We start from the raw sequence: 227,367 nt of genomic DNA, 5'->3' as shown, positions 1-227,367 counted from the left end.
GTAACGGCCGCATCGATACGGGACGCTGACAGCGGCGGAAGTTCAATGCGCGTAAGTACCGTGTCCATGGGGTGAAGGAAACACTCGACGGCCTGAGACTTGACCTGTTGTCCCAGCTGGCCAAGGGTGCTGATGCCGGTATGACTGACGTGCCCCTTGCGGTCCAGTTGCGCGAACTCAAGCTCGGTGTCCGACGTCAAGGACTCCAGCGGCGGCAAGGCAAGACGCAGGCGCGTCATACGCCCAGCCTCGACCAGATCACCCTGGGCATTGCGTCTTCCGGACGATGCAGCAGCGCAGCCAGGTGCACACGGCGCTGATTGCGGCGGGCTTGACCCTGGAGCAGGAACCACTCACTGGTGATCCCGACATTGAGTTCATCCACGTTCAGGTTGGGCAATCGCGCACGGTTAACGAAGTCGCCGCGATTGATAAACCACTGGCCGCGATCGCGCTCGGCGACCAACGCCTTGGCCTGCGCCCAGGACAAACCCGGCACCACCGCGGCCAGCACCTCCGCGCTGGCCGTATTGCTGTTGACCCAGGTGTTGACCGGAAGAATGCTGACGTAGTGCTCCAGCCGTGCCAAGACCCGCTCATTGAGGCCTTCGATACCGCGTAATTGATCAAGACTGCGCAGCATCGGCTGGGTGGCGGGTAATGGCGGGGGCGGCTGCCCCACTGTTGAGGCAACCGGCCTATGTGGGTAGGCCGCAATCACGCGTTGGCTGATGCGCTGCGCCAGGCGGGCCTCGACACCGATCATCTCGCACAACCGCTCAAAGCTGCGCATCTGCCCGAGATCAACAGACTCTTGGGCGATTAAATTGCGCAGGTTGAACTTGCCTTGCAGGTCCTCAAGGCGGCCTTCGAATTCGCCGTCCTGAGCGGCGTTGATCGGCCGGGCCCATGGCTGGTCAAGCCGCGTCAGCACATCCTGCTCGCGGGCGTCCCGAAGCAATCGCCGGCTGACTTCCAGGCCGCCCAGCAGTGATGCACTGCCCTGCACTCGCGCCTGCTCGGCCTCAAGTGAACGGGTAAAAACGCTCTGGCGGGCGAGCATGCCGGCGGCGAACACAGCGACCACCGCCGCGATCAGCATCGCGCTGATAATCGCCATGCCGCGCTGTTTCGCCCCTGTGGGCGAGTGTGATTTCATGGCCGCGCTTAGAGCTGCCAGGATCCGATATCGGCATTCACACCGTCGCCATCAGGCTGTCCGTCGGCACCGAGGGAGAAGATGTCGACTTCGCCGTTCGCGCCGGGATTCAAGTAATGGTAAGGACGGCCCCAGGGGTCGTTGGGCAGGCGCTCCAGATAAGAACGCCAGTTGGTATTTTTTGCATCTGCCGGGCGCTCGACCAATACCTTGAGGCCCTGGTTCATGTTGGGATAGGTGCCGTGGTCGAGGCGATAAAGCTTGAGCGCCTGCATCAGGCCGGCAACGTCCTGCTTGGCCGCAATCGCCCTGGCCTGGTCCGGACGGTCCAGCACTTTAGGCACGACAATCGCCGCCAGAATGCCGAGGATGACCACCACCACCATGATCTCGATCAGCGTGAACCCTTGCTGAGCGTGGCGGGCGCGAGGCCCATATTTGATGCGCGCGAAATCCATATCCACCATCCTTGGCTTGATCCTAATTCGGCGCGCAGTGTAACAAAACTAACTATCTGGATAGCAAAAATAATTGGCCGCTGCCCGCGGCTCTCTGAGTGCTACTCTACGGCGTGTTTTTACGCCAAGAGTGACCCATGGAGCTGTCGCGCAAGGAGCAAGGTTTTACATTGATCGAGGTGCTCGTGGCCTTGGCGATCATTGCCGTGGCGATGGCGGCGGCGGTCCGCGTTGCAGGCTTGATGACCCAGAGCAATGGGTTGCTGCGCGACCGCTCGATGGCGCTGCTGTCGGCCCAGGGCAGGCTCGCCGAACTGCGCCTGGAGGGACGCCTGCCCAGGGGGCACAAAGCGTTTGACTGTGATCAGGGCCGCTTGCAGTTGCGTTGCGAGCAGAGCATCGCACCGAGCGCCGATGGACGCCTGATGCGCGTCACCCTGCAGGTGTCGGAGCGCAAGCGCGAGGCGCCACCGTTGGCGCGGGTGGAAACGCTGCTCAACCCGCCGAAGGCAACGCCCCAATGAGCGTTCAGGGTCGGGTCAAGCGCGGTAGCACCACCGAGTCCGGCAGCGTGCTGACCTTAATGCGGGTGTGCTGCGTGCCCCGCTCAATCACCACCGCATCGCCCTCGATCGCCGCCAGGCGCACACCCTGGGCCAACGACTCACCCACCCGAAAACTGCGCGGCGGCCCCTCGTTCAGGCTCAGGATCGCCACCGCCCCGCGCGCGCCCGCCATCAGGCCGGAGACCTTGATGTCCACCGTCGCCGGCTGGTTGGAAAACCACTGCAACGCCGGGGTATCCGGGCGAGCGGCCAAAGCCGGCGGCTCGACCTGCGGCACCTGGGACTCGGCCGACGTCAGCAACACTGAAGACCAGACCAACACACCCGCGAATGCCGTGGCCAATGCCACTGCCTGCACCACTTGCGGCGCGGTCAAACGAAAAATAGCGACCACGACAAAACCTCCTTGTTGTCCTGCCGGGCAGTCTACAGGAGAGACCCACGACGAAGGAGCGTTGTGTCATGACCAAGGCCAATCAGCAAGGCTTCACCCTGATCGAGTTGATGGTGGTCCTGGTGATCATCGGCATCGCCTCAGCGGCGATCAGCCTGAGCATCAAACCCGACCCGTTGCAATTGCTGCGCAAGGACGCCAACCGCGTGGTCCAGATGCTGCAGATCGCCCAGGCCGAAGCCCGGGCCGACGGCCGCCCCATCACGTGGCGGGCCGACAATAAAGGGTTTCGCTTCAGTCGGCGCAACGCGCCCGGCGAGGGTTGGGATCACTTCATGAGCGACCCGCAACTGCGTCCCCGTGCCTGGGAAACACCCTCGATGAGCGTACGTGTAACCCCCAGGCAACCGGTGGTACTGAATGCCGAATGGTTTGCCTCGCCCTTGCAACTGCAGCTCTCGGATGGCCAGCACCGCCTCACCCTTCACCGCACGGCGACAGGACAAATACGCGTGGCGAACCAACCATGAAAACAGACCAGCACGGTTTTACCCTCATTGAAGTCATGGTGGCGATCATGCTGATGGCCATTGTCAGCCTGATTGCCTGGCGCGGCCTCGACAGCGTGAGCCGTGCCGACAGCCATCTGCAGGCCAGCACCGAGCAAACCGAAGCGTTGTTGCGCACACTCAACCAGCTGGACCGCGACCTGGCCCTGCGCGCCAGCGTTGAACTGAGAACGCCAGCCTTGAACGATGACGAACAGCCCGACGGGCTCGCCGCAATCAGCGTTCGCAGCTCCGACCAGCATGATTTTCAACTGAACGTGATTCGTAACGCAGCCCTTCCCGAAAACGGTCTGCAACGGGTGCGCTGGTGGCTGGAGGGTGACACGCTGTACCGCGCCACATCCGCAGCCAGTGATCGATATCCGTTGCCTGCGCCCAAAAAAGCAGTGGCCGTCTTATCCGGTGTCAGCGACCTGCAAGTGCGCATCTGGGAACCGGGCCAAGGCTGGCGTCAGCTGGCCGGCAACCGTAAAGCCGATCCCATCGGCCTGGAAATCAGCCTGACCCGCCAGACGCCGCAGGGGGAAGAACGCTATCGGCAAGTGGTGGGGCCGCTGCAATAACCTCATCTTTTCAAAGCCGCTTCGCCTTCGCCAGCTCAGCGATCAGAAAATCCCTGAACGCCGAAACCGCCGCCGGTAGATTGCGCCCAGCCATGCTTTGCAGTTCGATGCGCCGCGCCTGCATGCCTTCATCAAGGATCGGCAAGCATTGCAACTGTTTGTCCGCCACCTGTTGGTGCAAGGTCATTTCGCTGGCCAGGCTGATGCCTCCCTCTTCACGGACGAAACTGTAGAGCGCGGCAACGTAATTGGTGGTCAATACCGGGTCGAACAACAACCCCTGGACGCCGCAACAGATGTCGAAGAGTTGCCGTATCGTAGTGTCGGCCTTGGGTAACGCAATGGGCCAGGGTTGCAACTCGGCGAGGTTGACAGACTCCCGCCCGGCCAAGGGATGGGCATTGGAGACCACGGCAAAAATCGCCCCGCTCAGGACATGTTCGACCTTGATTTCCTTTTGCGGCGTCAGGCTGAACGTCATCGCCAGGTCGGCTTCACCGGAGCGAACCTTCTCGGTCGCTTCAGCGGGCGCACAGACCTCCAACGTAAAATGAATGCCCTGATACTCACGCCTGAACGCGCTGATGCTCCTGGGCATGTATTCCAGGGCAAATCCTTCCGAACAGGCAACATGCACATGGCCCCGTTGCAAGCCGTGCAGCTCGGTAATTTCCAGCACCACCTGCTCGGCCTCAAGCTGCGACTTGCGCGCATACGCCGCCAGTCGCGCCCCCGCCTCGCTGAGCACCATGCCGCGGGCGCGACGCTCAAACAGGCTGGCATCCAGGGCCAACTCAAGCTTGGAAATTTGCCGGCTCACCGCTGATGCCGCCACATTCAGCCGCATTGAGGCCTCGCTGATCGATCCGCATCGGGCGACTTCAAGAAAATAGCGCAGTGCCGTGGACTGCACGCCATACAGCTGCATCGGAGCCCCCAAGGATTGCCTTTTCGGCAAAGGAAGTATCGAAATATTGTGCTTGCGGCATTGATAGCCCTTCCCTACATTCGTGTCCAGACCAAAAAAAACAGCGCCCGACCTTTTCCTCCTCCTTCTACGCATTTGCGATTCGCTGCCCTTTGATTCAACCACTCTCGCCAACGGAGACGACGGCATGGGCATCAAAGGTTTCGCCTGCAGTATCGCGCTGATGGGCCTTATCAGCAGCTTTCCGGCGCATGCCGGCAAAGCCAACGACACCCTGGTTTACGCTTCCGACAGCGAGCCTGAAAACATCAGCCCCTATCACAACGATTTACGCGAAGGCGTGATTCTCGGCCGGCTGATCTGGGACAACCTGATCTACCGCGATCCCAAAAGCGGCGAATACAAACCCATGCTGGCTACCAGCTGGAAGCAGGTCGACGACACCACCCTCGACTTTGAGCTGCGCAAGGGCGTCAAATTTCACAACGGCGACGCCTTCACCGCCGACGATGTGGTGTTCACCCTCAACTACGTGGTGTCGCCCGAAGCGAAAGTCGTTACCGTGCAAAACGTAGACTGGATCAAGGGCGCCGAAAAAACCGGCGACTACAGCGTCCGCCTGTATTTGAAGAAGCCTTTCCCGCCGGCACTGGAATACCTGTCCAACGCCGTTCCGATGTTTCCCAAGCAGTACTTCGAGAAGGTCGGCCTGGCCGAATTCAGTCGCAAGCCCATTGGCACCGGGCCGTATAAAGCCGTGTCGGTGGTGGCCGGCGAAGGCGTGACCATGGAGATCAACAAGGACTACTTCCCGGACAGCCCACAAGGCAAGCCCCATATCAGCCACCTCAAGTTCCGCGTGATCCCGGATGCAGAAACCCGTCTGGCCGAGTTGATGACCGACGGTGTCGACTGGACCTGGCGTGTGACCTCGGATCAGGCGGTCGACCTCAAGGGTATGCCGAACCTGACCGTGACCAGTGGCGAAACCATGCGCATCGGTTTCCTGATTCTTGATGCACGTGGCACCTCCACTGAAAACTCACCGATGAAGAACCTCAAGGTGCGCCAGGCCATCAACCATGCGATCAACCGCAATGCGCTGGCCACGCAATTGGTGGGGGGCGAAGCCAAGCCCTTGCAGGTTGCCTGTTATCCCGGCCAGTTCGGTTGCGATACCACTGCGGCCACGGTCTACGACTATGACCCCGCCAAGGCCAAGGCGCTGCTCGCCGAAGCCGGTTACCCAAATGGCTTCGAGACAGAAATCTTCGCTTATCGCGACCGTGATTACGTCGAAGCCATCATCGGCAACCTGCGCGCAGTGGGCATCAACGCCAAGCTGCGCTACTTGAAGTACGCCGCCCTGCGCGATCAGCAACGTGGCGGCAAGGTGCCCATGTCGTTTCAGGCCTGGGGCTCGTTCTCGATCCTCGACACCTCGGCGTCGGCCGGTACCTGGTTCAAGGGCAATCCGGACGACAATATCAAGGACCCACAAGTCCAGGGCTGGTTGCAGACCGCCGACAATGCCCTCGACCCGCAAGTGCGCAAGGATAACTACCGCAAAGCCTTGCAGCGCATCAGCGAGCAAGCCTACTGGGCGCCGCTGTTCAACTACTCGATGAACTACGCCTACACCTCGGAACTCGCGTTCACACCGTACCCGGATGAGCTGCCGCGTTTCGTCGAGTCCACGTGGAAGTAATACGTAACCGGGCGCACGGACTCTCGTGCGCCACGGACACGTCCTCACACTTGTCATCCATTGGATATGAGGAAACTTGCCATGCTTGGATTCCTTCTGCGCCGCCTGGGCATCGCCATTTGCGTTGCCATTACCGTGTCGGTGATCAGCTTTTCGCTTTTGCACCTGTCCGGCGACCTCGCCACTGCCATTGGCGGACCGGAAGCCACCAGCGAACAGATCGAACAGATTCGCGTGCAGTACGGCTTGAACAAACCGCTGCCGACCCAGTACTTCAACTGGCTGGGCGATTTGCTGCGGCTGGACCTGGGCAACTCGTTTTTCTTTCAGGAATCGGTCTACAACCTCGTCGCCAGCCGCTTGCCGATTACCCTGGGGCTGGGTGCCATGGCGCTGGGGATCGCCTTGCTGGTGGCCATTCCACTGGGCGTGCTGGCCGCAGTCAAACGCGACACCTGGGTTGACCGGCTGGCCTTGAGCATCGCGGTGCTGGGCCAGGCGATGCCAAGTTTCTGGTTTGCGCTGATGCTGATCGTGGTGTTCGCGGTGACGCTCAAGTGGCTGCCGGTGTCCGGCAACGCGACCCTGTTGCACTTCGTCATGCCGGCCATTGCCCTGGGCTACTACGCGACGCCGGCAATCATGCGCCTGACCCGCGCCGGCATGCTTGATGTGCTCAGTTCCGATTACATCCGCACCGCCCGCGCCAAGGGCCTGCGCCCTGCCCGCGTGCTGTTCAAGCATGCACTGCGCAACGCGCTGATTCCGGTCGTCGCGCTGGCGGCGGTGGAGTTCGGTTTCATGCTCGGCGGCTCGGTGGTGATCGAAACCGTGTTCTCCCTGCAAGGCATCGGGCAACTGGCCTGGGACGCCATCGCCCGTGACGACTTTCCGGTGGTACAGGCCGTGGTCCTGTTGATTGCGGTGATCTACATCATCCTCACGTTGCTGGCCGATGTGCTCAACGCACTGCTCGACCCGCGTATTCGCGTGCGCTAGGAGGCCTACATGAGCACCCCCACTACCCTCGCGATCAATGACTACCTGCCACCACCGAGCAGCCTGAGCCGAGTGCTTGGCAAGAGCTTGCGTCATCGGGGTTTCGCCATCGGCGCGGTGTTGTTGCTGATTATCTTCGCAGGTGCACTGTTCGCGCCGTGGCTGGCACCTTACGACCCTTATGCGCAAGACGTGATGCTGCGCATGAAACCACCGGTATGGATGGCCAACGGCACCTGGGAATACGTGCTCGGCACCGACAAGCTGGGCCGTGACTACCTGTCGAGGCTGCTCTACGGCGCACGTATTTCGCTGTTCATCGGCATTGCAGCGGCGCTGATTTCCGGCTTTATCGGCACGCTCATGGGGCTGTTGGCGGGCTACTACGGCGGCAAGGTCGATGGGTTTATCAGCTACCTGATCACCACCCGGCTGGCGATGCCGGTGGTGATGGTCGCGCTGGCCTCGGCCTCGTTGATGGGCGGCTCACTGAAAGTGGTGATCGTGCTGCTCGGCTGCCTGTTATGGGATCGCTTCGCGGTGGTGGTCAGGGCCGCGGTGCAACAGATTCGCGATGCTGAATATGTGGCGTCGGCCCAGGCGCTCGGCTGCTCGACCCTGCGCATTCTGGTGAGTGAAATCCTGCCCAATCTGGTCGGCGCACTGATCGTCGTCGCGACGCTGGAAATGGCCCACGCGATCCTGCTGGAGTCGGCCCTCTCGTTCCTCGGGGTTGGCGTGCAGCCACCGACGCCGTCCTGGGGCCTGATGATCGCGGAAGGCAAACCCTACATGTTCTTTTCCCCGTGGGTTATCGCCATTCCCGGCGTCGCCCTGATGATTCTGGTGCTGGGCATCAACCTCGTCGGCGATGGCCTGCGCGATCTGATCCTGCCCGACGGCCGTAACTGATAGACCGCCGTAACTGATAGAGGGAACCGAACATGGCACTACTCCATGTAGAAAACCTGCGCGTGGACATCCCCATGGGCAACAGCCCGACGCCGGATGACATGCTGCATGCCGTACGCGGCCTGAGTTTTGAAGTCGCGCGCGGTGAAATGCTGTGCATCGTCGGGGAATCCGGCTGCGGCAAATCCCTGACCTCGCTGGCGTTGATGGACCTGTTGCCACGCAAGGCCAAACGCACCGCGTCCCGGCTGACGCTGGACGGCATCGACATGCTCGGCCAGAGCGAGCGGCGCATGTGCGACCTGCGCGGCAACCGCCTGGCGATGATCTTCCAGGAGCCGATGACCTCACTGAACCCGGCCTACAGCATTGGCGATCAACTCAGCGAGGTACTGACCCAGCATCGCAAGGTCTCACGCAAGGAGGCCCTGGCGCGCGCCGCGCAGATGCTGGAGAAGGTCGGGATCAGCAATGCCACCGAGCGCTTGCGCCAGTATCCGCATCAACTTTCCGGCGGGCTGCGCCAGCGAGTGATCATCGCCATGGCGTTGATGTGCGAACCGGACCTGATCATCGCTGATGAGCCCACCACGGCGCTGGACGTGACCATTCAAGCGCAGATCCTGCGCTTGATCCGCGACATTCAGAAAGAACTCGGCCTGGCGGTGATCTTCATCACCCACGACCTTGGGCTGGTGGCACGGATCGCCGACCGGGTCGCCGTGATGTATGCCGGAGAAATCGTCGAAACCGCCCCTGCCCTGCAACTGTTCGAGAATCCGCAGCATCCGTACACCCGGGGTCTGCTGGCGAGTATTCCAATCCCTGGCCGGACCAAACCGGGTGAGGCGCTGGGTTCGATTCCAGGCCTGGTGCCGAGCCTGGTCGGCGAACAGCAAGGGTGTGCGTTCCGCAATCGTTGCAGTCAGGCGATCCCGGCCTGCGCGCAAAACATCCCCGAAGTCGAACAGGACGGGCACATGGCGCGCTGCCTGTTCGCCGCCCCGGCCCCGGCACCGATTCGCCTTCAGGAGCGTGCAAGGTCATGAAAAAAGACATCGCTTTGGAGCTGTGTGACATCCGCCGTGAGTTTCGGATCAACCAGGGCTTTTTCAAACCCGCCGCCACCCTGAAGGCCGTGGATGGTGTTTCCCTGCGCCTGATGCGTGGCGAGACCCTCGGTCTGGTGGGCGAGTCCGGTTGCGGCAAAAGTACCCTGGCCAAGATGCTGCTCGGTCTGTTGCCGCCCACCAGCGGCGACGTGTTGGTCAATGGCAAACACCTGGCGGCGACTGATCGCAAGGCAATGTCCCGGCATATCCAGCCGATTTTCCAGGACCCGTATTCCTCGCTGAATCCACGCAAGACCCTGCGCGAAATCGTTACCCTGCCGCTGATCGTGCATGCCATCGGCAGCACCGCCGAGCGCCGCAGGAAGACCGAAGCGATGCTTGATGTGGTCGGCCTGCCCAAACGGGTGATCGACAGCTACCCGAGCCAGCTGTCCGGCGGGCAACGCCAGCGGGTGGCGATTGCCCGGGCGCTGATCATGCGCCCTGACGTGTTGATCTGCGACGAGCCCACCTCAGCGCTGGATGTGTCGGTGCAGGCGCAGATTCTCAATCTGCTGCAGGACCTCAAGCGTGAATTCGGCCTGACCTATCTGCTGATCAGCCATAACCTGGCGGTCATCGAACACCTCGCCGACCGGGTCGCCGTGATGTACCTGGGGCGCATCGTCGAAGAACGCACGCGCGAATCGTTGTTCGCGGAGCCCGGTCACCCATATACCCGCGCCTTGCTGGATTCGGTGCTCACGCCCGATCCGCGCCTGGGCATTCCCGAGATCGGCCTGCACGGCACCTTCCCCAACCCCATGTCACCGCCGTCCGGCTGCGCTTTCCATCCGCGCTGCCCGAGCTGCCTCGCCCCCTGCAAAACGGCCTACCCGGCCAATGGTCCGCTTATCGGCGGCAACGTGCGTTGCCACCTTCACGACACTTCTGCCCAAACACTGGAGCTTGTCCACTCATGAGTCGTTCACTGGCTATCAGCAACACCACAGCACAATTCGACAATGGCGAGTTTTTCAATCTGCTCCAACGCAGCGTCGCCTTGCACACCGAAAGCCAGGCAGCGGACAGCCAGCCCGAGCTGTATCGCTACCTCAATGAGTTCATCACCCCACATGTCGAGGCGATGGGTTTCAGCGTCAAGATCTATGACAACCCGGTGGCCGAGCGCGGCCCCTTCATGATCGCCACGCGCATTGAACACCCGGACCTGCCGACCGTGCTCAGCTACGGCCACGGTGATGTGGTGCGCGGCTATGAGGCGCAATGGCGCGAAGGCCTGTCGCCGTGGCACGTCATTGCCGAAGGCGATCGCTGGTACGGCCGCGGCACGGCGGATAACAAAGGCCAGCACCTGATCAACCTGACCGCGCTGGAACAAACGCTCAAGGCGCGCGATGGCCAACTGGGTTTCAACGTCAAGCTGCTGCTGGAAATGGGCGAAGAAGAAGGCTCGCCGGGCTTGAACGCATTCTGTGCCGCGCACAGCAAAGAGCTTGCGGCGGATATTTTCATCGCCTCGGACGGCCCGCGCCTGGCGGCATCACGCCCGACGATTTTTCTCGGCTCACGCGGGGTATTCAACTTCGAGCTGGTGGTCAATTTACGTGAGGGCGCCCATCACTCCGGCAACTGGGGCGGGTTGTTGGCCAATCCCGGCATCATCCTGGCCAATGCCATCGCGAGCATGGTCGATGAACACGGTCGGGTGAAAGTGGCGGGCCTGATGCCCGAGACACTGCCGGAGCCGGTTCGACAGGCACTGGCCGATATTGCCGTGGGTGGCGGACCGGGCGATCCGGACATCGACGCCAACTGGGGTAACCCGGCGCTTTCGCTGAGCGAAAAGGTGTTCGGCTGGAACACCCTCGACGTCATCGCCTTCAAGACCGGCAACCCAGACGCCCCGGTGCATGCGATTCCCGGCAAGGCTAACGCCCACTGCCATATCCGCTTCGTGGTCGACAGCGACTACACGACCTTTATCCCGGCGGTACGTACCCACCTGGATGCGCATGGCTTCAGCAATGTCGAGGTCAAGCAAAGCCGCATCGATGTGATGCATGCCACTCGGCTGGACCCGCAGAGCCCTTGGGTCGATTGGGCGCTCGGCTCCCTGGCACAGACCACCGGCAAAAAACCTGCGCTGCTGCCAAACCTCGGTGGTTCGCTGCCCAACGATGTGTTCGCGGACGTGCTGGGCCTGCCGACATTGTGGGTGCCGCACTCGTACCCGGCCTGTTCACAACATGCGCCGAACGAACACTTGCTGGCGCCGGTGGTCAAGGAAAGCCTGCAAATCATGGCCGGGCTGTTCTGGGACCTGGGCAACGATGCGGCACGCCTGACCCGGGAACATCAGTTACGGGAGCAGGCGCAATGAGCGCCACGCCACAACAGGCCCTGGACTGGCTAGCCGACCAGCGCCCAGCCATGGAAGCGCTGCTGCGGCGCATCGTCGACACCGATTCCAACAGCTATGACAAGGCGGGTGTCGACGCCGTGGGCGCGCTGCTCGCGGCTGAACTGGAGGCCGACGGCATCCTGCTCAAGCGCATCCCGGTCGAGGGTTTTGGTGACGTGCTGCTCGCCGAAGTGCCAGGCGATTCTGGAAAACCGGTGCTGTTGCTGGGCCATCGCGACACGGTCTTCCCCAAGGGCACCACCACGACTCGCGGCTACAGCCGCGACGCCAACCTCGCCTATGGCCCCGGCGTCGCCGACATGAAAGGCGGCCTGGTGCTCAATTGCTTCGCGCTCAAAGCACTCAAGCGCGCCGGCCGGTTGCCCTATCCGGTGCAGGTCCTGTACACCGGCGACGAAGAAATCGGCTCCGGCAGCGCCAGGCCCCATATCGAAAACACCGCCCGTGCCGCCCGCGCCGTGCTCAATACCGAACCCGGCCGGGCCAGCGGCAACGTGGTCAGCGCACGCAAAGGCGGGGCCACGCTGATCATCGAAGTCAGCGGCCGCGCGGCGCATGCCGGGGTCAACCATGCCGACGGGGCCAGCGCCATCGAGGCCCTGGCACGCAAGATCGTCAAGCTGCATGCCTTGACCGATTACCCGGCCGGCATCACCACTAACGTTGGACTGATATCCGGTGGTACGTCGAGCAACACCGTCGCGCCCAGCGCCTGTGCGCGGCTGGACGTGCGCTTCATCGAACTCAAGCACTGGGATCGGATCTTCAGCGCAATCCAGGCCATCGTCGCCGAAGAAGAACTGATCGGCACCCGCGCCGTCCTCAAGGAAGCGACGACCTTTCTACCGATGGAAGCACGCCACAGCGAACGACTGCTGCACCTCTACCAACAAAAAGCACTGGCATTGGGTTTCAGCGTCGAAGGCGAATTCACCGGCGGTTGCGCCGACTCCGGCTTTACCGCCAGCCTGGGCGTTCCAACCCTGTGCGGGCTCGGCCCGGTGGGTGGCAAGGTTCACACTGATCGCGAATACCTGGAACTGGACACCCTGGTGCCTCGCGCCCTGGCCCTGGTGGCGACCATTCTGGCGGTCGGCGACAGCGTTTGAGGCCATGGTTTTCTGCGTGTGGTCCCCGACAGGTTCACAGGCAGCTCCCGGCGCTGTCGGGTATCGTTTCAAGGTGACGGGAATAGCTCACTCGGGCGAAGTTTTTGACCTGTTCTACTGCTGCAATCACCGAACATTCGGCCGACACGTCTGGCGCTATGGAGTAGAGGCATCGCTTACCCATGGAAAGGCTATGCAATACACGTTCATCCAGTTCACCGAGCACGACAAAAGAACAGTCACTCCTGGCCACTTGCACATCAACGTGCTTGCCAGGGACGGTGTCCACCGCATCGACATGGAGCAGCGCAACATTGTCAAAACAGCTGAACCCTTGATGAATCAAGTCAATATGAGCGCTATCAAGTCCGCACACGATGACCACGATGCGCGTGCAACTTGAAGGCTCGCGCATCCACTTCATTGCGTGGGTGCGACAGTCGACAGTTCGGCTCATAAGCGATGCCTTTATGGTTCCAACAGTCGAATGGACCAGGTCCTTGGTTAAATGACGCCGCGTGCCTGCAACACGCTTTTCGCCAGGCTTCGGGTCGCCGCTAACACCGCCTCCACCTGTTGATCCATCTGTGCAGTGGAGGAGGCTACTTCTCCAAGCTCGACCACGCGCAGCGGATGACCAAAGACGGACCCCAGCCACGTCATGCCGCAATCCGTGCCAGTTTCGACATCCAGTAAAAAGCTGCCGTGGGAGACGCCGCGCAACAGTTGGCTGGCATGGCACGCGTAGGCCCCGTCGGACGGCTCCGGGCTGGACCCGACCTGCAACCAGTCGAGCCTCAACGCCTCGGACTGTTTGATGGCTAGATAAGCCACCTGGTCCCACTCATCTATCGCCACATGCAGCTTGTCGATCATGTACGGGGGCAACGCGGCGCTGGTAACGATCACTACTCCGGCATCCGCCGAAGGCTCCTTGATCCAGACTGCAGATTGCGTTATCGCATGCATGGCGGTACTTCCGGCGGTTGGATAGGAGCAACGTGCTCCGGGTGGCGATTCGACGATGGGGTCGTGACATTCAATATTGATGCCGACTCACCCATCGCTTCGTGAGCTCCCTGGTTTTTTGGCGTTAATCAGCCGTTGCGAAACAGGAAGCTGTAGGCATTCAGCGCAGGCGCCCCACCCAAGTGCGCATACAGCACTTTGGAGCCTTCGGGGAACTCACCACGGCGGACCATTTCAATCATCCCGTGCATGGATTTGCCTTCGTACACCGGATCGGTCAGCACACCTTCCAGGCTCCCGCACAAACGAATGGCTTCCAGCGTGCCTTCGTTGGGCAAACCGTATTCCGGGTAGGCAAAACGTGTATCGAGCACCACGTCGTCTTCGGTGATCTCACGGCCCAGTTCCACCAACTCTGCGGTGTGCCGGGCGATACGCAGGATCTGCGCCTTGGTTTGCTCCGGCTTGGCCGAGGCATCAATGCCGATAACGTTCTTCGAACGGCCGTCCGCGGCGAAACCGACGACCATGCCGGCCTGGGTACTGCCGGTCACAGAGCAGACCACGATGTAGTCGAACGTGAACCCCAGTTGTTTTTCCTGCTCTCGCACTTCCTCGGCAAAGCCGACGAACCCAAGGCCGCCGTAGGGGTGTTCGGAACAACCCGCCGGTATCGGGAACGGCTTGCCACCCCGCGCCACCACATCGTCCATGGCCTTCTCCCAACTGGGCCGAATGCCGATATCGAACCCGGCGGCGTCCAGTCGTACCTCGGCGCCCATGATGCGAGACATTTCGATATTGCCAACGCGGTCATATACCGCATCGGAGTAGTTCACCCAGTTTTCCTGCACCAGCACGCACTTCATGCCCAGGTGAGCGGCAACGGCGGCCACCTGGCGGGTCTGGTTCGACTGGATGCCGCCGATGGAAACCAAGGTATCGCAGCCTTGCTCGAGCGCTTCGGGAATCAAATATTCGAGCTTGCGCGTTTTGTTCCCGCCGAAGGCCAGGCCACTGTTGCAGTCTTCACGTTTGGCATACAGCTCGACCTTGCCACCCAGGTGTTCACTGAGGCGCTTCAAGGGCGTGATGGGAGAAGGACCGAAGGTCAACGGATAACGTTTAAAACGATTCAGGTTCATGACGCTGCTCCTTGATTACTGGACATCAAAGCGCCAGACCGAAAGGCAAAGGTTGCCTTCCAGGTTCTTTCAGGCGGGCTTCGATGAGTTCAATATTAAGAAGATTTCCAAAAAGATGTGTTGCAAACTTCTACCATTTAAAGAACTATAATTTCTCGCTATAAAAATCGAACATACTTTAATTGCGAATAAACAGTCATGAACGCAATAAACACTCGCAAGAAGCCAAGTGTATCAGCCCCCGTGCCGCAGCCGCTGGATCGAACCGACCGCGCCATTCTCAAGGCCCTGCAGCGAGATGCCTCCATCTCCAATGTGGCGCTGGCAGAGAAGGTGAAATTGAGTGCACCGGCGTGCCTCAGGCGCGTCGAGCGGCTCAAGCAAGTCGGCCTGATCAAAGGCATAGTCGCGCTGCTCGACAATGTCGCGCTGGATGCGGGGATGGTGGTGTTGATCGGCGTGGTGCTGGACCGCTCCACACCGGAATCCTTCGCCGCATTCGAGGCAGCCGCACAAAAAGTGTCCGGCTGCATGGAGTGCCATGTGGTGACGGGGGAGTTCGACTACTTCATGTTGATACGAACCAAGGACAGCAACAGTTTCAACCGGCTCCACGCGGAACAGTTGCTTTACCTGCCTGGGGTTCGCCAGATTCGATCGTTCATGGGCTTGCGTCAGGTCTTGTCGACCACCCACATTCCCCTTTGAAGCGTCGCTAGTCGAGCAGTCCGCCCTGCTCCCGTACGTGCTTGATGTCTCTCGAGGGCGGGGCTCCGAAACGCCGGGCATATTCACGGCTGAATTGAGCGACACTTTCATAGCCGACGCGCAACGCGGCGGTGTTCACGTCAACACGATCGGTCAACATCAGGCTGCGTGCGGCTTGCAGCCGTAACGCCTTTTGATACTGAACAGGGCTGGTGCCTGTGAGCTTGCGAAAACTGTGATGCAGCGTAGAGCTGGCCATTCCTGATCGTTCGGCGAGATCGGCCACGTGCAGCGGTTTGTCGTAGTGATGTTTCAGCCATTCAATGGCTCTCACGATGCCCTTGTCTCGATAACCGTCGCGGGTGACGCTGCGCAGCCAGTGCCCTGCACTACTTAGCAATAGCCGAACGCATATTTCCCGCTTGATCAGATCCGACATCAAGCCTGCTTCAAGCGGCCGTTCGATCAGCGTAGCGAGTCGAGCGAATGCGTCGAGCATCTCACTCGACGCCGCACCGGATACGAAGCCCCGCGCTTGAGTAGCCATTTCCTGCGCAGGCGGTTCCAAGGTCTGGATCACCTCGTTGAGCATGGAAAGGTTGAGCTTCAACACGACGGATAAATAGGGGGTTTCCTCGCTGGCAGCGGTAACACGGGCCAGTGTGGGGATGTCGACCGACGTGACGAAGAACGCCCCCTGCCCGAACTCACAGGCCTCCTCACCGAACGTGATCTCCTTCGCGCCCTGCAGAATGATGGCCACGCAAGGCTCATAAATGCAGTAAGTGGGCGTACCCAGGTCAGCCATTCGATAAAAGGCCAGACCTGGAATCGATGTTTTGCAGACCTCGTTCAAACCAATCTGCCGGGTGACTTTTTCGATCAGCCGCCTGAGCGCCTGGAGACGCTCGTTGGGCTGTATGGGATCGCGCAACGCCAGAGAATGCAGATGGCCGGAACCGAACTGCGAGAAGGAACCGCTCGTCATTACATGCGCCCCTGTTTACGGAATGTTCGAGTCTGCTGAGAGTGCGTGACCAACACAAGCGCATCGGCAGGATTGTGCAAAAAATATGGCGTATTAGGGTCACCCGGCCAACCCTCGTTGTTCTAACTTCCAGTACGAATACCGGCTTCGATGATCCCGTGAAACCTCGGTCGCGAAAGGAACGTTGGATGGACAGACGAGATTTTCTTACTTACTCGGCAGTGGGTACTGTTGCAGCCGCTTTGCTGCCAGCCTCGAGTGTCGCCAGTTCGGCAGCCCCAGCGCCCTCTTTACTGACAGAGCGCGGGAGCGTGATGCGTACTGAAGGCCGGCCAGTGCGCACAGGCCTGCCCCTCAATTCACCCTCGCCTACCCTGCGATACATGACGCCTCAACGCTTTGGCATGGGCGGGACACAGATTGGCAATATCTTTGCGCCGCTCAGCGACGAGCAGGCGGGCCTGGTTCTACAGGCCGCCTGGGACGCGGGTGTAAGGCTTTACGACACGTCGCCGTTCTACGGGTTTGGTTTGAGTGAATATCGGGTAGGCCGCTTTCTGCACGGCAAACATCCGAACGACTATGTGGTCTCCACCAAGGTAGGACGCGTTTTGACTGCCGCGGGTGGCCCCCGCGCGGACCATGCCATCTGGAAGTCACCCGCGCCCTTCAACTACCGGTATGACTACACCGCGGCAGGCGCACGGCGTTCCGTGGAAGACAGCCTGCAGCGGCTGGGGCTGCCGCGTATCGATATCGTGTTTATCCATGACATCTCGCCCGATAACAGCGAACTGGAAGGCGGTTGGGAAGCGGCGTATCGCATTGCGCGCACAGGGGCGATGGTTGAGCTTGAAAAGATGCGTGATGAGGGGCTCATCAAGGCATGGGGCTTCGGCGTCAATACGCCGAATGCTGTGGTCCAGGCAATGGCCGGTGATGACCCGACTCCCGACATCGTGTTGCTTGCCTGCCAGTATTCGCTCCTTGAGCACAGCGATGCGTTACGCAACACCTTTCCGGCGTTGAGCAGGAAGGGCACCAGCGTTGTGGTTGGAACACCACTGAACGATGGATTTCTGGGAGGACGCAGCCGATACAACTTCAGTCTGGATCTGCCTGCCGGAGCGGTGGAAAAGCGCGCGCGAATCATGGCGGTTGCCAAACGACATGGCATCGACATTCATACTGCCGCCCTGCAGTTCGCGGCAGCACATCCGCAAGTGTCAGCGATCATTCCGGGTGCCCGCACGCCGGGGCAGATCGTTTCCAATGTGCAGGCGATGAAGGTCGGTATCCCGGCAGCCTTTTGGGAGGAGCTCAAGAGCCGGAACCTGATCGATGCCCAAGCACCGGTCCCTTCCTGAGCAGGGTCTACGCCCGTGCAACCTACTGATGTGACGCTAGCGTCGCTGGCCTCATTTAACCCGAAACGTATCTTCCTGGTTGCAGCAACGCTGCAGATAGCAGCCGCTTGATCCGCCTGTTCCAGTAAACAAACTGCGCACGCGTCCAACTAAAAACACTCGTCCAAGGCCGTAATAAATGAAGATACGCACGTCTTTCATGATTTTAGGCGGCCTGCTTGCGCTGTCCGGCAGTGGCTACTTACTCGCCGACACACTCGCGCTGAGCGTTACATTGCCGGCTCCACTCCCACAGCTAAAGGTGCTGACACTCCTTATAGGTATACACCTGCTCGGCATGTGCTTCGGTCTCGGTGGGGCGACGATGCTGGACCTCTGGATCCTGCGTTGGATGCGCCGGGGCAGCCTCCCGGTTGAAATCGGACGCACCTTTCACTTCATCAGCGACGCGGTCACTATTGGACTCTGCCTCCTGTGGCTTTCAGGCCTTGGTTTCCTTGCCCTTTACGCGATGGAGTCGCCGGAAAAGTTTGAAAACCCCAAACTCTGGGCGAAAGTCATTGTGGTGATCGTCCTGACCATCAACGGAATAATCATCCACGCGCTTGTGCTGCCAGAAGCCCTACGCGACCTGAGTCGCCCCCTGCTCTTTGGCGTATCCCGCAAAAGAGCGGCCTTGTTTCTCGCCTCCGGTGCAGTTTCGGGGGTGTCTTGGTACACGGCTTTTGCCTTCGGCATTTTTCGTGAGTTAAACAACAGTGTCACCTTCACCCTGCTGGTCATCATGTGGCTTACGCTGATAGTCGCCGCCTCTCTCGCCGCAATGCTGCTCTGGTTAAACTCTGCCGCGGGAACCAGAAAACCTCCGTCGCTCAGTCATCCGACGTGAAGATAAAGACCCGCTTGGGCATTGCGCGTAACTGAGCGCTCGTCATGTGGGAGCTTGGGGGTCACTACCCGCCCGGCTCCAAAACTCTTCAGCAGATTGACTGAGGATTGCTTTCGGGCGGGTCAGATGAATTTCCAGAGGTATGTCCCAGCTTTCGTCGAGCGCTCTGACTAAGCGCCCATCAAGAACTTCCTGCTCGGTAAGGCTCTTGGGCAGCCACGCCACACCTTTGCTTTCCAGGGCCATGGACATGAGTACCGCTGCAAGGTGGCTGCTGAAAAGCGGCTTGAGGTGAAGGTAATCTTCCTTGCCACGCAACCTGTGGGCGACGATACGTCCCAGTCCAGACTCATGGGTGTATGCGAGGTATGGCAATGCCGCGGGTGAGGTGCCGAAGTGAGTGGAAGCACTCGCAAGCGGAACGAGGACGTCCTCCCCCACCTTCTTGCTGGTGAACTGATCAGGCGCCAGTAAAGGCGGAACGTCGGGATGGCGGTGGCAGAGCAGGAACTGAACCTGACCATGTATCAGCATCTGCTCACAGACGGCCATGCTGTCCGAGTGCAGTTTCACTGCCTCAATGGGGGCACCGTTTTCTGAGCTTCGAAGCCACTTGGGAAAAAACGTAAACGACAGCGAATGAGTTGCCGCGAATTGCAACGACTTGGCGGCGATTCCTGCTACCTCTTGAGCCTCGTTGCGCATCCTGTACAAGTGTCGGGCCGCTTCCTGAGCACTGGGCAAAATTTGCCTTCCGGCCTCGGTAAGGGTTGCGCCTTGTGGTGTGCGCACAAACAACTCGACGCCCATCCAATTCTCCAGTGAGCGTACTCTTCGACTGAAGGCTGGCTGAGTAACATGGCGTGCCTCAGCGGCACGGACAAAGCTGCCGTACTCCGCAAGCGCTGAAAGATCTTCAAGCCAAACGAGTTCCAAGGGGCCATGCCTCCTGTGCATAGGGTCCGGCATTAATAGCATTGGGCGGGTGACATCGCAAAGCATAACGTGGGGCCACAAACAACAAGAGGAGCCCGTCATGCGTATCGTAGACATCCGTGAAAAAACAGTTTCCATTGCCTCCCCAATTGCCAATGCCTATATCGATTTTTCCAAGATGACCTGCTCGGTCGTCGCGGTCATCACCGATGTGATTCGCGATGGCAAACCCGTCATCGGCTACGGTTTCAACTCCAATGGCCGCTATGGCCAAGGCGCTCTGATGCGGGATCGTTTCCTGGCGCGTATCACGGAAGCTGATCCTGACACGCTCGTCGACCATGAAAACAACAACCTGGATCCGTTCGCCATCTGGAAAACCCTGATGACCAACGAAAAGCCAGGCGGCCACGGCGAGCGCTCGGTCGCGGTTGGCACCATCGACATGGCTGTATGGGATGCCGTCGCCAAGATTGAGGGCAAACCTCTGTATCGCCTGCTGGCTGACCGCTACCGTAACGGCGTGGCAGATGACAAGGTCTGGGTCTACGCAGCCGGTGGGTATTACTACCCAGGTAAAGACCAGACCAAGCTCAAAGCGGAAATGCAGAGCTATCTGGATCGTGGCTACGACGTCGTCAAAATGAAGATTGGGGCGGTACCGCTGGATGAGGATATTCGTCGCATCGAAGCGGTGCTTGAAGTGGTGGGTGACGGTCGTCGACTGGCGGTCGATGCCAACGGTCGTTTCGATCTACAGACCGGTATTGCTTACGCGGAAGCCATCAAGCAGTACAACCTCTTCTGGTACGAGGAGATCGGCGACCCGCTGGACTACGCACTTCAGGCTGAGCTCGCCAATCACTATGAGCTGCCCATGGCCACCGGGGAAAACCTGTTCTCCCACCAGGATGCCCGTAACCTTCTGCGTCACGGTGGAATGCGCCCTGATCGCGACTTCCTCCAGTTCGACTGCGCCCTCTCCTACGGGCTGGTGGAGTACATGCGCACCCTGAAAGTGATGGAAGACATGGGTTGGTCTTCCCGCCGCGTGGTTCCCCATGGTGGCCACCAGATGTCCCTGAACATCGCAGCCGGCCTGCACCTGGGCGGCAACGAATCCTACCCCGACGTGTTCCAGCCTTTCGGCGGCTTCGCCGACGGAATCAAGGTGGAAAATAGTTATGTCGGCCTGCCGGATATTCCAGGTGTTGGTTTCGAAGCCAAGTCCGCCTTGTACGCAGTCATGCGCGAGTTAGGCGAAGGCTGATCAACCTCGGTCTGCGGTTTCTTTTAAAGGGGCCGCAGACTCAGGCGTCATCCATTGACGCCAAACCACATGCCCATCACAAAAATAAAATGAGGTGCTTCCGTGGAAATGTCCAAGTCCCGCTGGTACAGCCAGCTGTATGTGCAGGTGCTGATCGGTATCGTCATCGGCGCTGCAATCGGTCACTTTGAACCGCAATTCGGAGCCAAGCTTCAACCTTTTGCGGATGGCTTTATCAAACTCATCAAAATGCTGTTGGCGCCGATTATTTTCGGTACTGTGGTGGTGGGTATCGCCAAGATGGGCAGCATCAAGGAGGTTGGGCGGATCGGCGTGAAGGCGCTGCTCTACTTTGAAATCCTTTCAACCATTGCGCTGGTCATCGGCCTTATTGTGGTCAATGTCGTAAAGCCAGGCGCCGGGATGAATATCAACGCTACCACGCTTGATGCCAGCGCTATCGCCAAGTACAGCCAAGCCGCCAGTGAGCAGGGCGGGACTATCGATTTCTTTCTCAACATCATCCCGAGCACCTTCATTGGCGCATTCTCGAATGGCGTCATGCTTCAGGTCATCTTGATTTCGGTATTGATGGGCATCGCCCTCGTTCAAATGGGTGAAACCAGCAAACCGCTGATCAATACCATCGACTTGTTTCTGCAAGGGCTGTTCAAGATCGTAGCAATGGTTATGCGCCTGGCGCCGATTGGCGCCGGCGCCGGGATGGCGTTCACGATAGGCAAGTACGGCATTGGTACCTTGCTGTCACTCGGCCAGTTGCTGGTCGCGCTCTACATCACCACCTTGATTTTCATCGTGGTCGTACTAGGGACGGTTGCTAGATGGTCAGGCATGCCGCTTATGCAATTTCTGCGTTATTTCAAAGATGAAATTCTCATCACGCTTGGCACCTGCTCAACCGAGGCCGTGCTTCCGCGAATGATGGTGAAACTTGAAAAGCTGGGCTGCAAGAAGTCAGTGGTGGGCATGGTGCTACCCACTGGATATGCCTTCAATGCGGATGGCACCTGCATTTACCTCACCATGGCGGCGATTTTTATCGCACAGGCAACCAATACGCCCCTGACGTTTATGGATCAGATGATTCTGCTGGGTGTCTTCCTGCTGACCTCAAAAGGCTCCGCTGGCGTGGCGGGTGCCGGGTTCATAACCCTTGCGGCAACGCTCACGACCATCCACTCCATTCCACTGGTAGGCCTTGTCCTGCTGTTGGGCATCGACCGCTTCCTCAACGAAGCGCGTGCCGTGACCAACCTGATCGGCAACGGTATCGGCACCATCGCCATTGCCAAATGGGACAACTCCTTTGACGTCGAAGCCTGCGAGCATGAAATTGCTGCAATGAAACACCAAAAAGCAGTGCGCAAAGCACTGTTGCCGCAAAAGTAATCAGCACAGTTTACCGGTCATTTGCGCATCAACCATGGCCATGACCGGTCGTGATTTCCAGGTCTCGTTCAACGCGGGACGATCCCAACGAAAACCGCGAATGAAGTGGATGGAGCCGAAAAAATGATCGAGCGATCTCATCATGAATTGCGCAAGACGTTTGGTGACTTACTTCACGGAACCGCCTGTAAATTTGCCGCGTCCGTATTCGATCCTATCTCGGTTCGCATGGCATCCGACCTTGGCTTTGAGGTTGCCATCCAAGGTGGTTCCGTCGCCTCGCTTCAAGTGCTCGGGGCACCTGACATTGCACTGCTCACGCTTGATGAGTACGTCGAACAGGTTTCTAGAGTCGGGCGGGCCAGTCAAATCCCAATCATCGGCGACGCTGATCATGGGTTCGGTAACGCACTTAATGTCATGCGAACAGTGACCGAACTTCAGAAAGCCGGGGTTGCCGCCCTGACGCTGGAAGACACCCACCTACCGGCCAAGTACGACGAGCAGTCGAACGTGCTTATCGAAAGGCAAGAAGCCGCAGCCAAGATCTACGCTGCACGATTTGCCCGTTCGGATGATGCGCTCAGCATCATTGCCAGAACGAATGTGGCCGCTACCACGCTGGAAGACTCCATCGCTCGCACTGCGGCCTATCAGAAGGCCGGAGCAGATGCGATTTGCCTGGTTGGCGTTAAGGATTTCCAGCACCTGGAAGCACTCACGGCACACCTCAGCGTGCCAATCATGCTGATCAACTACGGCAATCCGGCCCTGAGCGATGTCGAGAAACTGAGTGCCGCCAATGTGCGGGTCGTGGTCAATGGGCATGCCCCTTATTTGTCCGCAATCAAAGCGACCTACGAGGCGCTGCGCGAACAAAGCGGCACACACGCAAGCGAGCTTTCCCTTCCTGAGCTGCTTTCAAAATACACGCTCTCGGATAACTATCGTGAGTGGGCCAAGACCTACTTGAAGTCAGGGTACGATTCAAATTGCCCCTGAAACAGGCGGGCGGAGTGACCACCAGGTTGCTGGCAATAGGGCTGCCCTAAAGGCTACACGTTTTTCTTCAGGCTCTCGGGGCTGCCAGCGCACAGACCATCCATCACCAGGTTCATCAATCTGGCGAGACGCGAGCGCCATTCACTCTGGGCATCCATTTGCCATATGCCAGCAATGGCTAGAAAGAAATCGTCGTTGGTAATCCCGCTACGAATAGTTCCGGCCTTTTCATTCGCCCTCAAAAGCAACTCGGCGGCGGCCTGGACTGGAGCGTATCCCGATTTCCCTGGGAACTCATAAACAGACGCAGCTTGTTGAATCGCAGCAGCGAGTCCTGCCTTTGTCATTGCGTATTCAGCGAGGCTGTCCATCCATTCCCGCAGGGCCTCCTTGGGCGGTTTTGTCGCGAGAAGCTGTTCCGCCAACGATGCCACCTGTTGCATCTCGAATTGATAGACCTCGAATACCAGTTTCTCTCGGGTGGCGAAGTGGCGATAGAACGTGCCCTGCCCCACCCCGGCCTTCTTCGCGATCGTGCTCAACGCAACCGCAGGATCGCTGGTCAGCTCGAGCACAGCGACTTCCAGTATCCGTTCGCGGTTTTTCTTGGCGTCAGAACGCATCACCAATTCGTCAGTCATGGACAAAGTTTTCCTTCATTGCATTGCTAATCGGACAATTGTCCGGTAATTTTGATCAAGCGGACACCTGTCCGTTTAAGCGTCGTTTCTGGAGTTTACTATGAACAGCACTGGCAACACGATTCTGGTTACTGGCGGCACCTCAGGCATCGGCCTCGGTCTGGCGCTCAGGCTTCACAAGGCGGGCAACACCGTCATCATTGCAGGACGTCGCAAGGCTCTGCTCGACAAGATCGTGTCGGAGCATCCGGGGATTGAATCCGTCGTGCTGGACGTCTGCGATCCACAATCCATCCAGCGCAGCTGCACAGCGCTTGTGACCAGCCATCCGAATCTGAACGTCCTTATAAACAACGCCGGGATCATGCACTGGGAGGATCTGACTGATCCGCAAAGCCTGAGCACGGCCGAAGATATCGTGACCACGAACTTACTTGGCACGATTCGTATGGTTTACGCGTTCACTCCCCAACTGATCAAGCAACCCAGTGCAACGATTGTGAATGTCAGTTCGGCGCTGGCATTCGTACCGCTGCCAGCCACACCGACCTACAGCGCAACCAAAGCTGCAGTTCACTCGTTCACTCAAAGTCTTCGAGTACAGCTGGAGAACTCGCCGGTTGAGGTTATAGAGCTTGCACCACCGGGGGTACGTACCACGTTGCTTGGGCAGGAAAACGACGAACACGCCATGCCCCTGGAGGCGTTTTTGGATGAAATCTTCGAACTGCTCGAGATCTCTCCGACCCCACGGGAACTTGTCGTCGAGCGCGCCAAGCCCTTACGGTTTGCTGAAGCAAGCGGATCACATGATGATGTGCTGAAAATGCTGGCGGGATACAAACCACCGGCAGAATGATGTCAACCGTGTGAGTAGCCTCTGCTGCCATCGCGGTCACCCGATGGCATCTCGCAGCGCCCAGGATTGATCGGCACGGCTTGATAGCTTGATTATTGTTCGTAGGTGAGGATCCAATTGAAATGAAAATCGGAATTATCGGCGCAGGCAACATTGGCGCAACGCTTGCCCGTAAGCTCGCGGCGTGCGGCCATGAAGTCAAACTGGCAAATTCAAAGAGCCCTCATACCCTTGAGAACCTTGCCAACAAAATCGGTGTACACGCGGTGACCAAAGAAGACGCGGTGTGCGACGTGGACGCCGTAATCCTCTCTATCCCCTTTGCAAAGTACCCGGATCTGCGGCAAACATTGAGCAATCTTCCCGAGAAGGTCGTCATCATCGACACCTCCAATTACTATCCAGGACGAGACGGAGCGATCAAAGAAGTGGACGACGGCAAGCCCGAAAGCGTTTGGGTAAGCGAGCAGATTGGCCGCCCGGTGGTTAAGGCATGGAATGCCGTCCTCGCAGCAACGCTTGCCGACCACGGCCAACCGGTCGGGTCTTCCTCACGCATAGCCTTACCTGTAGCTGGCGGTGACATCAATGCTGAAGCGATCGCGCAAGATCTTGTAGAGGACACCGGCTTCACCGCGCTTGCCGCGGGTAGCCTTGAAGACTCGTGGCGTCAGCAACCCGGTACACCTGCCTATTGCACCGAACTGAAGTTGCCAGCGCTGAAGGCAGCCTTGTGCGCGGCAGATAAGTTGAGGGCGCCTCAAAACCGGGATGCCCTGATGGCCACGTTCATGACGCCCGGTGGCCATTTCACACACGAGGACATTGTTGCCATGAATCGGGAACTGACCGCCTGACTATCGGATTGGAGGGACTCTTGCCTAAGGTCCCGCCTGAGTGATCAATAGGTCGCAAGCCCGTTATGAAATCTGGCGAGAGCGTTGTTCCTCCAGAATCTTTGGCAGATTGCCTTCGATCCAGTCAACCAGGCCTTCGACATGGCGGGCTACTTCAGTTCCCATAGGGGTGAGGCTGTACTCAACGTGAGGTGGCACGACCGGATAGGATTTGCGCAGGACGAAACCATCGAGTTCCAAAAACTGGAGGGTCTGCGCAAGCATCTTTTCGCTGACGCCTCCAATCTTGCGACGCAGATCGCTGAAGCGATGCGTACCCGCGAGCAAGGCCACCAATACTAATACTCCCCAGCGGCTGCTGACGTGCTGGAGCACGACCCTCGAGGGACAATCCGGGTCGAATAATTCACCGCTGCGCAGTCGGTTGGCCACTGTTGCGGGACGGGTTGCTCCAGAGGGCTCGGAATCCGGCATGCTTACTTACCTTTAGGTACGTACTTACGAAAAGTTAGTTAAGGCCCTACTCTGCCTGTTCTATCACTTTTTGTAAAAGGAACCCCTCATGATCGCCGTCACCGGAGCCACCGGCCAACTTGGCCGCCTCGTTGTCCAGCAACTCAAGCAAAAAGTACCCGCGTCCAACCTGGTCGCGCTGGTGCGCAGCCCTGACAAGGCGAGTGATCTAGGCGTGGAGGCACGTGTTGCCGACTATGACAATCCGCAAACCCTGGTCGCGGCGCTCAGCGGAGTCGACACGCTTCTACTCATTTCCTCAAGCGAAATAGGTAAGCGACTCTCACAGCATCTAAATGTCATCAACGCAGCAAGGCAGGCCGGTGTGGGTCGCGTCGTTTATACCAGTGTACTGCACGCGGATACCTCTTCATTGAGCCTCGCCGAGGAGCATCGACAAACGGAAGCCGAGCTCACAGCATCGGGGTTGGCATTCACGATATTGCGTCATGGTTGGTATACCGAGAACTACACCGGCTTTATCGCTGGCGCGTTATCGGCCGGTGAATTTATCGGCAGTGCAGGTGATGGAAAGATTGCCGCGGCGACACGGGAAGATTTTGCCCAGGCCGCTGCCGTCGTGCTGACCCGCGACGATCAAGAGGGGAAGGTCTACGAGTTGGCGGGTGACAGCGCCTGGACGTTATCGGAACTCGCAGCCGAGGTTTCTCGGCAAACGGGTAGGAACATTCCCTACAAGAACTTGCCTGAAACTGACTACGCCTCTGCGTTAATCAATTTCGGCCTCCCGGAGCCACTCGCACAGGCCCTGGCTGGCTACGATGTCAACGCATCCCAAGGCGCACTTTTCGATGATAGCCATCAGCTTTCGACGCTGATCGGCAGGGCCACGACTTCACTTTCAGCAGCAGTGGCAATCGCGCTCAAAGGGCAATGATCGCAGGACACCGTGACGCCGCCGAGCAGCCACGCCAACAAAGAGCGCAAGGGCTGTAAACCCCTGCGCACCGTTGAGCAATGGCGAATTCGGGTCAGTGACGATCGGGTGGCCAGCAAGGCTTAAGCTTATTGCTGGTGCATGATTGCTCCATACCGGCGCCCGTCAAAAATCGACGGTCGCCGATAGTTGCAAGGTACGCGGATACCCCGGGGAAAACGCACCATAAGAGGCCACGCCGGACCAGTACTCACGGTCGAACACGTTCTGTACCGTGGCGCGGAATGTCGTCGGCCGCCCTTCTATCTTGGTGGCGTAACGCGCACCGGCGTCAATGCGGGTCCAGGCGTCGAGTTCCTGGGTGTTGGCCTGGTTGACGTATTGGCTGTCGGTGTAGATCGCACCACCCGTGAGGGTGAAACCTTCCAGCCAGGGGGTGTCGTATTCCGCCCACAGGTTGGCCTGGATATCGGGCACGCCGACCGGCTTGTTGCCCTGGTTAGCGGCAGTCGCCGACTTGGTCAGCTCGCCATCGAGGAAGGTCACGCCCCCCATCAAACGGGTACCGGTGGCCACTTCGCCGAACACGCTGAGTTCCAGGCCACGGTTGCGCTGTTCGGCCTGCACCGAATACACGCCATTGGCGCCCAGTTCGCCGGCAGGTTTTTCGATCTGGAACAGCGCCAGTGTGGTCATGAAGGTGCCGTGTTCATACTTCACCCCCAGTTCGTGCTGCTTGGACTCATACGGCGCAAAGGTTTCCCCGGCGTTGCTCGCCGTGCCCGGTGCCGCATCGCCTTTGCTCAGCCCTTCGACGTAGTTGTAGTAGAGGGAGACGTCCTCCCAAGGCTTGACCACCACACCCAGCAACGGCGTGGTGGCGTTGGCGCTGTAACGCGAGCTGACGGTGCCGGCGGCATTGTAGTTACGCGACTCGATAAACTGCCGGCGTACGCCCAGGGTCAGTTGGAAACGGTCATCCAGCATCCCCAAGGTGTCGGTCAACGCCACGCCGGACAACTCCGACTCGGAGATTCGCAGCACCTTGGGCGTGTTGATGTATTGCTTGGGCGTGTCCACCGGGTGGTAGATATTGGAGAGGATTGTGGTGCCGTTGTTGATGCCCCGCGACAGCTCATCCTGGTAACGGGTCGCCATCAGCGTGGTGGTATGGGTTACCGGCCCGGTGGCGAAGAGCCCGCGCATCCCCACATCGGCGGTAGAACGGTCGACGTTGAACTTGTAATAGCCCGGGACGTTGCTGGTGTCACCCGCGTCATTGAGGATGCGCGGCACTTGGTCGGACATGCGTTTCACATCCGACTTGCCGCCCCCTGCATGGGCGAACACCGTGAGGTTGTCGCTCAGATCATATTCACCGCCGAGCAATGCGGACTGTTCCTTGGTATCCGACCAACCCCACTTTTGCGGCAGACTGGTGCGGCCATTGGGGGCGGATGGCACGTCAACGCCCGGCGCGATGGTGAACGGGCGTGAGGCACCGTCGAAGCTTTCTTTCTGGCTGATGTAGTCCAGGTTCAGGCGCAGCCGCTCGCCACGATAATCCAGGGCAATCGCACCGATCCCTACGTCGCGATGCTGGTCGTTCACCGCCGTGTCGCCGCCCTGCAGGCTGCCGTTAAAGCGCACGCCGAACTGGTTTTCCTCACCAAAACGCCGACTGATATCCAGGTGCCCGCCCGCCTGGGAATCTGACGCGTAGCTACCGGTGAACCGGGTCAGGTCTTCCTCCAGCGGCCGTTTGGGAACGATGTTGATGACCCCACCCACGCCACTGTTGGGCGAGATGCCATACATCAAGGCACCCGGTCCCTTGAGCACTTCGACACGCTCGGCATACTCGGTAAAGACCCGGTAATTGGGGGCTACGCCATACACACCGTCGTAGGCCAGCTCACCCAGGTTGCCTTCGCCGATGGCGAAACCGCGAATGAAAAACGAATCGACGATACCGCCGGTCTGGCCGGTCGAGCGCACCGAGGGGTCGCGTTCCAGGGCATCGGCAACGGTAACGGTTTGCAGGTCGGCGAGGGTTTTGGCGGTGTAGCTGGTGACGCTGAACGGCGTGTCCATCACGTCTTTGTTGCCCATCATGCCCAGCCGCGCGCCGCGCGCCACCTGTCCACCGGGGAGAACCTCGGGCAGCGCCGTCGGGCCGTTGTAGCGGCCGTCGATCGTGGTGGTGTCGAGGGTCAGGCTGGGCGTGCTGTCATCCGTGGCGGCAGGCGTTGGTGTCTCAGCCCAGGCATTGGCGCCCGCTGCGACCATGACGAAATTCAACAGGGCGGTTCGAATAGCGAGGGTTAACGCGCGTTCACCGCAGGGCCGACTGGCAACAGGCATGACGAGAGGATCCTTTCAACGAGAGAAAATGGGAATCACTCCTAATGCCAGTCGACGTGCGAAAAAGTATCACCCACCCACCTGATTTTTTTGCACGGCTCACTCGTACAGGCGATCCAGCGGGATCGCGATGACCGGTAGCGCCGGATCAAACACATGCCGTGTGGTCTTGTACGGAAAGATCTCGCCGCGGGCGATGGTGTTGAAAATCCGCGCGACCTCGAACGCGTGCCCCGTGTGCCAGTGCCGTACGCACACCCGTGGGTCCGCGTAGTCGAGCTGGATGCACGGCACCCGACACAGACCCAACTGCAACGCTGCATTCAGGCGATGGTTACCGTCCATCACGATGCCTTGCGAGCGCTCGACAATGATCGGTTCCAGCCAATGCCCTGCGCGGATAATCGAGTCGCATAGCCACTGCACATTCGCCGGGTCCACCTGTTCCGATTGCAGCACTTCGCACACCAGTCGCAGCGCAATCTGATAGGTCTGCGCAATGGCCCCTTCCTGTCCTGGCAGCATGTTCAGCAAGCTCCGGTCTTGGCGACCGCTGCGTGTCGGCGGGCCATGTCCAACAGGCGTTGCGCCTGTTCGATCAGCGGCAGGTCGACCATTTCGCCGTCAACTTGCACCGCATGGCTGCCCCCGGCCACGGCACTCATCACCCGACCCGCCCAGGCCAATTGCTGCGCATCGGGTAGAAATGCGCGCTGCACCGTCGCCAACTGCGCGGGATGGATGCACAGCTTGGCCCCGAACCCGAGGGAGCGAGCGTAGAGCGAGTCCTGGGCGACCACCGCCAGGTCGTTGATCGCCGGTGTGACTCCGTCGATCGGCGCCGGCAAACCTGCAGTGCGAGAGGCCAGCACGATGCGGTTGCGTGCGTACACAAACGCCTCAGGCACCTGGCCGCAATTGATATCCAGGGAAAAATCCAGCGAGCCAAAGGCCAGGCGTGACAGGCCGGGAACCGCAGCAATCGCCTCCACCTGCTGCAAGCCTCTGGCCGTCTCGATGATCGCGACAATGTGCAATTGGGGTTGCCACGCCAGCAACTGCTCGACCACCCGCGCCAACGCTTGCGGCGCCTCGGCCTTGGGCAGGAATACCCCGGTGCAACGCTCGGGGTAACGCATGTCGCCCAACCACGTCAGGTCCTGGCGGAACAACGCGCTGCCGACGCTGTTGAGCCGGATAAACCGCTGGCACGCCACACTTGGCGCACTCTCCTGCCACGTCCAGATGGCAGCTCGAGCAGCGGCTTTGCTATCGGGATGAACCGCATCCTCAAGGTCCAGGATGATTGCATCCGCTCCGGCCTCAGCCGCTTTGGCAAAGCGCTCCGGACGGTTCCCCGGAACGAACAGGTAGCTGATGGGAAGCAGGGCAGTCGTGATCGGACGATCAGTGTTCATAGCAGTTCTCCTTGGCGTGCATCAGTCGTGGTTTTTGCAAAATTTTCAGGGGCCTCGGGGCGGCTGAATTGCGCCTCTGTCAGCGCCCTCGCCGATCAACGTTTAACCCCTTATTGATCAATGAATTAACAACGCTTTCAAACTTGGTACGAACGCCCGCAAGAGCGTGCAAATACACGTTCGCGCAACGCTGTTCGGCCGGGATCAATTAGAAATATTTGAAAACCTTACTTGATAATCGTTCTCGGTAGCAATATTGTTCACGCCGCCAAGAGAAACTTTTCATGACCCTAGGCAAGTCTTAACGCTCACCGAAAGTATGGCCTCGCGACATCATTTAACCATCACTCAGCGGTGAGTCAGATCAAGAAAAACGGCAGTTAGTGGCCGATAGCTACACCCGTATAAACCTTATGGAATGGGGTTCTTATGCAATTGTTTTATGAACCGGTTATTACCATCAAAGCCACAGTTTCGCCTGCAGGATTCGTGTGGCATCCACCGCCAAACGCATAAGCGTTAAAAACACGACGAACGACAAGACCACATTCATCGATCTCTTCCAGAGATTTAAATATGAATGACGACGCTATAAGCGCCAGGGGATAGTTATGTCTATTGCAATAACGCGCCTCAATGAAGCGCGCACTGAAGTTCATCTTTCGAAAATGCTTAATCCATTATTGGACGCATGTATCGCACAGCTGTTACATAGCCAACCCGACAAACTGCTTGAACTCGTTGCGCAACACGGCTCCCCCCTGAATCTTGTATGGCCACACGCCTTTGCACTGAACACCGGCGCATTGCAATCCGTGCTGGAACAGCATGAAGTCCGACATGCGATCTTCTATGGCGCCAAAGCCAACAAGTCACAATGTTTACTCGGCGCAGCCAAGGCGTCCGGTATCGGCGTCGACGTTTCCAGCATTTACGAGATGCAAGCAGCACTGCGCGCCGGTGTGCCGGCCGCTCAGTTGTGTGCCACCGGCCCGGCCAAAACCGAAGATTTTCATCGGGCGCTGGTCCATGCCGGTGCACTGATCTGCGTGGATTCGCTGGAAGAGTTCGACCATTTGAAAACACTGGTCGAAGCCAGCAGCGAGACCATAAAGGCCAGGGTTTTACTGCGTTACAGGCCTAAAGCCTGTGGGACCAGCCGCTTCGGAATGGGGGCCGCGGACCTGCTGGTGTGCTTGCACTTACTGACCGGACTCAGGGCATTTTTTGACTTCGAGGGTTTCCATTTCCACCTCGGTGGCTATGGGTTCGAATCTCGAGCACAGGCCTTTCGTGAAGTGACCGATTTCGTCGATGTGGCTCGGACGATGGGGTTGGCTCCGACCATGATCGATATCGGCGGAGGTTTGCCCATCCGCTATGTCGAGCCACACGCCTACGAGCGCTTTCTACAAAACGACAATACGCCCAATCACTATTACAACCAGTCAGTACCCAAGTCTTATTACCCTTACGGCAGCAACTTGACGGCGAGCCAATGGTTAACGTTGTTTCTGGAAAGTGCCTTCTCGCCGCGACAAAACATTGCCCAGTACTTGAAAGCCAACAGCATAACCCTGGCATTGGAGCCGGGCCGAAGTCTGGTGGACCAAGCGGCAATTTCGGTATTTCGCATTACACGCAGCAAAAAACTGGCCAATAACAAAACGGTGTTATTTGTCGAAGGCAGCAGCTTCAGTGCCTGCGAAACATGGTTCGCGTCGGAATATCTGGTCGACCCGATTTTAATCAGCTCAGCGCCAACATCCGCCACACCAATGCAAGCCTATATTGCCGGGCATAGTTGCCTGGATGATGACGTCATCACCCACCGCCTGATCAACTTCACGACTTCCCCCAAGGCCGGCGACTTATTAATTTATGCCAACACCGCCGGCTATCAAATGGACTTACTGGAGAATGAGTTCCATCGTCACCCCCTGCCCCGGCGAATGGTGGCGACCTGTTGCACGTACGGTAACTACGCGTTTTCACCTGACGACTAAAGGAAGTACTTCATATGATACTGACTAAAGTTTCCGAGCTGATCGGCAATACGCCTATGTTGGGTATTTATATTCCGGGCACTGATGCCCGGCTGTTATTAAAGATAGAGAAAAACAATCCCGGCGGCAGTATCAAGGACCGCATGGCGCGCAACATGGTACTCGCCGCGCTCAAGTCCGGACGCTTGAAACCAGGTGGCGTGGTGGTTGAGTCGTCGTCGGGCAATACCGGCATCGGCCTGGCCATGGCCGCCGTCGAATTCGGCCTGCAATTTATCGCCGTGGTCGACCATCACGCGGCGCAGGACAAGATCGCGGTGATGAAGGCACTGGGCGCCGATATTCGGTTTGTCGCGGGAACTTATCGTGAAGATGAAGTCGCGGTGGTAGAGCGCCAGCGCCTGGCGGCCGAACTCGCCGAGCAGATCCCGGGGGCCGTGTTCATGAACCAGTCCGACAACGCGGCCAACGCCGGCGGCTACAGCGACTTTGTGCGGGAAACCATCGTTCAGGCCGAAGGTGTGATCGGCGCGTATGTCGGTTGCGTCGGTACCGGCGGGTCGATGACCGGGATTGCCCGAGGCCTTAAACAGCACAACCCCGACATTGTGACCGTGGCGGTGGAGCCCGCAGGTTCCATCGTTTTCGGGCATCCCGGCTATCCGTACTATCAGTCCGGTACCGGCACGCCTGCCGGGGACACAGTGGGGCTGGTGCTCGATTACAGCTGCATCGACCTGGGCGTGCAGGTCACCGACTCACAAGCCTTCGAGACCTCGCGCTATATCGCCCGCCACCTCGCCCTGCTGGTAGGCGGCTCGACCGGTGGCGCAATTTTCAAGGCCCTGGAGCTGATTCACAAAGGTGTACTGAGCGGCAATGTAGTAGTGCCGATTGCCGATGGCGGCGAAAAATACCTGCACACGGTCTTCGACGATAAGTGGCTGGAGGAACGCGACTTGCTCGACCCCGGCGTCGCGTCGCAGTTGGATGCCTGGCTGGGCAAGAACCACTGGCAGGAGTCCAGCTCCGCCCCGCTGCAACTGAGCGTCGCATGACCCTCTTTCGACCAAGGAGCGCCTCTGAATGAAACCGCTGAAAGTCGCCATTTGCGGCGGTGGCCGAACAGGTCATCTCAACGCCATTCTGTTCAAGCAACTGCCTGACGTCCAGGTTTCGCTGCTGACCAGCAACCTGGAAGTCGTCGACCACCACACGCGGCAGGTGCCGCTCCAGGCCCTGCTGCCGGACGGCTCCACATTGAACGCCCGGCTGGATCGGGTGACCGCCGAGGCCAGGCCCGCCGTCGAAGACGCCGACATCGTCATCATCACGGTGCCAGCCCATGCCCGTGCCAAAACCCTGCAGGCCATCGCGCCGCACTTGAGCACGAGCAAACCGGTGTACATCGGTGCGATTCCGGGCTTCTGCGGGTTCGACTGGCTGGCCGAGGCCACACTGGCAAACCACCCGAACCTGGTGATCTGGGGCATGAAGGACGTACCTCATACCGCCTTCGATCTCACCCCCGGTAGGTCGATAAAAATGGGCGGCGGCAAAAGCCAGTTATATGTCGCGACCCATGCCCGCGAATCCCAGGTGTCGCGCCAGCACTTGCACGACATCCTCACACGCCTCTACGGCCCTTGCGTCACGCTGCTCGATCACTACCTGGAGATCACCCTGACGCCCGGTAACCCGATCATGCACAGCTCGGTGATCTACGGGTTGATCGGCCCCTACGGGCAATGGCACCGCAAGATCTTTCCCCAGCGCCTGTGCTGGTGGACGGAGTGCCCCGAACTGGGCGCCTACTTCCTGGAACGCATGGATCAGGAAAGCCAGGAACTGTGCGCGGTCATCAGTGCGCGCATGGGCGTCGACCTGTCGTCCGTCAAATCCTTGAAACAGGAAATCGTCGAGGCGTACGGCGATCAGATTCGCGACCAGAGCAGCATGTTGTCCATTCTGCGCACCAACCAGGCCTACAACGACATCCTCGCGCCCATGGTGCCAGCCGGTGATAACCGCGCCGGGTATGTGATCGAGCGTGAGAGCCGTGCGTTCAACGAAGACGTCGCCTATGGCCTGGTGCTGCTGGTGGAAATGGCCAGGCGTTTTGAACTGAAAGTGCCCTATATCGAAGAAGTCCTGCACTGGAGCGTTGCCTACATGCAAGGCCTGCGCGACTCGGCGCTGGATTACTTCCCGAGCCAATGGCCTCGCACGGCATAACCCTTTTAATGAATGACTCAACGAGCAGAGAGCTGATATGGATGACCTCAACACCTTGATCGCCTACTCCCGCAAGAACGCCCTGCGCCGGCTGATTCGTTGCTTGTTTGCGGAAAATATCCTGGATCGTTCGGCGCTGGCGTTTACCCACGACGGCCAGCAGGCCACCTACCCGCTCAAGCAGAACGGCGCGCAGCTGTTTTTCTCCGAGATTGCGCTGGGCCCGGCCGACACGCTGGTCAATGACGGCGACGTGGTGCTACTGACGGCCGAAGGCGTGCGCCAGGTGATCACCCGCCATCAGGACCTGCTGGATGTACTGCGCGACAGTTTCGACTTCGAGCCCAGCGACGAAGGTGTGGCCGGTCTCAAGTCGGATATGGAAAACAGCCTGCTGAACGACGCCCACGCACGTCAGTTCCGCCAACACTGGAACGCGCGCCTGGCGCAGGCCGCTCAACGCCAGGGCCTCAGCAGCCTCACCGATTACCTGCGTCGGCATGCAAGCACCAAGGACGCCGCGATCTTGCTGGATCAGTGGGGCTCGCTGGAAGGCCACCCCTACTACCCGACCTGGAAAGCCCGCCCCGGGCTGAATGACGCTGAGGTCGAGCAACTGTCTCCGGAGTTCAACGCCCAGGTGCCCCTGCGGATAGCCGCCTTGCGTGCCGACATGGCCAAAAGCGAAAGCATGCCTCACGTGACCAACTACCACGCCTGGTTCGCCAGCAATTTCCCGGCACACTGGGAGCAATGGAAAGCGGCGCTCAACGCCAAAGGCCTGGATGAAACGCAATGGCTGCCCCTGCCGATTCATGCCTGGCACTTGCAGGCCTATGTGCTCAAGACGTTTGCTGCGGAAATCGAAGAAGGCCTGCTGATCACTGAGGGGCCGGATATTCAGACGCTGCCGACCATGTCATACCGCACGATGATGCCGGTCCTGGACCACGCTGCACCGCTGATCAAATTGCCCATCGCGTTGTGGATGACCAGCGAGTTGCGCAGCCTGCAAGCCAAGTCGATCCATATGGGGCCGCGCATCAGCACAGTGATCACGCAAATCCTGGAAGCCGAAAACGGTTTCGACCAGCAACTGGAAATCTTCCCGGAAGAAATCGGCGTGCGCTACCGCCACGCAATCACCCAGGACGACGTACCGGGAAAACACCTGTCCGTGGTGTTTCGTGCCAGCCGGCAAGCGTTCGAACGCAGCGATGAGCGTCTGCCGATCACGGTGGCTTCGTTGTTCACCCGTTTACCGGGCAGCGGTCGGCCGCTGTTTACCGACCTGATCGAACGCGACGGGGTGCGTGCCGACGCCGCCAGCGTAGAACAGTGGTTTCGCCACTATGCCAAGGTCGTCACCCACCCCGTGGTGGCAATCTATCTGCTGTACGGTATCGGGCTCGAAGCGCACCAGCAGAACACCATGGTGCTGTTCTCACCCGATGGCGTGCCGCGCAGCCTGCTGATCCGCGATTTTGGCGATGGCAGAACCTACGCCCCCCTGCTGGAAGAACGCGGTTATACGTTACAGCCGCATGTGCAGCCTGGCATTCTGCCTACGGTATTTAGCGGCGATATCGAGCCGGTGCGCATGTTTGTACTGGACGCCGCGTTCCTCACCCACTTGCATGAAATGGCCCTGTGGCTGACCAAGGAGTACGGCATGGACAACACACGTTTGTGGGCAATATTGCGCGAGGAAACCGAAAACGCCTTTGCCGCCGTGCGCGAGCGGGTCTCGCCGCAGGTGTGGGAGGTCGAGCGCCAGGCCTTTGTCGAGGATCCATGGCCTACCCGTTCGTTACTGCGCATGCATTTGATGCAGTATTCCAACTATCGTTTGCAGCACACCCTGACCAACCCGCTAGCTGCCGTTTAATCACTGAGGCCGTCTCATGTCCCAAGCAGGTGCCATCCAGGGTTCGCGTGTAAGAATCCTCATTTATCTTCTGTTCGCGATCCAGCTGGTCTCCATGGGCGCGATGGAAATGAGCGGGCCGTTCTGGCCCGTGCACCTGCGCGGGCTGGCGTCCTCGGAGTCGGTATTCAGCTTCGCCAGCATCGCCGTGTACGTCGGGCCGATGCTGGGCATCATGCTGACCAGTGCATTCTGGGGCCGTATCGGCGATCGCTACGGCCACAAGCTGATGATGATCCGCGCACTCGCGGGGTTGTCCCTGACCCAGCTCGGGCTGGCCTTTTTCAGTGACATCTGGGTCATCCTGGTCCTGCGTTTTCTGCAGGGCGCCTTTGCCGGCTATATAGCCCCGGCGCAGGCTTACGGGGTCAGTATCGAAGCGCCGTCGCGGCGGGCGCGGTTATTCGCGATCCTGCAGATATCGACCAATGTCGGCTCACTGCTCGGTGCGGTCGTAGGCGGCCTGATCCTCGATTACGCGACGTTTTTCTGGATCAACATCGTCGCCTCGGTGCTCTGTGCACTCTGTACCGTCATCGCCGCCGTGACCTTGCCGGATGTGCCTCCCGTACCAAAAAAGCCGACGGTGGCCACCCGCACGCCGGTCGCAGGCACCGACAGCGTATGGCGCAGCTCTCCGCTGCTGTCGCTGCTGTGCGTCATGGGCATCCTGCTGCTCGCGCGCATGCTGCCGCAGACCTCGTTCTCGCTGTATGTGAGCTCGACGTTCGAGGTCAACAACTCCGTCGTCGGCTTGTGCTACGGGTTGCTGGCGCTGGGCTTCATCCTGTCGGCAACGGCATGGTCGCGCTACTTCGAGCATCGTTCCCAGGCAGAAACCCTGCAACGCATCACATATGTCGTCATGGGCTGCATCGCCCTGACCGCCGTGGCGGGCGTAACGCGCAGCGCCGTGGTATTTATCGTCGCCTACTTCATTTGGGGGGTGCTGCTAGGGGCGACCACCCCCGTGCTGATGGCGTTGGTCTCGAAAACCGCCGACAGCTCGCGACAAGGCTACGTACTGGGTATTGCCCAAAGCACTGCGCAGTTCGCCTCGATTGCCGGCATCTCCATCGGTGGCTTGCTGAGCCAGGTCTACGGCCTGCAATACACCTATCTTTTCGTGTGCCTGGCCTATGCAGTGGCGCTGATTCCCATGGTCGCGCTGCGGTACTGGTCGGTGTCCGCGCCGTCCAATGGCGTTGCAGGCAGCGACTGAACAAGGAGTAAGGGTTTGAACATTGAACAACTGCGTGCCGATACACCGGGTGTCGAGCATCTGATCCATTTCAATAATGCCGGTGCGGCGCTGATGCCTGAGCCGGTGGTCCAGGTCATGACCGGGCACCTGCAACAGGAAGCCCGCCTCGGCGGGTATGAAGCGGCCGCCCGATGCGCGCCTGAACTGGACAATGTCTACACCGCCGTCGGGCGCCTGATCAATGCGCACCCCACTGAAATCGCAGTGGTCGAAAACGCCACCCGAGCCTGGGACATGGCCTTCTATTCACTGGCGCTCAAGCCCGGCGACGCCGTGCTGACCTCCATGACCGAATACGCCGGCAACTACATCCCATACCTGCAATTGAGGCAGCAGCGCGGGATCGAGATCCGGATCATCCCCAACGATGAACACGGCCAGGTGTGCCTCGCAGCCTTGGCGGCCATGCTTGAAGACGAGCGCGTCGCCCTGGTATCGCTGCCGATGATCGCCACCAACGGCGGGCCTGTGCAACCCGTCGAGCAGATCGGTGCCCTCGCCCGGGCGGCGGGTGTGTTGTTCCTGCTGGACGCTTGCCAGGGAGTGGGCCAGGTGCCGATCGATGTGCAAAAGATCGGCTGCCATATGCTCGCCGCCACCAGTCGAAAATACCTGCGCGGGCCGAGGGGCGTGGGGTTCCTGTACGTAGAACAATCCCTGTGCCAACGCCTGGAGCCGGTTTTTCTGGACCTGCATGCGGCGTCCTTGCTCACGGCAGACAGCTTTGAAATTCGTGCGGATGCGCGACGTTTTGAAAATTGGGAATGCAATGTTGCGGCCAAGCTGGGCCTGGGGGCCGCAGCGGAGTATGCGTTGGCGCAGGGTATCGAACCGATATGGCAGCGCATCCAGCACCTGGCGGGTTACTTACGCCATCGACTGACCGACGTGGCGGGTATCACCTCGCAGGACCTGGGCCCTGTAAAGTCCGGCATCGTCACCTTCAGTCATCGCCACCACAGCGCCCCACAGGTGCAGCAGTGGCTCGCAGCGCAACCCAAACGCATCAACGTGAGCACTTCGACAGCAGGCTCGACCCTGCTCGACATGCAGCAGCGGGGCTTGCTTGAGGTCAGCCGTGCATCGGTTCACGCTTACAACACCGAAGCTGAAATCGATTTGCTGATTGACGCCTTGATACGCCTGTCACACGCCTGATCACGGGACACGATGGCGCTTGCGCTCAAGCTGGTTTGTCAACTAGCATTGGGAATACTTCTCAATTACAAACAAATCTGCCGCCATGAGCGAAATCTCTTCCGCAAATCATCTCAATCACCTGCGCGCCATCGAGGCCCTGTACAGCGGGCATCACGGCTGGCTGTATGCCACGCTGAAGAGAAAACTGGGTAACGCCATGGATGCGGCGGATCTGGCGCAGGACACCTTCACCCGGATCCTCGCCTCACAAGTCACGGTGATTGACCAGCCACGGGCGTACCTGAGCTGCGTGGCCAAGGGCATCCTGGTCAACTGGTACCAGCGCAAGGCACTCGAACGCGCCTACCTGGATGCGCTGGCGAACGTACCCACCCACGAAGCGCCGTCGCCCGAGGCGCACTTCATGGTGCTGGAAACCCTGCACGAAATCGACGCCATGCTCGATACCCTGGCGCCCTTGGTCAAGCGCGCCTTCCTGCTGTCGCAGATCAACGGCCTCAAGTACGACGACATCGCCGAGCAACTGGGTGTATCGCTGATCACCGTCAAGCGCTACATGAAACAGGCCTTCGTACAGTGCCTGATGCTGGTGGAGTGAATGCTCGGTCTGCGCAAGGAGCCGCCGCTGGACCCGCAGGTACTCGAAGAAGCCGCCGAGTGGCTGATGCGCTTGAGCGAACGCGAACTGAGCGAGCACGAGCGCGCCGAATGGGAGCGCTGGAAGGTCAGCAGCCCGGAGCGGGATCGCGCCTGGTCCCGTGCGCAATTGCTGCAGAGCAAGTTCGGCGGCCTGCCGCCCGCCCTGGCGATGTCGGCGCTGGACCGGCCAGACAGCCCTGAACGTCGTGCAGCACTGGGCAAGCTGGCGATCCTGCTGGCGCTGGCGCCCGCGGGTTGGGGGAGCTGGAAGCTGGCGCAATCGCAGCAATGGTCAGCGGACTATCGCACCGACGTTGGCCAACGCCGCGAACTGACCCTGGCCGATGGCTCACGTATCACCCTGAACACCGCCACCGCCATCGACGTCGTATTCGACGACCGTCAACGGCTTATTCACCTGCGCGAGGGCGAAATCCTGGTGCAGACCGCCGTGGACACCGCCCCCCTGCCCCGGCCGTTCCTGATCAGCACCCGCCAGGGAAGCATGCAGGCGCTGGGCACACGGTTTACCGTGCGTGAAGTCAGCCCCCGCACCCATCTTGCGGTCATCGACGGCGCGGTGCGGGTGATATTGGCCGATAACCGCCAGACCCCGCCGCTGATCGTCAATGCAGGGCAGCGCACCGACTTCTCCTCACAGACCTTTGGTGACCTGGCGCCGACCGATCGCTACATCGGTTCATGGACCCAAGGCATGTTGATGGCCGACAAGATGCGCCTGGCGGATTTCGTCGCGGAACTGACGCGCTACCGCCGAGGTTTCCTGCGCTGTGATCCGGCCATCGCCGACTTGCGCATTTCCGGGGCCTTTCCGATCAGTGATACCGATCGCACCTTGAGCATGCTGGTGCACACTTATCCCGTGCTGGCGAACAGTCATTTGCGCGGTTACTGGGTCACCCTGTCGCCCGCCTGACTCTCACGCAAAAATAAACGGCGGCCGGGGTGATACTTTTTTCGATCTCGACTGGCAAAGACAGGAACAGCCTTTTCCTCTCGTCCATGGGTCATCCTTTCATGCTCGTAGCACGGCCCCTGCGTCCGGCTCGTCCGCTCAAACCGATGGTGCACGGCGTTGTGCTCAGCCTGCTGCTGGCCGGAGCCATGTGCCCGGTGGCGTTGGCGGATGCACCGGCCCAATTGGACTCAGTCGCTGTGCAGGCCTACCACATTGCCCCCGGCCCGCTCGGCGCGACGCTCTCAAGCTTTGCCGTGGACGCCGGTATTGCCCTGTCTTTCCAGCCGTCGATCACGGAGGGCCTGATCAGCCCCGAACTGAACGGCACCTACTCCACGCAGGAAGCCGTCACGCGTTTGCTCGAAGGCAGCGGCCTGGAGATGGTGTTGCGCAGCGATGGCAGCTACACCCTGGTACTGCGCCGGCTGACGCTGTCGGCGACCACGGTGGAGGCGGCGCAAAAACACACCGATAGCCTGCCGCCGGTGTACCCGGGCGGCCAGGTGGCCGAGGGCGGGCGTCTCGGCCTGCTGGGCAATACGGATGTGATGGACGCGCCGTTCAGCATCAGCACCTATACCGCGTCATTGATCAAAGACCAGCAGGCGACCACCGTGGGCGACGTGCTGGAGCGCGACTCTTCGGTCCGCTCCACCGGCCAGACGGGAGGGATCGTCGACTCATTCTTTATCCGCGGCTTTCCGGTGGGCGAAGGCAACCTCGGGGAACTGGCGTTCGACGGTGTGTACGGCGTGGCCTCCAATTACCGGGTATTCACCGACTACGCCGAACGCATCGAAGTGGTCAAAGGCCCTGGCGCCCTCCTCTACGGCATGTCCCCCAACAGCGCCGTCGGTGGCGTGATCAACGTGGTCCCCAAGCGCGCCCTGGACGAGGACCTGACCCGCGTCACGGCCACCTATGCCCAGGACCGACAACTGGGCACCCATATCGACCTGAGTCGGCGGTTTGGTGAGGACCGGCGATTCGGCATGCGCGTCAACGGCCGCGTGCAGCAGGGTGACACTGTCATCGACAAGCAATCGCGGGATGTCGGGGTCAGTGCCATCGCCCTGGATTACCAGGGCGATCGCCTGCGCACCAGCCTGGACCTGATCAACCAGCAAGAGCAATTCGACGCGGCGTCACGGCCCTTCCTGATCGCGCCCGGCGTGCCGATTCCCCACGCCGCCAACGGGCGTACCAACGTCAGCCAGGCGTGGGGCTGGTCCAAGACCCGCGACGAGTCGGCATTGCTGGGTGGCGAGTATGACGTGAGCGACGCACTGACCCTGTTTGCCCATGCCGGCGGTGGGAAGTCGAACGTGGCACGCCTTTCCGACCAGACCCCGACCATCATCAACACCGCCGGCGACACCTCGTCGATCCCCGGCTATTACAAATTCAAGGTCCGGCGCTACACGGTCGACAGCGGTGCCCGACTGCGTTTCGACACCGGGCCGATCAGCCACAGCACCACGCTGCAAGTGACGCGCTATCGCGACGAGTTGTCGCGCGGCATTATTTCCGGCCCGCCGATCCTGTCGAACATTTACCACCCTGTCTCACGACCCGAGGCCGACATTGCTACGCCTGCCACGCCGAAAGTCTCGGCGACCGAATTGTCCGGCGTCGCCGTTGCCGACACCTTGTCGATGCTCGATCAGCGCCTGCAGGTGACGGCCGGCCTGCGCAAACAGACCATCCGCTCCAACAACTACGACGCGGCGGGTACGGTGACCACGGCTTACGACGACGGCAGGACCACGCCGCTGTTCGGCGCAGTTGTCCGGCCCTGGGAGCATGTGTCGTTCTACTACAACTACCTGGAAGGCTTGAGCAAAGGCGATATCGCCCCCGCCACGGCCTCGAACGCGGGCCAGATCTTTGCCCCCTACGTCTCACGCCAGCATGAGGTGGGGGTCAAGCTCGACTACGGCACGGTCATGTCCACACTCGCGCTGTTCCAGATCACCAAACCCAGTGGCGAGCTGTCAGGTACCACCTTTGCGGTACAAGGCGAACAGCGCAACCGCGGCCTGGAGCTGAACGTATCCGGTGAGGCCGGCCAAGGCACACGCCTGCTGGGCGGGGTGACGCTGCTGGATGCGCAACTGACCAAAAGCGCGGTTGCGGCCAACCGGGGCAACACCCCAGTGGGGGTGCCGAAGGTGCAAGCCAACCTCTGGGCCGAGTGGGACGTGCCCTGGGTCGAGGGGCTGACGCTAACCAGCGGGGCGTTGTACACCGGCAGCCAATATGTGAACCAGGCCAACACCCAGCAGTTGGACCCCTGGACCCGCTTCGACATGGGCGTGCGCTACAGCACGCGCATCGCCCAGCGGCCGACGACCTTTCGCGCCACGGTACAGAACGTGTTCGACCGTGAGTATTGGTCGGGGGTCGCTTCCTATGGTGCGTTCTCTCAAGGCTCGCCACGCACCCTTCTACTGTCGACCACGGTCGATTTCTGAAACCTTCGGCCCGGCACGGCAAGCTGCACCGCCACCCGGCCCGACCACTGCAAAGGCTTTAACCATGGTTACCATTGTTCGACGCAGCCACGCCTTCGCCGGGCTGCTGCTTGCGGGTTTGTTGGGATGGGCTCTGCCGTCGACGGCCGCCGAGCCGCAGGCACCACGCAGCACCGTCACCGATTTGCTCGGGCGCCAGGTCAAGGTGCACCTGCCGGTCCGGCGGGTGATTCTCGGGGAAGGCCGTCAGTTGTACCTGGTTGCCGCGCTGGATACGCAAAACCCCATCGAGCGAATCGTCGGCTGGCGCAAGGACCTGATCCAGTCCGACCCGGACACCTATGGCGCTTACCTGCGTAAATTTCCCGCCATCGCCAAAATCCCCACCTTTGGCGGCTTTGAAGACGGCACCTTCGATATCGAGCAGGCCATCTCCCAGCGCCCGGACGTGATCATCCTCAATATCGAGGCCCAGCACGCGACCGAGGACGCCCGCTATATCGAAAAGCTCGATGCCCTGGGGATTCCAGTGGTGTACGTCGACTTTCGCAACCACCCGATGCAGAACACCGAACCGACCATGCGCCTGTTCGGCCAGTTGTTCGGCAAAGAGGCGCGTGCCGAAGCGTTTATCGACTTTCGCAACCAGCAGATCCGCCGCGTCACCGACGTGATCACCGCGCAACACCCTTCGCGCCCCAGCGTGTTCATCGAGCGTATCGGTGGCTACACCGACGATTGCTGCCTGAGTTTCGGCAATGAAAACTTCGGTCTGTTCGTCGATATGGCGGGGGGCAATAACATCGCCAGAGGCGTTATTCCCACCACCTTTGGCCAGCTGAATCCCGAGCAAGTGATCGTCGCCAACCCGGAACAGGTGGTGGTCACCAGTGCCAACTGGGAAGCCTTTGCCCCCGGTGGCCACTGGGTCGGGGTGGGGCCCGGTGCCGACATGGCCCAAGCCCGGCGCAAACTGGCCTGGTATACCCAACGCCCGGCCTATGCCGGGATCAAGGCGCAGGATGACCAGGCGTTCCATGCCATCTGGCACCAGTTCTACAACAGCCCTTATCAGTTCGTGGCCATCCAGCAGTTGGCCAAGTGGTTTCATCCGACACTGTTTACCGACCTGGACCCTGAAGCCTCGTTTCGCGAATTGCACGAGCGATTCCTGCCGGTGCCCTATGAGCCGGGTTACTTCGTGAGCCTCAAGCCATGAGTGCCGTGATCCAACGCGACACCTACCGGGCCCTGGTGCTGCGCAAACGCCTGATCCTCGGTGGCCTGCTCTTGCTGCTGTTGTGCAGTGTGCTGCTTGACCTGGCCCTGGGGCCGGCGCGCTACAGCTTCAATGAAGTACTCGGTGCACTGTTTGCGCCGGACAGTGCGCCGGCACAGGTTCGCGTGGTGATGTGGGACATCCGCCTGCCGATCGCCCTGATGGCCGTTGCCGTGGGTGCGGCGTTGTCACTGGCCGGCGCGCAGATGCAGACCATCCTCAATAACCCGCTGGCCAGCCCCTTCACCTTGGGCATTTCCGCCGCCGCCAGTTTTGGTGCAGCCATGGGGCTGGCGTTTGGTGTGGCGCTGTTTCCGTTGGCGGCGCAGTACATGGTGCCGGTCAACGCGTTCATCATGGCCATGCTGTCGGCGTTGCTGATTCACTTCCTGAGCATGCGTCGCGGGGTCACCGCGGAAACCATCGTGCTATTGGGTATTGCCCTGGTCTTCACGTTTAACGCGTTATTGGCCCTGGTGCAGTTTTTCGCCACCGAGCAAGCCGTGGCGGCCGTGGTGTTCTGGACCATGGGCAGCCTGACCAAAGCCACCTGGCCCAAACTCGGGGTGATCTGCCTGGTGATCGTGATCACCCTGCCGATCTTTGCCAAGCGCGCCTGGGCCCTGACCGCACTGCGACTGGGGGACGACAAGGCCGCCAGCTTCGGGATCAACGTACGCAGCCTGCGTTTTCAGACGCTGATCATGGTCAGCCTGCTCGCCTCGTTCCCCGTGGCCTTTGTGGGCACCATCGGCTTTATCGGGCTGGTCGGCCCGCATATTGCGCGGATGTTGATCGGCGAGGACCAACGCTTCTTCCTTCCGGCCTCGCTGCTGACCGGCGCACTGATTCTGTCCGCCAGTTCAGTGGTGAGCAAAACCCTGATCCCCGGCGCCATCTTCCCGATCGGGGTGGTCACTTCGCTGATCGGCGTGCCGTTCTTCATATCACTGATCCTCAGCGGGAAGAAAAACACATGGTGAAGATTCAGCTGCAAGACCTGGGTGCCCGCTATGGCCAGCGCACGATCATCCGTGGCGTTACCACCGCCGCGTTCACCGGCGGCCAGGTGGTCGCGGTGGTGGGGCCCAATGCGGCGGGCAAGTCCACCTTGTTCAAACGCATGGCCGGGCTGATCGACGGGCCTGGACAGGTGATCCTGCAGGACTCGAAAAAGGGCCGGCAGGGCATCTGCTACATGCCCCAGGGCTTGAATGCCAGTGCGCGGTTGACGGTCTACGAATCGGTACTCCTGGCCCGCAAGCAACTGTCGCCGCAATGGACCGTCCACGATGACGAGTTGAACCTGGTCGACGAAATGCTCGAGGCCCTTGGCATCAGCGACTTGTCCTTTCGCAACCTCGGCGAACTCAGCGGCGGCCAGCAGCAACTGGTGTCCATCGCCCAGACCTTGGTGCGCGAACCGGAAGTCCTGCTGATGGACGAACCCACCAGCGCCCTCGACATGCATCGCCAGGTGCAAGTGTTGAACTTCATGGGCGCACTGGCCCGCCAACAGCAGGTCATCGTGTTTATTGCCCTGCATGACCTGAACCAGGCGTTGCGCTTTGCCGACCAGGTATTGGTGATTGCCGACGGCACCGCCCAAGGCAGCGGCGCGAGTCATGAGGTGATCACCGAACGCATGCTGCGCGAGGTGTACCAGGTTGAGGCGCGGATCGAGCAGTGCAGTCGGGGACAACGGCATATTTTGATCGACGGCATAACTTGACCGCGTACCCAGCACGAGCCATAGATTGATGCGAGAACATGCCGATAGCCGAAACCCGCGTCGTCAGCTTGGCTTGTTTCGTCCTCGCAGTGACTCCAGGCTTAACCCTCATTGACCGCGCGTTCGCATTGCACCTTCACAGGTCAGGCAACGACACGCTCTGGAGCGCCGTCAGCCCAAGCAACAGGTACCCTGGCTACTGCCGACGGCGCCAGGTCACTCACGCTATCAAGTCGACCAATTTGCTCCGCAGAGAGCTGCAGTGTCAGCGCTCCAAGGTTATCGGTAAGTTGGCCAAGTGAGCGCGGGCCGATAATGGGAACCGCACCATGCGTGCCTGCCCAAGCAATGGCAACCTGGCCCGGGCTGACGCCGTGTTCACCCGCTATAGCGACTACCGCGTCCAGCGTCTGCGTGCGCTGTGCCGAGTTCTCCGGCTGGAACACACGCCCTGCGAACCCTTCAGCACGCCCCTTTTCACCTTGCCGGTACTTTCCGGTCAACATACCGCCCCCCAGGGGCGACCACGTCACGATGCCGAGACCGAGCGCATGCGATGCCTTGAACAAATCGGCCTCGGGCTCGCGATGCACCAAGCTATGTTCGAATTGTGCAGCCGCAATCGGAACGGCATGGGACAGTTCGGCCAACGTGACCGCACGGGCGAGGCGCCAGGCGGGGAAGTTCGACAGGCCCGCGTACAGGATCTTGCCGGCACGCGCCAGGTCCTCGAAGCCTCGGACGATTTCCTCAAGGGGCGTGGTGCCATCCGGGTGATGCGCCCAGTAAATATCAATCCGATCGGTTTTGAGCCGTTTCAGGCTTGCCTCCACGGAAGCCACCATGGCCTTACGGCTGTTGCCGGTGACCAGTCGGTTCGCATTCTGCACTGCGCCACTGCTGAACTTGGTGGCGAGCACAAAATCCTCACGCCGCCCTTCCAGCAATGTACCGAGCAGTTCTTCGGATTGCCCGAATTGGTAGACGTCAGCCGAATCGATGAAGTTGCCGCCAGCTTCGGCATAAGCGTTGAACACAGCTTTGCTGGCGTCGGGATCGGCGCCATAACCCCAGCCTGTGCCGAAGTTGCCCGTGCCGAGCGCCACCTGTGAAACCTGCAAACCGGTCTTTCCAAATGATGTGTACTTCATGCTGTGCTCCGTCAATTGAATCGGCCCTGTTGTCGGGATCGACTGGGCGCATGACCGCCTCGATAGCGTTCCCCCGCGCTTTAGTGACTTTCATCTTCAAGATCTGTGTAGATAGGCCAGCAGTGAAGCCTATAGCCTTCATTGATGTCAATCGCAATCAAAGATCTTGACGACGAAGATTATGATCGACATCATTGAGGTGCTTGCCTCACCAGGGTGCTGGAAATTTGCGCGCCCATCTGACCGCGCCCACCTGCTTTCGTCGAGGCGGGCTTGGCCTTCGAGTTTGCCGCCATGGTCCAGGAAAACCTCGCTGGGACGCGCAAGGACAAGGGCATCGTCACCTTCAACTACCCTCAGGTGGGTCGCAGGCGAACCCAAGGTTTTCCAGCTGGGTCAACTGATTTAGCACAACGCACGTGGTCACCTGACCAGGAGAAGACGATGACATTCAAGGCACTGCTCGCCAGCAAGACCGGTGACACCCTTTCAACCCGCTTGGTTGACTTTGAGGACGAGGATTTGATGCCGGGCGACGTCACCGTCGCGGTCGAATACTCAACGGTGAACTACAAGGACGCGATGGCGCTCACTGGCCGGTCACCGATCATCCGCAAGTTTCCGCTGATTCCGGGGATCGACTTTGCCGGGGTCGTAGAGTCGTCGACCTATCCCGGCATTGTGGCCGGCGACCGTGTGCTGGCCAACGGCTGGGGACTCAGCCAGACTCACCACGGCGGCTTCGCCCAAAGGGCACGGGTGAGCGGTGATTGGCTGGTCAAGGTTCCCGCAGCGTTTTCGGCCCGGGATGCCATGGCCATCGGCACAGCGGGGTACACCGCAATGCTGTCCGTGCTGGCACTGGAACATGGCGGTCTGACGCCTGCGCGCGGCGACATCCTGGTGACCGGCGCCAATGGCGGCTCTGGATCGGTGGCGATTGCCCTGCTGTCCAAACTGGGCTATCGCGTGATCGCGTCGACCGGGCGGCTTGAAGAAGCCGATTACCTGCGCGCGCTCGGCGCGAACGAAATCATCGACCGCCACACCCTGTCCGCACCGGGCGCACCGATTTCCGAAGAGCGCTGGGCGGGCGCCATTGACTCGGTCGGCAGCCATACGTTGGCTAACGTGCTGGCGCATACCCGGTATCGTGGCGTGGTCGCGGCCTTCGGACTTGCACAAGGCGCGGATCTGCCCGCCTCTGTGCTCCCCTTCATCCTGCGCAACATCACCCTTGCTGGCATTGATTCGGTCAATGCGCCTCAGCAGATACGGCTGCAGGCTTGGTCGCGCCTTGCCAGTGACTTGGATCTGGACAAGCTTGCCCGAACCTCAAAGGTGGTTGGCCTCGGCGATGTTCCTGACATCGCCAGCCGCGTGCTCGCAGGGAAAATTCAGGGGCGCACCATCGTTGACGTGAACGCGTGACGGGGCGGCGGGGTTTTCCAGTGCCACCACGAGTTCTTGCCCGAAGCGCTGCCTCTGCTGGCGAAAATCGATGATCAACCGAGGATCGACCGCTTGCTCTCTCGCACCCCCATGAAGCGCATCGGCAGGCGCGCTTGAGGTCTCCCGGACTATTGCTCGCTGCCTGGCGATACCGGCAAGGAAGCCGATATCCGGGCGTGGCAAACCTCGAGTATTTCATCGGCGAGCGGCGAATCATCCGGACACGCTCGCGACAACACCATCGCGCCAACGGCATGAGCCAGTACGTCGATCATCTTCGCTCTCGTCTCGCCCGGCGCAGCGTCTTCGACGGTCGGAGACTTTTGCACCAGCGCTTGCAGCATGCGGTCTATGCCTTCGGCGAATGCACGCTTCAGCTCATCCGACTGACGCGCGGCGTCTCCACACAGGGCCGCCATGGTGCAGCCCTCGCCACGCCGGTCACGGTGATCCCTCGACACGTAGATATCGATGAACGTCTGAATATCAAGCGCCTCGGTGCCGGCGAGCGACCGGGAAAGACTGCTGGCTGCAGCCTCGGCCATCAGATCGGCCTTTGAGCCGAAATGTTTGTAGAAACCTCCGTGGGTGAACCCGGCGGCCCCCATGAGATCCACCAAACCTACGCCGTCAAACCCCCGCTCACGAAACAACACGGAGGCCGTCTCGACGATGTGCTCGCGATTTGCCTGCGCCTGCGCTTTGGTCACTTTCACCTGCGATACCTCGAACTTGCACAAAAAACCTACGCCCATAGTACATAGATGTTGATTGCAATCAAAATAATTGACAGCTTTGATTATGATCACCATCATAAAGGCAAACCAAATCCCTCTTCCGCCACAGCCACAGAAGACACCTCACATGACCGATCAAAATCTGTTTACTGCCTATACCCTTGGCTCACTGACCCTCGCCAACCGCATCGTGCTCGCGCCCCTGACGCGCAATCGCGCCGGCACTGGACTGGTGCCCAGCGAGTTCGCCCCCACTTACTACAGCCAGCGCGCTTCGGCCGGACTGCTGATCACCGAGGCCACCCAGATTTCGGCGCAGGCGCAGGGTTACCAAGACACACCCGGTCTTTACACCCAGGCGCAGATCGACGGCTGGCGCCGGGTTACCGAAGCGGTGCATGCCAAGGGCGGCAAGATTTTTGTGCAGCTGTGGCACGTTGGCCGGGTTTCCCATGTGGACCTGCAACCGGGCGGTGCCGCCCCAGTAGCGCCGTCGGCCATCCGTGCCCAGACCAAGACCTTCGTCAATAACGGCTTTGCCGACGTGTCCGAGCCACGCGCACTCGAACTCGACGAACTGCCAGGCATCGTCAACGATTTCCGCCAAGCGGCAGCAAACGCCATTGCGGCCGGCTTCGACGGCGTGGAACTCCACGGTGCAAACGGCTATTTACTCGATCAATTCATCAAGGACGGCGCCAACCAGCGTACCGATGCCTACGGCGGTTCGATCGAAAATCGTGCGCGCCTGTTGCTGGAAGTGACCGCTGCAGTGGTCGCCGAGATTGGCGCGGACCGCACGGGCATTCGCCTGTCGCCGGTCTCGCCCGCCAATGGTGTGTCGAGCAGTGAGCCGCAGGCTCAGTTCGATTACATCGTCGACCAACTCAATGCGCTCGACATCGTTTACCTGCACGTCGTCGAAGGCGCGACCGGTGGGCCACGCGACGTGGCGCCGTTTGATTTCGACGCGTTGCGCCAGCGCTTCCAGAACACCTACATCGCCAACAATGGCTACGACCAAAACCTGGCCAACTCGCGGCTTGCGCAGGACAAGGCTGACCTCATCGCCTTTGGCCGCCCGTTTATCGGCAACCCGGATCTGGTGGAGCGGCTCAAGGCCGGTGCGCCGCTGTCCGCCTTCGACCCCACCACCCTCTACGGCGGCGGTGCGACGGGCTACATCGACTACCCGACACTGGCCGAATCAAGCGCTGCCACCAACTAGGCGGTGCCTGACCGGGCCAGGTTTTATTTGTGCATCCCTCTCACTGCGTGACCGAAGCTTGTATCCGGGAAGGTCCAGGTAACTCCGTATAAATGGCGCGCTTGGTGTCGTTACCTGTGTTCTGGCACCAAACGAGCCAGCGTCGATTACAGAACGATCACGACTGGGGGCACAAGGGGTAAGGCAGGAGCGCGCAAAAGGCTGGAAAGATGAAGTTGAATAACGATAAGTGCGACATCAATGAGTGCGTTGAATCAACCGCAGCCGCACCACCCGATACAGGACACACAGGCCCACATCAGGATCAAGCGCCACAACGTGACGAAGCGATACCTGCGCAGTCACCGACCAGCAAAGTACCTGAAGACGCGGCTCAGCCTGTAATCGTCTGGCGTAGCTTGATGTTGCAGCAGTAACACTGCGAAGTCGCATTGCTCCGTCAACACCCGTCGCAGTGCAACCAGACATCGAGCCCGGTGCGGACAACCCACGCGGGTGCAATCTGTACCCAAACAGCCATGGTTTGCTGCATCAGATGACAACCCCTTGGAGGACTTCAAAATGAGCTATAGCCATCTAACCGCCCCTACCCTGTATATCGACGTCGATGGCGAGACATTTGCCTATCGCCGCTGGGGCAATGACAAGACAGATCAGCCTGCGCTGTTCCTCCTCCAGCATTTCCGTGGCGGCATGGATCATTGGGACCCCATCATGACGGATGGGCTGGCGGCAGGGCGCGAGGTCATCCTCTACAACGGTCGCGGCATTGCCTCTTCTTCCGGAGAGCCGCGTAACCGAATTGAGCTGATGGCCGACGACGCTGCCGCAGTGATCCGCGCACTCGGTCTATCAACAGTCGATGTGCTGGGTTTCTCGCTTGGCGGTTTTATCGCCCAGGACCTGACACGACGCCATCCCGACCTCGTGCGCAAACTGATGCTGCTGGGTACCGGGCCTCGTGGCGGTAATCCGGACTCAGACCCTGGCGTGCTGGAGGCCGCACCACGGCCCATTCCCACAGTGGACGATTTTCTGTTTCTGTTTTTCGGTCGCTCCGAGGCGGCGCGGCAGGCAGGGCTCGCGTTCTGGGAGCGCCGTCATCAGCGTGTCGACCAGGATCCACCCAGCTCTGTGCAGGTGATGCAGGCACAGATCGAAGCCCACATGCACTTTATGCCCAAGCTGGACCCAAATGATCCCTTCAATCATCTGCGCGCTATCAAACAGCCAACGTTCATCCTGAACGGCATGAATGACGTCATGATTCCAACAGTCAACTCCTGGTACATGGCCCAGAACATCCCGAACGCCCAGTTATTCCTGTACCCGGATGCGGGCCACGGCGCCCAATTCCAATGCCCTGAGCGCTTTCTGAAACACGCCATCGCGTTCCTCAGCGAATGACAACTTACGGAGCCAGCACATCATGCTGAAGTTTAAATTTTTGTTGTGGGCGCTGACCAAGCTGTTTCAGCGGGCCATCAAGAAAAACCCCGGCTGCGCAAAATTTGTTAAAGGCAAGTCGTTGGTCTTTCAGATTCGAACAGAGGATGGCGTGGGTCGCTACTTCACCGTTGCGAACGGAAAGATAAAATCCGCCGCAGGTTTAACGCAAAAGCCGGCATTCACGCTGTCGTTTAGAAACACAGAAAGAGGCTTCGCCATTCTGTCGGCTAAAGACAGCAAGGATGAATTCCTGACGGGGTTGCATACAGGCGATCTGAAAATCAGCGGTGATTTTGTCGAGGTGATGTGGTTCCAGGGATTAACAGAATACTTGCAGCCGGCTAAAGACCCCGCGCAGGTCTTTTCACGACGCCTTGCATCGTGCGGCTGCCGATCATCACGATTCGGGCGCCGGGGTGCAGGGTGTTGACCAAATGGCTCGCCGCCGCCACGTGAACCTGCCACATGGCTTGGCCATCCTGCGGCTGCAACTGCCCCAACGGGGCGGTACGCATGAAACCTGCCGCGTGGACGATGGCATCCACCGTTTCGATGGGCTGCAAGGCTTGATCCAAGGCCTGCAAGTCACTCAGATCGCATTCAATCCAGTGAAAGCGCGGATGGTCGATACCGGCAGCGCGGCGACTCAGCCCCTGCACACGCCAGCCTTCTGCCAGCAGGCGTTGCGCGCTGGCCATTCCAGGCCCAGTCGCCAGCGAACGTATTCGCCAGCGCCTGGGCAGGCCATCGGTTTACAGCGCCGGGGGTTTAGGGAATACGCCGCGGGCGTGTTCGTAGGCCTGGGCAACGCGCAGTGCGAGGGCGTCCTGGAAGCGCGGAGCAACGATCATCATGGCGACCGGCAAGCCGTCCGCAAGCCCCGCCGGGATCGATGTCGCGGGGTGCCCCGTGAGGTCAAACGGCGCGGTATTGGCAAGCATGTCCAGTGCACTGTGCACGTACTCCTCCACGGGTGCGTCCGCGGCGGTCAACGGCGTGGCTACGAAGGGCATGGTGGGCATCACCAACACGTCAAAATCCTTGAATGCCTCGTCGTACTGGCGCGTCAGCTCCGGTACCAGCATCCGCGCCTTGGCGTAGTAGGCGCCATGCAGGTTTTTCAGGCTGTAGTGACCGGTCAACGCAACCGCTCGCACGCTACTGGACAACGCATCGGCGTGTTCGCGGCGTTTTTCGCCGAAGTAACTCATGATGTCCGGGTCGTAATAACCGTCGACGTTCATGCCGTAACCATTGCCCTGCAACATCTGATACGCCGCGCCGTCAGTGGCAATCACGTTCCACAGATCCAACGCCACGCCCGTGTGCCACGGCGCGCTTGCTTCGCCGACGCTGGCGCCCAGGCTTTCAAGCTGGGCAACCGCCGCCTTGACCAGGGCATCCACCTGCGGCTCGGACATTCCCGGGATCGCAAAACCTTCTCGCAGCAAGCCGATTTTCAAGCCGGCCACGCCCTGCTCCAGCGTCGCGAGGCAGTTGACCGCTGGCGGATTTTTCTGCCGGGAATCAAGCCCATCGGCCCCCGCAATGACATCGAGCATCGCTGCCACATCGCGTACGTTATTGGCCATCGGGCCCACATGGTCGATGGTCCGCTCAATCGGAAAAGCGCCGGTGTAAGGCACCAGGCCGTAAGTCGGCTTGTGCCCGACGATGCCGCTCCAGGCCGACGGCATCCGGATCGAACCGCCCTGATCGCCGCCGATGGCCATGTCGACTTGGCCAAGCGCCACCAGCACCGCACTGCCGCTGGACGAACCGCCTGCGTTGCGCGTCAGGTCCCAGGGGTTTTTAACCGGGCCGCTGGCGGAGGTAAAACTTGCCCCGGAAAAACACAAGTCTTCACACACCGACTTGCCCACCACCGTGGCCCCGGCCGCCAGCAAGCGTTTGACCACAGTGGCGTCTTCGGACGGGATATAACCGTCCAGGCTCAATGAGCCGTTAGCCATGGGCACGCCAGCCACCGACACATTGTCCTTGATGACCACCGTCTTGCCGGCCAACGGGCCTTGCGCCGCGCCGACGATTCGGGTTTTCACGTACCAGGCGCCGTGCAGGTTGTCTGCCTCGGCGGCTTTGTTGTATTCGCGTTCAGGCGGTTGCTGCGCGACGTTGGCAGCGTAGAGCGCATCGATGGCTTCGTAGGAATTCAACGTTTCATCGGCCAGGTTGAGGAAGGCCTCCATCTGGCTATCTGTCAGGTGATAACCGTGGTCTTCGGCGGCAATCAGAAAGTCGGTTTTGCTGGGGCGTTTTACGGACATGGTGTTCTCCAAATGACGTTAAGAACCACCCGATCTCGGGCGATCATTGACGCGCGCCACCCGTGCCCACTGCACAGGTTACGGCTCGCTCCGGAGGACTCCATTGTCCACGCCGGTCGCCACGCGGTGATCCATACCTGCCAAGGGAGGCGTATGGCAAACGTCCACGCAGAAGAGGATCAAGCCCTCACAAGCTTGATGCTCAAAGGCTGTTCAGGAACAGGCTTGTCGGAACAACTCATGGGCCTTGACCAGCGCTTCGGCGATTTTTTCCACCGGTTCGCGTTTGGCCATGGCTTGATCTCGCAAGGCGTTGTAGGCATCGGTCTCCGACATGCCCTTGGTTTCGATAAGGATTATTTTCGCCTGCTGCACGGTGCGCATGACCGCCATGCGCCCTTCCAGGCGCTTGACGTGCCGTTCCCGTTCGCGGGCCTTGCGTGACTGACTCAGGGTGATCGCCAAAGCGGTCAGCAAACCGAACGACTTCACGGGCGAAGGGATGACAGCGCAAGCGTTCAGTTGCACCAATGCCTCGACGATGATCGGGTTCTCATAGGCAATCACCGGAATGATCGGCGGCGTGCTGGCGTGCAGCAGCCATGGCGTGTTGGTCGACAGGCTTTCCGGCGACACCGCCAATACGATCACGTCCGCCTCGGCGCTCAAGCGCTCCGGAATCGGCCATTGCACACGCACCTGACAACCGATGCGCTGCAACTGCTCGATCAGGTTGCGTCCATCCTCGTCATCCGGGTGGATCACCAATACGCTGACGTCGCGCAGGTCCTTGATGCCTGTCGCGCTGTCGTTGCGCAGGCGTTTCTTGGCGGCGCGCAAGGTCATGGACGTCTCCCCACCGAGCCGGACCATTCATTGAAATTGGGTGCAATGGCATAAGGGTCAGGCTTGAGTGCACTCTGGCTTTCGTAAAGGATGTCGAATTGGCCCTCGACGTTGGCCCGGCCAATCCGCGAAAACAGGTACGTGTGGTGATTGTTGGCATCGACCCGAATGCGTCCTTGTGGCGCTTCGAATTCCAGCCCGCGCATGGCCTGCAGCACATCCTCCACTTGCGTGCTGCCAGCTCGAATGATCGCCTTGGCCAGCAAGTGCACCTGAAAGTACGCCGCCTCCCAGCAACGGTCAGTGACCTGGTGTTGACCAAACAACTCGCGGTATTGGGCGATGCATTGGCGGTTGGTCGGCGTGTCCACCGACTGAAAATACGTAGCCGCCGAGATATGCCCAGTGCCCAGGTGAACCCCCATTTGCTGGATGTCGGTTTCGCTGGTCGTCAGGCTGGCAATCGGCATCACCGAGGGGTCAAAGCCTGCGTCGGCGTAAGCCTGGTACAAATGCCCCATGGTTTCGCCGACGACCGTCGAGAAAATAAACGAGGGCTTGAGCTCCCTGGCCTTGACCATCAGTTTGGCAAAATCTTCCGGACGTGCGTTTTTCAGCGGCAGGTAATACTCGCCCAGCTTGGTACCGCCACGCTCGTACAACAGGTCGCTCATCAAGCGATTGGTTTCGTACGGGTAGACGTACTCGGAACCGATCATCAACACGCGATTGCCGAAGTTGTCGAGCATGTAATTGCCCAGGGGCAAGGCATTGTGATTCGGTGTGGCGCCGGTGTAGATAATGTTGCGCGAATACTCGAAACCTTCGTAATACACCGGGTACAGCAACAGGGCGTCGTAGCGCTCGACAATCGGCAGTGCCGCCTTGCGTGCAGCCGAGGTGTAGCAACCAAAGAAAAACCGCAGGTGTTCTTCGCGGATCAGCGATTCGATATGCATGGCGTACAGCGCAGGCGTTGAATCGGGGTTGCGGGTGATCAACTGCAGCGGGCGACCACCGACCCCGCCTGCCGCATTGATCTGCGCAATTGCAAACTGCGCGCCGCGCATCGTCGAGCCCTCGGCAGCCGCCGTGACACCGGTATCGGAAAACAGACCGCCTATGCGGATCGACTGGTCAACCATGCCTATCAACCTTGTTCAACGTGAGAAAAGACACCCGCTCGTGGATTGGGGGTCTGGAGGCCTGTGCAAATAATGATTGAGCGAGACGCCGTATAACAAAATGGCTGCTCTCAGGCGGGTTGTGCCTGGGGCTGGCGCGACAACACTGTCAGGGCCAGTCATGCGAGGGGCCTTCCACACCTGCCGAGAATGGGCGTGTGACAAGGGACCCTGCGAGGGTGTTGCCTGTCGCTCATGCAGATAGTGGGCCACACGCAATGGGCGAGCTGCACCCGCGGCGCCGGCCGGTTTCAATCCTTGCCGTGGAGCCCATCCATGCCGCCCACACGCTCACGGTATTGGTGCATTCAGGGTGCATTCGCGCCAAAGCAGCGCAGGCCAGTGACACGCGACAATAGATGCAGGCGTCACTCGCACGCCCCTTCGACTGCCCGGAAAACGCCCTGGTCGCAATTGGCACTGCCCTTGCTATAACTCTCCAGAGACATCGCGCCAGCTGTTTGCCCTACGCCCCCTTGGCAAGTAGGGAAGCACCTCGCGTACGACTGGATCGGACACAGCTGTCCCGCCAGATTCGGCACAAGAAGCCTGATTTCCCGACTATTGATTTAGCCGGGATGTCGGGCTTTTTTTAGGTTCATCACGGATTACCGGGAAAGACGCTCTTGATCTTCATGAAGAAGAATTCGCTATCCCGGTAACCGTACGCCATCCGTTTGATGACCTTTATTCGATTGTTTATTCCTTCCAACTGACCGGTGTGCATCGGCCAGCGAACCCGACTGACGATGCCCCGCCAATAACCCTTTAGCCGTTTGGCAAACTGGATCAGAGCCGGTATTTCGCTTTCATATGCATGGCGCAGCCATTGCTTCCAGGCCGATCTCCAGGTCCAGGCAGTGCTCGGTGTCCAGAGCGTTTTGAGTTCAGCCTTCATCAAATAAACTGTCATCAGCGATTGGTTGGCCTCCAATAAATCCTGCAAATGGACCTGTTGTTCCGGCGTTTTCAGGTTCTGTGGGTTACGCAGCAACAGCCATCGTGCCTGCTTGATGACCTTGCGAGCCGGCTTGTTATGACGCAGCCGATTAGCTTCGTCGACGCGGACCCGATCAATCACCTCTCGGCCATATTTGGCCACCACATGGAAAAGGTCGTAGACCACTCGCGCTTTCGGGCAATGCTGGCGAACCTCCAGATCAAAAGCAGTATTCATGTCCATCGCCACCGCTTCGATTCGAGCGCAGCCCTCCGGCCCCAGTTCCTCGAAGAACGGCCTGACTGCCGCTCGGCTACGGCCTTCACCGATCCACAGCACTCGTCGTGTATCGGCATCCAGCACAACGCTGGCGTAACGATGACCTTTGAATAACGCGAACTCGTCCATGATCAGGCGTCGTGGTTGCGCCTTCGGCAACTCACTCAACACCGCCTGCAAGGCTCGACGCTCCAGCAACCGAACAGTGTCCCAATGCAGTCCAAACATCTGGGCCACGTGCAGGGTGGGAAGGCGCTCGCAGGCCTGAATGACCGCCTCGGCCAAGCGGCGCGTCATGCGGGCATAGCGATCCAGCCAACTGACGGCCTCCATGCGTTTTCCACAGTCGCGGCAGCCAACACGCCTGAGCAAAATGCTGAGGCGCACCGCGCGACCGAGAATGGGCAGATCACGAACGGTTCGCTCACAATACTCATGAGTGGTTGAACAAGGTTTTTGGCAGCCGCCGCAGGAAGGGAATCGGGTGGCGTGGGGAATCAGATCGATCTTTAGAGCGTCACCATCGGGCTTGATCGTGACGACAGAAAAGCCCTCCCAAAAAGGAAGGAAAGTATTAATATCACGCATAAGAACGCCGGTTTTTTAGATGTGTTTGCTCGCACGAACATCATCAATCAAATCGGCGTTCTTGTTTCTGTGTTTCCCGGGATTCCGTGATGAACCTTTTTTTATTCCTGGAGAGAAGTGAATGCACAACGACAAACGCCGTTTGATCAAGCATGCCCTGTTGCTGGGCGCCTTCAGCCTGTTGCCGTTTTCCCTGGTCAGCCAGGTGCAGGCAGCCGAGACCGTGAAGGTCGGCATCATCCACTCGCTGACCGGCACCATGGCCATCAGTGAGGCCTCGGTGGTGGACGCGGAAAAACTCGCCATCGACGAAATCAACGCCAGCGGTGGCGTGCTCGGCAAGACCATCGAACCGATCGTCGAGGACGGTGCCAGCGATTGGCCGACCTTCGCCGAGAAGGCGCGCAAGCTGTTGGAAAACGATCACGTTGTCGCTACGTTCGGCGCCTTCACCTCGGCGTCGCGTAAAGCGGTGTTGCCAGTGTTCGAACGCAACAAAGCGTTGCTGTATTACCCGACGTTCTATGAAGGCCTGGAAAAATCCCCGGCCATCATCTACACCGGCGCCGAAGCGTCGCAGCAAACCCTGGCAGCCGTCAGCTGGTTGATGGCCAACAAAGGCAAGACCGTCTACCTCGTGGGCTCGGACTACATCTGGCCGCGCACCACCAACAAGCTGGCACGGGCGTCGGTGACCAAGCAGGGCGGATCCATCGTCGGTGAGGATTACCTGCCCCTGGGCAACATCGAGTTCTCCTCGGTGATCAACAAAATCAAGGCCGCCAAGCCCGACATCGTACTGTCCACCATCGTCGGTGGCTCAAACGTGGCGTTCTACAAACAGCTCAAGGCCGCCGGCATCGACAGCAGCAACCAGACGCTGATGGCGCTGGCCGTCACCGAAGAAGAAGTCACCGGCATCGGCGCCGAAAACCTCACCGGCTTTCTCACCTGCATGAGCTACTTCCAGAGCCTGAAAAACCCGGTCAACGAGAAATTCGTCGCCGCCTTCAAGGCCCGCGATGGCGACAAACGCGTAGTCGGCGACCCGATGGCGGCCGCGTACACCGCCGTGTACCTGTGGAAGAAAGCCGTGGAAAAAGCCGGCAGTTTCGACGTCCCGGCCGTGATCGCCGCGTCCTCGGAGCTGACCCTCGACGCGCCTGAAGGCGAGGTCAAGGTCCACAAGGACAACCACCACCTGTGGAAGCGTGCGCGCATCGGCACCCTCAACGCCCAGGGCCAGGTTGACGTGATCTACGAGTCCGCGCCCATCGAGCCTAACCCTTTCCCGAAACTGTGATGCAGGGTCGGGCGCGATCTGACTCGCGCCCTCTCCCGCCCACGCGGTCCGCCAACGTGCAGCGACAGGTAGCGACGCAATGACTTTCGATATTTTGGTGATGCAGGTCTTCAGCGGGTTTTCGCTGTTCTCGGTGTTGGTGCTGATGGCCCTGGGGCTGACCATCGTGTTCGGCCTGATGGGCGTAATCAACATGGCCCACGGCGAGTTGATGGCGATGGGGTCGTACATGACCTACGTCACGTCCGTGGTGTTTGCGCGCTACTTTCCCGACTACATGGGCTGGTATTTCGTGATCGGCATCGGCGTGGCCTTCGTCGTGACCTTCGCGTTCGGTTTCCTGCTCGAACGCTGCTTTATTCGCTTCATGTACAACCGCCCGCTCGACACGCTTCTGGCGACCTGGGGCCTGTCGCTGGTGCTGCAGCAGGTGTTCCGCCAGCTCTTCGGGCCCAAGGAAGTCAGCGTGCCCACGGTGCAATGGCTGCAAGGCGCGTGGAAGATCAGCGAAGGCCTGGAACTGCCGCTCAATCGGATTTTCATCATCGGCCTGACACTGGTGATCGCCGGCGCCGTGTTTCTGTTTTTGTACCGCAGCCGCTGGGGGCTGCGCATTCGCGCGGTGACCCAGAACCGCGCCATGGCGGGGGCAGCCGGCATTAACACCGCCCGTGTCGATGCGGTCACGTTTGCCCTGGGCTGCGGGCTGGCAGGGATCGCCGGCAGCTCGTTCACCATGCTGGCCTCGACCGGCCCGGTCAGCGGCCAGCAGTACCTGGTCGACACCTTCATCGTCGTGGTGTTTGGCGGGGTGGAGAGTTTGCTGGGTACCTTCCTGTCGGCCTTCGCCATCGGCCAGACGCAGATTTCGCTGGAATACCTCACCACCGGGTCCATGGCCAAAGCCATCACGCTGCTGGTGGTGATCGTGCTGCTGTTCTTCCGCCCCAACGGCTTGTTCGCCGCGAAAGTGAGACGCTGAGATGAACGATATGACTGAGACGCCCCTCACCCGCCCCAGCACCTCGACGCCGACCACGCGCCGGCTGCGCACCGGGTTGCTGCCGTTGCTCGAGCGCCACAGCCTGGTCTGGCTGTCGCTGCTGTTGCTGGTGATATTGCCCCTGAGCCTGGGCGACTTTCGCCTGGGCCTGGCCGGCAAATACCTGAGCCTGGCGTTCTGCGCCGTGGGCATGGTGATGATCTGGGGCTACGGCGGGATACTCAGCCTGGGCCAGGGCATCTTCTTTGGCCTTGGCAGCTACATGATGGCGATGTACCTGAAACTTGAAGCCACCGCCAACGACGAAGCGGCGAGCGCGCTCGCCGCCTTCTACGGCTCGGCGTTGCCGGACTTCATGATCTGGAACAGCGTCGACGCGCTGCCCTGGTGGTGGAAGCCTTTCGAGTCGGCGACATTCACCTTTGCGGCGATCCTCGTCCTCCCGGCATTGCTCGCGTTTGTGTTCAGCTACGCGTATTTCAAGAAGCGCGTGGGCGGCGTGTACTTCTCGATCATCACCCTGTCGTTGGCGGCGATCATGTCGATCATGATCATCGGCCAGCAAGGCTACACCGGCGGCGTCAACGGCCTGACCGACTTCAAGACCGCCTTTGGCCTGAGCCTGCAAACGCCTCAAACGCCCTGGATTCTGTACCTGATCACCACCCTGTTACTGCTGGGCTGCGTGGCGTTGTGCGGGTTCATCCTGCGCAGCCGGCTGGGCAAAGTGGTGGTGGCGATCCGTGACCGTGAGGACCGCGTACGGTTTTCCGGCTACAACACGGCGCTGTTCAAAGCGTTCATCTTTGCCGTCGCAGCACTGATCTCGGCGCTCGGCGGGGTGATGTTCACCCTGCAGGTCGGCCTCGCGTCGCCGTCGCTGGTGGGCATCATTCCTTCGACCGAAATCGTGATTTACGCAGCCCTTGGCGGGCGTCTGTCGCTGGTCGGTGCGGTGTACGGCACGCTGTTGATCGGCGTGGCCAAAACCTACCTGTCGGAAAACTTCGTCAACTTCTGGCAGTACTTCATCGGTTTCCTGTTCATGGGCGTGGTGCTGTTCTTGCCGACCGGGCTGGCCGGTTTGCTGCAACGCCTTGGCCACAACAAACAGGAGGTGCAGTCATGAGTGGCCTGTTGCTGAGTGTCGAAGACCTCACGGTGTCGTTCGACGGTTTCAAGGCAGTGGACAGCCTTAATTTCTATGTCGAAGAAAACCAGGTGCACGTGGTGATCGGGCCTAACGGCGCGGGCAAGACCACCCTGCTTGACATGATCTGCGGCAAAACCCGCCCGAGTGCCGGCAGCATTCGTTTCAAGGACCTGCAACTGGCCAACATGATCGAATACCAGATCACCCGCGCGGGCGTTGGGCGCAAGTTCCAGAACCCTTCGGTGTATGAAGACCTCACCGTGCGCGAGAACCTCGACATCTCATCGCCCGGCAAACGCGGCATTTTCAACTGCCTGTTCGCCCGCAAGGACCCGGCCCTGCAAGCAGAGATCGAGCAGACCGCCGAGATGATTTTCCTGCAGGACCAGCTGGGGCGCAAAGCCGGGCTGTTGTCCCACGGGCAAAAGCAGTGGCTGGAGATCGGCATGCTGCTGATGCAGCGCCCGGAACTGTTACTGCTGGACGAGCCGGTGGCCGGCATGAGTGCAGGCGAGCGGGAAAAGACCGCAGGCCTGCTCAAGCGCATCGCCAAGGGCCGCGCCATGGTGATCATCGAGCACGACATGGAGTTCGTGAAGTCAGTGGCTGACAAAGTCACCGTCCTGCACCAGGGCAAAACCCTGGCCTACGGCTCGATGGATCAGGTGCAAAACGATCCTCGCGTCATCGACGTCTACCTGGGGCACTGAGCATGCTGACCGTCAATAACCTGAACGTGTATTACGGCGACAGCCATGTGCTGCGCAATCTCGACCTGACCCTCGCACCGGCCGAGTCCCTGGCGATCATGGGTCGCAACGGCATGGGCAAGACCACCCTGCTCAGAAGCCTGGTGGGCATGCTGCCGGCGCGCAGCGGCAGCATCACGCTGGCGGGCCGGGAACTCACCGCCAGCAAGAGCTATGAGCGGGTCGCCGCCGGGGTGGGCTTCGTGCCGCAGGGGCGGATGATTTTTCCGTACCTGACGGTGGAGGAAAATATCCTGACGGGCATGCAGGGCGCCCCTGCCGCACCGATTCCCGACTACATCTACGAGTACTTCCCGGTGCTGTTCGAGATGCGTCGACGCAAGGGCGGCAACCTCTCCGGCGGCCAGCAACAACAGCTGGCGATTGCCCGCGCGCTGGTCTCCAACCCCAAAGTGTTGATCCTGGATGAGCCGACCGAGGGCATTCAGCCGTCGATCATCAAGGACATCGCCCGGGCCCTGAACCTGCTGAAAAAAGAACGGGGATTTTCGCTGATCGTCTCCGAACAGGTGCTGTCGTTTGCGATGGCGGTGGCCGACCGTTACCTGATCATCGAGAAAGGCGAGTTCGTGCACAGCGAGGTCCGCGAAACCGTCGACCGCGAGCGCATCCTGCGCTACCTGACCATCTGAAACCGGACCTGGGAGCACACACCATGTTGATCCTCGACCGCATTCTGGGCCAGGCCAGCGACCCTGCCCTCGCCGACCGTTTGCATGACCTCAGCCACGCAGGCCTGGTCGAAACCCTCAGCCTGTCGGCCAGCGACATTCAGCGTCATCGCCTGCGCCTGGCCAGTGATCGCGGCACCGACTGTGCGATTCGGCTGGAGCGCCATCAGCAGCTGCGTAACGGCTCGGTGCTGATGCTCGACGGTCAGCGCGCCATCGTCGTGCACATGCAGGACGTGCACTTTCTCGACCTGCAACCGCGGGACGCTGCCGCCGCGCTGGAGCTGGGGTATTTCGCCGGCAACATGCACTGGGCCGTGCGCTTTGCAGGCACTGCGTTACGGATCCCGCTGAATGGCCCGGAGGCCGACTACCTCGAGCGTCTGGCGCCGCTGCTCGCGGACGGCCGGGTGCTGCGCCTATGAACGCCGCACCGGCCGAGTTGCGCAGCAGCCTGTTGGCACGGCAACAGGCCGACAGTTTTTTCCCTGGTGGTGCGGTTGCCTGGTCATGGGGCCTGGAAACGCTGGTGGCCGATGCGCGCCTGGGGCAGAACGCCGCGATGACCGACCCCGTCCCTGTCAGGCGCCGTCAGCGCGGCCTGCAGAATGATCGCAGCGTTCAGGTGCGGGCCTTCGTCGAAGGTCAATTGCGCCATCGCTGGAACAGTTTTGACCGGGTGTTTTTATGCGCCGCCTGGCATGCAGCGGCTGACCTCGCCACCCTGATGGACCTGGACAGTCACATCGAGGCCCTGACCCTGGCCGAGGAACTGCGCCAAGGCTCACGTCGCGTCGGCCAATCGTTGCTGGGCGTGCATGTCGCGCTCGGTACCCCCGGCGCTGCCGCTTACCAGCAACACGTGCTCGCCCGGGCAACGCCGGGGCATTTGCCGGTGTTGCAAGGGCTGCTGTGGCAACAACTCGGCATGCAACTCGAGCACTGCCAACTCGCCGCCGCCCATGGGCTGTGCACCGGATTGGTCAGTGCCGCTGTGCGCCTGGGCGTAATGGGGCATGTGGATGCGCAGCGGGTGCTCACCGACATCCAGCCCTTGCTGCTGCAACTACTGGCTCAGGCGCCGCTCGCCCTCGACGACGCCAGCGGCTTCACACCCATGGCCGAGATCGCCGTGATGCGGCACGAAACCCAGGACCTCCGTCTTTTCGCCAATTGAGGTGGCGGGCACGAAAACGCCTGCTGCCGACACAGGAGCTTGAACATGCTGCTGACGCCCACCGAACTTGAGCGGCTGACGCTATACACCGCCGCCGAACTTGCGCGCAAACGCCGCACCAAAGGGCTGCGCCTGAACTTTCCGGAAGCCTCGGCGCTGATTGCCGATGAAATCCTCGAAGGCGCCCGTGAGGGTCGCAGCGTGGCCGAGCTGATCGGTTTCGGCTCGACACTCCTCAACACTGACGACGTCATGCCCGGCGTGGCCGATCTGCTGCCGGTACTGCAGGTGGAAGGTACGTTCCCCGATGGCACCAAACTGGTCACCGTGCATCAGCCGATTCGACCCGGGCAGTTGCCGTTGGCCGTCATGCCGACGCCTGGGGAAATCATCTCGCCCGAGGGCGATATACAACTCAACAGCGGTCGCCCCACGACCACCGTACGGGCCATCAATACCGGCGACCGGCCGGTGCAAATCGGCAGTCACTACCACTTTTTCGAAGTCAACAAGGCGCTGGATTTCCCGCGCACCGCCGCCTTCGGCATGCACCTGGACATTCCCGCGGGCACCGCCGTACGTTTTGAGCCGGGGGAGCTGCGCGAAGTGCAGCTGGTGCAATTCGGCGGCACGGGGGACATCTACGGTTTCAGCGGTTTGACCAATGGCAACCTGCACGATCCGGCCTGCAAAGCCATCGCGCTTGATCGAGCCCGCGCACAACAGTTCAAGGGGGCGTGACCCATGGCAACAATGACGCGCAAGGAATACGCCGCGATGTACGGCCCCACCACCGGCGACGCGGTGCGCCTGGGGGATACGTCGCTGCTGGCCGAGGTGGAATTCGACTACGCGGTGCCCGGCGATGAATGCCTGCACGGCGGCGGCAAGACCCTGCGCGACGGCATGGGCCTGATGCCGGGGCATGACAGCGCAGACGGCGCGCTGGACATGCTGATCTGCAACGCGCTGATCATCGACCCGGTGATCGGCATCGTCAAAGGCGACATCGGCATCAAGAACGGCAAGATCGTGGCCATCGGCAAGGCCGGCAATCCGCAGGTCATGGACGGTGTCCATCCGCAATTGATCTGCGGCGTCGCAACCACCGTGCGCGACGCAGAAGGCCTGATCGTCACGCCGGGCGGGATCGACGTGCACGTGCATTTCGACTCGGCGCAACTGTGCGATCACGCGCTGGCGGCGGGCCTGACGACGCTGATCGGCGGCTCGCTCGGGCCGATTACCGTGGGGATCGACTGCGGCGGCGAATGGAACGTCGGCAAGATGCTGCAGGCCTCTGAAGCCTGGCCAATCAATTTCGGCTTTCTCGGCAGGGGCAATTCCAGCAAGCCGGAATCGCTGCTCGGCCAACTGCGCGGTGGCTGCCTGGGATTGAAGATCCACGAGGACTGGGGCGCGATGCCCGCCGTGATCGATACCTGCCTCAAGGTGGCCGATGAATACGACTTCCAGGTGCAGTTGCACACCGACACCCTGAATGAATCGGGTTTTCTCGAAGACACCCTGGCCGCCATCGGCGACCGCACAATCCACATGTACCACACCGAAGGCGCAGGCGGCGGCCACGCCCCGGACATCATCAGCGTGGCGGGAAAATCCAATTGCATCCCCTCCTCGACCAACCCGACCAACCCGTACACCGTCAACACCTTCGACGAGCACCTGGACATGATCATGGTCTGCCATCACCTCAATCCGGACGTGCCGGAAGACGTGGCGTTCGCCGAATCCAGAGTGCGTCCGCAGACCATCGCCGCCGAAGACATCCTGCACGACACCGGGGCGATTTCGATCCTGGGTTCCGACAGCCAGGGCATGGGGCGCATCAACGAGGTGATCTGCCGCACCTGGCAGCTGGCCTCGAAGATGAAAGACCAACGCGGCCGTCTACCGGAAGAAAAAACCGGATTGGGCGACAACGAACGCATCAAGCGTTACATCGCCAAGTATACGATCAACGCTGCGCGGGTGTTCGGCATCGACAGTTACATCGGCTCGCTGGAGCCGGGCAAGCTCGCTGACCTGGTGCTGTGGCGGCCGGCCTTTTTTGGCGTCAAGCCTGAGCTGGTGGTCAAGGGCGGGTTTATCGTGCACGGCGTGATGGGCGACTCGGCAGCCTCGCTGTACACCTGCGAGCCGCTGATCATGCGCCCGCAATGGGGGGCCTTTGGTGAGGCCAAACAGGCACTGTCGGTGAATTTCGTCAATCGCCTTGCGGTGGAGGCCGATACCGCTGAGAAACTGGGCCTGAAAAAAGCCCTGTTGCCGGCCTTCGGCACCCGCACGCTGCGCAAGTCCGACATGTTGCACAACGACGCCTGCCCGGACATTCGCGTCGACCCCCAGACCTTCGATGTGTACGCCGACGGTGAGCGCCTGACCTGCGAGCCGGTCAGCGAAGTGCCCCTGGCCCAGCGCTACATGCTGCGCTGATCACAGCCAATAAAAGGAACCTGCTAATGAGCACTGCATTCAACGCCGCACCGCAGCCGCAACCCCACCCCGGCGCCGCGCGCGTCGGGATCGGCGGCCCGGTCGGCTCGGGCAAGACTCGCCTGCTGGAGCAACTGATTCCGCGCTTCATCGCGCGCGGCACCGAGCTGGCCATCATCACCAACGACCTGGCGACCCGCGAGGACGCCGAACGCGTGCAGCGCAGCGGCCTGATCGACCCACAACGGGTGCTCGCGGTGGAAACCGGCGCCTGCCCGCACACGGCGATCCGCGAAGACCCGACGCTGAACCTGCAAATGGCCGACGAGCTGGAAGCGCGATTCGAGAACCTGGACCTGATCCTGATTGAGTCCGGCGGCGATAACCTGGCCTCGACCTTCTCGTTGGATCTGGTGGATTACTGGATCTTTGTCATTGATGTCGCCGGCGGCGATGACATCCCGCGCAAACGAGGGCCCGGCGTGTTGAGCTGTGATCTGCTGGTGGTCAACAAATATGATCTGGCGCCCTATGTGGGCGTGGATCTGCCACGCATGCGTCGCGAGTCAGCCGAAGCCCGCAACGGCCGGCCCGTGCTGTTCACCAACTGCGCGACGGGTGACGGGGTCGACGCGGTCGTCGACGCCATCAGCCGCGCCGTGTTGTTTGACCGACCATGAACGCGCCGCAGGAACTGTTTCACCCGTTGATTGCACCGCCCAAGGCATCCTCGCAGGTGCAGGCCCGGATTGCCTTCAGCAAAGCGCCGTCCGGCGCCAGTTATATCAGCGAACAGCGCGTGGGCTATCCCTTTCATCTGGGCCGCACCCTGAAGCTGCCCGACGACCCGAAAGGCATGGCCGCCGTGTATGTGCAGTCTTGCTCGGGCGGGATTTTCGCAGGCCAGGATTTGCGGATGCACCTGCATGCCGGGCCGGACACTCAAGTGCATGTCAGCACTGGCGCGGCGACGGTAGCCCACAGTATGCTCGAGCAATCGGCACGGCAGACCGTCAGCCTCACCGCCGAACACGGAGCGCTACTGGAGTACCTGCCTATGGCGACGATCCTGTTTCCCCAGGCAAAACTGCACAGCCAGGTAAGGGTGAATCTGCACCCGGGCGCCAGGGTGATGCTGTGCGACGCGTTTTGCCTGCACACCCCCCAGGACAGTGCCGGCCTCTTCGATGTCTACCGCGCCGACCTGGAAGTGCGCTGCCCGGCAGGCCGCTTGCTGGCCGGCGATCGCCTGGCGCTGAACGGGCAAGACCTGCTGCGGCAATTACCGGGCGTCAGTGGTGCCTTCCAGACCCTGGCGACATTCATGCTCGTGGGTCAGGGCTTGCCTGTCGAAGCGCTGAAAACCGCATTGCGCAATGCCCTGCCCACTCACCCCGACAGCTATCTGGGTGTCAGCGCATTGCCCAACGATTGCGGGGTTTCATTACGCATCATGACCCTTGATGCCGTGTCACTGCGCAACAGCCTTCACATAGCCTGGGCGTGTGTACGTGAGCATCTGACCGGTGTGGCACCGCGTATGCGCCGCAAATGAGGAGTGACGATTACAATCCACGCCGGCTGACGGCGTTCAGCGATTTTCTGTTCGACCGCTGGCAGGAGGCGCCGTGGGATCAATGACCTCATTCGCCGCAGCCGATGCATCGCAGGCATCTCGAACAGCCGCTAAGTTTCGTAGGAAATTTTGTAGGTCTTGCCTATCCGCTCGACATGTGCAAATCCAAGCTCGCCAAGGTGCATACCCGCGATAAGAATCTTGTCCGAGCTGACGACATCCAACAACTTTGAACGTGTGGCGGCGGAAAGCAGCGGGTCTTGGTCAAATGCAATGGATACGTCGGGACGCGCAATCTGGACTTGAGGGAAATGAACGATATCCCCCCAGATCAACAGACTCCTCTGATCGGATTCGAGGCGATAACCGGAATGCCCCGCCGTATGCCCCAGAAGGGGCGTCGCACTGATGCCAGGGAGGACTTCGTTATCAGTAAATGTGCGCATTTTCTCCCGATACTGATCGAACACCTTCCGAGCAAACAGAAAGTTGCCACGAGCACGCTCACTCGCTCGGCTGAGATTGCCATCGTCCTCCCAGAAAGAAACCTCACGCTGGTGCACGACCAACTCTGCATCGGGAAAGACAGCTGCCCCGGAAGAATCAACCAGCCCCCCAACATGGTCGGGATGTGCGTGAGTCAGGAGAATCGCGTCAATGTCAGAGGGTTGCACGCCAGCCAGTGCGAGATTGGCCTTCAGCTTTCCGCCCCACTGCTTGAAACCACCAGCCCCCGCATCGATGAGAATCGTGCGGCCCCTTCCACGCACCAGGTAACAGTTGATGTGGATCGAGGATGGGTCGCTCACGCCTGCGTCCTGCTGCAACTTGGACGCCTGCGCAGGATCGATATTGGAGAGGAGATCCAGACTTGCGCAAAGGTATCCGTCACTGATGGCCGTAATCGAAAACTCGCCGATCTGCTGGCCCGGAAATTTCATGTCGCTCATTGCAGCACTCCTTGCGCGTCATCAGTTCCGCGCGTAAATGGCAGCAGCTGGATAGCCGATGCAACGGATGCGCGCCGTTAGCCCCGCATGGCGCTCTACGGCCTCATCCAGTCGCGCCATGAAGACATCCATGACCGATGGCGTTCTGAGCGGTTCGAGGCGGTACCTGATTTCCGCGTAAGCAGGATGCCCGCGCCCTTGGCGAACAGAGACATAGATGACATGCACGTTGTCCAACGTAGCCTGGAGGACGTCCGTGCAAAGCCGAGTACATTCTTCAGTGAGTTCCGCCAGATTCGCCTCGGGCGGCATCTTTTCCGCCTGGATGAAGATTGTCAGGTTAGGCATGTCGGTTTTGCCCCGGCGTGTGGGGCAGTGCGCCACTGCCACTCGTCAACTGCGCGGTCATCGGAGCATAGAGGTGTACGTGGTTCGGAAGGGTATCCACATCGAGACGGATGGAGCTATCCAGCTTCGCCAGCCATCTGATTTCAGGGCACTTCTCCAATGCGACGGCGCGCATCCGATCAGGCGCCAGCCCCCTCTCGATGAGCGGCTCGGGACCGACTGCGCTTACGATCAGATGCTCGCCTTCACCGACGGCAGGCGCACGTTCAAGGGCGCCATACAGATTGCGGTGCCAATCGGTGATGTGCTGCTGCCAGCGTGCAAAATTGCCGCCGCCCTTCTGGCGATACTCATCGCCCTCAAGCACGGCCAGGCCGTCGATCGAATGCATGGCAAGGTAGACAGGGCAACCCGTGCTCAACGCCTTGAAGCGCTGCGAGGTATGGAACCCGCTCACGGAAATAAGCGCGGGTAGTTTTTCCAGGCTATAGAAATCATTCCACTCGGCTTCGCTGGCGGGGTCGGTAAAGCTGCACTCGACGGTATAGATCATGGATAACGTCGCGGCCGAACATCGTGTGTCCGGCCCTCCTTGTTGATGTTCCATCACGGTATGGCCTTGACATCAACGAATAAAGCGATTTTTCGGTATGCTTCAGTGATAAAAGCTCAAGCTTATCTGGATCACCACCCTTAGACCGAGAACGCTTATGCGAAAGAAGATCCCGAGCAGCACGGCATTGACAGCATTCGAGGCGGCCGCTCGTCACGGCAGCTTCGCGCGCGCGGCAGAAGAACTGTCTTTGACTGAAGGCGCCATCAGTCGCCAGATTGGCCGGCTGGAAGCCTTCCTCGGTGTCGCGCTATTCGAACGAGTCGGCAATCGTGTCCGGCTCCTGCCCAACGGGGAACGCTACGCGGCCCAAGTTCGCGAATCGCTGGACCGCCTGGATCGGGACAGTCAGTACTTAATGGGGCAGCCGAACGATGGTGCGAGCCTGGACATCGCCACTATCCCGACGTTCGCGATGCGATGGCTCATTCCTCGCTTGACACGATTCCAGCAAAAGCATCCGAACATCACTGTGCATTTGGCCGAGCGCATGGACCCCTTCGTCCTGGCCGGGAGCGGATTCGATGCTGCCATCCATTTCGAGCACCCAGCGTGGACGAGTATGCGGACTCACCACCTTTTGCATGAAGTGCTGGTTCCTGTTTGTCATCCTGCATTGCTCCAAGAGAGCACAGGAGCAGCAACACTGGACATGCTTCCACGCCTGCACCGACGGCAGAACCCGGATGCCTGGCAGCGCTATTCCCTGGAAACGGGGATCCCACTTACCAATCCAGCGATTGGTGCGCGCTACGATCTTCACGGCATGTTGATCGAGGCGGCATTGGCCGGCCTCGGTGTTGCGCTGGTCCCGCGTCTTTACGTTGAAACTGAACTGGCGTTAGGACGTCTGGTCGCTCCGTGGCCAGAGGGGAAAACCATTTCCAAAACCTTCTGCCTCATCCTCCCCGAGCCCATCGCATTGAGCAGAGAGCCAATACAAGCGTTTGCTCAATGGATGCTGGACGAAGCGAAGAAAACAACGACGGTTGAGTCGTAGGGAACCTCCTTTTGCAGGCCTGCCACCAGGTTGTCCCATACGTTTTTATGTATGCATCGATGCATGCCCCCGGTAATCAGGCAAGGTGCTTGAGCAAATCTAGTTGAGCTAAAATGCCGGAAACACAGACCTCAAGGACGCGCGATGATATTGCAACACAGGCCAGTGAAGGCTGACGACATCAAAACTATCTGTAGCTTTCCCCTGAACGCTCGGGAACTGTTTTATATGTTCCCGAAAGCTCAATACCCTCTGACTGAAGCTCAACTGTCTAACGCTATTACTCAACGATTCGACTCCACGGTTGTCGAGACCCGGAACAGCGTTGTCGGCTTTGCTAACTTCTATCGGGCTGAAACGGGTGGGGTTTGCTGTATCGGCAATGTCATCGTTGCCCAAGAGGCACGAGGTAAAGGTGTGGCGACCTTCATCGTGGAGACGATGACAGCTCTGGCGTTCGACCGCTACGACGCCACAGAGGTGCAGATCTCGTGCTTCAATGAAAATACAGCAGGCTTGCTGCTTTATCCAAAACTAGGCTTCTTGCCCTTTGCTGTCGAAGAGCGAATCTCCCTGGATAGTCGTAGATCAGCACTCATCCATATGACCCGCAGCAGAGCGGCCCGAGCATAATACTCACCTTGAAAGCCCGCTTAATGCAGCTGCTTTCAGGTATTCAGTCAGTTGCTTTGGTTCTGCTGTATCAGTGCTGAATGGGCAGCGCTGTGCAACAAGGATCAAGGGGTAGGTACTGCATTACCTCAGGTGGAAACAAGCGTTACGGGGTTTGATAGGATATTTATTACTTCTTGTCGAAGCATCCTGCTGAGTAGCCCAGCGGTCGCGCATAAACGTCAGTCCGGCTGTGAAAAACTGTCGAATCCACTAAGCCGCAGAGAAGAACGCCACTTTAGCGGTAAGACGATCCGCTAAATCTGATAGCTCGATGCTGGCTGCTGCCACTTGGCGCGCGCCATTGGCCGACTCAACCGTCGAGCCATGAATGCGGTTGATGTTTTCAGCGACCTCATCGGTCACGCTACTCTGCTGCACGGAGGCACTCGCGATCTGGGCGTTCATATGACTGATAGCGGCAACCTGCTCACTGATCCTTGCCAACGCCTCCTGCGCACTGCGTGTTTGTGTGACCGTTTGGCTCGCCAACTCACAACTATCGCGCATGGTTTGAGATGCTGTTTCGGTACCCGATTGCAACGTACTGATCATCTCTCGAATTTCTTCGGTCGACTGCTGTGTCCGGTTGGCCAATGAACGTACTTCGTCCGCTACCACCGCAAATCCACGCCCGTGCTCGCCAGCTCTAGCAGCCTCGATAGCTGCGTTCAAAGCAAGCAAATTGGTTTGCGAGGCGATGGAGTTGATTACGTCGATCACTGACGCAATATTTTCACTATGTTTGGACACCTGGTTCACGGTAGCAGTCGTTTGCTCGAGGGTTAATGCCAGCTGTTCGATAGCAACCGTGGTGCTTGCAACCAATTTGTTCCCACTTCCCACGTCAGTATCAGCCAACCGGGAGGCATCAGCTGCCTGCGCGGCATACCCGGATACTTCATTAACCGTCGCCGCCATTTGCATGATGGCTGCGGCTACCTGCTCGGCTTCGCGGGTTTGCAAGCTGGTCTGCTCATTATTAGCCGATGATGCGGCAGACAACTGGGTGGCCGAGTAATTGACTTCTTGGGCCGCCTTACGTACTTGACGAATGGTCTCTGCGAGATGGCCCAGCGTGTCTTTCAGGACGCCCATGACACTGCCGGGATACTCTGTGGAAATCGTTTGATTCAGATCACCAGCTGCCAGTCGCTCGATGGCCAATGCAACGTCTGTGGGCTCAGCACCCAGCGTGGATGTAACAAAGCGAATAAGTACAGCCGACAACGTGATGCTCAGCAGCAGGGCAATACCTGTCGCGATAAGCATCAGCGTACTGAACTGGCTGGCGGTTGCCTGCACTGCGCCCAACTTCGCCTTGATTGATGCTTCCTCGTAGTCGATCAATGCATTGACGCGCTTGAGCCACTCACTGTAATCCAAAGACGTTTGACGCATCAGCAGCGCCTGAGCCCCTGGTATGTCACCCGCCTGGCGCAGGGAGATTACCGCTCTGGTGGAGTTAAGGGTTTGTTGTTCGATGTCCTTGATAGCGCTCAGTAATCGAACCTCCTCGTCAGTTACGCTTGCGCCCTTGAACAACTGATCCATTGGAGCTGCCGAGTCAGAGTAGGCCTTTTCCAAGGCTGAGACTTCCGATAAGTGTTTTGCCAAATCCAAATCAGTCGTTACCAGCACGGCATCCCGAATAGCGATGGCACGGTTATGGACACTGCCTCGGAAATTGATTGCGTAGCGCTGCACCTTTGCGGCATTTTCGCTTACGTCGCCCAAGGTGGAGTCAATGAACGCAACGCGGTGAATGCCGATGGTGGTTATCAATATGAGCAGCGCCAGGATGGCCGCGAAACTAAGCCCTATGCGTGTGGCCAACGAAAGCGTTTTCTTCATGGAAATCTCGGAAACATGACCTGTACAGGCCTGTGTTGATTTGGAAGACGCGAACGGTGCTACCGGCCCATCACGCTTAATACCTCTACGATACGTAGACGCAGAATGGTCATCCAGTTAGTAATACGCACGGCCATGATAGCTCATAGCTATCATGGCCGTGCGCATGCTTCACAGTGGGCCTCGCGAGTTAGACAGCAGGTACCAAGGCAGAGAGCGTATGGGTAAACGTCACGCCTGAGGAGCTTCACCGGAACCGTACTTAGCGAGCAATCATCCCGGCAGCTTGTTCGGTTGCTTCAGTCGTGCGAGTTGCGAGCTTGCGAACTTCGTCTGCAACGACCGCAAAGCCACGGCCCGCTTCGCCCGCGCGCGCCGCCTCAATCGCCGCGTTGAGCGCCAAGAGTGTTGGGGATCATCGCCCCATCATGGCACGCTCAGTCAACTCTGGCCGTTGCGCTCAAGCATCACCCACCACCGGGACTTAAAGTCGAAGTGCCAGGGGACATTCCCCCGCTCACAATTCCAAGAATAGAGCCACTTCGATGAGTCTGACTAAATCTTTGCCAGCGTGCCTGGCACTCAGCTTCGCGTCATTTGCCGCCCATGCAGCCGACGGCCCTCCTCCACCGTCCGTAAGCCAACCCAGCGGTATCAACCTGGGCGGCACCAGCTTCTACGACGGGTTTGCGGGGCCACCCGGGCTGACTCACCAGACCTACCTGAAGTTCAGCACCGCCAGTAGCATCAGGACCAACGGCGGCAAGAAAAACGGCGCCTTCGATGACCCGAAGATCAACGTCATCACGATGATCAATCAGCTGAGCTACTACTCACCCGACACCTTCGCGGGAGGGGCACACCTGGGTTGGAGCCTGCTGGTCCCCGTTGTTTCCCTGGACGGCGATTTCGGTGACAACGGTGCCAAGCTCAAGGACAACGCTACCGGCATGGGCGATGTCACGGTCGGGCCACAGGTCCAGTTCGATCCGATCGTCGACGCCAGCGGCCGGCCGGTTTTCGTCCAGCGCATGGCCTTCGACATCATTCTACCAACGGGCAAGTACGACAAAGACAAAGACCTGAACCCAGGCTCCAACCACTTCTCCCTGAACCCCTACTGGGCAGCGACCTGGATGCCGGCACCCCGTTGGGAAGTAAGCTGGAGGCTGAACTATCTGTACAACTTCAAGAACGACGATCCGGCGAGCAGTTCGCAGCAGTTCTTTGAAGGGCAAGCGGTGCGCGACACCCAGTCAGGACAGTCGGCATGGGCCAACTTCACCGCCTCGTACGAAGTGTTCCCGAAGGTCTCGGTCGGCATCAACGGCTACTACTTCCGGCAGATTTCGGATGACAAGGTCAACGGCAGCACCCTAACCGACTCCCGGGAAAAGGTGCTGGGCTTTGGCCCGGGCCTGTTCTGGAAAATCACCGAAGACAAAGCCTTCTGGCTCAACACCTATAAAGAAACCGGCGTCGAGAATCGCTCCCGAGCGGATTACCAGGTGCAGGTTCGCTACGTTCACAAGTTCTGATTGACGTGTAGGCCGGCTCACGCATGAGCGGGCTCTTTACCTGAGGTGATGCTTCATGAACGCACTCGACTCCATCGACAGCAAAAAATCACTGGGCGCCATCTGCCTGATGATGGTCATTTCCCTGGGGACGCTGCAGATCCAGCCGATCCTGGGCGGTGCCTTGATCGACCAGCTCGGCCTGCCGCTCAATGCAATCGGCGCGATCTTCGCTGCGGAACTCATGGCGATGGCCATCGCCTGCGGGGGCTGCGCCCTGTTCATGGCGAGCGTCGACCGGCGCCGCTTCGCCCTGGTGGCCTTGTTGATCCTGGCATTGGGTAACCTGGTCAGCACACAACTGCACAGCCAGGCCGGACTGGTCATTTCCAGGATGATCTGCGGCGCCAGCGGCGGCGCGGTCATGGCGGTGGTCTATGCCACCGCAGCGCTGCGCACGTCCAAGGATGCGACCTTCGCGGTCATCAACATCGGCAACCTGCTGTGGGGCATGCTGCTGGTGACCTCCATGCCGCTGGTCCTTCAAACATTTGGCGTGAATGGGGCGTTTTCCCTGTTGGCGATCACCAGCGTGCTCGCGGCGCTGGGTTGCCGGAGAGTGCCCAAGCGCTACCCGGACGCCCATCGCGCGGCCAATGGCTCGATCCAGCCATTCGGTCTCACCGCCATGCTGTTGATCCTGCTGTTTGCCCTGCTGTTCTTCGGTCACTCGGCCCTGTGGGTGTACCAGGAACGCATCGGCAAGAGCATCGGCCTGGAGCCCCAGCAGATTGGCGGCATCCTCGGCGGCAGCATTCTTGCCGGTGCCCTTGGCGCCGGCCTGGCCGGTCTGATCGGACGGCGCCTGGGCCTGCTGTTTCCGCAACTGTTGAGCTTCGGCACGGCATTGCTGGCGACCTTGATCATGGTCTATGGCACCAGCCCCGTTGCCTTTATCACCACGGCCTGCTTGATCCATATGGTCTGGTTTTTCAGCCTGCCCTACCTGCTTTCCATGGCGGCGGAACTGGACCCTTCCGGTCGATTGGCGGGCCTGGGTAACGCCGCCATTTTCGTCGGCCAGGGGCTGGGGCCATTCGGGGCTGCGCTGGTCGTCGGCGAGGGACACTTCCGGGCGGTGGGGTGGCTGGCCGCTTCCGCCTATTTGCTAGCCTTGATTATCTCGTGCCTGGTCGTTGCCCGCTTTCGGCGCGGCGTAAAACCTTCCGGGCCGGCCATGTCTGCACAATCGGCCTGACGCTGCACCTTGCAAATGAATGAAACCGCACACTGATGAGATTGCCAGATGACCATTCAATACCCCCAGACACCTGAGTTTAGCGGCGCACTCTACACACCCAGCCGGGTGGAAGCCGACGTGTTTGACCTGGAGATCGAAGGCATTCTTCCCGCTTCGATCCACGGGACTTTTTATCAAGTCGCGCCAGACCCGCAGTATCCCCCCATGCTGGGTACCGATATCTTTTTTAACGGTGACGGCATGGTTAGCCGCTTTCATTTTGCCAACGGTAAGGCCTCGCTGCGACGCCGCTACGTGAAAACCGATCGCCTGCTGGCCCAGCGCCGGGAAGGTCGCTCACTCAATGGTGTTTATCGCAACGCTTTCACCAATGACCCCCTCGCGGCGAAAAACAACACCACCGCCAACACCACCGTCATCCCTCACAACGGCGTCCTGTTGGCGCTCAAGGAAGATGCCCTGCCTTGGGCGATGGATCTCGAAACCCTGGAGACCCTCGGCGAATGGACCTTTGATGGGCAGATCAAAGCCGCGACGTTCACCGCCCACCCCAAGCTCGATCCGGTGACAGGCAACCTGCTGGCCTGCAGTTATGAAGCCAAAGGCGACGGCACGCCAGACCTGGCCTACTTCGAACTCTCTCCGGACGGAAAACTGCTGCACGAGATCTGGTTCCAGGCGCCTTATGCGGCGATGGTGCATGATTTCGCGGTGACCGAACGGTACGTGGTGTTCCCGTTGATTCCGTTGACAGTGGACGTCGAGCGCATGAAAAACGGCGGCCCGCATTTCCAGTGGCAACCCGATCTGCCTCAGCTGTTCGCGGTCGTACCGCGTAACGGGTGTGCGCAAGATGTACGTTGGTTCAAGGGGCCCAAGGACGGCTTCCAGGGGCACACACTGAATGCGTTCGATGAGGACGGCAAGGTGTATGTCGACATGCCCGTCACCGGCGGCAACATCTTCTACTTCTTCCCCCAGGCCGACGGCTACGTACCACCGCCTGAAACCCTGGCCGCCAGCCTGATGCGCTGGACCTTCGACCTGAATGGCGCGCAGGAGAACGTTCAACCGCAGCCACTGACGGAATATCCCTGCGAGTTTCCACGGTGTGATGATCGCTACATCGGTCGAAAGTACCAGCATGGTTTTCTGCTCGCCTTTGATCCTGAGCGTCCTTACAACCCGGCGAATGGGCCGATTCCCTTCCAGTTTTTCAACCTGCTGGCGCACCTGGACCTGCAGACAGGTCGCACCGACGCCTGGTTTCCCGGCGACAGCGGATGCTTCCAGGAACCCATCTTCATACCGCGCTCGGCGGATGCAGAGGAAGCCGATGGCTACGTGGTTGCCATGCTCAACCTCATTGCCGAAGGGCGCAGCGAACTGGTCGTGCTGGACACCCGTGACATGGCCAGCGGCCCCATTGCCCGCATCAGGATTCCCTTCCGGATGCGCATGTCGCTGCATGGCTGCTGGGCACCAAGCGATTGATTGGCATCAGGCCCTGATATCCGTCAATTAAGCACAATCCCTGTGGGAGCGAGCTTTCTCGCGATGGCGGCGGTTCAATTACATGAGTATTGAACTGGCTGACCTCATCGCGAGTAAGCTCGCTCCCACAGGTTTAGAGCCTTTTGCGCACCTCTCGCGGCCCCTGCCATCTGCGGTGGCTGCCTGCCTCCCCGCCCTTTGCTCCCCAAGTCCGCCAAAGGGACAGTCGCGCAAAAAAACACATAAATTCCATATTTTAGGATTTTTGTATAAATCCCACTTTACAGGATTTTATAGCAAGATTAGATTAACCCTCATTGCACCCTCCCTCTTCCTAGGAGCCTCCATGAAACTCACAAGCTTTATTGTCCAGGGCCGTAGCAGCTACGGCGTGGTCGAAGGTGATCAAATCATCGACCTGGAATCGCTCAAGCCAACCCTTGGCAGCGATCTAAAACAGGCTATCGGCCAGAACCGTCTGAACGAACTGAGCGCTGCGCGCCTGGCAAGCCTGCCGCGTATCCCCCTTGCTGAAGTGACGTTCCTGCCGGTGATCCCGAACCCGGGCAAAGTGCTGTGCATCGGCATCAACTACGCCACTCACGTGCGCGAAACCGGTCGGGAAATGCCGACCTATCCGATGATCTTTACCCGCTTCGCCGACAGCCAGACTGCCCACCTGCAACCCATCATTCGCCCGACCGCGTCCCACAAGCTTGATTTCGAGGGCGAGTTGGCGGTGGTGATCGGTAAAGCGGCCCGCCACGTCAAACACGCCGACGCGCTGGACTACGTCGCCGGTTATGCCTGCTACAACGACGGAAGTGTCCGCGACTGGCAGAAGCACACCATTCAGTTCGTCCCCGGCAAGAACTTCCCGAACACCGGCGGTTTCGGCCCCTGGTTGGTGACCGGCGACGAGATCGGCGATCCACAGGACCTGGAATTGACCACCCGCCTCAATGGCGAGGTGATGCAGCACACCCGCACCAGCGACATGATTTTCGATGTGCGCCAGCTGATCGAGTATTGCTCCACCTTCACCGAACTCGCCCCGGGTGACGTAATTGTCACCGGCACCACCGGCGGCGTCGGTGCGTTCCGCGAACCACCGGTGTGGATGAAGCCGGGCGATCAGGTGGAGGTCGAGATCGCTGGCATCGGCACCCTGCGCAACAGCATCGTGGACGAGCAATGAACATGGAAAACCTACACACCCCTGAACACCTGCCCGAGCAGGATGGCGACAGCAAAGGCTCGAGCCTGGAGCGCATGTTGCGGGTACTCGACCTGTTCACCGAACAGAGCCCGATCTGGGCGGTGGACGACATGGGCGGCGCCTTGGGTTTTACCCGTTCGACGATCTACCGCTACGTGCGCGAATTGGCCGAGGCCAATCTATTGTTCCAGGTCGAAGCCGGGCGTTATGCCCTGGGCGCACGGATCATTACCTGGGACCGCCAGTTGCGCCTGAGCGACCCCCTCTTGCGCGCCGCACAAGCGCTTGAGCCCAACTTCCCACAGTGGAGCGAACAACAGGTCTGGCTGATCTGCCGGCTGTTCAAGGACCAGGTCGTGTGCATTCACCAGCACGGGGACTTGTTCAGCGAGGTCAGCTACTCCCGTGGTTCGCCCAGGCCGTTGTTCCTGGGTGCGACGTCCAAGGCGATCCTCGCCAACATGACCTCGCGTCAACACAGCCAGCTGTTTCTCGACCACCCCGAAGAGGCGCGCGCCAGTCAACTGGGCCAGACCTGGGAACAGTTCCGTCGTTCGTTGCAGCAACTGCGTCGCCAAGGCTATGTGGCCAGCGCAGGTGAAGTCGACGCGGGCGTCTATGGCCTGGCCGCGCCGATCTTCGACGGCGATGGCAAGGTCGTTGGCAGCATCAGTTGCGTGCGCCCGGTGCGAGAACGCGACAGTGCCCAGGAGGAGACACAAGGACAGCAGATCCTTGCCCTGGCCCAGGATCTGTCGCAACGCATGGCTGCGCTCGCCAACCGCGCCAAGCCATTGGGCTGAGCCATCCGGAAGGGAATAACAATGACAACCCTCAAACGCATCAACACCCAGGTACTGATCATCGGCGCCGGTCCTACCGGGCTGACCCTGGCCAACCTGCTCGGCCAAGCCGATGTGGACACCCTGATCATCGACCGCAAGCCGGGCACGGTTACCGAGCCACGGGCGGTTTCAATCGATGATGAGTCCTTGCGCACCATGCAGGCCATCGGGCTGGATGCTGCCGTGCTGCGTGATGTCGTGCCCGGCTACGGCGTGCATTACTTCACCCGGCCCGGCGGTCGCTGCTTCGGCAAGGTCGAGCCGACCGGAAAGCTGTATGGCTTCCCCAAGCGCAACGCGTTTCGCCAACCACTTTTTGAAAACACCCTCAGGCTAGGCCTTGAACGTTTTGCCAGCCTGACGGCTCGGTTCAGCCACGAGCTGGTGGAATTCACCCAGGACCCACACAGCGTGTGCGCGCTGGTGCGTGACGCCGAAGGGCAACTGATGGAAGTCCACGCGGCTTACCTGGTGGCATGCGACGGCGGGCGTAGTCCGGTGCGCAAGCAACTCGGGATCGAGATGGTCGGTTCGAGCTTCTCCTCACGCTGGCTGGTGGTCGATACCGACCAGGACGACGACCCCTTCTGGCAAACCCGAGTGTATTGCGACGCCAGGCGTCCGGTGGTGGAGGTGCCCGGCCCTCACCGTACGCGCCGATTCGAGTTCCTGCTCAAGCCCGATGAAACGGACGAACAGGTGCTTGACGAAACCTGCCTGCAAGCATTGCTGCGCCCGTTCAAGGGAGACACGCCGGTTTCCATCGTGCGCAAGACGGTCTACACCTTCCATGCCCGGGTCGCCGAGCAGTGGCAGGTGCAACGGGTATTTCTCGCCGGCGACGCTGCGCACCTGACCCCGCCCTATGCCGGGCAAGGCATGAACAGCGGCGTTCGCGATGCCCACAACCTGGGCTGGAAGCTGGTCGGCGTGCTGAAGGGAAAAATGGCGGAAAGCGCACTGCTGTCATACGAAAGCGAGCGTCGTGATCATGCGTGGGCATTGATCAAGTTGGCCTTGAACCTCGGCGTGGTCATGGCACCGGCCACCGTCCTGCGCGCTCGCTTGATCAGTGGCGCATTCGCCTTGATCGGCCTGTTGCCGCCGTTGCGCGATTATTTCCTGCAAATGCGCTTCAAGCCCAAACCCCGCTTCACCCGGGGCCTGGTGCTGACCGAGGGGCAAGCAGGCACCTTGTCCTGTGGACAGATGTTCCCCCAACCGAAGCTCACCGATGCCCACGGCCAGGAACGCCTGCTCGATGACACCATCGGCGCCGGCTTCGCCTTGATTCAATACGGCGACCCGACCCGCCAGCGTATCGATGAACTCAAGCATGATCTCTGGAGCCACCTTGAAGCCAGACGCATCCTGATCCTGCCCGCGTCCGTCCATGCCATACCGTCGATCCCGGGCTGCACGGTGCTTCAAGACCGTGAAGGCCAGCTCAAAACCCTGCTGGGCGATTCCCACCCGTTTCTGCTGCTGCGCCCGGATCGCTACATCGCGGCGATTTTCGACAAGGCGACCGAGACCCAGGCCGCAGAATCGCTGCAGTCACTGTTCGGCATCGCCATGCCCCACAACAGCGAAATCGAACCGAGCAGCGCGCCCGTCTTTCACTAAAACCTTCAAGCACAGAGGTGGTTATGCAAACACTCCAGACTTCCACACCTGCACGCCTGTGCTACCTGCACCTGGCGAGCAAGGACGCGCAACGGCAAATCGATTTCTATCGGCGGATGCTGGACATGGGCAGCCAGGCGCAAGCCGATGGCAGCTGGATGCTCAGCGGCCCGCAACGCGCCATGCTCGTTTCCCCCGCCGACCACAGCGGCCTGCTCGCGGCAGCGTTCGACTTGGGAAGCCAACCTCGACTGCAAGAACTGCGGGTTCGCCTGCTCGGCAATGGCTGCGTGATCGAAGAGACCAACTCGCCGCTGCTTGAGCCGGGGGCGTTCCTGATCCGCGACCCCCAGGGCCGGCAAACGATATTTGGCGTCGCTCCCCCTGCCCTCCACGCCCCTCACCCAGGCATGCCGGGTCGCTTGCAGCACGTGGTGTTCCAGACCACGGAGCTGGAAGCCATGATTGATTTCTACGTCAACACGGTGGGCTTTACCGTTTCGGACAATGTCGTGGACGAGCAGACCGGCCAACTCACGACGTGCTTCCTGCGCTCGGACGACGAACACCACACCTTGGCGTTTTTCCGCGGCTCGAAAAACGAGTGGGACCACCACTGTTACGAAACCAACGAGTGGAATGACATCCGTGACTGGGGGGATCGTTTCGCCAAGGAGCGCATCACCATTTTCTTCGGCCCCGGCCGACATGGGCCTGGCAACAACCTGTTCTTCATGGTGGTCGATGCCGATCGCAACCGCCTGGAGTTCTCGGCGGAGCTCGAAGTCACCGATGCCAGCCGCCAGCCCGGTGTCTGGGCACAGGAGGAATACACCCTCAATTCCTGGGGCCGCGCCTGGATCAGGAGCTGAGCAGTTTTCCCCATCGGCGTTTGCCCCCTTAATTTCTAAACGAGGCGACCACCTGCCTCCAAAGGTAAAAGACCATGACGACTCAACCGCTCGGGCCCTACGCCATCAACGGCAACCAATACATCAACGGTACCTGGCGTGCAGGGCGCTCCGCACGCCGCCTGGACGACCGCAATCCCTTCAATGGCGAACAATTGCTGGAGATGCCCCTGGCCTCGATTGCCGATCTCGACGACGCCTATCAGGCGGCGCAGCAGGCGCAGGCCGCGTGGGCACAACTGCACCCCACCCAGCGCAGCGCTCAACTTGAAAAGCTCGCCCAAGTCATCCAGAACCGCCGTGAAGAGATCATCGACTGGCTGATCGACGAGTCCGGCAGCACCCGGATCAAGGCGAGCATGGAATGGCAATTCACGCTGAACCTGGTGCGTGAATGCACGACGATGCCGATGCAGGTTGAAGGTCGAATCCTGACCAGCTACAAGCCCGGCGAACAGAGTTTTGTCTTCCGTGAGCCCTTGGGTGTGGTGGGCGTGATCAGCCCATGGAATTTCCCGCTGTACCTGAGCATGCGCTCGGTGGTGCCGGCACTCGCCCTGGGCAACACGATCGTGCTCAAGCCCGCCAGCGACACAGCGGTGACCGGCGGCCTGCTGATTGCCCACCTGTTCGAAGAAGCCGGCTTCCCCGAGGGCTCGCTCAACGTCGTGGTCGGCGCCGGCTCGGAAATCGGCGATGCCTTTGTCGAGCACCCGGTGCCGAGCCTGATTTCCTTCACCGGTTCGACGGATGTGGGACGCAATGTCGGCCGTATTGCCACCGGTGGCAAACACATCAAGCGCGTGGCCCTGGAACTGGGCGGCAACGCGCCGCTGGTGGTGCTGGATGACGCCGACATTGAAGGTGCGGCGCACGCTGCGGTGGTCGGGCGTTTCCTGCACCAGGGCCAGATCTGCATGAGCGTCAACCGGGTGATCGTCGACCGCTCGCTGTATGCCGATTTCGCAGCGCTGGTGGTGGAGCGCGTGCGCAACCTCAAGACGGGCGATCCGACCAAGGCCGACACGGTGATCGGGCCAGTGGTCAATCAGAGCCAGCTCGATGGCCTGCTGCGTAAGCTCGACGGTGCCCGGAGTGCTGGCCTCAAGCAGCTTTGCGGCGGCCCGGCATCCGGGCTGGTGCTGCCCGCCCATGTGTTCGGTGAAGTGGGAGTCGATCAGGAACTGGCCCGCGATGAAACGTTCGGCCCCCTGCTGCCGCTGCTGGTCGCAGAAAACGAAACCCATGCATTGGCGTTAGCGAACGCCAGCGAGTATGGCCTCTCCAGCGCCGTGTTCACCCGGGACATGGCCCGCGGCTTGAATTTCGCCCGGAGCATTGTGGCGGGCATGACCCATATCAACGACATCACCGTCGATGACCAACCCAATGCCCCGTTCGGTGGTGAAAAGAATTCCGGCCTCGGTCGCTTCAACGGTCACTATGCCCTGGATGAGTTTACCCGTGCCCATTGGGTGACCTGGCAGCCCGGAGGCCATCACTACCCGTTCTGAGTCTTTGGCACCCTTGATCACACCCGGATCGGGCAAATCGACCCCTTTGCCCGATCCGTCAGAAAAACAATAATAAATAGAGGCGAAAAATGAACCATTTAGCCTGCGTGTCCACCGATCAGGTTGTTCGCTCCGACCGCTTGATGAAATGGAAAGAGTTCATGAGCGATCACCTGGGGCGTACGCCGGACTATATAAAACGGCTGGAATCGACGTTCATCGACCCGTTGCATGACAGCAACTTCCAGGGTCGGCTGGAGTACGGGGACCTGGGCCAGTTGCGTTTCTGTCGAATGACCGCCAGCGCCCATCGATATTCGCGCCACCTGAGCAAAGCGATTGATGCCCTCGATACGCCGCGTATGTTGATCATGCAGGTGGCTGGTGTCAGTCACTTCGAGCAGGGCCAGCAAAGTAGCGTGCTGGCCCCTGACGAAATGCTCTTGGTCGACTGCGGCAAACCTTTCAACGTGACCAGCATGCAAGGTTGCGAACACTTCATCCTGCTGTTCCAGGGGGCATCCGGGCAGCTCGCGCAAACCGCCGACATGCATCTTAACGGTCGCAATGGACTGGGGCGGATGCTCATGCACCTGATCAGCGATGCCTACAACCAATACCCCTTGCTGAACAACCATTCGGCCGGGCTGATCGGCGACAGCATCACCGGGCTACTGGATAACGCGCTGAAGAACAAGCAGGAAGAAAAGCAACTCGAACACGACTTCCGCTTCTTCAAGCAGAACCGCCTCAAAGCGTACATCGAGCGCCACCTGGCCGACCGCGACCTGACCATCGAACGCATCGCCAACGCCGAACAGTGCTCGGTACGCAGCCTGCACCGCGCCTTCCAGGATGAGCTGGGGTGCAGTGTCAGCGAGTACATCTGGCAGCGGCGCCTGTCACGTTGCGCCGAAGACCTGCGCAATCGGGAACATGCTCATCGCTCGCTCACCGAGATCGCCTACGCTTGGGGCTATGGCAGCAGCTCCCACTTCAGCCGGCATTTCAAATCGACGTTCGGCATGTCGCCCAGACTGTTCCGCGACACTGCGAGCGGCAGTCGGGAGAAATCAACAGCGGCTTGAGCCAGTTTCCAATTCATCTGGGTTCACGATATCCCCTGTGGGGGCTGAGCTTGCTCGCGGTTAATTTTCTTTGCCATACATTCACCGCCAAATCGGCTCATACAAAACGCTCAAAATCCAAAGCTGACTCAAGGCTGGTCAAGCATGTTATTGCGCGATACCTACCAGCACGAATACCGATTGGTTTGCGGGTTAAACCTGGCCTTATATTTTGGTGTTGAAAAACAATCAGATGAATTACAACAGCATGAAGTGCATTTAAGGTTCAGGCGCCCTTCACCCTGCCAATAGCGAGAACGCCTCATGATCAAAATCCTAGCCGCTGTACGCAGAAAACCCGGAATGACGCATGCCGAGTTTATAAACTATGTAGAGCACACCCACGGAGAAATCGCTAAAGCCAAACCGTTAGGCGTCAAACGGTACGTGCAGAACCATGTCATCGACGCGGCTTTCGGGGTTGACGCCGACAGTGCCTACGCACAGTCCTTCCACAAAGACTCCATTACGGAGCTGTTTTTTGAAGACGTGCCAGGTTTGATTCGCACCTTCAGCGATCCCTATACCCAGCAAACCGTGGGCCCTGATGCAAAGAACTTCGCTGACCTTTCCGAGCAGCTCGCTCAATTGATGGATGAAGCGGAGACGGCTAGCACCGCTACAGCGCCTCTCCCATGGAAAGTGATGATCCTGCTGAAGAAAAATCCATCCATGGCGCTCGATCGTTTTTTCGACGCTTGGGACGCAGCTCACGAGAGCATTACCCGCGAACAGCCCGACTTCCAGAACGCCCTACGCCGGTATGTTCGCTCCCGGTATCTGCCCGAGGGTGACAAGGTGACGGCCTATTTCGGGCCAAACATCGCCGTATACGAAGGCGCCTCTAGCCTGTGGTTTGAAAATGAAGCGGATTTTTCGACCTTTCGGCAGTATCAGCGAGCGCTGTTTCAAAAACTTGCCGAGGACGGCGTGGCGCTGACGTCGGCGTCTTTTTTCGCTTACGTCAAAGAGGTCGTTATTTTCGATCACTGCTCCTAACGACCAGAAGCGCGACCCTTCTCATCCAGCAGGGTCGCAATCAATCAGATAGGCTCAGCCAGCGTCGCAGTGGACTCACGCATGATCTGCGCATGCTCTTCCTTGTCCCCGCCACTTTTCTCTATCTCGCACAGACGCGCGGAGTTCTCGACCACGAGTTGGCAACGCTCCCAGCGCCGCGTTTCGAACCGGCTCAGGGCCGTCTGTAGATTGCTATTGCCGAGCAACTCTTCGGCAAGCACGATGGCGCTCTCAATACCGATGCCAGCCCCGGAAGCCAGGTGCGGTGTGGTGGCATGCACCGTGTCTCCGATCAGCACGATTCGGCCCTTGTGCCAGGGCAACGGCACCAACAAATTGGACAGCGGACGATAGTCGATATTGGCGTCCGCCTCGTACAGTTGCGGCACCAGCGTTTGCAGGATCGGAGCTGGGAACTCACTCAACAGGCGCGCCATTTCACCCGGCCAACTGGCCGGGTCGATCCACTCGGAAAACTCGCGGCTTTCCATGAGGAACATGTACATGTGCGTTTCGGAGATTGGATTGACGCCAACCTTGGTGCTACCCAGCCAATGAGTGGGGCGCACGATTTCCGGCGGACGCTTCAGCACCGCGCGCCAGACGCTCTGATGAATGGGTTTTGGCGAGGGTGCTTCCGGGAAAAACTCCTTTCGCGTGCGCGAATGCACGCCGTCAGCGGCGACGACCAGGTCATAGCGTTCAGTGGTCCCGTCGGTGAAAGACACATCAATGCCATCATCATGCTCGATGACGCTGTCGTAGGTGATGCCCAGGCGCACACGGGTCCCCACTTCCCGCGTCCTGTCGGCAAATATTCGAGCCAGTACCGGGCGCAGGATGCCGCCACCACAGGGAATCGGCTTATCGCTGACCGGCGGTCGAAGCGCCAATTGCACGATCAGGTCGCCCACCGGTGAAAACACATCGAAATTGGTCGACAGGTACCCTTCCCCGGCGACCCTTTCCAAAATCCCAACCGTATCAAGCGCTCGCAGCGTGGGCCCACTGAGCGTAATCCCCGCTCCCAAAGGACACCACAATGGATCGATTTCGACGAGGTCCACTTCGACGCCCTGGCGGGCGAGCTGGATAGCCGCGGTCATACCGGAGAACCCTCCCCCGATCACCAGGACCTTGTTGACTGCTGCAATCATCACGCTCTCCTAATTATTCTTATTCACTCGGGCAGACATTGCATGGCGCACCAACGAGCGCTGCGGCGTCATTGCGTCAATGCCGCAGCAACATGGAATGCCGACGAAAAATGCCGGATCAGCCACGAGACTATCGAATCGGCTATCAGGGCTGAAATCGCTTTGCACAATCCGAGGTATCGCTGGCGGCGATGGGTCTCGCAGGTAAGCCGGGGGCATTGCTCGGAGTGCCTGCCTTTGCGGCAGAACAAATACAAAAGCCGATGAACGACGGCTCACACGAACCGCCGTCCACCGGCCTTTAACGACGGTTGTTTACACGCTTTCCAAGCCATCCCAGCAGAGGTATTTAACCTCTAGGAACTCGTCTATTCCCAGGTGAGATCCCTCTCGCCCAAGACCGCTCTGCTTCACGCCACCGAAAGGTGCGACCTCATTTGAAATCAAGCCACAGTTGATGCCCACCATGCCCGACTCGATGCGCGCGGCGTTGCGCCAGATACGCGCCGCGTCACGGCTGAACAGATACGCGGCCAGGCCAAACTCGCTGTCGTTGGCCATGGCAATGGCTTGGTCATCCGTGTCGAAACGCACCAGCGGCATGACCGGGCCGAAGATCTCCTCACGAGCAACCCGCATCCCATGGGTCACATCAGCCAACAAGGTGGGCTCGAAAAAACACCCGCCCAGCGCATGGGGCTTGCCGCCAGACAGCAGTCGAGCGCCTTGGGCCAGCGCATCATCAACCAGCGCCTGGGATTTTCGTACCGCCGCGTCATCGATCAACGGCCCGACTTGTACACCCGGCTCCAGGCCATTGCCCAGTTTCAGGCGTGCCATGCGCTCGACGATGCGTTCGGCCAGTGCGTCATAAACCGCGGACTGCACCAGCACCCGATTCGCGCCGATACAGGACTGTCCACCATTGCGAAACTTGGCCAACATCACCCCGTCAGCCGCAGCATCCAGATCAGCATCATCGAAGACAATGAACGGGGCGTTGCCGCCCAACTCCATGGAGCATTTCTTGACCGTCTGCGCCGCTTGCGCCAGCAGCAGCCGGCCCACTTCCGTGGACCCCGTGAAGGTGAGCTTGCGCACCAGCGGGTTGGCCGTAAGCTCACCGGCAATGTCGCGGGTGTCGTTGCCAGTGATCACACTGAAAACGCCGGCGGGCACGCCAGCGCGCTGCGCCAGTTCGGCGAGTGCCAGCGCGGTCAGCGGTGTCTGGCTGGCCGGTTTCACCACCATCGTGCAACCGGCCGCGAGGGCCGGAGCGGCCTTGCGTGTAATCATCGCAGCGGGGAAATTCCAGGGCGTGATCGCCGCGCAGACGCCGATGGGTTCGCGCAGGACCACGATGCGCTGAGTGTCCTTTACGCCCGGAATCAGATCACCGCGCACCCGTGTGGCTTCCTCGCCAAACCAGCGCACAAAAGACGCCGCGTAATCGACTTCACCCCGCGCCTCCTCCAGTGGCTTGCCCTCCTCCAGGGTAATCAGCGTGGCAAGGTCCTCCCGATGTTCAACCATCAACTCATACCAGCGGCGCAACACCTCGCCACGGCGTTTGGCCGTCAGGCGACGCCATGGGCCAAAGGCCTCATGCGCCGCGTCGATGGCGTGCCGAACTTCAGTTTCACGACAACGCGGCAACTCGGCCAGCACCGTTTGGTCCACCGGATTACGCAGCGTGTAGTGACCGTGCGGCGTCTCGGTCAGCCACTCACCGGCGATATAGGCACCGTCACGCCACAGTGTGGGATCTTTAAGTAAATGCTTCACTGTGCAACCCTCCTGATCAGCACGGATGACGCCCGATCATGAAGGCGCTGTCAGGATCCGAAGTCACCGGCAACCCCGACGCAACCAACCCTTGACGCAGCGACTTCATGAAGCGATCCGGCACGCGCATCGCCGGGGCACGCAGTGGGCCGCCGTTGAAGCCGGCGAGCCAATCCTGGTATTTCCACATCGTGCGATTGAGCACACCAGTGCCGCCGGCATAGCTTTGCGCGGCGGCGCCGTTGGCGCTGCGTGCCGGATTGACCTTCCAGTACAGTTCCATCGCCTCTTCAAAGCGGCCCGTGCGTGCCAGTTCGAACGCTTTCGGGTAGTAGTCGCTCATCCAGGCGGTGTTGCTGGTGCCGGAAAACTGCAACTTCATCAGGCTCATCAAGGGGATTGCGTCGCCTTCGATCGGGCAACTGATCACCACCTGATCACGGAAGTGGTAATACATCTCGCAAATGCCCGCTGGCAGCGGAAACCCTTGCTCCGACTTGATGGCCGCGATGTTCGGACAATCGGCCAACAGGCGACGGACCAATTCCAGCGACATACCCGCCGGATGCACGCGCTCAAAGCCCCAGAGCGGAATCGGGAAGAGCATGACGGCGAGGTCCGTCGCGTCACAGAACGACTTGGTGTAGTCGTAGATTTCCTGCTCGCTGGTCGGCCAGAACTGTGGTGGATAGGAGAGTAGGACGATGTCCGCACCGGCATTCTCGGCGAGCTTCACCGCCTCGATATTCTCGGCAAGCGTGCCAAAGGCCGCATGGAAAAACAGGATCAGGTCTTTCCCTGACTCACGGGCCCAGGCAGTGAACTGGGCATTCTCCTGGATAGAAATCGCCAGCTCGCTGCACAGCAACGTAGCACTGTAGCCCAGGCCAACCGTATGTTCGATGTCGTGGCGTATGCCACGCTCATTGAGACGCTTCAAATCAGCACTGAAACTTGGAATGGTGACAGCCGAGCAGCCCACCAGGTTTTCCCGCGCCCAGGCACGGGCATCCGCTTTCTTGTATGTGGCCATGATGATGTTCCTTTGCACAGTGAAGGGAGTTATTTCGAGACAGGGACAATGCTGGCGGGCAACTCGATGCCGAGGCCTTGTTGCCGGGCGCGCTCGTACAGCGCTTGGGCGATGACGACGTCCTGCAGCGCCGAGCCAACAGACTTGTAGAGAACGATGTCGCTTGCGTGCTGGCGCGGTATGACACGGCCCGCGACGAGGTCCGACAGCGCGACCAATTTGTCGGCGACATAAACGCCGGCACTGATCGCCGCAATGGCGTCACCGGTATCGTGAAGCACCTCTTGCGGCATATCGGCGACGATGCAGACGGCTCGCTCCATCGTGACCGGGTCAACTTCCCGTTGCTCAGGCAAGGTGGAACCCAACGACACAACCGTGGCCCCCGGGCAAAGCCAGGCGCCTTGCAGGACCGGAGATTCGTCACGACTGCGGGCGGCACAAATCACCACGTCGCAATCCTGCACAGCTTCTTGCGCGCTGTTCACCGCTTGGATCTCCAGCCCTGGCCTGAAGCTCTCGGCAAAACGCTCGCGGCTAGCGGGCGTTGGACTGAATACCCGGACATGCGCCACATCGCGCACGGACTTGAGGCAGTCCAATGCGCCACGGGCCTCAAACCCCGAGCCAATCACCCCCACCCGCAGCGCGCGCTTGGGCGCCAGTAAATCGACTGCCAGCGCAGCGGTTGCCGCGGTGCGCAAACCCGTCACCCGGTTGCCGTCGATCAGGGCACTGAGCGCCATGGTTTTCTGATCGAACAACGCAATCAGGTAGCTGGCGCAGCGCGCCCGCATGGAGGCTGCGATCAACTTGCAGCCCATATGGCCGCCAGCCGGAGGTACGGCAGTCAAACTGCGCAGCCAGATGCCATCGCCCCGGGCCATGGAGCGAGGCGGCACCATGGCATCCGATGCAGGGCGTGCATACGCCTCGGCGAGCGCGGCGACGGCGGTGCTCCAGTCGGCGAGCGAGGCCACATCGGCGTCACTGAGAAAAAGCGTCGGGGCAATGACTTGGAGTTCTTGGGCGTGATGCATGGCGCAAACCTCGCAATCGGGGATCAGTCGTTGGTTGACTGACACCCTACGAGGCGCGCCCCCCACCGAATACTGCTGGGGATGCAAAGCAGCTATCGCTTAAATCGATGGCATGGACAGATTGCAAATCAGCCGTCGCACTTCACGGGAAGCACGGGTCAAGGGGCGCCGGGGCGATTCGACCAGCACGACAAAGCGCTCCAACACGGGCTCTATAATGCGCGATGAAATAAGTCGTTGATCCAGTGAGCCCGGCAACACCGAGGCAATCGCATAGCCTCCGCCTGCCGCGACGACTTCGTACTGGAGCTGGACCGAGTCGGCTTCCACGGCCACGCACAGTTCCACGCCTTGCTCCGCAGCCAAATGATCGAGCCTGGCCCTCAGCAGATGCGGCCGCCCAGGCACGACCAATGGCAACCCAGATAGATTTTCCAGCGCAATATCTCGATTTCCGAGCAGAGGATCGGCGACGGGTCCTACCAGGTGCAGCGGTAGCCTGGCCAACAGATGAGCTTGGCCGACGCTCGCCTCGCTCTCGCGCAGCACCAGCGCCATATCCAGACGACCATCGTGCAACTGCTCTTCGAGTTGAGCACTGGCGCCCTCGATCAGGTGCAATCTCACCCCGGGCATCTGCGCGCGCACCGCAGAAAAGAGCGTCCCCGCAAACCGGCGCACCGCGGAAGGCAACATGCCCACAACTACCTCCCCCACCGGCTTTCCACGCAGGTTGCGAATGTCATCGACAAGGCTTTCAGCGTTCGCCAGAAGATCCGATATACAGGGCAGCAACTGCTCGCCAAATTCGGTCAGAACCACCCCACGTCCGTTGCGATGGAACAGGCGTTCGCCACATTGCGATTCGAGCAGGGCAATATTGCGACTCACCATGGACTGCGGCATGTCCAGCAGTACGGCCGCTTTGCTGAGACTGCCAGCCGCCACGACCCGGACGAACAAAGTCCAGCGGGGATCGATGATGGTGAGCGCCGTGGCAGTAGGCTGCGTGGCCATGTCCGGCACCGGGTAGCTCTGGTTCTCCGTCATGTCATCAACTCTTGGCGGGCCTGGTGCAAGTATTCGCGACTGTCCTGGAGATGCAGGCGCATCGCGGCACGCGCACACTCAGTGTCCTGATGGAAGATCGCCTGGTAAATCTGCTCGTGCTCGCTTTGCATGCGCTGTTCGTAATGCAAAGGCTCATCGTGAAACAGACGCGCAGAATCCAGTCGGCTGCGGGGGATGATGACCTCGCCCAGGTTGAGCAGTGTGCTGGCGATGTAGGGGTTGCCGGTCGCCTGGGCAATGCCCAAATGGAATTGAAAATCCAACGCCGCCCGATCATTGACGCTGACATCCGGCTGCCCGAGCTGATCGAGAAGTGCCCGCAACCCCGTCAACTGATCCGTGTTGCGTCGCTGGGCCGCGAGCCCGGCGGCTTCGACCTCAAGACCGATCCGAAACTCCATGATCGCCAGCGAATCGGTGATGAGACCGATCGTCTCCGGGTCGATGAAGGCCCCCAACGACAGGGCGCTACCGCATACAAAGGTCCCTATGCCGTGGCGTGTCTCGACCATTCCCCCGGCCTGTAGACGCGACATGGCCTCGCGCACCACGGTCCTGCTGACGCCATGCTCCAGCATCAGGGCCGACTCGGTGGGCAACTGTTCACCGCCACGCAGCCGTCCCTCGATAATGTGCTCCGACAGCAGCGCCTCGAGCCCCTGGGACAGGCTAGCGCGCTTTTTCCCACCGGCAGCCGGCACGCTCATTCCTCGAAAATCGCTACGGCGCGGACGAAACCGGCCGAAGCGTGCCTGATCTTGTAGGGGAAGCAGGACACCTGGAAACCATGGGCCGGCAGGCATTCCAGGTTGGCCAGCTTCTCCATCTGGCCGTAACCGATGTCGCGTCCGGCCTTGTGCCCTTCCCAGATGATCGAGGCGTCGCCTGTGGCGGCGAAGCGTTCGCGTGTGTACTTGAACGGCGCGTCCCAGCTCCAGGCATCGGTGCCCACCACGCGCACGCCGCGTTCCAACAAGTACAACGTGGCCTCACGGCCGATGCCAACCCCGGCGTCCAGGTACCCAGGCTGGCCAAACAGCGCGCCGGCACGGGTATTGACCAGGACAATGTCCAGCGGCCGTAGAACATGGCCAATACGCTCCAGCTCGGCTTGCACTTGGGCGGCGTTGACCACATGGCCATCCGGTAAATGACGAAAGTCCAGCTTCACGCCCGGTTGCAAGCACCAATCCAGCGGCAGCTCATCGATGCCGAAAGCCGGCTTGCCGCCGTCGGTGGTCGAGGCATAGTGCCAGGGGGCGTCCATATGGGTACCGCTGTGCGTGGTGATCTGCAGGCGCTCAGCCGCCCAGGATTCGTCGCCAGGCAGTTGCGCCTTGGACAGGCCGGGAAACATCGCGGCCATCTCCGGCCAGCCTTGCTGATGGTCCATGTAGTCGATTTTCGGCAGCAACGGCGGTGGATCGGTGTAGGGGTTGTTGTCCAGGGTAACGGACAGGTCCACCAGGCGACGTTTAGTTGATTGCATTTTCGCTCACTCCAAGCGCTACCCGCCCACGCGCACGACGCGCCGGGGCAGCAGCGTTCAAACTGTTTCGTATCAAGGCGGCAGCCGAGCCGTCATGGCGAAAGCCAAGGGCACGGGCCAGAGGGGTTTTCATTGCAGGGAAGTTGCCGAACAACGCTTGCAGCCCGGCATCCGGTGCGAAGCTGATCAGCCCGCGGCGTTCCTGGCCATAGGCAGCGGCCAGGGCATCGATGACCTGGGCAATGGACAGGTGCAACAGCGGTAATTGCCAGACACGTGACTCGCAGAGTTCGGCAGCCGGCAGTTCGGCGGCCCGCAGCAGGTTATCCACGCAACACCGCACGGACATCCACCAGGCCTGCGCCTGCGGCGAAACCGGGCAGCAATACGGTTGGCCTTGGGCGAAGGCGTGCAGCAGGTCGCTCATGAACGCCGAACGTAGCCCATTGGGTTCACGTGGACGGGCGACGATGCCGGGCAGGCGCACGGCACGACCGTCCACCTCGCCCCGTCGGGCAAGGTCATTGATCGCCATTTCCACCATTGCCTTGTGCGCACCGTAACTCAACTGCGGGTGCGGCACGGCACGCTCATCCATGCGAGCCGGCAGGTCGCCGCCGTACACCGCCACGCTGCTGGCATACACCAGCACCGGCGTACCAGGCTGCTCGCGCAACTGGTCAAGCAACTCCAGGCTTGCCAGCAGGTTGACCTGATAGCCCAGTGAATAGTGCTGCTCGGCCGCGCCACCCGGGATGCTGACCAAGTGAAAGACCACATCGATGCCATCGGCCAAGGCCCGGCGCAATAACGCGGCGTCGGTGACACTGCCGCAATGCCGGCGCAGGCGCTTATCCTCAGCAAACCCCACCAATTCCTTGTCCAGTAATATCAACGCGCTGATCGACCGGCCTCGCAACTCATTGGTTTGGAGCAATCGTTTCACCAACGCCCGGCCGACAAAACCATTGGCCCCGGTAATCATTACGCGCATGGGAGGCCTCCGCGCACGATGCACTGGTCTATCGCCCCGAACACCGACTGCCCTTGCAGATCGAAGACCTCCATGCGCACGCGGTCGCCAAAGCGCATGAAGGACGTCTGTGGCGCGCCGTGCTCAATCATCTCAACGGCACGACGCTCGGCGATGCAGGCCGCGCCCACCGTGGGATCGGCATTGGAAACGGTGCCGGAACCGATCACGCAGCCGGCCCTGAGTCGCCGGGTCAGCGCCGCATGGGCGATCAATTGATGAAAGCCGAAATGCATGGCGCCACCGTGGGCATTACCGAACCACTGGCCATTCCATTCGACCCTCAGCGGCAAGTGCACACGCCCGTCGCGCCAGGCCTCGCCCAACTCGTCGGGGGTGATCGCCACCGGGGCAAAACTTGACGAGGATTTGGCCTGGATAAAACCGAAGCCGGTCTTCATTTCCCGAGGGGCGAGCGCACGCAAGCTGACATCGTTGATTTGCACGATGAGCCGAATATGGTCAACGGCGTCCAGCGCCGAGCAGCCCATGGGGACCTCATCGACCAATACCGCGAATTCACCTTCGAAATCGATACCGTGGCTTTCACTGGGCAGCACGATGTCGTCGTGGGCCCCCAGAAAGTCATCGCCACAGCCCTGATACATCAGCGGCGTGTGTTCAACACCTTCGATCGGATCCAGCGCGAACGCCTTCTGCATGCGCTCGCCATGACTGAGGAAAGACGAAGCGTCCAGCCACTGCCAGGCACGTGGCAAGGGCGCGGCGGCTTGTTGCGGATCGAAGGCGAAGGCACCGGCCAGGGAGCCTTCATTCAACGCGTCGTAACGCGCGCGTAAAGCGGTTTCGACGCTCGGCCACTGTTCAATGGCAGCCTGCAACGTCGCCGCAATATCGCTGGCATCGACCGCCCAAGCGAGGTCGCGCGACACTACCAGCAAGCGACCGTCGCGGCTGTGATGCTTGAGAGTACTAAGCTTCATACTTGGTCCCCTTGCAGCTCGGGCGCGAAACGGCCATCGAGCAGGACGAAGAGCATGCGTGCCATCTGCTCGGTACGGTTGCTCCAGGCGTGGTTAGTGCCGCGCTGTACGACGATGTCACCGCGCTTGAGGTGCACTTCCTCGCCATCGAGCACCAGCCAGACCTCACCCTCCGTGACCACGCCGTAATCGAGGGTTTCGGTGCGGTGCATCAGCTTGTGTTTGGAATCAGCCTGCCCCGTGCCGGCGTGGGCCTGGCCAATTTCGGCGAAGGCCGCCGCGGCATCCTCGGCGCTGACCTGGTTCTGCACGCTGTCGGGCGGAATATCCACCACACGGATGACGCTGCCCAACGGCGCCGGACTCAACTGAAGCGGCTTGCGAGTGGGGTCATCGCCGTTGTCGAGTACGGCGGGGCTGGCGCCACTGTTCCAGATCTCATGGAAGACCGTACCGGGTACCGCCTTGAGCGCAAAGCTGTTGGGCGTCGGTCCGCTGAGCGCGATCACCGCCTGGCCTTGGACATCATGCCCGGTGACCACGCGTTTGAAACCAGGAAGTTGTTGCATGTTCGACTCCTTAATCAGTTGGCAAAACACCGCAGCGGGTAGAGATGAATCAGTGGAAAACCTTAAAGATCAAGCACCAACCGGGCGCTCCTGGCACGCGAGCAACACGGCGTGAACTGGTCGTTGCGGGCCCGCTCGGCATCGGTCAAGAACATGTCGCGGTGTTCCGGTTCGCCTTCCAGCACGCGCGTAATGCAGGTGCCACAGATGCCCTGCTCGCAGGACAGGGGAATATCGATTCCCGCTTCCAGCAGCACCTGGGCCACGCTGAGCGCGGCCGGCACTTGGAAACACTGTCCGGTGCTTGCCAGTTGCACCTCGAACCCGCCCGCCTCACCCGCCGGGGCAGCGGCGGCGGCAAAGTACTCACGGTGCAGTCGCGCCTCGGCCCAGCCCTGCTCGCGAGCCGTGCCGAGCACGTGTTCCATGAAACCGTTGGGGCCACAGACGTACAGGTGACGGTCGGCGGCTGGCCCGGATAAAACCCGAGCGGCGTCGAGACGCTGGGCATCCTCGCCATCGTCCACATGAACCTGCACACACTTGGCAAACGTCGAATGGCGCAGGTACTCGATAAAGGCCATGCGCCCGACCGAGCGACCGCAATAGTGCAGCTCGAAAGGCGCGCCGATCCGCGCCAGGCGCTCGGCCATGCAGAGAATCGGCGTGATGCCGATACCGCCGGCGAACAGCACGCTGTGCGCCGCCCCATGCTCAAGCGGGAACAGATTGCGTGGCTCGCTGATGCGCAGCCGGCTGCCTTCGTGCACTTGCTGGTGCATGGCCTGCGAACCGCCGCGAGACGCTGGGTCGAGCAACACTCCCAGCAGGTAGCGGTGGCGTTCTTCCGGGTGATTGCACAGCGAGTACTGGCGCACCAGGCCATTGGGCAGGTGCACGTCGATATGCGAGCCAGCGCTGAAGGCAGGCAGCATGGAATTTTCGACCGGGGCCAGTTCGAAGCTGTAGATGCCCTCGGCTTCGAGGCGCTTGCGAGTGACGATGACTTCAATCATCACTGGGCACCCGCAGGCTGTTCGGCAGCAATCATGCGGTCGAGGACACGCCGCGCCCGGACCGCTCCTGCATCACCAATCAGCAGGACCGGCTTCAAGTCCCAGAACGATGCAGCGCCCATCATGCGCTGCTGCGCCTCGAGCATTGGCAAGTCTTCATCGGCAAAGGGCCGGCTGATCGCGGCCGCCTGCTCATCAGCGAATCTCTCGGCAAATTCGCCCATTGCCTTGGGGAAACAGACTGAGAACCAGTAGTGAGTCGTGGTCTCGGTCTCTGGAGTGAACAGATGCGGAATCGGTGTGGAAACGCCCTTATCCCTGGGGAGCCCGGTCGCCACGGCGCCGGAAAACAGCAACATGTTCGCCGGAGCATCCCAACGCACATCGATCCAACGGTCCACCGGTGTGCCCTGAGGAATGTTCCAGGCGGTGTAGAGAAACTCCGGCATGATTTCCGCAACCGTCTGGCGGTTGGACCAAACGGTGTTGCCCTCCTCTTGCACGCTGGTCAACGCGCTCTTGACGCCATCGCCACCCAGCGTAGACGGGTGCAAGAATTCGATATGACTCAGGTCCATGATGTTGTCGGTTTCCAGCACGTAGTTGGCTCTGGCGTGCAGGTAGCGTTTGCCGACATACCAACGGTCTTCATCCATGCAACTGAAATCCGGAATCAGCGTCGCATCGGCCAGTTGTGCATCGCCCATCCAGATCCACAGCAGGCTGTAGCGTTCAACCAGCGGGTAGGCCTTGACCTTTGCCGCCTTGGGAATTGCACCATCACCATGAGGGTTATGCACACAGGTGCCGCTGCCATCGAATTCCAGGCCGTGGTACGGACAACGCACCGCATCGCCTTTGAGGATGCCCATGCCCAGGGGCGCGAAACGGTGGGGACAGCGATCGGCAATGGCTTGGGCATTACCTTGGGTGTCGCGAAAAAACACCACGGGTTCATTGAGCAAGGTTCGTTGGAACAACTCGCCAGCCTTGATCTCGTTTCCCCAGGCGGCCGCGTACCAGACGTTGCGTAGAAAGCTCATCGCAGTTCCTCTTTTTCATAGTTTGATGACCGACTGGCTTGCGTCTCCGCTCGCTCGGCTTCCATCAATCGACGCAGAACACGTCGACAGCGCACGGCCCCTGCATCGACTGGCAGCAACACAGGGTTGAGGCCAAGCAGTTCAACCTCACCAATCTGGCGCTGTTGAGCCTCGACCATGGGTTTGTCTTCACCGGCGAAAATACCGATCAACATCTCCTGGACGAAGGCATTCAACTGCGCATTGTCCTGCTCGAAACTGCGCGTGTTGGCAAAGAAATAATGGGTGTTGGCCGCGTCCTGCGGCGTCATCAGATGCAGGTTCCATGTCACTGGTCCCTCGGCCCTGGGGCGCCCTGGCGCCGTGGCGCCACTGCCGAGCAGCATCAGGCCGGGGGCGTGCCAGATGACTTCGGCCCAGACGTCTGCCCGGCTCGGATCTTCAAGGTGAGCGCCGAAAGCCGGCGGGGGCACATCGTCCGGCGCCCACCAACTGATGCGTACGCGATCGTTGGGCAATTCCTCGATGGTGGCTCGGGTGTGTGACAACGCCCCGCCACCGAGCGTATCCGGGTGCAGGAAATCAACATGGCTCAGGTCCATGATGTTGTCGGACAGCAACTCGTAGTGCGCACGGGTCGGCAAATACCCATGCCCTTTGGCATGGGTGGGCGCCTGCTCGAAAAAGGAAAAATCAGGAATCAAGGCATCGCTGGCCAGGTGACGATCGCCCGGCCAGACCCAGATCGCCCCGTGGCGCTCAACGGCCGCGAAACCGCGAACACAGGCGGCCTTGGGGATGTTTCCTTCGCCATGGGGATTGTGCGTGCATTGGCCACTGCCATCGAAACGCAGGCCGTGGTACGGGCACTGGACGCTGTCGCCGACAACCTTGCCCATGTGCAGCGGGGCAAAACGGTGCGGGCAACGATCGGCGAGCGCCTGGATCACACCGTGGCTATCGCGAAAGAACACGATGGGTTGCTCGACGATGGTTCTGCCCAGCATGCCACCTTGCGCCAGCTCGTCTGCCCATCCAGCGATGTACCAGGTGTTGAGCAAATAACTCATGATGTTCTCCTCGTTGTTCTTATTTTTATGAAACGTCGAATGGGCAGGTCAGTGCTCAGGGTCTGCGACAACCGCAGTAGTAAAAGCAGCCCCGCTGCCTCGCAACCGAAGACAGGCCAGGGCTACCACCAGCTGAACGCCCGCGACGATGCCCAGTGCGGCTGGCAAGGCGCCGATTACCCCGCCGGTGATCGCCAGCACCACCAGCGGGCTGGCGAACTCACCGGCGAAGAACATCGCCGTGAAGCCGCCGGCCGCGCGGCCGCGCTGCTGGAAGTCGACCTGGCTCATGATCCAGGTGAGCAGGGTTGGCATCATCAGGCCGATGCCCAGGCCGTTGATCAGGACCGCGACCACCACCAGCCCATGACTGTCGGCTACCGCCAGCAGCCCGCCACCGATACCGGCCGCGACGAAGGCCAGGAGCATCTGCCGGTGCGCAGGGACACCACGAAACAGACGGAAACTCAGGGCGCCGACCAGTACGCCGAACTGACTGGCGCCCATGGTCAGGCCGATCTGCTGCGAGCCTTCGACATGCAGCAGGTTAAGCAGGTAACCGACTTGTACCGGCACGATGAACAGGCTCAAGCCCGCCAGGAATGCCAGGGCATACAACGGTGCCAGCGGGCGCCAGGGGAATGCCCTGCTCACTGTTGTCGCGGTGACGACCTGTGCCCGCGGCTCCCACAGCAACCAGACCATCAGTGGCAGAAACACCAGCCCCAGCCCATACAGCGCAAATGGGGTACGCCAGCCGTGTTCGCCGAGCACCCCACCGATGGCAATGAAGATCGCCGCCGACAATGAGGTCGCGACCATTTGCAGGGCGAACATGCGTTCACGTCGCGCGCCGCTGTAGTAGTCGCCCATCATCGTGGTGCAGCAGGTCATGATCGCCGCTTCGGCCACACCGATGCCGGCGCGGCTGATCACGATGACCTGCAGCGACTCCAGCCATAGCGGCAGCACGCCGCAGACGGTGTAGAGCACCATCGCACCGATCAACAACGGTTTGCGCCCCAGCCGGTCAGCGATGATTCCGGCCACGGGAGCCAACAACGCAATCATCAACGCCGGCAGCGTCAGGGCGATGGGCACCAGCACGGCCACACCCGGTGTGTCGGCGAAGTGTTCCTGCATACGCGGCAGGACGGGGGCCAGCAGCACCGCACCGAGCACTGGCAGGCAACTGCCGAGCAACAGCAACAAGGATTGCGGTAGCCGCGCCTGGCGTTCAACGTTCATCGCGCACCTCCGCAGGTTGCGCCGCGCAAAATGCCATACCGAAGGCGCTCAGGCCGGCGATGACGTCAAGCCATAGAGACTGCTGGAACAGAGATGCACGAGACATGGGAAAGTCCTTTCTTGTTGTTATGACGCGACAGGGTCAGCAGCCGCTGTCGTCGTTTGATCGTGTCCCGACGTCAGGCGCAGTGAGTGGTGCTTCACACAGGCCCCCTCCTCGGCTACGGCCGGCATTAGCGGCAAGCTCAATGGGTGGCTGGGTCTGGCCTCGGCCGACCCCGCGCTCACCCGCTTGCTCGGCAACAGGAAGTGAGCCAGGGCTGGCAATAGAACCAGCGCACCGACCATGTTCCAGACGAACATGAAGGCCAGCAGCACGCCCATATCAGCCTGGAACTTGATTGGCGAAAACATCCAGGTGGCCACGCCGATCGCCAAGGTCACGCCAGTCAGCATCACCACCTTGCCGGTGGACAGCAGTGCCCGGTAATACGACTCAGACAAGCTTGTGCCCTGGCGCATATGACCGAGCAGGATGCTCATCACGTACAGCGCGTAGTCGACGCCGATGCCCACGCCGAGGGCAATCACCGGCAGGGTCGCGACCTTGACGCCGATGTTCAGCCAGACCATCAGCGCCTCACAGAGGATCGATGTGAGCATCAGCGGAATCACCGCGCAAATCGTGGCGCGCCAGGAACGGAAGGTGATCAGGCACAGCAGGATCACCGCGCCGTAGACCCAGAACAGCATTTCGCGGTTGGCCTGCCTGACGACGATGTTGGTCGCGGCCTCGATCCCGGCATTGCCAGCGGCCAGGAGGAACTGGACGTCATCGGTATTGTTCGCCGCGGCGAATTGCTCGACGTGATCCACCAGGCGGCTCAAGGTTTGCGCCTTGTGGTCGGAGAGGTAGACGTACAGTGTCAGCAGGCTGCAGTCTTCGTTGTACAAACCGCGCGGTGCCCCGGCGGTGACCATGTTGAGCATCGCCTGGTTGTTCTGCAGCTCATACCATTTCGGGCTGCCTTCGCTCAGGCCCACCAGCATGCGGCGGTTGAGCAACGCCAGGGAATTGGTCGAATCGACACCCGGCAAGGTGCGCAACTGCCAGTCGAGGGCATCGACCTTGTTCAGGATGTCATAGCGCGAACAGGCGCTGGCGGGTGTCTTGATCATGACCGCGAACAGATCGCTGCTGGCGCCGTAATGCCGGGTCAGGAATGCATCATCCTGGTTATAGCGCGAGTCGGCCCGCAGCTCAGGCGCGCCCGCATCCAGGTCACCGACTTTCAATTGCAGGCTGACGATGAAGCCGAGCGTCGCCAGCGCCAGGCTCAGGGCGATGCACAGCGCCGCCCACCGGCGCTGGGTGAACAGGTCGAGGAAGCGCCAGAATCCGTGGCGATTGTGGCCGGCCAGTTCGGCGTGCTCGCTTTTCAGGCTCAGTTGCGCCGCACGGCGGCTGACCCCCACATAAGAAAGCAATATCGGCAGCAGGATCAAATTGGTGAAAATCAGCACCGCCACGCCGATACTGGCAATCATCGCCAGGTCCTGGATCACCTGGATCTTGATGATCATCAGCACCGCGAAACCGACCGCATCACACAGCAGCGCGGTGAGGCCGGCGAGAAACAGGCGGCGGAAGGTGAAGCGTGCGGAGACCACCCGGTGCATGCCGCGCCCGATATCCTGCATGATGCCGTTCATCTTCTGTGCGCCGTGGCTCATGCCAATGGCAAACACCAGGAACGGCACCAGCACCGAATAGGGGTCCAGTTGATAATTGAGCAGCGGCAGCAAGCCGAGCTGCCAAACCACCGCCACCAATGAGCAGAACACCACCAACAGAGTGCTGCGAATGCAGCGGGTGTACCAATAAAGCACCACCGTGGTGATCAGGATCGCCACGGCGAAGAACATCAGGATTTGCCGTAGGCCGGCAATCAGGTCACCGACTTTCTTGGCGAAACCGGTGATGCGGATGTCGATGCTGTCGCTCTGGTATTGGCTGCGCAATGATTCCAACTGTTGCGACAGTTGGCTGTAGTCCAAGGGTTTGCCGTCCGGGGTGCGCTGCAGCAGCGGTATCTGGATGATGCTCGAAGCCTGGTCGAACGCCACCAACTGGCCGATTTCGTTGGACAGCTGCACGTTGCGCCGCAATGCCGCAAGGCTCGCTGCGCCGCCATCGTAGTTATCCGGAATGACCGGCCCACCCTCCAGGCCCGCCTCGGTCACCGCCACCCAGCGCGTGGCCGGCGTCCAGAGCGATTTCATGTACGCACGGTCGACACCGGGCAGCAGGTAGATCTTGTCGCTCAACGCCTGCAGGGTCTTGAGGTAGGCGCTGTCATAGATGTCGCCCCGCTTGTTGACCACTGCAATGCGCACCGCATTCCCCAGCCCGCTCAACTCCTGCTGGTGCTCAAGGTAGTTGGCGATATAGGGCTGATGGGTGGGAATCATTTTTTCGAAGCTGGCATTGAGCTCGACACGACTGGACTGCCACCCCAGCACCAGCGTGGTCGCCAGGCACAGCAGCAACACCCACAGACGATGGTTGAACAATGCTCGTTCGAGCAGCGAGCCGGAGCGTGGATCAAAGTCATCGAACGTACTTGCACGAGACGGGGAAAATTTATCAGGGGACGTCATAACCTCACTCCGGAGCGGCAGTGGCTGGCTGCGCAAGACGCTGCAGCCCGGTGAAACCGGCAACGATCAAGCTGCCATCGGCGGCCTCGATCACACTTGAAACAGGTTTGCCCAAGGGCGTTCCCAACGGCAGCAGCGCCGCCCCGGTCTGCTCGCTGTTGCGAAACAGCATGCCGCCCTGGTTGACCAGCAGTAGTTGGCCGTCGGCCAGGCGTGTGGCGTCGTTGAAGGAGATCGGTACGGGCACCGAAAGACGCTGGAAACTTGCGCCGGCGTCGTGGGAGACAAAGGCATTGCCCTTCAGACCGGCGACCATCAGCGCGCCATCCGCGCGGTTCTGCAGGGTGAAGAAACTACCTTCGTAGGGGCTGTCCAGTTGACTGAACGACAGCGCATCGTCGTCCGAGCGTGCCAGGTAGCCCTGCTCGCCAGCCAGGAACCAACGTGTGCCGTGGCGACTGATGGCGTACAGGTGCAAGCCGTTGGGGTTGGCAATTTGCCCCATCAGCGATTGCCAGGTGGCGCCACCATCGGTGGTCAGCAGCGCCAAACCGTAGGCACCGACGATCAGCCCGCGATGTGCGTCGACGAACTCCAGTGCCAGAAAGGGTTTGTCTGGACCATCGGCGACAAGACGCTCGGCATTTTGTACCCGTATCAGGGCGGCATCCGGGTCGACAGCGGTGGCTTGTTCCGCCTTGGCGGCGTCCAGTTCCAGCTGTGCCACGCGTACGCCGTCGAGCTGCAGCGTCCAGTGCTCGCCGCCGTCCAGCGTCGCCAGCACCACGCCCGCATGACCGACTGCCCAGCCCTTTTGCGCATCCACGAACCGCACCGCCGTCAGGCTGACCGAAACCGGTACCGAAGCCTGGTGCCAGCTTTGCCCATTGTCGTCGGAGAACAGCACCAGGCCGCGCTCACCCACGGCCACCAGGCGTGTGCCGGCACGCGCCAGGTCGATCAATACGCCGTTCTGCGCAGCCGGTACCCGCATGGCCGGGGTATTGAGCGGCACGCCCACCGCTGCCGACCCGGCCAGACACTCGCTCGTGGCGAGGGGCAAATACAAGGCCAACAGCAACGCACTCGCCTGACTGATTCTGTTCATAACCTACCTCGGACAAACACTCGTATCCCAAGGGCAGACCGGCAGGCCTGCCCTTCACTCTCGGCTCAGGTCTAACGCACGCCACGCCCCGCCATCGCCGCGGGCGAGAACTCCGAGGACTTGTAGCGATCGACCGCGCGATACTGATCCGGCAACCCGGCATAGAGATTCTGGATAAACCACGCACCGGAGGTCAGGTCATAAAAACCTGAAGAGAGTTGCACCAGCCCAGGCAGGTCGGGCAATACGGAAGGCAGCGACCAGAGGGTCTTGGCCAGTTGGCCGCTGGCATCCCAACGGTCGCCGAGCAGGGCTTGCCAAGTGTCTTCATCGAGGTAGTAACGCCCCTTGGGCAACTGGTGGCGCTTGCCGGCGGCCACCGTCGATTCGAGCACCCAGACGCGGTGCAATTCCCAGCGCACGTAGTCCGGGTTCAGATGGTGCTTGCCCAGCAGGTCCTGCGGCTGGGCAGCGTTTTGCACCTTGTTGGTGTTGTAGGGGACATACATCTCCTGCTTGCCCACCAGTTTCCAGTCGAACCGGTCCGTGCGACCACCCCACACACTCAACTCATCGAAGGACATGACCCCGGCAGTGGACGGCGTCGGCGTATCGCAGCAAGCGTTGGGCAGCGTGCGTACCCGGCGTTGACCGCTCAGGTAGACATGGGCCTGGGATTTGTCACCGTTGATGTTTTCACGCCCCAGGATCTGCTCACCGGCACGAATCGCCGGGCCGAGATTGACAAAGTGCACCTGCCAGTAGTCGCCCGAATAGTTCTCAGGGCCGCCCTCCTGAAAGTAGTAGGGCATTTCCTGGGTCAACAGGCCGTCGCTGGTCATCACCTGGTTGCCGTCAGCGGTCATCAGATAGTGGCGAAAGTGCCCCGCCACCGAAGTGCCGCGCCAGTTCAGCACATGGTTCCAGATGGCTTCGGTACCATTCTGTGGAATCGGGAACGGGATCCCGCCATAGGCACCGTCGGGGATCAGTCCGGCGCTGCTGTCGACCAGTTTGGCGCGGGTCGCATTCTTGAACGTGTTGTCATAGACCCACTGCGGCGCGGCCGCCGTGCGCCGGGTCGGATAGACATCGATGCGATAGGTGTCCGGGAAACGCTTGAACAGCTCCTTGGTGCCGTCGCTGAGTTTGTCGGCGTACTTGGCCAGGTTCTGGGCGGTGATGCTGTACAAGGGTTTGTCCGCAGCAAATGGATCGCTGCGTTTGCCGCCCGGGACGTAGCCTGGATCAACCTTGGTGTAGCCACCGTCCCAGGCCGGAATACTGCCGTCGGCATTGCCGGCTTTCTCGGCACCGAAGGGCGTCAGGGTCTTGCCCAGCGCGGCCGCTTGTTCGGCGCTGGCGGCCAAGGCCATCGGCGCGGCAGCGGCCAGCAGGGTTAAGCACAAGGCCTTTAGAGTGAACTGAATGGTCATGCGCAAATCCTCTTAGAACGTGGTCTTGACGGAGAAAGCCAGGTAATCCCGATCCTTCAGCGACTGCTTGTAATTGAACTGGTTGGCGGCGTTGAGGCTGGTGTCCTCGGGACCGTAAAAGTGGGTGTAGGTCAGCCCCACCGTCACTTGGTCCAAATAGGTGGCGGAGACGCCGATGTTCATGTCCCCGCCTCTGTCGGGGCCGAACCCGCTGATCACAGCCGACTTGCCCATGGGGAAATAGCTGATGCCCAGCGGCACGCTGATATCCACGCCCGGAAAGAACTGGCGATAGGTGGGCGTGTAAACCAACTTCAAGCCCAGGCCATCATCAGTGGCGTTAGGGTCTAGGGCGGCGCGGTTCCTGGTTACGGCGAGCAGGCGGTTCCAGGCGATTTCCCCTACCAGGCTGGCTTCATTGGCGACGAAGGAAGGGCCCAGCGATGCCAGGACGTTGAGGTTGACGTGGGCCGTACGGCCGACGGCATAGAGGGCGTCGTCGTTGTTGTCCGCCTCGGCGCCCGGCAGGACGGTCTGGGCGTTGGACACCAGCGGCATGTTCCAGCGCATCGATGCCTCGCCGGCAAAGCTGTACTCGTTCACGGAGGTCGCGAAACTGGCGCCCAGGACCCGGATATCTTCCGGGTAGACCCAGGAATATTCGCCGACTTGCCCGGTACTGAAGTTCGGCCCGGTGGCATTCGGCTTCAAGTACAGCGTTGGGGTTTTCTCGTGATATTGGAGTGCGTACAGGCCGTAATCCGTCGTCCCGGTGTTGTACTTGAGCTGCAGGCCGCCCTGGCCGGAACTCCTGGCTTTCTTGTCCTTGCCATGGAAAAACGCAGCCGGGCTGTTGGCATTACCGCCGAGGAAATCCGGGAACGGCCCGCCGGTGATCAGCCGTTCATTGCCGTCGCCGATGGTATCGCTGGTGGAGAAATAGCTACCGGCGCCCGGCAAGCGGGTGGCTTCCCACTCCAACTGGTAGAAGGCGCCCAATGACACATCGTCGGTTAGTTGGTAGGCGGTCGAGAGCTGGTTGACCGGTCGGGTGATTTCCTTGAATTGGGTGTTGGGCACCGATTGCGCCTTGACCACGTCCACCGGCGCCATGGCTCCGGCAATGCCGTTGCCGCCGAAGAACAGGCTCTCGCCCCAGATCAGCCCGTGGCGCCCGGCGCGAACCGACAAGGTACGGTCGGCCAGCTCACCGTTCCAGTAGACGAACGCATCCAACAGTTCACCGTCACCGCCGTGCAGTTGACGGGTATCACTGGTGAACTCGTTGAAACCCACCGAACGCTGGTTGGCACTGGCCGCGTCGTTGTTGTCGTTGCGGTCCTGGTAGACAGTGTCGTACCAGGCCGCACCGCTCAGACGGGCGCCGAAGTTGTGAAAGCCGATGTCCAGCTCGGAAAGAATATCCAGGCGATTGGAGATCAACCCCTTCCCGAAGTTGTGATCACCGTCGTTCTGGTTCAACGCCGTCTGCCCTTCGCTGAGCTTGCTGCTGGGCTCCTTCAGGCGCCAGGCCGCGCTGTACTTCAGCGTGTTGTCCCAGCGCAAGCTGAGATCGGGACTACCGGTGTCGATCTGAAAGGCCTGGGCAGCCGAAGCGCCAAGCCCCAGGCTGGCCGCAAGGGTCAGGGTGAAGGGGACGCGCCGCGACGCAGCGAACTTGCGAGTAGCCATCGAAGTAACCCTCTTTATTGTTGTTGTATGTCAGCTCTTCTGGTGGAACGGCGCCCGCAGTCGAACCGGGCCAAGCCTGCACAGGCATGAAGCATCCATGGGAGAGCAAATTCAGTTTTGCCGGCGCCTCAGATAGGCGCTGCCGTGACGTCGAGCATCCGCCTGACCAGGCCGATCCGGTCGAAGCTGCTGTCGTGGGCCATTTCCTTGTCACCGGCCAGCACCGAGCTGTCGCTGATGAATTTGCAGCGCTCATAACGGCGCGCCATAAAGCGTTGGAGCTGCTGTTCGAGGCTGCCGCCGGCGATCAACTCTTCGCCAAGCACGACAGCATCTTCAATGGCCATGCCGGCCCCTTGGCCCAAGTGCGGCGTCGTGGCATGCACTGCGTCGCCAATCAACACGACACGGCCGCGGTACCAGGGCTCGCTGACGAACAGCACCTCCAGCGGCTTGTAGACCACCTGGTCGCTGTCGGTTATTTGCTCGCGCAGTTCGCCGATCAGCCCGGTGAAACCACTCAGGCGCTGGCGCATCTGGGTCGCCAGCGTGGCAGCCTCCATCCTGGGGTTGGCGGGCTCATGGGAAGTCACGAACAGGTACATCTGGTCGCGGCCCAGCGGCACCAGTCCGGCGTTACCGGCAGGTCCCTGGAAGGTGGCCAGATGATCAATTCCAGCGGCACGAGGAAAGTTGTAGCGCCACACCGATTGACCGGTGAAGCGCGGCAGGTACTGCTCGCCAAACAGCAGACCGCGCAGGTGGGAGTACAGGCCATCGGCGCCGACGACCAGGTCGTAGCGACCGCGACTGGCATCGGTGAACAGCACATCGACGCCCTCGCCCATCTGCTCCAGCGACTCGACACTCAGGCCCAGACGAACCGAGACGCCAAGGGCAGCAACGGTTTCGCTGAGGACTTGATGCAGGGCCAGGCGCGAGATGCCGATGTTGGCTGGATACTCGGGCCCCGCCAGGCGCTTGCCGGGAATTCGCGCCAGTTGTTCACCGGCGGTGGTGTTGATGGTCACATCCTCGAACGCGTAGGCGGCATCCAAGTAGCCGTCCAACACACCCAGCTTGGCCATCTCACGGACGACGTTACTCTGCTGGATGATGCCAACGCCATAGACTGTCCACTGCGTCTTGAGCTCGACAAGATCGACTTCGATGTCCTGGCGACGCAAAGCGATTGCCGCACATAGACCACCGATACCACCACCGACGATAAGCACCTTTTTCACTGCGTTCATGCTCGTCTCACTCTTATTCTTGTTATTCACGCTAGCGTTCTGCCGGAGCGATCCCAGGCTTGACCACCGGCTGTGTTTGCACGCATTCGCTACCGCGTTGTGTTCACTTTCTCGGCAAAGCAGGCGTTTGACTAATCGCATGTAGGGATACGATGTATCAGCTACCGCGATACGTTAATCAGGATGCATACGCCTCCAACTGATCCGCTTCGAGCACCAGCCAATCGGCCTCTGCATGCCATTGCAGTGCGCTCAGGCTGTCCCCCAGGCACGGCCCGTAGACGCACAGACCACTGTCCGGAAGGAACCGGGCACCATGGGCGTAACAGACGATCTGGCGGCCATCGACGCTGAGAAAACGATCCTTGCGGTACTCCAGGCGCACCTCCAGGTGCGGACAGCTGTTGCGATAGACCCGCACTTCGCCGTCATGGCGCAGGGCGAACACACTGTCCTTCCCCGTGCCCAGGGGATCGAACCCGCGGGCCTGCCCTTCCACCAGTTCATCCAGGCAACAGAGCACCAGGGCCTCGTGACTCATGGACAACCTCCACACTCAGGCCTGCTTGGGCGGAGGGCCGCTCGGGAACCATTTTTCCCGGGAGGTGAACAGGAACAATTGCGAATTATCCGCCGACAGTGGCGCCTGGCGCGCTTGCCAGGCGTCATCGTGCTTGTCCATATCGGCGTCGTATTCGATGTGACAGCCCAACGGACTGTTGAAGTACCAGAACCAGTTGGAACCGAAGAGATGGCGGCCCGGCCCCCAGAAGCTGGTCCAGCCTTGCTGCTCGAAGCGACGTCCGGCCAGCAGGACTTCCGTGCCGCTGCCCATGTGAAAGGTGAAATGCTCGCAACCCTTCATGTGTGGCGGTGTCTGGATCATGAACAGGCAGTGATGGTCATCGGAACCGGCCGGCCGCATGAACGGACCCGCGCCGACAAAGGTGTCGGTGGTCACGAAGCCCAGGCGCTGGTAAAAAACCTCGGCCTTGGCTGCATCCGGCACGAAATACACCACGTGGGACAGGGTACGCGGCAAAGCCTGCATATCGGGGCTGATGCCCGGCTGGTTGACCGGCCGCTGGGGGACATGGCCCGGTGCGTTAGTCAGGTCGGCGGGCGCGCTGTACGCACGCCGCACGCTGATCTGGAAACCAATGGCAAAGCCCATATCGTCCACGCTGTGCACGGAGCCATCGGCACCGCGGGTCACCGGGCGGTCGCGCCCCAACTCATCGGCGATGGCCTCGAGGTCAGCCACGCCGGCCACGCCATAAACGGTTTCCCGAATCGAGGGAGCAGGCCCGATGGCCACCGGCAAACGAGCATCGTCTGCATGACGGATAATCACCGCCGTGCCGTCGAGGGCTTCAAAACGACCGCCCTCGCTGTCGACATCGACAGGGCGCAGGCCGTAGTCACGCAGGCAATGGGTACAGGCTTGAATATCGTCGACGCCAAAAATCAAGGCATCAAGGCCAATGATGTTCATTGAGTTACCACTCCATTGTAATTATTCAGCGCAGGCCAGCACCCCGCTTACGGGAACCGTGCCAGGCGGAGCGCTGCCGAGGCGGGTCTTGAAGTCGATGAAGCGTCACGCCAACCGACTGTGGGCCGATACTGAAGGGGCAAAAACCCACTGACTAATCGCTTGTCGGGATGCGACCTATCGGCAAATGCGATACCTGGCTGCGCGGCGCAAGTGACATGGAAAATCGAACCAGGCGTCGTTCGATTCATCCATTCACGGGACTTGACGCCGCGATAGGAAGGTCGGAAGGTATTTACAAAATAAATACAAGAATCGAGACCGCCATGCGCTTCAACCACCTGGATCTCAATCTCCTGGTGGCGCTGGATGTGTTACTGGAAGAGCAGAACATCACCCGCGCTGCCGAACGCCTGCACATGACTCAATCCGCCACCAGCGGCGTACTGGGCAGGCTGCGCCTCTACTTCGAAGATGAACTGCTGGCGCAGGTCGGGCGCAAGATGCAGCCCACGCCCTATGCCCGCGAGCTGGCGGCGCCCGTACGCCAGGTGCTGCTGACGATCCAGTCCTCGATCACCGCCAAACCGGTGTTCGATCCCGCCACCAGCAAGCGCCATTTTCGCCTGATCACTTCCGACTATCTGATCAGCGTCCTGTTTGCCCGGGTGATCCAGAAGATCTCCCTGGAAGCCCCGCACATCACCTTCGAATTGCTGGGTCCCGGTGACACGTCCACTGAGATGCTGATGCGCGGCGAGGCCGATATGATGATCGTGCCTGAGCGCTACCTCATCGAAGGCCACCCCTCGCAGCTGCTGTTCGAAGAAGAGCACGTTTGCGTGGTGTGGGACGGCAACACCCAGGTGGGCGACAGCATCACCCTCGATCAGTACATCGAGATGGGCCATGTCTCGGTGATTTTTGGCCGCAACCGGAAATTGAGCGTCGAAGAGTGGTTGATGAGCCAGTATGGATTCACCCGTCGCATGGAAGTGGTGACCCATGACTTCAACACCCTGCCGCAGTTGATTGTCGGCACCCAACGTGTCGCCACCATGCTCCAGCGCATGGCCAGGCTCTACGCCAACTACCTGCCGCTGCGCATCTTGCAGCCTCCGGTGAAAATCCCGGTGATGCGTGAGTTCATGCTCTGGCACCGAACCATGGAAGGAGATCCGATGCACCGTTGGTTGCGGGCGAAAATCAGTCAGATCATCAACAAGCTGGAGCAGTAGTCGCTCCCGCTGCTCGGCGGCGAGCCAGGATTCATGCGCGCGCCGAGACTCAAGCCAATGGCGCATATGCGCCCTATCGCCGTTCGCAATACCTCCCATCCTGACTCGCGATTGGCCAAACAATGGGCCTCCCCTTAGCCTGCTTCGAACCGTCAGGTCTGGCGTACCCCGCTCCGGATTTGGCCGCCTGCCTTTGCTGCACAAGGACAATAACAATCATGTTTCGCTACTTCCCGACCAACTACGTGTGGAATCTTTCCGTCGACCTGGCCATTGAAATGGGCGCCCGCATCGGCGAAATCGAGGAAATGTGCGCGCCGCTGCAAGAAGCCGCCAAACAGCCGGATGCCGCCGGCAGCAAAGCCTTCCGTGAAACCTGGGCGAACATGGCCGACAAGCTGTGCGGCCTGGCGGAAGAAGACGAAGGCAAGGGTCGACTGTTGTCTGCCGGTGAAAAATACAACCGCGCCGCGACCTATTACCTGAGCTGCGAACGCCTGCAGGCCCACGGTGCACCGGGCCGCACGGAGCTGTACCAGCGCTTTCTGCACACCTTCCAACGGAGTATCGAACTGGCACGGGAAAATTGCGAGCGCGTTGAAATCCCTTACGAAGGCAAACACCTTTCCGGTCTGCTGGTCCGTGCCGAAGGCGTCAGCGGCCCAGCGCCGATCCTGGTGCAGGTCAATGGACTGGATTCCACCAAAGAAATGAAATACCGCGTCGGCCTGCCCGCCTGGCTGGCCAAACGTGGCGTGTCATCGTTGATCATCGACCAACCCGGGACGGGCGAAGCGCTCCGGCTACATAATCTGACTGCGCGTTTCGACAGTGAGCATTGGGCCAGCCGCGTGGTGGATTGGCTGGAAACCCGCGACGATGTCGACGCCAAACGCATCGGCCTGGAAGGTGTGTCGCTTGGAGGCTACTACTGCCCGCGCGCGGTAGCCTTCGAGCCGCGCTTCGCGTGCGGCGTCGTATGGGGGGCCAACCATGATTGGCGTGATGTGCAGAAACGTCGAATGGAAAAGGAAGGCAGCTTCCCGGTGCCGCATTATTGGTCGCATGTGTCTTGGGTCTGGGGTGCCAAGGACACGGACGAGTTCATGACCATCGCCGAGAACGTTCATCTGGACGGCATCCTGGACCGCATCAAGGTGCCCTTCCTGGTCACCCACGGAGAAAAGGATTCGCAGATTCCATTGAAGTGGGCCCACCGCACTTACGAACAGTTGGTCAACAGCCCCAAACGCGAACTGAAAATCTTCACCGAACGTGAGGGCGGCGTGCAGCATTCGAGCTTCGACAACAGTATCAATGCCGGCCAGTACATCGCCGACTGGGTGGCTGAGGTACTCGGTGGTCGTACTGCATGACTATTCGTTTCAAACTTGAGCAAACGCTCGTTGCGGAAATGCTTCTGTGCCGGGCAGCGCCTATCGCTCTGGAATCGATGACCCGCCACTACCGTTAAAAAAGCTTCCCCGTCTGGCCTGCCGCAAAATCTTCGCAACGGCCAGATGGGGAAGCACACAGCATGATGGGACAGCTATCGAGTGGATAGGTGTCCGCTTCGGTGTAGTCGATCAGGTGTTGAGCGATGCCGAAACCTGCACTGCAATCAAGGAAGCTGAAGCCCGGGGTAAAGCCCACACTTCTGGAGGTTGGTCTGGGTACTGTCGAACAGAAACAAGCCGATTGCTACGATGGCAATAACGGCAATACTCTGGAATAGCCATGCACGCACTTTTGGGATCAGTCCAGACTGATCCACATGGGCGCGAGCCATCTGCAGGAGTTTGCATAGGACCCTCTCCATCAGCACGCTGGCAGAATACGATGGAGCAGGGTAAAGAAAAAATGGTGCTGGATCGGTTAGGTACTGCACCTGGTCTCGACCGACTCAAACCAGAAACTGTTCAACTAACCGAACCCAGTAACTAGCCCCAGTCCCCAGGCAGTCATCGTTGAAGTCGTAGCCTGCGTTATGCACCATGCACCCCCCCTCCCCATCACCATTACCGATAAAGAGATAGCTGCCAGGACAATGCTCAAGCATCACTGCAAAATCTTCACTGGCAGCGATGGGTGCCATGTCTTGAATCACCCCTTCTTCTCCCAACCAATCTACAGCGACCTGACGGGCAAACGCAGTAAGCTGAGGATCATTTATCAGGGGCGGCAATGATTCTCCCCTATCAACCTCCACACTGACACTGGCGCCGAAGCTAAGCGCCTGAGCTTGGGCAACCTGAACAATCCGCTTGAGAAGGTCAGCTCGAACGTTAGGCTTCAAAGCGCGAACGCATAGTTGGAGTACCGCATGCCCCGGAATAACGTTGGGCGCTTCACCAGAATGAAAGGAACCCACAGTGATAACCGCCATCTCCAGAGGATCCGTATTGCGCGACACAATACTTTGCAGCGCCATGACAATTGCCCCTCCAGTAAGTATGGGGTCAATGGCTTTATGTGGCATTCCTCCATGCCCACCCATACCATCAATTCGAATTTCAACAGTATCAGTAGAGGCCATGAACGGCCCGGCCCGAAAACCCAACTTCCCTACTGGCAACCCAGGCATGTTGTGCATGCCGAACAACGCATTACAGGGAAATCGCTCCAGGAGACCATCATCCAGCATTTTCTGCGCGCCCCCATCGCTTTCTTCGGCAGGCTGAAAGATGACCACCAGCGTACCGTCGAACTGCCGGCTGTTGGCTAGGTGCTTCGCGGCAGCCAGCAGCATTGCAGTATGGCCGTCATGACCACAGGCATGCATGGCACCTGGATGCTGGCTCGCATACGGCAATCCAGTCTGCTCCAGAATCGGCAACGCATCCATATCTGCCCGAATACCAATGATCTTACGTCCACAACCATGCTGCAAACGCCCTACGACACCGGTCCCCCCAAAACCACGATGCACCTCAAATCCCCACGACTGGAGCTTGGCAGCAACCAGATCTGAGGTTTTGAACTCCTTAAGGCTGAGCTCCGGATAAGCATGAAGATGGCGGCGCAACTCAATCATTTCAGCTTCAATGGCACGGATACCAGGCAGCATGGGTCGAACGATCATGGACTTCACCCGTTTCAGAGAAGGGAGGCTCGCCTGCAAAGTGCGAGAATATAAAATTTCTTCAACGTTAAGTGCTGCGAGCTCTGCCCAATCATAGGGAGGCAGAAAGCAGTACTTTATGACTGAACTTCTGATTGGCAATCATCATGGTTTATCCATAGGCTTGGAGTGTTGTAATTGTTATTCGATACCAAGGTGCGTCGATGAAGGCTTGATGACGGCCAACTCTGGATAGGCCGCCAGTTTCTCGATATACAGCTCAGCACTTTCCAACCAACGTTCAGTGAGCGAGCGGAAATGCCCCATATCCCGGCAACGCATGCGTAGACAGTAATCAAGCGCACCACTGATGAGCTGGCACTCAATGACTTGCGGGCAAGCAACGGCTACGGCTTCAAACGCCTTTTGCCCGCAGAGCCCCTTGCCATCAGCCAATCCAACCAGCACCAGCAGAGATAAACCAGGTGAGAGCTTGTGCTCGTCGATGAAGGCCCCATAGCCACGGATGACCCCTAGCCTTTCCAGCTTACGTACACGTTGCTGGCAAGGGCTCTCACTCAGGTTCACCAATGAGGCGAGTTTTTTATAAGTGATACGCCCGTTATGGCGCAGCACATCAACGATCGCCTCGTCGATACGCCCCAACGTTGCAACAGCCATCTGGGTTTCACTTGCAGTTTTCATACAGAAGGTTTTTCACTTCAGCCCATTAGACAAAAATTGTTGCAGACGCTCACTGCGCGGGTTATCCAGGATCTCCGGCCCGCCTTGCTCTTCGACAAGCCCCTGATGAAGAAACAGCAGTTGGTTCGAAACCTTGCGGGCAAATCCCATTTCATGGGTCACCATGATCATGGTCCGCCCTTCTTCTGCGAGCCCTTGGATGACTTTCAACACTTCGCCCACCACTTCAGGGTCCAGCGCAGACGTAGGCTCGTCGAACAGCATGACTTCAGGCTCCATCGCAAGTGCGCGAGCAATGGCCACCCGTTGCTGTTGCCCCCCGGACAGAAACGCTGGGAATTGATCGGCAACACGGGCAGGCAGTCCCACCTTTTCCAAGTATCGCCGGGCACGATCTTCCGCATCTTTTTTGCTCACACCCAGCACCCGCCGAGGAGCAATGGTGATGTTGTCCAACACGGTCAGGTGGCCCCACAGGTTGAAGTGCTGGAACACCATGGCCAGGCGGGTGCGCAATCGTTGCAATTCACGGTCATCCGCCACGCGCAGCCCCAAATGGTTTTTGACCATGCAGATCGGTTTGCCATCCAGACTCATGGCACCGTCGTTGGGTGTTTCGAGAAAATTAATGCAGCGCAGGAACGTACTCTTTCCAGAGCCACTGGCGCCGATCAGGCTGATCACGTCGCCTGTTTTGGCATGCAGGGATACGCCCTTGAGCACTTCATGGCTACCGTAACTTTTGTGTAGCCCTTCAACAGTCAATTTGTACATGTTTGCAGTCATCCTCTAACGCGGATTGGAGCAGCAGTGTCAGCTACTGGGCTCAGTGAGTCGGACCAAGAAAAGCCAACCAGTGACGCTCGGCGATTCGAAACAGGCCGACCAGGGCAAAGGTCACCGCCAGGTAAATCAATGCCGCAATCCCAAACGATTGAAAGGTCAAGAAGGTCGCGGAGTTCGCGTCGCGGGCGACTTTAAGAATGTCCGGCACCGTTGCGGTGAATGCCACCGTGGTCGAGTGCAGCATCAGGATGACTTCGTTGCTGTAATACGGCAGCGAGCGACGCAAGGCTGATGGCATGATCACAAACGCATAGAGCTTCCAACCTGAGAGGCCATAAGCTTTCGCAGCCTCAACCTCGCCATGGGCAATGTTGCGAATTGCCCCTGCAAATATCTCCGTGGTGTAGGCGCAAGTATTCAGGGCAAAAGCAAGAATGGTGCAATTCATCGCATCGCGAAAAAACGCATCAAGCACAGGTTGTGTTCGTATGGCAGCCAGGCTGTAGATCCCCGTGTAGCAGATCAACAACTGAATGTAGAGCGGCGTCCCCCGGAACAGATAGGTGTAGAACTGCACCGGCCAGCGCACATAAAACCTGGGCGACACTCGAGCGATGGACAGCGGAATCGACACAATAAAGCCGATGAACAGTGAGGCACTGAGCAGCCACAAGGTCATGGCCAGCCCGGTTATTTGCTGACCATCGCTGTAGAAGAAAGGCCTCCAGTACTCCTGTAGAAGTTCAATCATCGCACCGCCTCCCTTGAACCTGCTGCGTAGTGCCTTTCCAGGTAGCGCAGTACAACATTGGAGAGGCTGGTGATGACCAGGTACGTCAAGGCAGCGAGCACCAGGAAAAAGAACAACTGGTAGGTGCTTTTCCCCGCATCCTGGGCGGCTTTTACCAGGTCAGCCAAGCCAATGATCGAGACCAGTGCAGTGGCCTTGAGAATGACCATCCAGTTGTTGCCAAGCCCAGGCAAAGCGAACCGCATCATTTGCGGGAACATCACGAAGCGAAAACGCTGAGTACGGCTTAACCCATAAGCCGTGGCCGCTTCGACCTGGCCGCGAGGGACTGCCAGCATCGCGCCGCGGAAGGTCTCGGTGAAATAAGCACCGTAGATGAAGCCAAGGGTGATAACCCCCGCGACAAAGGGGTTGATCTCTATGTATTCCCACCCCAGAGCCACTGTAATCAGGGTCAGCCAGGTTTGCAGGCTGTAGAAAATCAATAACATCAGTACCAGATCCGGCACCCCCCGGATCAGTGTGGTGTAGAGCTGCGCTGGCAGACGTAGTAGCTTGAGGCTGGACAGTTTGGCGCTGGCCCCGATCAGCCCCAGCAGCACACTCAGCGCCAGGGAAGAAAGGGACAGCTTGACGGTCATCCAGGCGCCTTCGAGCAGTAAAGGGCCAAACCCCTTCAGGCTGAATGCAGAGAGCCCCAGCACGCCTAATAGTGTGTCGAACATGATCAGCAACCTATAGCGAAAAGCGCCCATCCAGGGGGTGAGCGCCGGGTGGTTATTTGCCGCTGTAAAGATTCAGATCGCCGAAGTGCTGCTTCTGGATCGAATCGTAGGTGCCATCTTCGTGCAGGGCCTGGATCGCTTTATCGAGCAATGCCTTGAGTTCCACGTTGCCCTTGGCAACGCCGATGGCGGTTTTGGAGGGAAGATAAGGGCTCTCGACGGACGGGCTGATTTCGTAATCGGCACCCTGCGGCGAGTTGAGAAAACCTAACTGGGCCTGTAATGCGTCCTGCAGGGATCCATCCAGCCGCCCCGCTACGAGGTCGTAATACACTTGGTCCTGGTTCTGATAGGACTGAATTTTAACGCCTGCTTTATCCAGAACAGCTTTTGCATAGGCTTCCTGGATGCTGCCCTGGAAGTAGCCGACCGTTTTACCCTTGAGTGACGCTACGTCTGCGTTGAGGCCCGAACCTTTTTTGAACACGTAGGCCGTGAACCCAGAAAACAATTCATTTGAAAAGTCGATGGCTTTTGCGCGCGTTGGCGTCACTGTCATGGATGAGAGAATACCATCGAACTTACCAGCTCTGAGGCCTGGGATCAGACCGTCAAAATCGCTCTCGACCCAGATGCATTTAACTTGAAGTTTGGCGCAAATCGAATTACCCAAATCAATGTCAAACCCCTTGAGGCTGCCATCAGCCGCTTTCGACTCGAAGGGCGCGTAGTTAGCATCCACGCCAAAGCGCAGGATTGTGTAATCTTTGGCCCACGCCACATTCAAACACAGTGGAAAGAGCGCGATAAAACACATTTTTCTTAGCGAGTTCATATGTACATCCCTAGGTATTGTAATTGGATTCAAGGGCAGTAAAAATTCTATAGCTGAACACATAGCTCCGTAAGTTATTATTATGAGGCGATCGCCTTATTACCAACACTACATTGGCAATGCCACTTCAGAGAATATGGCAAACTGATCAATTTCATGAGCAAAATGCTCGAAAATTTATGTCGAAGCCACTTTCATCATCACCAAACCGGAAACAATTAAAATCGCGGCAGCCACTCGCAGAATACTGGCTGGCTCTCCGAGAAAAGCAATGCCAACTAAAAAAGCGCCAACCGCCCCGATACCCGTCCAGATCGTATAAGCGGTGCCTAGCGGAAGACTTTTCATCGAGAAGGAGAGCAGCGCAAAGCTGGCTACCACCATAACCAAAGTCACAATGGTGGGTACTACGCGTGTAAAGCCCTCAGATTGTTTCATTGAAAACGCCCAAACCACTTCGAGCAGCCCAGCAACAATCAAGCTTATCCAAGCCACAATTAATCCCCCTAAGCCCCGTTAACTAAAAATCACCTTTCTCGTTTCAGGCAAGATTCGGCAACACATGCGAAAACTTATCTAAAATTAAAAAGACCCCCGCATGTACGGGGGTAAAGACGGGTTGACCAAACCCTGTGCGTGATACTGTAAGACAAAAACCAATAATCAAATTTGCCAGGTCATTTGAACGTTTCATCCAAGGCAAGGCAAATATCTTTAATCAGATCATCTGCGTCCTCAAGCCCCACCGATAAACGCAAGTGGCCGTACTCCTGAAATTCCTTGGGATACTTGTCAAAGCCGCCACGGCCCTCAGCGCCTACATGAACAATGAGCGTCTCATCATGGCCCAGTGAAACGGCAGACGTAATAATGCGCAAGTTAGAAACAAAGCGATTTTGGGTGTCTGGATCACCTTTCACTGCGAAGGCCATCATTGCCCCAAAACCACGACCGGCAAATTGCCGCTGAGCTAATTCATGCTGCGGATGAGAGGCAAGCCCGGGGTAATAAACATAGGCAATACGGTCATCTGACTCGAGATACACAGCCAGTTTTTCCGCATTGCTCAGGTGCTGCTTCAAACGCAAAGGCAGGGTGACTGAGCCCCGCATGATTAACCAGGCATTGAACGGCGAGATGGTTGCCCCAAGGTCAACCAGTGCATCGTGCTTGATGTGATTCATCATCTTGGTAGAACCCAAGACCACACCGCCCATCGAGTCACCATGACCGTTAATGTATTTGGTCAACGAATGAACAACCAGGTCTACACCATGCTCACTGGCACGGAAAAAAGGTGGCGGTGTAAACGTCGCATCTACAGAGATCAACGCGCCCTGAGCGTGCGCAATCTCGGCCAAGGCAGCAATGTCCGCGACCTTGGTCGTAGGATTCGCGATCGTTTCAGTGTGAAGCAGCTTTGTATTGGGCCTGAATGCCTGCCGGACAGCGTCCAGATCGCCCATATCTACAAACGTTGCTTCAATACCATAGCGCTCAGGCAGAAGCTCGGCGAACAACCGCCATACGGCTTCATAGGTGACATCACTCACAAGGACATGGTCACCACTTTTCAAAAATGTAAAAAACACTGCATGCAACGCAGCTACGCCGGTTGCAAACACAACACTAGACTCAGTCCCCTCAAGTGCTGCGAGCTTTTTCTCCAGGCACACTTGGTTGTGCCCTTGGTTACGGGTATACACAAGGCCATCTGGGCTGGACCAATCCATTGTCGAAGGATCCTCCGGCAGTAGATAGGAGTTGGCCATGACTAATGGCGTACGCACCGCGCCGGTCGTCGCGTCGATTACGTTACCCCCATGAACAGCCAGTGTGGCTGCAGATAGCGTGGTCAGATTTTTCTTGTCAGGACGCATGGGTCTATTCCTCCAAAGGGCATTGTCGTTGTGCTTGTTCAATTTTGAAGTGGAGTACCTGAGTGGCGGAGAGCCTGATCAACAGGGACCAAATCCTGGTTCTCATCGAATACCAGTGCCCCTGATTCAATCCCACGCACACGGCCACGTACCATGTACCAACCGACTACCAGCACCGCGGCGTAGATGGGCAGCGAAGCAATTGAATACGTCCCAACGGGATAATCCATCGCAATCAGTACCAGCACCAAACCAAAGAAAATAAGCGTGGCGTAACCACTGTACGGAGCGAAAGGCATACGAAACTGCGGTCGTTCCAACTCCCCAAGCTGGGCATACTTGAAAAGCTTGATTTGGCACAAAATGATCGTTGACCATGAACCATTTCCCTTAGAGTTTTCCAGTAAGGGCAGCGAGGCTGCGCCCTCCAAACGAATAGTCAGCGGAGAGCTTGCTGCTTTCGGCTTACCCTGCCCCCAAAGGTCCAATCTATTCGCCCAATCCTGCATCATGGTCCGACGTTGCTCGACGTATTCCGCGTGGTTGTAGGCCGCACTCACCTTGCCTGAATCGGCATGAGAAAGCTGCGCATCAACCCATACCTTGGGGTAGCCAATCTCGTTAAGCGCCGTCGAAATCGTGGCCCTCATCCCATGCCCGGTGAGTTGATCGGCATACCCCATTCGACGCAACGCCCCATTCAAGGTGTTCTCGCTAATGCGCTTGCTTAGGTCTCTCCGGTGCGCTAACAAATAACACTGCGCGGGGACAACTTGACTCAGCATCTCGCGCACGATTTCAAGCGCCTGGACCGACAATGGCACGATGTAAGGCGGTATGTTTGAGGTCTGCTTCCCCGCCCTGCGCATCCCCATCTGAAGCTGTTTCACCACTTCCGGCGGGATGATCCACAACCGCTGCTTTAGATCAAACTGGTCGGGCGTCGACAAGCGCAACTCGCCGGTACGCACCCCCGTTAGCAGCAACAAGCGAAGACCTAGGCGTGTTTGGTTCGCACCACCGTAATCTCGAAGCGCGGCCAGCAATGTAGGCAGCTCGTCCATACGAAGAAAGGGATTATGTGCGACAGGGGGTTTCGGAAGCGCTACCACATCAAGGTCCGACGCAGGATTCTGGTCAAGCCCCTCCACCTTCACCAGGGCATAGCGGACAATTGCTTGAACCAGGTCCGACATTTTTCCGCTGTCGTTAACGCCTTGCGTTGTTCGATTCCGCTCAGGAGGTGCATCAGGTCGTGGCGATTGATGCCGTAGATGGACCGCCTGCCGAGCGTTGGCAGGAGGTCTTTTTTGAAGATTCTCAATATCTGCGAGAGTGTGCTCTGGCGCCCCTCCTTCAGGCTCAGCATGCGGAACTCCACCCACTGATTGAACACGGCCTCGAAGGTATGCTCTGCCGCAAAACGAACAGCACGGCGCTGTTGCTTACGGTGCTCATAGGGATTGATGCCTTGGGCGACCAAGGCTCGCGCCTCGTCACGTCGGGCACGGGCTTCTTTGAGGGAGATTTGTGGGTAACAACCCAAGGACATGCGCTTCTGCTTGCCTGCCCAGTAGTAACGGAAGAGCCAGACTTTGCCGCCTCTGGCCGTAACATTGAGAGTGAGACCATCACTGTCACCGAGGGTGTAGCCATTACCGGTGATTCGGGCATGCCGAACTGTCATTTCTGAGAGTGCCATCGCGAGCTCCTGAACAGAGTCAGGGCCAGATACTCATCTCGCTGCGCAAACTGCTCCAGCAACAAACCGATTCAGGGCATGTCCGGATTCTGGACTTAATCCTGGACTTAAACGCACCGGATAGTACTGGATTTCAGTGGTTCCCGCCGGAACGAAAAAAAGGGCCTAAAGGCCCTGATTTCAATCACTTACAGAATTCAGTGGAACTCTGTAGCGCAATATTTGGAGCGGGAAACGAGACTCTTATCCGGCGTCCGACTCATTGAAGTCTATAGGGTTTCTGTTATTCCTGAAGCAGGAATGGACTTGATTCTGGACTTGTTTTAAAGCTGTATCAAGAGCAAGAGCGGTCGTAATTCCAAGCCAAGCTGTCGAGATCTATTGACAGCCAATCGGGGGAGCAGTCATTCAGCCAACGGCCCTGTTTCGCTGGATTGGCTCGGAGCCACATACCGCCGAAAGAAGTGCAACCCCATCCTCCAACCTTCACCGTAAATCGATTTCTTCTCCCCCGCCATAAATCCTACCGGCATGGCGCCCTCCTTTCGCGACGTTGGTAGCTTTCAGCAAAGGCTGAAGTTCCGCATAAAGACGATGGTACTGCACAAAGGCAGACGAGATATTTTGATCAACCAACGCCAGTTTTTCTCCGTTTCCAAACGTTTCAAGCTTAGTTAGGTCGACCTTACGATCTTGGCAAAATCGCTCTAGCAGCATCCAAAACGGCTCCTTGTGATCGATGTGCAAATCTTTTCGCTGCGTGATGATCACTCCGCTCGCCGCACACGTTACAGGCAGACCAAGCGCATCGCGAAACGCGACCAATTGCGGGCGCACTGCAAACCTCAATGCTTCGCATACCTTGCCATGGGGAGATTGAACGACGCCTGTGATACACCGTTTGTAGGAAAAGGTATCTTCACTGCCATCCACGCGGACGAGCCAGATCCCCTTCCCCGCCCCCAATGCATTTCTCTCGATCCTGAAGTGGTCAATTCCGACGCCAATTTTTCTGTCCGCGTCCGGATGCATCGCAAGCAACAGGTGTAGTTTTTTGACTGCAAGCTTATTGGTGATCACGCCTGCTGGTGCTTTTTGTAGATAATCCTAGAGCCTATCCAAAAGCTCTTTTTTTGATTTGTACTCGAATGGCCCCAGCCAGAACATTCAGAAGCCTCCCTACCTCATCAGTAAACTCAAAGCCGCAACCGCAGGGCAACGCCTCCAAGACCCACCAGAATATCTGCAGCTATAAATGAAACCTTAGGCCAACGTCTTGCAGCACTTGTCAAACTGCGAGTACCACATTTTTCCCCGAATATTGTTTAGGCGAATTCAAAGCCCAGCGCAGTGAGCACTTCTGCTTGCACAGGTTTGAGCCTTTTCACCGCCCAGATGAGCACGTGGTGCGACCGTGAACTCGCCATATACGCAGACCTGGCCGCCTCAGATGTTGGATCTTCCAGCCATTGGTGTCCACCACCCGGACGCGAGGAAACCACCACGGTTGCACACGTCGCTGAGCTCAAGTTAAAACTCTGGTCCACTTCGCCAAATCAATCAGATTGAGAATGCACTGGCCACAACGGACACCAGATGGCGCGGCCCTCGACGGCAATGTTTGAGCAACCGTACGATTAGGCGGATTCTATGGATAATCCATCCAGCCAAGCCTGATTTATCCAACGCATATGGGCGCCTATGCTGAAACTCCTTCCACCCGTGCAGGAGATTTCCCATGGCAGACCATTCCATCAAGGGCAAGGTAGTACTGATCGCAGGCGGAGCCAAGAACCTTGGCGGCCTCATCGCTCGCGACCTGGCCGCGCAAGGCGCCAAGGCCATCGCCATCCATTACAACAGCGCTTCCTCCCAGGCCGATGCCGATGCGACCGTCGCGGCCATTCAGGCCAGCGGTGCGCAAGCCGTCGCGTTGCAGGCTGATCTCACCACATCGGGTGCCGTCGAGAAGCTATTTGCCGATGCCATCAGCGCTGTAGGCAAGCCGGACATCGCTATCAACACCGTCGGCAAGGTGCTCAAGAAACCCATGGCCGAGATAACTGAGGCCGAATACGACGAGATGACGGCGGTCAATTCCAAGACCGCCTTCTTCTTCCTCAAGGAAGCCGGCAAGAACCTGAACGACAACGGCAAGATCTGCACCGTGGTCACCTCGCTGCTAGGCGCGTTCACTCCGTTCTACGCCGCTTATGCCGGTACCAAGGCACCGGTCGAGCACTACACCCGCGCAGCGTCCAAGGAGTTGGGTGCGCGGGGCATCTCAGTGACTGCGGTCGGCCCCGGCCCGATGGACACGCCGTTCTTCTACCCGGCCGAAGGCGCCGATGCCGTGGCGTACCACAAGACGGCTGCCGCGCTCTCGTCGTCCAGCAAAACCGGCCTGACCGACATTGAGGATGTGGTGCCCTTCATTCGCCACCTGGTGAGCGACGGTTGGTGGATCACCGGCCAGACGATTCTCATCAATGGCGGCTACACCACCAAGTAAGGCACTCGGCCTATTCCTCGTCTCACCGGAAGCTCGCTGGATGACGGGCACCACCAGCTTCATCAATGGCGGAATTATTTCGCCGATCGATTGACGGGTTGAGGGAGAAGACGCCCGGATTGAAGCCCATCAACGGACGAGGAAAATCGAAATGCATGTGCTGATGGTAATAGGCGGTGGGTTGGTTCTTTTGGGCGTCTTCGTCCTGTTCGGCTGGCTCTGGGGCGCGAGCACCTTAGGCATGGTGCTGGCGGCAAAGGTATTCGTGCCGGTGTGCTGCTGGTGGCGGGTGTGAACATGTGGGTGGGCGTCAGCCATGCGGGCTACAGCGCGCGCGAGGAGTTTCCAATCCTGCTGCTGGTCTTTGCACTGCCTGTCATCGCGGCCGCTATTGCGGCCTGGCAGTTGGCACGCAGCTGACTTTGAGGAACCTAACATGTCGATCGAAGGCAGTGCGGGTGACCTGACCAAGGTCGTAACCTTGCTAGGTGCGGCGGTGGTGGCCGTGCCGCTGTTCAAGCGCCTGGGCCTGGGCTCGGTGTTGGGCTATCTGACAGCGGGTCTGGCGATCGGTCCGTTCGGACTGGGGCTTTTCAGCGATCCGCAAACCATCCTGCACACCGCCGAACTCGGGGTCGTGATGTTCCTTTTCGTCATCGGCCTAGAGATGCGGCCCTCCCATCTGTGGAGCATGCGGCGCGACATCTTCGGCCTGGGCAGTTTGCAGATCCTGGTCTGCGGCCTGCTGCTGACCGGAGTGGGCGTGGCTTTCGGTTTCTCGCTGGCGGTATCCTTCGTCAGCGGCATGGGCTTTGTGCTCACCTCCACCGCGATCGTCATGCAACTGCTGGGCGAACGCGGCGACATCGCGGCCCCGCGTGGCCAGAAAATAGTGGCCATCCTGCTGTTCGAGGACCTGCTGATCGTGCCGCTATTGGCGCTGGTGGCGTTCATCGCCCCCATTGATCCATCCGCGCCGGCGGCCGGATCACGCTGGATTGGCATCGCCGTCGCGGCCGGCGCGCTGGCGGCACTGGTTGGGGCAGGCATCTGGCTGCTCAACCCGTTATTTCGCATCCTGGCCAACGCCAAAGCCCGCGAGGTGATGACCGCAGCCGCCCTGCTCGTGGTGCTGGGCGCGGCACTGCTCATGCAACTGGGTGGCCTGTCCATGGCCATGGGGGCCTTTCTGGCTGGCGTGCTGCTGTCCGAATCGACGTTTCGCCACCAACTCGAGGCCGACATCGAACCCTTCCGCGGCTTGCTGCTGGGCCTGTTCTTCCTTGGCGTGGGCATGTCACTGGACCTGGCCGCGGTGGGGCGTAACTGGCCCATCATCGTGGCTGGCGTGCTCGCGATGATGGTGATCAAGAGCACGTGCATCTACGGCGTGGCACGGCTGGCGAAAAGTTCCCACGCCGACGCCCTGGATCGCGCCGTGCTGATGGCCCAGGGCGGCGAGTTCGCGTTTGTGCTCTTCGCTGCCGCGCTGGCCAACCGCGTGATCGATCCGACAGTCAACGCCAACATGACGGCCATTATCGTGCTGTCCATGGCGCTGACCCCGATGGCGGTGATCGCACACCGGCGATGGGGGCCGAGGACAGGGGTTTCCATGGAAGTCGCGCAGGCGCCCGACGCACTGGCCGGCAGCGTGCTCATCGTCGGTTTCGGTCGCTTCGGTCAGATCGCGAGCCAGCATGTGTTGGCGCTGGGGGCCGACATTTCCATCATCGACCATGACCCCCAGGTGGCGCGGGACGCCAGTGACTTCGGCTTCAAGGTGTACTACGGCGACGGCACGCGCGCCGATGTATTGCATGCCGCCGGCGCGCACCATGCCCGGGCCATCCTGGTGTGCGTGGACGATGCGCGGGCCGCCACGCGGATCGTCGAACAGGCCAAGGCGGCGTTCCCCCATGCTCGGGTGCTTGCGCGCGCGCACGACCGCGAACACGCCATCGAACTGATCAAGGCCGATGTGGACTACCAGGTCCGCGTCACCTTCGAATCGGCCATGGCTTTTGGCCGCGAAGCCTCAATGGCGCTCGGCGCGACGCCCGAGGCGTCCGAAGCACTCGCGGCCCAGGTGCGCCGCACGGACGCCGAGCGCCTCGCCATGGAGGTATCGGGCGGCATCTATGCCGGCAAATCCCTGATTCAGGGCAATGCGCAACCGAAGGGCTGATGCGATGGCGATAGTCCCTTCTCGACACCCGGCGATGCCGCTGAAGACCGGCGAACGCGCGACCGACGTGGTCCAATTCTGGCGGGAAGTCGGCGCAGAGCGGTGGTTTGACAAGGACCCGGCCTTGGATCAGCACTTTCGCGAACGCTTTCTGGACCTGCACCTGGCGGCGGCCCGACGCGAGGTCGACCACTGGATCGGTGAACCGGAAGCTGCGCTGGCGCTGATGATCCTACTCGACCAATTCCCGCGAAATGCTTTCCGCGGCACTGGCCACATGTACGCGACCGACCCACTGGCGCGGCACTTCGCACGCATCGCGCATTCGCAACGGCATATGGACGCCGTTGATCCGGAACTGCGTTTGTTCTTCTGCCTGCCCTTCGCGCATTCGGAAGACATCGCCGACCAGGACGTGTCCGTGGCACTCAACACCCGGCTGGGGCCAACCGGCCGCTCCCATGCCGAAGGCCATCGCGACATCATCCGCCGTTTCGGCCGTTTTCCGCACCGCAATCCGCTACTGTTGCGCCAGACCACGATGGCGGAGCAAATCTTTCTGGATCAGGGAGGGTTCGCGGGGTGATCATCCTACCGTCCCACGGATGCCGATTCCGCGTCCGGGATTGGCACCGCTCCCAAGGTTGAATGCAGACATGGACAAACTCGATCAGTACCGCGTCTTCGTGCGCGTAGCCGAAATGGGCAGTTTCATCAAAGCCGCCCATGCGCTGGAATTGCCTCGCGCCACCGTTTCTGCCGCGATCCAGCAACTGGAGGAAAAGATCGGCGCCCGCCTGCTGAACCGCACGACGCGCCAGGTCCATCTGACAGCTGATGGCACACAGTTGCTCGAGCGCTTGCGTCCATTGCTGGCGGACGCCGAGGATGTCGAGCAATTGTTCCAGAGCAGCCAGCGGCAAGTGGCTGGCCAGCTCAGGATCGATGCGCCCAGCCGCATTGCGCGACGCCTAATCGCGCCGGCGTTGCCGGGTCTGCTGCGCCGCTATCCTCGGCTGCAGTTGGCACTCGGCTCTGCCGATCGCGCCATCGACCTGGTGCAGGAAGGCGTCGACTGCGCGGTACGTGTGGGGACCCTGCAGGACTGCAGCCTGGCGGTGCGGCCGCTAGGGGCTATCGCCTTGATCAACTGCGCCAGCAAAGCCTACCTGCATGAATACGGCGTGCCGGAGCAGCCGAGGGACCTTGCCTCCGGGCACTGGGCAGTTGGCTACGCCTCTCCCACCACGGGGCGGCAGTTACCCTGGGAACACCCTCCTGCCGATGGGCAGGAGCAGACCAGTAACGTACCTAGCCGGGTCGTCGTCAACAATGCCGAGAGCTACATTGCCTGTTGCCGTTCCGGGCTCGGCCTGATCCAGATACCCCGCTTCGACGTAAAGCACCTGTTAGACAGCGGGGAGTTGGTCGAGGTCATGCCCGCGTTTCGTGCCGCCGCCATGCCCGTTTCCTTGCTGTATCCGCACCGGCGCCAGAGAACGCGTCGGCTAGGGGCATTCATCGAGTGGTTCGAGGACCTGATGAGGCCGCACCTCGAACCATGATGCGCGTTTGTACTCCAGGCGCAGATCACATTTGCATATCGCGGTTGCCCGCGACAAGGTCGAAACTTACCCCACGTATCTCCGACAATAGGAAACGCTCTATTACGCAGCGCGATCCGAAATGAGCCGCTACGCAGGACATAGTCCATGCGCCCTACATCAGCCAAGGTGAAGTACCGACCGTTAGTGACGTGTCGGTTGAAGTCGAGATCAAGTGGCCAAACTCGCATGCGGATGACGGTCGTCCGCCAGCCCGTCGACCCGTTTACGCCAGGGTCTACGGAACAGCAGAAGCAGAAGACGAAACCAGAGATTCATAGGTATACCGATGGTGTCAGTGCCGGCCCAGACAGACCTGTTATTCGTCAGCGGCTTGCTCGACGCCCCTGCACGACCCGCAAGCGCCAAAGGACTCGTTTGCCACCTATGGCGATACCGCGACCCAGCTGGCAAGAGTTTCCCAGCGGCTTGCCCCTGTTGGAGGCGCTCAACGTCGGCAATGTCGATCTTAGCGCCGACGTGGCCGATACAGTGCCGATCTTTTCCCAGGACGCTCAAGCCAAGCTGACTTAATCACCAGGATCTCCGTCCGCCAACGAAGCTCTTATCCCAAACTGTTCAAAGCCTAGATCGTCCAGGAATGCCTGCAACCCAGGGTAACCGGGCCCAGTGTCACCATCAGCCACGGCATCAAGTGCTGTCTTTTCACGTTCGCGATCACCAGCAGTGCCTGACGCCCTTGTCCAACTACCCTGCCCACTAACTACGGATTTGGCTTCACTTACGCAGGCTCGGACTCAGGCGAAGCATATCCAGACCCGCATCCACCCAGCGCTCGGCTCCTGCGTGTAGTTGAAAACTTTCGGGCGTCAATAGCCACTTATACAGTATGCCGTCGATGTAAGCGTGCAAGCTGATAGCTGCGCGGACCGTATCGAGATCTTCCGGCATCTGCCCCCGACTCTTCGCATTATTCAAGCTCCGCACTATTCGTGCCTTGCAATCAAGGCTGGCCGCTTGGCGCTGCCGAGCCAAGTGGAACGTTTCATCGATGAGTTCGCATTTATGAAAAAAAATTTCGTTGATGCGTCGGGTTTTTGGATTCGTACCAACTTGGTGAAACAAATGAATCAGCAGCCTCCGCAGACAGCCCATCGGATCCATTTCATCTTTGCTTTCACTGGTCTTGGTTACTTCCGCCAGCGGCTCATGCAGCGTATTGAGCATCGCCTGCACAAGATCCGCCTTGTTGCTGAAATGCCAATAAATAGCTCCGCGAGTGACGCCTGCAAGAGTCGCGATGCGCTCCAGCGTCGTACGTGCTAAGCCCTTTTCGTAAAAGGCTTTCTCTGCCGCTTCGAGTATCTGCCTACGGGTTTCCTGAGCATTTTCTTTGGTACGACGGACCATGGCAGTACAACCTCTATCAGGACTCTTCAACGACGTCTGAATTTGCGCTGAATAACACCGCAGCGAGATCTCAGCGGACTAGTTTTCGGCCAACACAGCATTAGGGAGACCTCAGGCCTCCCAAACTCATATCCGCGAAACTTACGGAGACTTACCGCTTGCCTAGCGGAAAGCTTCGTGCGACATGAAAAACTTGGCCTACTCCACCGCTTTGACCATGTCTTCAATAACCTTCTTGGCGTCACCGAACACCATCATGGTCTTGTCGAGATAGAACAGCTCGTTGTCCAGGCCCGCATAGCCGCTGGCCATCGAGCGCTTGTTGACGATGATGGTCTTGGCCTTGAACGCTTCGAGGATCGGCATGCCGGCAATCGGCGATTTCGGATCGTTCTTCGCCGCCGGGTTGACCACGTCGTTGGCGCCCAGCACCAGCACCACATCGGCCTGGCCGAACTCGGAGTTGATGTCCTCCATCTCGAACACCTGGTCGTAAGGCACTTCGGCCTCGGCCAGCAGGACGTTCATGTGTCCGGGCATGCGACCGGCCACCGGGTGGATCGCGTATTTAACGGTCACGCCACGGTGGGTCAGCTTCTCGGTCAGTTCCTTCAGCGCATGCTGTGCCCGTGCCACCGCCAGGCCGTAGCCTGGAACGATGATCACGGTGTCGGCGTTGGTCAGCAGGAAGGTGGCGTCGTCGGCCGAACCGGACTTCACCGGGCGTGCTTCTTTAGAACCCGCTGCAGCACCGGCATCCGGCGCATTGCCGAAACCACCGAGCAGTACATTAAAGAAGGAACGGTTCATCGCCTTGCACATGATGTACGACAGGATCGCGCCGCTGGAGCCCACCAGGGAGCCGGCGATGATCAGCATCGAGTTGTTCAGCGAGAAGCCGATCCCCGCTGCGGCCCAACCGGAATAACTGTTGAGCATCGAGACCACCACTGGCATGTCCGCGCCGCCGATCGGGATGATGATCAGCACACCCAGGACAAAAGCCAGGGCCAGCATCAAGGCGAACGCGCCGAGGTTGCCAGTGAACATGAAGGTCAGACCCAGGCCCAGCGTCGCCAGGCCCAGGATCAGGTTGAGCTTGTGCTGGCCGCCAAACTGTATCGGTGCGCCCTGGAACAGGCGGAACTTGTACTTGCCCGAGAGCTTGCCGAACGCGATCACCGAACCGGAGAAGGTGATTGCACCAATGGCTGCGCCGAGGAACAGTTCCAGGCGGTTACCGGCCGGAATCGAATCACCCAGTTGCTTGACGATGCCCAGGGATTGCGGCTCGACGACCGCCGCGATGGCAATGAACACCGCCGCCAGGCCGATCATGCTGTGCATGAATGCCACCAGCTCCGGCATCTTGGTCATCTCGACGCGCTTGGCCATGATCGAGCCGGCGGTACCGCCGACCAGCAGGCCGACGATGACGTAGCCGATGCCAGCAGTGGCCAGCTCAGCACCCAGCTTATAGATGAGGCCCACAGTGGTGAGCACCGCCAGCGCCATGCCGAGCATGCCGAACAGGTTGCCGCGACGGGAGGTGGTCGGGTGCGACAGGCCTTTGAGGGCCTGGATGAAGCAGATCGACGCGATCAGGTAGAGCGTCGTTACCAGGTTCATGCTCATTACTTGGGCGCCTCTTCTTTTACGGCTTTCGGGGCTTTTTTCTTGAACATCTCAAGCATGCGGCGCGTTACCAGGAAGCCACCGAACACGTTCACCGCGGCCAGGGCCACGGCGAGGGTGCCCATGGTCTTGCCCAGAGGCGTTACGGTCAGCGCGGCGGCGAGCATGGCGCCGACGATCACGATGGCCGAAATGGCGTTGGTCACCGCCATCAACGGCGTGTGCAGTGCGGGTGTTACGTTCCAGACCACGTGGTAACCGACATAAATCGCCAGCACGAAGATGATCAGGTTGTAGATACCGGGGGAGATAAGCTCTTCCATTGTCTGAATCCCTGCTTAGGCGTTTTTGCGGATGACTTGGCCGTCGCGGCACATCAGGCACGCGGCGACGATGTCGTCTTCCAGGTTCACGTCGAACTGACCTTCCTTGGTGAAGACCAGCTTCAGGAAGTCCAGCAGGTTGCGGGCGTACAGCGCCGAAGCATCGGCCGCGACTTCGCCTGCCAGGTTGGTCGGGCCGACGATGGTCACGCCGTTCTCGACGACCACTTGATCAGCCACGGTCAACGGGCAGTTGCCACCCTGGGCCGCTGCGAGGTCGATGACCACAGAGCCGGGTTTCATCTGCGCGACGGTTTCAGCACTTAGCAGCGTCGGTGCCTTGCGGCCCGGAATCAATGCGGTAGTGATAACAATGTCAGCTTGCTTGGCGCGCTCGTGCACGGCCTGGGCCTGACGCTGCATCCAACTGGCAGGCATGGGCCGGGCGTAGCCACCGACACCGACAGCGCATTCACGCTCTTCGTCGGTCTCGTAAGGCACGTCGACGAATTTGGCGCCGAGGGATTCGATCTGTTCCTTCACCGCAGGACGCACGTCCGAAGCCTCGATCACTGCACCCAGGCGCTTGGCCGTGGCAATCGCCTGCAACCCGGCCACGCCGGCGCCGAGAATCAGCACGCGCGCCGCTTTCACGGTACCCGCGGCGGTCATCAGCATCGGCATGAAGCGCGGATAGTAGTGAGCGGCCAGCAGCACGGAGTTGTAACCGGCAATGTTCGCTTGAGAGGACAGTACATCCAGGCTCTGGGCGCGGGAGGTACGTGGCGCAGCCTCAAGGGCGAAAGCGGTAATGCCGCGTTCGGCCAGCTTGGCGATGGTTTCGTTGTTGAACGGATTGAGCATGCCCACCAGCACGGTGCCGCTCTTGATCAGCGTCAGCTCGCTGTCGCTCGGGGCAACCACCTTGAGGATCAGTTCGGCGCCGAATGCATCACTGGCGCTGCCAATGGTTGCACCCACCGCCTCATAGGCACTGTCGATAACGCTGGCCTTGATACCGGCGCCGCTTTGGACGGTGACTTTATGGCCTTGGCCGATCAATTTCTTGATGGTTTCCGGGGTAGCAGCAACCCGTGTTTCACCCGGTTGGGTTTCGAGGGGAACACCAATGTGCACGTCAAATCTCCTCTATTGAAAGGAATGGTCGCGAGAGAGGAATATTGGAAAAGATGTGTGGTGGGCACGGCAGAGGACTGGGCCACCTAAGGTAGATGCCCCTCGTCTTTTGTCGCCATACCTGCTTACAGTTGAAGTCTCTTCTTTTAAAGACGCTCAAAAATAGCTGCAATTCCTTGCCCACCACCTATGCACAGGGTCACCAGCGCGTAACGACCACCAGTTCGCTGCAACTCATGGATAGCTTTGGTGGAAATGAGCGCGCCAGTAGCGCCAACCGGGTGCCCCAGGGATATGCCGGAACCGTTGGGGTTGACCTTTTGCGGGTCCAGTCCCAACTCCTGAATAACCGCATATGCTTGCGCGGCAAAGGCTTCATTCGCCTCGATCACATCCAGATCGCTGATTTTCAGACGTGTTCGTTGAAGCAACAGCCGCGTCGCGGCCAATGGGCCTATGCCCATATAGTCCGGGTCGACCCCCGCATGGGCGTAACCTATCAACCTCGCCAGCGGTTTCAAGCCCAGAGCTTTGGCACTATTAGCTTCCGCCAGTACCAGAGCTGAGGCGCCGTCATTGATTCCGGACGAATTGCCTGCAGTGACCACCCCTTCGGGCTTAAAGGCTGGCTTCATACGCGCCAGTTGCTCCATCGTCACGTCAGCGCGCACGTGTTCGTCTACACAGAAGCTCGACATGCCTTTTCGCGTCTTGATCTCGACCGGCACAATCTGTCCATCGAAACGACCCTCAGCAATCGCACGAGCAGCTCGACGTTGGCTTTCCAAGGCCAGAGAGTCCTGCATTTCACGAGTAATCCCGAAGCGCTGCGCAACATTTTCAGCCGTCATGCCCATGTGATTATGCTTCCACGGGTCATGCAAAATGCCCTGCGTATAATCGATTGACTGCACATTCCCCAACCGCGCGCCCCAACGCGCTGAAGCCTGGATATAAGGCCCCTGGCTCATAGATTCGGCACCACCGGCGATAGCGAAATCGGTATCGCCCAATAGAATTGATTGTGCTGCAGACACAATGGCCTGCAAGCCCGATCCACAGAGGCGATTGACGTTGAACGCTGGCACATGGAATGGAATATCGGCGTCGACGCCGGCAATCCGACTCAAGTACGCATCTTCAGGTCCTGTGGGTATGACGTTACCCATGACCACATGACCTATTAACTCTGGATTGACCTCAGAGCGCAGCAGCGCTTCACGCACAACGGTCGTCGCCAAAGTCCTCAAGGAAACGTCTCTCAGGCTTCCGCCAAAGGTACCTATTGCCGTGCGCACCGCACTTAATACCACCACTTCACGACTCATATACCGCTCCTGCTCCAGGCCAAGCGCCGGAACATCAGATGTTAAAGTTGACTGCTGAGCGCTGGCGCCCGCTGCTGCGCAAAAGTCTCGTACCACCCCAGACTCTCGGGTTGGGCCATTGAGTCGGGATTAACAACGGCTGCCAGCGCATGACCGAGCAAAAGCTTGTTGATGAGCAATGCCAGCTTCTTGCCGGTTAAAGTGCGTGGAACCGCCTCTACCGCAAAGATGTCGGTTGGAACATGGCGAGTGGTGAGCGGGCTGCGAATCCGCGCGTTGATTCGCTCTCTCAGCGCCAGATCAAGTTCGATATCTGGCTTGAGCGCGACAGACGGCGGCATGTAAGACGGGTTACCCAAGTACTCGAAATCCTCAACCGAAGAATCAAGTATGAACGGCCCGGCCAGGTCTGTGCCGCCTGGCATAGGGGTCAACCAGACGTCGTCCCGCCCTACCCGCTCTCCGATCCATTCATTGTATTTTATGGACGACCGCGAACCTGCGGAGCCGACAGACCGAAAGTCGAACAGCTTGACGTGCAAGGCCGAGGCTGCCGAATAGCCACCACCACTGAACGTCGCATGAATCATGATCGCAACTTCTATGACTCCCAGTCCGGCCCCGCCCAACTCCTCAAGCATGGTAATACCGAGCCACCCCGCCGCGTCCATTGCTGCATAAAACTCCTCCGCGAAGCGAGCGCTTTCCTCGCATTCAGCCCAGTGGTCATCGCTAAATTCAGCACAGATCCGGCGCCCGTAGACGTCGTTCGCTTGATTTAGGGGGGCAGGAGTGAAGTTCATAGATTCTCGCCAATCATTGCAATTGATTAATGCTGCCGAGATATCGTACAAATGCATATCGTATGCTTCAAGACTTATTTTATTTACCCTCATAAAAAAGAGAGCTTCCGAGCTACCCAGGAACCAATAATGACGGATGTCCCCTCTGAACACCTCCTGCTGCGCGTGGTCATCGTCGGCGCTGGTCAGGCCGGCAGCGAAGCCGCGGCTGCATTGCGCCAAGCCGGTCATGAAGGCCCGATAACACTGCTTGGCAATGAATCTCACCCACCCTACAGACGCCCACCGTTGTCCAAGGACTATCTGGCGGGCAAAAGCCGTCATGAAGACCTGTACGTCAAGCCGGTAGAGGCTTACGCGAAACTGCGCATAGATTTCCATCCCGGTCGGCAGGTTGTCGAACTCGATCGCAAATTCAAACGGGTCCGCTTGGACGACGGTGAATCAGTCAGTTACGACAAATTGATTCTAGCGACCGGAGGCAGGCCGCGCCGATTGGAATTGGCTGGTAGCGACTGGCTGAATGTGCACTACATACGCACCATCGACGATATCGATGGCTTGCGTGCGGCGTTTCTGCCTGGCGCGAGGATAGTCATCATTGGAGCCGGCTATATCGGCCTGGAAACGGCCGCCGCTGCCATTCAACACGGGTTGAATGTGACGGTACTGGAAGCCGCCGAGCGAGTGCTGGCAAGGGTCACCGCCGTCGAGCTATCGAGATTTTATGAAAATACCCACACCGCCAGGGGCGTCAAACTGCATACCAGCACTACGGTGCTTGGGCTTGAGGGCGACCATCGGGTGCGTCAGGTACTGACAAACAAGGGGCCGATTGCGGCCGATGTGTTGGTGGTCGGTATTGGACTGATTCCCAATACGGAATTAGCGGTCGCTGCCGGCCTGGATATCGATGGTGCAATCACCACCGACGAACTCACCCGCACTTCAGATCCTGACATCCTAGCGATCGGCGACTGCACCAGCCATCCCAATGTCTTCTATGGCAAACGACTACGCCTGGAATCAGTACAAAACGCCTTGGAACAGGCACGTACCGCCGCAGCAACCATTGTTGGTCAAGTCAAACCGTACAATCCTGTTCCCTGGTTCTGGTCGGATCAATATGAGCTGAAACTGCAAATGGTCGGCCTTTCTGAAGGCCACGACCGAACCGTTATCCGCGGCTCTTTGGCTGATAAGAGTTTTGCGGTGTTCTATCTGCACGGCCCCCACGTAATTGCCGTGGATGCGGTCAATCGTCCACAGGACTTCCTCCTAGCCAAGCGCTTGGTTGCCGCACGAATCAAGGCCGAACCCGGACAACTGGCGGATGTGGCATTTCCTCTCAAATCCTTATTTGAATCTATTGTCAGTCAAACTCAGGAGTAGTTAATGCCTAGCGTAATTTTCATAGAGGTCGGCGGCACCCATCACACTTTGGAGGTAGCCGTTGGGCAGTCGCTGATGCAAGCCGCTCTCGACAATTCGATTCCCGGCATTTTTGGAGATTGCGGCGGCAGCTGCACCTGCGCTACCTGCCACGCCTATCTTGATCCGGCATGGGCTCGGCATTTGCCTGCTATCACCGAGAACGAGCAAGGACTGCTCGAAGTCGTGATGAATCCAAACGAAAACAGCCGATTGACCTGTCAAGTCATCATGACGCCGGAACTTGAAGGACTGATTGTACGTTTGCCGAACTCACAAGGCTGACGTTATAGGGCGACCCCATCGGCTTGACAAACTATTAGTACTGATGCATAAATAATCCATGCATACCATAATGAGAGAAAAATTTATTATGAGCTATTTCACCGGAAAAACGGTTGTCGTCCTTGGCGCCTCTGCAGAAGGCGGCACTGGCTGGGCAGTCGCCGAAGCCTTTGCCCAAGAGGGCGCGAACGTGGTCGTGGGCGCTCGCAGTTTCGATGCCTTGGAACGTCTGGCCGACAAGATAAAGGGCACTGCAGTCGCCTGCGATGCCGGCAATGAAGACCAGGTACGCAATCTCGCAGAAACGGCCCTGCGCACCTATGGACGGCTGGACATCGCCGTCAATGCGGCAGGCCTGCCCGTCAGGGGCATGATCGCCGATAGCACCGATAGCGCACTGCAATCCGCCTTACAGGTCAATTACCTGGGCAATGTGTACTTCATCAAACACATGGCCAAAGCGATGGGCACCGACGGGGCGATCACGGTGATTTCATCCATGAGCACAACTCATCCTTTGGCGCCTCATTTCGCCTATGCCTGCGCCAAATCGGCCAGCGACTGCCTAGTGCGCTACGCCGCGCTGGAATATGGCCCACAAAATATCCGGGTAAATTCTATTTTGCCTGGCGCGATAGTTTCCGACCTGTCTCGAGAATTGTTTGCCAGTGAAGACGTGCGCAAAGCGTTCGAGAAAGAGATCCCGCTCGGCCGTCTGGGCTATCCTGCGGATTTCGCCAATTCGGTGCTCTGGCTGTCCGGTCCGGCCTATGTCACCGGGCTCAACCTGCAGGTCAACGGCGGCAACCATCTCACACGGTTCCCTTATGTAACTGAATTGCCGTCTGCCGTCCAAACCCACGAAGGAGCCGGTAAGCCGCTCTTTGATCGATGAATACCAAGGCTCTACAACAACGCACTAGCCGGTAAAAATAACGTTTGTTGATTGCCTTGATTTGGATCGAAAGAACGGTCGCCAGTATCTAGCGTTCGGCCGTAGCATCGACTTCTGCATCAGCAATCAATTGGCTAGTGCCGAGCTGCGCATCGCGTTCCAGCTGTTGCTCATGCCCTTGCCGCAGATGAGCCTTGACCAATGGCCGAACCCTGAATTTGCTGCGATTTACCATGTGCGCACGCTGGAACAGCTGCATATCGTTTTCTAAAACCCATGCTCACACCGTGACGCCGTACACGGAACACTGATACCTACAAGAACAGGTGACCGATGAAAAGCAGAGACGCAAATACCCCCTATGATCCCATGACCTGGGAAGTATGGAACGGCGCAGGTCCTGGCAGTTCCGATGAAAAGTACCCCCACCCGCATGGCCTTTATCCGGAACTGGCCGAGTATCGTCGTCTCGATACGCAAGGCTACACCGACCCGAAGGTCGTGGATCAGGAGTGGCAACGGCTATGGACCCAAACCTGGACCTGCGCTGGCAGAGTTTCTGACCTTCCCAAGCTGGGAAGCTGGTTCCGCTATGACCTGGGGAAAGAGTCTTTCATTATCACGCGGGGTCATGACGACCAGATTCGTGCGCTTTACAACGTCTGCCAACACCGCGGCCGTCGGCTCGTGGATGCCGATCGCGGGCAGGGACTGAAGTTCGTCTGCCCGTTCCACAGTTGGGCCTATGATTCGACCGGCAAAAATGTGCGGGTCACTGATCGGCAGATGTTCGACGAACAGACGTTATGCGGAGAGGTGAACCTCAGCAGCGTGCGCTGTGAAACCTGGGCGGGTTTCGTTTTTATCAGCATGAATCCGCAAGCCCCTACCCTGCTTGACTTTCTTGGCGATGTCACACGGCTCATGGAACCATACCAGATGGAGGACATGCACGTCGTACGTGACGTGGTCTTGAGCATGAACTGCAATTGGAAGATCGGACTCGAAGCCTTTCTAGAGTCTTACCACTTGCACGCAACACACCCACAGGCAATGCCGGTGACCGAGGACTACCTGGGTCAATTCGACGTTTTCGAAAACGGTCATGCCCGGCATGCCACCGCCCTAGCTATTCCGAGCGTACGCCTGAAAGACCAGACAACCGTTAATCCGCTGTTGCAGTTTCTGCTGAAGGATTCAGGAATTGATCCGACCAGCTACAGCGGAACAGCTGCCGATGTACGGAACGCCATCTGCGATGCCAAACGTAATCCAGACAACCACTTCGGCCTGAATTACTCGCGCTTTACTGACTCGCAAATCACCGATGACTGGAATTACTTCGTGTTCCCGAACATGACGTTCAACAGCCACCCGGAAGGAATCCTGATCATGCGTTTCCTTCCGCATCCAACAGACCCGGGACAATTCCAATACCACGTACTGGTCATCATGCCCAAGCTCAAGGAAGGGGCTGCGGCCCCCTTTTATATGGGCGTCGAAGAAGGCGATGACATCACGGGGGCAACGCGTCCCGAGCGTATTCACTCTTCGACGGAGGTCCCGCGACTGGGCGAAATACTTGAACAGGACATCAGCAATATTCAGGCTGTCCAGCAAGGTCTGCAATCCAAAGGTTTTGCCGAGGGTATGCGCCTCGGGGAGCAAGAACTGAGGATTCAGGTGTTTCACGCAGAACTGGACCGTTACCTCAAAGGCGGAAAGTTTCAGGCAGCAGGAACGCCTCCATGAAAAGTGGGTATGTCTCGCTTTCGGTAGAAGGCGCAATCGCGACGGTGACGCTCAATCGACCAGAAAAAATGAACGCCCTACCACCGAAAGCGCATTACGAGCTATCGGAGCTGTTCGACCGGCTTTGCGACCAGACAGATGTCCGCGTCGTCATTGTCAAAGGCAACGGCCGGGCTTTTTGTGCCGGCCAAGACCTCAAAGACAACCTGACCGACAATGTGCTCGATCTGCCGTCTACCGGTTTTGCAGGGCTGACCTGGCGCGACGACTACCCTTTGCCATTGATCGCCGCCGTCAACGGTGCAGCCATGGGTGGTGGATTCGAACTGGCGTTGGCCTGTGACCTGATAATTGCCAGTGAAGCCGCCTATTTTGCATTGCCCGAACCCAAGGTGGGTTGGGCGGCGCTGGGCGGCGGCGTACAGCGACTACCCAGGACCATCGGGATAAAGCGAGCCATGGGGATCATCCTGACAGGTCGCCTAGTCTCAGCCCAGGAAGGACTGGAGCTTGGCTTCGTCAACCAGGTAGTTCCAGCCGAGCAGTTGAGCGAAGCGTCGTTGAACTGGGCCCGACAGATTGCTGAGTGCGCGCCCCTGGCGATCCGTTGTAGCAAGCAAGTTGCTTACGCCAGTCAGGATCAACCCGATTTTACTACGGCGATCAACCCCGATAGCTACTCCAGTTCACGCGCCATGCTCGATAGCGAGGACGCCATCGAAGGGCGGCGTGCGTTCAGCGAAAAGCGTCCACCGGTTTGGAGAAGCGGTAGATCGACCTCCTCCTAAGCGAAATAAGGTTGGCCCTCTTCGCGGGAAACTTACAGCCAGTCGAATTACATGATAGGAGACCTGAAACATGGACACCATAAGTTACCCGATACAGGTGACAGGCGACCTGCTTGGGCTACCGTTCCCGACTAGCATAGAGAGCCTTATCGAACAAGGACCTGAATTTCTGACTTTGGCGTTCCGCGCATGTGGTGCGTTGAGCGAAGATAATCGGGTGACGGCGATCAACACGCCGCAGGAATTCTTCGCGGGAGGTATGGGCCGTAAATTGCTGCTGTCGGTCCAATACGAAAACCCCAGCGATGAGTTACACACCGAACTCTTTCTGAAATTCCCCCGCGATTTTGGCGATCCCCTCCGCGAGCTTTTCAGCCCCTTGATGGAACCTGAGATCCGCTTCGCGCTGTTGTCCCGGAAACCAGGCTTTCCCGTAGCCGTACCTAAATGCTATTTCGCCGATTACCACGCTGCGAGCAGCAGTGGCTTGCTTGTGACTGAAAAAATTCGATTTGGTCAAGACGGTATCGAACCTGGATACGAAAAATGCCAAGACTACGAACTGCCCGACCCTCTGGCCCACTACAAGGCACTGACTCAAGCGCTGGCCAAGATATCGAGTGCCCACAAGGCAGGTAGGCTGGACGTAGATGTCGATCTGAACTACACCCTCGACATTCAATCTGCCAGTGCCATGAATCGGATTCCTTACACGCCCTCCGAGCTCGAAGCGAAACTAGACTACCTACGCAGTTTCATCGATCGCGTACCACAGTTGTTTCCTGACACGCTCCGATGCAAAGCATTCCTGATGCGTTTCTCGCAGCAGGTACCGCTATTTCTAGAACACGAGGACGCGATCAGGGCGTTCCTCCACTCAAGTAGCGACTATGTCGCCTTGTGTCACTGGAACGCCAATGTCGATAATGCATGGTTCTGGAAGAGCGACCAGGGCACCCTGCAGGCCGGCCTGCTGGACTGGGGCAGTGTCGGGCAGATGAATATTGCTCAAGCATTGTTTGGCATGATCTGCGCCGCCGAAACTGAGTTTCTGAACGCCCACAAGCAAGAGTTATTGCATCTATTCGTTGAGGAGTATCAGCGCAATGGCGGCCCCACCCTAGATGTGGACACTCTGGCGTTGCACCTGAAGTTGGCCATCGCGACCCTCGGCATCGCCTGGATGCTGGATGCCCCAGCCTTGATCGAAGCACAAATACCCGAGATTGAAACCATTCTCAGCCGCCACGACCCCAGGCTCAAGAATGACTTTCTGGCCCGCGCGCAACTGCATCTACTGATCGTCTTCCTTAACGAATGGCAGACCGGGAACTTCGGTGAACTGATCCCCCAATGCCTATCCATCCAAGACCACAACGTCTAAGGGTACCGCAGCCCAAAACTACAACTACATAGGCGTGATGCCCGTACGCATACTGCTCCGCTCGGTCGCGCAGAGGTGGACCGACTTGATTGCGCTGCGACTGATCCACGGATGACCTCTGCAACCACTTTCAAACGATCGGTCGTGCTGAGTGGTGAGTCTCAAACAACGATGGGAGCGACCCTTGGTGGATTCCGATATGAGCCGCCAGTTCACGCATGCTGACCTGACCGAAGCCGCGGATGGCAAAAAGCTCGGCTGCGTTATTCCGAGGCTATTCTCTGCGCTTGAGTGGCGGGTTAGCGAGTGCACCAACAGTTTCGAATTCACGCATGGCTTACGCCTCGGGATCGTTGCTGGAACATTGCATTGCGTGCAGGTCAGGCTGCACTACATGCTCTGCCTACAAAAAGCGTTCGCTAAGCCAGGAACTATCTAAAGCTGCACATCATATGCTAGCCTACGATTGATAAGCGTAGACGCCGTCGCCCCAGACTCATAAGATTTGCGCAACGCCCTCATAAGCAACGCACACCCACGATAGAAGCTAGAGGAGAACGTCCAGTGGAAGAGCTTGTTCAAGAGCACGAACGTGAGGGAATTCTGGAGCTGGTACTCAATCGGCCCACCAAATATAACGCATTGACCGACGAAATGATTGTCAAGCTCGGCGAAGCCATTGACCGTTTCGCCAGTGAGCAGACACTGCGTGTGATGCTGATTCGTGCCAACGGTAAATACTTCAGCGCCGGGGTCGATATCTCTCCTGAGATCACACCTGAAACGGGCAGCAGCACCTTGGACGGAAGACTGTGGTACAGAAACAAATTCCATCGCATGTTTGACGAACTCGAGGCCATCGAAAAGCCGATAGTGGTCGCTCACCAAGGCCCTTGCCTGGGTGGAGGCCTGGAGATGTCGCTCTCCTGCGATTTTCGACTTGCCGCACAAAGTGCGAGTTATGCACTTCCCGAGATCAATATCGGGGCGCTTCCAGGCTCAGGGGGAATCAGCCGACTGACTCGTATTGCCGGCCCCCACTGGGCGCGTTGGCTGGTGATGGCCGGCGAACAGATCGATGCCCAGCAGGCACTGAACATCGGCATCGTGCATACAGTATACCCGGATGATGAATTTCAGGCGCGTACTTGGGCTTTCTGCCAGAAGCTGGCGAAGCAGCCATACGAACTCATGGGGCTCGCCAAACTGTCCATCGAGTTGACTGCGGACCTGGGGCGTGCGCAGGGGCGCAATGTGGAAAGAATCAGCAATAGCATCCTGTTCACAGGAGCAGAACACAAAGCTCTAGTTCATACCTTTCTGGATCAACAAGCCCAGAAGCGCCGGAACAAAACAGAGAAAGCCGAGTAACCTTTGAACAGGGCTCTTAGTTCCCCTGGCGCCCGAACACCGCTAGGGGCGGGATGCAAAAGTACTGGACACGCTCGCTTCATCTCACTCAGAAAACGCTTCAACCATGAACATGAAGCTTTCCAAGTGGCGGCCCACTTACGAGAGCGTGCATCAACCGTGAATGACCAAGGTCCAATCGCCGCATCAGATGCTGTCCATCCCACGCTCTTGTTTGATGCTCAGCAAATTGCTCTTGAGCAACGCGAACATCCTCGCCAACAGCAGCCGTTGATCGTGACTCAACCCCTCGAGGACCCGTTCACTCATTTGGTGACTGAGATGATGCATTTCCTTGACCGTCTGATGCCCTCGATGGGTGAGATAAATTCGCTTGGCTCGACGATCATTGCCATCGGCTCGCCGCTCAATCAAACCCGATGACTCAAGCCGATCAAGCAGTCCCCCGAGGGCGGCCTTTCCCAGTTCAAGTACGCTGGCTAAGTCACTCTGATTCATCCCATCTTGACGCGATAAACAGGCCAGCACCCACCAACGAGACCGGGTGACGCCCAACGGCTTCACGAAACTATCGAATACCATCCTACGCAATCGGGAAACGTCATGCATCAGGAAACCAACGCGTTGATCCCAGTTGTTGTCTTCCGTCATTTTCGATCTGTGGCCGGTCTCAGGCACATGTTCTACTTCATCGACATGGCCTTTCGACGACTCATTGTCACTCATATCTTTTGATTTCCGTGAGCCTACAACCGAGTCTATAGCTGCATTCCTCCGTCAACGGCCAAGGACTGACCCGAGATGAACGAAGCCTTGGAGGACAACAGAAAAACAACGGCCTCAGCGATATCTTCTGGCTGGCCAATGCGCCGCAATGGAATCGAACGGCGGATCTGCTCGATATGCTCTTCTGTCAATTCCGTGCGCATTACTTCTCGACCGAGCCCTGCATCGATCCAGCCCGGGCCTACGCAGTTGGCTCTAACGCCGAACCGCCCTTCTTCCTTTGCCACGCCGCGCATCAACATCTCGATGGCAGCCTTCGGTGCCGCCGAGCAAATATCGCGAATCGGTACTCTCTCGACCGCTGCCGTGATCACTGCGACATACGCGCCGCCCCCCGCCTTCTTCATTACCGGCAGGGTTGCGTGCACAAGGTTGAAGCTGCCACCCACATCAGTAGCGATTACCGAAGCCCATTCAGCAGGATCCAATTGGCTAATGAATTGCATATGTAAACCAGGCCCTGCGGCATACACCACTGAGTGAACGCGCCCGAAACGTTCGTGCGCCCTAGTCGCCATTGCGGCCACCGCCTGACAGTCGCACAAGTCAAGCTGGACGATCTCAGCCTCGCGGCCCAACTCACGAACCCCTTTCATAACTCTCTGCGCCTCATCCGCATTGGAACGATAGGTCACCAATACATTGCTGCCGGCGCGCGCCAGCGCCAGGCAAATGTGCGCTCCTATGCCCCCGCTCCCGCCAGCCACGATGGCAACCCCTTCGGCAAAAAAAGGGTCCACTGGCATATTCACTTCATTGTTCATATGTCTTATCCAATCTTGAGAAGCTGCTAGACCAACGCGGTGGTCATTTCAGGAACGGCTTCGAACAGATCCGCTACCAGCCCGTAATCGGCAACCTGGAAAATCGGCGCTTCTTCATCCTTGTTGATCGCAACGATCACCTTGGAATCTTTCATGCCGGCCAGGTGCTGAATCGCGCCGGAGATACCGACGGCGATGTACAGCTGAGGCGCAACGATCTTGCCGGTCTGACCGACCTGCATGTCGTTAGGAACGAACCCTGCGTCGACCGCAGCGCGGGACGCACCGACACCCGCACCCAGCTGGTCGGCCAATGCATACAGGTGTTTGAAGTTGTCGCCGTTCTGCATACCGCGCCCGCCGGAAACGATGATCTTGGCGGCGGTCAGTTCCGGGCGATCGGATTTGGCCAGTTTTTCATCAGAGAAGGAGGATCTTTCAGAATCATATACGGTGGTGACCGCCTCTATGATTGCCGAGCCACCTTCTGATGCCACCGGGTCGAAACCGGTGGCACGCACGGTAATCACTTTGACCGAAGCGTTCGATTGAACGGTAGCGATGGCGTTACCGGCATAGATCGGACGCCTGAAGGTATCGGCGTTTTCTACTGAGATGATCTCGGAGATCTGGTCAACGTCCAGGACAGCGGCAACGCGCGGCAGGATGTTTTTGCCGTTGGAAGTGGCCGAAGCCAGGACATGGTTGTAAATCGAGTGTTGTTCAATCACCAAGCAGACCACTAACGGGGCAATATTCTCTGGAAGTTGATGCCCGTAGGCGACGTTGTCGGCCACTAGCACTTTAGCCACGCCAGCGATTTTCGCGGCGGCTTCGGCAACGGCACCAACGCCCTGACCTGCAACCAGCACGTGGATGTCGCCACCGATTTGGGCAGCGGCAGCAACGGTATTCAGCGTGGCCAGGGCCAGCACTTTGTTGTCGTGTTCAGCAATAACCAAGATCGTCATTTAGATTACCTTCGCTTCGTTTTTTAGTTTCTCGACCAGTTCAGCCACCGACTTGACCTTGATGCCCGCGCTGCGTGCAGCCGGCGCTTCGACTTTCAGGGTCTTGTTGGTGGAGACGGTGGAAACGCCCAAAGCGTCAGGCGTCAGCACTTCAAGCGGCTTCTTCTTGGCTTTCATGATGTTTGGCAGGGACGCGTAGCGCGGCTCGTTCAAACGCAGGTCGGTGGTGACGATGGCCGGCAATTTCAGGGAAACGGTCTGCGCGCCGCCGTCGATTTCGCGGGTCACGGCAACGCTGTCGCCGGACACTTCGACTTTCGAAGCGAACGTGCCCTGGCCGTAGCCGCTCAATGCAGCCAGCATCTGGCCGGTCTGGTTGTTGTCACTGTCGATGGCTTGTTTGCCAAGGATCACCAACTGAGGCTGTTCCTTGTCGACAACAGCTTTCAACAGTTTGGCAACGGCCAGGGAAGTCAGGTCTTCAGCAGACTCGACGAGGATCGCGCGATCGGCACCCAGAGCCAGGGCGGTGCGCAGTTGCTCTTGAGCGGTGGGCGAGCCGACGGAGACGACGACGATTTCAGTCGCCACGCCTTTCTCTTTCAGGCGTACTGCTTCTTCCACGGCGATCTCGCAGAACGGGTTCATCGACATCTTGACATTGGCAAGATCGACGCCGGAACTGTCCGCCTTGACGCGAACTTTCACGTTGTAATCCACAACGCGTTTGACAGCTACAAGAACCTTCATTATGACCCCGCAGATCAGTGTTCGTTAAAGGCAAGCGTCATGAACCATGAATGCTTACATATATTATTCATGCATACGATAAAGATAACAACCATGCCGTCAACACATTTGCATACCTAACAATCTGACCAGACTCCAGACCGTTGAAAAATCACCACGGCAGCGTCGCAGCTACCGGCGAACAAAAAGGTATCGGTGGTCGCCATAGCGGCGCGATATGACACGCTTTCCTACTGACCGCCTGGTGTCGGATAACGCCGGGCCAGCAACAGACTCAGCATCATGCCTATTGCCGCCGCGCTCAAGGCTTGAGTAACACCGAAAACACTCGCCACCAGCCCCCAAATCACCCCACCTACAGCCATAGCCACCTGAAAAGAGAGCAAAAAAACAGCGATTGCACGAGCCATCACCCAAGCAGGCAGCCCCCCTTGAAAGGCTGCATTGATTGGAGAAGTGAAATTGATCCAAGCCATGCCGCCCAAAATCAGCATTACGTACATGACTGGTAGTGGAGGTATCCAGGCAACGACGAGCATCGAGACGGCAAACAGTATCGTGGAGAGACTCAGCAATGAATCGAGGTCAGCGCATCGTGTCCTCAGCCAGCTCAATGAAAAACCTCCGATTACTGAGCCAAAACCAAGGCTAGACAGCAAGTAGCCATAACTACCCTCCCCATCGACAACGAGCTTGCTGATCAATGGCAACATTGCCCAAAGTGAACTGGCACAACCGGTAAATGCGATGACACGCAAAAGATAGCCATGCAACAAACGCTCATTGCGCACATAGACAAGACCCTCTCGGACCGCAGAAATAGCAGCGTTTGGCGGTTGCGGCCTTGCCACGGTTGTGTAGCAAAAAACCAAGACGAGCAGCACGATCAGCAATAGGACAAGGTTCAGAACGAACACAGCATGAACCCCAACGCCGGCAATAATCAGTCCGGCCAGCGCCGGACCGAGTGCCCGAGCAGTGTTGTATGCGATGCTGTTTAGCGTTATGGCGGGTAGCAAGGAAGCGCCTGGAACCGTATCAGAGATCGATGCCTGCAAGACAGGCAGTGTCAGTGCGCTGCCAATACCTGACAGAAAGACCAGACACAGCAGACTCCACGGACCTACGACATCGAGTTCCACAACCACGACCAATAGAGTGCTTGCGAGCATCATCCAGACGTAGATAGACAACAGTAACTTGCGTCGATCAACGCGATCAGCAAGGACACCAGCAGGGATACCGAAGAAAAATGCAGGCAAACTAATAGCTGTCTGAATCAAAGCCACCATTAACGGTGAGGTGCTTAGCGATGTCATGAGCCAGGCAGCGGCGACATTCTGCATCCAGACAGCAACATTGGCGATCAACGCCACACTTAAGAGAGCCCGAAACAACGTATAGCTCAATGGCGGTAGGCTGACATCGGTCTTTGGCACGGTATTGTCCTTCTCAGGTAGGGACTGTTGGCACAGCGATTACTCAAACCTTGAAACGAATTACAGCCTCATGCAAAGCCACAGACGACGCCTGAAGATCCTGCGAAATCCTGCTCGTCTCTGCCGCCACATCGTTATTTTCCACGCTCATCTGTGCGACTATCTCCACCTCCCGGGCGATTCCCGCCGAAGCGAGACTCTGCTCATGCAAAGCAGAAGAAATGACGGTAATGGCCTGCGTAACCTGCTTCGAATGCTTCTGTACTCGCAAAATATGCTCGGATGCCTCGGATGACAGCCGCTTGCCGTCCTGAACCTTCCCCACAATCAACTCCATCCTGGAAGCAGCATCAGCCACAGAGGCCTGCATGGAACCGATCATCTGACGAATCTCCAAAGTCGACCGGGCTGTACGCTCCGCCAATTGTCGGACTTCATCGGCAACCACAGCGAAACCACGCCCCTGTTCCCCTGCTCGCGCAGCCTCGATAGCCGCATTGAGCGCCAACAGATTGGTCTGTTCAGCAACATCACGAATGACATGGGTAATCGTCGTTATCTGCCCGGACTGATCATGGACACGGCTAATGGCTTCAGAGGCCAACACTACGACCTGGTCGATTTGATTCATCCCGCCCGCCGAGCAAACAATGATGTCTGCACCTAGCCCTGCTGCATCACCGGCCTGGCGCGAACGCTCAAGCACATCCTTAGCGCTGGTCGATACTCCGCCGATACTGGCGTTGACCTGCTCGATGGCCGTTGCCATTGCCGACGCGGATTCACTCTGGCGAGTCGAGGCAGTCGCGACCTGATCGGCGGCATCGGAGGTTTCCCGGGCAGCCGCGGAAACTTGCGCTGCGCACTCCAGAACCGCACGTAACGATCCATGTACCCCCTCCAGCAATCCGTTGAATGCCGTTGCAGTCTGGGCCAGTTCATCACGCCCCTTCACCCCCACCCGTACCCTGAAATCGTTCGTTTGCGCGAGCGTAGTGATCACGTTGCGTAATCGGCTCAAGGAACCGGTGATGCCTTGAATGATGAAGAAAGTGAATACCGCAATAAACACGCCCACTAACAAGGACGTCACGGTGATAAAGGTAAGCGCCATGGACTGCGCCGCCCCTGCTTCCAATGCCACTTGATCCGTGTGCTCGTGCAATATCTGAAGCTGCGCCTGGATTTCGACTTCAAGCCGTTCAAGGAAGTCGCCCAGCGGGTACTCGAGCGCCTTATAGCGAGCGATTCCCGACTGCACCGCGTTCCAGTCATGGGCCGTACTAAGATCAGTCATGACAAGCCGTAATTCGCCATAAATCTCTTGAAACGACGTCAACTGAGCCTGGACCTTCTGCCATTGCGCACGTTCGACCTGCGACTTCGGCAGAGCGTCATAGTCCGCATAAGCCCTGTCCGCCAAGCGATCCGCTACATCACGACGCTCCAGGATCGAGGCAAACAGGCCATTAACCTCCGCGACAGCATCCGTCTTGTTCGCCATTGCGTCATACGCAGCCGAGCTCCAGGAACTCCCCTCCCTGGAAATCAGCACCGATTTGAGCTGTGCCATGCGCAGGCCCATCATTAACGTAACTGCGGGCATGCTTCTTTGCTCGATATCATCAATGGAGTCGCCAAGGCGTGCAGCCCCCCACAAGCCCACGGTCGCCACCAGGGACAGTCCGACCAATGACACCAAAACCAGAAAGATCAATCTTATTTTTATAGAGATGTTTTGCATGACGCCCTCGGTGCGAGATGACTTTGCTTTGACAGCATACCATATGCGTGCATATTATTTGCCAAGGATATATGTCCCACACTCCCTGAGATTGATAACGAGGTGAATTGCGCAGATGGCTAGTACCTATGGCATCACTGGATTTGGCGGCTACATTCCACGCCTGAGAATGCAGCGCGCGGCGATAGCAGCTGCTCATAAATGGATGGCCCCTGGATTGCGCAGCCTGGCGAACGGCAAACGGGCTTTTTGCAGCTGGGACGAGGATAGCCTGACCATGGCTGTAGAGGCTGCCCGTGACTCGCTCCCCATCAACAAGCAGCATCAAGCGGGGCTAACCTCACTGAGTCTCGCCTCAACAACGCTGCCCTTTGCCGACCTACAGAATGCAACCTTGGTTGCCGATGCTCTTGGCCTGCCGAAAAATGTACGAACCCTCGATATCACCGGCTCGCAACGCGCTGGGACTTCCGGCTTGCTCGCTGCACTGCAAGCGCGCAATGGCGATGGCTTGTTCATTGCTACTGACAAGCCACGCGGCAAGCCAGCCAGCACACAGGAAATCAGCTACGGTGCCGGCGCTGCCGCCTTCACTCTCGGCAGCGAAAACATCATCGCCGAGCTGATCGGTTCTGCCAGTCAAAGCACTCTGTTCGTCGATCACTTCCGCGCAGCGGGTAACGCCTACGATTACGCCTGGGAAGAGCGCTGGGTACGCGACGAAGGCTACCTCAAGCTGGTACCGGAAGTAATCAGAGGTGTACTCGCCGAAGCCGGCGTAAGTGCCGGCCAGATTGACCACTTCATCCTGCCGTCCCCCCTCAAGGGTGTCGCGGCGACCGTGGCGAAGAAACTGGGAATACCGGCAGAAAGCGATGCTGACAATCTCGACGCACAATGCGGATACAGCGGCGCCGCTCATGGCTTGCTGATGCTTGCACTGGTATTGGAAAAAGCCGGCCCGGGCCAGAACATTCTGCTGGTTGGCTTCGGCCAGGGTGTCGATGCACTGCTGTTTCGAACCACCGAGGCGCTGAATCATTTCGCGCCCCGTCGTGGTGTCAGCGGCGCATTGGCCGATAGCCAAGTGCACGACAGCTATCTACGCCTGCTTTCCTATTACGACAGCATCGAGCTGGAATGGGGCATGCGAGCTGAAAAGGCGATCAAAACCGCTTTTACTGAACAGTATCGCTCCAGTAATCAGCTGGCGACCTTTCAGGCAGGCAAATGTAGCTGCTGCGGTACCATGCAGTTTCCTCAACTGCCCTACTGTGCCAACCCGGAATGTAAGGCGCCGAGCTCAAGTTTTGAACCGCATTCGCTGGTCGACGATCCGCTCAAAGTACTCACCTATACCGCGGACTGGCTGTCCTATCACCCCTCACCTCCCCTCTATGTCGGCTTTGTCCAATTCGACAATGGCGCCCGCATGTTGATGGAGACCGTCGATGTGGGTGAAGGCGGTCTTGAAGTCGGAACACCGCTCAAAGTGGTATTCCGCATCAAGGATGTGGACAAGACTCGCGGCTACCCGCGTTATTTCTGGAAAGCCACGCCACTGGAGGCTTGAACATGGCTACAGGTATTAAAGACAAGGTCGCCATTATCGGCATGGGTTGCTCGCAGTTTGGCGAGCGCTGGGACACAGGGACACCAGAGCTGCTGGCCGAAGCCTTCGAAGAAGCATTGCAGGATGCCGGTATCGAACGCCATCAGATCGACGCAGCATGGTACGGCTCCTGCCTCGACGCCATCAACGTCGGCAACTCCGCCATTCCCGCGTCCACTGCGTTACGTCTCGACGGCATCCCGGTCACGCGGGTCGAAAACATGTGTGCCACAGGCACCGAAGCATTGCGCGGCGCCATCTATGCGGTGGCCTCCGGCGCAGCAGACTTTGCCCTGGCAATTGGCGCCGAAAAACTCAAGGACGCTGGCTATGGCGGGCTGCCTCCGGCCTACAAAGGGACCTTCAACGACCTCTGGCTGCCACTGGGTTCAGCTCCGGCCGGATTTGCGCAACTGGCAGCCGGCTACCGCTCCAAGCACGGAACATCGAAAGAAGACCTCAAACGAGCACTGGCACATATCTCCTGGAAAAGCCACGAGAACGGCATGCTCAGTCCCAAGGCGCATATTCGAAAACGAATCAGCATGGAGCAGATTCTCAATGCCCCGATGATTGCCGACCCATTGGGCCTTTTCGATTGCTGTGGCGTCAGCGACGGTGCGGCTGCGGCCATTGTCACCACGCCGGAAATCGCCCGGGCACTTGGCAAGAAGGACATGGTCACCATCAAGGCCATCCAGTTGGCGATCGGTTCGGGAATGGAAACCTCCACCAATCGCTGGGACGGTAGCACCGTGCGCACCACCCGCGCCGCCGCCCAACGCGCCTATGCAGAAGCGGGCATCAGCAACCCGCGAGAGCAACTCGATTTGCTGGAGGTGCATGACTGCTTCTCCATCACGGAATTGGTGACGATGGAAGATCTTTTCATCTCGCCTGAAGGTCGCGCTGTCAACGATGTTCTGAACGGCTTCTACGACAGTAATGGCGGCCTCCCCTGCCAGATTGATGGCGGGCTGAAATGTTTCGGTCATCCGATCGCGGCGTCAGGTCTGCGTATGGCGTACGAGGTTTATAACCAATTGCTTGAACGAGCAGGCGATCGCCAGCTCAAGAGTCCAAGCATGGGGCTGACCCACAATCTTGGCGGCGTTCCTTACCTGGGTATCGCAGCCATCTCGATCCTCGGCCTGCACAGCTGAGATCACGCTTGTCGCAGAGCGCTGGCCCACCGCCGACAGCGGAAAGCCAGCGCCCCCCTCTTATAGCAATGACAGCAACGAGACTCGCCTATATGGTGAAACTGGCTGATATTCGCATGCTTGCATCCATCATTGATGGAAACAAGTCCATATTCCTTCCCGGATCAAGTGGCGCCCCAACCGAATTCGTTTCCTGCTTGCTTCGCGACCGGGAATACAGCCGTAACCTGGAGATATTGACCAGCTACGTACCCGGGATCAACCACCTGGATATTGATAGATTCGCCCCCGGCACCCGCATAACCGGCCTGTTCATGCAGCCTGCCCTGTGCGAGGCACAACGTCAGGGGCGTTATCGCGCACTTCCGGTCAGCTATGCAGGGTTCGTTCGTCATGTTCTGGATAAATTATTGATTGATCTTTGTGTCGTTCAGGTATCTCCACCTGACGCACAAGGCAATTGCTCGCTTGGCCCTGCAGTGGAATTCCTGCCGGTGGTACTTAGGAAAAGTCGTAAGGTACTGGCGCTAATCAACGCGCAAACGCCATACATACCGGGCGCGCCCACCTTGCCTTATCACGCCTTCGACTATGTGTGCGATGTGGATTCGGCGCTACCGCAATACATCACCGAATGCGATCAGGCGACCCACGCTATCGCTACTCATATTGCCCCGCTGGTACGTGACGGCAGCGTATTGCAAGTCGGCTTGGGCAAGGTCCCCATGGCACTCTCCCGGCTGTTGTGTGACCGACGCAATTTACGCTTTCATTCCGGCATGCTTTCGGACGGCCTTATCGACTTGCAGGAGGCCGGCGCGTTGGATCCGGACTTTCAGCACACCACTTGCGTTTTGGTGGGAAGCCAAAGGCTCTATCAGTGGGCCGCCGAGTTTAAACAACTGCGCATTGCCGGCTGCGAAGTGACCCACAATCCGCACACGTTGCTGGACCTGGATCGTTTTGTGGCGGTCAACTCAGCGCTTGAAGTCGACTTGTTCGGGCAATGCAATCTGGAGCACGCCAACGGGAGGGCCATCAGCGGTGCCGGTGGCGCACCGGACTTTGCCCGTGCAGCCCGCATGTCACGTGGCGGAAGTAGCATCGTCGCATTGAACGCCACCTACAACGCCGGCAAAGGCTCACGTATCGTGCCCAGCTTGAGTAACATGGCAATCACCACGTTACCCAGAACGGATATCGATCATGTGGTCACGGAATATGGCATGGCTAACTTGTGCGGGAAAAGCGTACATGAGAGGGCCGAAGCGATTATTTCGGTGTCCGCACCAGTGTTTCGCGAGGAACTCACTCACGCCTGGCGCCAAATCGCTGCAAGGCTTTGAAACGACCGACCGCGCATGAACTGGCGTCATGCGCGATGAATGCCGTCCTGCGCAACTATGAAAGCATCCCGCCTGATGTGCTGTCGATGCCCGTTACCGGTCTATCGACAGCATGAAGCAAGTTGCTGCGATACAGAGACGGTCAATCCCAGGGATTCTCACTCACAATCCGCTCCCGAAGCTTGTTGCGCTGCACCTTACCGGAAGCCGTACGTGGCAACGACCCAAATCGAATCGTTTTAGGGCATTTGTAGCCGGCAATCCTGGCTCGAATAAAGGTGGACAACTCATCGGTTTCGACCTGCACGTCCGGTCGCAGCTCGATGACTGCCACGACGGCCTCGCCCCAACGCTCGTCCGGCAAGCCAACGACCGCGGCATCCAGCACAGCAGGATGCTGTCGAAAGGCCTCTTCGACTTCTGCTGGATAGACGTTCTCCCCGCCGCTGACAATCATGTCCTTGATCCGGTCGGTCAGGTGCAGGAAACCCTCGTCGTCAAGATAGCCTCCATCACCGGTGGCGTACCAACCCTCTACTACCGCCTCCTGCGTCTTGCCAGGCATCTGCCAATAGCCGGACATCAACGTAGGTGTCTTGATCCAGATCTCGCCGTGCTCGCCCCTGCCTAATACCTGGCGATCCGTCCCCCGGATTTCCAGGCTCATGCCTGCTAACGGACGACCCAAAGATTTCAACCGCTGTGGGTGCAGCAGATCATGGTCCCGCGGGCCCAGGAAGGTCGCCGTGCCAGTCAGTTCGGTCATACCGAAGAACTGCCCGAAGGAACAACCGAACAGCCCCATGGTATCGCGTAACAAACGCTCGCTCATGACCATCGCGCCATAATAGAGCCCCTTGATCGGAGGAACGGAGCCGCCGCTGTTGATCAATTCATCTACGACCGCGCGCATGGCAGTCGCCACCAGAAAACAACGCTCCACGGCATAGGTACGCATTAAATTCAGCACGTTCAATGGGGATGGATCACAGGTGATCACTACCGTCGCCATGCGCACCAGCCCCATCAAGACCCAGCACATGCCGCCAATATGGAAATTCGGCATTGGAGAGAGACTGACGCCACCCTCTACCCAGTCTTCCCAGTCTGCCGAAACAAGATCTGCGTGGCGCGCAATGGAGAACGCCTGGTGGGAGATCAGTACACCCTTGGGATTGCCAGTGGTTCCACTGGTATACATTTGCACGACAATTTGTTCGGGATTCCGTGGGCAGGGTTGGACGGACGCTGGCCTGCATAGCAGGCTACGCAGCCCGGCAGGACTCTGGTCATCGACCAGCAGAAACGCTGGAGGCACCTGGAGGCCCGCGACCGCAGCTCGCGCGTCCTCGACCATACCTGTATCGCACACCAACAAACGCGATCGTGAATCTTCCAGTTGATAGGCAATTTCAGGTACTGCAAGCCGCCAGTTGATAGGGACCAGAACAACGCCCGCACGAATGGCACCAAAGAGTACCGGGAAAAAAAGATCGTTGTTTCGGCCCAGGTAGGCGATCCGGTCGCCCGGCAGAACACCCCGTTCACGCAGAAGCCGAACAAAAGCATTGGTCTGTTGTTCAAGGCCACTGTAAGTCGTTCGGAAATTTCCATCAGGGAAGACAAGCGCATCGCGCTCTGGATAGCGCAACGCCCCCAGGGCGGGGATATCACCGACCCATATCATTTCCTCGAGTCGCAACAATGGGGCCCCATCGACCCGAGCCAATACTTTCGAAGACATCTTCCCTCCTCCTATTATTTTTAATCGCAACTGTGCAATTCAGTATTCCACCTTGTCCACTCCAATCGGCCTAACCACTGCGGCTGCCGAGCAAGAGCAATTGCCTGGTCAACAGCGCAATGAAGGAATCAGGCGAAATGGTGTCGAAGCATTCCCCGGTACTTGCCCAGAAGCCCTCCAGCTCGTCTGACGGCCATTGCCAGAGGCTGGGGTAATGGTCGAAGTTGAGGCGTTCGACCCCGGATTCGAGCAGGTTCATGCACTCGCCGAGGGGCCTAGCACCACCTTGCTCGGTGAACAACTGCCAAAGCGTTTTCTCGTCCTGGCACCGGTCCTCGATTTTATTAGGAGCGGGCATGCTCAGTAGGACTTCGGCAGGCCCAGAACTTTTTCTGCAATAAAACACAGAATAAGTTGTGGCGAGATGGGAGCAATCCGCGGCAACATCGCTTCGCGGAAGTAGCGTTCCACGTGGTACTCCTTTGCATACCCCATCCCACCGTGGGTCAGAACCGCGGTTTCGCAGGCTCGAAAACCGGCCTCTGCGCAAAAATATTTCGCCGCGTTGGCTTCCGCCCCGCAGTTCTTGCCTTGGTCATACAGCCAGGCTGCGCGCTGATAGAGAAGCCTGCCCGCTTCCAGGTCAATCCAACGCTCGGCCAAAGGGTGCTGGACACCTTGGTTCTGCCCAATCGGCCGTTCAAATACGATGCGCTCACCGGCATAGCGTGCCGCTCGACCCAGCGCTACTCGCCCGAGCCCAGTAGCCTCGGCTGCCAGTAAAATCCGCTCCGGGTTCAAGCTATGAAGAATGTATTCAAAACCACGTCCCTCCTCGCCGATGCGATTCTCGACTGGAATCTCCAATCCATCGATGAACAGTTGGTTCGAATCTACGGCCTTGCGCCCAAGCTTTTCGATCTCACGCACTTCGATCTTGCTGCGGTCCAGGTCGGTGTAGAACAGACTAAGGCCCTGGCCGGGAGATTTGACTTCTTCGATAGGCGTTGTACGCGCCAACAGCATGATTTTATCCGCGACCTGGGCCGTGGAAATCCACACCTTCTGCCCATTTACCACATAACGATCACCTTGACGCACCGCTGTGGTTTTCAACTTCAGGGTATTGAGACCAGTGTTGGGTTCTGTCACACCGAAACAGGCTTTATGCTTGCCACTGATGATCGGCGGTAACCAGCGTGCTTTTTGTTCAGCGCTGCCATGGACCACCACAGGGTGAAGCCCGAACACATTCATATGCACAGCCGACGCACCTGAAAGTCCCGCTCCCGAAGCAGAAATCGCTTCCATCATCAGCGCCGCCTCGCTGATCCCTAGTCCTGCCCCTCCGTACTCTTGAGGCATCGCAATACCCAGCCACCCTTCACGGGCGAGTGCTGCATAAAAATCTTCGGGGAAGCCGCCCTCTCGATCCTTGCGCAACCAATATTCGTCATCGAATGCCGAGCAGACGCTTTCTACTGCGGCACGGATAGCGAGCTGATCTTCAGTGGGCTCGAAATTCATTTTCTTTCCTCAACACTACGGCTATGGATTGCAACGCACGGAAGGCCGCAATTGAATGCGGCCATAGCCATGGCAAGCGACCATAAAACGTTAGCATAAGGTATGCTGACATACAATATTGACGCATTTATAAGCTCGAATCTGGATTTCAGTTTCATCGGCGAAACCGCCAGCCGCCGGTACCGAACAGGCACCGACTCTACAGAGCTAATTACTTTGATTGATTGAACAACGCGCGCGCAGCAAAAAAAGCTATTACGAAATAGCTGAAGGGGCGCAGGCAACCGACGGAAACCTACGGTATAGGGATTGCCACAAATATATGCTCAGAGCACCGTAATACACAGCCCCTGCGTGCTTTAGCGCTCTCCTTTACTCTTCGATACCGCTTTCGCGCTTAATCAACAGCAGGTTTTCCTTGACCCTCATCAAGAGATCAGCCAACTGGAGGCGCTCCTCTTGGTCAAATCCGCTTAAAATCTGCTCGCTCAAATGATGGCTCAGCTCGCGCATCTCCTTCACCATATGGTTGCCCTTGCGCGTCAGGTGCACACGCTTGACACGACGGTCCGAAATATCCGGACGTCGTTCGATGAACTCGGATGCTTCCAGTCGATCGATCAGGCCACCCAATGCTGCCTTCCCCAGATCCAACAAGGCTGCAAGGTCACTCTGGATCATCCCGTCATGGCGTGACAGGTGCGCCAGCACCCACCATTGCGAACGGGTCACCCCTAATGGCGTCATCATGTTGTCGAATACGATACGCCGCAGGCGCGACACATCGTGCATCAGGAAGCCGACGCGCTGATCCCAATTATTATCATCGGTCATGATGGTTTTCTTGGCAGATTTTGTCGACCGCTTGGCCGTCTTGGTTTCAAGTGGGGCCGATTCATTCTCTAGCATACTTTACCGCTCCGTTAAAAAACTTCCAAAAGCCATCCAGACAAAGGAGCCTGAAGGTCGGCTGACTTGAAAGGTCATTTCATACAATGACAATTACTATACGCTAACGTCCTGTCTTGCAGCACTCCCCCTGGCCCAGAATACCTTGCGCCTTAGGCAGCAGAACATCTCTCGGAACCTGGCATCCCCCATACGTCTCTCGACAACACTGGGGGCTCCCCCAATCCCGCCCGTCCACATCCCTGCGACCAAAGGTGGCGAAGATGTGTTCAATCTACTCAAAAAGCCATTGCAGGTAAGCACATAGCTCGTGGCGAGATTACGTGCAGAAACAGATTTGGTATGCTAGGATACTATGAAGCTAACGAAGCAGTGGGCCATTTGCAGGTCCTCCGTTGATTCACGCAATGCAACCGCTTCTTATCAGAACGGCACAAAGTTCAAAGTGGACCATAAAATAAAAACCTGAAAACACTCAAAAACAGGAGAGCACCATGTCAGCGTGGATTCGTACAAACAACTGCTTTGTCTCACGCTTTACGATTGATCCGAATCGTCGGGAAGAGTTTCTGCTAGCGCTGGAATTTTTGTGCAGCAATGCAGATCATTGGTATGAGGAGGGTTGCAACTTTGCATTTCAAGGATGGGGGCGAAATCCCAATCAGTGGGTCGCGATAGCCTCGTGGAAATCGGAAGACTATCTCAACAAGATGCGCCAGACCAGCTGGTTCCAAGATGCTCAACAGCGCATGCTCGATTGCTGCACCGAACCAATGACCATGGAGCAGTTCAACGGCATGGATCATGACCGCTCCGTCTTCGACCGCTACCCGGTTGGCGCGTCGCAAGTCCACATGAAGACCAAGACACTTGAAGTCAATTTCCTGTGATTTGCTTTAACGTTGCGCCAATGAGTTCGTGAACAAATTACAAGACGCCCCCCTACCCCGGCACAGGAGATAACCCTAATGAAGCTGTACTCAACCGATGGCTCCGAAATGATGGAAGTCACCAGCGTCAAGGCGGATGGTGACAGGCTGCTGGTGTACGGCACCATGATGGGTGCCATGCCGATTGAAGTCGTGATGACCGCGCCAGAGATGCGCAAGCTGTTCCCGTTTCTCTCACTTAAAGTCATTACCACTTCGATTCGAATGTTATTCTCTCGGCAACGACCTAAAACGTGCGAAGAGTCCTGAGCGACAAGCAAAGCCCTGGTAATTCAGGGCTTTTTTCATGGTGCGCCAGGCATGGCGCGCAACCAGCTTGATTATGGTGGCCACGCTGGTGACTTGGAGGTGAAAGTCCTCTATACCCGGCAAGGGATAGTGTCAGCCGGAGGCGAGGGTGTCGCGAGTGACTGCGAATCTGAAGGAAGCCCGACGCAAAATATAGGCCTGAAGAACAGGATCGGATAGAAGCGGCGTGACGGGATAAAGTGGCCATGACGACCGAAGTTCGATTCTTGCACGGACCGCTACGACGTAGTTCTGACAGGCCGAAGCAGGAGGTCGCGCGAATTGGAAAATCTGCACGCTTGCCGATGTGCTACCGGGCGTCGAGAGGCGGCGGGATAAGGGTGTAGAAGTCAGCGAGACCGTGGTAAGTGACTAATTAATCCCGCCACCAAGACAGAACAAGTTTGCCGCCAGTAGGCGTCAGAGTCTCGTTGAATGTCGAAATGCCTAAACTTCTCCGAACCGTGCACCTGAGTTCCGGACGGTATCCGCGGGCAAGGGCTGGCAGTGCACAGACATCGGCGGCGTCTGTGACGCGGATGAACGCGGAGCCGGACACGCTGATGACGCGGGTGCTCGCACTCGCCAATCACAACCGTGATTAACAACAAAGGTGCGCCGGGTGCCGATGGCATGACGGTCGACGACTTGGCGGGCTACGTAAAATAATATTGGCCGACCCTCAAAGCCCGTTCACCGGCCGTCCAGTATCACCCGCAAAGTGTATGCGCCGTCGCCCCCCCCCCCCCCAAAAAACCCAAACGTGGACAAGACAGCCGGGATTCCCAGCGTCGTGGATCGCCTGATCCAACAACTGCTGCAACAGTTCACGCCGATCTTCGACTCGCTGTTCTCGGATTACAGCTACGGTTCTCGTCAGGTAGGAAGTGCCCATCAATCCATTGATAAAGCCCGGCGACCAGGTGGCGGTGGGACAGCCCCGGTACGTGGAACTTGATCTGGAGGAGTTCTTTGATCGGGGCAATCACGACGTCCTGATGGGCCCATGGTGCGAGTCAAATGGAAGACAAACGGGCCCTCACGCTGATCCGCCGTTGCCTCGAAGCGGGAACGATGACACATGGAAATCATCAGCCGACGGCAGGAAGGGACGCAGCAAGGCGGTCCGCTCTTGCCGTTGCTGTCAAATATCCTGCCCAACGAACTCGACCGGGAGCTGACACGGCGCAGCCTTCCCCCCTGGACTACCCCACCGCACTAACGAGGCAGGGGGGACGACTGGATTTAAGATCACAGCTTCAATTTATAGACACGCTTAGCAGTCTCTGAAAACAGCTCCAATTGTTCGTCACGACTGAAGCCCGAAACCACACGCTTGAAGCTGTTCCAGAGATTGCCATACGACGTGTACAGCATGTCCACCGGGAAATTGCTCTCAAACATGCAGCGGGACGGAGAAAACAGATCGATTGCTGTGAGGATGTAATCACCGTTTTTCTCTGCCATTTCTTCCGACGTTGCAGGTCGAGCGGGCCAGCCTATTTCCTCTGGACTGGTCTGGCACACATAGGTCCCTCCCAGCTTTACAACGATATTGGGACAGGTAGCCAACGCTGACATCGAGCGCTTCCAATCCTGGAAACCCTCCTCGCGCTTGCCCTTGTAGCGGCCATGGCCCATCGGACCACCGAGATGGTTGAGGACAATGGTCGTGTCGGGAAAGGCTCTGGCCAGATCGAGTACTTCATCGTGTTGAGGCTGGAACACCCAGTGTTCGAAACTCAAGCCGCGTCGCGCAAGCTCGGCAAACCCGGCACGAAATTCCGGCGTTCTGGAAATGCCTTCTTCCGTTGCACCATAAATGGGTGGCAGTTCCGGCACCCTGGCCAACATGTAGCGAATGCCACGAAAGCGTGGAGAGGCGTCCGCATGGGCATCCAGCACCTCGCCAACGGCGGCTCCCAATCGCATGTCCGCATAAGGTACGATTGCGGCGCATACGCCAGCAATCCGCCCACCGGCCTTCTCTGACTCCTGAGCTACTTTTTCACAGTAAACTGTCTCACCAACCGGGCGAAAAGCCTCAGGCCCATCCAAAGAATGCTGAGCATGAGAATCGACCATGACAGTTGCCACGACGTTATGTCCGGAACCGACCTTATCCTCGATCAATTCCTGCGTCGTGTACGGGTCAAAAATTGACCGCGGCGACTCGTTCCAGATGTGATGATGCGTGTCGACGATAGGCAAATCTGGATTGATCGCCTCTTCATTAACAAAATCACTCCATTGCTTGGATGTCATAACAGGGACCTCAACAATTCCAGTGTGTGATAGCGCTCAGAGGGTAAGAGGCTTTCTATAAGATACGTAGGTTTCTGGCTCGGACTCAGATACATACTTGGGGACCTTGGTCGACAGCCATAGATTGAAGACGGCCCAAGAGACGGTAACAGCCGCGAACGACAGCCATATCGGAGAGCGGAAAAAAGGATCCAAGAAATACCAGGCGCTGAACATTCCAATGGGGCTCGCAAGCATGCACCACAACATAGTATTGGAACAGCCGCGCATGGACTGTCGCTTGATCATTAATAGTGTCCCCCAGACCTGGGGCCAAAACGTTGTGACCGCAAACGCAATCAGGCATAAATCGTCATTCACCACTTGTTTAAGCATTATCCAGAAAACACTAATGGCCAGCAGCGACAATAGCAACGCCCCCCCAAACTGCCTTTGCGTCAAACCAGGCATTAACTCTTTGCGGCCGTACTTGTAGACTTGGTAACACATCACCAATTCGAGAGTGCCATAAAAAAAACAGGACACTGCCCATAACTCCAACCACCAATGGGAGTAGCCGACAAACCACTTCTCCCATTCGGCAGCAAAATACAGATCATGGACCGCATACCAACCGGCTGCTGCAAAAGGAATTGGATAGGCTTGGTGAAGCTTCGCGATTTTGAACGCATCGATATAATAAATAACTACAGCGACCATACAGATTGCCATCAAGCCATTTACCAGCAATAGATTGTTATCTATTGAGATGAGGACTGTCTGAGGATCATAAACCATCATAAATCCGTCCATAAATTACAAAAAATATTGCACTCACGAACTGAACGATTGAGTCACCCGAGCGTATGCCGCGATGGATTCGCAACTGGAACGACGCCCACATCAATGCGTGGTTGATGGAACGTCATTCCACTCCGAACAGCTCACGGGCGCCGTAGCTGTAACCAAGGCTCAATCGTTACAGCGTCCGGGCATTATTGCTTTTGCTGAAGCTGCCTTTTCAGGACCCAGTCATCACAATAATCGCGCCATTCCTTGATTTTCTCGCCCTCAAACTCCACAACACCAACAACCGGGACGGCTTGCAGCAGAGAACCATCCTCCAAGTAAAGTTCATCAATGCGCTCAACGATGACAACGTTACCCACCGAAACGAAGTTCTTTACCGGCACTTTCAAATATGAGAAATGCAAATGTTCATGCATTCCCTCGATTTTTTTAATTGACGCTTCCAATCCAATTACTGCACCACGGCCGCTGTTCCACCAGATGAAATCTGGCAGGCAGTGGTCACGCCAGGTCTGAATGGTCTCTTCTTGACCACGGGTCCACATTTCCAAGACCTCGTAAACGATCTGTTCTTGCACACTCATCTTTAGCTCTCCTTACATGCCATATGAATTTATTGTTTTAACGACATTCTTATCAGCTCTGATAATCCGAAAATTGCATAAATTGCTTAGACGATCTCAAACGCTGTTTTTAGATCAATCTTCCAATCCATCATCATTTTCATGGCGGTAATTCGGCCACCAAAAGAAACGGCTCCGCCTGGATGCATGAAGGGGCCTGTCAGATAAAATGCCTCGAGTCCGGGTACATTATATTGCGATAGCTCTGCAATCGGGCGGCGCCCCATCATTTGACCTATGGTATGGCCGATACCAAAGATATCGCCGGTCATCATGCTGGCAGAGTGATTGTGCATATCGAGAGGACTCTCGATATGTCGCGCAATGACCTTAGAGTCATCGATGTTGGTGGTATAGGATTTAAACTCTTCCCAGATCGCATCCGCAAAAGGCTGCTTCTGCTGCTCCCAACCGTTAAGCCCACCCTTGCTCAGCACACGCGGGGCAAAGTGATAGAGGTACAACGCGCAATGTTCCGAGCTCGGAGCCCGTGAAGGATCCTTCCGCGAATTCTGCATCGTCAGCGGACTTAGATGAGTGGGAATATCGCCGTAGCGGTAGTCGTCGAATACCTTGCGTACTGCACGTTCGTCTTTATGCACGTACTCAATGCACGCTGCCTCAGCCCACTTCTCATCCTGACCGGCCTTGAATTTCGGCCATTCCGAGAGGGCGATCTGCTGATTCATCGCGCCATGGTTACTTAGTTTGGTACTGCGGGCTGCACGAGCCAGGTCAGGGTCGATTTCGGGAATGATCTTGGCGAGATTCCAGGGGTGAATACATCCAAGCACCGCGTCCTTCGCGTTAATGACTTCTCCATCACTCAAGGTGACGCCCGTTGCACGCCCACTCTGGATATTGATGCGTGTGACCTCGGCGCTCGTGCGCACCGTACCACCAAATCCTTTAATACTTTTGAGGATTGCGTCGGTGAGCGCTTGCGAGCCGCCAACCGGAATTTGCATCTGATAGCTGTGTACAAGGGCCAGCAAGCCGATCAGCGTCAAGCCCGTACCTTTGACTTCCGGTCCTTCCATCGCCTCCGCCACCCACTTCATCAAGTGAACGCGAACCTCAGTGGATTCGAACAAGTCTTCGAGGATGTCATATGCGCTTTTGAACATCATGTCGACCAGGCGTCGACCTTGCGCGCTGCTATCAAGCATCGTGATGAAAGGCCCTGTCGGCAGGGGAACAGCGGAAGCCCCCTTGCCCAAGAGGGGCTGCAATGCGATGCACTCCCTCACGAAACGCGAATAGGTGTCGGCGTCCTTCTGGGAAAAACGCGCGATGCCTTCACAGGTACGGTCAATATCGGTGTACGCAACAATCCCGTCGCCGGTGTCGAAGATCGTCGCAAAACCCGCTCCAAATCCGCGGAACTCAAGTCCGTATTTGGAGACGAGGCCGAGCTCGTCATGCTTCAGTACAGGGGTGGCCAGTATTCGAGACATGCCCCCGGCATGGGGATCGTGAATAAAGCCAGGCGCAATACTGATTGAGGTAACCCCGCCGCCACACTGCTCATTTTTTTCGAGAACAATGACGTTTTTCCCGATCTTGGCGAGATAAGCGGCGGCGACCAAACTGTTGCTGCCCGCACCAACGACGACTACATCATATGAGCTTGAGTTCAAAATCTGTCTCCCATTGTTATTTTTGTAAGCGTGTACGTAACAGCTCGGTTTCGTGCAAATGTTTCAGCAATTTCCAGGCGTCTTCAGACCGCCGGAATTCGCATTTTGCTTTTCCGATTTTGCGAATCACTGTAAAAATGCTGAGCTTACGCCGAGCGACAAAAGAGGCCTTATTCAATAACCAACTGGTTCGCTAGCGGCCTTTCTATGATCATCGCAAATCTTTACTTTTCGCATCGCTGCATGTATATACATAAACGGCCAAAGGCATTACAAAAACGGCCAATTTCAAGCCTTCAACGGCTTAGCTGACAGGAAAGCCTGATGATTAGTAGAGACGCCAGATGATCAAGGCAGCGAAGATCCAAATTTATTTGAGACTCTTGAAAGGTTTGGGGTTTGGCAGTCAACAGGTGCTCGGTGAAACAACACTCGTTGAGCAAGACCTATTAAGTAACGATGCGCTGATCAGTCGAGAAGATTATTACGCGGTCATCCATAATTCCCTTGAATTGACTGGTGATCCTGGGATGGCCTTTTCCCTTGATAGCGTAGCTAATATCAGTGATTATGGAATTCTCGGATATGCAATGTTATCCAGCTCCACACTCCGTGGGGCATTGCAAATCAGGCGTCAGTTTCATAACTCTTTGTTTGGCACAATGGTCTGCATCGAGTCGGCCCGGGACCTTAACGCAGGGTACGAACTAATTTTCACCTCTGCGGCATCAACCGAGACACTTCGTCGATTCGAGATTGAAGAATTTCTGGTGGAGGGCATGGCTTTAGTTAAAGTGCTCACCGGCATATACCCTACCGTGCGCAGCGTCTCGTTCGCCTATCCCGAACCCTCTTATAGCGCGCTGTACAAATCATTTTTCAAATGCCCTGTTGAGTTCGGCGCCTCCAAGACTGTGCTCAACGTCAAATCTCCAAGCCTCAACACCCCTATCTTGAGCAACAACCCGGGACTTCACGATATTTGTACCCAACATTGCAAGGATATTTTGGCACTTCATAAGAACACGGGAGATTTGCATTCGTGCTTGCGTGAAGTGTTCCTGAAGAACCCGGGGCAAATTCCGGAGTTGCCGACAGTGGCAGAGGAACTGGGTATATCGGAGCGCAGTCTTCGACGCAAACTGGCGAGTGACGGTTTAAGCTTTCAAGGTATGAAAGATCAATTTAGGCTTGATCTTTCACACCAGCTTCTTATCGCCGGCAAGATGGCGCCGAAGGAAATAGCCTATTTCTTGGGATTTTCAACGCCCAGTGCATTTTCCAGGGCATTCAAGGCGTGGACAGGGCAAACCATTCAACAGTTCTTGCAAGCGCACCGCACTGAACGTTGAGCGGTGCTCGACAATCAGGATCGCCTATCTACTGCAGAGGAAGGAAATTTAAACGCTCCCGCAGCACGGCATCCATTTCGATGTCCGATAATTGCCTGGCTAAAGCAATCATTTTCCGCGCATCTTCGCCCGATTGATAACGTGGCTTTGGCTCTGGATCAAACAGCGCCTGCTCGATGTCGATGGCGCACTGTTCCACCGATATACCTGCCCCTTCCACCCCCGCCCCCGCTGCACCGCCAACCAAATTCAGATAGCGTGTATAAAGGGGTTCATACCTAAGTTTCTGCTCGGGCGACATAGCGTCTATCAGCGCCTGTACATGCGGCCCCTGATCCTTATACATGTCAGTTTGAATGACACCAGGCTCTATCACGATCACGTGCATGCCCATCCCGTCTGTCTCGCGTCGTGCGCAGTCGACCAGCGACTCCACGGCATGCTTTGACATGCAATATGCCGTGAGCATCGCACTAGACGCCTGCCCCCATAGTGAAGTAATCATAATGGCACGCCCACCATGCCCACGCAGCCGAGGAATGGAAGCCTTCATCACTCGTAAGCTGCCAAGTGCATTGGTATTAAGCGCTTGATCGAAATCCGAAACTGGCGTGAGTTCGATAGCCCCAGGCTGGGAAATAGCCGCTGCGTTAATGACGGCGTTAAGCTGTTTTCCAGCCAATAAACGGTCTACCTCAACGAACCCTTGTTCGACGGAAGTGCTGCTGGCCACATCCATTTCAATAACATGAAGATGATTATGACTACTGAACTTCGCTTCGTCAGACTGTTTACGCACCATTGCAAACACTTGGTCACCGCGCGCAATAGCACGCTTAACCAGGGCGAAGCCAATTCCTCGCGCCGCACCAGTAATCATTATATTTTTCATTCAGACCCTTCTCACCTACAGGATTTCTGATTGCAGTGAACGTCAGGCCGAAGCATCAATCAGACTGCTTCGACCATGTTCGTCACACCTTATCGAATACCACGCCCTGCCAACGACTCAGGAGACCAAAAGCGGGGGTCTTTCGGTGGCGTCGCATAGGTCGTCCCACTGGCTGAAGGCCCGACAGTAAAGGCATATGAGCCAGTAGATAGATCATGATAAACGGTAAAGCTGTTGTCATTGCCTTCAGCTTCGTAACGCGAGGTCGGGAACTGTTGAACGGTGCGATAAATCTTTCCCGCAGCGTCGTAGTTATCCGCCAATCCGGAGAAAACATCTTCATCAAGATAGAAGACGCGTTTATGGTAGTTATGACGGACGCCGGGCTTGATCGTAGCCTCGACCACCCAGACACGGTGCAATTCCCAACGCGTACATTCGGGCTCGATATAATTACGAGACAACAACTTACTGTAAGGGCACTGGACCTGATCTTTTACTTTGTAGTTATTATAAGGAATGAACATCTCCTGTTTGCCGACCAACTTCCAGTCGAAGCGATCCATGGCCCCCAGAAACAATAAGTTATCGTCCATATTGAAGCTTCCACCGCTTTGAGGAGCTGGTGTGTCGTAGGCAAGGTCCGGCGACAGTTTGGTTCGACGTTGACCAGGCAAGTATTGCCATGCCCGGCGCCCAATATTAACCATGTCCAGAGAATCATGCATCATCAGCGCCTCACCTGCCACACGAGCGGGTGCCGTAGCGACATGGTACCAACGCCAGTAAATCTCGCCCGGCTCCATTTTTGTCTTGGTGCGGTCATAGTAAGGAATTTCAACCCGAATCTGGTCTTCACCCTGGTGGATTTGTTTTCCGGCGCCATCGACCAACCACACATTTATGGTCCCCTCCACACTAGGCGCGTCAAACTGGAGGAGTCTGTTCCACATCACTTCATTGCCGGTTTTTGGAATAGGGAAAGGCACACCGCCAATGCAACCTTCTACACCATTTCCATCATTGATGGTCTTGCATTGAGTCGCATTTTTTATCGAATTATCGTTTACCCATTGGGCGTAATTCGCGTTCCGACGGGTCGGATAAATATTCAGTTTATAACCTGGGTATCTTCTCAGCATCTCCTGGACACCAGCAGACAGCTGCTTGGAATACGTAGCCATATTTCCGGCACTGATTGTATAAAGCGGCTCGTCCTCGCTGAACGGATCAGGGTGAATCCCTGGCTTTTTCGGGTCATAACTCGCCGGCGCTTTGGCGGTGCCGGTGTAGGCAGGAATCGTGCCCTGCGCATTACCGGCCTTCTCGGCTCCCCACGGGGTCAAGCTACTGCCGAGTTGTTGGGCTTCTTGTGCACTTACCGCCGCGTGCGTCTGCCCTGCGGAGAGGGCAAAGGCAGCAAACGCGATAGATTTGATGCTGACTTTCATATTGGGTCACCTCGTTATTTTTATAGTCGTCTTACGAAGGACATCTGATTGCTGTTGTTTGCGGGACAAGATTCCCCGAGTGGTGATCAGCAGCACCTGGGATATAGACGGTTGATGTCGTCGACACTACGTATGCTTGCATACAATATTGAAGAGCTCAACTTATTTCCGACTCTCGGTGAGCTCGGCGAACGAGGCAGGCAAGCGAAAGGCCCAGGGTGCTGCGATACGTCGTCAACAATCAAGCAACCGTTGCGGCTCACGCAGCAGTTTGGCCAAGCAAACCAGGAACTGCGCGCCGTCCACCCCATTGATCACTCGGTGATCGTAGCTAAGGTCCAATGGCAACATCATTCGCCAATCAACCGCCTCTTGCTCGCCGCGATATGGCTTCCACTGTGCTTTGGTGACACCTAGAATGGCGACTTCCGGGGCATTGATGATGGGCGTAAACGCCGTTCCACCGATGCCTCCCAGAGAGCTAATGGTCATGCACCCGCCTTGCATGTCGGCCAGGGGTAGCCCCTTGCTCTTTGCGCGTAGCGAGACAGCGGCCAGTTCTTCCGCCAGCTCGAAGGCGCTCTTCTTGTCGCAGTCGCGAATCACTGCCACCAGCAGCCCTTTGGGTGTGTCTATCGCTACGCCAATGTGGAAGTACTTCTTCAATATCAAGTTCTGCCCAAGCGCATCGAGGGATGCATTGAACAGCGGGAACATCTTCAGCGTTTCGACTAAGGCTTTTATCTGAAAGGCCAAGGGGGTGATCTTTACGCCCTTTTCCTCATTCAGCTGTTTGCGCAGTATCTCCAGCTCGGTTATATCGGCCTCGTCATGATGCGTGACATGGGGAATCGTTACCCAGTTACGCGATAGGAAAGTAGAGGTGAGCTTCTGGATGCGCGAGAGCGCAATTTGCTCGACCGTCCCGAAGACAGAAAAATCCGTTTCCGGTAGCGCAGGCAAATCAACTGGCAACGTCGTTGACTGACTCATAAGGTAGTTTCCTGTTCCGGTCTCAGACGATTTCAGCCAAAACGTCACCGACCTGATAGACCTCACCGGCAACTGCGACAATTTTCAGCACCCCAGAGGCGGGAGCTTCGATCTCCTGAACGGACTTGTCGCTCTCCAGGGCATACAACAGTTGCCCCTCCTCTACCGATTCGCCGTCGGCGACCATCCATTCCGACAACGTTCCTTCATTCATGGAAAAACCAATCTTCGGCATCAGCACCTGAGTAGTCACAATCTCGCTCCTTTCACAGTTTTTTATCAGTTCAATGTCGCTCGTATCGCACTTTCGATCTGCTCGGCAGACGGTACGAAGGCGGTTTCCAGCGGTTTGGAGAAAGGAACCGCACAAAAGGCAGAACCAACCCGACCTACCGGAGCTTTTAACTCACTGAACAGGGCTTCATGGATCAGCGAAGATATCTCGGCGCCGACGCCGAAGTTACGAGTAGCCTCATGCACCACTACAGCACGACCGGTTTTGCTCACCGAGGCGAGAATGGCATCGCTGTCCAGCGGTGAAATCGTTCGCAGATCGATCACCTCGACGCTGATTCCTTCCTCGGCAAGCCGGGTCGCAACTGCAACGACGTCGTGGACCTGCTTGCTATAGGTGATCACGCTGACATCGCTGCCATCGCGTACTACTTTGGCCTTACCCAAAGGTATCTTCTCGCCACGCACGGGGGCCGGACCAGGCGTCCAGTACAGCGGCATGCACTCAATGAACATGCAAGGGTCTGGATCCTCGATACAGGCGAGCATCAAGCCGTAGGCGTCCGCTGGCGTGGACGGAATTACCACCTTGAGCCCTGCCGTGTGAGCGAACCAAGCTTCAAGGAAGTCCGAGTGCTGCCCCCCAACGCTGAACCCAGCACCGGTCATTGTCCGAATGGTCAGGGGCACATTGGTTTGCCCACCGGACATGAAGCGCAGTTTGGCTGCGTGATTGACGATCATGTCCATGGCCACGGTGGTGAAGTTCATCAACATGATTTCCGCCACCGGGCGCATGCCGGCCAACGAAGCACCGATGGCGGCACCGATAATGGCCTGTTCGGAAATAGGCGTGGAACGTACTCGCAAATCACCATGTTTGGTTGAGAGCCCCTTGGTCACACCGATGACCCCACCTTCTTCGCGATCCGCCACATCTTCGCCAAAGACGATCACGTTTTCATCAGCGGACATCGCATCGTCAAGTGCAAGATTGATGGCCTGGATCATGTTCAAGGTTGCAGTTGTGCTCATGCTGGGATCTCCTGCGCATAGACATCGCGGCGCAATTCGCTCAATTCGGGCCAAGGGCTGGTGAGCGCGAATTCGAGCGCTTCGTTGATTTCAAGCTCGATGGACTGCTCGATGCCGTGCAGTTGCTCTTCGCTCGCATGTCCATGTTGCAGCAACCAGGCTCGCAAAGCAGGAACCGGATCGCGCGCCATGGCAGCCGCTTTTTCTCCTGGATCCATGTAGCCATCGACATCGCCGAAGGTGTGCCCGTGAAACCGGAAGGTGTTGGCCTCGATCAGGGTCGGGCCGCCACCGTTGCGGGCACGCTCGATAGCGTCGCCCGCGACTGCCCACATGGCCAGCGGATCATTACCGTCGACCGTTATTCCCGGCATGGAATAGCCGGCGGCGCGATCAGAGACGTGCGCGCAGGACGTGCCGTTTTCATACTTGGTATGTTCGGCATAGCCATTGTTTTGGCAGACAAAAACCACCGGGAGCTTCCACACCGAAGCCAGGTTGAGCGCTTCGTGGAAGGCGCCGATATTGCTCGCGCCGTCACCAAAATAGGCTATCGAAACGCGCTTCTCGCCACGGATCTGGGCAGCCAGGGCCAGCCCATTGGCAATCGGCATGCTGCTACCGACAATTCCGGTAGTCACCATCACCCCGGTTTCGGGATGGGTCACGTGCATCGGACCACCCTTGCCCTTGCAGGTGCCGGTGACCTTGCCGGCCAACTCGGCCCACAGCAGCCGGGTCGGCAAGCCCTTGGCCAACATGTCATGAATGCCACGATAGATGGTGCAGATTGAGTCCTCATTACTCAGATGAACCGACAAGGCCGAAGGAATGATTTCCTGACCTCGCGGTGAGTAATAAGGCATAACCAGTTTTCCCGACTTGATCACCGAGCGGAAGCGTTCATCATTTTGTTTGATGAGCGTGGCCCTGCGATAGATATCCACCAGCGTTTTACTATCGGGCTGTTTTAGAGTTGTCATTTCCCGTCTCCTTGAATTGTCTGATGATTGTTTGCACGCACGATGGAATAGCCCTCTTTGATCACAGGCGTTTGTTCAACAAAAAATGAGACAGAGCGGGAATCAGGATCAGGGCGCCCAGCATGTTCCAGATAAACATGAACGTCAGCAAAATCCCCATGTCTGCCTGGAACTTGATAGGCGACCACGCCCAGGTCACGACACCAGCTGCTAGTGTCACCCCTACCAGGCCAACCACCTTGCCCGTGAACTGCACGGCCTTCTTGTAGGCTTCACGCAAGGGAAGTCCTGCACGCTGCTGGGCCAATTGCACACTCAGCAGATAGAGCGAATAGTCGACGCCAATGCCTACACCCAACGCAATGACAGGCAATGTCGCTACCTTCATGCCGATGTTCAGTTGAACCATCAACGCTTCGGCGAGCACCGACGTGAGCATCAGCGGCAGCACGGCCACGACAACCGCGCGCCAGCTACGGAAGGTCACGGCGCACAACACGATCACCGCGGCATAGACGAAAAACAACATGGTCCGGTTGGCCTCGTGAACCACGATATTCGTCGCGGCCTCGATCCCGGCGTTCCCCGCCGCCAATAAAAACTGACGATCAGGCGCGCTATGCTCCTTAGCAAATTCGCTAACCGATTCCACCACTCGCGTCAGCGTAGCGGCCTTGTGGTCGGAGAGATAAGCGAGGACCGGAATGAGCGAGCAATCGCCATTCAGGAGCTCGGAGTTCCATGACAATGCGGTATTGATCTGCGGCGCGATCAAACCCTTGTTGTCGCTGATGGTTAGCCATTTGGGATTGCCCTCGAATGCCCCCGACGTGTAAGACCGTACACTGTCTACCAACGAGCTGGTCTGCTGTACACCGGGGACCTGCGCTAGCCGCCACGACAGTCGATCAGCTTCGATCAGGTTTTCGTAGCTGGAACATTGATCCGCCGGGGTCTTTATCATGACCGCCAGAATGTCGCTGGACACTCCGTACTGCGAAGTAATAAAGGCGTTGTCCTGGTTGTACCGCGAATGGGGTCGTAACTCAGGGGCACCGGCATCAAGGTCGCCAACCTGGAGCTTCAGACTACCCATGAAACCGAACACTGCCAGGATCACCGCGACACCGATGGCGCCGATCGCCCAGCGATGCTCGGTGAAATGATCCAGAAGCTCCCAAACCCGGCCAAAGCCTCGTCCAGTCCCCTCCTCCTGCTCCTCCTTCAGGCTGCGCTTGGCGGCCTGGAGCCCGACACCGGTGTAGGACAGCAATACCGGCAACAGAATCAGGTTGGTGAAGATCAACACGCCGACCCCGAGGCTGGCCGACCAGGCAAGCTCGCGGATCACCGGGATGTCGATAATCATCAATACGGCGAAACCGACAACGTCGGCCAACAGAGCCGTCAGCCCGGCCAGGAACAATCTGCGGAAGGTATAGCGAGCAGCCACCCACTTATGGGTGCCTCGCCCGATGTCCTGCATGATGCCGTTCATTTTCTGGGCGCCATGGCTGACACCAATCGCAAATACAAGGAACGGTACAAGAATCGAAAACGGGTCCAGTACTCGCCCTGCAGCTGCGACGAAGCCAAGTTGCCACACTACTGCTACGGTGGAACACAGCACCACAAGTGCGGTACTGCGCAAGCATCGGGTGAACAGGTAGATGATCAGCGACGCAATGGCCGCCGCCGCCAGAAAGAAGAACATCACCATGGTCAGTCCATCGACCAGATCGCCGGCCAGCTTCGCGAAACCGATGATGTAGATTCGAACGCTGCCGTCGCCGTCCTGATATTGGGTACGCACCTTCTCCAAGGCAGTAGAAATAGCGTGATAGTCGACCGGCTTGCCATTCTCATCGGTGGCCAGCAATGGGACGACGATCATACTCGACGTATAATTGTTGGCAATCAGGGTTCCCGCCAGCCCCGCACGCGCGATGTTCAGGCGCAGCTTACGGATCGCCCCTTCTGAGCCATCGAAATTGCTCGGCATGACGGGTCCGCCAGCAAACCCGTCCTCGGTGGCCTCTGTCCAGCGAACCACCGGAGACCAAATCGATTTCATCCAGGCACGATCAACCCCCGGGATAAGGAAAATCTCATCGTTGATCTTAGCCAGTGTCTGCAAATACGCCGGGTCGAAGATATCGCCACGGGGGTTTTCGATCACTACGCGAACCGAGTCCCCCAACCCGCGCAACTGAGCCCGGTTATCCAGATAGTTGGCAATGTAGGGATGACTGTGGGGCAACATCTTCTCGTAGCTGGTGCCCACAACCAGTCCCTTTAGCTGCACACCACAGAAGAGGGTAACCGCCAGGCACAAAAAAATGACCCAGACTCGATTGTTGAAGACCAAACGCTCAAGGATATTCCCGGAGTGCTGATCGAATGCGCCAGGGTGGGTAATCACTTCCATTACCCTGTACGGATTGTGCTCACTCATCGAATTCATAACTTCTGATCCGTTTTGTCCTGCAGCTGTTTCCAGCTGTTCAGACCGCTTCAATATGCACACCAAGTGCACCGACCAACGCAACTTTGTGATCTGAAATCACTGAAGCACCGAAATAAGGCATTTTCTTAACCATCTTCAGCGCGTCGAAATGACGCCCCTCATCAGAGCTCTGTGCAATACCGCCCAACTGGTCGGCAATCAATATTCGCCCACCCGGCAATGCCACGGCTGACGTGATACCTCCCTGGGCGGATGAATTGACCTTTTCCCAGGACCTGCCCTGATCGGCACTGTGGTAAAGACTGCCGCGCATACCGTAGGCAAGCACCGTATTCTCTCCAGCCAGCAGCAGTCCGAAGAAAGACCCGTTATAGGGTGTATCCAACTGCGCAAAGCGCTCGCTGGAATCGTCGAGTCGCCAGACCTTGCCCTGCTCGCCTGTCAGATACAGCTGTTCTGCGCGTCCCTTGACGCCGTAGAAATGCAGTTCGCCGGGGTTATCGACCTGGTCCATCATCGGCAGCCAGGTCTTGCCACCATCCTCAGTGCGAAAAATGCGGTTGAAGGTGCCCACTACATAGCCATGACTTTCATCCGCGAAAAACACGTCCATGAAAGGCTGGGTTTCGCCGTCCTGCGCCAGGGAGCGCTCACGTTCAAGACACTCCTGGGCGTTCACCAAGGTGCCCGACCTGGCCTGGTAATAGGCGATAGCCTGTTGCGACGCTTGAATGCCATCCAACTGTTTGCTCCACGTCGCGCCCCCATCTGCGCTGTGCAGGACCACACCACCGTGACCGACTGCCCAGCCCTTGTCGGGCACGGGGAAGCAGACAGAAACCAGGTCAGTGCTGACAGGGACTTGGGCGGGCAGCCAGTTTTGCCCCTCATCGTCGGAGAGAAGGATGCAGCCCCTTAGGCCCACCACGACAAGCCGCTTTCCCGTAAAGGCAACGCCCAGTAAAGGGCTACTCAAGTTCAGATTGCTGTGTGTTGCAGGCACCTCAAGCGGACTCTTGAACGCCAACGCCGCCGGCGCAACGGCACAAGCCACTGCTCCGGCAGCTCCCAGTGCAGCCAAACGAAGGAAGCGACGACGCGAGCAGAGTGCGCCGATCTCAGGCGTGTTTCCATTCAGGATCATCGGAATAACTCCAGGGAACCATGTGCCAACTAGCCAATCACAGCCTCGTAGCAATGGGGAGGCCCAAGGTGCGTGCACTCCCCTTCGCATGAAGTACTAAGAGTTCAAAAACTCGCCTTGAGCGTAAGGGACACCCAGCCCCGGTCGCGCAACAGCGGTGAGCCTCCACTTGAAGTCGCGACGGTGTTGTCGTTGACGACGGGGTTGAAGCGGGTCGTCAGCGGACCAAAAAATCCGTTATAGGCCAACGTCGCCTTATACAGCGCCAGGTAATCCGCACCGATACCGATACTGAAGGCACCTGCGCCCTCGTTGCCGCCGTTGGTTACCGGTGACGTCCCGAAAATGCCTCGACCGTAAGTCATCGGCAGGGTCAGATCGATGCCATTGATTGGTTGGTACCAAGTAGGGGTGAACGCGAGTTGAATACCGAGCGCATCTTTTGTCGAGCAACCATCCTTGGCATCGCCACGACCACCATTTTGCGATGCACACAGAGGATTGCCCTTTTCATTATAAAATTCTGCATTCTTGGTGACCTTGTCGAGACGGCTGTAGGTCATCTCCCCCATCAACGTTGCCGAATCCCAGAGCGGTGTTTTACCAAAATAGGCGATCGCGTTGACCAGCCCGTGCCACGTGTCACCACGGGCAAAATCAGGTGAGCCCCCCACGCTGCTCAGGGCGGTGTTCTCGCGACGGGACAATTCCCCTGCCACCGCCACACCGCCTATCTGCCGGGAGATGCTTATGCCATAGAGCCTGACGTTCTCCGCATAGCGGTTATAAAAGCTGGTGGGAGTGCCCGCGCCGTCAAATGTACTAAGAATGTTCGGCAGGGTATCGCTGAATTCCCGGTAATAAAAACCGAGGCTGCCTTGCAACGCTTCGGACTGCCATTTCAGGTTGGTGCCCCAGGAGCCGCTGTTTTTTGGTGTGTCTACATCGCCCCGGTAAGGTATGCCGAAAAAAGGTGCTGCCGGGATGGTTGTGTTGCCGCCAAAAGCAAAGTCAGCGGTTCCAAAGTAGGTACCGCCTTCTGGCAAGCGGCTAGGGTCCCATTCAAATTGATAATAACCGGCCAGCGAAAGGGTATCGGTCATCTGCGTATGAAAGGAGAGTTGGTTGAGCGGCAGATACAACTCTTTCGCTTCGATCCCAGGGGTCGCCGTTGCCTTGCGAATGTCCACCGGACCTTGGGCGTATGAAACGCCATGGATGAACGAGAACAGTGACTCGCCCCAATAGAGATTGTGTCGCCCCAGTTTTACTCGCACCGGTGCATCGCCGATATCGAAACGGCCAAACACGAAAGCATCCAGAATCTCACCGGAAGGCCCGTTGTAATAGCGATCCACCTTGCCGGTGTATTTGTTTCCGGAATAAACGTTCGGATAGCCGGCAGCCGTGTATTGCGAAAGCCCCTCTGCCTTGTCGTCGTCATAGGCCTGGTCATACCAGGCCGACGCCGAGACTCGCGCGCCATATTCCTCTTTGTAGACGACATCCAGCTCAGAGAGCAGATCGAAGCGATTGGTGACCACATCACCACGATCGAACTTGTTGTCAGAGACCTGCTGGTTATTGCTCAGCGACAGCGCCTTTTCTTTTCCCTGAGCCCGGAACCCCAGGTTATATCGAACGGAATTGTCCCAACGAACCTTAAAGTCAGGGTCTCCCACATCGAAAGATACCGCCGACGCGGAACCGACAATCGACAACGCCGTGACAGAAACCGCCAATCTGGAAAATCCCGCGGAACTTCTCTTGAGACTATTCGCTTTCATGATTGCGCCTTTGTTTTTTTTGTTGTTCAACCATTCAGGATTGCCAGATCCTGTGCCTGCAATATAGAACACATCATTTACATTATGCTAGCATACGTTTTCACTTGGAGCCTACCCCTCCGTCGAATAAATCAGCCTTCAATCGTGTTGAGAATCCGGACCTCGTGTATCAATAATCATGAACGGCTAGCCAAGATTAACCTCAATCCGCCCTTGCCTGATGCGCACGCCGAACACCTTGACGGGTTGCTTGCTGACCGTATTCGTAGGAAGTCCATTTGACAGATTGAAGCAGGCGCCATGCCTGGGGCAGCGAATGACACCATCGCGCACCACTCCGCCGGCCAATGATTGGTAGGCGTGAGGACAAAGATCCTCAAGTGCGAACAGATGCTCGCCCTCACGGCACAAGAGGATTCGTCGATATCCATTATTCACGACCCGCTGGCCATTCTCGGGCAAGTCAGCAAGCGCCAAGACATCGATGAAGTGGTTGACGATCACTGAATCGCTCATCCGTCACTCACCGACAACCCGGGTCAATACCTCATGGAAATGCTGGATACGGCTTTCCTGATACCGGCCCAACGTCGCCTTGGCGTGGGCAGGAGAAGCAGCCTTGAGGCCCTTCTGAACACGTGGCAAATTGCTCATGTCTTGATCAAAAATCCTTGCCAGCACACCAATCTCGGGAACCTTGAAAAACCCGTCATCGAAATCCAGATGATGGATAGGCGCTACCGGTGGACGTGGCGCGCCAGGGGGTAAAGGCAATGTCAGGCGCACACAAAACAACGACTCGTCAGGATTATTACCATATGGCAGGAATTGGTAGATCAAGGGTAGTCCTTCGCCATACCACGGACAGAAGTTGGGAAACATAAAGTACTGGATACTGTCGACCATTGCAGTGTCTGGCCAGGATGACAGATCGCCGCCCAGCGCCTGTCCCATCGCCCTTCGGCGCCACTCGGCGACCTGGGCACGCCCGGACAGTTGCGACTCCGGGTCGAAAGTGGGAACGGGAACCCCTGGCATCCCCATGCCGAAAGCCATGAAAGCGCTGTTGGCTGCATCACCCGCCGTCGCCTCCTCTCCCAGATGAGGGCTGGGGACGGCGAGGGGCGTGATCAACCGACTGATATGACTCTCACCATCGTTCCAAATGTCATACTGGGTCGACGCATCACCGGTAAATCCCATCGAATCGGTATGTGTTTCAATGACGTGATACGCCTCCAGAAACGCTTCCAGTACGATTTTCCAGTTCGCTTTGACTTTCTTGTGAATGTGGAATGCCGTGAAACGTTGTTCCGTAGGGCAATCCTTGAAGTGCCCCGGCAACACTCCCAAAAAACTTTCAAGCGGTGCAGCGTTTGGATCAGGGTTGATGAAAATAAAACCGCCCCAAGTCGATACCCGAACCTCGGGAAGCCGATACGCTTGCGAGTCGACCTGACCAAAGTCCCAGCGACTGGGAATGTTCTTCAAGCCGCCATCTAGCTTCCATTCCCACGCATGAAATGGGCAGCGAAAACTGTCACCAGAACTGTGCCCTTCGCACAGCTTCGTACCCCGATGCAAGCAGCTGTTGTAGAACGCCTTGATTTCGGCCGGACCGCTACGCACGATGATGTATGACAGCACTCCCACAGTGTAAGGCAGACGATCCCCGATCTCCGGCAGGTCTTCCTCGCGACAGGCAAACTGCCATCTCTTTAGCCAGATATGCTCACGCTCAAGCGCCGCATAAGCAGGATCGATGTAACGTCGAAACGGGACACTAGTTCCAAGAGGCTCGTAATGCCCGGTCGCCTTGAGACCCAGCGGCAGGTCCCGCGTGTCATCACGCAACAAATCACATACCAGTGGACTGACCGCGGAGGGCATTCCGCGTACTATTTCATCGGGGCCGGTCATCACAATCTCCAGGCTTTCGCTCTTATTAGGTACGCATACATACGGTATTTTGCATTACCATAATTACAACAACCTCTGGCGGTCAACACGTAAAATCCGATGCCCGTTCGACCATGCCACAACGCCTAAGAAGGACTCATTGCGGCGCACCGCGACGCCAAGTCCAATAGCCTCAGCGCTTGTTTGAGATGAGGCATATCCAACATCCTGCCCTCGATCCCGACGGTACCCAGCCCGGGATTATCTTCGAAGGCCTGTAACACTTTCTTCGACCATTGCACTTCATCAGCGCTGGGAGAAAACGCTTCATTGATGATGGCTACCTGACCAGGATGAATGGCAAGTTTTCCGGTAAAGCCAGCACGGCGAGCTGCCCTGGCTTCATCAGCAAGCCCTTCGCTGTCGGAATAGTTGGCGTAGATCGTATCGATGGCCGGCACGCTGGCGGCAGCTGCCCCAGCCAGACAGAATGCCCTGGCCAATTGGTAGACCGTATCGTACTCACCATCCACGCGCCGATTGCTACTCGCGCCCAAGGCTGAAGCGAGATCCTCCGCCCCCCACGTCATACCACTTAAGCGTGGGGAGCAACCGGCATAGCCGCCCAAGGTAAATAAAGCCTGAGGGGTTTCAGTCGCCACGGGAACGATACGAATACTGCCCGGTTCAAGGCCGGCGCGAACCTCCAGGACATCAAGATAGTTGCTGAGCGTTTGCACGGCCGAAGGCAAGTTAACCTTGGGCAACATCAGGCCGTCCGGGGCGCCGTCCGCAACAATCAGGTCATGCAGCGAGGCTGATGTATCCAATGGATTGATCCGAACCCAAAGTTGCTGCCGCCCGCGCTGAGGGCGCGCTCTCAAATACTCCAGCACCAGCCCTCGCGCAAAAGAGGTGCGCGTTGAAGCGACAGAGTCCTCCAGGTCAAGGATTAATGCATCGGCATTGCAGCTCGAGGCCTTTTCTAGCTTTCGCTCACTGTCACCCGGCACAAACAAGAGGGATCGCAATAAAGCGCAACGTGAAGTCGACGTCTCGGACATGTTCATACCTCAGGCTTTTTTAGGCTTGAACAGGCTTCGCCCAATAATCTGCTTCATGACTTCAATGGATCCGCCGGCAATGCGCACGATACGGGCATCGACATAGGCACGAGCTATCGGGTATTCCAACATGTAGCCCCAACCACCGAAGAATTGCAGACACTCGTCGACCACCTTGCAGTGGAGGTTGGACAACGACATTTTGGCCATCGCCGCGTCCACGCCAGACAGGTCATGAACAATGAATTTTTCTATGCAGTGATCGATGAAGACCCTTGCGATAACCGCCTCGGTTTTCAGCTCAGCAAGCTTGAATTGGGTGTTCTGAAAGTCCGCCAGGCTTTGGCCGAACATCTTGCGATCCGCAACGTAGTCGATGGTGTAGTCCAAAACTGTTTCCACCACTACTGCCGAGCGAATGGCCTGAGTGAGCCGTTCCTGTGCGAGGTTTTTCATCATGTGCTCAAAGCCGCCATGCTCCCGCCCCAGCAAATTGCTGGCAGGAACTCGCACATCTTCGAAGAACAGTTCGGAAGTGTCCTGCGCTTTCAATCCGATCTTCTCAAGGCGACGTCCACGCACAAAACCCGCCCTGCTCGACTCGATGATGAAAAGTGAAATGCCACCGTATTTCTTATCGGCAGGATCTGTCTTTGTCGCAAGGATAATGACATCGCACAGCTGGCCATTGGAAATGAAGGTCTTTTGACCGTTGATGACATACTCATCGCCATCGCGCACAGCCCGTGTACGGATATTCTTCAAGTCGCTGCCGGCATGGGGTTCAGTCAGGCCCAGCGCGCCGATCACTTCACCTCGGATCATTTTTGGCAGCCATTGCTGCTTTTGCTCTTCGGTGCCAAAAGCCAGGATATAGGGCATCACCATTTCGTTATGGATCGCAAAACCTGGTCCCGTAACCCCGGCGCGGGCCAACTCCTCCACCAGTACAAAGTTAAAGAGATCGTCCGCTCCCACGCCACCGTATACTTCTGGCACCGAGCATCCCAAAAGACCTGCTTCACCCGCCTTGAGCCACAGCTCACGTGGCACACCTCCATCGTGCTCCCATTGCTGATGAAAGGGTGCAATCTCACTCTCAATGAAGCGCCTGACCGTTTCGCGAAACTGCTCATGTTCGCTGCTGAACAAACGACGCTGGTTCATATGCTGTCTCCCGACTCAGCCGCGCAATAGAGTGGCGGCGATAATGTTGCGTTGCACTTCATTTGAGCCGCCAAATATCGACCAGCATAGGCTGTACAGATAGCCATAGTTGACACCCGCCGCCTGCACCCAAGGTTCCTCGGCACTTAATCCATCCCCCTGCTTGCGCAGGCGAGGGTCGTAGCACGCGCCGTATGGCCCTAGAGTGTCGCGCCAGAACTCCGTCATCTGCTGCAAAAGCTCGGTTCCACGCACCTTAAGCACCGACGCCCCGACCCCATCGTCGCTGTCACTCATCCACGCCTGGATATAGTCGCGCTCCAAGGCAACCAAGGCTGTCAACCAGGCATCGAGCTCGGCGAGGCGCGCATACTGTCTAAAGCGCTGAGACGGGGATAAAAGCGGTGAGTAGCGTTTTACGCTCGCCTTGATCTGTTGCATCAGCCGCATTTTGTTGCCAGTGTCCGCGATAAACCCTCGCTCGCGGGACAGGAGGAATTTCGCCAACCTCCAGCCGTCGCCCTCCTCTCCGACCACGTTTTCGAGTGGGACCCTAACATTGTCAAAAAAGACCTGATTAGTGTGATGCACACCATCGAGCGTGATGATCGGCTCGACTGTTATTCCCGGAGATTTCATATCGATCAACAGGAACGTAATGCCTTGCTGTTTTTTCCCGCTCCTGTCGGTGCGGACCAAGCAATGCATCATGTCTGCCCAATGCGCTTCGGTGGTCCACATCTTCGTTCCGTTGACGACGTAATGGTCGCCGTCACGCATCGCGCTTGTGTTCAAGGAGGCAAGATCTGAACCCGCGTTCGGCTCCGAGTACCCTTGGCACCACCAGGTTCCGCTGTCGAGAATGCCTGGCAGATATTTTTCCTTTTGCTCCGGGGTACCGAAGGTGAAGAGCACTGGACCGACCATGTTCACACCATAGGGAATGATCATCGGCGCCGCATTGAGCGCACACTCTTGCAGAAATACATGCTCTTTCTCGACGGTCCAGTCTCGGCCACCAAACTCAGCAGGCCAAGAGGCGCCGAACCATCCTCGCCGGTGCAGAGCCTTCTGCCAGTCAACGTAATCGGCCTTGTCCAGATAAAGACCTTTCTGCACCTTGTGACGGGTTTGCGGCGCAAGGTTTGCCTTCACAAAGTCTCGAACTTCAAGCCGAAACGCTTGCTCGTCGAACGCCAATTCAGAATATTTTTCCACGCCCCTCTCCTGCTCGTTAGGGCCCGAATCCAACAGCTCCGGACTCAGCCCCATAGCGCGACGTCTTGATCAACCCATGCGTGCAGCATGCGTACAAGCACCACGAGACGGTTGTTGTAATGGCTGACCACCAACTCGTCCGTAACTCCCATGCCACCGTGCATCTGAATAGCTTCGTGACCGACCTTGTCAGCGGAACGCTCGATGACCGACGTTGCAGCAAACCTCAGCCATGCGGATGTTTCGGCAGCATCGTTTTCCTGACACAACGCTAACTTACGGGAAATTGCCTGAGACTCCAGATAAACCATCTGCATATCGACATAGCGATGTTGTAATGCCTGAAAGCTGCTCAGAGGCACACCAAACTGCACACGTGTGCGCAGGTAATCACCGGTAATAAGAAGCAAATTGGCCATTACGCCAACGGCCTCGGCACATAGGCAACAAACCGCCAACTGAGTGGCCCACTCCAAGGCCGACTCAGCCTGGCCCCCTTCCAGCCACAAGGACTCGACGGGCAAAACCTCATCACTAAACGAAATATCGCTAGCCACACGCCCATCGATAAGCCGATAGGACTTTGCACAACGAGCCAACTGGGCGCTTTCTATCCGCAGAATTACTCGCCTGCCACTTTTGGCTTCACGAGCCACGACAAGCCAGTAATCGGCCTGATCAGCATAGGGCTGCACACGTACAAAACCACTCAAATGCAATCCCGATTGGTCTGAGTGCACCACCAGGGAATCCACGTCCCCCTGGCGTCCGCCCAGCAAAATGCTGATAGACTCACCACTGATCAATTCATCGATCTGTTCCTGCGAATCCGGACGTGAAGCCAGGATAGAGCCCGCAATCACCGCCGAATCCACAAAGGGCTCCAGAATCAACCCTTTTGCCAATACCGCGACGGCATCTGCGGTATCCAGCGTAGATCCCCCCATGCCTCCCAACTCTGCGCTGAAAGGCATTCCTAGCACACCCAGTTCTGCCAATGTCGACCAGTAATGCCGGTAATCAATGCTCTGCGCCAATCTCTTGTGACGCTCTGCAGGGTCGTAGCACTCTTCTACGAAGCGCAACAATGTACTTTCGATGATACCTTTGGTTTCGCTATCCAATGGTGTAGGCATGACGGCTTCGACTACCTTCAAGTGATCACCTCATAGATAAAGACCTGCTCGCACTCAGCTCTGCGCGGTGCTCGGCAGCCTGCACATCAACGCGCTGCGCTTGCACACGGCGACCAACTCGTCACGCTGATTGAACGCACTGTGCTGGAAGATCACCACACCATTATCAGGGCGCGACTTACTCTCACGCTTTTCAAGTACAACGCTTTGCACATGAACGGTATCACCGACAAATAAAGGCCGAGGGAACCGCACCTCATCCCAACCCAAATTGGCGACCGTCGTCCCCAGCGTGGTGTCCCCCACAGATATACCAACCATCAGGCCGAGAGTGAAAACACTGTTCATCAGTGGCTTACCAAATTCGGTCCCCTTGGTGTACTCCACGTCCAGATGGATCGCAGCCGGATTGTGAGTCATCGTGGTGAACAGCAGGTTATCGGTCTCAGTCACGGTCCGACGGATGTCGTGCCGAAAAACCTTACCTACCTCCAATTGCTCGAAATACAAGCCCGCCATCTGCACTATCTCCACGCCTATAAAGCCTGCACCATGGACACCCGGAGGTCTGTCAGCTTCGCTACAGGAAGTCAAAAAAAACAATACTACGCATGCATACGATATGCAACAACAAACATCCCATGAACGGGCATCATTTATGCTTATTTCTCCGCCCTCCCCATTGCCGACACCACATGCGCGAGGGCATTTAGGGTGACAAAAACCTTACTCGGCAAAGCAAAACTCAGGCGCTTGCAAAGGCGCATAAAAAATTAGTATGCTAGTCTACGTTATAAGCACTGCACGACCCAACGAACGCCTCATCGCACATCTGCGACTCTTCAAACAACAAAATAGCGGAGCAAACACATGACAGGTCTTCTGGAAGGTAAAGTCATTATTGTCACTGGCGCCGGCAACGGTGTAGGCAAAGGTATTGCCTTGGAGGCGGCTCGACAGGGCGCCAAGGTCATCGTCAACGATCTAGGAGTGTCTATCGACGGCAGCGGAGTCAGCCAAGGCCCAGCTCAATTGACCGTGGATGAGATCCTTGCTTTCGGTGGCACGGCAGCCGCCAATACCAATAGCGTCGCTGAATGGAACTCCGCTCAGAGCATCATCGAACAGGCACTTGATCTCTATGGGCGGATCGATGGCGTAGTGAACAACGCAGGCAATCTGCGCGACGGCATTTTTCACAAGATGTCCGAAGAAGACTTCGACGCTGTGATCAAGGTACATCTCAAAGGCAGTTTCAATATGTCTCGCGCCGCAGCCCCGCATTTCAAGGAACAAGAAAGCGGAGCCTTCGTGCACATGACCTCGACCTCGGGACTAATCGGCAACTTCGGTCAAGCCAACTACTGCTCGGCCAAAATGGGCATCGTTGGCCTTTCCAAATCCATCGCCCTGGACATGCAACGATTCAACGTACGCTCTAACTGTATTGCTCCCTTCGCGTTTACCCGAATGGTCGGCACCATTCCGTCCGACACGCCGGAAGGCGCCGAGCGTCTCAAAGTCAATCAGCGCATGGAGGCAGCCAAGATCGCCCCTTTCACTTGCGCTCTGCTCACCGAGAGCGCTAAGGATGTTTCTGGGCAAATCTTCGGCGTCCGCAATAACGAGATCTACCTGTTCTCCCAGCCGCGTCCGATCCGTTCCGCTCACGACGGTCAAGGCTGGACGGTAGAAAGTTGCGTCGAACGCGCGATCCCGATGTTGCGTCCTTCATTCTTCGCGCTAGATCGCTCCAAGGACATTTTCTCCTGGGATCCGGTCTGATCCCCCCCTGCTGAAAGGTAGAACCTGATGAATCTCGAAAAAGTCCTGGCGCGACAGTTTCCGCTGATCGAACACAGCATCAGCCCTCGCGATTGCATGCTTTACGCTTTGGGTATTGGCGTGGGATCAGACCCACAAGATAAGAGCGACCTGCAATTTGCCTATGAGGAAAATCTGAAAGTGTTTCCCGCGATGACCAACGTCATCTCGCACCCCGGTGCCTGGGTCAAAGAACCGGACCTGGAAATCGACTGGATGAAGATCCTCCATGGCGAGCAGTCATTTGAAATTTATCGCCCGCTGGAGGCCGGAAAAACTTATGTCGGGTCCTACAAAGTCAACGACATTATCGACAAGGGACCTGGCAAAGGCGCGCTGCTGTACCTGGAAAAGCAGCTGCGCGAGAAAGGTCAGGAGGAAGTGATCAGCACCGTGACATCCACTTATGTGCTACGCGGGGACGGCGGCAGCGGTGGCACGACTCACGATGCCAAGGCTGTTCACCCCCTGCCTGACCGAGCACCAGATTTCGAGTGCGTACTTTTTACGCTACCTCAGGCTGCACTGATCTATCGTCTATCTGGCGATTACAATCCGATCCATGCCGATCCCGAGTTGGCTCGCAAGGCAGGTTTCGAAAGCCCAATCTTGCACGGGCTGTGCACGTTTGGTGTAGCAACTCGAGCTATCCTCCATGCGTGCTGCGACGATCAACCGGAGCGGCTTCGATCTATGCAATTACGTTTTTCCTCACCCGTCTACCCGGGTGAAACCATTAGCACTGAAATCTGGCGCGACGGCTCCACGGTCAGCTTTCGCTCCAGATCCCTCGAGCGTGACGTAGTGGTGCTGAACAACGGACGGGCCAAGATTACTGGTTAGGGGGGCAGTGATGCCAATCCGCGCGAGCTGATCGGCTGGCCTTCCAGTGCCCCAATGACAAATCAATCCGAGCCCAAATCATGTTAGATTGTCTCAAGTATCATATGCTTGACCGCATCGCTGTACTGACTCTCAACCGCCCGCAAGCGAAGAACGCGCTCAGCCCGGAACTTACTGCCCTACTGATCAATCAGTTACGCAAGGCTGATCAGGACCCACAAGTCAAATGCATTCTGATCCAGGCAGAAGGCAGCGACTTTTCGGCCGGTGGCGATGTAAAAGGCTTCAACGAACTGCTCACATTGCCCGCAGAAGAACGCTACGACACCTTCGAGCGCAAACTACTGCTCGGCAACCGCCTTCCTTCGACCTTGCTTGATGTTTCCAAACCAATCATCGCCGCGCCGCGAGGAGCTGTCGCTGGAGCAGGCCTTGCCCTGTGCCTAGCCGCAGATTTTGTTATCGCCTCGGACACCAGCTATTTCATCGCTGCCCATGTACTGGTTGGCCTGTCATTGGACTGTGGTCTGAGCAGCCTGTTAGTTGCTGCCATGGGTATCAAGCAAGCCAAGCGCCTGGCCCTGCTGGGGGAACGCTTGAGCGTCGAGGAGGCACTGGAGCATGGAATCGTCACCCAGGTAGTGGCTGACGCGCAACTTGAGACCGAGGTCGAGAAGTTCGCCCAACGCTTGGCCAAAGGCCCATCTACTGCCATGGCCGCGACCAAGGCCCTGCTGAACCAGGCAGCTCACCAAGGCCTTGCCGACCAACTGGCCAACGAAGCCACATGCGTCGCACGTTGTGCTGCAGACGAGGATTTTGGCAAAGGCATTCAAAGCGCCTTGCAACGCAAGCCGCCCGCCTACCGATAAAAAATGAAAGCAGGGGGCGCGAATACATATGCGCCCCCAGCATTAAGGATTTAGCCAGCTACCCGGAACAATGCCGGCATTGGCTCGTGCGGTCACCAGGCAGCGCCGAATTGCCTCCCCCACCTCGCCCGGGTCCTGACTTGCTGATACCACAGAACCATGCTGCCAGCCTTCAGCAACCGAGACTCCGTCACCCGAAACTTCGAACACGCGACCACTCACACCCCTGGACTGTTCACTGACCAACCAGGTCACCACTGCAGCTGGCCACTGAGGCGCGTAACGCTGAGCACTGTCGGGGTCATTGCCCAACAAATCAGCGTTCATACGGGTGAGGCCGATAGGCGCGATAGCATTGACCCTGACTCCATATGACTCCAGCTCTCTTGCAGCCACAAGCGAGAACGCGGCAACTCCCGCTTTGGCGGCCGAGTAATTGGCCTGCCCGATATTCCCATACAACCCGGAATGCGAAGTAACATTGATCACGCTTGCGCTTACCAGTTTTCCTGACTTCACCTGCTCTCGCCAATATTTCGCGGCGTGCCGGGTCAAGGCAAAGGTGCCCTTAAGATGCACTGTCATGACATCATCCCATTGCGCCTCGCTCATGTTGATGATCATCCGATCACGGAGGACGCCCGCGTTGTTGATCAAGGCATCAAGACCGCCAAAATGCCGGACCGCCCGCTCCACCAATTGCTGCGCGCCCGACCAAGTGGAAATATCGGAGCCATCGGCAACTGCCTGCCCCCCTTCTGCACCGATCATATCGATCACAGCCTCCACTTCCTGCAAGCCAGCCGCCGCTCGATTGTTCACCACTACCTTTGCGCCTTCACGCGCCAACATCAATGCATAGGCGCGCCCCAAGCCTTTGGCAGCACCAGTGACGATTACCACGCGACCTTCACACGTTCCCAAGAGGCACCTCACCTTGACTTTTAAGTACTCTAGCATACGATAAGGGCCTGAGGAGGAATCACACATCAGCCCTTAGAAAATAAACACCGTTCGTCGGGTCCCACTTGAACAAGAAAACAAAATAGCAAATCGTATGCATACATATATTATTCTATAATTCCAAACAACCCCCCATACCCGACGCCAGCGCTCTAGTCCGTATCCGATAGAGCGCCTAAAAATCTTGACCCTCTGAACCCTATCGATCTGCTGCAGGTGTAAGACATGAAAACAACAATAATTTTGTCTGTAGGTTTCTTGTTAACTTTCATCATGGCCTCGTACATCAACGAGAGCTTGATTCACGCCAGGTACTTGGCCGCAAAAGAGTGTCAGAGCAATCCGTACGCCTGTTATAGACCTGCAGTGACCTTCGCATCCTTGCGCTGACAAGAAGCCTGCAACATCAGCAATTCATTACACAGTGCTTGACCGGCATGGCGTTCTTCACAGATTTCGCTTGACGCCAGCTGCTATGCTCGTACCTTTATCTTGCGAACTAGACAATAGTCAACGAGAGAATATCGATGTCCGAGACGAATACCAAACGCCGCCGCGAGGTGGGAAGCCAGCTGTCCTTTGCCCTATACGGTGCAGCGAATCGAATGACGCGCTTGCACAAACCTTTTCTGGATCCGCTGGGTCTGACCTTCCCGCAATATTTGGTGATGCTGGAGCTGTTGGTCGGAGCGCCACGACCTGTTGGCGAATTGGGCACCAAACTGGGTATGGATACCGGGACGATCACCCCTCTTCTCAAGCGCCTTGAAGCTGCAGGCCGGATAACGCGCGTGCGCGACAGCGCCGATGAGCGTCGCGTCCTCGTAGACCTCACCGATGCCGGGAAAGCTCTTCGGGACGACGTCTGGAGCATCACTGACAAGATCAAGTCGGCCTGCCAACTCACGGACGCGGGTCTCGCCGAACTGCGCGACATACTTGATGCCTTCGCGCGCCCTGCCCGCGATTGAATCGATTGTCTTTTCAATTTCGCCGCGCTGAGCACCGGGCGTTGGCAGCGTTAGTCGTCTTGCTGCCGTGACCGTTTGAATATTTCTAAACCGTCGGCTGTAAACATACTCACGAAATCACGTCACCTAAAATCGGGCTGTGAGAACGCGAGGCTAGTAATCCAACTCAGACAAGGTACTAGACATGACCATTAACCCATTGATACTCAACTCAAACAACGCAAAACAAGGCATGCTGTCGTTCAGTGAAACGGTCCGCGCGCGCCGCTCGTATCGTGGCTTCCTTCCCACGCCGATTCCAAACGCAACAATCCGTTGCGTACTTGAGGAAGCCCAGCGAGCCCCCTCCAATTGCAATACACAGCCATGGAACGTCCACATCGTCTCAGGCGCAAAACTGTCCGAACTGTCGCGAGCACTCCATGAAAAAAACGCAGAAGGCGCTTACACCCCGGATTTTTCATTCGACATGAATGAATATTATGGTGTCTACCGCGACCGCAAAGACCTTCAGGGCAAAGCCTACTACGAAGCGATGGACGTCTCACGCGACGATCAGGAAGGGCGACATCGAGCAGCGGCATACAACTACTCGTTCTTCAACGCGCCACATGTCGCATTGCTGTTCATGCCGTCTTTCGGTGACAACGTACGTGTCGCTGGAGATATCGGCATGTACGCTCAAACCTTTCTCCTGTCTCTCGCTTCGCGAGGCCTCGGAGGTATCCCGCAAACCTCCCTCGGCTTCTTTGCCAGTACGATCCGGGAAGTTCTGGGCATTCCTGAAGAACTGAAGATGTTGTTTGGGATCTCGTTTGGACATCCCGACGACAACGCCCCCGGCAATCGCATGAAGATGGATCGCGTTAGGATTGATGACTCAGTGACCTTTCACGTCTGAGTGCAAGATTTGCAACCGGCAACCTGGTGTTCTGCGGGCGATGATCAACCCGAAGGTCCTCTCCCTCCTGCACCGCAGCGAAAATCGAGCGGGCAGTGCTCGCTATGCCGCGGTCTGACACTCGACATAAAAGGTCCTATCGAAAATCTGCGGCTACTGATCGCTCACCAGCCGGAGCACCACATGATCTGAAAACCTCAGTAAACGCGAGTTCTGACATTAGGTTGGAACTTTACATCCCAAATGGAGCGTCCTATGGCCCAAGCAGAAGTTCTGCCCGGATTGCCATCGGCAGTTTCGGCGGGACCTTGAAAAATACGCCCTTGGCGAGTCTGGCTACCGCCGCCGTCAAAGGCGCCCTTGCGCATGCAGGTATCGGCCCATGCGTTGAAGGTCGCACGCAAGGGTTGGAGTCTGCTCAATGTGCTTACCCATGGAGTGACTGACTACCACCCAGTGATCGCAGTCCTACCTGTCGAAACCGCAGATCGCTCTGCAGGAATGGGCGCTGCTAAAGGTTCATGGGGGCCACCCGATGTCTATGAGGACGGGATTGCCACATTTGTTGATGGAGTGATTGCCATGCTGTATGTGCGCGGACTGCTCCATCGAGATTACGGGGGGACCAGCCTGCGAGATCGTCTCGGTGCGCCGGCAATTGGCTCAATAACTAGATGGCTTTATTCACGCTTGCTCCAATTCAAGAAGGAGAACGTCTCATGATGAAAATTTACGATCGCGAGGGAGCGCCTCATCCGGCGCGAGTTCGCATTGTCTTGGCCGCGAAAGAGCTGGAAGATCAGGTTGAGTTTGTCAGCGTCGATTTAATTTCTGCGGAGCAGAAGCAAAACGCTTTTTTGGCCATGAATCCGATTGGCAAGATCCCCGTGCTCGCGCTTGAAGATGGGACGATAATCTCGGAATCAACCGCGATAACCGAATATCTCGACAACCTGGATGGTAATCCTATCCTGACGGGTAGAACCCCTCGCGAAAAGGGGCTGATCCATATGATGCAGCGTCGGGCGGAGATGATGATAATTGATGCTGTGGACGATTACTTCCATTACGGAACGCCCGGGCTGGGCTTAGCATTGAGGCCATGGCGCATGCCGGACTGGAGTAACGCCGGAGAGTGGGGTGAGCGACGCGGCGCTTATGCAGTAAAAAATATGGCCTATTTCAACGATGTGCTCTCCCAATTGCCGTTCCTTGCTGGCGACAAGTTCTCGATGCCTGATATCACCTTGTTCGCCGGGCTTATGTTCGCTGAAATCGTCGGCCTTCCTATTTCAGATGAAATGGGCGCCTTAAAGGCTTGGCGCGATAAAGTTTCCGAAATTCCGGCTGTCAAGAATCGCAGCGGCCAGTTTCCCCTCCCCGAAGATATTCTGCGCGCCAGCAGGTAGCGTTTCACTGTGTCAGGCAAAACCTTAAGAATGGGGACTGCGTTCAATCACGACGTGACCGGCCTGCCTGGCGAGCTCTGTTGCTTCCCGGTGTAGGGTTTCCATTGCCAAACCAACAGCGCTGAACAGCCGGGCTACCCCTTGCTGATTGCGCCGTTGCGTCGAGTCCAATGAAAAACCCATCGGATCGGCATCCAGCAGGATGACTAATTGCCCTCAAATCGCCAGTTCACCGACAATATGAGTGGCTAGCGTGGTCTTGCCGACACCACCTTTTGGTTGAGCTGTTGGCATTGCGCAACCTCTTCCAGCAAATGACCGCCGATTACAACGCCCTCACCACCGGGCATAAAAAGAAACTCAACTAGCGCTGTAGATCAGCCTGGGCACGGAGTGAAGGCTGGGCGATTCGCTGCAGGCCGAATGGAAAAAAGTCGATCTGAAGATACCGAAATCTCTCATGATTCTCTGCGGTCTACTTGCGCTCTTGGATTGCAGCCACTTAACGGCAGACACACCTGCACTATGCCTCCCATTCCCCGATCCACTTCCACAGCTAAACATTCTGACACTCCGTTGTCATCAGGGATAATGACAATGGCCGACTTCGAATTGACGCGTTGTGATGCGAGCAGCATGAGTCGGGCGAGCCTGCACAGCCCATTTTATGTCGATGACAGGTCTCACACTCTCATCCAGTATCAGAAACAGGCTAGTTTGCGGGAAGCTCGCCAGCTATTGTTTGTCGGCAAGCATCGCGCGTCTGACGCAGCGTTCGTTGTCCGTTCTAAAAACGCATCACAGTTCACACGAGAATATTCACCGTATTTCGGCGCATCGCCTGCACTCGACGTGCGCGAGATACGGCAGGCGCTCGGCACTCCAACGAGGGCGTAAGCCGCAGACTGGTCTACACATTTTTTAAGAACAGATAGATACTTATTCTGCTATCGGTGACGGGCCTCTTTCAAGGTAGGTAGAGAGAGCAATACTGCTACGCGTCGCCTCAATGCCTTCTATTCCATGAATTATGCCGAGTAAGGCCTCCAGTGTCTGAGTATCTCGAGTTCTGACTTTGAGCAGGACAGCACTCTCGCCTGTCACCGTGTGAATTTCTTCAATATCAGGCAAGTCGACCAATTGTATAAGTTGTCGCGTCTTTGCCCAGCTTTTCGTGTCGACATTGATGAATGCGAGAAGAGGCCTGCCAAGCTTGGCGCCGTCGAGCGAAGCAACAGTCGCTTTGATAACACCGAGCTGCCTGAGGCGTTTCACGCGCTCATGCACAGCGGGCCCTGACAGATGAACCAACTCGCCTAGCACTGCATAGCTGAGCGTCGCATCTATGGCCAAATAGCCTAATAACTTTCGGTCAATCCGGTCCAGCGAGGTGCTTTTGGCTGTACCTTTCTTAATCGGGTTCGAATTTTCACTCATTTCAGCCATATCTCGTTTTTTGCCAAATTCTGTTAGGTATATTTGAACACGTTTTGTACGGTATTCAGAGGTTTGTCATAATGACAGATATATCTCATTCAGCAGCTAGTCCGCCGATAAACGTTACGTTACTGATGTGTTCGGTCGCCATCGTGGGGTCGAATGGCCTGCTTCTGAGCCCAATTCTTTCTGATGTAGCGTCTTCACTGGCTGCGCCCCTAAGTTCAGCAGCGATTGCGATGTCATCCTACGGTGCAGGGACGGCTATTTCAGCGCTTTTCCTGGCTCCGCTAATCGATCGCTGCGGTGCGTCTTGGACTTTGAAAACCGGGTTGATAGGTCTCCTCCTCGCGATGCTCGGGAGTGCGTTAGCTGTCTCTGTCACAATGTTGGTCGCGTTCCAAGCACTCGCAGGGGCAGGAGCAGGTCTCGTTCTTCCATCTGCCTACGCACTTGCAACTAAATATATTGCACCGGAATTTGCCTCCCGAGCTTTGGGGAAAGTGCTCATTGGCTGGTCACTTTCACTTGTTGCTGGCGTTCCGCTGTCAGCATTTATTACAGAGTACGCCGGGTGGCGAGTTGCGTACTTATGTTTAGCCGTGTCAACAACATTCATTTTCTTCTGTTTACCTCAATCCCCACTTTATCCCAGTAGAAATCGACAAGAAGCTGGCTGGCCAAGCCCACTCCGTGCATTGAAGGAAACTGGCGTACGTCCTCTTTTGACTCTCGGACTAGCCTTCACCAGCTCGTTCTACGGCACCTATGCGTTTGTGGTGCAAGAGACGCGCGAGGTGCTGCAGACTTCAACGGCACAAGCCGGGATTGTTGTTTTAATGTTCGGGCTCGGTTTTGCAAGCGCATCAATTGCTAATCGCAGGGTCGACCAGATAGGGCAACATAGGGTGTTACCGTGGCTACTGATTGTTAATGCGAGCATTTTCGTATCCATGATTCTCACCATGGCCTCATTTGTAGGATTTCTACCAGTGGTCTTCTGCTGGGGGTTTGCTAACCATCTGACTCTAAACACGATCGTGCTGCTGTTATCGCAATCCAGCGATAAGCAACGTGGAGCGATACTCGGACTGAACAGCGCAACAACTTACTTAGGCCTGACCGTCGGCACAATCGCCGCGAGCCTCATCTATCCCGTGGCTGGGTTCAAAACCATCCTTTTGGTTGCAGCTATAGTGCAGATAGCAGCTGCTTTATTAGCCTTTTACGGATTAGGATCTAAGACGGATTTTAAGTTAGATGGCGATTGAAGTTAGCAGTAATTCGGTAGTCTAACGAAGCAATTATTGACAACAAAAAAATGCGGGATGCAGGGACACCGTGAATTAAGCCATTGAATGGTTGAAGCATCACTACGACAAACCGCTGCACGTGACCGATTTCACTCAACAATCAGGCATGGCCTGTTCAACGCTGCACCACAACTTTCGCAAACTGACAGGCACCCGCCCCATTCAGTGTCAAAAATCGATGAGGCTGCAGGCTGTCCGCAGAATGATGTTGACCCAGCGGATAGCCGTGGACACCGCTGCGTTGCGAGTTGGCTATAATATCGTCGTTCAATTCAACTGCGAACATACTCGGCGCTTCGAGCCATTCGATATTCAACAGCCAAACCTCAATCGTCGATTCCATAACCGCACACTACGGAGAGGTTCCTGGGCTAGGTAAGCGTTCACTGGATGAAAAATTTGCGGCTGCTCGACGTAGCCTTGCCCAAGCCAGGCGGTAAGAATTGCATTGCAATAGCGTAAATTGCATTGCAATGACTAATCTCATTTTCTGATATTGAATTCAGGTCACTTCCCAGATGCGCCAACCGACGCCAGGAGCGACCAACATGTCTAGCCAATACTCACCCACAGCTAAAGAACCTCAGCCACAGGTCGAACGCCACATCATGCCTGAATGAACTGCGCCAGCTGCGTGGAAAACGCCCTGGACGTCAGTAGATTTGATGCCACTGGCATCAATGCCGAGCGTCTCGAAGATTAATATCTCGGACCAAACCGAACACACCGCACTCATCTTTTCGGCTGTCCTAGACCTTCATCTGTCGCAACGTTCCCGTCCAAGCCTATGCGAGGACGACACCGTGGCCGATCACTATCAGCTCAACCTGGGCTCATTGCGCAGCAGCATCACCCTGACCCTGCACACCCACCACGCCGCCCGAATCTGGCAAGGTCGAACCGCACGCGAAGGCGTCCACTCGATCATGGGTATGGCGGGCTACATCAGCGTCACTAACCTGATCAAACAAGCCGCAGCGCAGGACGATCCTTATGCCGACTGGGCGATCGTGCAGCTCGAAGAAAAATTGATGCAGGCCAAGGCTGGGATGCTGGAACTGACCCAGCAGTTGGACCGGATCAGACAAGAGCTGCCGACGCAGATCAACATGGGCGACAACCTCAACATCCATCCCGTCACCTTGCCGTTGTACATCGGCAGCCAACTGGGCTTCCTCGCCGTTTACCTGCTGACTGACTACGACACCTTGGTGCGACATACCCTGTTGGCCCATCACACCGCCTTGATCGGTCGCCGAGACATGGAAGCCTGGATCGACGACGGCGCCCACCTGCTGCGCAGCCTGTTCGGGCAGGCGCAGCGCTATCGGCATGCTGGCGTCACCCGTGATGACATGGCGGCGAACAACGCTCGCGCTCTGGCGGCCATGGAGAAGTTTGGATTACCCCCTATGGACATCCTTGAGGGACATCGCCGCTCCCAGTTCGCGCCACCAATCATTCGTCGTGGTGCTGTGGCAGTGGATGGCGCTGACGCGTTGGAAGAGGAAGCAGTAGAGCCATCTGCGACAGTCGATGAGCCGGAGGACGAAGTATGAAGCCCCTAATCCCGACTCAACCAATGCCCCTCGAAACACTAACACCGGATGCCTATCGACAGCTCGAACACGCTGTCTACCTAAAAGGCCTTTTAAAACCTTTTAAGGGTAAGGGGGAACTGGAATACCTGGCGCAGGTGGCGAGGGAAACCGAGGCGCAGTTACGTCGTCTGATGGAGGCTGTGGCGCAGCAGGCCGGACAACCGCCTTACTCGCTGCTGGATATTCGATTCGTGCTGCAGAACACCAGTGCGGGCAGCACCTTTTTGCGATGGCGCACCCGTGATTTCGCCCGTATGGGCGTTGCGGTCTGGGAACGCCAAGCCTCCAACAAGGCCTTGCCGCAAGCCGTACGCGAGGGGTTACACCGTTTCGAATGCGAGCGCATTGCACTGAACTTGCAGATGAGCGTGGTGCATTCGCTCTACCGTCAAGCTTCAACCTGCGCGATCAAAATGGCCAGCGCCGAACGGCTGCTGCGCCAGTTCACACCAGCAGCGGAGATATCACGATGAGTACTTTTTTCGTCGGCGAAGGCAACATCGGCAGTGCGCCAGAGTTCCAGGAGTTCCCGTCAGGCAATGACGAGCCACGGCGCTTGCTGCGGCTGAATGTGTACTTCGACAACCCCGTGCCACGCGATGGCAGCTATGAGGATCGAGGCGGCTATTGGGCGCCGGTCGAGCTCTGGCACCGCGAGGCTGAACACTGGAGCACGCTGTACCAGAAAGGTATGCGCGTGTTGGTCGAAGGCCGCACCGTGCGCGATGAGTGGGAGGACAGCGAAGACAATGCCCGGGTGACCTTCAAGATCGAGTCGCGTCGTGTCGGTATCCTGCCCCATCGCGTGCAAAACGTGGTGATGCGGGAGCGCGCCAGTGAGTCAGCTTCATCTGCGGCTCACGTCGGGCAGGCTACAGACCAGGCCAGCTCGCCTACGACGAAGTCCAAAAAGCGCAGAGGACAGCCACCATCGGCATGACTGACCATGCATAAAAATGGCCGACGTCAAGCGTTTCGTGAAGCCGACCGGATGGCTCGATGTCCATATCTGCATGAGTCATGCCGGCTGACTTTGGAAGACACTTAAGTTGTAGCGCCCGATGGGCCAGAGATCGTATCCGTTGATCACGAGCTGCTGAGAGCGAGCTCCTTGAGGTAGTGCCCCCCTTAACTGGCGCTCAGCGAAGTGGCTTTGTAAGTGACCCTGATCAGCGTCTGGGTGGCAGATCAGGTCAGTATTTGTACATTATTTCATGTACTTCTACTGGATCGCTTGTCTGAGTTAGCGCCAACGCTGTCAGCAGGCGGGCTTTGACGGGCGTCTGGTCGTCGCAAACCTACCTGCAGGCGTTCGACTTCCAAGCTACCTGGGATTGACTGAATTTTCACAGATTGAGCCAAGCTAATCTGAAGGATGCCCTCAGACGTCTGCCGACGCTGCGGGCGAGTAAATTGGCTCTGTCTGCGTTAGGTGTTGCAGCTAGTGATTTATCGAGTGGATTCAGTCAGTTGCAGCGCCATCATTTTCGAATCAGGCTCAGATGTTGTGGGAGCGGATTCATCCGCGAAAAGGTCATGATCGTGCAGACTTCTTCGCGGATAAATCCGCTCCCACGAAATCCGCGATACTTCGTACGCAACACTTAACGCAGACAGAGCCAGTAAATTTGCCGAACTGCTTCCGCATCGATGGGCGTCCGTTTAACGCAAGGTGTGTTGGCCGGACGCTTACCGGGGTATTCACGGCGATACGGTTGGTCATCGCCGTACCCATCGATGAACCGTTGAAAAACAGGCGCGTGTTGTCGACTGCATAGGCGGCCTGAATCGCCGCAGGGAAATCGAGGAAGAAGCGAAGGGCGCGCGCGTCCGTGTCCGTCGGCACACTCCAGGTGGCGCCGATGCCTGCGGATAAGGGGGTGTCAAAGACGTCGAGGTGGTCATCACGACGATCCAGCTCCAGGTCCTAACAGAGCAAGCGGACTCGTTCGCTCGAGGTTAAGCGAACAAGACCAGTTTGCTCAAAGACAGCCGACCCAGCGGCTTACATATAGATGAGCCGGTTGAGCTTCTCAAGGAAGTCGGCATCGGAATTGCTCAAGTTCGCAAGACCGAAGCGTTCTTGCACAATCGCGGACACCAAATCGCGACGTTTCGGGAGGCGATCCTTCTCGGCCGTTGCGAGAGCCGCTGCCATCTCCTTCTTTTTAAGGTTCGTGCAGTAAGCCGGCGCAGCAGGCTGCTGGCGCCACGAATCCGCGAGCGATCCAGCATCGAATGCGTCGAAGCCAGTCTCTTCGACCAGGCGCATCGCCACTTCTCGATCGATTGTGCGATCAGCAGCAACGGGTATCGCGATACGATCGGGACTTCCCGGCGCCATCCCAAACTCCGCGAATGCTTGTGCTCCTATCGCGTTCCACGCCTTGGCGATCGGCCGGCCTAATTGTTCCACTACCCACAGGCTTTCCACCTGACCCGCGTCAATCGCCTCGATCGCGCCATCACGCACTGGATAATAGTTGGCGGTATCGATCAAGACCGTTTCTTCCGGGCCCCCCGCGAGAAGGGATTTGACTGTCGAGTGACTCGCAAAAGGGATCGATAGGATGATCACGTCCACGTCCCTCACCGCCTCTTGAGCGGCTACCGCGCGGGCACCGTTCGCCAGTAGCTGCTTGTCTATTGTCTCGGGGCCACGAGAGTTCGCAACCTTGATCTCATGACCCGCTTTGGTCAATTCACGGACAAGTGTCTTCCCGATATTGCCGGTGCCCAGAATGCCTACTTTCATGATTTCTACTCCATTTCACTTGGTTCATCTTGCTGTACAAACTGGCAGAGGAAGCGGGGACAATCGTGCCCCGCAGTTCTTGGTTCTTACCGGTCACTGAGGTTGCATCGACGGTTTGAGTAAGCTTGATCATAGCCATGCGCCTCCTAGCCTCAGAAAAGATCCTTCAGCCACTGACCCGCGGGTCTAGCCCGTATTGAGCCGGCGCGCCGAGATGATCGCGCAGCGTCGTGCCGTCATAATCCCGATGAAAAAGCCCGCGCTCCTGAAGAATCGGGACCACGCCGTCGACGAAGGCATCGATTCCGTCCTCAAACACGTCAGGCGACAGCCAGAAGCCATCAGCGGCGCCGGCGTCGAACCATTCCTGCATATGATCGGCGGCCTCAACGGCCGGGCCGACGATCGCTGGGTGATAGTCGATCACGCCATGGGCGAGCACGTCGCGCAGGCTCCAACCTTCACGTGCGATCTTGAGCGCGTTCGCCGAACGAGGGTCGCCTGGCGATGGACGAGCGGCGGCCAATTGCTCCGGTGTAAGCGGTGCGTCCAGCTGGCCTGAATCGAGCCGCAGCCCCAGCATCTGACCGAGATATACGACGCGCTGCGGAAACGTCTGCCCGCTCAGCGCAATTCGTCGGTCCAAGCCTGCGCGTCGATCACGCGCGATTGTCGTCATCAAACCAGCGAAGAACTTGATTTCGTCAGGGTTCCGCCCTGCACGTTCGGCTGCGTTCCGAAGGGCGCTTCGCTGAGTGCGTGCGTCCTCGATTGTGAAGACGGCACCGATCACGCCACTGGCATAGCGACCAGCAACCTCCAGCCCCTGGGCGCCGCCGCCGGCTTGAAAAATCACCGGCTGGCCCTGTTCCGAAGGTGGGATCTGAAGCAGACCGCTGGCGGCCACATGGCACCCTTTCAGATTGATTGGCCGGAGCTTGGTGGGATCAGCGAATCGGCCGGATTCCTTGTCATGCAGCCACGCGTCCAACCCCCATGTGCCCCATAATGCCTGCACAAGCTGGATGAATTCATGCAGTCGCTCATACTTCTCGTTACGAGGTGGCAGGGCTCGTCCGTAGAGGGCGGCGACACCAGGATCGCTGGAGGGCACGGCGTTCCATCCAACTCGGCCGTGGCTCATCAGGTCGAGCGCTTTGAATTGACGAGCCAAATTGAAGGGTTCGTTGAACGTCGTGGAGCCGGTGGCGACCAACCCGATCCGCTGGGTCTCGCGCGCGACTGCGGCAAAGGTCAACAACGGCTCATTGATATTCAACGGAGCCTCGGTCTCGAGGTCGTTCTGCCACGCTGGAAAATCCGGGGCGAACAGGAATTGAAACTTACCCCGTTCAGCGGCTTGAGCGTACCGCACCTGACTGTCGAAACTCGTGTAATTCTTGGGGTCCACACCCGGCATCCGCCATGCTCCGGGTTGCGAGCCGTAACCGCCGTTGAAAACCATCCCAATCATCATTTGCTTAGTCATGTTGATTCCCGACTGCTCCCGTTCTCGGCAACTTGCCGTTTGGATGTACTGATCCGTTAGCCGTTTGCCGAGACTTCGAGCGCCCGACACCTCATCCGGACCAGCCACCGGCGGGAGTGACCAACTTTATTGCTGTGCAATGACCTGATTCATAACTCAATGCTTCAGCTCGGGTCCTGCCATGCGGACAGCATTGCCAAGGCTGCTTCATAGTTACCAGCAGCCTCGGCAGTACGGAAATATTTGGCCCGCTCCACGATGATTTCCCCAGGTGTGGGTTCGCCATGCAAAAGAGCTAGCGTCTCGTCGAGGAAGTCTTCCAGAGGCATAGCATGCTCGTCCTTTTCCTGACCGAACAACGTCGTTTGCACACCAGGCGGAGCCAATTCAACGACACGCACTGAGGTATTTGCGAGCTGCACACGCAAGCCCTCGGTAAACGAATGAACAGCCGCCTTGGTGGCGCTGTATGTCATCGCAATGGGGAATGGAACAAATGCCAATGCGGAACTGACATTGATGAGGACACTATCTTTCTGTTTCGCAAGTTGCGGCAAGAAAGCATAGGTCATCCGAATGGTGCCTAAGAGGTTGATCGCGACGGTCTCTTCTGCAACCCTAAGTGACTCGGGATTCATCGCATCTTCGCGCGGCATGATGCCCGCGTTGTTTATCACGACATTGAGGTCGGGGTAACGCGCGGCTACTAGCTCACTCGCCCGGGCGATGGACGTAGCATCGGCCACATCAAGCTCAATAGCCTCGATGCCCGGATGATCGACAGTGATCTGCTCCAGCAACGCCTTGCGTCGCCCCGCGACGACAACCTTGTTACCCGCCTTATGAAACCGCAGCGCTAGACCGAGTCCTATGCCCGAAGTGGAACCAGTGATAAGGATGGTATTGCCAGTCAGCTTCATATGCTTCTCCAGATGGGTGGAACGGGTAGAATTGAAACGGGCAACTGTCCGTAAGCCGCAATATTAACGGACAGTTGTCCGCTTAACAAGAGACCCGTCGAGGATGAGGACAAATGGCAGAGTCACAAAAGATTGAGCGTCGTACGCGTGTCGACGCATTACTTAACCGCGAGCGCATCTTAGCGGTCGCGTTAGCGGAGCTGCCTCATTCTGCGGACGTTCCCCTAAGCTTGATCGCTAGGAAGGCTGGCGTAGGACAAGGAACCTTCTATCGTCACTTCCCGACGCGAGAGGCACTGGTGATGGAGGTCTACCGCTATGAAATGTTGCAGGTGGCAAAATACGCCGAACATCTGCTCCAGAGTCGCCCACCCGACCAAGCGTTGCGTGAGTGGATGGCTCGTCTTGCCGAGTACGCCATGAACAAGGCTGGCTTGGCTAATGCAATACGCGAGGTGTCCAGTGTGGGGGACTGTGCAGGAAAGGAGAGTTACGCTCCGGTGGTCGCTGCAGCCAAGTCCTTACTTGATGCAAATGAGAAGGCAGGCACGATCCGCGCCGGCATCACCACCGATGACTTTTTTCTAGCCATCGCAGGTATTTGGCAGATCAACTTCAACGATGAGTGGAAACACCGACTGGGTTGGCTCATGGACTTCGTTATGGAAGGACTGCGCGCGGGCGCGCCGGCGCGGCTTGCATCTGCCTGAGGCATTAGGACCACTCGATTCATTAGGGCCAGTGTCAAGCGGTTAGTGAACCCGCCCCGTTGGCTGGAAGGCTTTATGGGACGCGCTTTAGCGTCACTTTGAGCCCTTGCAGGGTTGCGGTGTTGTGGCCGTGAGCCACACAAGAGCGTCGCGGTAAAAAAGCCAGAGCGTGCTGCATCGGGGCAATTGCCGGTGGGCGAAGAGCTTGTTTTGTCATCAGAGCGGAAACCTGCTTCATCAGCTTGGCGTGGGCGGCACAGTCTTAGCCATGCCTCCCTCCCTGAATCCCCGATCCACAGCCATGAACGCCTCCAGCATGTGCGGGATCAGCGTCACGGCATCGACGGTCTCGCCATACGCCTGCGCCTGCGCCTGCAGCGCGGCGTAAAGATCGAGGTCGGCTTTCAGTCTGGCCGGGCAGGCAAAGTTCAGCTTCGTGGAAGCGGTTTTCGGCAGCGGCCCGAGCCGCAGCTTGCGCGTCGTCATCGTGAAGTTCCCTTGTTGAAGGACAATGGCTGGTATGGCCGCAGCACCAAGTCGGGGTGGGCGATGATGCGAACCGGCAGGCCCGGCTGCTCGGTCAGCGTCGGCTCGATATTCATGTTGCGCTAGGTCATCTTCTGGCCGACCTGATTGATGCTGTCCTGGCGGTTCTCCGATGCGAGTTGCGCGAAGGTCTTGGCCTTTCAATACTCGCTGTTAGTGAAGCACTGTCGTCCAAGCGACTGCAAGGTAGCAGCTTCGCCCCCAATCAAGACCGCCCTCATGAACAAATATGAGGAACCTGCCATTCAGGTTTCTCATATCTCGCCACCGCTGTTTCCAACAACGCTGCTCCGAACTCAACCCGGAGCAGTTCTATGCGACTCTTTCTCTGCGAGAAACCCTCCCAAGGTCGTGACATCGCCAAGGTTCTCGGAGCCAGCCGACGTGGCGATGGTTGCTTGATCGGACGCGAGGCAACCGTCACCTGGTGTATCGGTCACCTGCTGGAAACGGCCCCACCTGAAGCCTATGGCGATCAATACAAAACCTGGTCGTTGGATCATCTACCGATCATTCCCGCGCAGTGGAGGGTTGAGGTCAAACCCAAGACTGTCGCGCAGTTCAAAATCATCAAACACCTGCTCAGCGAAGCTGCCACCGTCGTCATCGCCACCGACGCCGATCGCGAAGGTGAAATGATTGCCCGCGAGTTACTGGAGCTCTGCAACTATCGTGGCTCTGTTGAGCGCCTCTGGTTATCCGCACTCAACGAGGCGTCAATTCGCAAAGCGCTGTTGTCGCTGAAGTCTAGTCAGGAGACCTTCCCGCTCTATCAATCAGCCCTCGCCCGCAGCCGCGCCGATTGGCTGTTTGGTATGAACCTCAGTCGTTTGTTTACCCTCCTAGGACGGCGGGCGGGCTATGACGGCGTACTGTCGGTTGGACGCGTCCAAACGCCCACTTTGCGCTTGGTGGTTGAACGAGACCGCGCGATTGCCAGCTTCGTCTCTGTACCGTACTGGGTGGTGGATGTGCACCTGTCTTCAATGGGGCAACCCTTCACCGCGTCGTGGATACCGCCAAGCTCAGGACGTGACGAAGCCGGTCGCTGCCTGCAGCAGGCGCTTGCTAGTCAGGCCGCCCAAGCGATTTCTAGCAGCAAGACCGCCACCGTAGTCTGGCTGCAGACTAAGCATTTCCGCGAAGCGCCACCCCTGCCCTTCGACCTGAGCACACTGCAAGAAATCTGTTCACGCAAGTTGGGACTCGGCGCTCAGGAAACCCTGAACATCGCCCAAGCCTTATATGAAACCCACAAAGCCACCAGCTATCCGCGCAGCGATTGCCGCTATCTGCCAGAGAGCATGTTCAACGAGGTCGCCGCGGTATTCGATGCCCTGCTCAAAATGGATTCCGCGTTACGCCCAGCGCTCGGAAGCCTCGATCGATCATTGCGCTCACGAGCATGGAACGATGCCAAGGTGACTGCGCACCACGCCATCATCCCCACTACCGAGCCGGCGAACCTTGAGCGGATGTCAGAACAAGAGCGCCAAGTCTACGAACTGATTCGCAGCCACTATCTCGCGCAATTCCTGCCGCATCACGAGTTTGATCGAACCGAGGTCGAACTGGAGTGCGGAGCCGAATGTTTGACTGCTGTTGGCAAACAGATCCTCGTCCAAGGCTGGAAAGGCTTACTCTCCGACAACCCCGAAGACGATGAACCCGGTCAAAAGACCCAGGTGTTGCCCGCCCTGCAACAGGGTAGCCAGTGCGCAGTGGACGACGTCGAGCTCAAATCCATACGCACCGCCGCTCCCAAACCGCTCACCGAGGGTGATCTGATCAGGGCGATGAAAAATGTGGCCAAGCTGGTCAACGACCCGCGTCTGAAACAGAAACTTCGGGACACCACCGGTATCGGCACCGAAGCCACACGAGCCAGCATCATCAAGGGCTTGATTGATCGCGGTTATTTGTTGAAGAAAAAACGAGCCTTGATGGCTTCCGCAGCGGCCCATACCCTGATCGAGGCGGTGCCCGCTGCAGTCGCGGATCCGGGTATGACCACGATCTGGGAGCAGGCTCTGGATGAAATCGAAGCGGGACGTCTGACCTTGGATGCATTCGTGGCCAAACAGGCGCACTGGATTACGCAGCTGATCGCAAACTGCGGAGCGCTTACCCTGTCGGTACCGGTCGAAGCCGGGCCGGCTTGCCCCAATTGCAATGCCTCAATGCTCAGACGTAAGGGAAAATCAGGGCCGTTCTGGTCATGCTCCCACTACCCGGACTGCAAAGGCACCGTGCCGATCAGCAAAGGGACGCGTCGTCCATGAGGCGCCATTGGCGTTCATATGAGATTTGGGGGTGATGTCCGGGTCAGTGCATCATCAACGGCGCCTGCTCCTTCTCCAAGTCGCTTAGCGGTTGTCCGATTTCACGTGCCAAGGCGATGCCTGTCGCTATCCATATGTGCGTACCGTAAGACAGAAGAACAAAGGCTGGAAGGTGAGCGCAAGCTGAAGAGAACCGGACAGAAAAAACAGAAGCAAGTGCAGTCTAAGACGGTGGAAGCGGCAGGTTATGTGGTGGTGGTCACAACCCTGAACTGCCTGGATGCCCAAGGAATTTTGGCCCTCTACCGGCACCGTTGGCAGGTGGAGTTGGCGTTCAAGCGGATGAAATCTTTATTAGGGTTATCGCACCTTAGAAAGAAAAATCCGGAAGGCGCAAAAGCTTGGCTGCAAGGGAAATTATTGGTGGCTTGCTTGATCGAGCGGTTAATCGCAACAGGCGAGCATTTTTCCCCTCTCGAGGGTCAAGGATCACAAAGAGCAAGCGATACGCCAGCGTTGCCGCTGGCGTGAAATGACTTTTGTCCATTGGTTACTTTGTTGTGTCATCAATCCGCGCTTGTCGTTATTTACTTGCCTTGAAGAGTGGGGAACGATAAGTCGGAAACTGCGTGAATCCCCGCGAAAACGGGGATACCAGCAAGATGAGCTATGGAGTGGGAGGTTTGGTTAGCGCATATGGGGGTAGCCCCCCCGCTACAGGTTTTGGTTCAGCAGAAAACGATCCAGAAGACATCGTGACGACATCAGCTATACAACGCATTGGAGTGAACGATGACGACTTCCGCACCAAACACGCCGCCACAGCCGATCCAGCATCCAGGATTGATCGTCTCGACGATCAGTCTGGTCCTACGCATCGTCGGATTGCTGATCGCCTCGCTGCTGTTCTCGATCCTCATCGAGTTCGTCGGTTTGCTGCTGTTCTGGAGCGATCAGGGTTGGCGGCACAGCCAAGCCATGTTGACGAACGAGCTGGGCTGGCTGAGCGAGCACTTCAAAGCTTCACTCATCCTCCAACAACCCGGGCAAACGATCGTTCAAGTACTGGATTTTCTAAATCAGTGGCTGCTGGCCAAGACTGGCTTTGCGGATTTTGCCCGGCAGGCTCGGGTTTCGAGCCAGGGCAACGACTTCTGGAGTTGGACCAATCAGATATACGTGAGCATCGAGGATTTCATACTGGCTGTAGTGTATGTGACCTTTACCTTCGTGGTGCGCCTGACCATTCTGGTCCTGGCCACACCACTATTTTTGTTGGCCACGCTCACCGGTTTTGTCGATGGCTTGATGCGCCGCGACCTGCGTAAGTTTGGAGCCGGGCGAGAAAGCAGTTTTGTCTATCACCGTGCTAAACGAGCAGTGATACCACTGTTGATCGTGCCCTGCGGGATTTACCTATCCATGCCCTTTTCACTCAGTCCTATAATTATTCTATTACCTTGCTCGGTATTACTCGGAGCATCAGTAGCTATCACAGCAACAACGTTCAAAAAATATCTCTAGGCTGTTAGTTAAGCTTTTTCCTTGTTTAGCGAGTCGGTCTAAAGCGCATATACAAGGAACATGGTTGTAAAATCCGACACTCGATCTGGCTTCATGGATAGCTGCACTAGTAGGCATGCCAAGGCAAGGCCATGACGAAAACGTCAAACACTTAGACAGATTGTAAGCATCCGGCCCAGTCACCTTCCGAACTCCAGCGTTAAAAGCGATGGTGCTGCGTATTTTTACGGACGCGATTACCCTTAACGTCAAGATGTCCCTGCGCCAACGAAACTCCTACCCAAAACCCTTTAAGGCCCAGGTTATTCAGGAGTACCCGCATCCGGGCGCAACGCTTTCCAGTGTTGCCATCCGCCACGGCATCAACACCAACGTGATCCGCAAGTAGTTGCCGCTTTACGAGACCAGTCAACCGCAGCGTTGCCCGCTTTTGATAGGTTGTGAGCCAGCCCCAAACTGTCGGAGGAAGCATCGGCGACCGAGGAGTTGCCGCTCGGCGCACTGCTTTTGGTGTGCGGAGGGTGCAGGCAACGGAGAGTGAGAACACGGCCGCGCCGATCAGAAATATGAACACCGCGTTGTACCCTGACCAGCCTACTAGCAGGCCAATGTCCGTTGGGGCAATGAAGCCGGCCGCGATGTCACCGGTATTGATCAAGCCAATACTGCTGCCGATTTGCTCGCAGGCATCAGCTTGCTAGGCAAGGCGACAACGGCTGCAAGTACGAACGACCTGAACAGGTAGGCGCCGGCATGCGCCGTGATCAAACAGGTGATAGTCTGTGCGTTGTACATCAGGTAAAAGGAATACTGCGGTCAGGGCGAACACTTCCAACGTTGGTAATCTCGTGAGCCATGATCAGATGGTGCTTGTGGTAGACCGCCGTTTGTAAGTTATAGCCGATAGCTCCGGTGCCTCGTCCGCTCGTAGCCATTGAGCGTGCATCAGGTTCGGTGAGGGAAATGTGTTTGTCGAAGCTTTCGAGAAGCGGATCGGAAACCCATGTGAATAGATACGTAATTTGTTATCTCACGAGTTCTATTGAGTGCCAGCCGCAGAAGTAACCATCAGTCTGGTGCATCAACTTCTGTGTAAACCGCGCCGCCAGCCACGAAATCATCAGCGCGCAGTGCAGTCGGCCAGCCGGTCAAAAAATTGTGGCGGTCAGGGCTTGATGTTCTTCAGCTTACTGAGCAGATCCAGCAACTGTTGAAGCTGCTCCTCACCGAACTGCTCCTGAATCTTCAGGTAGTTGCTTTCCATTCCCGCACTCATATCGACAAAACATTGCTGCCCCTGCTCGGTCAGGGCGACGAACACCCTCCGCTGATCTTCGGAAGACTTTCTTCGCCGAACGATACCGTCGCGCTCCAGTCGAGTTAGGACGCCGGTCATGCTTGGTTTGAGGATGCACGCCAGGTGCGCCAACTGATGGCTTTCCAGTTCGCCCTGCTGGCGCAGGATACGAATCACCCGCCACTGCTGTTCAGTCAGATCATGTTCGTTGAGTAGCGGCCGGAAAAATGCCATGGCCGCTTCGCGGGCTTGCAGCAAGGTGAGCGTAAGGGACGGTCTGGGGGTCGGCATGGTTCACGCACAAAAGAGGTTGAAGCGTCGAAGCTTAGAGTCGGCACCGTATGCATGCAATACGGCTCCGAGCGACAAGTCGTTAATCTATAAACAATTTAATCAAGCGCCAACACCCACGTTCGTAAACACTCAATGTGTGCAGGAAAATACGCTACACATCCTATAGATAACATGTTAACAATATGCCACCCTTGATCTACCAAGGGGTGATACCAACAAAAACAACAAAAGGAACCTCCCTCATGCATTCGTGCCTCTTTCGCACGGCGGCAAGCGCTGGCCTGTGCGCCGCGTTTACCCCTCTGGTCGTCCACGCCGACTTTATCCAGGACAGCAAAGCCAGCCTGGACCTGCGCAATTTCTACATGAACCGCGACTTTCGCCAGGCCAACGCGCCGCAGAACAAGGCGGACGAATGGGCGCAAGGTTTTGTGCTGCGCCTGGAGTCGGGCTACACCGAAGGCGTGGTGGGTTTTGGCGTGGACGCCTTGGGTGAAATGGGCCTGAAGCTCGACTCCAGCCGCGACCGCCGCGGCACCGGGCTGTTGCCATCCGGCGCCAGCGGCGAACCGGCCGACAGCTACAGCGAACTCGGCCTGACCGCCAAATTGCGCCTGTCGAAGACCGTGCTCAAGCTCGGCACCCTGCAACCGATATTGCCGGTGGCCGCCTACAACGACACCCGCTTGCTGCCATCGACCTACAACGGTGAACTGGTGACTTCCCAGGACATCGACGGCCTGACATTGAACGTCGGCCGCCTGGAAAAACAAAACCTGCGGGACTCCTCCAACAACGAGTCCATGAGCTACGGCGGCGTCAACAGCAGCCACCTGGACCTGGCCGGCGGCACCTACGCGATCAATCCGCACCTGGTCGCGACCTATTACTACGCGCAGATGCAAGACATCTACCGCCAGAACTTTATCGGTCTGGTGCATGACCTGCCGCTGGGCGAAGGCGTGAACCTGCGCACCGACCTGCGCTACTTCGACACTCGCGAGCAAGGCAGCGCCCTGCTGCGCAGCCCGACACGCGTGGACGGCGGGCGGATCGACAACCGCTTCTTCAACGGCATGTTCAGCCTGTCGGTGGGCGCGCACAAATTCGGCCTGGGCTACCAGAATCTTTCCGGCGATGGCGACTTTGCCTTCCCGGGGCAAGACCCGTACTCGGTCAACCTGGTGACCATCAATATCTTCACCAAGGCCAACACCGATGCCTGGCAGGCGCGCTACGACTACAACTTCGCCGCCCTCGGCCTGCCGGGCCTGACGTTCATGACCCGCTACGTCGACGGCAGCCACGCGCAAACCGCCACGGTGCGCAACGGCCGGGAGTGGGAGCGCGACACCGACGTGGTCTACACCGTGCAAAGCGGCCCGCTGAAGAACGTCAACGTACGGCTGCGTAACGCGACGCTACGCTCGAGCAACGGCCTGACCAGCGACATCGACGAAAGCCGGGTGATCATCGGCTACACCGTGGCCCTGTGGTAACGCCGGGCGCCTCAACGCAACCCCGATTGACGCTGGCGGTACTCCCCCGGCGTCATTTGCGCGTAGCGCTGGAAGAACCGGCTGAAATACGCCGGGTCCTTGAACCCCAACTGGTAGCAGATTTCATTCGCCGAGCTGCCGGTGAACAGCAGCAGGCGCCGGGCTTCCTGCATCAGCCGTTCGAGGATCAGGCGTTTCGATGGCAGGTCGGCAATTCGTCGGCACACCTCGTTGAGCCGCGCTTCAGTGACGCCGATACCGTCGGCATAACGCGACAGCGGCCAGTGTTGCAGGTAGTGGTCTTCGATCAGTTCGTTGAAGCGGTGGAAGATTCGCAGGTCTTCGTGACGTGCCGGACGAGCCTCCAGGGAATTGGCGCAGAGCCGCAGCAGGCTGATCATGATCAGCCGCGTCAGGCTGTCCAGCGCCGAACCGCGCCCGCTGGCCTGGGCGTTGATCTCGCTGCACAGCTCGTCGAACAGGAATTCCAGGCGGCGTACCTCGGGATGAAACTCCGGCGCCAGCCGCGCCAACGCTACACAGGCCGCCGGCAATTGTGCGCCGGGGGCCAGGCTTGGGTCGGCATCGATCAAGGCCCACACCAGTTGCTGGCGCACAGTCAGCACATGGCCGTCGGCGTCGGCTTCGGTGACGAAGGAATGCGCCACCGTCGGCGGCGTGAGGAAAAACATCGGCCCGGATTCGAGGTACTGCTGGTCGTCCAGATAGGCCCGCACCGCGCCAGTCTTGACGTAGTGCACCTGAAAAAACCGGTCATGACGATGCACCGGCATGTTGCGGCCAAAAAAACCGGCCAGGTTGCCGAGCCGGTCGTAGTGCACCTCGGCGTCGCTGTAACGCTGGTCGTAGACCTGCCCGATGTTGATGTTGGGGATCGGCTGACGATCGCTCATCACTGCATTCTCTTTGTTGTTTTGAGTGTCTAGAAATATTGCCACGCTTGACGATAGTTAACATCTTAATTATAACGTTAACAGGTTAACGAATATCCCACGGAGCAGGCCCGAATCTGCCCCGCCACTGCCAGGAGAAAAGCATGAGCCGTGCCCTGCATGATGTTGCGAACGGCACCCTGTTCGGCGTTGCGCTGAACTACCAGGGGTTGCTGAACCAACGTCTCGCCGAATTCGAACAAGTGCCTTACCAGAAACCACCGGTGAAGCCGGTGCTGTTCATCAAGACGCCCAACACCCGCAACGGCCACGACGGCGTAGTGCTGCACCCTAAAGGTGAACGCCTGCAACCGGGTCCGGCCCTCGGGGTAGTGATTGGCAAGACCGCCAGCCGTGTCAGCGTCGAAAACGCCCTGGAGCATGTGGCGGGCTACACCATCGTCAATGAGTTCAGCTTGCCGGAAGACAGCTATTACCGCCCGGCGGTGAAAGCCAAGTGCCGGGACGGTTTCTGCGCATTGGGCCCGGAACTGGTGGCCCGTGACCAGATTACCAACCCGCACCAACTGAGCGTGAAGCTGTTCGTCAACGGTGAACTGCGCCAGCAAAACTCCACCGCCAACTTCGTGCGCAGCCTCCCGCAGTTGATCGCCGAGATCAGCGAGTTCATGACTCTGCACGAGGGCGACGTGCTGATCACCGGCACTCCCGAAGGCCGTGTGGATGTGCAACCCGGCGACACGGTTGAAGTCGAGATCAGCGGCCTGGGCCGCCTGGTCAACCACATCAAGGCAGAGGAGCTGTCATGAAACACGCCCGTATTCGCTTTGAAGATGAAGTCCATTCGGTACAGGTCGACGCTGAGAACGCCGTGCGCCTGGCCGACGGTCGCCTGCTGGCCGAAGACCAGGTCGAATGGCTGCCACCGGCCAACGGGAGCATGTTTGCCCTGGGCCTGAACTACGCCGACCACGCCGCCGAACTGGCCTTCAAGCCACCGACCGAACCGCTGGCGTTCATCAAGTCCCCCGGCACCTACACCGGCCACAAACAGGTGACCTGGCGCCCGGACAACGTCGCCTACATGCACTACGAGTGTGAACTGGTGGCGGTCATCGGCAAACCGGCGCGCAACGTCAAACGCGAGAACGCCCTGGAGTATCTGGCCGGCTACACGGTGTGCAACGACTACGCCATCCGCGACTACCTGGAAAACTACTACCGCCCCAACCTGCGGGTAAAAAACCGTGACGCCACCACACCTGTCGGCCCATGGATAGTCGACGTCGCCGACGTGCCAGACCCGAGCAACCTGAAGCTGCGCACCTGGATCAACGGTGAACTGCGCCAAGAAGGCTCGACCTCGGACATGATTTTCGACATCCCGTATTTGATCGAGTACCTGTCCAGCTTCATGACCTTGCAACCCGGCGACATGATCGCCACCGGCACGCCGGAAGGCCTGGCCAATGTGGTGCCGGGAGATGAAGTGATCGTGGAAGTGGAAGGCGTTGGTCGCCTGGTTAATCGAATTGTCAGCGAGGCGGACTTCTTCTCCGTCCGGAAAGAGGCTTGAGCAACATGATCAAACACTGGATCAACGGCCGTGAGGTCGAAAGCAAAGACACCTTCATCAACTACAACCCGGCCACCGGCGAAGCCATTGGTGAAGTTGCCAGCGGCGGCGCCGAGGAAGTGGCGCAGGCGGTAGCGGCAGCCAAGGAAGCCTTTCCGAAGTGGGCGGGAACACCGGCCAAGGAACGTGCCCGCTTGATGCGCAAGCTCGGTGAGCTGATCGAACAGAACGTGCCGCACCTGGCTGAGCTGGAAACCCTCGACACCGGCCTGCCGATCCACCAGACCAAGAACGTGTTGATTCCACGCGCGTCCCACAACTTCGACTTCTTCGCCGAAGTCTGCACCCGCATGGATGGCCACAGTTACCCGGTGGACGACCAGATGCTCAACTACACCCTGTACCAGCCGGTGGGTGTGTGCGCATTGGTGTCGCCGTGGAACGTGCCGTTCATGACCGCCACCTGGAAGACTGCGCCGTGCCTGGCGCTGGGCAATACCGCGGTGCTGAAAATGTCCGAGCTGTCGCCGCTGACGGCCAATGAACTGGGACGCCTGGCGGTCGAAGCCGGGATTCCCAAAGGCGTGCTGAACGTGATCCAGGGTTACGGCGCCACCGCCGGTGATGCGCTGGTGCGCCACCCCGACGTGCGGGCGATTTCCTTTACCGGCGGTACTGCCACCGGCAAGAAAATCATGCAGACCGCCGGGTTGAAAAAGTACTCCATGGAACTGGGCGGCAAGTCGCCGGTGCTGATTTTTGAAGACGCCGACTTGGAACGCGCCCTCGACGCGGCACTGTTCACCATCTTCTCGCTCAACGGTGAACGCTGCACCGCCGGCAGCCGGATCTTCATTCAGGAAAGCGTCTACCCGCAGTTCGTCGCCGAGTTCGCCGCCCGCGCCAAGCGCCTGATCGTCGGCGACCCGCAGGACCCGAAAACCCAGGTCGGCTCGATGATCACCCAGGCCCACTATGACAAGGTCACCGGCTACATCAAGATTGGCCTCGAGGAAGGTGCCACCCTGCTGGCCGGCGGCCTGGAACGCCCGGGCAACCTGTCGGCGCACTTGAGTCGCGGGCAGTTTATCCAGCCGACGGTATTCGCCGATGTGAACAATAAAATGCGCATCGCCCAGGAAGAGATCTTTGGCCCGGTGGTGTGCCTGATCCCGTTCAAGGACGAAGCCGAGGCGCTGCAACTGGCCAACGATACCGAGTACGGCCTGGCGTCGTACGTCTGGACCCAGGACATCGGCAAGGCGCATCGTCTGGCTTACGGCATCGAAGCCGGCATGGTGTTCATCAACAGCCAGAACGTGCGGGACTTGCGCCAGCCATTCGGTGGAGTAAAAGGTTCCGGCACCGGCCGTGAAGGCGGCCAATACAGCTTCGAAGTGTTCGCCGAGATCAAGAACGTGTGCATTTCCATGGGCAGTCACCACATCCCGCGCTGGGGTGTGTAACCGGATATAACAACGCTCCCTGTAGGAGCGAGCTTGCTCGCGAAGAACCCACAGGCGCCGCGGGCTAACAGAAGTGCTGCGTTATCGTTGATGTTTTTCGCGAGCAAGCTCGCTCCTACAAAAGAATAAATACTCAGGAGAATGATCATGGGCGAAGTGGTTCTGGCAGCAAAGATCTGCCACGTTCCCTCGATGTACCTGTCGGAATTGCCCGGCAAGCACCACGGTTGCCGCGAAGCGGCGATTGCCGGGCACAAGGAAATCGGGCGGCGCGCCCGTGAGCTGGGGGCCGACACCGCCGTGGTGTTCGACGTGCACTGGCTGGTCAACAGCGGCTATCACGTCAACTGTGGCGAGCATTTCAAGGGCACCTACACCAGCAACGAGCTGCCGCACTTCATCAAGAACATGGAGTACGAGTACCCGGGCTGCCCGGAGCTGGGCGAGCTGATCGCCGCCGAGGCCAACCTGGCCGGCGTGCGCACCATGGCCCACAACATCCCGAGCCTGGAGCTGGAATACGGCACCCTGGTGCCGATGCGCTACATGCATATGGGCGTGCCGGACGAGCAGAAGTTCGACGTGATCTCCATAGCCGCCTGGTGCGCCTGGCATCGCCTGGAAGACAGCTTCGCGTTTGGCGCCGCCGTGCGCCGGGCCATCGAGAAGAGCGACCGCAAAGTCCTGGTGCTGGCCTCGGGCTCCCTCTCCCACCGTTTCTCGGACGACCGCGAAGCCGAAGCCAACATCCACAACTGGACCCGTGAATTCGACAAGCAGATGGACCTGCACGTGGTGGAAATGTGGAAGCAAGGCCGCTTCAAAGAGTTCTGCGCGATGCTGCCGGACTACGCCGAGCACTGCTTCGGCGAAGGCAAGATGCACGACACCGCAATGCTCCTGGGACTGCTGGGCGGGCCGGACTACAACCAGCCGGCCGAGATCATCACCCAGCCATTCGGCAGTTCCGGCACGGGCCAGATCAACGCCATTTTCCCCCTCTGACACGCGCTCGCGAGTAGCCCACGGGTTGCTCGCGGCCCGGGAGACCCACATGCCACATTTCATCGCCGAGTACAGCGATAACATCGAACAGCAGGCCAACCTCCCCGCGCTGTTCGAAAAGGTTCACACCGTATTGGGAGACAGCGGCGTGTTTCCCTTGGGCGGCATTCGCAGTCGCGGGGTACGTCTGGATACCTGGCGTATGGCCGACGGCAAACACGATTACGCCTTCGTCCACATGACCCTCAAAGTCGGCCATGGGCGGGATCTGCCAACCCGCAAGAGCGTCGCCGAAACGTTGTTCAACGTCATCACCGAGCATTTCGCCGAGCTGCAGTCCCAGCGTTTGCTGGCGCTGTCGTTCGAGATGATCGAGTTGAACCTCGAACTGAATTTCAAGCAGAACAACGTGCATGCCTTCTTAAAGAACCAGGCGGGCTGATTCACGCCCTCCTTCCATCAACGGCCACTCAAACAAAAAGTACAACATCATGAGCACAGCCAATACCGTCGACAGCACCACCCTCAAAGAACACGATCGAACCCATAGCCTCGTCACCTGGCGACTGATGCCCTTGTTGCTGATTTGTTACCTGTTCGCTCACTTGGACCGGATCAACATCGGCTTCGCCAAGATGCAAATGAGTACTGACCTGCACTTCAGCGACACCGTCTACGGCCTCGGTGCCGGGTTGTTTTTTATCGCCTACGCGCTGTTTGGTGTACCGAGCAACATGGCCCTCGACCGGGTCGGGCCACGGCGCTGGATCGCCAGCCTGATGGTGGTCTGGGGCCTGCTGTCCACCAGCATGTTGTGGATCGAAAGCTCCAGCGGCTTCTATGTCCTGCGCTTTCTGCTCGGGGTGGCCGAAGCCGGTTTCTTCCCGGGGATACTGGTGTTTCTCAATCGCTGGTACCCGGCCCGGCGCCGGGCGCAAGTCACGGCCCTGTTCGCGATTGCCGTGCCCATGGCCGGTGTTATCGGCGGCCCGTTGTCCGGCGCCATTCTGGAGAGCTTCCATGATTTCGGCGGGCTGCGCGGCTGGCAGTGGATGTTCCTGATCGAAGGGGCACCCGTGATCCTGCTGGGTCTGGTCGTGCTCAAGTGCCTGCCGGACAGCTTCGAAACGGTGAAGTGGCTCAACCCGCTTCAGAAACAACAATTGCGCACGCAACTGAGCAGTGAAGAACAGCGAAAATCCATCACCTCTTTCGGCGGCATCATGCGTGATCCGCAGGTCTGGCTGCTGGTGGCGATTTACTTCGCGGTCATGCTGGCGGTCAACACCTTGGCGTTCTGGATGCCGACCCTGATTCACGGCGCCGGCATCGGCCGCGACAGTCAGGTCGGGTTGCTCAGTGCGGTGCCGTATCTGGCCGGCTGCTTCTTCATGATCGGTTGCGGACGCTCTTCGGACCGCCACCGTGAGCGCCGCTGGCACCTGTGTGTGCCCCTACTGATGGCGGCCGCCGGGATCGCCGTCGCGGGCCTGGCACCGGGCAATCCATTGTTGGTGATGTGCGGTCTGACCGTGGCCGGCATGGGCGCCAGTGCCGCGTTGCCGATGTTCTGGCAATTGCCACCGGCCTTTCTCTCCAACGGCACCCAGGCCGCCGGCATCGCCATGATCAGCTCGTTCGGCAGCATCGCTTCGTTCCTCGCGCCCTACCTGATCGGCTGGATGCGCGACACCACTCAGAGTGCCAGCCTGGCCCTATATGTCCTGGCACTGTTTATCGCCCTCGGCGGTTTTCTGGTCCTGCGTACCCAAGCGGCCATCGTCAATCCACAGTAAGAGATCTTCGTCATGCTCGATCAACTGCAAATCCTGCAAGCCGCCGCACAACTGGACCGGGCCGAACGTTCCAGGGAGCAGGTCCGGCAATTTTCCCTCGACCACCCGGCGATCACCCTCGAAGACGCGTATGCCATCCAGCGCGCCTGGGTCGCACAGAAAATCAAGGATGGGCGCAAGCTGGTAGGGCACAAGATCGGCCTGACCTCCCGGGCCATGCAGGTGTCTTCGAACATTAGCGAACCGGATTACGGCGCCCTACTCGACGACATGTTCTTCGACGAAGGCACCGACATCTCCTTCGAGCGCTTCATTGTTCCAAGGGTCGAAGTGGAGCTCGCGTTTATTCTCGGCAAGCCGCTCAAGGGCCCGAACTGCACGATTTTCGACGTGCTCGATGCCACTGAATGGGTGATTCCGGCACTGGAAATCATCGATGCCCGTATTCAGCAAATCGACCCGCAGACCAAAGCGACGCGCAAGGTGTTCGACACCATTTCCGACAACGCAGCCAATGCTGGAGTGGTTATGGGCGGTCGTGCCGTGCGCCCAAACGAGATCGATTTGCGCAAAGTGCCCGCCGTGCTGTACCGCAACGGGGTGATCGAAGAGTCAGGGGTTTCGGCCGCTGTGCTCAATCACCCGGCCAAAGGCGTGGCCTGGCTGGCGAACAAACTGGCGCCCTACGACGTTATCCTGCAACCGGGACAAATCATCCTAGGAGGCTCCTTTACGCGTCCCGTGGCGGCCAACCCTGGCGACACCTTCCATGTCGACTACGACATGCTGGGCTCCATTTCCTGCCGCTTCGTTTGATCCCTGGAGGACTTTTTCATGGACATGCCCATCAACCGTTTCAAGCAACGCCTGAAAAACGGCGAAACGCAGATCGGCCTCTGGCTCGGCCTCGCCGATGCCTACTGTGCCGAGCTGGCAGCGAATGCCGGTTTCGACTGGTTGCTGATCGACGGAGAGCACGCGCCCAATGACATACGCGGCATGCTCAGCCAACTGCAAGCCATCGCACCCTACGCCGGCCAGGCGATCATCCGTCCAGTGGTCGGTGATACTGCATTGATCAAACAGGTTTTGGATATCGGCGCCCAAACCCTGTTGATTCCAATGGTCGAAACTGCGCAGCAAGCACGGGAGCTAGTGCACGCAATTCACTATCCACCTCAAGGCATACGCGGTGTAGGCAGTGCACTGGCACGCGCATCGCGCTGGAACAGTATTCACGGTTACCTCGACAAAGCTGATGAGCAAATGTGTCTGCTGGTGCAGATCGAGAATCGCGAAGGCCTGGCCAACCTGGAGGCCATTACGGCGGTCGAGGGTGTCGATGGCGTATTTATCGGCCCGGCGGATTTAAGTGCGTCCATGGGCCATCGGGGTAATCCCGAACATCCGGAGGTGCAGGCCGCTATCGAGGACGCCATCGTGCGTATTCAGCAGGCCGGCAAAGCTGCAGGTATTCTCAGTGCCGACGAAAAACTGGCCCGGCGTTACATTGAGTTGGGCGCCGCGTTCGTTGCAGTCGGGGTCGACACAAGCGTGTTAATGCGCGGTCTGAAAACCCTCGCCGCGACCTTCAAGGATGTACCGCCCCCCACCAGCTCCGGCGGTGTGTACTGACCTTTCTTGCAGGCGCCGAGATGATTTGGCGCCTACAGGCACTTAATGGTCTTCAACTCATCAAGCAGCCCGAGCAACGTCTGCAATTTCTCGGCGCCTAACTGCGCCTGCAATCGCTGATAGTTCTCTTCCATGCACTGGCTCATGGACTTAAAGCTGGCCTTGCCCTTTTCGGCCAAGGTCACGAGCACCCGCCGCTGATCCTGCTCGGCTTTGCGCCGGTGCACCAGGCCCGCCGCCTCCATACGCACCAGCACGCCGGTCATGCTCGGTCTGAGAATGCAGGCCAGCTCCGCCAATTGGTAAATCTCCAGCTCGTCGTGTTGACTAAGGATGCGGATAACCCGCCATTGCTGTTCAGTCAGACCGTGCTGGTTGAGCGAAGGGCGAAAAAAACTCATAGCTGCTTCACGGGCTTGCAACAGTGACAACGTCAGGGATTGTCGAGGTTTGCGCATGGGAGTCAGAATCGCGATTGATTTAGTTAATAATTTAATGAAACTCTACCACTATCCCACACGCCACACGCTATAACTTGTGTGGCTGGCGAAGGCTCTGGCGCGCTGAATCAAAATACCGGCATCGAGAATCAAGACATCGTCGGCGCCGAGGCCTTTAATGAATTTCCACTATTTCTCTGTCACTTGCCCGTTGGCTACGCATGTAAATGTTCGCGTTATCGGCATAGCGCGCGAAACGATGGCCCTGCCTTTTCAGTTCGCGGTAGAGTTCGTTGACCAGGATGTTCGGCAGCAGCGACGAGAGCAGGCCGTCGGCAGGTGATCTCGCCCGATATCATCCCCTATTCGAGGTAACGACGAGTTGTTGTAGCAGTGCCTGCTGGATCAGGCGTTCCGCCACCCTGGGGATACCCAACTGGCGAATTGCGCCTTTGACTTTGGGGATGTCGTCGGCGCGTCCACCTTGCAGGTGCTAATTGCTGGCCAGAAACAAAAAACGGCGCCCTGGGGCGCCGTAAAGAATCGATGGCTGATCAGCAATGGCTGATAAGTTGTTTTAACACCGTCTTAAAGGTGCCGATCTGTTCGTCGCTAAAATCGGCGAATACCTTGTCCTGCTGCTCCCGGGCAATTGCCCATAGCTCTTCGGTCTGTTCGATCCCCGCAGCCGTCAGACGCACCCGGCTGTCAACATCGTAAACCAAGCCTTTGCGCTTGAGATTGGCCACGGCTTCGTCGATTTCCCGGACCGGCATCGCCACCTCCCGCAGCAACTCGTTCACGCTCAGGCCGGCGTCATTCTCGAGCACCATCAGCATCCGCGCCTCGCTGGTGCGCAGGCCGGTGGACAATTGCCGAGGCTGATAGCTGGCCTGATAGGCCCGTACTGCCTGAGTCATCAGGTAATACAGGTTGTGGCTCAGGCGTCCCTGGAAATGGCTGCTCGGCGGTTGGCTTACGTCACGTTTGGTCATGCGGGTATGGGGAAGGACCATGGAATAGGCGCCCTGATGATAGAGCAGCGGCGAGCGTCCGAAATCGTCGAAAGCCACGACCTTACCGATCATGATCCAGTGATCTCCACCATCCACCTGCTCGTATTTTTCGCAGTGAAAACGTGCCGAGCAATCGGCGAATACCGGTGCGCCGCCCTCGCCCTGTTCGAACTCGATCTCGGCGAAGCGATCGTCCTTGGGCCGGGCGAAATTGTTTGAAAGGTCGATCTGGTCCGCCGCCAGTACGTTAACCGCAAAATGGCTAGCCTGCTCGAACACCTCGTGGCTGTTGGAGCGTTTGTCGATGCTCCACAGCACCAACGGCGGATCAAGGGATACCGAGTTGAAGCTGTTGGCCGTGACTCCGACCTTGCGGCCTGAAGCGGTGGCGGCAGTGACCACGGTCACCCCGGTGGCGAAATTGCCCAGGGCCCGACGAAAGGCCCGTGGGTCGAACGTCGTTTCAATGGCGGCGCAAGCGCTGTTCTCAGACATGCAAGACTCCCGGACTGCTGCCAGGAGCAGCCCTGATTATTGTTATGGGTACTTTTGAGCGTTCGGCTCAGATCATGCTCGGATCGGGTTCCAGCCCCATTAACTCGCGCCCAAGAATCTGCGCGCAGACGTCGTAGTCGGTATAGGCGTGAGCGCCGGTCATATGCGAATCGCGGAACAGACGCTGCATCTCGTTGTGCTCGAACCAGGCGTTGCCACCGGCAGCCTCGAATAAACGGTCCACAGCCTGGATGCACATCTTGGTCGCGTATGCCTGGTTGGTGCGCCAGAACGCCAGGGTTTCGCGGCTTGGGTAGCGCTGTTGCTCACTGTGTTCGGCGTGTTCCTGCCAGGTCTTTTCCAGAAAGGCTCGGGCGGCCGCCACCTGATGGGTCGACTCGGCAAGTCGCATCAATGCCGGGGTCGCGGCACCGACTGCCGCGCCGGTATAGGCCCGCACACGGGTTTTGGTTTTTTCGCGGAACACTTCAAGCATCCGTTCGGCCACCCCCAGGCTCACCGTCGAGAAACCGCTGGCGAAATAAGGACGATATGGCGAGTAGAAAATCTTGCTGTCCGGGTACAGACCGAAGCCGGCAGACTTGCCTTCCATCATGTCTTTTGCTTTCTGAATGCGGTGTTCAGGAACCAGCACATTGTCGATGATCAATGTTTTAGTTCCGCTGCCCTTCATGCCGGCGGCGAACCAGTCGTCACGGATCTGATAGTCGCTGCGCGGCAGGACCGCGAAGCAATAATCCTGAGTGCCCTCGGCGTTTTTGCGGCGGAAACCGACAATCGCCCACTCCGCGTGATCGCAGCCACTGCTCCAGCCCATTTCACCACTGAACAGCACGCCGCCGTTGGTCTCTTCGGTGCGGCCAAACGGCGCGATGCTGCTGCTGGCCGTGGCATCCGGGTCATCACCCCAGACTTCCTGCTGCAATTTGGCCGAGAACAGCGCCAGTTGATGGCTGTGAGTGCATAGCAGGCTCATGGCCCAAGCGGTACTGGCACAGGAGCCTGCGAGCAAGGCAATGCAGTCGGCAAATTGTGGCAGTGATATTTCCATGCCGCCGAACTTCTTCGGCTGAAAAGCACGGTGCATGCCGATGCTTTTGAGCCGCGCGATGTTTTCGTCAGGGACCTTGCGGTCCTGTTCGGCTTGGAAGGCATTGGCCGCGATGGTCGGCAGAATCGACTTGAGGTCTTCGAGGAGCGGGTTAGGCTTTTTCATGGATGGCCCTGCTTATTATTGGATGTCCGGTCGCCTCCCCGATTCGAGAAACGGCGCCGGATGCAGGGCCAGTATGCGGCGAGCAATCGCGCTGGAAAATGCATCTTCCAGAGCCAACATTGTACTTTCCATAGGCAATGCTCCAGGCGCACACCCACGCTTGAAACCGCGCTGGCAGCCACAGACATCGCCACCGGCAGCCACAGTCAAACAGACGTCGCGACCTTTGATTAACCTCGGGCTTTTCTCTTGTTCGCGACAAGGAAAACCCAATGTTTGCTCAAAGAGAGTCGCCCCAGCGGCATACATATAGATAAGCCGATTGAGCTTCTCAAGAAGTCGGCATCGGAATTGCTCAAGTTCGCAAGACCGAATCGTTCTTGCACAATCGCGGACACCAAATCGCGGCGTTTCGGGAGGCGATCCTTCTCGGCCGTTGCGAGACACGCTGTCATCTCCTTCTTTGCCCTCCTCAGCCCATCCCAGATAAAGCGATTCATCAGACCTCGGCTTTCTCACTGAATAATTTGCCCCCAGACTTGATTCTGCACCCAGATCCCTATGGGCCAGTATCATGCCAACTACCATCCTTCGCTGCTTACTGCTCTCGCTGACTATCGTTGATGGCAGCAGCTATGCTGCCTCGGGTTATGAGCAGGATCAGCTCAGTCTAGTCCAGCAGCAACTCAACATTATCGAACACCTTGCGACACGAGCCAAGACAGTCAACACGCCCGAATCCGACGATCACTATCGCTTCGATTATCCCCGCCTGCATCGAGACATCCGACGCATTCGTCAAGGCGTGCAGGACTATCTGTCTCCCTCTCGCGCCCAGCCCCGTGATCCCAGTGAATTGGTTGGCGATTATCGCCTCGATACTCCGTCTGGGGATTCTTCGCCATGAGCATGACTGACGCCCAGATTTCAGCGTTCCAAAACGCCTCCGGTTTCTCCGCGCAGAGCAGTTCGACGCTGTGGCTTTCCATGGTCCTCGTTCTGGCTTTGCTGTGGTGTGCCTGGGTGATGTGGACGGCTTACCGGGGATGGGCGACAGGCAGTGTGCGCTTCGGCGCCTTCGGTGGCAGCACTGCACGCGTGTTGCTCGCGCTGTTGGTTCTGATGTTCTTCACCCTTTCCTAAACCAGGAGATCGCCGCCATGCTCAAGTGCCTTGTCCCCCTGAAAAACAATCTGCGTGATCGTGCGAGCCAACGCTTGATCGGTCTGCTGCTGGTTCTCGGTCCAAGTTTGGCTTTTGCCGAACTACCGACCATGGAAGCTCCCTCGCGAGGCGAAGGCTCCGGGTTGATCGAGACGATCAAAAACTACGCCTACGACGGCGGCATCCTGCTCGGTCTGCTGATCGCACTGCTGGCTTTCTTGGGGGTGGCCTGGCACTCGTTGACCGTGTACGCCGACGTGCAAAACCAGCGTAAGACCTGGAAGGACTTGGGTGCAGTGGTCGGTATTGGCGCCCTGTTGGTGGTGATCATCATCTGGTTCTTGACCAAGGCTGCCGCAATTCTGTGAGGTCGGAATGAACGACACTATCGAACGTCTGGCTGACGGTACCTTGGTCTTTCTGCCAGAGCGACTCAATCGCGATCCTACCGTATTGCGCGGTTTAACCAATGATGAGATGTGGGTAGCGCTCGGCACCGGCGCTGTCATTGGCCTGCTGCTAGGCGTTCCTCTGGCGATCGCCACCGCCTCCATTGCCGTGGCGCCGACCAGCATGATCGCAGGTATGGCGGTAGTGTTATTTGCCGGTGGCACACTACTGCGTCGGGCCAAACGGGCTCGCCCCGAGACCTGGTTGTACCGCAAGCTCGAATGGGTACTGGCTAGCCGCTGGCGCCTGGGTCGAGGGACTTTGATCCTTCACTCCAGCGCCTGGACGGTTCGCCGTTCGCGTCGACTGCGCCCTGCCCTGTCCCGGTGGCAGTCATGAGTCGTTTTCGGAACAAGGTGGATGCTCAGCAGGCCCACATCTTCAGCCTGCGCCTGGCGGTAGTGATCCTCGCTCTTGTCTGTGCCGGACTCTGGTATGGCTGGCGCTCGGCGCCGACCGATCTGACCGTGCATGTACCACCGGACCTGCGCTCGGGCAGCACTCGCAAGTGGTGGGATATTCCCTCAGAAAATGTCTATGCCTTTGCCCTCTACATCTTTGGCCAACTCAACCGCTGGCCCTCGGATGGCGAGCAGGATTATCGCCGCGCCATCTATGGCTTGCAGTCCTACCTGACACCCGCCTGCAAGGCCTTCCTCGACGGCGACTACGAGTACCGCAAGGCCGCTGGCGAACTGCGCCAGCGGGTGCGTGGCGTCTACGAAATCCTGGAGCGAGGTTACAGCGAGGATCCGGAACTCAGGGTCAAGCAACTCGACCGCGACAGCTGGCTGGTCACCCTCGACCTCAATGCCGATGAGTATTACGCCGCCGAACCGGTAAAACGGGTGGTAGTGCGTTATCCATTGCGCGTGGTGCGTTTTGATCTGGACCCCGAACGCAACAAGTGGGGGCTGGCACTGGACTGTTATCAGGGCACGCCGCAAAAAATCGCTTTGCCTGGAGGTGAGCCATGACGCGGATTTCTACCCTGGGGCTCACCATTGCACTGATGCTATGGGGAGTTGCAGCGCAGGCCGTCGAGTTGATGCGCTGGGAACGCCTCCCTCTCGCGGTCCCGCTGGTGATCAATCAGGAACGGGTGGTCTTTATCGATGAGAATGTTCGAGTCGGCGTACCCTCAACTCTGACCGGCAAGCTGCGCGTGCAATCTACCGGCGGAACGCTGTACCTGCGTGCGTCAGAAGCCATTGCACCGACCCGTCTGCAACTGCAATCGGTCACGACGGGCGAGATCATCCTGCTGGATATCGCGGCCACGCCTGGTGATCAACCGCTGGAGCCCGTGCGTATTCTCAAGAATGCTCCGGTGCAGGCTACCTATACGGAATCTAGCATGGTGCCTATTCCGGAACGCACGCCGATCCCCGTAGCGTTGACGCGCTACGCCGCGCAAAGCCTGTACGCACCGCTACGCACTGTGGAGTCCCTTCCCGGCGTACGCCGCGTCCCGCTCAAGCTGCGCACCGAACTGCCAACCCTGCTGCCGACCGAAAACGTGTCCAGCACACCCATCGCCGTCTGGCGACTCGGTGATTACTGGGTGACGGCGGTGAAATTGCGCAATCGTGGTTCAGAGACGGTGCAACTCGACCCACGTCGACTTCAGGCCAAGCTGTTCGCCGCGGCCTTCCAGCATGCTTTCCTCGGGCATGGCGGCAGCGCTGAAGACACCACGATCGCCTACCTTGTCACCCGCGGTGCCGGCCTCGAACACGCCGTGATGCTTCCGCCCGTTGCGCGCGGAGCTAAAGATGAAAGCTAACGCCTTGCTCAAATGGCTGGTACCGGCTGCACTGCTGGGCGTGGTGCTGATCATCATGAAAAGCTGGGTGCCGGGAGGCAGCTCCCCTTCTCCAGAGCGCACAGTTGATCAGGGCGATATTCAATTATCTGCCGAGCAAGCCAAGTCGCTCGGCATTGCGGGCGATACCCCACGCGACACGGTCGCCACCTTGGTAGGCCAAGTGAAGGCCATGCGCAGCGATATGGTCGGTTTGAAGAAACACAACGATTCGCTGCAGACGGAGAACAACCGCCTGCGCGAGCGGGAAAACAGTGTTGATTCGCGTATTCAGACGGCGCTTGGCAGTGTGAACCAGCAGGTAGACGAAGGCCGCCGACAAGCCAATGAAGCACGCCTCAAAGCGGAACAAGACAGTCGTCAGGCTCGCGGTCTGCTGACGCAATTGCAAGAGCAGTTGTCGGGGCTGGCTGGCAAAGGCAAGGATATGCCCATCGGATTGGGGCTTGAGCCGGGCGATGGGGACCAGTTCGAAGGGCGGCATTCTGCCAACGATGCGCTGCAGTGGATTGAACCCTCGGATACTCTCTCCACCGAAGCCCGAGGTAAAACCAAGACCTCTTCCGCACCGAGTCTGCCTAATGCCTTCAACTCGCTCGAGGGCTTGAAGGACAATGCCATCGACCGCAGCCAAAAGCAGTTACGCGAGGTCACCAAGGGTGAGCGTGACCTGACGCGATCCGGTGATCGTACAGAAGGTACGAAGCCGGTCTACACCATTCCCGAAAATGCGACATTGATGGGCTCGGTCGCCATGACCGCGCTGATCGGCCGAGTCCCTGTGGACGGCACCGTGAATGATCCCTACCCCTTCAAGGTGCTGGTCGGCCCCGAGAACCTAACGGCCAACGGCATCGACCTGCCGGATGTCGCAGGGGCCGTGATGAGCGGTACAGCCTCCGGCGACTGGACCCTGTCGTGCGTACGCGGACAGGTCGAATCAATTACCTTTGTGTTTACCGACGGCACTATCCGCACGGTGCCTCAGCCGAAGGCAGTAGCCAGCCGCAACGCCTCCACCGTCCAGAGTTCGAACACCGACAAGATACGTGGCGGACTCGGTTACCTGTCCGATCCGTATGGCATTCCTTGCATTGCCGGTGAGCGCCGCTCAAACGCTCAACAGTACCTCGGCAGCCAGAGCTTGATCACTGCCGCCGGCGCCGGTGTCGCCGCCTTGCTTGGGGATGAGCAGAACAACAGCAGCGTGATCAGTTCGGGCGGCAGTACGCTCGGGGTCACTAGCAGCAGTGGCAATAGCGCGCTGAATTCAATTCTCAGTGGTGGGGTCAGCGACATCCGTGAGTGGATCAACAAACTCTATGGCGAGACCTTTGCTGCCGTGTACGTGCCACCGGCCGCCCAAGTCGCGCTGCACCTCGACCATGAGATCACCATCGACTACGAGCCCAAGGGCCGGAGCGTTCGCAATGAAAAAAACCACGTTTCTCTGCCTGACCTGGATTAGCGTGTTTTCCTCGGTCCTGACAGGATGTTCCACTGACAAGGACACGCTGCTGCCCCATGGAGAGCAAAGCATGCTGGATATCTGGAACGGCGCCGGGTCGCAAGGCACTCAGCAGCAACTGTTGGATGCTCGGCAGCAATTACGCCGTCCGTTGGCTCAAGCAGATTTCTCCGTTGCTCTCCAAGAACCGTATACGCGCACAGCGGCGAACGAGATCCGTAACCTGTTCCCTCGCCTGCCCAATCCCGATCTGGTGCTGTACGTGTATCCGCATTTGACTGGTACCGAGCAGGCACCGGTACCGGGTTACTCGACTGTCTTTCCGTTCTACCAGCGAGTGCAGTACGCATTGCCGGGTGAACGTCAGGAAGACTTGTAGTGCGTACCGGCGATGCGGGCAACAGCACTTCGACGTGGAAAGCCTGGCGCCACCCAGCGCGCCCTCACGCCACCCTGGCCGATGAAGCTGCACTCTATGCGCACAATCCCAGCTTCACTGATCACCTGCCTTGGGTCGAATACCTCGAGACCGAGCAGTGTTTTCTGCTTGATGACAATCGCTCAGTGGGCGCGGTGTTTGAGTTACTGCCCATCGGCACCGAAGGGCGTGAACCCGACTGGCTGATGGCAGCGCGCGATGCTCTTGAAGATGCCCTGCAGGATAGTTTTGACGAGCTGGATCAAGCGCCGTGGGTGGCGCAGTTTTTCTGCCAGGACGACAACGACTTTACTCCCTACCTGACACGGCTCACGGATTATATTCAGGACAGCGCGCGAGGCACGATCTTCACCGAGGCATATTTGGAGCTCAGCCGCTGTCATCTAAAGGCCATCGCCAAGCCCGGCGGGCTGTTCGAGGATAAGGTTGTGACGCGCCTGCCCTGGCGCGGCAACAACCGACGGGTGCGCCTGGTGGTCTATCGCTGGCTTGAGTCTGGCGCCGAGGAGACTGGACTCACCCCGGTGCAAGCCCTGCAGCAGGCTTGCGAACGTATTGCGGCTTCGTTGCAGGCGTGCGGCGTGCAATCGGCATCAGTTGATGGCCGCGGTTTGTATGCCTGGTTGTTGCCCTGGTTCAATCCAGCGCCCAGGCTCACCGATGAAGCGCCCGAAGACTTTTACCAACGTGTTGCCTATCCGGAGCCTGGTAATAGCGAGTCGCTGGAATTGCCCTTCGATCACGACTTCGCCGAACGGTTATTCTTCAACGAACCGTGTTCGGATGTGCAACGGGGACTCTGGTACTTCGATAGGCAACCCCATCGGGTCATGGTGGTGGACAAACTGCGACGAGCACCGTCGATTGGTCAACTCACCGGAGAAACCCGTAAGGGCGACGCGGTCAATGCGCTGTTCGACCAGTTGCCTGAAGGCACGGTGATGAGCCTGACCTTGGTGGTCAAACCCCAAGATGTGCTCGAGGAGCAGTTGAACCGACTGGCCCGCAAAGCCATTGGTGAAAATCTGGCCTCGACCCAGACCCGTCAGGATGTTGAAGAGGCCCGCGCGATCATCGGTCGCCAGCATAAGCTGTACCGCGGCACCCTGGCGTTCTATGTGCGCGGTCACGATGAACAGCAACTGCACCAGCGCTCGGTCAGCCTTGCCAACGCGCTGTTGGGCGCGGGGTTACAACCGGTACGCGAAGG

Annotated in this window: 215 protein-coding genes and 16 pseudogenes (2 of these 231 cut by a window edge); 118 read left to right on the top strand and 113 right to left on the bottom strand. The window is 58.2% G+C overall.

The features are described 5' to 3' along the window. The 3 genes in view from gspL to gspG are tightly spaced (at most 8 nt apart) and all read right to left on the bottom strand, a layout consistent with a single transcriptional unit that may run on beyond the window. Positions 1–239: the beginning of a type II secretion system protein GspL gene (gene gspL / locus BLW22_RS09460; RefSeq protein WP_074845790.1), read on the bottom strand. 526 nt of this gene lie to the left of the window's left edge; 239 of the gene's 765 nt are visible here — the first part of the coding sequence; it begins with the start codon at positions 237–239; its stop codon lies off the left edge, out of view. Beyond that, positions 236–1,159, bottom strand: a complete 924-nt coding sequence (gspK, locus tag BLW22_RS09455; protein ID WP_074845788.1) for a type II secretion system minor pseudopilin GspK — start codon at positions 1,157–1,159, stop codon at positions 236–238. The genes gspL and gspK overlap by 4 nt, the downstream gene beginning before the upstream one ends. 8 nt (positions 1,160–1,167) lie before the next feature. After that, entirely contained in the window at positions 1,168–1,617 is a 450-nt protein-coding gene (gspG, locus tag BLW22_RS09450; protein WP_027603442.1) for a type II secretion system major pseudopilin GspG, read from the bottom strand. Positions 1,618–1,754: 137 nt separating this feature from the next. Between gspG and gspI the strand changes: the two genes are divergently transcribed. After that, positions 1,755–2,141, top strand: coding sequence for a type II secretion system minor pseudopilin GspI (gene gspI, locus BLW22_RS09445; protein WP_065926129.1), 387 nt, complete (start codon positions 1,755–1,757; stop codon positions 2,139–2,141). 4 nt (positions 2,142–2,145) lie between these two features. Here the strand turns inward: gspI and BLW22_RS09440 are convergent, their stop codons facing one another. Beyond that, positions 2,146–2,577 (bottom strand): type II secretion system protein N, encoded by a 432-nt coding sequence (locus tag BLW22_RS09440; RefSeq protein ID WP_074845785.1) that lies wholly within the window; start codon positions 2,575–2,577, stop codon positions 2,146–2,148. Between the two features lie 68 nt (positions 2,578–2,645). Between BLW22_RS09440 and gspH the strand changes: the two genes are divergently transcribed. Then, positions 2,646–3,107, top strand: coding sequence for a type II secretion system minor pseudopilin GspH (gspH, locus tag BLW22_RS09435; protein WP_065926127.1), 462 nt, complete (start codon positions 2,646–2,648; stop codon positions 3,105–3,107). Next, positions 3,104–3,709, top strand: a complete 606-nt coding sequence (gene gspJ, locus BLW22_RS09430) for a type II secretion system minor pseudopilin GspJ (RefSeq protein ID WP_074845782.1) — start codon at positions 3,104–3,106, stop codon at positions 3,707–3,709. Before gspH ends, gspJ begins: the two co-directional genes overlap by 4 nt. Positions 3,710–3,719: 10 nt before the next feature. Here gspJ and BLW22_RS09425 read toward each other — a convergent pair whose 3' ends face one another. Beyond that, a complete protein-coding gene (locus BLW22_RS09425) occupies positions 3,720–4,637 on the bottom strand; it encodes a LysR substrate-binding domain-containing protein (protein ID WP_027603431.1) in 918 nt (305 codons plus the stop codon). A gap of 187 nt (positions 4,638–4,824) precedes the next feature. Between BLW22_RS09425 and BLW22_RS09420 the strand changes: the two genes are divergently transcribed. From BLW22_RS09420 to BLW22_RS09390, 7 genes are all read left to right on the top strand, one after another. Next, positions 4,825–6,345: an ABC transporter substrate-binding protein gene (locus BLW22_RS09420; protein WP_027603430.1), complete on the top strand. Its 1,521-nt coding sequence runs from the start codon at positions 4,825–4,827 to the stop codon at positions 6,343–6,345. An 81-nt stretch (positions 6,346–6,426) separates the two neighbouring features. After that, positions 6,427–7,344: an ABC transporter permease gene (locus tag BLW22_RS09415; RefSeq protein WP_027603429.1), complete on the top strand. Its 918-nt coding sequence runs from the start codon at positions 6,427–6,429 to the stop codon at positions 7,342–7,344. Between the two features lie 9 nt (positions 7,345–7,353). After that, the gene (locus BLW22_RS09410; protein ID WP_074845779.1) at positions 7,354–8,256 is read left to right on the top strand and encodes an ABC transporter permease; all 903 of its coding nucleotides are present in this window, start codon (positions 7,354–7,356) and stop codon (positions 8,254–8,256) included. 32 nt (positions 8,257–8,288) lie between these two features. Further along, positions 8,289–9,305 (top strand): ABC transporter ATP-binding protein, encoded by a 1,017-nt coding sequence (locus BLW22_RS09405; protein ID WP_074845777.1) that lies wholly within the window; start codon positions 8,289–8,291, stop codon positions 9,303–9,305. After that, the gene (locus tag BLW22_RS09400; RefSeq protein ID WP_065926122.1) at positions 9,302–10,291 is read left to right on the top strand and encodes an ABC transporter ATP-binding protein; all 990 of its coding nucleotides are present in this window, start codon (positions 9,302–9,304) and stop codon (positions 10,289–10,291) included. The genes BLW22_RS09405 and BLW22_RS09400 overlap by 4 nt, the downstream gene beginning before the upstream one ends. After that, the gene (locus BLW22_RS09395; RefSeq protein ID WP_065939601.1) at positions 10,288–11,712 is read left to right on the top strand and encodes a M20 family metallopeptidase; all 1,425 of its coding nucleotides are present in this window, start codon (positions 10,288–10,290) and stop codon (positions 11,710–11,712) included. The genes BLW22_RS09400 and BLW22_RS09395 overlap by 4 nt, the downstream gene beginning before the upstream one ends. Further along, on the top strand, positions 11,709–12,863 hold the full coding sequence (locus BLW22_RS09390; RefSeq protein ID WP_065926120.1) for a M20 family metallopeptidase: 1,155 nt from the start codon (positions 11,709–11,711) through the stop codon (positions 12,861–12,863). The genes BLW22_RS09395 and BLW22_RS09390 overlap by 4 nt, the downstream gene beginning before the upstream one ends. A 34-nt stretch (positions 12,864–12,897) precedes the next feature. On the opposite strand, the gene BLW22_RS09385 is transcribed toward BLW22_RS09390, so the two are convergent. The 3 genes from BLW22_RS09385 to BLW22_RS09375 form a co-directional block, all read right to left on the bottom strand. Continuing rightward, positions 12,898–13,320: a hypothetical protein gene (locus BLW22_RS09385; RefSeq protein WP_074845772.1), complete on the bottom strand. Its 423-nt coding sequence runs from the start codon at positions 13,318–13,320 to the stop codon at positions 12,898–12,900. A gap of 47 nt (positions 13,321–13,367) precedes the next feature. Next, positions 13,368–13,832 (bottom strand): transketolase, encoded by a 465-nt coding sequence (locus tag BLW22_RS09380; protein WP_065926118.1) that lies wholly within the window; start codon positions 13,830–13,832, stop codon positions 13,368–13,370. A gap of 128 nt (positions 13,833–13,960) precedes the next feature. Next, on the bottom strand, positions 13,961–14,977 hold the full coding sequence (locus BLW22_RS09375) for a 1-aminocyclopropane-1-carboxylate deaminase (protein WP_065926117.1): 1,017 nt from the start codon (positions 14,975–14,977) through the stop codon (positions 13,961–13,963). A gap of 198 nt (positions 14,978–15,175) precedes the next feature. Here BLW22_RS09375 and BLW22_RS09370 point away from each other — a divergent pair, with 198 nt between their 5' ends. Continuing rightward, positions 15,176–15,685, top strand: coding sequence for an Lrp/AsnC family transcriptional regulator (locus tag BLW22_RS09370; RefSeq protein ID WP_065926116.1), 510 nt, complete (start codon positions 15,176–15,178; stop codon positions 15,683–15,685). Positions 15,686–15,692: 7 nt separating this feature from the next. Here the strand turns inward: BLW22_RS09370 and BLW22_RS09365 are convergent, their stop codons facing one another. Beyond that, positions 15,693–16,673 (bottom strand): AraC family transcriptional regulator, encoded by a 981-nt coding sequence (locus tag BLW22_RS09365; RefSeq protein WP_074845769.1) that lies wholly within the window; start codon positions 16,671–16,673, stop codon positions 15,693–15,695. Between the two features lie 188 nt (positions 16,674–16,861). Between BLW22_RS09365 and BLW22_RS09360 the strand changes: the two genes are divergently transcribed. Together BLW22_RS09360 and BLW22_RS09355 are read left to right on the top strand one after the other, a co-directional pair. Beyond that, positions 16,862–18,040 (top strand): aldo/keto reductase, encoded by a 1,179-nt coding sequence (locus BLW22_RS09360; protein WP_065926114.1) that lies wholly within the window; start codon positions 16,862–16,864, stop codon positions 18,038–18,040. Positions 18,041–18,218: 178 nt separating this feature from the next. After that, the gene (locus tag BLW22_RS09355; protein ID WP_170252189.1) at positions 18,219–18,929 is read left to right on the top strand and encodes a hypothetical protein; all 711 of its coding nucleotides are present in this window, start codon (positions 18,219–18,221) and stop codon (positions 18,927–18,929) included. Between the two features lie 42 nt (positions 18,930–18,971). Here BLW22_RS09355 and BLW22_RS09350 read toward each other — a convergent pair whose 3' ends face one another. Beyond that, positions 18,972–19,865 (bottom strand): LysR family transcriptional regulator, encoded by an 894-nt coding sequence (locus tag BLW22_RS09350; protein WP_065947789.1) that lies wholly within the window; start codon positions 19,863–19,865, stop codon positions 18,972–18,974. A gap of 100 nt (positions 19,866–19,965) precedes the next feature. Here BLW22_RS09350 and BLW22_RS09345 point away from each other — a divergent pair, with 100 nt between their 5' ends. The 3 genes from BLW22_RS09345 (at position 19,966) to BLW22_RS09335 (ending at position 23,547) form a co-directional block, all read left to right on the top strand. Beyond that, complete coding sequence (locus tag BLW22_RS09345; protein WP_065939592.1) at positions 19,966–21,135, top strand: mandelate racemase/muconate lactonizing enzyme family protein; 1,170 nt, start codon at positions 19,966–19,968, stop codon at positions 21,133–21,135. 102 nt (positions 21,136–21,237) lie between these two features. Beyond that, positions 21,238–22,545, top strand: coding sequence for a C4-dicarboxylate transporter DctA (gene dctA / locus BLW22_RS09340; protein WP_027603415.1), 1,308 nt, complete (start codon positions 21,238–21,240; stop codon positions 22,543–22,545). Between the two features lie 123 nt (positions 22,546–22,668). After that, entirely contained in the window at positions 22,669–23,547 is an 879-nt protein-coding gene (locus BLW22_RS09335; protein ID WP_027603414.1) for an isocitrate lyase/PEP mutase family protein, read from the top strand. 53 nt (positions 23,548–23,600) lie between these two features. On the opposite strand, the gene BLW22_RS09330 is transcribed toward BLW22_RS09335, so the two are convergent. Next, complete coding sequence (locus BLW22_RS09330) at positions 23,601–24,188, bottom strand: TetR/AcrR family transcriptional regulator (protein WP_027603413.1); 588 nt, start codon at positions 24,186–24,188, stop codon at positions 23,601–23,603. A gap of 100 nt (positions 24,189–24,288) precedes the next feature. Between BLW22_RS09330 and BLW22_RS09325 the strand changes: the two genes are divergently transcribed. Next, complete coding sequence (locus BLW22_RS09325) at positions 24,289–25,047, top strand: SDR family oxidoreductase (RefSeq protein ID WP_074845766.1); 759 nt, start codon at positions 24,289–24,291, stop codon at positions 25,045–25,047. Positions 25,048–25,169: 122 nt separating this feature from the next. Beyond that, entirely contained in the window at positions 25,170–25,904 is a 735-nt protein-coding gene (locus BLW22_RS09320; RefSeq protein WP_074845762.1) for an NADPH-dependent F420 reductase, read from the top strand. A 63-nt stretch (positions 25,905–25,967) separates the two neighbouring features. Here the strand turns inward: BLW22_RS09320 and BLW22_RS09315 are convergent, their stop codons facing one another. Further along, on the bottom strand, positions 25,968–26,378 hold the full coding sequence (locus tag BLW22_RS09315; protein WP_074845758.1) for a winged helix-turn-helix transcriptional regulator: 411 nt from the start codon (positions 26,376–26,378) through the stop codon (positions 25,968–25,970). An 88-nt stretch (positions 26,379–26,466) separates the two neighbouring features. Between BLW22_RS09315 and BLW22_RS09310 the strand changes: the two genes are divergently transcribed. Next, entirely contained in the window at positions 26,467–27,315 is an 849-nt protein-coding gene (locus BLW22_RS09310; protein ID WP_074845754.1) for an SDR family oxidoreductase, read from the top strand. Between the two features lie 165 nt (positions 27,316–27,480). Here the strand turns inward: BLW22_RS09310 and BLW22_RS09305 are convergent, their stop codons facing one another. The 3 genes from BLW22_RS09305 to BLW22_RS09295 form a co-directional block, all read right to left on the bottom strand. Further along, on the bottom strand, positions 27,481–29,679 hold the full coding sequence (locus tag BLW22_RS09305; protein WP_074845749.1) for a TonB-dependent receptor: 2,199 nt from the start codon (positions 29,677–29,679) through the stop codon (positions 27,481–27,483). A gap of 99 nt (positions 29,680–29,778) precedes the next feature. Beyond that, entirely contained in the window at positions 29,779–30,204 is a 426-nt protein-coding gene (locus BLW22_RS09300) for a ParB N-terminal domain-containing protein (RefSeq protein WP_074845746.1), read from the bottom strand. 2 nt (positions 30,205–30,206) lie between these two features. Then, positions 30,207–31,097, bottom strand: coding sequence for an HpcH/HpaI aldolase/citrate lyase family protein (locus BLW22_RS09295; RefSeq protein ID WP_065926103.1), 891 nt, complete (start codon positions 31,095–31,097; stop codon positions 30,207–30,209). Positions 31,098–31,708: 611 nt separating this feature from the next. On the opposite strand from BLW22_RS09295, the gene BLW22_RS09290 reads away from it, so the two are divergent. From BLW22_RS09290 to BLW22_RS09235, 12 genes are all read left to right on the top strand, one after another. Continuing rightward, the gene (locus BLW22_RS09290) at positions 31,709–33,103 is read left to right on the top strand and encodes a Y4yA family PLP-dependent enzyme (protein ID WP_074845739.1); all 1,395 of its coding nucleotides are present in this window, start codon (positions 31,709–31,711) and stop codon (positions 33,101–33,103) included. Between the two features lie 14 nt (positions 33,104–33,117). Next, positions 33,118–34,161: a PLP-dependent cysteine synthase family protein gene (locus tag BLW22_RS09285; RefSeq protein ID WP_065939576.1), complete on the top strand. Its 1,044-nt coding sequence runs from the start codon at positions 33,118–33,120 to the stop codon at positions 34,159–34,161. A gap of 28 nt (positions 34,162–34,189) precedes the next feature. Beyond that, a complete protein-coding gene (locus tag BLW22_RS09280) occupies positions 34,190–35,338 on the top strand; it encodes an NAD/NADP-dependent octopine/nopaline dehydrogenase family protein (RefSeq protein WP_065926100.1) in 1,149 nt (382 codons plus the stop codon). Between the two features lie 37 nt (positions 35,339–35,375). Further along, entirely contained in the window at positions 35,376–37,226 is a 1,851-nt protein-coding gene (locus BLW22_RS09275; protein ID WP_065926099.1) for an IucA/IucC family protein, read from the top strand. Between the two features lie 16 nt (positions 37,227–37,242). After that, positions 37,243–38,487 (top strand): MFS transporter, encoded by a 1,245-nt coding sequence (locus tag BLW22_RS09270; RefSeq protein ID WP_065926098.1) that lies wholly within the window; start codon positions 37,243–37,245, stop codon positions 38,485–38,487. Between the two features lie 15 nt (positions 38,488–38,502). Continuing rightward, positions 38,503–39,687: an aminotransferase class V-fold PLP-dependent enzyme gene (locus tag BLW22_RS09265; RefSeq protein ID WP_065926097.1), complete on the top strand. Its 1,185-nt coding sequence runs from the start codon at positions 38,503–38,505 to the stop codon at positions 39,685–39,687. 85 nt (positions 39,688–39,772) lie between these two features. Then, a complete protein-coding gene (locus BLW22_RS09260; protein ID WP_065926096.1) occupies positions 39,773–40,288 on the top strand; it encodes a sigma-70 family RNA polymerase sigma factor in 516 nt (171 codons plus the stop codon). Then, positions 40,289–41,266 (top strand): FecR domain-containing protein, encoded by a 978-nt coding sequence (locus BLW22_RS09255; protein WP_065939571.1) that lies wholly within the window; start codon positions 40,289–40,291, stop codon positions 41,264–41,266. A 101-nt stretch (positions 41,267–41,367) separates the two neighbouring features. Beyond that, positions 41,368–43,782 (top strand): TonB-dependent receptor, encoded by a 2,415-nt coding sequence (locus BLW22_RS09250; protein WP_074845736.1) that lies wholly within the window; start codon positions 41,368–41,370, stop codon positions 43,780–43,782. A gap of 64 nt (positions 43,783–43,846) precedes the next feature. Beyond that, complete coding sequence (locus tag BLW22_RS09245; RefSeq protein ID WP_074845733.1) at positions 43,847–45,001, top strand: ABC transporter substrate-binding protein; 1,155 nt, start codon at positions 43,847–43,849, stop codon at positions 44,999–45,001. Continuing rightward, positions 44,998–46,044 carry a FecCD family ABC transporter permease gene (locus tag BLW22_RS09240; RefSeq protein ID WP_065926092.1) on the top strand — a complete coding sequence of 349 codons (1,047 nt, stop codon included), beginning with the start codon at positions 44,998–45,000 and terminating at the stop codon, positions 46,042–46,044. The genes BLW22_RS09245 and BLW22_RS09240 overlap by 4 nt, the downstream gene beginning before the upstream one ends. After that, positions 46,038–46,793, top strand: a complete 756-nt coding sequence (locus tag BLW22_RS09235) for an ABC transporter ATP-binding protein (protein ID WP_065926091.1) — start codon at positions 46,038–46,040, stop codon at positions 46,791–46,793. Before BLW22_RS09240 ends, BLW22_RS09235 begins: the two co-directional genes overlap by 7 nt. Before the next feature lie 143 nt (positions 46,794–46,936). Here the strand turns inward: BLW22_RS09235 and BLW22_RS09230 are convergent, their stop codons facing one another. Further along, complete coding sequence (locus BLW22_RS09230; protein ID WP_065926090.1) at positions 46,937–47,944, bottom strand: aldo/keto reductase; 1,008 nt, start codon at positions 47,942–47,944, stop codon at positions 46,937–46,939. 444 nt (positions 47,945–48,388) lie between these two features. Here BLW22_RS09230 and acuI point away from each other — a divergent pair, with 444 nt between their 5' ends. Continuing rightward, a complete protein-coding gene (gene acuI / locus BLW22_RS09220) occupies positions 48,389–49,375 on the top strand; it encodes an acrylyl-CoA reductase (NADPH) (protein WP_074845726.1) in 987 nt (328 codons plus the stop codon). A 149-nt stretch (positions 49,376–49,524) separates the two neighbouring features. Here the strand turns inward: acuI and BLW22_RS09215 are convergent, their stop codons facing one another. Then, positions 49,525–50,112, bottom strand: coding sequence for a TetR/AcrR family transcriptional regulator (locus tag BLW22_RS09215; RefSeq protein WP_065926140.1), 588 nt, complete (start codon positions 50,110–50,112; stop codon positions 49,525–49,527). A 148-nt stretch (positions 50,113–50,260) separates the two neighbouring features. Here BLW22_RS09215 and BLW22_RS09210 point away from each other — a divergent pair, with 148 nt between their 5' ends. The 3 genes from BLW22_RS09210 (at position 50,261) to BLW22_RS09200 (ending at position 53,240) form a co-directional block, all read left to right on the top strand. After that, positions 50,261–51,361, top strand: coding sequence for an alkene reductase (locus BLW22_RS09210; protein ID WP_065947800.1), 1,101 nt, complete (start codon positions 50,261–50,263; stop codon positions 51,359–51,361). Positions 51,362–51,922: 561 nt separating this feature from the next. Continuing rightward, positions 51,923–52,768, top strand: a complete 846-nt coding sequence (locus BLW22_RS09205; RefSeq protein ID WP_074845723.1) for an alpha/beta fold hydrolase — start codon at positions 51,923–51,925, stop codon at positions 52,766–52,768. A gap of 22 nt (positions 52,769–52,790) precedes the next feature. Then, positions 52,791–53,240, top strand: a complete 450-nt coding sequence (locus tag BLW22_RS09200) for an SCP2 sterol-binding domain-containing protein (protein ID WP_235865575.1) — start codon at positions 52,791–52,793, stop codon at positions 53,238–53,240. Here BLW22_RS09200 and BLW22_RS09195 read toward each other — a convergent pair. From BLW22_RS09195 to BLW22_RS09175, 5 genes are all read right to left on the bottom strand, one after another. Then, positions 53,152–53,508 carry an SDR family NAD(P)-dependent oxidoreductase gene (locus BLW22_RS09195; RefSeq protein ID WP_074845721.1) on the bottom strand — a complete coding sequence of 119 codons (357 nt, stop codon included), beginning with the start codon at positions 53,506–53,508 and terminating at the stop codon, positions 53,152–53,154. The genes BLW22_RS09200 and BLW22_RS09195 overlap by 89 nt on opposite strands. A gap of 54 nt (positions 53,509–53,562) precedes the next feature. Next, complete coding sequence (locus BLW22_RS09190) at positions 53,563–55,098, bottom strand: amidase (protein ID WP_074845719.1); 1,536 nt, start codon at positions 55,096–55,098, stop codon at positions 53,563–53,565. A 213-nt stretch (positions 55,099–55,311) separates the two neighbouring features. Continuing rightward, complete coding sequence (locus BLW22_RS09185; protein ID WP_065926083.1) at positions 55,312–55,944, bottom strand: ANTAR domain-containing response regulator; 633 nt, start codon at positions 55,942–55,944, stop codon at positions 55,312–55,314. Further along, on the bottom strand, positions 55,941–57,089 hold the full coding sequence (locus BLW22_RS09180; protein ID WP_065926082.1) for a transporter substrate-binding domain-containing protein: 1,149 nt from the start codon (positions 57,087–57,089) through the stop codon (positions 55,941–55,943). Before BLW22_RS09180 ends, BLW22_RS09185 begins: the two co-directional genes overlap by 4 nt. A gap of 640 nt (positions 57,090–57,729) precedes the next feature. After that, positions 57,730–58,935, bottom strand: a complete 1,206-nt coding sequence (locus BLW22_RS09175; protein ID WP_065924368.1) for an ISL3 family transposase — start codon at positions 58,933–58,935, stop codon at positions 57,730–57,732. 121 nt (positions 58,936–59,056) lie between these two features. Here BLW22_RS09175 and urtA point away from each other — a divergent pair, with 121 nt between their 5' ends. The 11 genes from urtA (at position 59,057) to BLW22_RS09115 (ending at position 69,024) form a co-directional block, all read left to right on the top strand. Beyond that, positions 59,057–60,238, top strand: a complete 1,182-nt coding sequence (gene urtA / locus BLW22_RS09165) for an urea ABC transporter substrate-binding protein (protein WP_074845715.1) — start codon at positions 59,057–59,059, stop codon at positions 60,236–60,238. A 79-nt stretch (positions 60,239–60,317) separates the two neighbouring features. Continuing rightward, positions 60,318–61,220, top strand: coding sequence for an urea ABC transporter permease subunit UrtB (urtB, locus tag BLW22_RS09160; protein ID WP_065926080.1), 903 nt, complete (start codon positions 60,318–60,320; stop codon positions 61,218–61,220). Between the two features lies 1 nt (position 61,221). Then, positions 61,222–62,370, top strand: coding sequence for an urea ABC transporter permease subunit UrtC (gene urtC, locus BLW22_RS09155; protein ID WP_027603388.1), 1,149 nt, complete (start codon positions 61,222–61,224; stop codon positions 62,368–62,370). After that, positions 62,367–63,104 carry an urea ABC transporter ATP-binding protein UrtD gene (gene urtD, locus BLW22_RS09150; protein WP_027603387.1) on the top strand — a complete coding sequence of 246 codons (738 nt, stop codon included), beginning with the start codon at positions 62,367–62,369 and terminating at the stop codon, positions 63,102–63,104. Before urtC ends, urtD begins: the two co-directional genes overlap by 4 nt. 2 nt (positions 63,105–63,106) lie before the next feature. Further along, entirely contained in the window at positions 63,107–63,796 is a 690-nt protein-coding gene (gene urtE / locus BLW22_RS09145) for an urea ABC transporter ATP-binding subunit UrtE (protein WP_027603386.1), read from the top strand. Between the two features lie 23 nt (positions 63,797–63,819). Next, positions 63,820–64,260, top strand: a complete 441-nt coding sequence (gene ureE / locus BLW22_RS09140; RefSeq protein WP_065947803.1) for an urease accessory protein UreE — start codon at positions 63,820–63,822, stop codon at positions 64,258–64,260. Then, a complete protein-coding gene (locus BLW22_RS09135) occupies positions 64,257–65,012 on the top strand; it encodes an urease accessory protein UreF (RefSeq protein ID WP_074845713.1) in 756 nt (251 codons plus the stop codon). The genes ureE and BLW22_RS09135 overlap by 4 nt, the downstream gene beginning before the upstream one ends. Before the next feature lie 45 nt (positions 65,013–65,057). Further along, positions 65,058–65,753, top strand: a complete 696-nt coding sequence (locus tag BLW22_RS09130; protein ID WP_065926078.1) for an urease subunit beta — start codon at positions 65,058–65,060, stop codon at positions 65,751–65,753. Positions 65,754–65,756: 3 nt separating this feature from the next. Further along, entirely contained in the window at positions 65,757–67,469 is a 1,713-nt protein-coding gene (ureC, locus tag BLW22_RS09125; RefSeq protein WP_074845710.1) for an urease subunit alpha, read from the top strand. 26 nt (positions 67,470–67,495) lie between these two features. Continuing rightward, complete coding sequence (gene ureG / locus BLW22_RS09120) at positions 67,496–68,149, top strand: urease accessory protein UreG (protein ID WP_027603381.1); 654 nt, start codon at positions 67,496–67,498, stop codon at positions 68,147–68,149. Next, positions 68,146–69,024: an urease accessory protein UreD gene (locus tag BLW22_RS09115; RefSeq protein WP_083221215.1), complete on the top strand. Its 879-nt coding sequence runs from the start codon at positions 68,146–68,148 to the stop codon at positions 69,022–69,024. Before ureG ends, BLW22_RS09115 begins: the two co-directional genes overlap by 4 nt. A gap of 131 nt (positions 69,025–69,155) precedes the next feature. Here the strand turns inward: BLW22_RS09115 and BLW22_RS09110 are convergent, their stop codons facing one another. From BLW22_RS09110 to BLW22_RS09100, 3 genes are read right to left on the bottom strand one after another with little or no spacing between them, the layout of a single operon-like run. Further along, complete coding sequence (locus BLW22_RS09110) at positions 69,156–69,995, bottom strand: MBL fold metallo-hydrolase (RefSeq protein ID WP_065926075.1); 840 nt, start codon at positions 69,993–69,995, stop codon at positions 69,156–69,158. A gap of 21 nt (positions 69,996–70,016) precedes the next feature. Further along, positions 70,017–70,343, bottom strand: a complete 327-nt coding sequence (locus tag BLW22_RS09105; protein WP_065926074.1) for a hypothetical protein — start codon at positions 70,341–70,343, stop codon at positions 70,017–70,019. Then, positions 70,336–70,896 carry a sugar ABC transporter gene (locus tag BLW22_RS09100; protein ID WP_074845708.1) on the bottom strand — a complete coding sequence of 187 codons (561 nt, stop codon included), beginning with the start codon at positions 70,894–70,896 and terminating at the stop codon, positions 70,336–70,338. Before BLW22_RS09100 ends, BLW22_RS09105 begins: the two co-directional genes overlap by 8 nt. 157 nt (positions 70,897–71,053) lie before the next feature. Here BLW22_RS09100 and BLW22_RS09095 point away from each other — a divergent pair, with 157 nt between their 5' ends. Next, positions 71,054–71,956: a LysR substrate-binding domain-containing protein gene (locus tag BLW22_RS09095; RefSeq protein ID WP_074845705.1), complete on the top strand. Its 903-nt coding sequence runs from the start codon at positions 71,054–71,056 to the stop codon at positions 71,954–71,956. Positions 71,957–72,100: 144 nt separating this feature from the next. Beyond that, positions 72,101–72,589, top strand: a complete 489-nt coding sequence (locus tag BLW22_RS09090; protein ID WP_074845701.1) for a GNAT family N-acetyltransferase — start codon at positions 72,101–72,103, stop codon at positions 72,587–72,589. 252 nt (positions 72,590–72,841) lie between these two features. On the opposite strand, the pseudogene BLW22_RS35915 reads toward BLW22_RS09090, so the two are convergent. The 3 pseudogenes from BLW22_RS35915 to BLW22_RS09080 form a co-directional block, all read right to left on the bottom strand. Beyond that, positions 72,842–73,363: pseudogene (locus BLW22_RS35915) on the bottom strand (methyl-accepting chemotaxis protein); the annotation flags it as partial. Between the two features lie 609 nt (positions 73,364–73,972). Next, a pseudogene (locus BLW22_RS35910) lies at positions 73,973–74,482 on the bottom strand (MCP four helix bundle domain-containing protein); the annotation flags it as partial. A 271-nt stretch (positions 74,483–74,753) separates the two neighbouring features. Further along, a pseudogene (locus BLW22_RS09080) lies at positions 74,754–74,888 on the bottom strand (methyl-accepting chemotaxis protein); the annotation flags it as partial. Between the two features lie 139 nt (positions 74,889–75,027). Between BLW22_RS09080 and BLW22_RS09075 the strand changes: the two are divergent. The 10 genes from BLW22_RS09075 to BLW22_RS09030 all read left to right on the top strand — a co-directional run bounded on the left by BLW22_RS09075 (position 75,028) and on the right by BLW22_RS09030 (position 86,995). After that, positions 75,028–76,020: a SphA family protein gene (locus BLW22_RS09075; RefSeq protein WP_065926069.1), complete on the top strand. Its 993-nt coding sequence runs from the start codon at positions 75,028–75,030 to the stop codon at positions 76,018–76,020. Between the two features lie 55 nt (positions 76,021–76,075). After that, positions 76,076–77,257, top strand: coding sequence for an MFS transporter (locus BLW22_RS09070; RefSeq protein WP_065947808.1), 1,182 nt, complete (start codon positions 76,076–76,078; stop codon positions 77,255–77,257). Positions 77,258–77,305: 48 nt separating this feature from the next. Further along, positions 77,306–78,754, top strand: coding sequence for a carotenoid oxygenase family protein (locus BLW22_RS09065; protein ID WP_065947809.1), 1,449 nt, complete (start codon positions 77,306–77,308; stop codon positions 78,752–78,754). Between the two features lie 346 nt (positions 78,755–79,100). Next, positions 79,101–79,952 carry a fumarylacetoacetate hydrolase family protein gene (locus BLW22_RS09060; protein ID WP_074845698.1) on the top strand — a complete coding sequence of 284 codons (852 nt, stop codon included), beginning with the start codon at positions 79,101–79,103 and terminating at the stop codon, positions 79,950–79,952. 2 nt (positions 79,953–79,954) lie between these two features. After that, a complete protein-coding gene (locus BLW22_RS09055; protein ID WP_065926065.1) occupies positions 79,955–80,776 on the top strand; it encodes an IclR family transcriptional regulator in 822 nt (273 codons plus the stop codon). A gap of 21 nt (positions 80,777–80,797) precedes the next feature. Beyond that, positions 80,798–82,444 carry a bifunctional 3-(3-hydroxy-phenyl)propionate/3-hydroxycinnamic acid hydroxylase gene (locus BLW22_RS09050; RefSeq protein WP_065926064.1) on the top strand — a complete coding sequence of 549 codons (1,647 nt, stop codon included), beginning with the start codon at positions 80,798–80,800 and terminating at the stop codon, positions 82,442–82,444. A 23-nt stretch (positions 82,445–82,467) separates the two neighbouring features. Continuing rightward, a complete protein-coding gene (locus BLW22_RS09045) occupies positions 82,468–83,316 on the top strand; it encodes a VOC family protein (protein ID WP_065926063.1) in 849 nt (282 codons plus the stop codon). Positions 83,317–83,390: 74 nt separating this feature from the next. Beyond that, the gene (locus tag BLW22_RS09040) at positions 83,391–84,869 is read left to right on the top strand and encodes an aldehyde dehydrogenase family protein (protein WP_065947810.1); all 1,479 of its coding nucleotides are present in this window, start codon (positions 83,391–83,393) and stop codon (positions 84,867–84,869) included. Positions 84,870–84,958: 89 nt separating this feature from the next. Further along, positions 84,959–85,957 (top strand): helix-turn-helix domain-containing protein, encoded by a 999-nt coding sequence (locus BLW22_RS09035; RefSeq protein ID WP_065926061.1) that lies wholly within the window; start codon positions 84,959–84,961, stop codon positions 85,955–85,957. A 303-nt stretch (positions 85,958–86,260) separates the two neighbouring features. Next, the gene (locus tag BLW22_RS09030) at positions 86,261–86,995 is read left to right on the top strand and encodes an EthD domain-containing protein (protein ID WP_042727883.1); all 735 of its coding nucleotides are present in this window, start codon (positions 86,261–86,263) and stop codon (positions 86,993–86,995) included. A 44-nt stretch (positions 86,996–87,039) separates the two neighbouring features. Here the strand turns inward: BLW22_RS09030 and BLW22_RS09025 are convergent, their stop codons facing one another. From BLW22_RS09025 to BLW22_RS08925, 21 genes are all read right to left on the bottom strand, one after another. Beyond that, positions 87,040–88,173: an FAD-dependent oxidoreductase gene (locus BLW22_RS09025; protein WP_083221216.1), complete on the bottom strand. Its 1,134-nt coding sequence runs from the start codon at positions 88,171–88,173 to the stop codon at positions 87,040–87,042. 315 nt (positions 88,174–88,488) lie between these two features. After that, positions 88,489–89,958, bottom strand: a complete 1,470-nt coding sequence (locus tag BLW22_RS09020; protein ID WP_074845695.1) for an NAD-dependent succinate-semialdehyde dehydrogenase — start codon at positions 89,956–89,958, stop codon at positions 88,489–88,491. Positions 89,959–89,974: 16 nt separating this feature from the next. Then, entirely contained in the window at positions 89,975–90,991 is a 1,017-nt protein-coding gene (locus BLW22_RS09015) for a dihydrodipicolinate synthase family protein (RefSeq protein ID WP_065947811.1), read from the bottom strand. A 29-nt stretch (positions 90,992–91,020) separates the two neighbouring features. Further along, positions 91,021–92,031 (bottom strand): ornithine cyclodeaminase family protein, encoded by a 1,011-nt coding sequence (locus BLW22_RS09010; RefSeq protein WP_065947812.1) that lies wholly within the window; start codon positions 92,029–92,031, stop codon positions 91,021–91,023. A gap of 99 nt (positions 92,032–92,130) precedes the next feature. Next, the gene (locus BLW22_RS09005; protein WP_235865574.1) at positions 92,131–93,081 is read right to left on the bottom strand and encodes a LysR family transcriptional regulator; all 951 of its coding nucleotides are present in this window, start codon (positions 93,079–93,081) and stop codon (positions 92,131–92,133) included. After that, on the bottom strand, positions 93,078–93,809 hold the full coding sequence (locus tag BLW22_RS09000; RefSeq protein ID WP_027603329.1) for a FadR/GntR family transcriptional regulator: 732 nt from the start codon (positions 93,807–93,809) through the stop codon (positions 93,078–93,080). The genes BLW22_RS09005 and BLW22_RS09000 overlap by 4 nt, the downstream gene beginning before the upstream one ends. Beyond that, positions 93,806–94,591, bottom strand: coding sequence for a cyclase family protein (locus BLW22_RS08995; RefSeq protein WP_039589572.1), 786 nt, complete (start codon positions 94,589–94,591; stop codon positions 93,806–93,808). The genes BLW22_RS09000 and BLW22_RS08995 overlap by 4 nt, the downstream gene beginning before the upstream one ends. After that, entirely contained in the window at positions 94,578–95,585 is a 1,008-nt protein-coding gene (locus BLW22_RS08990; protein ID WP_074845692.1) for an NAD-dependent epimerase/dehydratase family protein, read from the bottom strand. Before BLW22_RS08990 ends, BLW22_RS08995 begins: the two co-directional genes overlap by 14 nt. Then, positions 95,576–96,568 carry a fumarylacetoacetate hydrolase family protein gene (locus BLW22_RS08985; protein ID WP_074845689.1) on the bottom strand — a complete coding sequence of 331 codons (993 nt, stop codon included), beginning with the start codon at positions 96,566–96,568 and terminating at the stop codon, positions 95,576–95,578. The genes BLW22_RS08990 and BLW22_RS08985 overlap by 10 nt, the downstream gene beginning before the upstream one ends. Then, the gene (locus BLW22_RS08980; protein WP_074845686.1) at positions 96,565–97,137 is read right to left on the bottom strand and encodes a cupin domain-containing protein; all 573 of its coding nucleotides are present in this window, start codon (positions 97,135–97,137) and stop codon (positions 96,565–96,567) included. The genes BLW22_RS08985 and BLW22_RS08980 overlap by 4 nt, the downstream gene beginning before the upstream one ends. A 62-nt stretch (positions 97,138–97,199) precedes the next feature. After that, entirely contained in the window at positions 97,200–98,153 is a 954-nt protein-coding gene (locus tag BLW22_RS08975) for a PDR/VanB family oxidoreductase (RefSeq protein WP_074845681.1), read from the bottom strand. After that, positions 98,153–99,196, bottom strand: a complete 1,044-nt coding sequence (locus BLW22_RS08970) for an aromatic ring-hydroxylating oxygenase subunit alpha (RefSeq protein ID WP_065926053.1) — start codon at positions 99,194–99,196, stop codon at positions 98,153–98,155. The genes BLW22_RS08975 and BLW22_RS08970 overlap by 1 nt, the downstream gene beginning before the upstream one ends. After that, the gene (locus BLW22_RS08965; protein ID WP_065939496.1) at positions 99,193–100,266 is read right to left on the bottom strand and encodes an aromatic ring-hydroxylating oxygenase subunit alpha; all 1,074 of its coding nucleotides are present in this window, start codon (positions 100,264–100,266) and stop codon (positions 99,193–99,195) included. The genes BLW22_RS08970 and BLW22_RS08965 overlap by 4 nt, the downstream gene beginning before the upstream one ends. 48 nt (positions 100,267–100,314) lie before the next feature. Beyond that, positions 100,315–101,514: an MFS transporter gene (locus tag BLW22_RS08960; RefSeq protein ID WP_074845677.1), complete on the bottom strand. Its 1,200-nt coding sequence runs from the start codon at positions 101,512–101,514 to the stop codon at positions 100,315–100,317. A 126-nt stretch (positions 101,515–101,640) separates the two neighbouring features. Continuing rightward, positions 101,641–104,175, bottom strand: coding sequence for an efflux RND transporter permease subunit (locus BLW22_RS08955; protein ID WP_074845674.1), 2,535 nt, complete (start codon positions 104,173–104,175; stop codon positions 101,641–101,643). A gap of 4 nt (positions 104,176–104,179) precedes the next feature. Continuing rightward, the gene (locus tag BLW22_RS08950; protein WP_065926049.1) at positions 104,180–105,283 is read right to left on the bottom strand and encodes a YCF48-related protein; all 1,104 of its coding nucleotides are present in this window, start codon (positions 105,281–105,283) and stop codon (positions 104,180–104,182) included. A gap of 71 nt (positions 105,284–105,354) precedes the next feature. Then, on the bottom strand, positions 105,355–106,719 hold the full coding sequence (locus BLW22_RS08945) for a DUF1329 domain-containing protein (RefSeq protein ID WP_065939493.1): 1,365 nt from the start codon (positions 106,717–106,719) through the stop codon (positions 105,355–105,357). 12 nt (positions 106,720–106,731) lie between these two features. Next, complete coding sequence (locus BLW22_RS08940) at positions 106,732–108,411, bottom strand: DUF1302 domain-containing protein (protein WP_065926047.1); 1,680 nt, start codon at positions 108,409–108,411, stop codon at positions 106,732–106,734. A gap of 128 nt (positions 108,412–108,539) precedes the next feature. After that, positions 108,540–109,664 carry an FAD-dependent oxidoreductase gene (locus BLW22_RS08935; RefSeq protein ID WP_074845671.1) on the bottom strand — a complete coding sequence of 375 codons (1,125 nt, stop codon included), beginning with the start codon at positions 109,662–109,664 and terminating at the stop codon, positions 108,540–108,542. 178 nt (positions 109,665–109,842) lie between these two features. Next, the gene (locus tag BLW22_RS08930) at positions 109,843–110,205 is read right to left on the bottom strand and encodes a Rieske (2Fe-2S) protein (RefSeq protein WP_065926045.1); all 363 of its coding nucleotides are present in this window, start codon (positions 110,203–110,205) and stop codon (positions 109,843–109,845) included. Between the two features lie 15 nt (positions 110,206–110,220). Next, positions 110,221–111,159 carry a VOC family protein gene (locus tag BLW22_RS08925; protein ID WP_053121646.1) on the bottom strand — a complete coding sequence of 313 codons (939 nt, stop codon included), beginning with the start codon at positions 111,157–111,159 and terminating at the stop codon, positions 110,221–110,223. Between the two features lie 326 nt (positions 111,160–111,485). Here BLW22_RS08925 and BLW22_RS08920 point away from each other — a divergent pair, with 326 nt between their 5' ends. Then, a complete protein-coding gene (locus BLW22_RS08920) occupies positions 111,486–112,397 on the top strand; it encodes a LysR family transcriptional regulator (RefSeq protein WP_074845668.1) in 912 nt (303 codons plus the stop codon). A 218-nt stretch (positions 112,398–112,615) separates the two neighbouring features. After that, on the top strand, positions 112,616–113,773 hold the full coding sequence (locus tag BLW22_RS08915) for an alpha/beta hydrolase family protein (protein ID WP_065926043.1): 1,158 nt from the start codon (positions 112,616–112,618) through the stop codon (positions 113,771–113,773). A gap of 184 nt (positions 113,774–113,957) precedes the next feature. On the opposite strand, the pseudogene BLW22_RS34965 reads toward BLW22_RS08915, so the two are convergent. The 11 genes and pseudogenes from BLW22_RS34965 to BLW22_RS08860 all read right to left on the bottom strand — a co-directional run. Further along, positions 113,958–114,202, bottom strand: a pseudogene (locus BLW22_RS34965) (amino acid ABC transporter permease); the annotation flags it as partial. Between the two features lie 98 nt (positions 114,203–114,300). Further along, complete coding sequence (locus tag BLW22_RS08905; RefSeq protein WP_065926042.1) at positions 114,301–115,479, bottom strand: M20 aminoacylase family protein; 1,179 nt, start codon at positions 115,477–115,479, stop codon at positions 114,301–114,303. A 180-nt stretch (positions 115,480–115,659) separates the two neighbouring features. Then, complete coding sequence (locus BLW22_RS08900) at positions 115,660–116,163, bottom strand: Lrp/AsnC family transcriptional regulator (RefSeq protein WP_065926041.1); 504 nt, start codon at positions 116,161–116,163, stop codon at positions 115,660–115,662. Positions 116,164–116,175: 12 nt separating this feature from the next. Continuing rightward, positions 116,176–116,937 carry an ABC transporter ATP-binding protein gene (locus BLW22_RS08895; protein WP_065926040.1) on the bottom strand — a complete coding sequence of 254 codons (762 nt, stop codon included), beginning with the start codon at positions 116,935–116,937 and terminating at the stop codon, positions 116,176–116,178. Between the two features lie 52 nt (positions 116,938–116,989). After that, on the bottom strand, positions 116,990–117,700 hold the full coding sequence (locus tag BLW22_RS08890; RefSeq protein ID WP_065926039.1) for an ABC transporter permease: 711 nt from the start codon (positions 117,698–117,700) through the stop codon (positions 116,990–116,992). Further along, a complete protein-coding gene (locus BLW22_RS08885) occupies positions 117,697–118,425 on the bottom strand; it encodes an ABC transporter permease (RefSeq protein ID WP_065926136.1) in 729 nt (242 codons plus the stop codon). Before BLW22_RS08885 ends, BLW22_RS08890 begins: the two co-directional genes overlap by 4 nt. Positions 118,426–118,477: 52 nt before the next feature. Next, entirely contained in the window at positions 118,478–119,242 is a 765-nt protein-coding gene (locus BLW22_RS08880; protein ID WP_235865577.1) for a transporter substrate-binding domain-containing protein, read from the bottom strand. 195 nt (positions 119,243–119,437) lie between these two features. Then, the gene (locus BLW22_RS08875; RefSeq protein WP_065926037.1) at positions 119,438–119,755 is read right to left on the bottom strand and encodes a DMT family transporter; all 318 of its coding nucleotides are present in this window, start codon (positions 119,753–119,755) and stop codon (positions 119,438–119,440) included. 182 nt (positions 119,756–119,937) lie between these two features. Next, positions 119,938–121,140 (bottom strand): trans-sulfuration enzyme family protein, encoded by a 1,203-nt coding sequence (locus tag BLW22_RS08870; RefSeq protein ID WP_065947825.1) that lies wholly within the window; start codon positions 121,138–121,140, stop codon positions 119,938–119,940. Positions 121,141–121,547: 407 nt separating this feature from the next. After that, positions 121,548–122,842 (bottom strand): annotated as a pseudogene (locus BLW22_RS08865) (tyrosine-type recombinase/integrase); the annotation flags it as partial. Between the two features lie 486 nt (positions 122,843–123,328). Next, positions 123,329–123,922, bottom strand: a complete 594-nt coding sequence (locus BLW22_RS08860) for a DCL family protein (protein WP_170252186.1) — start codon at positions 123,920–123,922, stop codon at positions 123,329–123,331. 658 nt (positions 123,923–124,580) lie between these two features. Between BLW22_RS08860 and BLW22_RS08855 the strand changes: the two genes are divergently transcribed. The 6 genes from BLW22_RS08855 (at position 124,581) to BLW22_RS08835 (ending at position 129,107) form a co-directional block, all read left to right on the top strand. Further along, positions 124,581–125,354 carry an SDR family oxidoreductase gene (locus BLW22_RS08855; RefSeq protein WP_074845664.1) on the top strand — a complete coding sequence of 258 codons (774 nt, stop codon included), beginning with the start codon at positions 124,581–124,583 and terminating at the stop codon, positions 125,352–125,354. A 151-nt stretch (positions 125,355–125,505) separates the two neighbouring features. Next, positions 125,506–125,649 (top strand): hypothetical protein, encoded by a 144-nt coding sequence (locus tag BLW22_RS35265; RefSeq protein WP_235865573.1) that lies wholly within the window; start codon positions 125,506–125,508, stop codon positions 125,647–125,649. Further along, on the top strand, positions 125,628–125,774 hold the full coding sequence (locus BLW22_RS35260; protein WP_235865572.1) for a hypothetical protein: 147 nt from the start codon (positions 125,628–125,630) through the stop codon (positions 125,772–125,774). The genes BLW22_RS35265 and BLW22_RS35260 overlap by 22 nt, the downstream gene beginning before the upstream one ends. A 16-nt stretch (positions 125,775–125,790) precedes the next feature. Continuing rightward, positions 125,791–127,542 (top strand): monovalent cation:proton antiporter-2 (CPA2) family protein, encoded by a 1,752-nt coding sequence (locus tag BLW22_RS08845; RefSeq protein ID WP_074845661.1) that lies wholly within the window; start codon positions 125,791–125,793, stop codon positions 127,540–127,542. 34 nt (positions 127,543–127,576) lie between these two features. Then, on the top strand, positions 127,577–128,128 hold the full coding sequence (locus BLW22_RS08840; RefSeq protein ID WP_074845658.1) for a DUF924 family protein: 552 nt from the start codon (positions 127,577–127,579) through the stop codon (positions 128,126–128,128). A gap of 70 nt (positions 128,129–128,198) precedes the next feature. Next, positions 128,199–129,107 carry a LysR family transcriptional regulator gene (locus tag BLW22_RS08835; RefSeq protein ID WP_074845655.1) on the top strand — a complete coding sequence of 303 codons (909 nt, stop codon included), beginning with the start codon at positions 128,199–128,201 and terminating at the stop codon, positions 129,105–129,107. Between the two features lie 59 nt (positions 129,108–129,166). Here BLW22_RS08835 and BLW22_RS08830 read toward each other — a convergent pair. Beyond that, positions 129,167–129,425: pseudogene (locus tag BLW22_RS08830) on the bottom strand (hotdog family protein); the annotation flags it as partial. A 13-nt stretch (positions 129,426–129,438) separates the two neighbouring features. Between BLW22_RS08830 and BLW22_RS36145 the strand changes: the two are divergent. Then, positions 129,439–129,586 (top strand): annotated as a pseudogene (locus BLW22_RS36145) (RidA family protein); the annotation flags it as partial. After that, a pseudogene (locus BLW22_RS34405) lies at positions 129,546–129,677 on the top strand (ABC transporter substrate-binding protein); the annotation flags it as partial. The pseudogenes BLW22_RS36145 and BLW22_RS34405, both read left to right, overlap by 41 nt. A gap of 207 nt (positions 129,678–129,884) precedes the next feature. Here the strand turns inward: BLW22_RS34405 and BLW22_RS08825 are convergent. The 6 genes from BLW22_RS08825 to BLW22_RS35125 all read right to left on the bottom strand — a co-directional run bounded on the left by BLW22_RS08825 (position 129,885) and on the right by BLW22_RS35125 (position 135,743). Then, complete coding sequence (locus BLW22_RS08825; protein WP_074845651.1) at positions 129,885–130,517, bottom strand: TetR family transcriptional regulator; 633 nt, start codon at positions 130,515–130,517, stop codon at positions 129,885–129,887. 198 nt (positions 130,518–130,715) lie between these two features. Next, the gene (locus BLW22_RS08820; RefSeq protein WP_074845648.1) at positions 130,716–132,152 is read right to left on the bottom strand and encodes an NAD(P)(+) transhydrogenase (Re/Si-specific) subunit beta; all 1,437 of its coding nucleotides are present in this window, start codon (positions 132,150–132,152) and stop codon (positions 130,716–130,718) included. Further along, a complete protein-coding gene (locus tag BLW22_RS08815) occupies positions 132,152–132,475 on the bottom strand; it encodes an NAD(P) transhydrogenase subunit alpha part 2 (RefSeq protein ID WP_003187010.1) in 324 nt (107 codons plus the stop codon). The genes BLW22_RS08820 and BLW22_RS08815 overlap by 1 nt, the downstream gene beginning before the upstream one ends. A 15-nt stretch (positions 132,476–132,490) precedes the next feature. Beyond that, positions 132,491–133,612 (bottom strand): Re/Si-specific NAD(P)(+) transhydrogenase subunit alpha, encoded by a 1,122-nt coding sequence (locus BLW22_RS08810; RefSeq protein ID WP_074845645.1) that lies wholly within the window; start codon positions 133,610–133,612, stop codon positions 132,491–132,493. A gap of 146 nt (positions 133,613–133,758) precedes the next feature. Next, complete coding sequence (locus tag BLW22_RS08805; protein ID WP_074845641.1) at positions 133,759–134,940, bottom strand: acetyl-CoA C-acyltransferase family protein; 1,182 nt, start codon at positions 134,938–134,940, stop codon at positions 133,759–133,761. Positions 134,941–134,981: 41 nt separating this feature from the next. After that, positions 134,982–135,743, bottom strand: a complete 762-nt coding sequence (locus tag BLW22_RS35125) for an acyl-CoA dehydrogenase family protein (RefSeq protein ID WP_218023878.1) — start codon at positions 135,741–135,743, stop codon at positions 134,982–134,984. Between the two features lie 129 nt (positions 135,744–135,872). Between BLW22_RS35125 and BLW22_RS08795 the strand changes: the two genes are divergently transcribed. The 7 genes from BLW22_RS08795 (at position 135,873) to BLW22_RS08765 (ending at position 142,278) form a co-directional block, all read left to right on the top strand. Next, a complete protein-coding gene (locus BLW22_RS08795; protein ID WP_074845634.1) occupies positions 135,873–137,135 on the top strand; it encodes an NAD(P)/FAD-dependent oxidoreductase in 1,263 nt (420 codons plus the stop codon). A gap of 3 nt (positions 137,136–137,138) precedes the next feature. After that, complete coding sequence (locus BLW22_RS08790) at positions 137,139–137,459, top strand: 2Fe-2S iron-sulfur cluster-binding protein (RefSeq protein WP_074845632.1); 321 nt, start codon at positions 137,139–137,141, stop codon at positions 137,457–137,459. An 88-nt stretch (positions 137,460–137,547) separates the two neighbouring features. Further along, positions 137,548–138,354, top strand: coding sequence for an SDR family NAD(P)-dependent oxidoreductase (locus BLW22_RS08785; RefSeq protein WP_074845629.1), 807 nt, complete (start codon positions 137,548–137,550; stop codon positions 138,352–138,354). A gap of 61 nt (positions 138,355–138,415) precedes the next feature. Next, a complete protein-coding gene (locus BLW22_RS08780; RefSeq protein ID WP_074845627.1) occupies positions 138,416–138,625 on the top strand; it encodes a hypothetical protein in 210 nt (69 codons plus the stop codon). A gap of 62 nt (positions 138,626–138,687) precedes the next feature. Next, a complete protein-coding gene (locus tag BLW22_RS08775) occupies positions 138,688–140,106 on the top strand; it encodes an aromatic ring-hydroxylating oxygenase subunit alpha (protein WP_074845623.1) in 1,419 nt (472 codons plus the stop codon). Then, complete coding sequence (locus BLW22_RS08770) at positions 140,103–140,894, top strand: enoyl-CoA hydratase-related protein (protein ID WP_074845621.1); 792 nt, start codon at positions 140,103–140,105, stop codon at positions 140,892–140,894. Before BLW22_RS08775 ends, BLW22_RS08770 begins: the two co-directional genes overlap by 4 nt. 70 nt (positions 140,895–140,964) lie before the next feature. Further along, positions 140,965–142,278 carry a hypothetical protein gene (locus BLW22_RS08765; RefSeq protein WP_074845618.1) on the top strand — a complete coding sequence of 438 codons (1,314 nt, stop codon included), beginning with the start codon at positions 140,965–140,967 and terminating at the stop codon, positions 142,276–142,278. A gap of 175 nt (positions 142,279–142,453) precedes the next feature. On the opposite strand, the pseudogene BLW22_RS35255 reads toward BLW22_RS08765, so the two are convergent. Then, a pseudogene (locus tag BLW22_RS35255) lies at positions 142,454–142,522 on the bottom strand (TetR family transcriptional regulator); the annotation flags it as partial. Positions 142,523–142,842: 320 nt separating this feature from the next. On the opposite strand from BLW22_RS35255, the gene BLW22_RS08755 reads away from it, so the two are divergent. Further along, entirely contained in the window at positions 142,843–143,649 is an 807-nt protein-coding gene (locus BLW22_RS08755; protein WP_074845615.1) for an enoyl-CoA hydratase/isomerase family protein, read from the top strand. Positions 143,650–143,835: 186 nt separating this feature from the next. Here BLW22_RS08755 and BLW22_RS08750 read toward each other — a convergent pair whose 3' ends face one another. The 7 genes and pseudogenes from BLW22_RS08750 to BLW22_RS35900 all read right to left on the bottom strand — a co-directional run. Beyond that, positions 143,836–144,375, bottom strand: coding sequence for a MarR family winged helix-turn-helix transcriptional regulator (locus tag BLW22_RS08750; RefSeq protein ID WP_083381349.1), 540 nt, complete (start codon positions 144,373–144,375; stop codon positions 143,836–143,838). 32 nt (positions 144,376–144,407) lie between these two features. Further along, the gene (locus BLW22_RS08745) at positions 144,408–145,199 is read right to left on the bottom strand and encodes an SDR family NAD(P)-dependent oxidoreductase (RefSeq protein WP_074845612.1); all 792 of its coding nucleotides are present in this window, start codon (positions 145,197–145,199) and stop codon (positions 144,408–144,410) included. A 26-nt stretch (positions 145,200–145,225) separates the two neighbouring features. Next, positions 145,226–146,170, bottom strand: coding sequence for an electron transfer flavoprotein subunit alpha/FixB family protein (locus BLW22_RS08740; protein ID WP_074845609.1), 945 nt, complete (start codon positions 146,168–146,170; stop codon positions 145,226–145,228). After that, positions 146,171–146,920 carry an electron transfer flavoprotein subunit beta/FixA family protein gene (locus BLW22_RS08735; RefSeq protein ID WP_074845605.1) on the bottom strand — a complete coding sequence of 250 codons (750 nt, stop codon included), beginning with the start codon at positions 146,918–146,920 and terminating at the stop codon, positions 146,171–146,173. Positions 146,921–147,150: 230 nt separating this feature from the next. After that, positions 147,151–148,359, bottom strand: coding sequence for an MFS transporter (locus BLW22_RS08730; RefSeq protein ID WP_074845602.1), 1,209 nt, complete (start codon positions 148,357–148,359; stop codon positions 147,151–147,153). Positions 148,360–148,402: 43 nt separating this feature from the next. After that, the gene (locus BLW22_RS35905) at positions 148,403–149,128 is read right to left on the bottom strand and encodes a methyl-accepting chemotaxis protein (protein WP_413038067.1); all 726 of its coding nucleotides are present in this window, start codon (positions 149,126–149,128) and stop codon (positions 148,403–148,405) included. A gap of 135 nt (positions 149,129–149,263) precedes the next feature. Beyond that, positions 149,264–150,103: pseudogene (locus BLW22_RS35900) on the bottom strand (HAMP domain-containing protein); the annotation flags it as partial. A 115-nt stretch (positions 150,104–150,218) separates the two neighbouring features. Here BLW22_RS35900 and BLW22_RS08720 point away from each other — a divergent pair. The 3 genes from BLW22_RS08720 (at position 150,219) to BLW22_RS08710 (ending at position 154,224) form a co-directional block, all read left to right on the top strand. Continuing rightward, complete coding sequence (locus BLW22_RS08720) at positions 150,219–151,676, top strand: 3-oxoacyl-[acyl-carrier-protein] synthase III C-terminal domain-containing protein (protein ID WP_074845596.1); 1,458 nt, start codon at positions 150,219–150,221, stop codon at positions 151,674–151,676. Positions 151,677–151,678: 2 nt separating this feature from the next. After that, the gene (locus BLW22_RS08715) at positions 151,679–152,878 is read left to right on the top strand and encodes an acetyl-CoA acetyltransferase (protein WP_074845593.1); all 1,200 of its coding nucleotides are present in this window, start codon (positions 151,679–151,681) and stop codon (positions 152,876–152,878) included. Between the two features lie 92 nt (positions 152,879–152,970). Then, complete coding sequence (locus tag BLW22_RS08710; protein ID WP_074845590.1) at positions 152,971–154,224, top strand: acetyl-CoA hydrolase/transferase family protein; 1,254 nt, start codon at positions 152,971–152,973, stop codon at positions 154,222–154,224. A 142-nt stretch (positions 154,225–154,366) separates the two neighbouring features. On the opposite strand, the gene BLW22_RS08705 is transcribed toward BLW22_RS08710, so the two are convergent. The 4 genes from BLW22_RS08705 to BLW22_RS08690 form a co-directional block, all read right to left on the bottom strand. Then, the gene (locus BLW22_RS08705) at positions 154,367–155,968 is read right to left on the bottom strand and encodes an AMP-binding protein (protein ID WP_074845589.1); all 1,602 of its coding nucleotides are present in this window, start codon (positions 155,966–155,968) and stop codon (positions 154,367–154,369) included. Between the two features lie 70 nt (positions 155,969–156,038). Beyond that, positions 156,039–156,326, bottom strand: coding sequence for a hypothetical protein (locus tag BLW22_RS08700; protein ID WP_074845586.1), 288 nt, complete (start codon positions 156,324–156,326; stop codon positions 156,039–156,041). Between the two features lie 2 nt (positions 156,327–156,328). Then, positions 156,329–157,495: an acyl-CoA dehydrogenase family protein gene (locus tag BLW22_RS08695; protein WP_074845583.1), complete on the bottom strand. Its 1,167-nt coding sequence runs from the start codon at positions 157,493–157,495 to the stop codon at positions 156,329–156,331. Between the two features lie 372 nt (positions 157,496–157,867). Then, positions 157,868–158,404, bottom strand: a complete 537-nt coding sequence (locus BLW22_RS08690; RefSeq protein WP_083381347.1) for a MarR family winged helix-turn-helix transcriptional regulator — start codon at positions 158,402–158,404, stop codon at positions 157,868–157,870. 494 nt (positions 158,405–158,898) lie between these two features. Here BLW22_RS08690 and BLW22_RS08685 point away from each other — a divergent pair, with 494 nt between their 5' ends. From BLW22_RS08685 to BLW22_RS35250, 3 genes and pseudogenes are all read left to right on the top strand, one after another. Next, positions 158,899–159,294, top strand: a complete 396-nt coding sequence (locus BLW22_RS08685; RefSeq protein ID WP_218023877.1) for a putative quinol monooxygenase — start codon at positions 158,899–158,901, stop codon at positions 159,292–159,294. A 78-nt stretch (positions 159,295–159,372) separates the two neighbouring features. Then, positions 159,373–159,603 (top strand): hypothetical protein, encoded by a 231-nt coding sequence (locus BLW22_RS08680; protein ID WP_074845580.1) that lies wholly within the window; start codon positions 159,373–159,375, stop codon positions 159,601–159,603. A 443-nt stretch (positions 159,604–160,046) separates the two neighbouring features. Then, positions 160,047–160,831, top strand: a pseudogene (locus BLW22_RS35250) (reverse transcriptase domain-containing protein); the annotation flags it as partial. A 62-nt stretch (positions 160,832–160,893) separates the two neighbouring features. Here the strand turns inward: BLW22_RS35250 and BLW22_RS08675 are convergent. The 4 genes from BLW22_RS08675 to BLW22_RS08660 all read right to left on the bottom strand — a co-directional run bounded on the left by BLW22_RS08675 (position 160,894) and on the right by BLW22_RS08660 (position 164,959). Further along, entirely contained in the window at positions 160,894–161,907 is a 1,014-nt protein-coding gene (locus tag BLW22_RS08675; RefSeq protein ID WP_074845576.1) for an amidohydrolase family protein, read from the bottom strand. Positions 161,908–161,943: 36 nt separating this feature from the next. After that, positions 161,944–162,687: a hypothetical protein gene (locus BLW22_RS08670; RefSeq protein ID WP_074845573.1), complete on the bottom strand. Its 744-nt coding sequence runs from the start codon at positions 162,685–162,687 to the stop codon at positions 161,944–161,946. 194 nt (positions 162,688–162,881) lie between these two features. Continuing rightward, positions 162,882–163,280, bottom strand: coding sequence for a limonene-1,2-epoxide hydrolase family protein (locus BLW22_RS08665; protein WP_074845570.1), 399 nt, complete (start codon positions 163,278–163,280; stop codon positions 162,882–162,884). Positions 163,281–163,366: 86 nt separating this feature from the next. Then, positions 163,367–164,959 carry a phytoene desaturase family protein gene (locus BLW22_RS08660; protein WP_074845567.1) on the bottom strand — a complete coding sequence of 531 codons (1,593 nt, stop codon included), beginning with the start codon at positions 164,957–164,959 and terminating at the stop codon, positions 163,367–163,369. 344 nt (positions 164,960–165,303) lie between these two features. Here BLW22_RS08660 and BLW22_RS08655 point away from each other — a divergent pair, with 344 nt between their 5' ends. Then, positions 165,304–166,311, top strand: a complete 1,008-nt coding sequence (locus BLW22_RS08655; RefSeq protein ID WP_074845564.1) for an AraC family transcriptional regulator — start codon at positions 165,304–165,306, stop codon at positions 166,309–166,311. Positions 166,312–166,339: 28 nt separating this feature from the next. Here BLW22_RS08655 and BLW22_RS08650 read toward each other — a convergent pair whose 3' ends face one another. From BLW22_RS08650 to BLW22_RS08575, 16 genes are all read right to left on the bottom strand, one after another. Next, on the bottom strand, positions 166,340–167,203 hold the full coding sequence (locus tag BLW22_RS08650) for an SDR family NAD(P)-dependent oxidoreductase (RefSeq protein ID WP_074845561.1): 864 nt from the start codon (positions 167,201–167,203) through the stop codon (positions 166,340–166,342). Between the two features lie 89 nt (positions 167,204–167,292). Further along, positions 167,293–168,654 carry a DUF1329 domain-containing protein gene (locus BLW22_RS08645; protein ID WP_074845559.1) on the bottom strand — a complete coding sequence of 454 codons (1,362 nt, stop codon included), beginning with the start codon at positions 168,652–168,654 and terminating at the stop codon, positions 167,293–167,295. A gap of 234 nt (positions 168,655–168,888) precedes the next feature. Further along, positions 168,889–169,647 carry a 2-oxo acid dehydrogenase subunit E2 gene (locus BLW22_RS08640; RefSeq protein ID WP_083381345.1) on the bottom strand — a complete coding sequence of 253 codons (759 nt, stop codon included), beginning with the start codon at positions 169,645–169,647 and terminating at the stop codon, positions 168,889–168,891. Positions 169,648–169,669: 22 nt separating this feature from the next. Continuing rightward, the gene (locus tag BLW22_RS08635) at positions 169,670–169,900 is read right to left on the bottom strand and encodes a biotin/lipoyl-containing protein (protein ID WP_074845825.1); all 231 of its coding nucleotides are present in this window, start codon (positions 169,898–169,900) and stop codon (positions 169,670–169,672) included. Positions 169,901–169,926: 26 nt separating this feature from the next. Continuing rightward, positions 169,927–170,916, bottom strand: coding sequence for an alpha-ketoacid dehydrogenase subunit beta (locus tag BLW22_RS08630; RefSeq protein ID WP_074845554.1), 990 nt, complete (start codon positions 170,914–170,916; stop codon positions 169,927–169,929). Next, positions 170,913–171,899, bottom strand: coding sequence for a thiamine pyrophosphate-dependent dehydrogenase E1 component subunit alpha (locus BLW22_RS08625; protein WP_074845552.1), 987 nt, complete (start codon positions 171,897–171,899; stop codon positions 170,913–170,915). Before BLW22_RS08625 ends, BLW22_RS08630 begins: the two co-directional genes overlap by 4 nt. A gap of 61 nt (positions 171,900–171,960) precedes the next feature. Continuing rightward, complete coding sequence (locus BLW22_RS08620; protein ID WP_074845823.1) at positions 171,961–174,354, bottom strand: efflux RND transporter permease subunit; 2,394 nt, start codon at positions 174,352–174,354, stop codon at positions 171,961–171,963. Positions 174,355–174,403: 49 nt separating this feature from the next. Further along, positions 174,404–175,510, bottom strand: coding sequence for a WD40/YVTN/BNR-like repeat-containing protein (locus BLW22_RS08615; RefSeq protein WP_083381344.1), 1,107 nt, complete (start codon positions 175,508–175,510; stop codon positions 174,404–174,406). 104 nt (positions 175,511–175,614) lie between these two features. Then, positions 175,615–177,369 (bottom strand): DUF1302 domain-containing protein, encoded by a 1,755-nt coding sequence (locus BLW22_RS08610; RefSeq protein ID WP_218023876.1) that lies wholly within the window; start codon positions 177,367–177,369, stop codon positions 175,615–175,617. 114 nt (positions 177,370–177,483) lie between these two features. Beyond that, on the bottom strand, positions 177,484–177,813 hold the full coding sequence (locus tag BLW22_RS08605; protein ID WP_074845549.1) for a Rieske (2Fe-2S) protein: 330 nt from the start codon (positions 177,811–177,813) through the stop codon (positions 177,484–177,486). Between the two features lie 3 nt (positions 177,814–177,816). Continuing rightward, entirely contained in the window at positions 177,817–179,217 is a 1,401-nt protein-coding gene (locus BLW22_RS08600) for an aromatic ring-hydroxylating oxygenase subunit alpha (RefSeq protein WP_083381343.1), read from the bottom strand. A gap of 125 nt (positions 179,218–179,342) precedes the next feature. Then, a complete protein-coding gene (locus BLW22_RS08595; protein WP_074845812.1) occupies positions 179,343–180,260 on the bottom strand; it encodes an HpcH/HpaI aldolase/citrate lyase family protein in 918 nt (305 codons plus the stop codon). Between the two features lie 9 nt (positions 180,261–180,269). Continuing rightward, positions 180,270–181,427 carry an acyl-CoA dehydrogenase family protein gene (locus tag BLW22_RS08590; RefSeq protein WP_074845547.1) on the bottom strand — a complete coding sequence of 386 codons (1,158 nt, stop codon included), beginning with the start codon at positions 181,425–181,427 and terminating at the stop codon, positions 180,270–180,272. A gap of 15 nt (positions 181,428–181,442) precedes the next feature. Further along, the gene (locus BLW22_RS08585; RefSeq protein WP_074845810.1) at positions 181,443–182,645 is read right to left on the bottom strand and encodes an acyl-CoA dehydrogenase family protein; all 1,203 of its coding nucleotides are present in this window, start codon (positions 182,643–182,645) and stop codon (positions 181,443–181,445) included. 44 nt (positions 182,646–182,689) lie between these two features. Continuing rightward, on the bottom strand, positions 182,690–183,802 hold the full coding sequence (locus BLW22_RS08580; RefSeq protein ID WP_074845545.1) for an acyl-CoA dehydrogenase family protein: 1,113 nt from the start codon (positions 183,800–183,802) through the stop codon (positions 182,690–182,692). Positions 183,803–183,835: 33 nt separating this feature from the next. After that, the gene (locus tag BLW22_RS08575; protein WP_074845542.1) at positions 183,836–184,300 is read right to left on the bottom strand and encodes a MaoC family dehydratase; all 465 of its coding nucleotides are present in this window, start codon (positions 184,298–184,300) and stop codon (positions 183,836–183,838) included. Between the two features lie 351 nt (positions 184,301–184,651). Here BLW22_RS08575 and BLW22_RS08570 point away from each other — a divergent pair, with 351 nt between their 5' ends. From BLW22_RS08570 to BLW22_RS08560, 3 genes are all read left to right on the top strand, one after another. Next, positions 184,652–185,566 (top strand): SDR family NAD(P)-dependent oxidoreductase, encoded by a 915-nt coding sequence (locus BLW22_RS08570; RefSeq protein WP_074845539.1) that lies wholly within the window; start codon positions 184,652–184,654, stop codon positions 185,564–185,566. A gap of 27 nt (positions 185,567–185,593) precedes the next feature. Beyond that, the gene (locus BLW22_RS08565; protein ID WP_074845537.1) at positions 185,594–186,448 is read left to right on the top strand and encodes a MaoC/PaaZ C-terminal domain-containing protein; all 855 of its coding nucleotides are present in this window, start codon (positions 185,594–185,596) and stop codon (positions 186,446–186,448) included. 104 nt (positions 186,449–186,552) lie between these two features. Next, positions 186,553–187,320: an enoyl-CoA hydratase/isomerase family protein gene (locus tag BLW22_RS08560; protein ID WP_074845534.1), complete on the top strand. Its 768-nt coding sequence runs from the start codon at positions 186,553–186,555 to the stop codon at positions 187,318–187,320. Between the two features lie 42 nt (positions 187,321–187,362). Here the strand turns inward: BLW22_RS08560 and BLW22_RS08555 are convergent, their stop codons facing one another. After that, positions 187,363–188,223, bottom strand: coding sequence for an SDR family NAD(P)-dependent oxidoreductase (locus BLW22_RS08555; RefSeq protein ID WP_218023875.1), 861 nt, complete (start codon positions 188,221–188,223; stop codon positions 187,363–187,365). Between the two features lie 587 nt (positions 188,224–188,810). Between BLW22_RS08555 and BLW22_RS08550 the strand changes: the two genes are divergently transcribed. The 3 genes from BLW22_RS08550 to BLW22_RS08535 all read left to right on the top strand — a co-directional run bounded on the left by BLW22_RS08550 (position 188,811) and on the right by BLW22_RS08535 (position 191,564). Beyond that, positions 188,811–189,254 (top strand): MarR family winged helix-turn-helix transcriptional regulator, encoded by a 444-nt coding sequence (locus tag BLW22_RS08550; protein ID WP_074845527.1) that lies wholly within the window; start codon positions 188,811–188,813, stop codon positions 189,252–189,254. Positions 189,255–189,438: 184 nt separating this feature from the next. Next, positions 189,439–190,155 (top strand): nitroreductase, encoded by a 717-nt coding sequence (locus tag BLW22_RS08545; protein WP_074845525.1) that lies wholly within the window; start codon positions 189,439–189,441, stop codon positions 190,153–190,155. A gap of 719 nt (positions 190,156–190,874) precedes the next feature. Beyond that, positions 190,875–191,564, top strand: coding sequence for a glutathione S-transferase family protein (locus BLW22_RS08535; RefSeq protein WP_328586400.1), 690 nt, complete (start codon positions 190,875–190,877; stop codon positions 191,562–191,564). A 33-nt stretch (positions 191,565–191,597) separates the two neighbouring features. Here the strand turns inward: BLW22_RS08535 and BLW22_RS08530 are convergent. Further along, positions 191,598–191,858, bottom strand: a pseudogene (locus BLW22_RS08530) (nucleotide-binding protein); the annotation flags it as partial. 287 nt (positions 191,859–192,145) lie between these two features. Between BLW22_RS08530 and BLW22_RS08525 the strand changes: the two are divergent. After that, positions 192,146–192,461 (top strand): annotated as a pseudogene (locus tag BLW22_RS08525) (helix-turn-helix domain-containing protein); the annotation flags it as partial. 42 nt (positions 192,462–192,503) lie between these two features. Here the strand turns inward: BLW22_RS08525 and BLW22_RS08520 are convergent. Beyond that, positions 192,504–193,001 carry an Lrp/AsnC family transcriptional regulator gene (locus BLW22_RS08520; protein WP_143045109.1) on the bottom strand — a complete coding sequence of 166 codons (498 nt, stop codon included), beginning with the start codon at positions 192,999–193,001 and terminating at the stop codon, positions 192,504–192,506. A gap of 80 nt (positions 193,002–193,081) precedes the next feature. Between BLW22_RS08520 and BLW22_RS08515 the strand changes: the two genes are divergently transcribed. The 5 genes and pseudogenes from BLW22_RS08515 (at position 193,082) to BLW22_RS08495 (ending at position 196,855) form a co-directional block, all read left to right on the top strand. After that, positions 193,082–194,272, top strand: a complete 1,191-nt coding sequence (locus BLW22_RS08515) for an MFS transporter (protein WP_143045108.1) — start codon at positions 193,082–193,084, stop codon at positions 194,270–194,272. A gap of 79 nt (positions 194,273–194,351) precedes the next feature. Then, positions 194,352–194,693: pseudogene (locus BLW22_RS08510) on the top strand (helix-turn-helix domain-containing protein); the annotation flags it as partial. A 424-nt stretch (positions 194,694–195,117) separates the two neighbouring features. Then, positions 195,118–195,873 carry a PFL_4669 family integrating conjugative element protein gene (locus tag BLW22_RS08505; protein WP_074845506.1) on the top strand — a complete coding sequence of 252 codons (756 nt, stop codon included), beginning with the start codon at positions 195,118–195,120 and terminating at the stop codon, positions 195,871–195,873. Continuing rightward, positions 195,870–196,388 carry a DUF3158 family protein gene (locus BLW22_RS08500; protein ID WP_074845504.1) on the top strand — a complete coding sequence of 173 codons (519 nt, stop codon included), beginning with the start codon at positions 195,870–195,872 and terminating at the stop codon, positions 196,386–196,388. Before BLW22_RS08505 ends, BLW22_RS08500 begins: the two co-directional genes overlap by 4 nt. Beyond that, positions 196,385–196,855, top strand: coding sequence for a single-stranded DNA-binding protein (locus BLW22_RS08495; protein ID WP_074845501.1), 471 nt, complete (start codon positions 196,385–196,387; stop codon positions 196,853–196,855). The genes BLW22_RS08500 and BLW22_RS08495 overlap by 4 nt, the downstream gene beginning before the upstream one ends. 1,065 nt (positions 196,856–197,920) lie before the next feature. Here the strand turns inward: BLW22_RS08495 and BLW22_RS08490 are convergent. The 3 genes from BLW22_RS08490 to BLW22_RS08480 form a co-directional block, all read right to left on the bottom strand. Beyond that, positions 197,921–198,670 (bottom strand): NADPH-dependent F420 reductase, encoded by a 750-nt coding sequence (locus tag BLW22_RS08490; protein ID WP_074845498.1) that lies wholly within the window; start codon positions 198,668–198,670, stop codon positions 197,921–197,923. A 166-nt stretch (positions 198,671–198,836) separates the two neighbouring features. Continuing rightward, complete coding sequence (locus tag BLW22_RS08485; protein ID WP_074845495.1) at positions 198,837–200,159, bottom strand: NtaA/DmoA family FMN-dependent monooxygenase; 1,323 nt, start codon at positions 200,157–200,159, stop codon at positions 198,837–198,839. Between the two features lie 164 nt (positions 200,160–200,323). Next, positions 200,324–201,079: an SDR family oxidoreductase gene (locus BLW22_RS08480; protein WP_074845493.1), complete on the bottom strand. Its 756-nt coding sequence runs from the start codon at positions 201,077–201,079 to the stop codon at positions 200,324–200,326. A gap of 113 nt (positions 201,080–201,192) precedes the next feature. Between BLW22_RS08480 and BLW22_RS08475 the strand changes: the two genes are divergently transcribed. After that, positions 201,193–201,789 carry a TetR/AcrR family transcriptional regulator gene (locus tag BLW22_RS08475; RefSeq protein WP_074845489.1) on the top strand — a complete coding sequence of 199 codons (597 nt, stop codon included), beginning with the start codon at positions 201,193–201,195 and terminating at the stop codon, positions 201,787–201,789. A 237-nt stretch (positions 201,790–202,026) separates the two neighbouring features. Here the strand turns inward: BLW22_RS08475 and BLW22_RS08470 are convergent, their stop codons facing one another. Then, positions 202,027–202,275, bottom strand: coding sequence for a DUF2274 domain-containing protein (locus tag BLW22_RS08470; protein WP_074844960.1), 249 nt, complete (start codon positions 202,273–202,275; stop codon positions 202,027–202,029). Further along, positions 202,272–202,445 (bottom strand): annotated as a pseudogene (locus BLW22_RS08465) (TrbI/VirB10 family protein); the annotation flags it as partial. The gene BLW22_RS08470 and the pseudogene BLW22_RS08465, both read right to left, overlap by 4 nt. A gap of 204 nt (positions 202,446–202,649) precedes the next feature. On the opposite strand from BLW22_RS08465, the gene BLW22_RS08460 reads away from it, so the two are divergent. The 4 genes from BLW22_RS08460 (at position 202,650) to BLW22_RS08445 (ending at position 206,529) form a co-directional block, all read left to right on the top strand. Further along, the gene (locus BLW22_RS08460) at positions 202,650–204,617 is read left to right on the top strand and encodes a DNA topoisomerase III (RefSeq protein ID WP_074845486.1); all 1,968 of its coding nucleotides are present in this window, start codon (positions 202,650–202,652) and stop codon (positions 204,615–204,617) included. A gap of 216 nt (positions 204,618–204,833) precedes the next feature. Next, positions 204,834–205,148, top strand: a complete 315-nt coding sequence (locus tag BLW22_RS35895) for a transposase (RefSeq protein ID WP_413038065.1) — start codon at positions 204,834–204,836, stop codon at positions 205,146–205,148. A 261-nt stretch (positions 205,149–205,409) separates the two neighbouring features. Further along, a complete protein-coding gene (locus BLW22_RS08450; protein WP_074845480.1) occupies positions 205,410–206,141 on the top strand; it encodes a TIGR03747 family integrating conjugative element membrane protein in 732 nt (243 codons plus the stop codon). Between the two features lie 208 nt (positions 206,142–206,349). Then, positions 206,350–206,529, top strand: coding sequence for a transposase (locus BLW22_RS08445; protein ID WP_074845477.1), 180 nt, complete (start codon positions 206,350–206,352; stop codon positions 206,527–206,529). 421 nt (positions 206,530–206,950) lie between these two features. Here the strand turns inward: BLW22_RS08445 and BLW22_RS34375 are convergent. Continuing rightward, positions 206,951–207,130 (bottom strand): annotated as a pseudogene (locus tag BLW22_RS34375) (IS5/IS1182 family transposase); the annotation flags it as partial. A 176-nt stretch (positions 207,131–207,306) separates the two neighbouring features. After that, entirely contained in the window at positions 207,307–207,729 is a 423-nt protein-coding gene (gene hpaR, locus BLW22_RS08440; RefSeq protein ID WP_074845474.1) for a homoprotocatechuate degradation operon regulator HpaR, read from the bottom strand. A 245-nt stretch (positions 207,730–207,974) separates the two neighbouring features. Here hpaR (BLW22_RS08440) and BLW22_RS08435 point away from each other — a divergent pair, with 245 nt between their 5' ends. Next, positions 207,975–209,231 (top strand): OprD family porin, encoded by a 1,257-nt coding sequence (locus BLW22_RS08435; protein WP_074845471.1) that lies wholly within the window; start codon positions 207,975–207,977, stop codon positions 209,229–209,231. An 11-nt stretch (positions 209,232–209,242) separates the two neighbouring features. Here the strand turns inward: BLW22_RS08435 and hpaA are convergent, their stop codons facing one another. Further along, positions 209,243–210,145 (bottom strand): 4-hydroxyphenylacetate catabolism regulatory protein HpaA, encoded by a 903-nt coding sequence (gene hpaA / locus BLW22_RS08430; RefSeq protein WP_074845466.1) that lies wholly within the window; start codon positions 210,143–210,145, stop codon positions 209,243–209,245. Positions 210,146–210,288: 143 nt separating this feature from the next. Between hpaA and BLW22_RS08425 the strand changes: the two genes are divergently transcribed. The 8 genes from BLW22_RS08425 to hpaI all read left to right on the top strand — a co-directional run bounded on the left by BLW22_RS08425 (position 210,289) and on the right by hpaI (position 217,623). Beyond that, complete coding sequence (locus BLW22_RS08425) at positions 210,289–210,954, top strand: fumarylacetoacetate hydrolase family protein (protein ID WP_074845463.1); 666 nt, start codon at positions 210,289–210,291, stop codon at positions 210,952–210,954. Beyond that, positions 210,951–211,721, top strand: a complete 771-nt coding sequence (locus BLW22_RS08420; protein ID WP_074845461.1) for a fumarylacetoacetate hydrolase family protein — start codon at positions 210,951–210,953, stop codon at positions 211,719–211,721. The genes BLW22_RS08425 and BLW22_RS08420 overlap by 4 nt, the downstream gene beginning before the upstream one ends. Positions 211,722–211,726: 5 nt before the next feature. Next, entirely contained in the window at positions 211,727–213,187 is a 1,461-nt protein-coding gene (gene hpaE / locus BLW22_RS08415; protein WP_074845458.1) for a 5-carboxymethyl-2-hydroxymuconate semialdehyde dehydrogenase, read from the top strand. Between the two features lie 147 nt (positions 213,188–213,334). Continuing rightward, positions 213,335–214,192, top strand: coding sequence for a 3,4-dihydroxyphenylacetate 2,3-dioxygenase (gene hpaD, locus BLW22_RS08410; protein WP_017478949.1), 858 nt, complete (start codon positions 213,335–213,337; stop codon positions 214,190–214,192). A 49-nt stretch (positions 214,193–214,241) separates the two neighbouring features. Then, complete coding sequence (locus BLW22_RS08405) at positions 214,242–214,634, top strand: tautomerase family protein (RefSeq protein ID WP_074845455.1); 393 nt, start codon at positions 214,242–214,244, stop codon at positions 214,632–214,634. Between the two features lie 49 nt (positions 214,635–214,683). Continuing rightward, positions 214,684–215,988, top strand: a complete 1,305-nt coding sequence (locus tag BLW22_RS08400; protein WP_074845452.1) for an MFS transporter — start codon at positions 214,684–214,686, stop codon at positions 215,986–215,988. Between the two features lie 12 nt (positions 215,989–216,000). Continuing rightward, positions 216,001–216,804 carry a 2-oxo-hept-4-ene-1,7-dioate hydratase gene (hpaH, locus tag BLW22_RS08395; RefSeq protein ID WP_074845449.1) on the top strand — a complete coding sequence of 268 codons (804 nt, stop codon included), beginning with the start codon at positions 216,001–216,003 and terminating at the stop codon, positions 216,802–216,804. An 18-nt stretch (positions 216,805–216,822) separates the two neighbouring features. Further along, on the top strand, positions 216,823–217,623 hold the full coding sequence (gene hpaI, locus BLW22_RS08390) for a 4-hydroxy-2-oxoheptanedioate aldolase (RefSeq protein WP_074845446.1): 801 nt from the start codon (positions 216,823–216,825) through the stop codon (positions 217,621–217,623). Positions 217,624–217,655: 32 nt separating this feature from the next. Here hpaI and hpaR (BLW22_RS08385) read toward each other — a convergent pair whose 3' ends face one another. From hpaR (BLW22_RS08385) to BLW22_RS08375, 3 genes are all read right to left on the bottom strand, one after another. Then, on the bottom strand, positions 217,656–218,081 hold the full coding sequence (gene hpaR, locus BLW22_RS08385; RefSeq protein WP_074845443.1) for a homoprotocatechuate degradation operon regulator HpaR: 426 nt from the start codon (positions 218,079–218,081) through the stop codon (positions 217,656–217,658). A gap of 536 nt (positions 218,082–218,617) precedes the next feature. Continuing rightward, positions 218,618–219,574 carry a p-hydroxyphenylacetate 3-hydroxylase reductase component gene (locus BLW22_RS08380; protein WP_074845441.1) on the bottom strand — a complete coding sequence of 319 codons (957 nt, stop codon included), beginning with the start codon at positions 219,572–219,574 and terminating at the stop codon, positions 218,618–218,620. 67 nt (positions 219,575–219,641) lie between these two features. Next, complete coding sequence (locus BLW22_RS08375) at positions 219,642–220,811, bottom strand: p-hydroxyphenylacetate 3-hydroxylase oxygenase component (protein ID WP_074845438.1); 1,170 nt, start codon at positions 220,809–220,811, stop codon at positions 219,642–219,644. Between the two features lie 574 nt (positions 220,812–221,385). Between BLW22_RS08375 and BLW22_RS08365 the strand changes: the two genes are divergently transcribed. The 9 genes in view from BLW22_RS08365 to BLW22_RS08325 are tightly spaced (at most 17 nt apart) and all read left to right on the top strand, a layout consistent with a single transcriptional unit that may run on beyond the window. Continuing rightward, positions 221,386–221,718 (top strand): integrative conjugative element protein, RAQPRD family, encoded by a 333-nt coding sequence (locus BLW22_RS08365; RefSeq protein WP_074845432.1) that lies wholly within the window; start codon positions 221,386–221,388, stop codon positions 221,716–221,718. Further along, positions 221,715–221,954: a TIGR03758 family integrating conjugative element protein gene (locus BLW22_RS08360; protein ID WP_074845426.1), complete on the top strand. Its 240-nt coding sequence runs from the start codon at positions 221,715–221,717 to the stop codon at positions 221,952–221,954. The genes BLW22_RS08365 and BLW22_RS08360 overlap by 4 nt, the downstream gene beginning before the upstream one ends. A gap of 17 nt (positions 221,955–221,971) precedes the next feature. Then, a complete protein-coding gene (locus BLW22_RS08355; protein ID WP_003174125.1) occupies positions 221,972–222,343 on the top strand; it encodes a TIGR03745 family integrating conjugative element membrane protein in 372 nt (123 codons plus the stop codon). 7 nt (positions 222,344–222,350) lie between these two features. Continuing rightward, the gene (locus BLW22_RS08350; RefSeq protein WP_074845423.1) at positions 222,351–222,764 is read left to right on the top strand and encodes a TIGR03750 family conjugal transfer protein; all 414 of its coding nucleotides are present in this window, start codon (positions 222,351–222,353) and stop codon (positions 222,762–222,764) included. Beyond that, positions 222,761–223,402, top strand: coding sequence for a PFL_4703 family integrating conjugative element protein (locus tag BLW22_RS08345; RefSeq protein ID WP_074845421.1), 642 nt, complete (start codon positions 222,761–222,763; stop codon positions 223,400–223,402). The genes BLW22_RS08350 and BLW22_RS08345 overlap by 4 nt, the downstream gene beginning before the upstream one ends. Then, complete coding sequence (locus BLW22_RS08340) at positions 223,399–224,211, top strand: TIGR03749 family integrating conjugative element protein (RefSeq protein ID WP_074845418.1); 813 nt, start codon at positions 223,399–223,401, stop codon at positions 224,209–224,211. The genes BLW22_RS08345 and BLW22_RS08340 overlap by 4 nt, the downstream gene beginning before the upstream one ends. Then, positions 224,201–225,718: a TIGR03752 family integrating conjugative element protein gene (locus BLW22_RS08335; RefSeq protein WP_074845415.1), complete on the top strand. Its 1,518-nt coding sequence runs from the start codon at positions 224,201–224,203 to the stop codon at positions 225,716–225,718. Before BLW22_RS08340 ends, BLW22_RS08335 begins: the two co-directional genes overlap by 11 nt. Continuing rightward, the gene (locus tag BLW22_RS08330) at positions 225,681–226,097 is read left to right on the top strand and encodes a TIGR03751 family conjugal transfer lipoprotein (RefSeq protein WP_074845412.1); all 417 of its coding nucleotides are present in this window, start codon (positions 225,681–225,683) and stop codon (positions 226,095–226,097) included. Before BLW22_RS08335 ends, BLW22_RS08330 begins: the two co-directional genes overlap by 38 nt. Next, positions 226,097–227,367, top strand: the beginning of a protein-coding gene (locus tag BLW22_RS08325; protein WP_074845409.1) for a conjugative transfer ATPase. Its footprint extends 1,483 nt past the window's final position; 1,271 of the gene's 2,754 nt are visible here — the first part of the coding sequence; it begins with the start codon at positions 226,097–226,099; its stop codon lies off the right edge, out of view. Before BLW22_RS08330 ends, BLW22_RS08325 begins: the two co-directional genes overlap by 1 nt.

Origin of the sequence: Pseudomonas marginalis, from assembly GCF_900105325.1 — a bacterium.
Lineage (GTDB): Bacteria > Pseudomonadota > Gammaproteobacteria > Pseudomonadales > Pseudomonadaceae > Aquipseudomonas > Aquipseudomonas marginalis.
This window is presented reverse-complemented; position numbering and strand designations above follow the sequence as displayed.

What these genes read in the sequence shown, in the direction of transcription:
- BLW22_RS09405 (WP_074845777.1), top strand. Translation starts at nt 8,289, where the DNA reads ATGGCACTACTCCATGTAGAAAACCTGCGCGTGGACATCCCCATGGGC.
- BLW22_RS08500 (WP_074845504.1), top strand. Translation starts at nt 195,870, where the DNA reads ATGAAGCCCCTAATCCCGACTCAACCAATGCCCCTCGAAACACTAACA.
- BLW22_RS09035 (WP_065926061.1), top strand. Translation starts at nt 84,959, where the DNA reads ATGAACCATTTAGCCTGCGTGTCCACCGATCAGGTTGTTCGCTCCGAC.
- BLW22_RS09325 (WP_074845766.1), top strand. Translation starts at nt 24,289, where the DNA reads ATGAACAGCACTGGCAACACGATTCTGGTTACTGGCGGCACCTCAGGC.
- BLW22_RS09390 (WP_065926120.1), top strand. Translation starts at nt 11,709, where the DNA reads ATGAGCGCCACGCCACAACAGGCCCTGGACTGGCTAGCCGACCAGCGC.
- BLW22_RS09310 (WP_074845754.1), top strand. Translation starts at nt 26,467, where the DNA reads ATGATCGCCGTCACCGGAGCCACCGGCCAACTTGGCCGCCTCGTTGTC.
- BLW22_RS09105 (WP_065926074.1), bottom strand. Translation starts at nt 70,343, where the DNA reads ATGCCTAACCTGACAATCTTCATCCAGGCGGAAAAGATGCCGCCCGAG.
- BLW22_RS09295 (WP_065926103.1), bottom strand. Translation starts at nt 31,097, where the DNA reads ATGAACACTGATCGTCCGATCACGACTGCCCTGCTTCCCATCAGCTAC.
- BLW22_RS09385 (WP_074845772.1), bottom strand. Translation starts at nt 13,320, where the DNA reads ATGAGCCGAACTGTCGACTGTCGCACCCACGCAATGAAGTGGATGCGC.
- BLW22_RS08475 (WP_074845489.1), top strand. Translation starts at nt 201,193, where the DNA reads ATGGCAGAGTCACAAAAGATTGAGCGTCGTACGCGTGTCGACGCATTA.
- hpaD (WP_017478949.1), top strand. Translation starts at nt 213,335, where the DNA reads ATGGGCGAAGTGGTTCTGGCAGCAAAGATCTGCCACGTTCCCTCGATG.
- BLW22_RS08615 (WP_083381344.1), bottom strand. Translation starts at nt 175,510, where the DNA reads ATGATCCTGAATGGAAACACGCCTGAGATCGGCGCACTCTGCTCGCGT.
- BLW22_RS09180 (WP_065926082.1), bottom strand. Translation starts at nt 57,089, where the DNA reads ATGGTTGACCAGTCGATCCGCATAGGCGGTCTGTTTTCCGATACCGGT.
- BLW22_RS08670 (WP_074845573.1), bottom strand. Translation starts at nt 162,687, where the DNA reads ATGATGGTTTATGATCCTCAGACAGTCCTCATCTCAATAGATAACAAT.
- BLW22_RS08695 (WP_074845583.1), bottom strand. Translation starts at nt 157,495, where the DNA reads ATGAATTTCGAGCCCACTGAAGATCAGCTCGCTATCCGTGCCGCAGTA.
- BLW22_RS08690 (WP_083381347.1), bottom strand. Translation starts at nt 158,404, where the DNA reads ATGCTAGAGAATGAATCGGCCCCACTTGAAACCAAGACGGCCAAGCGG.
- BLW22_RS09315 (WP_074845758.1), bottom strand. Translation starts at nt 26,378, where the DNA reads ATGCCGGATTCCGAGCCCTCTGGAGCAACCCGTCCCGCAACAGTGGCC.
- BLW22_RS08820 (WP_074845648.1), bottom strand. Translation starts at nt 132,152, where the DNA reads ATGAGCATGAACCTGGTAACGACGCTCTACCTGATCGCGTCGATCTGC.
- BLW22_RS09195 (WP_074845721.1), bottom strand. Translation starts at nt 53,508, where the DNA reads ATGGCCAGCGCGCAACGCCTGCTGGCAGAAGGCTGGCGTGTGCAGGGG.
- BLW22_RS08675 (WP_074845576.1), bottom strand. Translation starts at nt 161,907, where the DNA reads ATGACATCCAAGCAATGGAGTGATTTTGTTAATGAAGAGGCGATCAAT.
- urtD (WP_027603387.1), top strand. Translation starts at nt 62,367, where the DNA reads ATGAGTGGCCTGTTGCTGAGTGTCGAAGACCTCACGGTGTCGTTCGAC.
- BLW22_RS09200 (WP_235865575.1), top strand. Translation starts at nt 52,791, where the DNA reads ATGCTGAAGTTTAAATTTTTGTTGTGGGCGCTGACCAAGCTGTTTCAG.
- BLW22_RS08445 (WP_074845477.1), top strand. Translation starts at nt 206,350, where the DNA reads ATGGTGCTGCGTATTTTTACGGACGCGATTACCCTTAACGTCAAGATG.
- gspI (WP_065926129.1), top strand. Translation starts at nt 1,755, where the DNA reads ATGGAGCTGTCGCGCAAGGAGCAAGGTTTTACATTGATCGAGGTGCTC.
- gspG (WP_027603442.1), bottom strand. Translation starts at nt 1,617, where the DNA reads ATGGATTTCGCGCGCATCAAATATGGGCCTCGCGCCCGCCACGCTCAG.
- BLW22_RS08880 (WP_235865577.1), bottom strand. Translation starts at nt 119,242, where the DNA reads ATGTGTTTTATCGCGCTCTTTCCACTGTGTTTGAATGTGGCGTGGGCC.
- BLW22_RS08935 (WP_074845671.1), bottom strand. Translation starts at nt 109,664, where the DNA reads ATGAACGCAGTGAAAAAGGTGCTTATCGTCGGTGGTGGTATCGGTGGT.
- hpaH (WP_074845449.1), top strand. Translation starts at nt 216,001, where the DNA reads ATGCTCGATCAACTGCAAATCCTGCAAGCCGCCGCACAACTGGACCGG.
- BLW22_RS08375 (WP_074845438.1), bottom strand. Translation starts at nt 220,811, where the DNA reads ATGAAAAAGCCTAACCCGCTCCTCGAAGACCTCAAGTCGATTCTGCCG.
- BLW22_RS08355 (WP_003174125.1), top strand. Translation starts at nt 221,972, where the DNA reads ATGCTCAAGTGCCTTGTCCCCCTGAAAAACAATCTGCGTGATCGTGCG.
- BLW22_RS08950 (WP_065926049.1), bottom strand. Translation starts at nt 105,283, where the DNA reads ATGAACAGAATCAGTCAGGCGAGTGCGTTGCTGTTGGCCTTGTATTTG.
- BLW22_RS09255 (WP_065939571.1), top strand. Translation starts at nt 40,289, where the DNA reads ATGCTCGGTCTGCGCAAGGAGCCGCCGCTGGACCCGCAGGTACTCGAA.
- urtC (WP_027603388.1), top strand. Translation starts at nt 61,222, where the DNA reads ATGAACGATATGACTGAGACGCCCCTCACCCGCCCCAGCACCTCGACG.
- BLW22_RS09335 (WP_027603414.1), top strand. Translation starts at nt 22,669, where the DNA reads ATGATCGAGCGATCTCATCATGAATTGCGCAAGACGTTTGGTGACTTA.
- BLW22_RS09330 (WP_027603413.1), bottom strand. Translation starts at nt 24,188, where the DNA reads ATGACTGACGAATTGGTGATGCGTTCTGACGCCAAGAAAAACCGCGAA.
- BLW22_RS08365 (WP_074845432.1), top strand. Translation starts at nt 221,386, where the DNA reads ATGCCAACTACCATCCTTCGCTGCTTACTGCTCTCGCTGACTATCGTT.
- BLW22_RS08785 (WP_074845629.1), top strand. Translation starts at nt 137,548, where the DNA reads ATGAGCTATTTCACCGGAAAAACGGTTGTCGTCCTTGGCGCCTCTGCA.
- BLW22_RS08335 (WP_074845415.1), top strand. Translation starts at nt 224,201, where the DNA reads ATGAAAGCTAACGCCTTGCTCAAATGGCTGGTACCGGCTGCACTGCTG.
- BLW22_RS08855 (WP_074845664.1), top strand. Translation starts at nt 124,581, where the DNA reads ATGGCAGACCATTCCATCAAGGGCAAGGTAGTACTGATCGCAGGCGGA.
- BLW22_RS08450 (WP_074845480.1), top strand. Translation starts at nt 205,410, where the DNA reads ATGACGACTTCCGCACCAAACACGCCGCCACAGCCGATCCAGCATCCA.
- BLW22_RS09230 (WP_065926090.1), bottom strand. Translation starts at nt 47,944, where the DNA reads ATGAAGTACACATCATTTGGAAAGACCGGTTTGCAGGTTTCACAGGTG.
- BLW22_RS09360 (WP_065926114.1), top strand. Translation starts at nt 16,862, where the DNA reads ATGGACAGACGAGATTTTCTTACTTACTCGGCAGTGGGTACTGTTGCA.
- BLW22_RS09050 (WP_065926064.1), top strand. Translation starts at nt 80,798, where the DNA reads ATGACAACCCTCAAACGCATCAACACCCAGGTACTGATCATCGGCGCC.
- BLW22_RS09285 (WP_065939576.1), top strand. Translation starts at nt 33,118, where the DNA reads ATGATACTGACTAAAGTTTCCGAGCTGATCGGCAATACGCCTATGTTG.
- BLW22_RS08965 (WP_065939496.1), bottom strand. Translation starts at nt 100,266, where the DNA reads ATGAGTTATTTGCTCAACACCTGGTACATCGCTGGATGGGCAGACGAG.
- BLW22_RS08770 (WP_074845621.1), top strand. Translation starts at nt 140,103, where the DNA reads ATGAAAAGTGGGTATGTCTCGCTTTCGGTAGAAGGCGCAATCGCGACG.
- BLW22_RS09030 (WP_042727883.1), top strand. Translation starts at nt 86,261, where the DNA reads ATGATCAAAATCCTAGCCGCTGTACGCAGAAAACCCGGAATGACGCAT.
- BLW22_RS09245 (WP_074845733.1), top strand. Translation starts at nt 43,847, where the DNA reads ATGGTTACCATTGTTCGACGCAGCCACGCCTTCGCCGGGCTGCTGCTT.
- BLW22_RS09395 (WP_065939601.1), top strand. Translation starts at nt 10,288, where the DNA reads ATGAGTCGTTCACTGGCTATCAGCAACACCACAGCACAATTCGACAAT.
- BLW22_RS09010 (WP_065947812.1), bottom strand. Translation starts at nt 92,031, where the DNA reads ATGCATCACGCCCAAGAACTCCAAGTCATTGCCCCGACGCTTTTTCTC.
- BLW22_RS08400 (WP_074845452.1), top strand. Translation starts at nt 214,684, where the DNA reads ATGAGCACAGCCAATACCGTCGACAGCACCACCCTCAAAGAACACGAT.
- BLW22_RS08835 (WP_074845655.1), top strand. Translation starts at nt 128,199, where the DNA reads ATGGACAAACTCGATCAGTACCGCGTCTTCGTGCGCGTAGCCGAAATG.
- BLW22_RS08495 (WP_074845501.1), top strand. Translation starts at nt 196,385, where the DNA reads ATGAGTACTTTTTTCGTCGGCGAAGGCAACATCGGCAGTGCGCCAGAG.
- BLW22_RS08640 (WP_083381345.1), bottom strand. Translation starts at nt 169,647, where the DNA reads ATGAGTCAGTCAACGACGTTGCCAGTTGATTTGCCTGCGCTACCGGAA.
- BLW22_RS08960 (WP_074845677.1), bottom strand. Translation starts at nt 101,514, where the DNA reads ATGAACGTTGAACGCCAGGCGCGGCTACCGCAATCCTTGTTGCTGTTG.
- BLW22_RS08900 (WP_065926041.1), bottom strand. Translation starts at nt 116,163, where the DNA reads ATGAAAACTGCAAGTGAAACCCAGATGGCTGTTGCAACGTTGGGGCGT.
- BLW22_RS09190 (WP_074845719.1), bottom strand. Translation starts at nt 55,098, where the DNA reads ATGTCCGTAAAACGCCCCAGCAAAACCGACTTTCTGATTGCCGCCGAA.
- BLW22_RS08845 (WP_074845661.1), top strand. Translation starts at nt 125,791, where the DNA reads ATGTCGATCGAAGGCAGTGCGGGTGACCTGACCAAGGTCGTAACCTTG.
- gspK (WP_074845788.1), bottom strand. Translation starts at nt 1,159, where the DNA reads ATGAAATCACACTCGCCCACAGGGGCGAAACAGCGCGGCATGGCGATT.
- BLW22_RS08565 (WP_074845537.1), top strand. Translation starts at nt 185,594, where the DNA reads ATGAATCTCGAAAAAGTCCTGGCGCGACAGTTTCCGCTGATCGAACAC.
- BLW22_RS08735 (WP_074845605.1), bottom strand. Translation starts at nt 146,920, where the DNA reads ATGAAGGTTCTTGTAGCTGTCAAACGCGTTGTGGATTACAACGTGAAA.
- BLW22_RS08870 (WP_065947825.1), bottom strand. Translation starts at nt 121,140, where the DNA reads ATGCGTCCTGACAAGAAAAATCTGACCACGCTATCTGCAGCCACACTG.
- BLW22_RS08795 (WP_074845634.1), top strand. Translation starts at nt 135,873, where the DNA reads ATGACGGATGTCCCCTCTGAACACCTCCTGCTGCGCGTGGTCATCGTC.
- BLW22_RS08720 (WP_074845596.1), top strand. Translation starts at nt 150,219, where the DNA reads ATGGCTAGTACCTATGGCATCACTGGATTTGGCGGCTACATTCCACGC.
- BLW22_RS08940 (WP_065926047.1), bottom strand. Translation starts at nt 108,411, where the DNA reads ATGGCTACTCGCAAGTTCGCTGCGTCGCGGCGCGTCCCCTTCACCCTG.
- BLW22_RS09305 (WP_074845749.1), bottom strand. Translation starts at nt 29,679, where the DNA reads ATGCCTGTTGCCAGTCGGCCCTGCGGTGAACGCGCGTTAACCCTCGCT.
- hpaA (WP_074845466.1), bottom strand. Translation starts at nt 210,145, where the DNA reads ATGAGCGATCGTCAGCCGATCCCCAACATCAACATCGGGCAGGTCTAC.
- BLW22_RS09375 (WP_065926117.1), bottom strand. Translation starts at nt 14,977, where the DNA reads ATGAACCTGAATCGTTTTAAACGTTATCCGTTGACCTTCGGTCCTTCT.
- BLW22_RS08710 (WP_074845590.1), top strand. Translation starts at nt 152,971, where the DNA reads ATGGTGAAACTGGCTGATATTCGCATGCTTGCATCCATCATTGATGGA.
- BLW22_RS08885 (WP_065926136.1), bottom strand. Translation starts at nt 118,425, where the DNA reads ATGTTCGACACACTATTAGGCGTGCTGGGGCTCTCTGCATTCAGCCTG.
- BLW22_RS08905 (WP_065926042.1), bottom strand. Translation starts at nt 115,479, where the DNA reads ATGATCGTTCGACCCATGCTGCCTGGTATCCGTGCCATTGAAGCTGAA.
- BLW22_RS08895 (WP_065926040.1), bottom strand. Translation starts at nt 116,937, where the DNA reads ATGTACAAATTGACTGTTGAAGGGCTACACAAAAGTTACGGTAGCCAT.
- BLW22_RS08970 (WP_065926053.1), bottom strand. Translation starts at nt 99,196, where the DNA reads ATGAGCTTTCTACGCAACGTCTGGTACGCGGCCGCCTGGGGAAACGAG.
- BLW22_RS09075 (WP_065926069.1), top strand. Translation starts at nt 75,028, where the DNA reads ATGAGTCTGACTAAATCTTTGCCAGCGTGCCTGGCACTCAGCTTCGCG.
- urtA (WP_074845715.1), top strand. Translation starts at nt 59,057, where the DNA reads ATGCACAACGACAAACGCCGTTTGATCAAGCATGCCCTGTTGCTGGGC.
- BLW22_RS08920 (WP_074845668.1), top strand. Translation starts at nt 111,486, where the DNA reads ATGCGCTTCAACCACCTGGATCTCAATCTCCTGGTGGCGCTGGATGTG.
- BLW22_RS08930 (WP_065926045.1), bottom strand. Translation starts at nt 110,205, where the DNA reads ATGAGTCACGAGGCCCTGGTGCTCTGTTGCCTGGATGAACTGGTGGAA.
- urtE (WP_027603386.1), top strand. Translation starts at nt 63,107, where the DNA reads ATGCTGACCGTCAATAACCTGAACGTGTATTACGGCGACAGCCATGTG.
- BLW22_RS08765 (WP_074845618.1), top strand. Translation starts at nt 140,965, where the DNA reads ATGGACACCATAAGTTACCCGATACAGGTGACAGGCGACCTGCTTGGG.
- BLW22_RS08985 (WP_074845689.1), bottom strand. Translation starts at nt 96,568, where the DNA reads ATGAAGCTTAGTACTCTCAAGCATCACAGCCGCGACGGTCGCTTGCTG.
- BLW22_RS09240 (WP_065926092.1), top strand. Translation starts at nt 44,998, where the DNA reads ATGAGTGCCGTGATCCAACGCGACACCTACCGGGCCCTGGTGCTGCGC.
- gspJ (WP_074845782.1), top strand. Translation starts at nt 3,104, where the DNA reads ATGAAAACAGACCAGCACGGTTTTACCCTCATTGAAGTCATGGTGGCG.
- BLW22_RS08945 (WP_065939493.1), bottom strand. Translation starts at nt 106,719, where the DNA reads ATGACCATTCAGTTCACTCTAAAGGCCTTGTGCTTAACCCTGCTGGCC.
- BLW22_RS09280 (WP_065926100.1), top strand. Translation starts at nt 34,190, where the DNA reads ATGAAACCGCTGAAAGTCGCCATTTGCGGCGGTGGCCGAACAGGTCAT.
- BLW22_RS09250 (WP_074845736.1), top strand. Translation starts at nt 41,368, where the DNA reads ATGCTCGTAGCACGGCCCCTGCGTCCGGCTCGTCCGCTCAAACCGATG.
- BLW22_RS09365 (WP_074845769.1), bottom strand. Translation starts at nt 16,673, where the DNA reads ATGACGAGCGGTTCCTTCTCGCAGTTCGGTTCCGGCCATCTGCATTCT.
- BLW22_RS08420 (WP_074845461.1), top strand. Translation starts at nt 210,951, where the DNA reads ATGAAACACGCCCGTATTCGCTTTGAAGATGAAGTCCATTCGGTACAG.
- BLW22_RS09095 (WP_074845705.1), top strand. Translation starts at nt 71,054, where the DNA reads ATGCGAAAGAAGATCCCGAGCAGCACGGCATTGACAGCATTCGAGGCG.
- BLW22_RS09355 (WP_170252189.1), top strand. Translation starts at nt 18,219, where the DNA reads ATGAAGATACGCACGTCTTTCATGATTTTAGGCGGCCTGCTTGCGCTG.
- BLW22_RS08990 (WP_074845692.1), bottom strand. Translation starts at nt 95,585, where the DNA reads ATGCGCGTAATGATTACCGGGGCCAATGGTTTTGTCGGCCGGGCGTTG.
- BLW22_RS08575 (WP_074845542.1), bottom strand. Translation starts at nt 184,300, where the DNA reads ATGGCGGGCTTGTATTTCGAGCAATTGGAGGTAGGTAAGGTTTTTCGG.
- BLW22_RS08790 (WP_074845632.1), top strand. Translation starts at nt 137,139, where the DNA reads ATGCCTAGCGTAATTTTCATAGAGGTCGGCGGCACCCATCACACTTTG.
- BLW22_RS08570 (WP_074845539.1), top strand. Translation starts at nt 184,652, where the DNA reads ATGACAGGTCTTCTGGAAGGTAAAGTCATTATTGTCACTGGCGCCGGC.
- BLW22_RS08545 (WP_074845525.1), top strand. Translation starts at nt 189,439, where the DNA reads ATGACCATTAACCCATTGATACTCAACTCAAACAACGCAAAACAAGGC.
- gspH (WP_065926127.1), top strand. Translation starts at nt 2,646, where the DNA reads ATGACCAAGGCCAATCAGCAAGGCTTCACCCTGATCGAGTTGATGGTG.
- BLW22_RS08460 (WP_074845486.1), top strand. Translation starts at nt 202,650, where the DNA reads ATGCGACTCTTTCTCTGCGAGAAACCCTCCCAAGGTCGTGACATCGCC.
- BLW22_RS08825 (WP_074845651.1), bottom strand. Translation starts at nt 130,517, where the DNA reads ATGGTCCGTCGTACCAAAGAAAATGCTCAGGAAACCCGTAGGCAGATA.
- BLW22_RS08605 (WP_074845549.1), bottom strand. Translation starts at nt 177,813, where the DNA reads ATGAGCGATTCAGTGATCGTCAACCACTTCATCGATGTCTTGGCGCTT.
- BLW22_RS09135 (WP_074845713.1), top strand. Translation starts at nt 64,257, where the DNA reads ATGAACGCCGCACCGGCCGAGTTGCGCAGCAGCCTGTTGGCACGGCAA.
- BLW22_RS09100 (WP_074845708.1), bottom strand. Translation starts at nt 70,896, where the DNA reads ATGATCTATACCGTCGAGTGCAGCTTTACCGACCCCGCCAGCGAAGCC.
- BLW22_RS08750 (WP_083381349.1), bottom strand. Translation starts at nt 144,375, where the DNA reads ATGAGTGACAATGAGTCGTCGAAAGGCCATGTCGATGAAGTAGAACAT.
- BLW22_RS08980 (WP_074845686.1), bottom strand. Translation starts at nt 97,137, where the DNA reads ATGCAACAACTTCCTGGTTTCAAACGCGTGGTCACCGGGCATGATGTC.
- BLW22_RS08330 (WP_074845412.1), top strand. Translation starts at nt 225,681, where the DNA reads ATGAAAAAAACCACGTTTCTCTGCCTGACCTGGATTAGCGTGTTTTCC.
- BLW22_RS09290 (WP_074845739.1), top strand. Translation starts at nt 31,709, where the DNA reads ATGTCTATTGCAATAACGCGCCTCAATGAAGCGCGCACTGAAGTTCAT.
- BLW22_RS08630 (WP_074845554.1), bottom strand. Translation starts at nt 170,916, where the DNA reads ATGAGCACAACTGCAACCTTGAACATGATCCAGGCCATCAATCTTGCA.
- BLW22_RS09370 (WP_065926116.1), top strand. Translation starts at nt 15,176, where the DNA reads ATGAACGCAATAAACACTCGCAAGAAGCCAAGTGTATCAGCCCCCGTG.
- ureE (WP_065947803.1), top strand. Translation starts at nt 63,820, where the DNA reads ATGTTGATCCTCGACCGCATTCTGGGCCAGGCCAGCGACCCTGCCCTC.
- BLW22_RS08705 (WP_074845589.1), bottom strand. Translation starts at nt 155,968, where the DNA reads ATGTCTTCGAAAGTATTGGCTCGGGTCGATGGGGCCCCATTGTTGCGA.
- BLW22_RS09015 (WP_065947811.1), bottom strand. Translation starts at nt 90,991, where the DNA reads ATGGCCACATACAAGAAAGCGGATGCCCGTGCCTGGGCGCGGGAAAAC.
- BLW22_RS08815 (WP_003187010.1), bottom strand. Translation starts at nt 132,475, where the DNA reads ATGGAAGAGCTTATCTCCCCCGGTATCTACAACCTGATCATCTTCGTG.
- BLW22_RS09205 (WP_074845723.1), top strand. Translation starts at nt 51,923, where the DNA reads ATGAGCTATAGCCATCTAACCGCCCCTACCCTGTATATCGACGTCGAT.
- BLW22_RS09055 (WP_065926065.1), top strand. Translation starts at nt 79,955, where the DNA reads ATGGAAAACCTACACACCCCTGAACACCTGCCCGAGCAGGATGGCGAC.
- BLW22_RS08345 (WP_074845421.1), top strand. Translation starts at nt 222,761, where the DNA reads ATGAGTCGTTTTCGGAACAAGGTGGATGCTCAGCAGGCCCACATCTTC.
- BLW22_RS09235 (WP_065926091.1), top strand. Translation starts at nt 46,038, where the DNA reads ATGGTGAAGATTCAGCTGCAAGACCTGGGTGCCCGCTATGGCCAGCGC.
- BLW22_RS08975 (WP_074845681.1), bottom strand. Translation starts at nt 98,153, where the DNA reads ATGATTGAAGTCATCGTCACTCGCAAGCGCCTCGAAGCCGAGGGCATC.
- BLW22_RS08805 (WP_074845641.1), bottom strand. Translation starts at nt 134,940, where the DNA reads ATGAGTCGTGAAGTGGTGGTATTAAGTGCGGTGCGCACGGCAATAGGT.
- BLW22_RS09060 (WP_074845698.1), top strand. Translation starts at nt 79,101, where the DNA reads ATGAAACTCACAAGCTTTATTGTCCAGGGCCGTAGCAGCTACGGCGTG.
- BLW22_RS09410 (WP_074845779.1), top strand. Translation starts at nt 7,354, where the DNA reads ATGAGCACCCCCACTACCCTCGCGATCAATGACTACCTGCCACCACCG.
- BLW22_RS08405 (WP_074845455.1), top strand. Translation starts at nt 214,242, where the DNA reads ATGCCACATTTCATCGCCGAGTACAGCGATAACATCGAACAGCAGGCC.
- ureG (WP_027603381.1), top strand. Translation starts at nt 67,496, where the DNA reads ATGAGCACTGCATTCAACGCCGCACCGCAGCCGCAACCCCACCCCGGC.
- BLW22_RS35125 (WP_218023878.1), bottom strand. Translation starts at nt 135,743, where the DNA reads ATGAACTTCACTCCTGCCCCCCTAAATCAAGCGAACGACGTCTACGGG.
- BLW22_RS08360 (WP_074845426.1), top strand. Translation starts at nt 221,715, where the DNA reads ATGAGCATGACTGACGCCCAGATTTCAGCGTTCCAAAACGCCTCCGGT.
- BLW22_RS08840 (WP_074845658.1), top strand. Translation starts at nt 127,577, where the DNA reads ATGCCGCTGAAGACCGGCGAACGCGCGACCGACGTGGTCCAATTCTGG.
- BLW22_RS08340 (WP_074845418.1), top strand. Translation starts at nt 223,399, where the DNA reads ATGACGCGGATTTCTACCCTGGGGCTCACCATTGCACTGATGCTATGG.
- BLW22_RS08535 (WP_328586400.1), top strand. Translation starts at nt 190,875, where the DNA reads ATGATGAAAATTTACGATCGCGAGGGAGCGCCTCATCCGGCGCGAGTT.
- BLW22_RS08655 (WP_074845564.1), top strand. Translation starts at nt 165,304, where the DNA reads ATGATCAAGGCAGCGAAGATCCAAATTTATTTGAGACTCTTGAAAGGT.
- hpaI (WP_074845446.1), top strand. Translation starts at nt 216,823, where the DNA reads ATGGACATGCCCATCAACCGTTTCAAGCAACGCCTGAAAAACGGCGAA.
- BLW22_RS08665 (WP_074845570.1), bottom strand. Translation starts at nt 163,280, where the DNA reads ATGAGTGTGCAAGAACAGATCGTTTACGAGGTCTTGGAAATGTGGACC.
- BLW22_RS09300 (WP_074845746.1), bottom strand. Translation starts at nt 30,204, where the DNA reads ATGCTGCCAGGACAGGAAGGGGCCATTGCGCAGACCTATCAGATTGCG.
- BLW22_RS08955 (WP_074845674.1), bottom strand. Translation starts at nt 104,175, where the DNA reads ATGACGTCCCCTGATAAATTTTCCCCGTCTCGTGCAAGTACGTTCGAT.
- hpaR (WP_074845443.1), bottom strand. Translation starts at nt 218,081, where the DNA reads ATGCGCAAACCTCGACAATCCCTGACGTTGTCACTGTTGCAAGCCCGT.
- BLW22_RS08745 (WP_074845612.1), bottom strand. Translation starts at nt 145,199, where the DNA reads ATGAACAATGAAGTGAATATGCCAGTGGACCCTTTTTTTGCCGAAGGG.
- BLW22_RS09260 (WP_065926096.1), top strand. Translation starts at nt 39,773, where the DNA reads ATGAGCGAAATCTCTTCCGCAAATCATCTCAATCACCTGCGCGCCATC.
- BLW22_RS35905 (WP_413038067.1), bottom strand. Translation starts at nt 149,128, where the DNA reads ATGGCAACGGCCATCGAGCAGGTCAACGCCAGTATCGGCGGAGTATCG.
- BLW22_RS08620 (WP_074845823.1), bottom strand. Translation starts at nt 174,354, where the DNA reads ATGAGTGAGCACAATCCGTACAGGGTAATGGAAGTGATTACCCACCCT.
- BLW22_RS08470 (WP_074844960.1), bottom strand. Translation starts at nt 202,275, where the DNA reads ATGACGACGCGCAAGCTGCGGCTCGGGCCGCTGCCGAAAACCGCTTCC.
- BLW22_RS08775 (WP_074845623.1), top strand. Translation starts at nt 138,688, where the DNA reads ATGAAAAGCAGAGACGCAAATACCCCCTATGATCCCATGACCTGGGAA.
- BLW22_RS09320 (WP_074845762.1), top strand. Translation starts at nt 25,170, where the DNA reads ATGAAAATCGGAATTATCGGCGCAGGCAACATTGGCGCAACGCTTGCC.
- BLW22_RS09065 (WP_065947809.1), top strand. Translation starts at nt 77,306, where the DNA reads ATGACCATTCAATACCCCCAGACACCTGAGTTTAGCGGCGCACTCTAC.
- BLW22_RS08925 (WP_053121646.1), bottom strand. Translation starts at nt 111,159, where the DNA reads ATGAACATCATTGGCCTTGATGCCTTGATTTTTGGCGTCGACGATATT.
- BLW22_RS09000 (WP_027603329.1), bottom strand. Translation starts at nt 93,809, where the DNA reads ATGAGCGTGCCGGCTGCCGGTGGGAAAAAGCGCGCTAGCCTGTCCCAG.
- BLW22_RS09045 (WP_065926063.1), top strand. Translation starts at nt 82,468, where the DNA reads ATGCAAACACTCCAGACTTCCACACCTGCACGCCTGTGCTACCTGCAC.
- BLW22_RS09400 (WP_065926122.1), top strand. Translation starts at nt 9,302, where the DNA reads ATGAAAAAAGACATCGCTTTGGAGCTGTGTGACATCCGCCGTGAGTTT.
- BLW22_RS08600 (WP_083381343.1), bottom strand. Translation starts at nt 179,217, where the DNA reads ATGACCGGCCCCGATGAAATAGTACGCGGAATGCCCTCCGCGGTCAGT.
- BLW22_RS08685 (WP_218023877.1), top strand. Translation starts at nt 158,899, where the DNA reads ATGTCAGCGTGGATTCGTACAAACAACTGCTTTGTCTCACGCTTTACG.
- BLW22_RS09110 (WP_065926075.1), bottom strand. Translation starts at nt 69,995, where the DNA reads ATGAGCGACATGAAATTTCCGGGCCAGCAGATCGGCGAGTTTTCGATT.
- BLW22_RS09040 (WP_065947810.1), top strand. Translation starts at nt 83,391, where the DNA reads ATGACGACTCAACCGCTCGGGCCCTACGCCATCAACGGCAACCAATAC.
- BLW22_RS08715 (WP_074845593.1), top strand. Translation starts at nt 151,679, where the DNA reads ATGGCTACAGGTATTAAAGACAAGGTCGCCATTATCGGCATGGGTTGC.
- BLW22_RS09420 (WP_027603430.1), top strand. Translation starts at nt 4,825, where the DNA reads ATGGGCATCAAAGGTTTCGCCTGCAGTATCGCGCTGATGGGCCTTATC.
- BLW22_RS08740 (WP_074845609.1), bottom strand. Translation starts at nt 146,170, where the DNA reads ATGACGATCTTGGTTATTGCTGAACACGACAACAAAGTGCTGGCCCTG.
- BLW22_RS09115 (WP_083221215.1), top strand. Translation starts at nt 68,146, where the DNA reads ATGAACGCGCCGCAGGAACTGTTTCACCCGTTGATTGCACCGCCCAAG.
- BLW22_RS09185 (WP_065926083.1), bottom strand. Translation starts at nt 55,944, where the DNA reads ATGACCTTGCGCGCCGCCAAGAAACGCCTGCGCAACGACAGCGCGACA.
- BLW22_RS35265 (WP_235865573.1), top strand. Translation starts at nt 125,506, where the DNA reads ATGCATGTGCTGATGGTAATAGGCGGTGGGTTGGTTCTTTTGGGCGTC.
- BLW22_RS08380 (WP_074845441.1), bottom strand. Translation starts at nt 219,574, where the DNA reads ATGTCTGAGAACAGCGCTTGCGCCGCCATTGAAACGACGTTCGACCCA.
- ureC (WP_074845710.1), top strand. Translation starts at nt 65,757, where the DNA reads ATGGCAACAATGACGCGCAAGGAATACGCCGCGATGTACGGCCCCACC.
- BLW22_RS08625 (WP_074845552.1), bottom strand. Translation starts at nt 171,899, where the DNA reads ATGACAACTCTAAAACAGCCCGATAGTAAAACGCTGGTGGATATCTAT.
- BLW22_RS09025 (WP_083221216.1), bottom strand. Translation starts at nt 88,173, where the DNA reads ATGATTGCAGCAGTCAACAAGGTCCTGGTGATCGGGGGAGGGTTCTCC.
- BLW22_RS09090 (WP_074845701.1), top strand. Translation starts at nt 72,101, where the DNA reads ATGATATTGCAACACAGGCCAGTGAAGGCTGACGACATCAAAACTATC.
- BLW22_RS09380 (WP_065926118.1), bottom strand. Translation starts at nt 13,832, where the DNA reads ATGCATGCGATAACGCAATCTGCAGTCTGGATCAAGGAGCCTTCGGCG.
- BLW22_RS08680 (WP_074845580.1), top strand. Translation starts at nt 159,373, where the DNA reads ATGAAGCTGTACTCAACCGATGGCTCCGAAATGATGGAAGTCACCAGC.
- BLW22_RS08425 (WP_074845463.1), top strand. Translation starts at nt 210,289, where the DNA reads ATGAGCCGTGCCCTGCATGATGTTGCGAACGGCACCCTGTTCGGCGTT.
- hpaR (WP_074845474.1), bottom strand. Translation starts at nt 207,729, where the DNA reads ATGCCGACCCCCAGACCGTCCCTTACGCTCACCTTGCTGCAAGCCCGC.
- BLW22_RS08550 (WP_074845527.1), top strand. Translation starts at nt 188,811, where the DNA reads ATGTCCGAGACGAATACCAAACGCCGCCGCGAGGTGGGAAGCCAGCTG.
- BLW22_RS09275 (WP_065926099.1), top strand. Translation starts at nt 35,376, where the DNA reads ATGGATGACCTCAACACCTTGATCGCCTACTCCCGCAAGAACGCCCTG.
- BLW22_RS09175 (WP_065924368.1), bottom strand. Translation starts at nt 58,935, where the DNA reads ATGCGTGATATTAATACTTTCCTTCCTTTTTGGGAGGGCTTTTCTGTC.
- BLW22_RS09345 (WP_065939592.1), top strand. Translation starts at nt 19,966, where the DNA reads ATGCGTATCGTAGACATCCGTGAAAAAACAGTTTCCATTGCCTCCCCA.
- BLW22_RS08515 (WP_143045108.1), top strand. Translation starts at nt 193,082, where the DNA reads ATGACAGATATATCTCATTCAGCAGCTAGTCCGCCGATAAACGTTACG.
- BLW22_RS08480 (WP_074845493.1), bottom strand. Translation starts at nt 201,079, where the DNA reads ATGAAGCTGACTGGCAATACCATCCTTATCACTGGTTCCACTTCGGGC.
- BLW22_RS08995 (WP_039589572.1), bottom strand. Translation starts at nt 94,591, where the DNA reads ATGCAATCAACTAAACGTCGCCTGGTGGACCTGTCCGTTACCCTGGAC.
- BLW22_RS09425 (WP_027603431.1), bottom strand. Translation starts at nt 4,637, where the DNA reads ATGCAGCTGTATGGCGTGCAGTCCACGGCACTGCGCTATTTTCTTGAA.
- BLW22_RS08890 (WP_065926039.1), bottom strand. Translation starts at nt 117,700, where the DNA reads ATGATTGAACTTCTACAGGAGTACTGGAGGCCTTTCTTCTACAGCGAT.
- BLW22_RS08435 (WP_074845471.1), top strand. Translation starts at nt 207,975, where the DNA reads ATGCATTCGTGCCTCTTTCGCACGGCGGCAAGCGCTGGCCTGTGCGCC.
- BLW22_RS09415 (WP_027603429.1), top strand. Translation starts at nt 6,427, where the DNA reads ATGCTTGGATTCCTTCTGCGCCGCCTGGGCATCGCCATTTGCGTTGCC.
- BLW22_RS09005 (WP_235865574.1), bottom strand. Translation starts at nt 93,081, where the DNA reads ATGACGGAGAACCAGAGCTACCCGGTGCCGGACATGGCCACGCAGCCT.
- BLW22_RS08520 (WP_143045109.1), bottom strand. Translation starts at nt 193,001, where the DNA reads ATGAGTGAAAATTCGAACCCGATTAAGAAAGGTACAGCCAAAAGCACC.
- BLW22_RS09070 (WP_065947808.1), top strand. Translation starts at nt 76,076, where the DNA reads ATGAACGCACTCGACTCCATCGACAGCAAAAAATCACTGGGCGCCATC.
- BLW22_RS08700 (WP_074845586.1), bottom strand. Translation starts at nt 156,326, where the DNA reads ATGCCCGCTCCTAATAAAATCGAGGACCGGTGCCAGGACGAGAAAACG.
- BLW22_RS08485 (WP_074845495.1), bottom strand. Translation starts at nt 200,159, where the DNA reads ATGACTAAGCAAATGATGATTGGGATGGTTTTCAACGGCGGTTACGGC.
- BLW22_RS08590 (WP_074845547.1), bottom strand. Translation starts at nt 181,427, where the DNA reads ATGAACCAGCGTCGTTTGTTCAGCAGCGAACATGAGCAGTTTCGCGAA.
- BLW22_RS08650 (WP_074845561.1), bottom strand. Translation starts at nt 167,203, where the DNA reads ATGAAAAATATAATGATTACTGGTGCGGCGCGAGGAATTGGCTTCGCC.
- BLW22_RS08645 (WP_074845559.1), bottom strand. Translation starts at nt 168,654, where the DNA reads ATGAAAGTCAGCATCAAATCTATCGCGTTTGCTGCCTTTGCCCTCTCC.
- BLW22_RS08350 (WP_074845423.1), top strand. Translation starts at nt 222,351, where the DNA reads ATGAACGACACTATCGAACGTCTGGCTGACGGTACCTTGGTCTTTCTG.
- BLW22_RS08915 (WP_065926043.1), top strand. Translation starts at nt 112,616, where the DNA reads ATGTTTCGCTACTTCCCGACCAACTACGTGTGGAATCTTTCCGTCGAC.
- urtB (WP_065926080.1), top strand. Translation starts at nt 60,318, where the DNA reads ATGACTTTCGATATTTTGGTGATGCAGGTCTTCAGCGGGTTTTCGCTG.
- BLW22_RS09210 (WP_065947800.1), top strand. Translation starts at nt 50,261, where the DNA reads ATGACCGATCAAAATCTGTTTACTGCCTATACCCTTGGCTCACTGACC.
- BLW22_RS08595 (WP_074845812.1), bottom strand. Translation starts at nt 180,260, where the DNA reads ATGTCCGAGACGTCGACTTCACGTTGCGCTTTATTGCGATCCCTCTTG.
- BLW22_RS09270 (WP_065926098.1), top strand. Translation starts at nt 37,243, where the DNA reads ATGTCCCAAGCAGGTGCCATCCAGGGTTCGCGTGTAAGAATCCTCATT.
- BLW22_RS08560 (WP_074845534.1), top strand. Translation starts at nt 186,553, where the DNA reads ATGCTTGACCGCATCGCTGTACTGACTCTCAACCGCCCGCAAGCGAAG.
- BLW22_RS09130 (WP_065926078.1), top strand. Translation starts at nt 65,058, where the DNA reads ATGCTGCTGACGCCCACCGAACTTGAGCGGCTGACGCTATACACCGCC.
- BLW22_RS08490 (WP_074845498.1), bottom strand. Translation starts at nt 198,670, where the DNA reads ATGAAAGTAGGCATTCTGGGCACCGGCAATATCGGGAAGACACTTGTC.
- hpaE (WP_074845458.1), top strand. Translation starts at nt 211,727, where the DNA reads ATGATCAAACACTGGATCAACGGCCGTGAGGTCGAAAGCAAAGACACC.
- acuI (WP_074845726.1), top strand. Translation starts at nt 48,389, where the DNA reads ATGACATTCAAGGCACTGCTCGCCAGCAAGACCGGTGACACCCTTTCA.